This is a genomic window from Arthrobacter sp. ISL-30, assembly GCF_018613855.1.
Taxonomy (GTDB): Bacteria; Actinomycetota; Actinomycetes; order Actinomycetales; family Micrococcaceae; genus Arthrobacter.
In genome coordinates, this window is the sequence record NZ_JAGGPK010000012.1 from 1 (window position 1) to 176,307 (window position 176,307).

At 63.3% G+C, this 176,307-nt stretch carries 158 protein-coding genes and 6 pseudogenes; 84 read left to right on the plus strand and 80 right to left on the minus strand.

Annotated elements, in window-relative coordinates; all coding sequences use genetic code 11:
- Positions 1-162 precede the first annotated feature (162 nt).
- Genes J7E82_RS04755 through J7E82_RS04765 form a run of 3 tightly spaced genes read right to left on the minus strand, consistent with a single transcriptional unit; the run spans position 163 to position 3,772 of the window.
- On the minus strand, positions 163-1,107 hold the full coding sequence (locus J7E82_RS04755; protein WP_214860957.1) for a MaoC/PaaZ C-terminal domain-containing protein: 945 nt from the start codon (positions 1,105-1,107) through the stop codon (positions 163-165).
- Positions 1,104-2,438 (minus strand): 3-oxoacyl-ACP reductase, encoded by a 1,335-nt coding sequence (locus J7E82_RS04760; protein ID WP_214860959.1) that lies wholly within the window; start codon positions 2,436-2,438, stop codon positions 1,104-1,106. The genes J7E82_RS04755 and J7E82_RS04760 overlap by 4 nt, the downstream gene beginning before the upstream one ends.
- Positions 2,439-2,446: 8 nt before the next feature.
- Positions 2,447-3,772 (minus strand): acetyl-CoA C-acetyltransferase, encoded by a 1,326-nt coding sequence (locus J7E82_RS04765; protein WP_214861284.1) that lies wholly within the window; start codon positions 3,770-3,772, stop codon positions 2,447-2,449.
- 128 nt (positions 3,773-3,900) lie between these two features.
- Here J7E82_RS04765 and J7E82_RS04770 point away from each other — a divergent pair, with 128 nt between their 5' ends.
- Together J7E82_RS04770 and J7E82_RS04775 are read left to right on the plus strand one after the other, a co-directional pair.
- On the plus strand, positions 3,901-4,599 hold the full coding sequence (locus J7E82_RS04770; protein ID WP_214861286.1) for a TetR/AcrR family transcriptional regulator: 699 nt from the start codon (positions 3,901-3,903) through the stop codon (positions 4,597-4,599).
- A gap of 31 nt (positions 4,600-4,630) precedes the next feature.
- Entirely contained in the window at positions 4,631-6,754 is a 2,124-nt protein-coding gene (locus J7E82_RS04775; RefSeq protein ID WP_214860967.1) for an acyl-CoA dehydrogenase, read from the plus strand.
- A gap of 149 nt (positions 6,755-6,903) precedes the next feature.
- Here J7E82_RS04775 and glgA read toward each other — a convergent pair whose 3' ends face one another.
- Positions 6,904-8,100, minus strand: coding sequence for a glycogen synthase (gene glgA, locus J7E82_RS04780; protein WP_214860969.1), 1,197 nt, complete (start codon positions 8,098-8,100; stop codon positions 6,904-6,906).
- A gap of 98 nt (positions 8,101-8,198) precedes the next feature.
- On the opposite strand from glgA, the gene glgC reads away from it, so the two are divergent.
- Both glgC and J7E82_RS04790 read left to right on the plus strand, forming a co-directional pair.
- Positions 8,199-9,638, plus strand: coding sequence for a glucose-1-phosphate adenylyltransferase (gene glgC / locus J7E82_RS04785; RefSeq protein WP_214860970.1), 1,440 nt, complete (start codon positions 8,199-8,201; stop codon positions 9,636-9,638).
- A 42-nt stretch (positions 9,639-9,680) separates the two neighbouring features.
- A complete protein-coding gene (locus J7E82_RS04790; RefSeq protein WP_214860978.1) occupies positions 9,681-11,132 on the plus strand; it encodes an SDR family oxidoreductase in 1,452 nt (483 codons plus the stop codon).
- Between the two features lie 30 nt (positions 11,133-11,162).
- Here J7E82_RS04790 and J7E82_RS04795 read toward each other — a convergent pair whose 3' ends face one another.
- From J7E82_RS04795 to J7E82_RS04805, 3 genes are all read right to left on the minus strand, one after another.
- Complete coding sequence (locus tag J7E82_RS04795; RefSeq protein ID WP_214860980.1) at positions 11,163-12,014, minus strand: transglutaminase family protein; 852 nt, start codon at positions 12,012-12,014, stop codon at positions 11,163-11,165.
- Positions 12,011-12,937, minus strand: coding sequence for an alpha-E domain-containing protein (locus tag J7E82_RS04800; RefSeq protein ID WP_214860982.1), 927 nt, complete (start codon positions 12,935-12,937; stop codon positions 12,011-12,013). The genes J7E82_RS04795 and J7E82_RS04800 overlap by 4 nt, the downstream gene beginning before the upstream one ends.
- Before the next feature lie 96 nt (positions 12,938-13,033).
- Positions 13,034-14,590, minus strand: a complete 1,557-nt coding sequence (locus J7E82_RS04805; RefSeq protein WP_214860984.1) for a circularly permuted type 2 ATP-grasp protein — start codon at positions 14,588-14,590, stop codon at positions 13,034-13,036.
- Positions 14,591-14,715: 125 nt separating this feature from the next.
- On the opposite strand from J7E82_RS04805, the gene J7E82_RS04810 reads away from it, so the two are divergent.
- From J7E82_RS04810 to J7E82_RS04820, 3 genes are all read left to right on the plus strand, one after another.
- A complete protein-coding gene (locus tag J7E82_RS04810) occupies positions 14,716-15,768 on the plus strand; it encodes a putative sulfate exporter family transporter (protein ID WP_308113618.1) in 1,053 nt (350 codons plus the stop codon).
- Between the two features lie 25 nt (positions 15,769-15,793).
- The gene (gene pepN, locus J7E82_RS04815) at positions 15,794-18,454 is read left to right on the plus strand and encodes an aminopeptidase N (RefSeq protein WP_214860991.1); all 2,661 of its coding nucleotides are present in this window, start codon (positions 15,794-15,796) and stop codon (positions 18,452-18,454) included.
- A 488-nt stretch (positions 18,455-18,942) separates the two neighbouring features.
- The gene (locus J7E82_RS04820; protein ID WP_214860994.1) at positions 18,943-19,179 is read left to right on the plus strand and encodes a hypothetical protein; all 237 of its coding nucleotides are present in this window, start codon (positions 18,943-18,945) and stop codon (positions 19,177-19,179) included.
- Between the two features lie 31 nt (positions 19,180-19,210).
- On the opposite strand, the gene J7E82_RS04825 is transcribed toward J7E82_RS04820, so the two are convergent.
- The 5 genes from J7E82_RS04825 to J7E82_RS04845 all read right to left on the minus strand — a co-directional run bounded on the left by J7E82_RS04825 (position 19,211) and on the right by J7E82_RS04845 (position 23,209).
- Positions 19,211-20,302: a biotin/lipoate A/B protein ligase family protein gene (locus J7E82_RS04825; RefSeq protein WP_214860996.1), complete on the minus strand. Its 1,092-nt coding sequence runs from the start codon at positions 20,300-20,302 to the stop codon at positions 19,211-19,213.
- 87 nt (positions 20,303-20,389) lie between these two features.
- Positions 20,390-20,647, minus strand: a complete 258-nt coding sequence (locus J7E82_RS04830) for a type B 50S ribosomal protein L31 (protein WP_159825646.1) — start codon at positions 20,645-20,647, stop codon at positions 20,390-20,392.
- Between the two features lie 154 nt (positions 20,648-20,801).
- On the minus strand, positions 20,802-21,611 hold the full coding sequence (locus J7E82_RS04835) for an RNA methyltransferase (protein ID WP_214860998.1): 810 nt from the start codon (positions 21,609-21,611) through the stop codon (positions 20,802-20,804).
- 7 nt (positions 21,612-21,618) lie between these two features.
- Entirely contained in the window at positions 21,619-22,404 is a 786-nt protein-coding gene (locus J7E82_RS04840) for a sulfite exporter TauE/SafE family protein (RefSeq protein WP_214861000.1), read from the minus strand.
- Positions 22,405-22,423: 19 nt separating this feature from the next.
- Entirely contained in the window at positions 22,424-23,209 is a 786-nt protein-coding gene (locus tag J7E82_RS04845; RefSeq protein ID WP_214861002.1) for an ABC transporter ATP-binding protein, read from the minus strand.
- Between the two features lie 110 nt (positions 23,210-23,319).
- On the opposite strand from J7E82_RS04845, the gene serB reads away from it, so the two are divergent.
- Entirely contained in the window at positions 23,320-24,213 is an 894-nt protein-coding gene (serB, locus tag J7E82_RS04850; protein ID WP_214861004.1) for a phosphoserine phosphatase SerB, read from the plus strand.
- A gap of 132 nt (positions 24,214-24,345) precedes the next feature.
- Here the strand turns inward: serB and J7E82_RS04855 are convergent, their stop codons facing one another.
- Together J7E82_RS04855 and fabG are read right to left on the minus strand one after the other, a co-directional pair.
- Entirely contained in the window at positions 24,346-25,095 is a 750-nt protein-coding gene (locus J7E82_RS04855) for an SDR family oxidoreductase (protein ID WP_214861006.1), read from the minus strand.
- Between the two features lie 130 nt (positions 25,096-25,225).
- Positions 25,226-25,951: a 3-oxoacyl-ACP reductase FabG gene (fabG, locus tag J7E82_RS04860; RefSeq protein ID WP_214861007.1), complete on the minus strand. Its 726-nt coding sequence runs from the start codon at positions 25,949-25,951 to the stop codon at positions 25,226-25,228.
- Between the two features lie 234 nt (positions 25,952-26,185).
- Here fabG and J7E82_RS04865 point away from each other — a divergent pair, with 234 nt between their 5' ends.
- From J7E82_RS04865 to J7E82_RS04875, 3 genes are read left to right on the plus strand one after another with little or no spacing between them, the layout of a single operon-like run.
- Positions 26,186-26,725: a DUF3099 domain-containing protein gene (locus tag J7E82_RS04865; RefSeq protein WP_374223592.1), complete on the plus strand. Its 540-nt coding sequence runs from the start codon at positions 26,186-26,188 to the stop codon at positions 26,723-26,725.
- On the plus strand, positions 26,722-27,003 hold the full coding sequence (locus tag J7E82_RS04870) for a hypothetical protein (protein WP_214861009.1): 282 nt from the start codon (positions 26,722-26,724) through the stop codon (positions 27,001-27,003). Before J7E82_RS04865 ends, J7E82_RS04870 begins: the two co-directional genes overlap by 4 nt.
- Entirely contained in the window at positions 27,004-27,897 is an 894-nt protein-coding gene (locus J7E82_RS04875) for an SURF1 family protein (RefSeq protein ID WP_214861011.1), read from the plus strand.
- A gap of 33 nt (positions 27,898-27,930) precedes the next feature.
- On the opposite strand, the gene J7E82_RS04880 is transcribed toward J7E82_RS04875, so the two are convergent.
- Positions 27,931-28,299, minus strand: a complete 369-nt coding sequence (locus J7E82_RS04880) for a response regulator transcription factor (protein ID WP_214861013.1) — start codon at positions 28,297-28,299, stop codon at positions 27,931-27,933.
- Positions 28,300-28,697: 398 nt separating this feature from the next.
- On the opposite strand from J7E82_RS04880, the gene J7E82_RS04885 reads away from it, so the two are divergent.
- The 7 genes and pseudogenes from J7E82_RS04885 to J7E82_RS20540 form a co-directional block, all read left to right on the plus strand.
- On the plus strand, positions 28,698-29,969 hold the full coding sequence (locus J7E82_RS04885) for a glycosyl hydrolase (RefSeq protein WP_308113619.1): 1,272 nt from the start codon (positions 28,698-28,700) through the stop codon (positions 29,967-29,969).
- A gap of 89 nt (positions 29,970-30,058) precedes the next feature.
- Positions 30,059-32,032 (plus strand): glycosyltransferase, encoded by a 1,974-nt coding sequence (locus J7E82_RS04890; protein WP_251041466.1) that lies wholly within the window; start codon positions 30,059-30,061, stop codon positions 32,030-32,032.
- Between the two features lie 693 nt (positions 32,033-32,725).
- A complete protein-coding gene (locus J7E82_RS04895) occupies positions 32,726-32,923 on the plus strand; it encodes a DUF1508 domain-containing protein (RefSeq protein WP_214861017.1) in 198 nt (65 codons plus the stop codon).
- Between the two features lie 264 nt (positions 32,924-33,187).
- Complete coding sequence (locus tag J7E82_RS04900; protein ID WP_214861019.1) at positions 33,188-33,412, plus strand: hypothetical protein; 225 nt, start codon at positions 33,188-33,190, stop codon at positions 33,410-33,412.
- A gap of 389 nt (positions 33,413-33,801) precedes the next feature.
- Positions 33,802-34,473: a Type 1 glutamine amidotransferase-like domain-containing protein gene (locus J7E82_RS04905; protein ID WP_214861020.1), complete on the plus strand. Its 672-nt coding sequence runs from the start codon at positions 33,802-33,804 to the stop codon at positions 34,471-34,473.
- A 76-nt stretch (positions 34,474-34,549) separates the two neighbouring features.
- On the plus strand, positions 34,550-35,797 hold the full coding sequence (locus J7E82_RS04910) for an ROK family transcriptional regulator (RefSeq protein ID WP_214861022.1): 1,248 nt from the start codon (positions 34,550-34,552) through the stop codon (positions 35,795-35,797).
- A 28-nt stretch (positions 35,798-35,825) separates the two neighbouring features.
- Positions 35,826-36,035, plus strand: a pseudogene (locus J7E82_RS20540) (SDR family NAD(P)-dependent oxidoreductase); the annotation flags it as partial.
- A gap of 49 nt (positions 36,036-36,084) precedes the next feature.
- On the opposite strand, the gene J7E82_RS20545 reads toward J7E82_RS20540, so the two are convergent.
- Together J7E82_RS20545 and J7E82_RS04920 are read right to left on the minus strand one after the other, a co-directional pair.
- Positions 36,085-36,306, minus strand: a complete 222-nt coding sequence (locus tag J7E82_RS20545; protein ID WP_251041502.1) for a hypothetical protein — start codon at positions 36,304-36,306, stop codon at positions 36,085-36,087.
- A 125-nt stretch (positions 36,307-36,431) separates the two neighbouring features.
- A complete protein-coding gene (locus J7E82_RS04920; protein ID WP_214861024.1) occupies positions 36,432-38,030 on the minus strand; it encodes an ABC-F family ATP-binding cassette domain-containing protein in 1,599 nt (532 codons plus the stop codon).
- A 279-nt stretch (positions 38,031-38,309) separates the two neighbouring features.
- On the opposite strand from J7E82_RS04920, the gene J7E82_RS04925 reads away from it, so the two are divergent.
- Genes J7E82_RS04925 through J7E82_RS04935 form a run of 3 tightly spaced genes read left to right on the plus strand, consistent with a single transcriptional unit; the run spans position 38,310 to position 40,304 of the window.
- The gene (locus J7E82_RS04925) at positions 38,310-38,924 is read left to right on the plus strand and encodes a biotin transporter BioY (protein WP_214861026.1); all 615 of its coding nucleotides are present in this window, start codon (positions 38,310-38,312) and stop codon (positions 38,922-38,924) included.
- 43 nt (positions 38,925-38,967) lie between these two features.
- On the plus strand, positions 38,968-39,684 hold the full coding sequence (locus J7E82_RS04930; protein ID WP_214861028.1) for an energy-coupling factor ABC transporter ATP-binding protein: 717 nt from the start codon (positions 38,968-38,970) through the stop codon (positions 39,682-39,684).
- Positions 39,681-40,304 carry an energy-coupling factor transporter transmembrane protein EcfT gene (locus tag J7E82_RS04935; RefSeq protein WP_214861030.1) on the plus strand — a complete coding sequence of 208 codons (624 nt, stop codon included), beginning with the start codon at positions 39,681-39,683 and terminating at the stop codon, positions 40,302-40,304. Before J7E82_RS04930 ends, J7E82_RS04935 begins: the two co-directional genes overlap by 4 nt.
- A 54-nt stretch (positions 40,305-40,358) precedes the next feature.
- Here J7E82_RS04935 and J7E82_RS04940 read toward each other — a convergent pair whose 3' ends face one another.
- Both J7E82_RS04940 and J7E82_RS04945 read right to left on the minus strand, forming a co-directional pair.
- On the minus strand, positions 40,359-41,603 hold the full coding sequence (locus tag J7E82_RS04940; RefSeq protein ID WP_214861032.1) for a thiolase family protein: 1,245 nt from the start codon (positions 41,601-41,603) through the stop codon (positions 40,359-40,361).
- Entirely contained in the window at positions 41,578-42,999 is a 1,422-nt protein-coding gene (locus tag J7E82_RS04945) for a class I adenylate-forming enzyme family protein (RefSeq protein ID WP_214861034.1), read from the minus strand. The genes J7E82_RS04940 and J7E82_RS04945 overlap by 26 nt, the downstream gene beginning before the upstream one ends.
- Before the next feature lie 61 nt (positions 43,000-43,060).
- Between J7E82_RS04945 and J7E82_RS04950 the strand changes: the two genes are divergently transcribed.
- Positions 43,061-43,957, plus strand: coding sequence for a neutral zinc metallopeptidase (locus J7E82_RS04950; protein ID WP_214861036.1), 897 nt, complete (start codon positions 43,061-43,063; stop codon positions 43,955-43,957).
- Between the two features lie 92 nt (positions 43,958-44,049).
- Here J7E82_RS04950 and J7E82_RS04955 read toward each other — a convergent pair whose 3' ends face one another.
- The 6 genes from J7E82_RS04955 to J7E82_RS04980 form a co-directional block, all read right to left on the minus strand.
- Positions 44,050-44,382 carry a metal-sulfur cluster assembly factor gene (locus J7E82_RS04955; protein WP_214861038.1) on the minus strand — a complete coding sequence of 111 codons (333 nt, stop codon included), beginning with the start codon at positions 44,380-44,382 and terminating at the stop codon, positions 44,050-44,052.
- Positions 44,383-44,395: 13 nt separating this feature from the next.
- A complete protein-coding gene (gene sufC / locus J7E82_RS04960) occupies positions 44,396-45,181 on the minus strand; it encodes a Fe-S cluster assembly ATPase SufC (RefSeq protein WP_214861040.1) in 786 nt (261 codons plus the stop codon).
- A gap of 84 nt (positions 45,182-45,265) precedes the next feature.
- A complete protein-coding gene (locus J7E82_RS04965) occupies positions 45,266-45,619 on the minus strand; it encodes a non-heme iron oxygenase ferredoxin subunit (protein ID WP_214861042.1) in 354 nt (117 codons plus the stop codon).
- 19 nt (positions 45,620-45,638) lie between these two features.
- On the minus strand, positions 45,639-46,949 hold the full coding sequence (gene sufD, locus J7E82_RS04970; RefSeq protein ID WP_214861044.1) for a Fe-S cluster assembly protein SufD: 1,311 nt from the start codon (positions 46,947-46,949) through the stop codon (positions 45,639-45,641).
- Positions 46,950-46,951: 2 nt separating this feature from the next.
- Positions 46,952-48,427, minus strand: a complete 1,476-nt coding sequence (gene sufB / locus J7E82_RS04975; protein WP_214861046.1) for a Fe-S cluster assembly protein SufB — start codon at positions 48,425-48,427, stop codon at positions 46,952-46,954.
- Positions 48,427-49,245, minus strand: coding sequence for a metalloregulator ArsR/SmtB family transcription factor (locus J7E82_RS04980; RefSeq protein ID WP_214861048.1), 819 nt, complete (start codon positions 49,243-49,245; stop codon positions 48,427-48,429). The genes sufB and J7E82_RS04980 overlap by 1 nt, the downstream gene beginning before the upstream one ends.
- Before the next feature lie 188 nt (positions 49,246-49,433).
- Between J7E82_RS04980 and J7E82_RS04985 the strand changes: the two genes are divergently transcribed.
- The 3 genes from J7E82_RS04985 to J7E82_RS04995 all read left to right on the plus strand — a co-directional run bounded on the left by J7E82_RS04985 (position 49,434) and on the right by J7E82_RS04995 (position 52,198).
- The gene (locus J7E82_RS04985; RefSeq protein ID WP_214861050.1) at positions 49,434-50,399 is read left to right on the plus strand and encodes an ABC transporter ATP-binding protein; all 966 of its coding nucleotides are present in this window, start codon (positions 49,434-49,436) and stop codon (positions 50,397-50,399) included.
- A complete protein-coding gene (locus J7E82_RS04990; protein ID WP_214861051.1) occupies positions 50,396-51,190 on the plus strand; it encodes an ABC transporter permease in 795 nt (264 codons plus the stop codon). Before J7E82_RS04985 ends, J7E82_RS04990 begins: the two co-directional genes overlap by 4 nt.
- 63 nt (positions 51,191-51,253) lie before the next feature.
- The gene (locus tag J7E82_RS04995) at positions 51,254-52,198 is read left to right on the plus strand and encodes a heme A synthase (RefSeq protein WP_214861052.1); all 945 of its coding nucleotides are present in this window, start codon (positions 51,254-51,256) and stop codon (positions 52,196-52,198) included.
- Between the two features lie 149 nt (positions 52,199-52,347).
- Here the strand turns inward: J7E82_RS04995 and J7E82_RS05000 are convergent, their stop codons facing one another.
- Complete coding sequence (locus J7E82_RS05000) at positions 52,348-53,307, minus strand: heme o synthase (protein ID WP_214861054.1); 960 nt, start codon at positions 53,305-53,307, stop codon at positions 52,348-52,350.
- Between the two features lie 475 nt (positions 53,308-53,782).
- Between J7E82_RS05000 and tkt the strand changes: the two genes are divergently transcribed.
- Genes tkt through pgl form a run of 6 tightly spaced genes read left to right on the plus strand, consistent with a single transcriptional unit; the run spans position 53,783 to position 62,002 of the window.
- The gene (gene tkt, locus J7E82_RS05005) at positions 53,783-55,900 is read left to right on the plus strand and encodes a transketolase (protein ID WP_214861292.1); all 2,118 of its coding nucleotides are present in this window, start codon (positions 53,783-53,785) and stop codon (positions 55,898-55,900) included.
- A gap of 27 nt (positions 55,901-55,927) precedes the next feature.
- Positions 55,928-57,046, plus strand: coding sequence for a transaldolase (gene tal / locus J7E82_RS05010; RefSeq protein WP_214861056.1), 1,119 nt, complete (start codon positions 55,928-55,930; stop codon positions 57,044-57,046).
- 5 nt (positions 57,047-57,051) lie between these two features.
- Positions 57,052-58,683, plus strand: a complete 1,632-nt coding sequence (locus tag J7E82_RS05015; protein WP_214861058.1) for a glucose-6-phosphate isomerase — start codon at positions 57,052-57,054, stop codon at positions 58,681-58,683.
- 16 nt (positions 58,684-58,699) lie between these two features.
- Positions 58,700-60,256 (plus strand): glucose-6-phosphate dehydrogenase, encoded by a 1,557-nt coding sequence (gene zwf, locus J7E82_RS05020; RefSeq protein ID WP_214861060.1) that lies wholly within the window; start codon positions 58,700-58,702, stop codon positions 60,254-60,256.
- On the plus strand, positions 60,253-61,194 hold the full coding sequence (locus tag J7E82_RS05025; protein ID WP_214861062.1) for a glucose-6-phosphate dehydrogenase assembly protein OpcA: 942 nt from the start codon (positions 60,253-60,255) through the stop codon (positions 61,192-61,194). Before zwf ends, J7E82_RS05025 begins: the two co-directional genes overlap by 4 nt.
- Entirely contained in the window at positions 61,184-62,002 is an 819-nt protein-coding gene (gene pgl / locus J7E82_RS05030) for a 6-phosphogluconolactonase (RefSeq protein WP_214861064.1), read from the plus strand. Before J7E82_RS05025 ends, pgl begins: the two co-directional genes overlap by 11 nt.
- On the opposite strand, the gene J7E82_RS05035 is transcribed toward pgl, so the two are convergent.
- The 15 genes from J7E82_RS05035 to J7E82_RS05105 all read right to left on the minus strand — a co-directional run bounded on the left by J7E82_RS05035 (position 61,919) and on the right by J7E82_RS05105 (position 77,796).
- On the minus strand, positions 61,919-62,350 hold the full coding sequence (locus J7E82_RS05035) for an RNA polymerase-binding protein RbpA (RefSeq protein ID WP_214861066.1): 432 nt from the start codon (positions 62,348-62,350) through the stop codon (positions 61,919-61,921). The two genes, pgl and J7E82_RS05035, sit on opposite strands and share 84 nt — an antisense overlap.
- 141 nt (positions 62,351-62,491) lie before the next feature.
- Complete coding sequence (secG, locus tag J7E82_RS05040; protein ID WP_214861068.1) at positions 62,492-62,749, minus strand: preprotein translocase subunit SecG; 258 nt, start codon at positions 62,747-62,749, stop codon at positions 62,492-62,494.
- Positions 62,750-62,798: 49 nt separating this feature from the next.
- On the minus strand, positions 62,799-63,614 hold the full coding sequence (gene tpiA / locus J7E82_RS05045) for a triose-phosphate isomerase (RefSeq protein WP_214861070.1): 816 nt from the start codon (positions 63,612-63,614) through the stop codon (positions 62,799-62,801).
- 138 nt (positions 63,615-63,752) lie between these two features.
- The gene (pgk, locus tag J7E82_RS05050; RefSeq protein WP_214861072.1) at positions 63,753-64,979 is read right to left on the minus strand and encodes a phosphoglycerate kinase; all 1,227 of its coding nucleotides are present in this window, start codon (positions 64,977-64,979) and stop codon (positions 63,753-63,755) included.
- Between the two features lie 9 nt (positions 64,980-64,988).
- Positions 64,989-65,996, minus strand: coding sequence for a type I glyceraldehyde-3-phosphate dehydrogenase (gap, locus tag J7E82_RS05055; RefSeq protein WP_214861074.1), 1,008 nt, complete (start codon positions 65,994-65,996; stop codon positions 64,989-64,991).
- 266 nt (positions 65,997-66,262) lie between these two features.
- On the minus strand, positions 66,263-66,886 hold the full coding sequence (locus J7E82_RS05060; protein ID WP_214861076.1) for a superoxide dismutase: 624 nt from the start codon (positions 66,884-66,886) through the stop codon (positions 66,263-66,265).
- Between the two features lie 168 nt (positions 66,887-67,054).
- Positions 67,055-68,035: a DNA-binding protein WhiA gene (gene whiA / locus J7E82_RS05065; RefSeq protein ID WP_214861084.1), complete on the minus strand. Its 981-nt coding sequence runs from the start codon at positions 68,033-68,035 to the stop codon at positions 67,055-67,057.
- A 9-nt stretch (positions 68,036-68,044) separates the two neighbouring features.
- Positions 68,045-69,058, minus strand: a complete 1,014-nt coding sequence (gene yvcK, locus J7E82_RS05070) for a uridine diphosphate-N-acetylglucosamine-binding protein YvcK (RefSeq protein WP_214861086.1) — start codon at positions 69,056-69,058, stop codon at positions 68,045-68,047.
- Positions 69,058-69,981, minus strand: coding sequence for an RNase adapter RapZ (rapZ, locus tag J7E82_RS05075; RefSeq protein ID WP_214861088.1), 924 nt, complete (start codon positions 69,979-69,981; stop codon positions 69,058-69,060). Before rapZ ends, yvcK begins: the two co-directional genes overlap by 1 nt.
- Before the next feature lie 105 nt (positions 69,982-70,086).
- Entirely contained in the window at positions 70,087-72,138 is a 2,052-nt protein-coding gene (gene uvrC / locus J7E82_RS05080; protein WP_214861090.1) for an excinuclease ABC subunit UvrC, read from the minus strand.
- Positions 72,139-72,170: 32 nt separating this feature from the next.
- A complete protein-coding gene (locus J7E82_RS05085; protein WP_214861092.1) occupies positions 72,171-72,839 on the minus strand; it encodes a 1-acyl-sn-glycerol-3-phosphate acyltransferase in 669 nt (222 codons plus the stop codon).
- Positions 72,826-73,542, minus strand: coding sequence for an HAD hydrolase-like protein (locus J7E82_RS05090; protein WP_214861094.1), 717 nt, complete (start codon positions 73,540-73,542; stop codon positions 72,826-72,828). The genes J7E82_RS05085 and J7E82_RS05090 overlap by 14 nt, the downstream gene beginning before the upstream one ends.
- A 99-nt stretch (positions 73,543-73,641) precedes the next feature.
- Positions 73,642-76,569 carry an excinuclease ABC subunit UvrA gene (gene uvrA / locus J7E82_RS05095; RefSeq protein WP_214861096.1) on the minus strand — a complete coding sequence of 976 codons (2,928 nt, stop codon included), beginning with the start codon at positions 76,567-76,569 and terminating at the stop codon, positions 73,642-73,644.
- 61 nt (positions 76,570-76,630) lie between these two features.
- Positions 76,631-77,011: a GntR family transcriptional regulator gene (locus J7E82_RS05100; protein ID WP_214861098.1), complete on the minus strand. Its 381-nt coding sequence runs from the start codon at positions 77,009-77,011 to the stop codon at positions 76,631-76,633.
- Complete coding sequence (locus J7E82_RS05105) at positions 77,008-77,796, minus strand: trans-aconitate 2-methyltransferase (protein ID WP_214861100.1); 789 nt, start codon at positions 77,794-77,796, stop codon at positions 77,008-77,010. The genes J7E82_RS05100 and J7E82_RS05105 overlap by 4 nt, the downstream gene beginning before the upstream one ends.
- 77 nt (positions 77,797-77,873) lie before the next feature.
- On the opposite strand from J7E82_RS05105, the gene J7E82_RS05110 reads away from it, so the two are divergent.
- From J7E82_RS05110 to J7E82_RS05120, 3 genes are read left to right on the plus strand one after another with little or no spacing between them, the layout of a single operon-like run.
- A complete protein-coding gene (locus J7E82_RS05110) occupies positions 77,874-80,420 on the plus strand; it encodes an RNA helicase (RefSeq protein ID WP_214861102.1) in 2,547 nt (848 codons plus the stop codon).
- Between the two features lie 48 nt (positions 80,421-80,468).
- Positions 80,469-80,969 carry a GNAT family N-acetyltransferase gene (locus J7E82_RS05115; protein ID WP_214861104.1) on the plus strand — a complete coding sequence of 167 codons (501 nt, stop codon included), beginning with the start codon at positions 80,469-80,471 and terminating at the stop codon, positions 80,967-80,969.
- Positions 80,962-82,293: an alpha/beta fold hydrolase gene (locus J7E82_RS05120; protein ID WP_214861105.1), complete on the plus strand. Its 1,332-nt coding sequence runs from the start codon at positions 80,962-80,964 to the stop codon at positions 82,291-82,293. Before J7E82_RS05115 ends, J7E82_RS05120 begins: the two co-directional genes overlap by 8 nt.
- A 24-nt stretch (positions 82,294-82,317) precedes the next feature.
- Here J7E82_RS05120 and J7E82_RS05125 read toward each other — a convergent pair whose 3' ends face one another.
- The 4 genes from J7E82_RS05125 to coaE all read right to left on the minus strand — a co-directional run bounded on the left by J7E82_RS05125 (position 82,318) and on the right by coaE (position 88,582).
- On the minus strand, positions 82,318-83,826 hold the full coding sequence (locus J7E82_RS05125; protein ID WP_214861107.1) for an MFS transporter: 1,509 nt from the start codon (positions 83,824-83,826) through the stop codon (positions 82,318-82,320).
- A gap of 142 nt (positions 83,827-83,968) precedes the next feature.
- Positions 83,969-84,997, minus strand: a complete 1,029-nt coding sequence (locus J7E82_RS05130; RefSeq protein ID WP_214861108.1) for a TerC family protein — start codon at positions 84,995-84,997, stop codon at positions 83,969-83,971.
- A 166-nt stretch (positions 84,998-85,163) separates the two neighbouring features.
- Positions 85,164-87,263 (minus strand): excinuclease ABC subunit UvrB, encoded by a 2,100-nt coding sequence (uvrB, locus tag J7E82_RS05135; RefSeq protein ID WP_214861110.1) that lies wholly within the window; start codon positions 87,261-87,263, stop codon positions 85,164-85,166.
- An 89-nt stretch (positions 87,264-87,352) separates the two neighbouring features.
- Entirely contained in the window at positions 87,353-88,582 is a 1,230-nt protein-coding gene (gene coaE, locus J7E82_RS05140) for a dephospho-CoA kinase (RefSeq protein WP_214861112.1), read from the minus strand.
- Positions 88,583-88,604: 22 nt separating this feature from the next.
- Here coaE and J7E82_RS05145 point away from each other — a divergent pair, with 22 nt between their 5' ends.
- Entirely contained in the window at positions 88,605-89,297 is a 693-nt protein-coding gene (locus tag J7E82_RS05145; protein ID WP_214861114.1) for a YigZ family protein, read from the plus strand.
- Positions 89,298-89,380: 83 nt separating this feature from the next.
- A complete protein-coding gene (locus tag J7E82_RS05150; RefSeq protein WP_214861116.1) occupies positions 89,381-89,947 on the plus strand; it encodes a type 1 glutamine amidotransferase domain-containing protein in 567 nt (188 codons plus the stop codon).
- 124 nt (positions 89,948-90,071) lie between these two features.
- On the opposite strand, the gene rpsA is transcribed toward J7E82_RS05150, so the two are convergent.
- From rpsA to polA, 3 genes are all read right to left on the minus strand, one after another.
- The gene (gene rpsA, locus J7E82_RS05155) at positions 90,072-91,547 is read right to left on the minus strand and encodes a 30S ribosomal protein S1 (protein WP_214861118.1); all 1,476 of its coding nucleotides are present in this window, start codon (positions 91,545-91,547) and stop codon (positions 90,072-90,074) included.
- 226 nt (positions 91,548-91,773) lie between these two features.
- Positions 91,774-93,054, minus strand: coding sequence for a GNAT family N-acetyltransferase (locus J7E82_RS05160; protein ID WP_214861120.1), 1,281 nt, complete (start codon positions 93,052-93,054; stop codon positions 91,774-91,776).
- Between the two features lies 1 nt (position 93,055).
- Positions 93,056-95,698, minus strand: a complete 2,643-nt coding sequence (gene polA / locus J7E82_RS05165) for a DNA polymerase I (RefSeq protein WP_251041490.1) — start codon at positions 95,696-95,698, stop codon at positions 93,056-93,058.
- Between the two features lie 217 nt (positions 95,699-95,915).
- Between polA and J7E82_RS05170 the strand changes: the two genes are divergently transcribed.
- Positions 95,916-96,383, plus strand: coding sequence for a hotdog fold thioesterase (locus J7E82_RS05170; RefSeq protein ID WP_214861124.1), 468 nt, complete (start codon positions 95,916-95,918; stop codon positions 96,381-96,383).
- Between the two features lie 26 nt (positions 96,384-96,409).
- Here the strand turns inward: J7E82_RS05170 and J7E82_RS05175 are convergent, their stop codons facing one another.
- From J7E82_RS05175 to J7E82_RS05195, 5 genes are all read right to left on the minus strand, one after another.
- Positions 96,410-96,964 (minus strand): dihydrofolate reductase family protein, encoded by a 555-nt coding sequence (locus J7E82_RS05175; protein WP_214861126.1) that lies wholly within the window; start codon positions 96,962-96,964, stop codon positions 96,410-96,412.
- A 32-nt stretch (positions 96,965-96,996) separates the two neighbouring features.
- Positions 96,997-97,218, minus strand: a complete 222-nt coding sequence (locus J7E82_RS05180; RefSeq protein ID WP_214861128.1) for a hypothetical protein — start codon at positions 97,216-97,218, stop codon at positions 96,997-96,999.
- Entirely contained in the window at positions 97,215-98,417 is a 1,203-nt protein-coding gene (locus tag J7E82_RS05185) for an inorganic phosphate transporter (protein ID WP_214861131.1), read from the minus strand. The genes J7E82_RS05180 and J7E82_RS05185 overlap by 4 nt, the downstream gene beginning before the upstream one ends.
- A 147-nt stretch (positions 98,418-98,564) precedes the next feature.
- Positions 98,565-99,071: an HAD domain-containing protein gene (locus J7E82_RS05190; RefSeq protein WP_214861133.1), complete on the minus strand. Its 507-nt coding sequence runs from the start codon at positions 99,069-99,071 to the stop codon at positions 98,565-98,567.
- A 20-nt stretch (positions 99,072-99,091) separates the two neighbouring features.
- Positions 99,092-99,814 (minus strand): GntR family transcriptional regulator, encoded by a 723-nt coding sequence (locus tag J7E82_RS05195; RefSeq protein ID WP_214861135.1) that lies wholly within the window; start codon positions 99,812-99,814, stop codon positions 99,092-99,094.
- Positions 99,815-99,917: 103 nt separating this feature from the next.
- Here J7E82_RS05195 and J7E82_RS05200 point away from each other — a divergent pair, with 103 nt between their 5' ends.
- The 3 genes from J7E82_RS05200 to J7E82_RS05210 all read left to right on the plus strand — a co-directional run bounded on the left by J7E82_RS05200 (position 99,918) and on the right by J7E82_RS05210 (position 102,255).
- Positions 99,918-100,145 (plus strand): hypothetical protein, encoded by a 228-nt coding sequence (locus J7E82_RS05200; protein ID WP_214861137.1) that lies wholly within the window; start codon positions 99,918-99,920, stop codon positions 100,143-100,145.
- Positions 100,142-101,062, plus strand: coding sequence for an N-acetylglucosamine kinase (locus J7E82_RS05205; RefSeq protein ID WP_214861139.1), 921 nt, complete (start codon positions 100,142-100,144; stop codon positions 101,060-101,062). The genes J7E82_RS05200 and J7E82_RS05205 overlap by 4 nt, the downstream gene beginning before the upstream one ends.
- Positions 101,063-101,148: 86 nt before the next feature.
- A complete protein-coding gene (locus J7E82_RS05210; protein ID WP_214861141.1) occupies positions 101,149-102,255 on the plus strand; it encodes an SIS domain-containing protein in 1,107 nt (368 codons plus the stop codon).
- A 49-nt stretch (positions 102,256-102,304) separates the two neighbouring features.
- On the opposite strand, the gene J7E82_RS05215 is transcribed toward J7E82_RS05210, so the two are convergent.
- Positions 102,305-104,041: an alpha-glucosidase gene (locus J7E82_RS05215; protein WP_214861143.1), complete on the minus strand. Its 1,737-nt coding sequence runs from the start codon at positions 104,039-104,041 to the stop codon at positions 102,305-102,307.
- A 98-nt stretch (positions 104,042-104,139) separates the two neighbouring features.
- On the opposite strand from J7E82_RS05215, the gene J7E82_RS05220 reads away from it, so the two are divergent.
- Positions 104,140-104,814, plus strand: a complete 675-nt coding sequence (locus tag J7E82_RS05220) for an alpha/beta fold hydrolase (RefSeq protein ID WP_214861145.1) — start codon at positions 104,140-104,142, stop codon at positions 104,812-104,814.
- An 8-nt stretch (positions 104,815-104,822) separates the two neighbouring features.
- Here the strand turns inward: J7E82_RS05220 and J7E82_RS05225 are convergent, their stop codons facing one another.
- The 3 genes from J7E82_RS05225 to hrpB form a co-directional block, all read right to left on the minus strand.
- Positions 104,823-107,012: an elongation factor G-like protein EF-G2 gene (locus tag J7E82_RS05225; RefSeq protein WP_214861153.1), complete on the minus strand. Its 2,190-nt coding sequence runs from the start codon at positions 107,010-107,012 to the stop codon at positions 104,823-104,825.
- Positions 107,013-107,106: 94 nt separating this feature from the next.
- Positions 107,107-107,862, minus strand: a complete 756-nt coding sequence (locus tag J7E82_RS05230) for a M50 family metallopeptidase (RefSeq protein WP_214861295.1) — start codon at positions 107,860-107,862, stop codon at positions 107,107-107,109.
- A 46-nt stretch (positions 107,863-107,908) separates the two neighbouring features.
- Positions 107,909-110,644, minus strand: a complete 2,736-nt coding sequence (gene hrpB, locus J7E82_RS05235; protein ID WP_214861155.1) for an ATP-dependent helicase HrpB — start codon at positions 110,642-110,644, stop codon at positions 107,909-107,911.
- Positions 110,645-110,780: 136 nt separating this feature from the next.
- On the opposite strand from hrpB, the gene J7E82_RS05240 reads away from it, so the two are divergent.
- The 5 genes from J7E82_RS05240 to J7E82_RS05260 all read left to right on the plus strand — a co-directional run bounded on the left by J7E82_RS05240 (position 110,781) and on the right by J7E82_RS05260 (position 113,987).
- Positions 110,781-111,248, plus strand: a complete 468-nt coding sequence (locus J7E82_RS05240) for an SRPBCC family protein (RefSeq protein ID WP_214861157.1) — start codon at positions 110,781-110,783, stop codon at positions 111,246-111,248.
- 150 nt (positions 111,249-111,398) lie between these two features.
- Positions 111,399-112,040: a PadR family transcriptional regulator gene (locus J7E82_RS05245; protein WP_214861160.1), complete on the plus strand. Its 642-nt coding sequence runs from the start codon at positions 111,399-111,401 to the stop codon at positions 112,038-112,040.
- Between the two features lie 58 nt (positions 112,041-112,098).
- A complete protein-coding gene (locus J7E82_RS05250; RefSeq protein ID WP_308113624.1) occupies positions 112,099-112,656 on the plus strand; it encodes a hypothetical protein in 558 nt (185 codons plus the stop codon).
- 65 nt (positions 112,657-112,721) lie between these two features.
- A complete protein-coding gene (locus J7E82_RS05255) occupies positions 112,722-113,540 on the plus strand; it encodes an alpha/beta fold hydrolase (protein WP_214861162.1) in 819 nt (272 codons plus the stop codon).
- A gap of 171 nt (positions 113,541-113,711) precedes the next feature.
- Positions 113,712-113,987 carry a DUF4190 domain-containing protein gene (locus J7E82_RS05260; protein WP_214861164.1) on the plus strand — a complete coding sequence of 92 codons (276 nt, stop codon included), beginning with the start codon at positions 113,712-113,714 and terminating at the stop codon, positions 113,985-113,987.
- Positions 113,988-114,062: 75 nt separating this feature from the next.
- Here the strand turns inward: J7E82_RS05260 and J7E82_RS05265 are convergent, their stop codons facing one another.
- The gene (locus J7E82_RS05265) at positions 114,063-114,665 is read right to left on the minus strand and encodes a TetR/AcrR family transcriptional regulator (RefSeq protein ID WP_214861166.1); all 603 of its coding nucleotides are present in this window, start codon (positions 114,663-114,665) and stop codon (positions 114,063-114,065) included.
- Between the two features lie 148 nt (positions 114,666-114,813).
- On the opposite strand from J7E82_RS05265, the gene J7E82_RS05270 reads away from it, so the two are divergent.
- Both J7E82_RS05270 and J7E82_RS05275 read left to right on the plus strand, forming a co-directional pair.
- Positions 114,814-115,629 (plus strand): oxidoreductase, encoded by an 816-nt coding sequence (locus tag J7E82_RS05270; RefSeq protein ID WP_214861168.1) that lies wholly within the window; start codon positions 114,814-114,816, stop codon positions 115,627-115,629.
- 112 nt (positions 115,630-115,741) lie between these two features.
- Entirely contained in the window at positions 115,742-116,782 is a 1,041-nt protein-coding gene (locus tag J7E82_RS05275) for a nitronate monooxygenase (RefSeq protein ID WP_214861170.1), read from the plus strand.
- A 30-nt stretch (positions 116,783-116,812) separates the two neighbouring features.
- On the opposite strand, the gene J7E82_RS05280 is transcribed toward J7E82_RS05275, so the two are convergent.
- The 3 genes from J7E82_RS05280 to J7E82_RS05290 form a co-directional block, all read right to left on the minus strand.
- Positions 116,813-117,238 (minus strand): ChaB family protein, encoded by a 426-nt coding sequence (locus J7E82_RS05280; protein WP_214861172.1) that lies wholly within the window; start codon positions 117,236-117,238, stop codon positions 116,813-116,815.
- Between the two features lie 69 nt (positions 117,239-117,307).
- The gene (locus J7E82_RS05285; RefSeq protein WP_214861174.1) at positions 117,308-118,009 is read right to left on the minus strand and encodes a hypothetical protein; all 702 of its coding nucleotides are present in this window, start codon (positions 118,007-118,009) and stop codon (positions 117,308-117,310) included.
- A gap of 231 nt (positions 118,010-118,240) precedes the next feature.
- Entirely contained in the window at positions 118,241-118,840 is a 600-nt protein-coding gene (locus J7E82_RS05290; RefSeq protein ID WP_308113625.1) for a putative glycolipid-binding domain-containing protein, read from the minus strand.
- A gap of 91 nt (positions 118,841-118,931) precedes the next feature.
- Between J7E82_RS05290 and J7E82_RS05295 the strand changes: the two genes are divergently transcribed.
- Together J7E82_RS05295 and J7E82_RS05300 are read left to right on the plus strand one after the other, a co-directional pair.
- On the plus strand, positions 118,932-119,912 hold the full coding sequence (locus tag J7E82_RS05295) for a WXG100 family type VII secretion target (protein ID WP_214861178.1): 981 nt from the start codon (positions 118,932-118,934) through the stop codon (positions 119,910-119,912).
- A gap of 101 nt (positions 119,913-120,013) precedes the next feature.
- Entirely contained in the window at positions 120,014-120,364 is a 351-nt protein-coding gene (locus J7E82_RS05300; RefSeq protein ID WP_214861180.1) for a hypothetical protein, read from the plus strand.
- Here the strand turns inward: J7E82_RS05300 and J7E82_RS05305 are convergent.
- Positions 120,348-121,544 carry an acyltransferase gene (locus J7E82_RS05305; RefSeq protein ID WP_214861182.1) on the minus strand — a complete coding sequence of 399 codons (1,197 nt, stop codon included), beginning with the start codon at positions 121,542-121,544 and terminating at the stop codon, positions 120,348-120,350. The two genes, J7E82_RS05300 and J7E82_RS05305, sit on opposite strands and share 17 nt — an antisense overlap.
- A 263-nt stretch (positions 121,545-121,807) precedes the next feature.
- Here J7E82_RS05305 and J7E82_RS05310 point away from each other — a divergent pair, with 263 nt between their 5' ends.
- Genes J7E82_RS05310 through J7E82_RS05330 form a run of 5 tightly spaced genes read left to right on the plus strand, consistent with a single transcriptional unit; the run spans position 121,808 to position 129,142 of the window.
- A complete protein-coding gene (locus J7E82_RS05310) occupies positions 121,808-123,106 on the plus strand; it encodes an SWIM zinc finger domain-containing protein (protein ID WP_214861184.1) in 1,299 nt (432 codons plus the stop codon).
- Positions 123,103-124,554 carry a DUF5691 domain-containing protein gene (locus J7E82_RS05315; RefSeq protein WP_214861186.1) on the plus strand — a complete coding sequence of 484 codons (1,452 nt, stop codon included), beginning with the start codon at positions 123,103-123,105 and terminating at the stop codon, positions 124,552-124,554. Before J7E82_RS05310 ends, J7E82_RS05315 begins: the two co-directional genes overlap by 4 nt.
- Positions 124,551-125,657 carry an AAA family ATPase gene (locus J7E82_RS05320; RefSeq protein WP_214861197.1) on the plus strand — a complete coding sequence of 369 codons (1,107 nt, stop codon included), beginning with the start codon at positions 124,551-124,553 and terminating at the stop codon, positions 125,655-125,657. Before J7E82_RS05315 ends, J7E82_RS05320 begins: the two co-directional genes overlap by 4 nt.
- A gap of 3 nt (positions 125,658-125,660) precedes the next feature.
- A complete protein-coding gene (locus tag J7E82_RS05325) occupies positions 125,661-127,958 on the plus strand; it encodes a DUF5682 family protein (protein ID WP_214861199.1) in 2,298 nt (765 codons plus the stop codon).
- Positions 127,955-129,142, plus strand: coding sequence for a VWA domain-containing protein (locus tag J7E82_RS05330; protein ID WP_251041468.1), 1,188 nt, complete (start codon positions 127,955-127,957; stop codon positions 129,140-129,142). Before J7E82_RS05325 ends, J7E82_RS05330 begins: the two co-directional genes overlap by 4 nt.
- Before the next feature lie 40 nt (positions 129,143-129,182).
- Here the strand turns inward: J7E82_RS05330 and J7E82_RS05335 are convergent, their stop codons facing one another.
- Positions 129,183-130,121, minus strand: coding sequence for a 5'-3' exonuclease (locus J7E82_RS05335; RefSeq protein ID WP_214861203.1), 939 nt, complete (start codon positions 130,119-130,121; stop codon positions 129,183-129,185).
- Positions 130,122-130,132: 11 nt separating this feature from the next.
- Entirely contained in the window at positions 130,133-130,648 is a 516-nt protein-coding gene (locus J7E82_RS05340; RefSeq protein WP_214861205.1) for a DinB family protein, read from the minus strand.
- A gap of 120 nt (positions 130,649-130,768) precedes the next feature.
- On the opposite strand from J7E82_RS05340, the gene J7E82_RS05345 reads away from it, so the two are divergent.
- Positions 130,769-131,353, plus strand: a complete 585-nt coding sequence (locus tag J7E82_RS05345; RefSeq protein ID WP_214861206.1) for an HhH-GPD-type base excision DNA repair protein — start codon at positions 130,769-130,771, stop codon at positions 131,351-131,353.
- 70 nt (positions 131,354-131,423) lie between these two features.
- On the opposite strand, the gene J7E82_RS05350 is transcribed toward J7E82_RS05345, so the two are convergent.
- Both J7E82_RS05350 and J7E82_RS05355 read right to left on the minus strand, forming a co-directional pair.
- Entirely contained in the window at positions 131,424-131,996 is a 573-nt protein-coding gene (locus J7E82_RS05350) for a class I SAM-dependent methyltransferase (protein WP_214861208.1), read from the minus strand.
- A 190-nt stretch (positions 131,997-132,186) separates the two neighbouring features.
- Positions 132,187-133,314, minus strand: a complete 1,128-nt coding sequence (locus J7E82_RS05355; protein ID WP_214861210.1) for a glycosyltransferase — start codon at positions 133,312-133,314, stop codon at positions 132,187-132,189.
- A 286-nt stretch (positions 133,315-133,600) separates the two neighbouring features.
- Here J7E82_RS05355 and J7E82_RS05360 point away from each other — a divergent pair, with 286 nt between their 5' ends.
- From J7E82_RS05360 to J7E82_RS05390, 7 genes and pseudogenes are all read left to right on the plus strand, one after another.
- Entirely contained in the window at positions 133,601-133,804 is a 204-nt protein-coding gene (locus J7E82_RS05360) for a cold-shock protein (protein ID WP_214861213.1), read from the plus strand.
- Between the two features lie 258 nt (positions 133,805-134,062).
- On the plus strand, positions 134,063-135,139 hold the full coding sequence (locus J7E82_RS05365) for an extracellular solute-binding protein (protein WP_214861215.1): 1,077 nt from the start codon (positions 134,063-134,065) through the stop codon (positions 135,137-135,139).
- Positions 135,140-135,182: 43 nt separating this feature from the next.
- The gene (locus J7E82_RS05370; RefSeq protein WP_214861217.1) at positions 135,183-136,247 is read left to right on the plus strand and encodes an ABC transporter ATP-binding protein; all 1,065 of its coding nucleotides are present in this window, start codon (positions 135,183-135,185) and stop codon (positions 136,245-136,247) included.
- Entirely contained in the window at positions 136,244-138,064 is a 1,821-nt protein-coding gene (locus J7E82_RS05375; RefSeq protein WP_214861219.1) for an iron ABC transporter permease, read from the plus strand. Before J7E82_RS05370 ends, J7E82_RS05375 begins: the two co-directional genes overlap by 4 nt.
- Before the next feature lie 77 nt (positions 138,065-138,141).
- The gene (locus J7E82_RS05380) at positions 138,142-138,726 is read left to right on the plus strand and encodes a histidine phosphatase family protein (protein ID WP_214861221.1); all 585 of its coding nucleotides are present in this window, start codon (positions 138,142-138,144) and stop codon (positions 138,724-138,726) included.
- Between the two features lie 386 nt (positions 138,727-139,112).
- Positions 139,113-139,645: pseudogene (locus tag J7E82_RS05385) on the plus strand (zinc-binding dehydrogenase); the annotation flags it as partial.
- Positions 139,646-139,666: 21 nt separating this feature from the next.
- Positions 139,667-140,002 carry a cyclophilin-like fold protein gene (locus J7E82_RS05390; protein ID WP_308113630.1) on the plus strand — a complete coding sequence of 112 codons (336 nt, stop codon included), beginning with the start codon at positions 139,667-139,669 and terminating at the stop codon, positions 140,000-140,002.
- A gap of 101 nt (positions 140,003-140,103) precedes the next feature.
- Here J7E82_RS05390 and J7E82_RS05395 read toward each other — a convergent pair whose 3' ends face one another.
- Positions 140,104-140,370, minus strand: a complete 267-nt coding sequence (locus J7E82_RS05395) for a DUF1876 domain-containing protein (protein WP_214861225.1) — start codon at positions 140,368-140,370, stop codon at positions 140,104-140,106.
- Positions 140,371-140,737: 367 nt separating this feature from the next.
- Between J7E82_RS05395 and J7E82_RS05400 the strand changes: the two genes are divergently transcribed.
- Entirely contained in the window at positions 140,738-141,319 is a 582-nt protein-coding gene (locus J7E82_RS05400; protein WP_214861226.1) for a flavin reductase family protein, read from the plus strand.
- Positions 141,320-141,550: 231 nt separating this feature from the next.
- On the opposite strand, the gene J7E82_RS05405 is transcribed toward J7E82_RS05400, so the two are convergent.
- A complete protein-coding gene (locus J7E82_RS05405) occupies positions 141,551-141,847 on the minus strand; it encodes an IclR family transcriptional regulator C-terminal domain-containing protein (protein ID WP_214861228.1) in 297 nt (98 codons plus the stop codon).
- 310 nt (positions 141,848-142,157) lie between these two features.
- Here J7E82_RS05405 and J7E82_RS05410 point away from each other — a divergent pair, with 310 nt between their 5' ends.
- From J7E82_RS05410 to J7E82_RS05430, 5 genes are all read left to right on the plus strand, one after another.
- Complete coding sequence (locus tag J7E82_RS05410; protein WP_214861235.1) at positions 142,158-142,664, plus strand: SgcJ/EcaC family oxidoreductase; 507 nt, start codon at positions 142,158-142,160, stop codon at positions 142,662-142,664.
- 41 nt (positions 142,665-142,705) lie between these two features.
- Positions 142,706-143,245: a response regulator transcription factor gene (locus J7E82_RS05415; RefSeq protein WP_214861237.1), complete on the plus strand. Its 540-nt coding sequence runs from the start codon at positions 142,706-142,708 to the stop codon at positions 143,243-143,245.
- Complete coding sequence (locus tag J7E82_RS05420; protein ID WP_214861239.1) at positions 143,245-143,952, plus strand: hypothetical protein; 708 nt, start codon at positions 143,245-143,247, stop codon at positions 143,950-143,952. The genes J7E82_RS05415 and J7E82_RS05420 overlap by 1 nt, the downstream gene beginning before the upstream one ends.
- Before the next feature lie 8 nt (positions 143,953-143,960).
- Positions 143,961-144,680 (plus strand): cell wall metabolism sensor histidine kinase WalK, encoded by a 720-nt coding sequence (locus J7E82_RS05425; RefSeq protein WP_214861241.1) that lies wholly within the window; start codon positions 143,961-143,963, stop codon positions 144,678-144,680.
- A gap of 73 nt (positions 144,681-144,753) precedes the next feature.
- Positions 144,754-144,900: a hypothetical protein gene (locus J7E82_RS05430; protein ID WP_214861243.1), complete on the plus strand. Its 147-nt coding sequence runs from the start codon at positions 144,754-144,756 to the stop codon at positions 144,898-144,900.
- 7 nt (positions 144,901-144,907) lie between these two features.
- Here the strand turns inward: J7E82_RS05430 and J7E82_RS05435 are convergent, their stop codons facing one another.
- Positions 144,908-145,474, minus strand: a complete 567-nt coding sequence (locus tag J7E82_RS05435) for a cupin domain-containing protein (protein WP_374223593.1) — start codon at positions 145,472-145,474, stop codon at positions 144,908-144,910.
- Positions 145,475-145,809: 335 nt separating this feature from the next.
- Here J7E82_RS05435 and J7E82_RS05440 point away from each other — a divergent pair, with 335 nt between their 5' ends.
- Entirely contained in the window at positions 145,810-147,969 is a 2,160-nt protein-coding gene (locus J7E82_RS05440) for a glycogen debranching N-terminal domain-containing protein (RefSeq protein WP_214861245.1), read from the plus strand.
- A gap of 23 nt (positions 147,970-147,992) precedes the next feature.
- Here J7E82_RS05440 and J7E82_RS05445 read toward each other — a convergent pair whose 3' ends face one another.
- Both J7E82_RS05445 and J7E82_RS05450 read right to left on the minus strand, forming a co-directional pair.
- Positions 147,993-148,613: a dihydrofolate reductase family protein gene (locus J7E82_RS05445; RefSeq protein WP_251041469.1), complete on the minus strand. Its 621-nt coding sequence runs from the start codon at positions 148,611-148,613 to the stop codon at positions 147,993-147,995.
- The gene (locus J7E82_RS05450; protein WP_214861247.1) at positions 148,610-149,257 is read right to left on the minus strand and encodes a dihydrofolate reductase family protein; all 648 of its coding nucleotides are present in this window, start codon (positions 149,255-149,257) and stop codon (positions 148,610-148,612) included. Before J7E82_RS05450 ends, J7E82_RS05445 begins: the two co-directional genes overlap by 4 nt.
- A gap of 228 nt (positions 149,258-149,485) precedes the next feature.
- Between J7E82_RS05450 and J7E82_RS05455 the strand changes: the two genes are divergently transcribed.
- Positions 149,486-151,420, plus strand: a complete 1,935-nt coding sequence (locus tag J7E82_RS05455; protein WP_214861249.1) for an FAD-binding monooxygenase — start codon at positions 149,486-149,488, stop codon at positions 151,418-151,420.
- Positions 151,421-151,518: 98 nt separating this feature from the next.
- Here the strand turns inward: J7E82_RS05455 and J7E82_RS05460 are convergent, their stop codons facing one another.
- From J7E82_RS05460 to J7E82_RS05495, 8 genes and pseudogenes are all read right to left on the minus strand, one after another.
- On the minus strand, positions 151,519-151,830 hold the full coding sequence (locus tag J7E82_RS05460; RefSeq protein WP_214861252.1) for a DUF6457 domain-containing protein: 312 nt from the start codon (positions 151,828-151,830) through the stop codon (positions 151,519-151,521).
- A 152-nt stretch (positions 151,831-151,982) separates the two neighbouring features.
- Positions 151,983-153,359, minus strand: coding sequence for an L-serine ammonia-lyase (locus tag J7E82_RS05465; RefSeq protein ID WP_214861254.1), 1,377 nt, complete (start codon positions 153,357-153,359; stop codon positions 151,983-151,985).
- Positions 153,359-153,994 carry a sarcosine oxidase subunit gamma gene (locus J7E82_RS05470; RefSeq protein ID WP_214861256.1) on the minus strand — a complete coding sequence of 212 codons (636 nt, stop codon included), beginning with the start codon at positions 153,992-153,994 and terminating at the stop codon, positions 153,359-153,361. Before J7E82_RS05470 ends, J7E82_RS05465 begins: the two co-directional genes overlap by 1 nt.
- Complete coding sequence (locus J7E82_RS05475; RefSeq protein WP_214861258.1) at positions 153,987-156,905, minus strand: sarcosine oxidase subunit alpha family protein; 2,919 nt, start codon at positions 156,903-156,905, stop codon at positions 153,987-153,989. The genes J7E82_RS05470 and J7E82_RS05475 overlap by 8 nt, the downstream gene beginning before the upstream one ends.
- Positions 156,902-157,225, minus strand: coding sequence for a sarcosine oxidase subunit delta (locus tag J7E82_RS05480; RefSeq protein WP_214861260.1), 324 nt, complete (start codon positions 157,223-157,225; stop codon positions 156,902-156,904). The genes J7E82_RS05475 and J7E82_RS05480 overlap by 4 nt, the downstream gene beginning before the upstream one ends.
- 13 nt (positions 157,226-157,238) lie before the next feature.
- Positions 157,239-158,458: pseudogene (locus J7E82_RS05485) on the minus strand (sarcosine oxidase subunit beta family protein).
- Positions 158,458-159,753, minus strand: a pseudogene (gene glyA, locus J7E82_RS05490) (serine hydroxymethyltransferase). Before glyA ends, J7E82_RS05485 begins: the two co-directional pseudogenes overlap by 1 nt.
- Before the next feature lie 226 nt (positions 159,754-159,979).
- Entirely contained in the window at positions 159,980-160,660 is a 681-nt protein-coding gene (locus J7E82_RS05495) for a GntR family transcriptional regulator (protein WP_214861262.1), read from the minus strand.
- Between the two features lie 119 nt (positions 160,661-160,779).
- Between J7E82_RS05495 and purU the strand changes: the two genes are divergently transcribed.
- The 5 genes from purU (at position 160,780) to J7E82_RS05520 (ending at position 166,123) form a co-directional block, all read left to right on the plus strand.
- Positions 160,780-161,694 carry a formyltetrahydrofolate deformylase gene (gene purU / locus J7E82_RS05500; protein WP_214861264.1) on the plus strand — a complete coding sequence of 305 codons (915 nt, stop codon included), beginning with the start codon at positions 160,780-160,782 and terminating at the stop codon, positions 161,692-161,694.
- A gap of 54 nt (positions 161,695-161,748) precedes the next feature.
- Positions 161,749-164,241, plus strand: a complete 2,493-nt coding sequence (locus tag J7E82_RS05505) for an FAD-dependent oxidoreductase (RefSeq protein ID WP_214861266.1) — start codon at positions 161,749-161,751, stop codon at positions 164,239-164,241.
- Positions 164,242-164,360: 119 nt separating this feature from the next.
- Positions 164,361-164,987, plus strand: coding sequence for a cyclodeaminase/cyclohydrolase family protein (locus J7E82_RS05510; RefSeq protein ID WP_214861267.1), 627 nt, complete (start codon positions 164,361-164,363; stop codon positions 164,985-164,987).
- The gene (locus J7E82_RS05515; protein ID WP_214861269.1) at positions 164,984-165,859 is read left to right on the plus strand and encodes a bifunctional 5,10-methylenetetrahydrofolate dehydrogenase/5,10-methenyltetrahydrofolate cyclohydrolase; all 876 of its coding nucleotides are present in this window, start codon (positions 164,984-164,986) and stop codon (positions 165,857-165,859) included. Before J7E82_RS05510 ends, J7E82_RS05515 begins: the two co-directional genes overlap by 4 nt.
- 12 nt (positions 165,860-165,871) lie before the next feature.
- Positions 165,872-166,123 carry a hypothetical protein gene (locus tag J7E82_RS05520; protein ID WP_214861271.1) on the plus strand — a complete coding sequence of 84 codons (252 nt, stop codon included), beginning with the start codon at positions 165,872-165,874 and terminating at the stop codon, positions 166,121-166,123.
- 140 nt (positions 166,124-166,263) lie between these two features.
- On the opposite strand, the gene J7E82_RS05525 is transcribed toward J7E82_RS05520, so the two are convergent.
- The gene (locus J7E82_RS05525) at positions 166,264-166,914 is read right to left on the minus strand and encodes a GntR family transcriptional regulator (protein ID WP_251041501.1); all 651 of its coding nucleotides are present in this window, start codon (positions 166,912-166,914) and stop codon (positions 166,264-166,266) included.
- 213 nt (positions 166,915-167,127) lie between these two features.
- Between J7E82_RS05525 and J7E82_RS05530 the strand changes: the two genes are divergently transcribed.
- From J7E82_RS05530 to J7E82_RS05565, 8 genes and pseudogenes are all read left to right on the plus strand, one after another.
- Positions 167,128-168,000, plus strand: coding sequence for a methylenetetrahydrofolate reductase (locus J7E82_RS05530; RefSeq protein ID WP_214861275.1), 873 nt, complete (start codon positions 167,128-167,130; stop codon positions 167,998-168,000).
- Positions 168,001-168,013: 13 nt separating this feature from the next.
- On the plus strand, positions 168,014-170,593 hold the full coding sequence (gene folE / locus J7E82_RS05535; protein WP_214861277.1) for a GTP cyclohydrolase I FolE: 2,580 nt from the start codon (positions 168,014-168,016) through the stop codon (positions 170,591-170,593).
- Positions 170,594-170,883: 290 nt separating this feature from the next.
- Positions 170,884-171,288: a heme-binding protein gene (locus J7E82_RS05540; RefSeq protein WP_214861279.1), complete on the plus strand. Its 405-nt coding sequence runs from the start codon at positions 170,884-170,886 to the stop codon at positions 171,286-171,288.
- Positions 171,289-171,605: 317 nt separating this feature from the next.
- Positions 171,606-172,823 (plus strand): formaldehyde dehydrogenase, glutathione-independent, encoded by a 1,218-nt coding sequence (gene fdhA, locus J7E82_RS05545; RefSeq protein WP_214861281.1) that lies wholly within the window; start codon positions 171,606-171,608, stop codon positions 172,821-172,823.
- A 213-nt stretch (positions 172,824-173,036) separates the two neighbouring features.
- The gene (locus tag J7E82_RS05550) at positions 173,037-174,275 is read left to right on the plus strand and encodes a molybdopterin molybdotransferase MoeA (RefSeq protein ID WP_214861304.1); all 1,239 of its coding nucleotides are present in this window, start codon (positions 173,037-173,039) and stop codon (positions 174,273-174,275) included.
- A 68-nt stretch (positions 174,276-174,343) separates the two neighbouring features.
- Positions 174,344-175,249, plus strand: a pseudogene (fdhD, locus tag J7E82_RS05555) (formate dehydrogenase accessory sulfurtransferase FdhD).
- A gap of 42 nt (positions 175,250-175,291) precedes the next feature.
- A pseudogene (locus J7E82_RS05560) lies at positions 175,292-175,621 on the plus strand (molybdenum cofactor biosynthesis protein MoaE); the annotation flags it as partial.
- A 71-nt stretch (positions 175,622-175,692) separates the two neighbouring features.
- On the plus strand, positions 175,693-176,307 hold a 615-nt coding region (locus J7E82_RS05565; protein WP_214861282.1), incomplete at its 3' end, for a catalase.

A 176,307-nucleotide genomic window follows, 5' to 3' on the forward strand; every position in this document is an offset into this window, starting at 1 on the left:
CCTGCCCGAAATCCGGCACCTGATCACCCGTCTCGTCTGGGCCAGGATCCCCGCCCAAAACCACGTACTGGAACGCTCACGCTGGCGCCGAAAACACCAACACCGGGCCCGTGAACACCACTACCGCAAACGACAAACAAAGAAATAACCGCGACTGTAGTACTAGGCCGCCGTCACCGAACCGCTGAAATGCCGGCGACCGCTGCGGGGGTTCCAAGCCACGTACTCGGCGCGTTCCCACACACCTGGGTCAGACCCTGAGCCGGAATAAGCTCCTGAATTGGACTTAACAGCCTCGATATTCAGGGCGACTTTCGCAGGAAGGTATACCGGCGCCTCAAAGGAAACATCCCAGGTGAAGGGATCCAGTCGGGGTACGCCGACCTCAGCAAGCGCACGGGACGCGAGGTACATCCCATGCGCGATCGAGCGCCGCATCCCCAATGCCTTGGCAGAGATCGTGCTGAGGTGGATCGGGTTGAAGTCTCCGGATACGGCGGCATACATTCGGCCCGTATCGACCCCCAACTGCCAAACGGCGGTTGGATTGGGGGCCAGGAATTCCTCCGTCGTTTCGGACGGAGGGAGCGGCTTATCGACCCCTGGGAGGAACACACCCTTCGCCAAATACGTTGACACTCCTGTCCAGGCCGGCTCTGTGCTGCCGGAAACGCGGGCCTCCGCTATCACGTCCACTTGCGTCCCGGATCTGTGGCCTCGCAGATTCTCCGTCCAGGATCGGATGTCCAGCGCCTGGTTGAACTCCACAGCCACCCGCTGCTGGACGCTGTTCTTCAGGTGGACCATCCCCAGGAGCGGCAGGGGGAAGTCCTCACGATTCATGACACTGAGCGCGACGGGGAACGCCAGGGCGTGAATGAAGCCGGCGGGCAGGATATCGCTCGCCGGTTCACCGACGAGGTGCTGGTACGCGGTGAGGTTTCTGACGTCGGGCAGCACCCCCCGCACCTCATGGGTCAGGGAAGGAAGGGTGTTTCCCGTGTGGGAGCCGAGGACCCGTCGACGAGCCGCCGCCGCAGCGGCGTTGATATAGAGCCTGGACAGCGAGGGTAGCTCCCCGAGGATGACCGGCTGATTCCCGTTCATGCACCCACCATGTTTTGCCCACACACCCGCAATACCTCTCCTGAGATGCCACCCGCGGCATCGGAGGCGAGGAAAGCAATTGTTTCGGCAACGTCCTCCGGGCGCCCGCCCTGCTGCAACGAGTTGAGCCTGCGTGCGATCTCCCGGGTTGCGAAGGGGATGCGGTGGGTCATTTCAGTCTCGATGAATCCAGGGGCGACGGCGTTGATGGTCCCCCCGGCGTCCTTCAGGAGCGGTGCCGTGGCCCGAACCATGCCAATGACTGCGGCCTTTGACGCCGCATAGTTGGTCTGTCCCCGGTTTCCGGCGATCCCGCTTGTGGAGGCGAGGGAAACAATCCTCGGAGCTTGGGAAAGGGCGTCTGATGACAGAAGGGTTTGGTTGATTCGAAGCTGGGCGGCGATATTTACCGCAATGACGGAGTTCCAGCGGGCCTCGTCCATGTTGGCCAGGAGCTTGTCCCTGGTGATTCCGGCGTTATGGATCATGATGTCCAGGCGTCCGTGCCGCTCGAGCGCATGATCCAGTATTCGCCTAGCGGCGTCTTCGCGCGTGATATCCAACTGGAGGGCAGTGCCGTGGACTTCGTTGGCGACGGCGGCGAGTTGCTCCCCCGCAGCCGGCACATCGATCAGGACCAGGACGGCGCCGTCACGGTGCAGGGTCCGTGCGATAGCGGCGCCAATTCCACGTGCGGCGCCAGTAACCACAGCGACTTTGCTGCTGAGGGGCCTGTCGACGTCGTCGGGCAGCTTGCCGGAATCCGTCCCGACGGTGATGAACTGCCCGTCAACGAAAGCGGAGCGTCCCGACAGAAGGAAGCGCAGGGCACCGAGGGCGCTGGGACTTGAACTCGGGACGCCGTCGGCCAGGACGATGCCGTTGGCAGTGGCACCAGCCCTTAGCTCCTTGGCAAGGGAGCGCAGGAAGCCATCCACAGCCTGCCGGGCCGCCGCGGCAGCGGGTGAAGCGGCCGTAGACGCCGGCCGTGAAACCGTCACCACCCGGCCGTTAGGCGCGAGATCGCGGAGCAAACTTGCCACGGTCAATACCGGAGCCGCCAGGTCATCGGGATGTTCCACGCCGTCAAGCACCAGCACGATGGCTCCGAGCTTTTCCTTGGGAAGCGCGTTGCGCCGGACGTCCAGCTCCCAGGAGAGGAGCGAGGTGGCCAAGTCTTCCGAACCGGCTGAGTCACCGATGATGAGGACGGGACCTGGAACCAGCGGCTCCCCCGGCCTGTAGCGGCGAAGCGTCACGGGCTGTGGGAGTCCTAGTTTCCTGGCAACGTCACGTCCAATGCCGTGGCTGACCAACTGCGTGTCGCTCACGAATCCCCCTAGCGTGCTTCCAGCAGTGCGACGACGCCCTGTCCGCCGGCAGCGCAGACCGAGATGAGGCCACGTGCCGGGCGACCGTCAACCATGCCCTTTTCGTGCAGCATCTTCGCCAGCGACGCCACGATCCTGCCCCCTGTGGCGGCGAATGGATGCCCTGCCGCCAGCGAAGAGCCATTGACGTTGAGCCTGCTGCGATCGATACTTCCAAACGCTCCTTCCAACCCCAGGCGAGTCCGTCCAAATTCTTCGTCCTCCCAGGCTGCCAAGGTGCTAAGGACTGTCCCGGCAAAGGCTTCATGGATCTCGAAGAAATCCAGGTCGTCCAGGGTCAGGCCGTTCCTCTTCAGGAGTCGCGGAACCGCGAAAACGGGTGCCATCAGCAGCCCGTCCTTGCCATGGACGAAGTCGACGGCTGCGGCTTCGCCATCCACCACAGTTGCCAGCTTGGGCAGGCCACGCGCGTCGGCCCACTCCTCGCTCGAAAGCAACACTGTGGAGGCTCCGTCAGTGAGGGGCGTGGAGTTGCCGGCCGTCATGGTTGCCTCGTCACCAAGGCTCTTGCCGAACACCGGCTTCAGGCTGGCAAGCTTCTCAAGGGAAGTGTCAGCACGCAGGTTCGAATCGCGGGCAAGGCCTCGGTACGGGGTGAGGAGATCGTCGAAGAATCCACGCTCATAGGCAGCTGCGAGGTTTCGATGGCTGTTCAGGGCAAGTTCGTCCTGTGCCTCACGCGTGATCTTCCATTGCGCTGTGGTCAGGGCCTGGTGCTCACCCATGGAGAGTCCTGTGCGCGGCTCCCCTGTGTTGGGGGCGTCCGGGCTAAGGTCCTTTGGCCGAAGGCGCGTGAGGATCCTTAACCGTTCGGGTACCGTCCTGGCACGACTCAAATCGAGCAAGACTGCGCGGAGGCCTTCACTCACGGCGATAGGCGCGTCGGAAGCGGAATCCACTCCTCCGGCAATGGCGGAATCGATCTGCCCGAGCTTGATCTTGTTGGCAAGGCCAAGGACGGTTTCCAGGCCGGTGGCACATGCCTGTTGGAGGTCATAAGCCGGCGTCTCCGGCGACAGCGCTGAGCCCAGCACGACTTCCCGCGTGAGGTTGAAGTCACGGGAGTGCTTCAACACGGCCCCCGCGGCGATTTCGCCAAGCTTCTCCTCCTGGAGTCCGAAGCGTGCGATAAGTCCGTCGAGCGCCGCCGTCAGCATGTCCTGGTTAGAAGACTTCGTGTAGGCCCCGCCGGTTCGGGCAAAGGGAATCCGGTTCCCGCCTACGACGACGGCCGGGCGGAACGTGCGGAGGCTCGCACTGGAAGTGACAGTCATTCCATTTGTGATCTCTGCTTCAGCAGGCACGCATTTCTCCTTTGATCGCAAAACACCTGATCGTTAAATTACCGATACCCAGCGTACCTGATACGCTGAGTATCGTGAACACGCTCCCTCCTGAAACCATGCCTGTCGCCGACCCTGCCGGGGCCGCCGTCGGACAAGCCGCCCTCGGGCAATCAGTCGATGGACGTGCCGCCCGCTGGCAGCAGCATCGTGAGGTACGGCGCAGGGAGTTGATCAAGACCGCCCGGAAGGCGGTGCATGCCCTTGGAAGCGAGGCCTCGATGGAGGACATCGCCGCCGCCGCGGGCACGTCGAAGTCCGTGTTTTATCGCTACTTCGGGGATAAGGCCGGCCTGCAGCAGGCCATGGGCGAAGTGATCCTCGGCCAGATGCAGCGTCGAATGCTGGATGCCACCCGTAACGCTGAAACTCCCCGCGAAGGACTCCTGGCCATGGTCTCGGCCTATCTCCAGATGGCAGAGTCCAGCCCAAACGTCTACGCCTTCGTGACCCGGTCGACGCCGGGTGAGCCCTCCCAGCAGGACCCCCTCGCCGCCTCCGGCGCCCTGGGCCATTTTTTCGAAGCCATCAGCGAAATGATCGCGAAGCCCATGCGGGAACACCTCGGCGAGGACAAGGAAGCGATCATCGGCTACTGGCCGACGGCGGCAATCGGCCTCGTGCGGAACGCTGGGGAAATGTGGCTGGGCAGTCCAACGTCCCCCGCCAAGCCGGACCAGGAAGCGATGGCTCGTCAAATCACTGACTGGCTATGCGTGGGTATCGCCCCTGAACTTAAGACAACCTCCAGGAACTGATCAGTTGTTCGAAACCAAAGAAGGAATCACCGTGACTGAAGTAGTGGATCGCGGCGCACCAGGTGCGCCTGAAACCGCCAGCGCCGAACCCGGGACTGCACAACCCGGAACTGCGCAGCCCGCCGTCGATGTTGCGGCCCTCGGCGAGCAGCTCCTCGGCAGGTGGGCCGACGTCCGCCGTAAGGCGCGCGAGCTCGCGGCCCGTCCCGAAGTGTACAAGATCGAGGGACTCCCCCATTCTGAGCATCGCAAGCGCGTGTTCGGTCAGTTGAAATACCTCGTGGATAACGAGGCCGTGCATCGCGCGTTCCCTGTACGCCTTGGAGGCTCCGACGATCACGGCGGCAATATTGCCGGCTTCGAGGAGCTCGTCACTGCGGATCCATCCCTGCAGATCAAGGCTGGCGTTCAGTGGGGCCTCTTCGGTTCTGCCGTGATGCACCTGGGCACCGAGGAGCACCACAACAAATGGCTTCCAGGCATCATGAACCTGGATATCCCGGGCTGCTTTGCCATGACCGAGACAGGCCACGGCTCCGACGTCGCCAGCATTGCCACAACCGCCGTTTACGACGCCGGCAGCGGCGAGTTCGTGCTGAACACGCCCTTCCGCGCGGCCTGGAAGGACTACATCGGCAATGCCGCGGTGGACGGACTCGCGGCCGTTGTGTTCGCGCAACTGATCACCCAGAACGTCAACCATGGCGTGCATGCTTTTTATGTCGAGCTGCGCGACCCCGAGACGAAGCAGTTCCTGTCGGGAATTGGCGGGGAGGACGACGGCGTCAAGGGCGGGCTTAACGGCATCGACAACGGCAGGCTGCATTTCAGCAACGTCCGGGTCCCGCGCGCGAACCTTCTGAACCGCTACGGAAATGTCGCCGAAGACGGCACTTACACGTCTCCGATCGAAAGCCCGGGACGGCGTTTCTTCACGATGCTCGGCACCCTCGTCCAAGGTCGCGTGTCGCTGGACGGTGCCGCCGTCGCAGCGAGCAAGGTAGCACTCAAAACCGCCATCCAATACGCCAGCGAACGCCGCCAGTTCAACGCCTCATCCCCCATAGACGAAGAGGTCCTGCTGGACTACCAGCGCCATCAACGCAGGCTCTTCACTCGGCTTGCGACAACCTACGCGGCCTCCTTCGCCCACGAGCAGCTGCTGCAAAAGTTCGATGACGTCTTTTCCGGCGCCCATGACACGGATTCCGACCGCCAGGACCTGGAGACGCTGGCCGCAGCCTTGAAGCCCTTGAGCACCTGGCATGCCCTCGACACCCTGCAGGAATGCCGTGAAGCGTGTGGCGGCGCCGGGTTCCTGATCGAAAACCGCTTCGCCTCACTGCGGGCGGACCTGGATGTCTACGTCACCTTCGAAGGTGACAACACCGTCCTCCTGCAGCTGGTCGCGAAACGGCTCCTGGCTGACTACGCCAAGGAGTTCCGCAACGTTGATTTCGGTGTGCTGGCGCGATACGTCGTCGGCCAGGCCGCCGGCGTGGCGCTTTACCGGACCGGACTACGGCAGGTTGCACAGTTCGTCGCCGATACCGGGTCGGTGCAGAAAGCCGCTCTTGCACTGCGCGACGAGGAAAGCCAGCGCGCCCTCCTCACGGATCGGGTTCAATCGATGGTGGCCGAAGTGGGTTCGGCCTTGAAGGGTGCCAGCAGGCTTCCCCAGCACCAATCGGCCGCGCTGTTCAACCAGCATCAGGATGACCTCATCGACGCTGCCCAGGCGCACGCCGAACTCGTCCAGTGGGAAGCCTTCACTGAAGCCCTCGGCAAGGTGTCGGATCCGGGCACAAAACAGGTGCTGACCTGGCTTCGCGACCTCTTCGGACTATCGCTGATCGAAAAGCACCTGTCCTGGTATCTCATGAACGGCCGGCTATCGATGCAGCGCGGGCGCACCGTCGGCGCCTATATCAACAGGCTGCTCGCAAAGATCCGCCCCCACGCCCTGGATCTTGTGGATGCCTTCGGCTACGGGTCTGACCATCTGCGAGCCGCTATCGCGACGGGCGCCGAGAAGTCCCGCCAGGATGCGGCACGCGAATATTTCCGTGTCCAGCGGGCCAGCGGGGACACCCCCTTGGAGGAGAAAGCGCTTCTGGCACTGGAGAAACCGAAGGGTGGGCCCAGGTCCCGCTGACGTCCCGAAAGCGAGGCAGGAAAGCGACGGCGCCGCTCCCACTATGGGGAGCAGCGCCGTCGTCGCGTTTAGCCGTCGGGGCCTTAGCCCGCGTCAGATCAACGCACGCCGGGTCAGTTCAACACTGACCTTCAGTTCAACACCGATCATCAGTTCAACACCGAGCGGTAGACCGCCAGGGTGGTATCCGTGATCGATTCCCAGGAGAAATGCTGTTCAGCGCGAAGCCGTCCGGCAGCGCCCATCTCCCGTGCCCGCTTGGGGTCGGATACTACCTCGGTCAGGGCCGCAGCGAAGTCGTTGACGAACTTTTCCGGGTCCAGGGGTGTCCCCGTTCCGTCCGTCACCTGCTCAAGGTCGACGAGCAGGCCGGTTTCTCCGTGCTGGACAACTTCCGGGATGCCGCCCGTGGCGCTTGCCACAACGGCGGCACCACAGGCCATGGCCTCGAGGTTAACGATGCCCAACGGCTCGTAGATGGACGGGCAGGCAAAAGCGGTCGCATGGCTCAATACCTGGATCAGCTCGTTCCGGGGCAGCATGCGCTCGATCACGATGACGCCTTCGCGTTCCTTCTGGAGGTCCTCGATCAATGCAGCGGTCTCGGCGGCAAGTTCGGGGGTATCGGCGGCGCCGAGGCACAGGACCAGCTGTACGTTGTCCGGAAGCTTGGAAGCGGCCCGCAACAGATAGGGGACACCCTTCTGGCGCGTGTTGCGGCCAACGAACACGACGCTTGGCTTGGCCGGATCGATGCCGAGGGCCCGCACGTGGTCCTCGGCTTCGTCGCGAACCCAGAGTCCGACGTCGATTCCGTTGTGCACCACGTGGACTTTGGCGGGATCCACCTCGGGATAGCTGCGCAGGATGTCGTTCCGCATCCCGTCAGAAACGGCGATGATGGCTGCCGCCGCTTCATACGCGGTTTTTTCGACCCAGGACGAGAGGGCGTAGCCGCCGCCCAGCTGCTCGGCTTTCCACGGCCGAAGCGGCTCCAGGCTGTGTGCGCTGAGCACGTGGGGAATGCCGTGAAGCAGCGACGCCAGGTGGCCGGCCATGTTTGCATACCAAGTGTGCGAGTGGACAAGGTCCGCCCCCGCAACGTCAGGGACGATCCGGAGGTCGACGCCGAGAGTCTGGACAGCGGCATTAGCGCCGTCCAGATCAGCGGGAGTCGAGTAGGAGGTCACGGTTGCCCCATGGAAGTCGGAATCTCGGTTGGCGCCAAAAGCGCGCACCTGCAGATTTACATGCTTGGCAAGGACGCGGCTGAGTTCAGCCACGTGCACACCAGCACCCCCATAGATTTCGGGCGGGAATTCTTTAGTCACAATGTCTATTCGCACGTTACCTAACGTAGTCGTTCCCCCGGTAGTGTTCTAGTGTGAAAGAGTCCGGCCAACCCGGGCAATTGGGGATACGAAGACGTACGGGAGCGACGATCATGCCGTTAAACAAGAAAGTCCTGGCCATTGTCCTAGCGGGCGGCGAGGGAAACCGACTGATGCCATTGACGGCTGATCGAGCCAAACCTGCCGTGCCCTTTGCCGGCGGCTACCGGCTTATCGATTTCGCCCTCTCCAACCTGGTCAATTCGGGATACCTCCGAATTGTCGTTCTTACGCAATACAAATCGCATAGCCTTGACCGCCATATTTCGGAGACCTGGCGGATGTCCACCCAGCTTGGCCGTTATGTAGCGTCCGTGCCCGCGCAGCAGCGCGTCGGCAAGAGCTGGTTCCTTGGCAGCGCCAATGCCATCTACCAGTCCCTGAACCTGATCCACGATGATAATCCGGACATCGTTGTGGTGGTCGGCGCTGACCACGTTTATCGCATGGACTTTGCGCAGATGGTGCAGCAGCACATTGCCAGCGGTGCCAAGGCCACCGTCGCCGCCGTCCGCCAGCCCCTGAACATGGCCAACCAGTTTGGCGTGATCGAGGTGGACCAGAACGATCCCCAGAAGATCGCGGCGTTCGTCGAGAAGCCTGCCACCACCCAGGGCCTTGCCGCCGATCCCTCCCAGTTCCTGGCATCGATGGGAAACTACGTCTTCGACGCCGACGCCTTGGTGGACGCACTGCACGTCGACGCCGAGCGGCTCGACACGAAGCACGACATGGGTGGGGACATCATCCCGTATTTCGTCAGCCGCGGCGAAGCAGGCGTCTACGACTTCACTCTTAACGACATCCCGGGCTCCACGGAGCGCGATCGTACCTACTGGCGTGACGTAGGAACCATCGACTCCTTCTACGACGCCCACATGGATCTCATCTCCCCGGTGCCGATCTTCAATCTGTACAACTCCGAGTGGCCTATCTACACCCGCCAAAGCGTCTCCCCGCCGGCGAAGTTCGTCCGGGGCGAAAATAATACTGTCGGCACTGCACTGGACTCCATTGTGGCCAGCGGGGTGGTTATTTCAGGCGGCATCGTAGAGGGTTCGGTGCTCTCCAACGACGTCTACGTCGCCACCGCGAGCCGTGTCCAGGACTCTGTGCTCATGGACAAGGTTCGAGTGGGCGAAGGTGCCGTCATCAAGCGGGCCATCCTCGACAAGAATGTTCATGTGCCGGCGGGTGCCGCAATTGGCGTGGACCAGGAGCTCGATCGGGCGCGCGGTTTTAAGGTGACTGACTCCGGGATCACGGTCCTCGCCAAGGGGCAGGCGGTTCCCCAGCCCGATGAGGCCGAACTTGCTTTGTCTGCGGAATACCGCAGGTCCGTCCCTGAAGCAGTGAAGGCGGCAGTCGAAGTCAACCCGGAGGTCAGGGCCTCGGTGGAGAAGGTCGCAGAACTCCATGCCGACGCACCCGCAGTCTCCCACGCCGGCAATGGCAGGGCCTCCTCCGTAGACCGGGCGGACGCCACCCGCTAACTGACGCGAACCCGGCGGCGGCAAGGCTGTAAAATCGGATCAATGAGCTCCACCGATCTGACGCCTGAAGAGATCCAGGCCTGCCTCAAGGTTCTGAACACAATCCACGTTTACGACGAGGAGCACCCTGACTACGTTTCGGTGCGCCGCGCGACGGGAAAGATGTTCAAGGCCGTAAAGCGCCACCGCCGGGTGGTTAAGCGCGACCTCATCGCTGAGGCCGACCGTGCCGTCCTGGCCCAAACAGCCACTGCGGCTCCTGACAGGATCGACGACGAAACCAAGGGCAACAAGCTTGCGCCGTCGGCGACAGGTGAAATTGCCGGACATTTGACCCGTTCCCGCCCGTGCTACATCTGCAAGCAGCACTACACCCAGGTTGACGCGTTCTACCACCAGCTTTGCCCCGAGTGTGCTGCATTCAGCCACAGCAAGCGTGATGCCCGCACGGACCTGACTGGTCGTCGGGCGTTGCTTACTGGTGGCCGTGCCAAGATCGGCATGTATATCGCCTTGAGGCTGCTCCGGGATGGCGCGCACACCACCATTACCACCCGTTTCCCGAAGGACGCTGCCCGCCGCTTCGCGGCGATGGAGGACAGCCCTGAGTGGCTTCACCGCCTTCGGATCGTCGGAATCGACCTGCGCGATCCGTCCCAAGTGATGGCCTTGACAGATTCCCTGAACGAGGCCGGCCCGCTGGACATCATCATCAACAATGCGGCGCAGACGGTACGCAGGTCCGGGAACGCCTACAAACCGCTGGTGGACGCAGAGGACGAGCCCTTGCCCGCCGCCCTCCTGGCAGCAAACGGCGGTCCTGAACTTGTCACGTTCGGGCATGCCCACGACAAGCACCCGCTTGCGCTCACCACAAGCGTGACGGAACACCCGGTCCTCGCCGGGGATGCCATCACGTCGCTGGCATTGTCCACCGGCTCGGCTTCTTTGGAGCGCATCGCGTCCGGCACGGCCATCGACGCCGGCGGCCTGGTTCCGGACCTCGCCACCATCAACAGCTGGACCCAGGTAGTGGACGAGGTGGATCCGCTGGAGATGCTGGAAGTCCAGCTCTGCAACGTCACGGCGCCGTTCCTTCTGGTCAGCAGGCTTCGTGGTGCCATGCGACGCTCCAGCGCGCGCAGGAAATACATTGTGAACGTCTCGGCCATGGAGGGGCAGTTCTCCCGCGCCTACAAGGGCCCGGGACATCCGCATACCAACATGGCCAAGGCTGCGTTGAACATGATGACCCGCACGAGTGCCCAGGAGATGCTGGACACCGACGGCATCCTTATGACAGCAGTGGACACAGGCTGGATCACTGACGAGCGGCCGCACTACACCAAGGTGCGGCTCATGGAAGAAGGCTTCCACGCTCCCCTTGACCTTGTGGACGGCGCGGCTCGCGTCTATGACCCCATCGTGATGGGCGAAAAGGGCGAGGACCAGTACGGCGTCTTCCTTAAGGACTACCGGCCCTCGCCATGGTGACGAAGGCCGGCTGCCGACAAAGGCCCGCTGCTAGGCCAGGCGAGTGATCTCGACCGTCACTGTCAGGGCAGAACCACCGCCGCCGGAGAGGATTCCCTTGAGCGGCGGAACATCCCGGTAGTCACGCCCCCTGGCGACCGTGACGTGGTGGTCCCCGGCAGGTTTATGGTTGGTCGGGTCCCAGCTGCGCCATTCGCCGTCCCACCATTCCAGCCACGCGTGTGATTGCCCGGCAACAGTTTCACCGATTGGTGCCGAGGAGTTCGGGTGGATGTACCCCGAAACGTAGCGTGCGGGGATGCCGCAGCTGCGAAGTGCGCCGATGGCGAGGTGAGCCAGGTCCTGGCAGACGCCCTGGCGGTGCTGCCACGCTTCTTCGGCGTTGGTGGTGACCCCCGTAGTGCCCTTCATGTAGGTCATTTCGCCACGCATCCATTCGAAGATCGCCAGCGCAGCTTCGTGGGGATTGCGCCCCTCAACGACGCCCGGGATGATGCCGAGTACCTCCTCGCCGGGGGCACTGAGCTGGGATTGCGGCAGCCAGTCGCTGAACTGGTTCAGCGTCTCGCCGTCGGCAAGCACATCCCAGCCCACCACTTCCCCGTCCAGGGCGACGCGTTCCACCCGGTGCACCTCAACCGTGGTGGTGGAAAGGACTTCAAGGTGATCATGCGGCATCTGCATGTCGAACGCCGTGACGCGGGTGCCCCAGTAATCCCGGTAGCTGCTGACGGCGGCCTGTGTAGGCGAGACCTTCAGGGAGGATTCCAGCACCACCTGCTGCGGGTCTGTCAGGGGGGTCATGCGCGCCTCGTTATAGGACAGCGTCACGCGGCGGTTGTATTTGTAGGCGGTCCTGTGGACGATGCTCAGCCGGGTCATGAAACTTCTCCCACCCAGGCCAGTTCATCCGCCTGATTGAAGTACTTACGGGAAATGGCGTCGGAGGCCTGGTTGACGGCCTTCTGGACACGTTCCATGTGTTCGGGCAGCTCGGACATGAGGTCGTCCGTGCGGTGGAATTCCAGGAATGTGCGCGCCTGCCCCACAATGCGGCGGGCGTCGTTGATGAAGCCCACCCGTTGCGCCGACGGGTCGAGCTTTGCCAGGCATTCGTCGGCGTCGCGCAGTGCGTACACGATCGAACGGGGGAACAAGCGGTCCAGTAAGAGGAATTCGGCCGCGTGCTGGTCGCCGAATGCCGCGCGTCGGGTCCTCAGGAAGGATTCGTAGGCGCCGGCACAGCGCAGCATGTTCACCCAGGACATTCCAGCGGAGAGCACGTCGCGGGTAGAGAGCATTCGGGCTGTCATATCCGCGCGCTCCAGCGACCGTCCCAGGACTAGGAACAGCCAGCTTTCGTCATGGCTGACAGTGGTATCGGCCAACCCGCGCACCATGGCCGTGCGCTCGAGCACCCAGTTGCAGAAACGGTACGTTCCCACCACGTCCTTACGGTGCTGGTTCAGCCCGTAATAGGTGGTGTTGAGGCTCTCCCAGAGGCTTGAGGACACGGTCTCCCGTGCCCGACGCGCATTTTCGCGGGCCGCGCCGAGGGATCCGGCAATGGAAGATGCGCTTTGCTTGTCGTACGCGAGGGCGTGTAGCAGCTCAGGAAGCCCGAAGTCCTCGCTGTCCGGTCGCGCCCCCATGACGGCAAGCAGCTCCCGGGCCACGCTGCGCTGTTCCTCGGCGGGAAGATGGTTCAGCCGCTCCAGATGCACGTCCAGGATCCGGGCGGTGCCGTCGGCACGCTCAACATAGCGTCCGATCCAGAACAGGGACTCAGCAATACGGCTAAGCATTCGCGTTTACCTCCCGCGGTTCCGAAGTGTGAGTGTCCTGCATGTCGTTGTCCTCAATTCCCTGCGACGTTACTGCTCCGCCGTCGAGTCGCTGCTTCACTGCTGCTGCTCATTCTGGCGGTCCCGCCAGTTGCTCTCGACCGGCCACACGGACACTCTCTCGCGAACGACGACGGATGGCCTCGGCAGTGCCTCGGCGGGAAGCTGCGGAGAATCCGCCAGGACCCACGTGTCCTTCGAGCCGCCCCCCTGGCTGGAATTGACGATCAGCGATCCTTCCTTGAGCGCGACCCTGGTCAGCCCTCCGGGCAGCACCCAGATGTCGTCGCCGTCGTTTACTGCGAACGGCCTGAGGTCCACGTGGCGAGGCCCGAACTTGTCCCCTGCAAGGGTGGGCACGGTGGACAGCTGGAGCACCGGCTGGGCAATCCAGCCACGGGGGTCGGCAAGGACCCGTTTGCGCAGTGCGTCAAGCTCCTCCTTTGAGGCATCGGGGCCGATCACCAGGCCCTTGCCTCCCGAACCGTCCACAGGCTTGACCACGAGCTCGTCAAGGCGGTCCAGGACGTGCTCGCGCGCTTCCTTTTCCTCGAGGCGGAAGGTGTCCACGTTGGCGATGATGGGCTCTTCATGCAGGTAGTAGCGGATCAGGTCCGGAACGTAGCTGTAGACGAGCTTGTCGTCCGCGACGCCGTTACCTACTGCGTTGGCGATGGTGACGCCTCCGGCACGGGCGGCGTTGACCAGCCCCGGGCAACCCAGCATCGAATCAGAGCGGAACTGCAGGGGGTCCAGGAAGTCGTCGTCGATGCGCTTGTAGATCACGTCCACGCGCTGCTCGCCTGCGGTGGTTCGCATGTACACCCGGTTGCCGCGGCAGATCAGGTCACGTCCCTCGACGAGCTCGACGCCCATGAGGCCTGCCAGCAGGGTATGTTCGAAGTAGGCGCTATTGAAGACCCCAGGGGTCAGGACGACGACGGTGGGGTCGTCGACGCCGGACGGTGCGGTTTTCCGCAGCGCGGACAGGAGCCTGCGGGGATACTCTTCCACGGGCCGGATGTGCTGCTGGCCGAACGCTTCCGGGAGGCCTTTGGCCATGGCCCGGCGGTTTTCAAGCACGTAGCTGACGCCCGAGGGCACTCGGACATTGTCCTCGAGAACACGGAAGGTACCCGCGGCGTCCCGGACGACGTCGATCCCCGAAATATGAACACGGACACCGCCTGCCGGTTCAAAACCATGCACGGCGCGATGGAAGTGCGCGCTCGTCGTCACGAGCTGCCGGGGAATGACGCCGTCTGTCACCACCGACATCTTGCCGTAAACATCGTTCAGGAAGGCCTCCAGGGCCCGAACGCGCTGGGCAACACCACGTTCCAGCACGTTCCATTCCTCGGCCGGTATGACGCGGGGAACGATGTCGAGGGGAAACGGGCGTTCCTCCCCCGCGTAGTCAAAAGTGACGCCCCTGTCGAGGAAGGTCCTGGCCATCGAATCCGCCCGGGCACTGACATCAGTGAGGGAAAGTTTACGCAGGGCCTCCGCAACCTGACCGTAGGATTTTCTGGCCAACTGGCCCGGGGCGAACATCTCGTCGTAGGCGCCCGTGCGTTCGGCGGCCTCGGAGTAATCCTGGAATAGGTCAGACATGGAAATTAGACAATCACCTTTTTGTTTCAAAAGCATTACTGCGGATTGAGCGGCGCCCTGCTACCCCTGATCGCTGGAGCTGCCCCGGTTCGCGTTTAACACTACCCATCCGGCAAGGTTGAGGCGTGCAAGCCTACATCCCTTTCTCCCACGCGTCCCGCCTGGGTGCCGGGGTGGTTGCTGCCGTTGCCGGAACTGGACTGGCATTTATCGTTCACGCCCTTGTACCGTCAGTGCCTGCCATGACGGCCGCCGTAGCGCTGGGCCTGCTTTCGGCAAACATTCCGGCGACGGCGGTCTGGATTGCGGGCCGGGCACGGGCAGGCCTCGATTTCGCTGGAAAACACCTGATGCGCCCGGGCATCGTGTTGCTGGGATTGAAGGTCAGCATCATGGATGTTCTTGGGCTTGGCTGGTTTGCGCTGCTGTTGATCTCGTTCGTGGTCCTGGCCAGTTTCGCGGGCAGTTATGGTGCCGCCCGGGCCCTAAGACTGCCGCGCGAGGCGTCCCTGCTGATTGCCACAGGTTTCTCCATCTGCGGGGCATCGGCGATCGGTGCCATGGCCGCAGTGCGCAGGATCAGGCACGCGGACACTGTGTTGCCGGTTGCCCTCGTGACCCTGTGCGGCACGGTTGCCATCGGCGTGCTGCCACTGCTGATCCATCCCCTTGGGCTCGATCCGCGGGAATTTGGCGCCTGGACCGGGGCATCCGTCCACGACGTCGGCCAAGTTGTGGCAACCGCCCAGACGGCCGGGCCCGCAGCCCTGGCGATCGCCGTCGTCGTCAAACTTTCGCGAGTGATCCTTCTCGCCCCCATCGCGGCAGCCGCCGGAATTCAGCAACGCCTGGCCTCCCGGCAGGCCCTGCGGGATTTCCTCGCCGCAGGCACTGACGCACCGGCCCATCCCGGAAAGCTGCCGCCAATCGTTCCGCTCTTTGTGCTGGGATTCGTCATCATGGTGGCCGTGCGCTCCCTGGGGTGGGTGGACCCCGTAGTGCTTGCAGCCGCTGGTGGACTCCAGGACGTGCTGCTTGCCGCCGCCCTGTTCGGGCTCGGATCGGCCGTCCGCGTCCGGACGCTTATGGACACGGGAGGACGCGCCTTGCTAGTGGCCCTGATCGCGTGGCTCCTGATCGCGCTGCTTGGCCTGGGTGCAGTATGGCTGATGGTTTGATAATGGCTCATGGTTAGATAGCCGTGTGCCAAATCACAACCTGTCACGCGACGAAGCTGCCGCCCGTTCAACTCTAGTGAGCACCCACAGCTACGAGGTCTCCCTGGATGTCCGCGGTGCGACAGACCCGGACACGACGGGGTATCCCAGCCGCAGCGTCATCAATTTCTCCGCCACTCCCGGGTCATCGACGTTCCTGGACTTCATCGGCGAAAGTGTCCACAGCGTCTTCCTGAACGGCAAGGACCTTCCGATTGCCGACGTAGTCGACGGCTCACGCATCCGGCTGGACAATCTCCAGGCGGAGAACCAGGTCACCGTTACGGCTATCGCACGGTACAGCAATTCGGGCGAAGGCATGCACAGGTTCGTGGACCCGGCTGACGGGAAGGTGTACCTGTACACCCAGTACGAACCGTCGGATGCACGACGCGTGTTCGCCAACTTCGAACAGCCCGATCTCAAAGCCGAATTCACGTTCCACGTCATGGCACCATCGGAATGGCACGTGGCATCCAACGGCGCTGAGGCGGACCGCGTCCAATTGACGAGCGACCCAGCCACGAGTCGCTGGGATTTTGCACCCACCAAGCGCATGTCCACGTACATCACTTCGGTCCTGGCCGGCCCCTACTTCAAGGCAGAGGACCACTGGAGCAAGAGGTTTGACGACGGCAGGGTCCTGGAGGTGCCGCTGGCCCTCTACTGCCGGGCGTCCTTGAAGGAGTCCTTCGATGGGGACAAACTGTTTGGGCTGACCAAGGCAGGTCTGGATTTCTTCCACGGACTCTTCGACTACCCCTATCCCTGGGGCAAGTACGACCAGGCTTTTGTGCCTGAGTACAACCTTGGCGCGATGGAAAATCCCGGCCTGGTGACCTTCACTGACAAGTACATCTACACGTCGCGAGCCACGGATTCGCAGTATCAGGGTCGCGCGAATACCTTGATGCACGAGATGGCGCACATGTGGTTTGGCGACCTGGTGACCATGGCCTGGTGGGACGACCTGTGGCTCAAGGAGTCACTCGCAGACTTTATGGGCACACTTGCCGTGGACCAGGCCACCCATTGGGACACTGCCTGGGTGAATTTCGCGGACAAGCGCAAGGCCTGGGCTTACGTGCAGGACCAGTTGCCTACAACCCATCCGATTGTGGCCGACATCCCAGACCTCGAAGCCGCAAAGCAAAATTTCGACGGCATCACCTATGCCAAGGGCGCCTCGGTCCTGAAGCAGCTTGTGGCCTATGTCGGGTTCGAGGCCTTCATCCAGGGAGCCCGCCGCTACTTCCGGGATCACGAATTCGGCAACACCTCCCTTCAGGACCTGCTGACTGCCTTGGAAAGCTCCTCCGGGCGGGACCTCACAGGATGGTCCGCACGCTGGCTTCAGACTTCCGGGATTTCCACGCTCAGTGCGGATATCAACGACGACGGCGTCCGGCCGGAGAGTGGCTCCAACCGGTTGGCCGGGGTTTCGATCAGGCAGGATGCCCTCGATCCTGCGACCGGGAAGACCGAGAACCGTCCCCACCTGCTGAAGGTTGGCCTGTACGACTTCGACGGCGAGGACGGACCCCTCGTCCGTACAGACTCGGTGACGGTGGAGGTCAACGGAGCGCTAACCGGCGTACCGGAACTGGACGGGAAGCCGCGGCCGGCGCTGCTCCTGCTCAACGACGAGGATCTGAGCTACGCGAAAGTTCGGCTGGATCCATTATCCGAGGCTACGGTCCGCACCTCGCTGGATCGCATCACCGATCCGATGGCGAGGGCATTGTGCTGGACTGCCCTGTGGGACGCTGCACGCGACGGCGTATCGCCGGCCGAGCTGTACGTTCGGGCCGTCCAACAGTTTGCGCCGACGGAGACGGGAATGGGCGTTCTCCTCAATATCCAGTCCAACGCCATGGCGGCCCTCAAACACTACGTACCCGCGGAGTCGCGAGGGGACATGCGCACGCGCTTCCTCGACACAGCAGTAACGCAACTGCACACCGCCGCCTCGAGCTCCGACCAGCAGTTGGCCTGGGCCCGTGCGACCGCCGAAATGAGCAGGTATGAAGATTCAGCCCTGACTCTGCTGCGCGGGCTGCTGGACGGGACTCAGGCGGTTCCTGGCCTGACGGTGGACGCCGAGCTGCGGTGGGCTTTCTGGCACGCGCTGGCGGCCCACGGAATCGCCGACAAGACGGAACTCGACGCCGAGCTGGCCGCCGACAAGACGGCGTCGGGCCGCGCCGGCCACGCTACGGCTTTAGCTGCCTGGCCGGATCCCGAAATCAAGGCCGCGGCGTGGAATTCCGTGGTCAACTCGAGTGAGCTTTCCAACGAACTGCTGAGCGCAACCATCACCGGGTTCAACACCGCTCCGGCTGGTCTGCTCAATGCCTACATCGAGCCATACTTCGAGTGCCTGGAACGCGTGTGGAGCGAGCGGAGCATTGAGATAGCCGGGAGGATCGTGCGGGGATTGTATCCGTCCCAACAAGATCTCGAAGCGGACGCCGTTCCCGCAGAGCATCCGGTGGTGCGTCGTACCACTGACTGGCTCGAAACCCATCCGAAGGCGCCGCGGGCACTGCGCAGGATCGTCATCGAGCAGCAAAGCCATCTTCTCAGGGCACTGACTGCGCAGGCAGCAGGTGCGGCGGCGGTGTCGCAACGGTATCGAATCCGGTGAGCTGAGATTCGGTTCCTATAGGCGTGGGGAGAGTCATGTTGCGTCAAGGACGTGACGTGGTTCATAGGCAGCACGTATCCTGAGAGAAGTCACGCAGTCGGCTGTATGCGCTTCTCAGAAAGTTTTCGCGCCATGCGTGACACGTCGAATGCCACTTCCCCCCTTAATCCCGGATCGCAAACGCTCACAACAGCGCGCGATTCAGACCACGAATCAGTCTTCAGGTCCTTTCGCCGCTGGCCGCTTGTGCCTTCGCGGGAGCTCCAGCGTCTTCGCTCGGTGCTGCTCAAGTGTGACGCAGTGGTTGGGCCTGATTCGGTTCATGAGCTCTCAGACTCGGCCAGGAAACTGCTGGAGCTGGTGACGGAGGAGCTGGAGCGCCGTGAAGTTTCCGGCGGCCCTGCATCCGTGACGAATACTCCGGAGCCTGAAGCTACCGTGAAGAGCGAGACCCCTGTCCAGCGATTGATGAAAGGACGCAAGGCACCATGGCCGGGCATTTCGAGCTCATAGATGCACCCGGCGGCGGCTACCAGGTACACCTATTTGACGGTAGCGGAAAGGTCGTCGCCGTGTCGGTGAAGTACCACAGCAAGAAGGCTGCGGCGGCAGGTGTTTTCCAGACCAGGGAGATCGCGGCGAGCGGCCTCATCCGGGATCGGAGCAGGGAACGAGTCAATGACGATCCCGTTCCCAACTCGGACGAGGATACATCGTTCAAGTAGAGGCCCTGTCCATATTCACCACGAATACCCGCTACGGAATCCGATGAAGCCATTCCGCGGTGCCGAACTTCGTGGCAACCCGCTCATTGGCCGCGGCCAGTTCGGCCTCACTCAGGGCAACCTCCACAGCTCCGTATCGTTCCGTGAAGACCTCCTGCAGTGCTGCAAGGATGTCGCTCCGTGACAGGCCGGTTTGCCGGCGGAGGGGATCGACCCGTTTCTTGGCACTGCGCGTACCTTTGTCCGACAGCTTTTCCTTGCCGATCCTGAGGACCTCAACCATTTTCCCGGCATCGATGTCATAGCTCATGGTCACGTGGTGAAGCATGCCCCCGTTAGCCAGCCGCTTCTGCGCGGCCCCGCCGATCTTTCCCTGGTCCGTTGCGATGTCGTTCAGCGGAACGTAGTAGGCACTGATGCCCAACTTCTCCAGCCCCGCCATTACCCACGAATCCAGGAAGGCATACGAGTCGGCGAAGCTGATGCCGTCCACGAGTGTTTGGGGAAGATACAGCGAGTATGTGATGCAGTTCCCCGCCTCCATGAACATCGCTCCCCCGCCGCTGATACGGCGCACCACTGTCACGCCGTGGCGGTCCACTCCTTCGGGATGAACTTCGTTGCGATAGGACTGGAAACTGCCGATTACCACGGACGGTTCCTCCCAGTCCCAGAATCGCAGGGCGGGATTCCTTCGGCCGGCGCCGACCTCTTCGGTCAGCACCTCGTCCAGCGCCACGTTGACGTGGGTGGGCAGCACCGTCGGCGGAATGACTTCCCACTGATGGTCCGCCCAGCCGGTGGCTTTGGCCAGGGCCCGGCGCACTGCCACAGCCACGGCGTCCGGGGAGAAACCGAACATCACGACGTCGTCGCTCAAGGCTGCCGTAACGGCCGCCGAGAGGTCAGTCGGCGTCGAGTCCTCCCGCATCCCCTCCAGGGCGGCATTGATGTCGGCGAGTGCCTCGTCAGGCTCCAGGAAGAAGTCCCCGCTGACGGATAGGCCGCGAAGGCGGCCGTCGACGACGTCGAAATCCACCACGACGAGCTTCCCGCCGGGAACCTTGTACTCGCCGTGGTGGGCCGGGCCGCCGTCGTGCAGAGGGGTGATGTCAGGTGCCATGCCTTCATCCTGCCGGAAAACGGAAATGCCCGCACTGCCGGAAGTTCCGGCGATGCGGGCATTTCGAAAAGCTTGGGGTGAAGTGAATTACTTCTTGCCGCCGAAGCCCTTGAAGCGTGCGTTGAAGCGCTCGACACGACCTGCGGAGTCCATGATGCGCTGCTTGCCCGTGTAGAACGGGTGGGACTCGGAGGAGATTTCGACGTCGATAACCGGGTAGGTGTTGCCGTCTTCCCACTCGATGGTCTTGGAAGAAGACACGGTGGACTTGGTCAGGAACTTAACGCCGGAAGCGAGGTCGTTGAAAACAACAGCTTCGTACTTCGGGTGGATTTCAGACTTCATAATGGGACCTTTGTTCGCACAGCTGGATTTTGCCAGCTGCCAGGTATGAATGGATTGGTGCCGGAGTTCCGGCATTTCCGCGAAGGTAACGCTTTCGGTGCCCGGACCAACAACCAATCATAGCCGAAACCACGGCTGCGATCGAACTCTCCCTCTACTCCCGGGGCCGCAGTTCCCAGAATGCCACCGCGGATGCCGCGGCCACGTTTAGGGAGTCCACTCCCACACGCATCGGTATCTTTACGGCAAGGTCGACGGCGGCCAGTGTTTCGGGACTCATTCCCGCACCTTCCGTACCGAGCACCAGGGCGAGCCTGGAGGGATTGCGCGCTGCGAGCTCATCCAGGTTAACGGCGTCGCCGGTCAGCTCCATCGCCGCCACCGTAAACCCGGCTTCCTTGATCCGGTCCAGGTCGCCCGGCCATTCCTCCAGGCGGGCCCACGGTACCTGGAACACGGTGCCCATGCTGACGCGTACGCTCCTTCGATAGAGGGGATCACCGCAGCGTGGTGAGACCAGCACTGCGTCCATTCCCAAGGCGGCGGCCGAGCGGAAAATCGCGCCCACGTTCGTGTGATCCACGATGTCTTCGAGCACGGCAACCCGGCGTGCCTTCGCCAGGAGTTGGTCGAGGGGTACCGGCGCCGGGCGCTGCATCGCCGCCATGGCACCGCGATGCAGGTGAAAGCCCGTGATTTCCTCGAGCAGGGATGCCTTTCCGATATAGACGGGAACATCCGGGTACTTGGCGAAGACGTCGCGGAGGTCTTCCAGCCACTTCTCGGCAAGGAAAAAGGACCTCGGCTGGTGACCGGCGGCGAGGGCGCGCCGGAGCACCCGGGAGGACTCTGCGATGTACATGCCCTCCTCCGGCTCGCGCAGTTTGCGCAGATGGACGTCGGTCAGCTTGGTGTAGTCCGAGACGCGAGGATCGTCCGCGGTTTCGAGGTAATGGAAGGTCACCGGGGAATTATTTCAGCAGATTGGCGATCATCACGCCGAGCGCCACGAGCCCCAAGGCGAAGATCACGGACCGCAGCACCACAGGAGAGAGCCTGCGCCCGACCTTCGACCCGATGACCCCGCCCACGAGCGAACTGATTGCGATCAAACCCACCACGGGCCATTCGATGCGTCCAAAGGCGAACAGCAGGTAGGAGCACGCGGCCACCACGTTCACTGCCAGCACCAGGATGTTCTTCATGGCGTTGGCGTTCTGCATGGTCCCTGTCATGAAGACGCCCAGGATCCCGACTAGCAGGATTCCCTGTGCCGCCACGAAGTAGCCGCCATAGATTCCGGCCAGGAACACCAGCAGGACCAGCACTGCGCCGTGCCGCTTGTCATGGAGCGCGTGTTCGGGATTGCCGGCCCTGTCACGGACCCACGCCTGGAGCCGCGGCTGGAACAGCACCATCAGCAGGGCGGCGACAATGAGCACGGGGGCTGCGTAGTGGAACACCCTCTCGGGCAGGTGCAGGAGCAGCCAGGCACCGGTGATGCCTCCCAGCAGGGAGGCGGGAAGGAGCCGCAGGAGTTGACGTCCCCTGCCCTTCAGTTCGTGGCGGTAGCCCCAGGCTCCGGTCATGTTTCCGGCAACCAGCCCCATCGCGTTGCTAATGGATGCGGTGACCGGAGCGTACCCGAGCGCAATGAGCACCGGAAAGGTCACGAGCGTGCCGGAGCCAACAACGCTGTTGATGGTTCCGGCCCAGAGACCCGCAAAGAAAATGAGAAGGGTATTGAGTGCTTCCACAGGGCAGGGCGACGCCGGCTCAGCGGCGGGCTGTGGCGGTGTAGCGTCCCGAATTCTCGATCACGTTCAGGGGAAGGCCGAACGTGGTGCTGAGGTGTTCCGAGGTGAGCACCTCGGTCACCGGACCCGCGGCGACTACACCGCCGTCGCGCAGGAGCATTGCATGGGTGAAGCCCGGGGGGACTTCCTCAAGGTGGTGGGTGACCAGCACGATTGCCGGCGCTTCCTCGTCCTGGGCAAGTTCGCTCAGCCGATGGACCAGCTCTTCGCGGCCGCCTAGGTCCAGCCCGGCGGCGGGTTCATCCAGGAGCAGGAGCTCCGGATCGGTCATCAAAGCACGGGCGATCTGCACACGCTTGCGTTCGCCTTCCGAGAGTGTCGCGAACGGGCGGTTCAGGAGCGGTCCCATGCCCCACTCGTTGAGCAGAGCGAAGGCGCGACGCTCGTCGTCCTTCTCGTAGCCCTCGCGCCAGCGTCCTGTCACGCCGTAGGCGGCGGTGACCACCACGTTGAGGACTTTTTCATGTTCCGGGATCTGAGTGGCAAGGGCCGCGGAGGACAGGCCGATGCGTGGACGCAGCTCGAAAACGTCGACGGCGCCGAGGACTTCCTCAAGGATGCCGGCTTTCCCGCTTGTCGGATGGAGCCGGGCGGCGGCGATCTGGAGCAGAGTGGTCTTTCCGGCGCCGTTGGGGCCGAGGATGACCCACCGTTCGCCTTCATTGACCTGCCAATCCACCTTGTCCAGCAGCGTCTTTGCACCCCGGACAACGCTGACGGAAGCCATTTCAAGAACATCACTCATAGCAGTAGACACTAGGACAAAACGGAGTGGGACTGATAACCGGAACAGACCGCGTCGCTGCCGTAGAAACGAATTCGGGTGCGGTCGTGCCGCTGACTAAGATTGCAGCCATGACTTCGAACTTGGCTGCTGTCAGCTACGGCCTAAAAATGTCCCCTCCGGAGCTGGAGCAGCTGCGCAGGCTCCTGTCCGATTCGGGCGCGGCCCTCACCTCCGAGTCCACTGCCGGTGACGCCCGCTTCGAAGTCCAGACCCTTGCGCTGCAACTCGACGCCGCCACGGCAGCCGACGTCGCGCGGCTCCGCCATCGGATTGCCGAGTCGGCCGGAGGCAGCCTCGATACGGCGATTGTCTCCGAGAGCCTACGCGCCGCCCCCCGCAAGCTGCTCATCATGGACGTGGACTCCACCCTGATCCAGCAGGAAGTCATCGAACTGCTGGCGGCCTATGCAGGCAAGCGCGAAGAGGTCGCAGCGGTAACTGAAGCGGCGATGCGCGGAGAGCTCGATTTCGCCCAGAGCCTGCACGCCCGCGTGGCTGTCCTCGCGGGGCTGCCGTCCGACGTCGTCAACGCCGTCCGCGCAGAAGTGCGCCTCAGCCACGGAGCCGCCGAGCTGGTGGCCGCATTCAAGGAAGCCGGGCACATCGTCGCCGTGGTCTCTGGGGGCTTCAACCAGATCCTGGGGCCGATCGCGGAGGAACTGGGTCTGGATTACTGGATTGCGAATGAACTCGAAATTGTCGACGGCGTCCTGACCGGCAAGGTCATGGGTGCCGTTATCGACCGTGCGGCAAAAGAAAAGTACCTGCGGGAATGGGCCGCCGCTGAAGGCATACCGCTGGAACACACCATCGCCGTCGGGGACGGCGCCAACGACCTTGACATGCTCGGCGCTGCCGGAATCGGCGTCGCCTTCAACGCAAAGCCCGCCGTTCGGGCCGTGGCCGATGCAGCGATCAACATGCCGTACCTGGACGCCGTGCGGCATATCGCAGGCGTGTGAAAAATCACAAAGGATGTCGACGTAATAAACATTTGCTGAAATAGTTCTGAGCACAAAAAGGTCGCCGCCGGGATAACTCCAGGGGCGACCTTTTTGTGCAATTCCTGCTTTTAATGATTCCCGGCTGGGGTGTCAGGCACCCTTGCTGAGGTAGTCGGCTCCACCGACGTACTCCGTATGTCCGCTTTCGACGTCGGCCGTCACCATTGCTGCAACCTCAGCCGCAAACTCCTGCACCGAGTAGAGCTTTCCGGCCTCGGCGCGGCGGGCCTCGATGGCGCCAGGGTTGGAACGGTCAAGGAGGGTTGCCGTGACGGTTCCTTCGATCATGTCGCCGGAGACAACCACAAGGGAGATTCCCTTCTCGGCCAAGTTGGGCAGCAGGGCACGCAGGGCGTCCTCGCCGGCGCGCTTGCTGCGGGCCACGGGCTCATATTCGGGCATCGTCGGAACGGTGTCGATGAAGTGTGCCTGGTGGCTGGTCACGAAGACCACCCGGGAGCCTTCCTTCATAAGCGGCACGGCTGCGTTAAGCATGTTCAGCTGTGCATCGCGGTTCAGCTTGAGGGCATAGCCCTCCTCCATCCCGGATTCCATGCCTCCTGAGGCGTTCAGGACCAGGACGTCCAGGGAGCCGAACTGCTCCATCGCGGCGGAGGCGAGGGCCTGCACGCCCTCCTGGGTAGTGAGGTCGGCCCCGACAGCTACGGCGCGACCGCCAGCGGCCTCGATCTCCGCCACCACCTTGTTCGCCCGGGGTGCCTTCTGGCGGTAGTTGACGACGACGGCGGCACCCTCGCCCGCCAGTATCTTGGCGACCTCAGCGCCGATGCCACGCGAAGAACCGGTGACGATCGCCGTCTTGTTGTCCAGCTGTCCCATAAAAGCTCCTTTGTTCAAACCATCCAAATACCGTAGGTCTGCAATCCATCATGCCAGCGACGGGCAGGAATGGGATTGTTGCGTCTCCAGAAAGAACTGGCAGCGGAATACCCCCGCCGCTGCGGTGGCGCTAGTGCCCCATGCCCAGGCCGCCGTCGACCGGAATGACCGCACCGGAGATGTAGGCCGCTTCATCGCTGGCGATCCAACGCACGACGTTGGCAACCTCAGACGCCTCGGCGAAGCGGCCGGCCGGAACTTTGGACAGGTAGTCCTTCTGCGTCTCCTCGGGCAGCTCGGCAGTCATGTCCGTGTTGATGAAGCCCGGCGCCACTACGTTCGCCGTGATTCCCCGGCTGCCCAGTTCGCGTGTCAGTGAGCGGGCGATGCCCACCAGGCCGGCCTTGGAGGCGGAGTAGTTGATCTGCCCCGGGGCACCGTAGAGCCCGGAAACGGAGGAAATGAGTACCACGCGGCCTTTGCGCAGGCGGATCATCCCCTTGGAGGCACGCTTGATGACCCGGAAGGCTCCAGTGAGGTTCGTGTCCACCACAGAAGTGAAGTCTTCTTCACTCATGCGCAGCAGCAGGGTGTCCTTGGTGATCCCGGCGTTAGCCACCAGTACCTCCACGGGACCGTGGGCGGCCTCCACTTCCTTGAAGGCTGCATCCAGGGACGCCTCATCGGTGACGTCCGCCTGCACTCCCAGGATTCCTTCGGGGAGGGGCGAGGCGCTCCGGTACGTCACCGCTACCTTGTCGCCATTCGCCAGGAACGACTCGGCAATGGCAAGTCCTATCCCGCGGTTGCCTCCGGTGATAAGGACACTGCGACCCGAATTTACTGCTTCAGACATAGTTCGCTCCAGATTCTGCGGCATGGATGCTGCATGAAAGGGGGATTTTCCTGCCTTTGATCTTAGCCGCGCGAGCCGCAACCGAGCCGCAGGGGCGGCTAGGCGCGGCTAAGCCCGACTGGGCGGGGGGCTTCGGCTGGGGCTGCTGCCGGGTCGGCTGGGCTGGCGCGGTTTGGGCGCATCAGGCGATGGTGAGAGAATTGGAGGGAAGCTTTGGAGCGTGATTATTCAGTCGTGACACGAGAAAACCGTCCCCTTCAGGGTGCGCCCGGGGACCCGGACGCTCCTTCCGGCAGCTACGAGGTGCATAGCATCACGGATGCTGCCGCTGCGCATTCGGAGGACATGCGGGATCGAATGATCAAATACTCCCTGGCCATGGGAATCCGTATGGTTTGCATCATCCTCATCTTCGTCGTGGACGGCTGGTTCAAGATCGTGGCGGTGGCTGGCGCCGTATTCTTGCCGTGGATCGCCGTCGTGATCGCAAATGGCAGCGACAAAGCCGAAGTCCACAGCGACTCACTGCTGGACTATGTGGCATCACCTGAACTTGATGCGGCCGCCCCGAGCACGGCCGAGGCAGACGTTCCCCTGACCGTCCTTAAGGGCGAACTCGTGCCGGACGAGCCACCTACGGCTGGCTCCTCAACGGCTGGCCCCTCAACGGATTCGGGTGCGGCAGAGGTCACAGCAGAGACGGCGGCAGAGACAGGGGATGTGCGTTCCGGCGATGCACCCAGGAAAAACGGCGAGGAACGGGCAGCGTCATGAACATCTTCAATCTCGGCGGACCTGACGCGTCAGGCCAAGGGGAAGGGACCGGGCTGCCTGACGAATCGGCCGCGATCTGCTCACGCAAGGGTTGCGGCGCTGATGCCGAGTGGCAGTTGCTCTGGAACAACCCACGGATTCACACCCCTGATCGCCGCAAGGTCTGGCTCGCCTGCGGGGAACACCGGGACTGGCTGGAGGACTACTTGCAGACCCGCGGGCTCTGGAAGGAGACCCTGCCGCTGAATGCCGGGGCCGTTTCAGGCGGGGTCCACTGAATGTACCGCTTCCTTTTCTCCAGCAAATGGCTGGGCTATTTCCTGCTGGCAGCCATCTTCGCAACGGGCTGTGTCTTCCTGGGCCGTTGGCAGATGGACCGCCGGGCCGAGACCCTCGCAGAGATCAACCGTGTCAACACCAACTACTCAGCAGAGCCTCTCCCGTTTTCCCAGGCCAAGGATCAGTTCAGCTCACTGGATCCCGAACGCGAATGGACGCAGGTGGAACTGCGCGGCAGCTACGACGTCGAAGGCCAGCGCATCGTCCGTAACCGTCCCCTCAATGGCCAGCCCGGTTACGAGGTCGTGGTCCCGTTCCGGCTGACTACCGGCGAAGCAGTAGTGGTGGATCGGGGCTGGCTGCCAATTGGAAATAACACTCCCGGTCGTCCGGACTCCGTCCCCGCTCCCCCATCCGGTATGGTGACCGTCGTCGTCAGGCTTAAGCACTCCGAACCACAGCTGGATCGCGGCGCCCTCGACGGGCAATTGGCATCGATCGACCTCCCGTCCTATGCTTCGGAACTCGGCTACCCGATCCTGACAGGCGCCTACGGACAGCTGGCATCCGAAACGCCCTCCGTCCAGCCCATGCCGGTTGCGTTCCCGAAACCCGCAACCGACGAAGGCACTCACCTCTCCTACTCCCTGCAGTGGTTTGCGTTCGGCATTCTGATGTTCATCGGCTTCGGCTACGCGGCGCGGCAGCAGGCGCGGAACGCGAAGATTGATGCGGAACTAGACGGCGAACTCGACGACGGCGAAGTGACCGGCGCCGGTCCAGGCACTTCGGCGGACAGTAGGAATCGCCGTCGAACTCTGCCAACCCGCAAACGGAAGCGTCCCACGGCCGAGGAAGAAGAAGACGCCATTCTGGACGCGCAGGGATACTAATTCCCGCACCAATTGAAGTCAGCTGTGGCAGGTTCAGCTGTGGGCGGGGCAGATTTGGTTGATGGCGTCCCGCAGCTCATGGGGCCGGAAGGGTTTGGCCAGGTAGCCTGATGCCCCGGCCGACATGCCGTCGAGTTGATCGGTGACAGCTGCGCGGGCCGTGAGTATGAGCAGTGGCGCTGCAGTCATTTTCCGTAGGTCTTGGGCGATGTGCAGTCCGTCAATGTCAGGCAGTCCGAGGTCCAGGGTAATCAGCGCGGGATTCAGGCCAGGGGCCTCCCTGAGCGCGGCCATGCCAGTGCCGACGGCGTGAACGTCGAAGCCTTCCTGCGTCAGGATGAGGGAGATGAGTCCGGCTATGTCCTCATCATCTTCAACAACGAGGCAGATTCCCCTTGACATGACCCCCCACTCTCTTTGCCCCCAGTATAGCGACCCGGGCTACCGGGACGACCGAAAAGACTGTCCGGTTCTTCTCTTATGATGGCAGGTTATCGTCCGGAGGCTACCGCAGGAACAGCGCAGGATTTGCCGAGGATTTCCTCTGGAACCCTCATTGGGTCGTGCCCGTTTGTCAAGATTGTCTTCGAATCCCCTTGTAGGCCGCTGCATTCGTAGCTGGAAGGGGAGGGGATTGGGGGGCCCCGGTGGTCTTCGTCGGGGCGACAGTCACAGAGCCTTGGCAGGGCCACCGGGACCAAACTTGTCAGCCCCGTCAAGGGGTGCGGAGATTCACTGATGCTGGGGAGTGTTTGTGTTAAAGAAATCGTTTTGTCCGGCTGGTTGTATCCAGCCTGGTTGTGTCTTTGGCTGTGTTGTTTGGCGTCACCGTACCGGCGGAGGCCGCAAGCCCGGCGGAGATCACCCTAAATGATACTGCCGGTCCGGCCGGAGCCTCCGTTACGGTGACGGGTTCCAGCTTCTCCCGCCAGGCCTCGGGTCCCGTAACGGCGGGATCCGCGAGTGCTCCATTTACCACCGGATCCAACGGCTCCTTCAGCGCCACCGTCACCATCCCGCCGACGTCGTCAGCAACGGTTGTGGTTTCCGCGAAGGCCGGAAAGGCCTCGGCCTCGGCGCAGTACGCCGTCACGTACAGCCCGGCCTCCCTCATGGCCGGCCGGGAGGCCGCAACCGCGGCCGAAGCCACTCCCCTCACACTGGCGGCGAGGACCAAGACATCGGGCACAACGGTCACACCGCCGATGAGCTCCGACTCACTGAGGTTTGGCGTGTCGACGCCGGGTGGTCCCCAGGCGGCGAGCGAACTCAACGCGGTCGCCGCGTTGGTGAATGAGAGCCCGTCGATCGTTATGTCGTACAAGGACTTCAGCCGGGCCGCACCGATCGCAGACCTTAACGCCGTCGACGCACGCGGCGCGACCAGCCTCATCACCTGGGAACCATGGCTCTGGAGCGGCAACGGCGCCAACCAGCCGGCCTACGCCCTGGACCGCATCACCGGCGGAGACTTCGACACTTACATCCAGGGCTGGGGCAATGCCCTGAAGACCTGGGGCAAGCCGGTCATGCTCAGGTTCGCCCATGAAATGAACGGCAACTGGTACCCCTGGGCCGAGGCCGCCAACGGAAACGGCGCGGGAGACTATGTTGCAGCCTGGCGCCACGTCCATGACGTCGTGGCCGCAACCGGCGCCACCAATGTGCAGTGGGTCTGGGCTCCGAACGTTCCGTACTGGGGATCCACTCCCCTCAGCGGGCTCTACCCCGGCGCCGGCTACGTCGACATCGTGGCCCTGGACGGCTACAACTGGGGCACGTCACAGTCGTGGAGTTCCTGGACGTCGCCGTCGGCCTTGCTTGGTGAAGGCCTGACCGCACTTCGCAGCCTCGCTCCGGGCAAGCAAATCATCATCTCCGAAACAGCGTCTGCCGAGGCCGGAGGGTCCAAAGCCAACTGGAACACCTCCCTGGTCTCGTACCTGGCAGCCCAGCCCGACGTTACCGGCTTTGTCTGGTTCCACCACAACAAGGAAGTCGACTGGCGAATCAACAGCTCTACCGCCTCAGCCAATGCCCTGGCTACGGCTCTGGCAGCCAGGAACTCTTGACCCAAGATGCCGCGTCGCACCGCCGCTAATAAATGTTGGCAGCGGTGTGACCCGGACCAGTGCAACTGAGGCATGACATGAGGCGTTTCTTGAACCACCAATTCCTGGTCCGGATCCTGACCGCACTCACCCTGATCCTGGGCATCAACTACATCGTGTGGCGGTGGCTGTTTTCCGTGAACTGGTCGGCAGCATGGATCAGTGTGCCGCTGGTCATGGTCGAAACCTACAGTCTGATCGATGCCTTCCTGTTCGGCGTGACGATGTGGCGGCTGCGTGAACGCCAGACACCTCCGGCCCCGCCTGAGGGGTTCAGCGTGGACGTGTTCATCACCACCTACAACGAGCCAATCGATCTGGTCATGACGACGGCGATCGCCGCCCGCCGCATCAGCTACCCGCACAACACCTGGATTCTCGACGACGGCGGCCGCCCCGCCATGAAGCAGGCCGCCGAGCAGGCGGGAATCGGCTACATCACCCGCTCTCCAGAATGGGAAAACCGGCCCCGGCATGCGAAGGCCGGAAACCTGAACAACGCCCTGGCCGCGACGCAGGGCGAGTTCCTGCTCATCCTGGATGCCGATCAGATCCCGGAACCACAGATCCTGCACCGTATGCTGGGCCACTTCAACAATGAAAAGGTTGCCCTGGTCCAGACTCCGCAATGGTTCTGCAACGTCAACGATGATGACATCCTGGGAAGCCAGGCTCCCCTGTTCTACGGCCCCATCCAGCAGGGCAAGGATGGCTGGAACGCCGCCTTCTTCTGCGGCTCCAATGCCATCATTCGGCGTGAGGCGCTTATGCAGGTCGGGATCACCTGGTACGTCCAGGGGGTCACGGCCACGGTCCGGCAGACCCTAAAGGACGCGGACAAAGTCATCCTGCAGGCCCACAGCGAGCACAGCGCTGCCGGGCAGCACCTAACTCGAGCACTGGATGATCTCGGTTCGGCAGTGCGCATCGCCCGTCAGGAACTGCGGGAGGACAGCCCCGTCGGACTCGTGACCTACAACTTCCAGCGAAAGGTTGATGCGGCGGCCCGGAACATTGTCACGGCAGACCTGGCGTCCCTCGAGGCGGATCTGGACGAGATGGGGCACCTTCCCCACGGTTTGCGCTATGGCAGCCTGCTGGGTGATGGCGTGATTGACCGGCTGGCCCAGCGCGACTGGTCCCCTATCGGGGCCATCGGCCCCGTTCGCAGGATGGTCCGGGCTCTGGATGTGGACCGTGCTGATGAGGCCCTTCCCGTGATGCCCATGGCCACGAATTCCGTGACTGAGGACATGGCCACCTGCATGCGCCTGCATACTCAGGGCTGGGAGAGCGTCTATCATCATGAGATCCTGGCCAAGGGTCTCGCGCCGGAAGACCTTCGGACCATGCTGACCCAGCGCCTGCGCTGGGCCCAAGGCACCATGCAGGTGTTCCTGCGCGAAAATCCGCTCCTGCAAAAAGGGCTCAGCCTCGGGCAGCGGTTGATGTACTTCTCAACGATGTGGAGCTACCTCTCGGGCTTTGCTGCGGTGGTCTACATTGCAGCCCCGATCATCTTCCTTTGCTTCGGGGTGCTGCCCGTCGACGCGTTCAGTGTCGACTTCTTCGCCCGCCTGCTTCCGTTCCTGATCGTGAACCAGGTCCTGTTCTTTGTCGCCGCCCGGGGCAGGAAAACCTGGCGCGGTCAGCAGTACAGCGTGGCCCTCTTCCCTACATGGATCAAAGCCTGCACGACGGCGGCCGCCAACGTCCTCTTCGGCCGTGATCTCGGCTTCGCCGTCACCCCGAAGACCCGACAGGGCGGGGGTCCACCATGGTCCCTGATCCGCCCCCAACTCATAGCCATCGCGGTCCTTGTCCTGGCCGCAGTTACCGGGCTGGTACGCATGTTCACCGGCATCGGCGCACCGGCAGGAACCCTGGTCAACATTGCCTGGGTCGGATATGACTTGGTACTCCTCAGCGTGATCGTCAGGGCCGCCCTCTATAAAGGATTTACCCCGAGCGAAGCCACATCGCCCGGTGCCGCGACCGACGGAGGTGCTGCGACCGACCAATAGGTGCTGCAACTCTGACTAGGGCAGCATCGGCACTTCTCAGTCGCATACACCCCGTCATCAGGGTCCGGTTTACGCCCGATCTCTTACAGCTTCCTGCCCATGGTTTCTGGCGCAGTTCGCGCAGCAGTACATTGAATCTCCGACCTCGGTCCCGTGGCCAACAATTCGGCAGCCGCAGTGGGCGCAGGTAGGAGCCATAGCGTGAATGGCGCATTCAAAGCTATCGAAGGTGCCGCTGACATCGCCCTGCGTGAAGGTGAATGCCTTGTCATAGTCGTTACCGCAGGTATCACAGGTTGCCATCATGAACTCCTTTTGCCCGGATCTTCATTAGAGAAAAAGCACCCACAGCCACCGCTGCCGACCAGAAATAACTGCGGCTCCAAAGCCCCGCCCTTCTGCGCCGGCTCACATGCTCAGGCCCTCCAAAGGCCATGCCCGGGCACTTGTTCGCAAGGTACCACTGCCCACGGGACGCGTCCATGGCGCCGTCGTACGTTTCTTGGGAGGCATCCCTTTCTACCGTCGAGAGTGTCGATACCCACGCCGACCATCCAGGAGGGGCAGGGCGTCTGAGGTCTGAAAGGGCGGCCGCGAAGGAACGGGATCGACGACGCCCCAGGTGAACGTGCGTCACGATTGCCTGTTTATGCGGTTAATACCCTGAGTACCCATGACGCTAGGAGATCCACAATGGCAGCTAAGTTCGAACTGTATCTGGACGCGGAAGATTCCTTCCGGTTCCGGTTGGTTGCATTGGACGGTACGGTGATGCTCACCTCGGAGCCTTACGAAGACGAGGATCTCGCAATCGCCGGCATCTGGAGCGTGCGTGAAGCCGCAGCCATGGGGAGAATAGTAGATCTCACCGGGTTCAACACCAACGCCTGACGTCGCGCGGCAGTGCCGCCTGATGTTGGTAGACCCATACACTCCAGGCCAGGACACACCCTGCAGCACGATGCACCAAGTACGGCGGACTGCTACCGCATCTTCACTTACAACGCATCGGGGTCCCTGGTACGGCGACCTTCAGGAAAATCTAGACAAATCCTGCACAAATTTGGCCTTGTTGCCTGATCGATTCTTGAGCCCCACACGGCATAGTCGCTTATAGCAAAGCCAATCCATAGGGCGTAGGGAAGGGACAGGGCGATGAACACCAGGACTGTACTCACCAGTCAGCACACCGACAGCCGCTGGACCGCCGATGACGTGAGAGAAAGGCTAGGGCGGGAGCTGGAATCTGATCCGGGCCTGGCCGAATTCCTTGCCGCAGCCCCTAACATGGCACGCGCCCTCAAAGCCGTCCTGAACCTCGACCTTGGCGAAATGGCCGAGCGACTGGTCCGAGCTGAGATTAGCGCTATTTTGCATTAGTGGGCACGGGTTTGGACGACTATGCCATAGTGACCCCACGGCATTCTTTTATGCAGCGAGTGGTGTTGGAGAAGACAACGCATGGCTAGGATCACAGCATGAAATCCGACGGCAAGGCCAGGCTGTGGTCTGTCATAGCTCTATGCATCGCACTTCCGCTAGCTCTCTTGATTGTTGTTGTGAGCGGCCCCACTCCGTGGATGGGGGCACTCTTCGCCGCCATCATTGGCGTGCCGCAGCTTGTCATTTGGCTGAGGCACTCAACTAACAGGAGCCGGCAATCTAAGTCTCTGCCCTGACGGTATCTCTGGTCTCGAAAACAGTCGATTAAAGCGTCTCTGGCTGACTCGTTTACTTGCGAACACTTTCTTCGACGCAAACATTGAGGCATGCCTGGAACCATTTACCTTGGCGGCGGAGGATCGGCCGAAGACGAAGAGCTTCTCTGGATTGAAATGCTCAGAGACACACTACGGGTGCTCTACTGGCCGTTCGCCCTCAGTGGCGAAATGCTCTTGGGGGCTGATGAATGGCTTAGGGGAAACATCGCTAAGCGTTGGCCGGACGTCATTTTGACGACATGGATCGACCTCGTCCATCATGACCCGTCCGAACTCGTCGCCTTCGACCTGATCTTTATCGGTAGAGGCAACACGTACGACCTACTGAACCATGTTGTCGAACAACAATTCATTACCCCAATCAGAGACTTCGTCGCCACCGGAGGTTCCCTATACGGCGGAAGCGCGGGGGCAATTCTCACCGCTGACAGCATTGACAGTGCAGCTGGCTACGACCAAAACAAAACAGATTTGAAGGATTTTAGCGGTCTCAAGCTGGTAACGGGGGCGATGGTTCTCCCCCACTACTCAGACCAGGAGCTACATGTGGCGCTGAAACTAAACCTGCGCCACGAGAAGCCGGTGCTTGGCATTCCCGAAACATCTGGGATAGTCATCAAAGCCGGAAGCGCCGTGGCGCCATTTCTACTCTCCGTTTCCAACGGTGGAGTATTACAAGCATGTCTTCGTCATGCCGACAAAGTCTTAGACGGGCGTTAGTGATCTTATTTAATTTGAGACAAAAATTTATTAACTGAAGTATTATGTGGCGTAACCCATAGAGAGGTCAACACTTATGTCTTCTGTGATCTCAGCGCCTGCGCCCCAGCTGCTGCGCCGAGTAAGTGCCAATGCCGTTCTGGACTTCATGCGAGCTTCAGGGGCAGTGACAATTACCGAGGTCATGCAGGCAACTGGACTCGCGCGGGCCACTGCGATTTCCGTGTGCGAGGAGCTCATGGAACGGGGCTGGATCCGGGAGCTGGAGAACCAGCGCGCCTTTGGCGAGTACCAGAAAGGCCGGCCCGCCCGCCGCTTCCAGTTCAACGAAAATGCCGGATACATACTGGGTCTGGATGTTGGAATCGCAAAGGCCACTGCGGTGGTGTCAAACCTCCGAGGGGAAACTGTAGGAAAGTCCAGTCAGCCATTCCCTGGCGTCCAAATTACCACCGAAGATCGCATCCCCGGCGTCCAAATTACCGCCGAGGAACGTATTTCCGTCATCGATCGGACGGCGATGTTGGCCCTTCAAGATGCAGGTGCTTCTGCCGACACGGTGCTTGCCGTGAGCGTCGGAATAGCAGCACCCGTTGACCGAAACGGCGACGTGTTGGCCACCCAACACTTTTGGGAACTCTTTGACGTGGACATCAAATCAGCTTTGAAGAACCTTCACGGCTGGACGGTGCTGCTGGAAAACGATGCAAACCTTGCTGCCTTGGGCGAACGCTGGTGCGGCGCGGCTGCCGGTGTGGACGACGTTGTGGTGATCCTCTCCAGCGAACGCTTCGGTTCGGGGGTCATCGACGGCGGGCGGCTCCTACACGGCAGCCACGGCGGCGCCGGCGAGTTGGCGTTCCTGAAGCATGTCGAAGGCGTAGGCGATACTTTCGGCATCGCCCTCATGGCCAGGACCTGGGCTGCAGAAGCCCTGGCAGGCACAGCCGTGACATCCCTCCGAGCACACGCCGGGGAGGACGTAGAAGCCGAACATGTATTCGCCGCGGCGGCAGACGGGGACGCCCTCGCCTTAGAGATCCTGGACCGCCTCGCAGACAGGATGGCCAGGGTGATCGGAGTCGTGGCAACCATCTTCAACCCCGAACTGGTGGTCATCGGCGGCGCTGTGGCAGAGTCCGCCGGCGTGCTGCTTGGGCCCATCGCCGAACGACTCAAAGAATTTACGGCAACCCCGCCGAGGATCGCTGTTTCTCCGCTGGGCGCTTCAATAGTTACGGTGGGTGCTACTAGGAGCGCTTTGGACTATGTGGAGAAAAACAGCCTGGACCTTGAGCTGCACACACACAAAATAGCCAACTAAGCGTCAGGAGACGATAGCGATGCCTTCGATGGATGGGCGAGTAGCGCTTGTGACAGGCGCAACAGGTGGCATCGGCAAAGCGGTAGCGACGGCGCTGGCGCGCGAAGGCGGCACCGTCGTCGTGGTTAGACGCTCCGAGGCTCGGGCGGAAGAGGCCATGGGCGATATCCGCGCTATAGTCCCAAACGCCAAGCTTGAGCCGCTTGCCTGTGACCTCTCATCACACGCATCGATCCGCTCGGCGGCGCATGAGTTCCTTACCCGCCACAACCAGCTCGACGTGCTCGTCAACCCAAGAGCTCGCCGAACGCCTTCAGGGTACGGGCGTGGTCGTGAACGCCGTCCACCCGGGCCTCGTCAAGGACACAGCCCTTCTCCACGACGTCGGCGGCCCGTTCCGCTGGATGACAAACACCTTCGGCAAGCCCGTCGAGAAAGCCGCCGACACCGCCGTCTGGGCTCGCCACCTCACCCGAAACTGCAGCGGTTTCCGGCAAGTTCTGGACCAATCGCAAGGAACTTCCGACGCCGGGAATGGGGTCAGATCCGGAAGCACGAAAGCGATTGTGGGATGAGTGCACACGGCTATCCAAGCTGGCGTGAAAACCTGCCGGAGACCGGCTGAAAAAGACCCCTATGCCAGGGTGATGAGGTCCAGGTAATCCTCGTTCCACAGGTCTTCCACGCCATCCGGGAGCAGCACGACTCTCTCAGGGTTTAGTGCCTCGACGGCGCCCTCATCGTGGCTGACCAGGACCACGGCGCCCGTGTAATTGCGGAGCGCACCGAGGATTTCGGCGCGGCTGGCCGGATCCAGGTTGTTGGTGGGTTCGTCGAGCAACAGCACGTTCGCGCTGGAGGCCACGATGGTTGCCAGGGCCAACCGCGTTTTCTCTCCGCCGGACAGAACTCCGGCGGGCTTGTCGACGTCGTCGCCGGAGAACAGGAACGAACCCAGGATGCCGCGGACTTCCGCGTCCTTCATGTCCGGGGCGGAGGAACGCATGTTCTCCAGGACGGTGCGATCGGTATCGAGCGTCTCGTGTTCCTGGGCGTAGTAGCCCACCTTAAGCCCGTGGCCAGGAAGGATCTCGCCGGTGTCGGGACTGTCGACGCCGGCCAGCATCCGCAGGAGGGTGGTCTTGCCTGCACCGTTGAGGCCCAGGATAACGACCTTGGAGCCGCGGTCGATGGCCAGGTCCACGTCAGTAAAGATTTCCAGCGAACCGTAGGACTTGCTCAACCCCTCGGCCGTGAGCGGAGTCTTTCCGCAGGGCGAAGGATCCGGGAAGCGCAGCGCGGCAACGCGATCGTTCTCACGGACGGCCTCGAGGCCACCGAGGAGCCGTTCGGCGCGCTTGGCCATGTTCTGGGCCGCTACGGCCTTCGTGGCCTTGGCGCGCATCTTGTTGGCCTGGTCCATCAGGACCTGGGCCTTCTTTTCAGCGTTGGCACGCTCGCGCCTGCGGGCGCGCTCGTCCGTCTCACGCTGCTGCAGGTACCGCTTCCAGCCCATGTTGTAGTAGTCGATTTGGGCACGGTTCGCGTCCAGGTGGTAGACCTTGTTGATCGTTGCCTCAAGCAGTTCGACGTCGTGGCTGATCACGATCAGTCCGCCCTGGTGGCCCTTCAGGAAGTCCCGGAGCCAAGCGATCGAGTCGGCGTCGAGGTGGTTGGTGGGCTCGTCGAGGAGCATGGTTTCCGCGCCCGAGTACAGGATTCGGGCCAGCTCCACACGACGCCGCTGTCCGCCGGAAAGGGTCTTGAGCGGCTGGTTGAGGATGCGCTCGGGCAGGGCCAGATTGGAGGAAATTGCGGCTGCTTCGGCCTCGGCCGCGTAGCCGCCGCCCGCCAGGAACTCTGCTTCGAGCCGGTCGTAGCGGTTCATAGCCTTGCGGTGTACTTCGGGGTCTTCGCTGGACATATCAGTCTGGGCCTGCTTGAGCTTCCCGACGACGACGTCCAGTCCCCTGGCGGACAGGATCCTGTCGCGGGCAAGCTGTTCCATGTCAGGCGTGCGAGGATCCTGGGGCAGATAGCCGATCTCGCCGCTTCGCGTCACTTTGCCCGCTGCGGGGAGTCCTTCCCCGGCGAGCACACGGGTTAGTGTGGTCTTTCCGGCGCCGTTTCGCCCGACAAGGCCGATCTTGTCCCCCTTGTCCACCCGGAAATTGACCTGGTCCATCAGGAGTCGGGCGCCGGCGCGCAGTTCAAGATCCTGGACAGTTATCACTTCGGGGAATGCCTTTCAATGGGGAACGCCTGCTGCGCGGAGTGCTCCGGCCTTTGCTGCGGCGGTTGGGCCGAACAATCGGCCTTGACAATTCTACCGGCAGAGCTCCTGCCCGGTCGCCACTTCCGAACTGAACGCAACGGACCTCTTTTGTGCCCTCCCGCCAACGCGTTGCAAAGCTGCTGGTGGAACCCCTACAAAATGGCCCATTGCCGCGCTGGGTAGTGTCAGCGTTGGGACATTTCATCTCTTCCCGCAAGGCACCAGACAGGACACGACATGAGCAACACCCAAACCGCCGCCGAACCAAAGACGTCGTCGCGCAAGCGATGGAACGCCACGGATCTGGGGCTGATCGCAGTCTTCGCCGCCCTCGTGGCAGGATCGGCGCTCATCGCAGCGATTCCCGTCGGCGGCCTTGGCGTTCCGATCACCCTGCAGACCCTCGCAGTCATGCTGACAGGGCTGGCCCTTGGCCCGGGACGCGCCTTTGCCGCCGTCGGCCTCTACGTCCTGCTTGGCCTCGCCGGGCTGCCGATCTTCAGCGGCGGCCGCAGCGGACTGGGGATCCTTGCCACGGCTTCCGCCGGCTATATCATTGCTTTCCCCCTGGCCGCCGCCGCTGCAGGCTGGCTGGCGACGATCGTCCTTCGCCGTACCGCCAAGGCCCGTACCGCCCTATTCTTTGCCTGCGCGATGGTGAGCAGTATCCTGCTGGTCCACACGCTGGGCGTGCTGGGCATGGTAGTCAACGGCAAGCTGGCCCTGTCCAACGCCTTTATCGCCGACCTTGCGTACTACCCCGGAGACATCCTCAAGAATGTGCTCGCCGCCGTGGTGGCCGTCGCCCTTCATAAGGCATTTCCGGACCTGCTGATCCGACGCGTCAAGTAGGGGCCAACAAAGCGGGAATTCAGGCAAGCAAGGACCAGGAAACGTGGATTCCATACTTTTTGACGATGTAACCGTGGCTGTCACCATGGACGGCCGCAGCGAGCCCAAGGTGCTCCTGCAGGATATTTCGCTGCAGGTCTCCGAACGCCGCGTCGCCGTCATCGGAGCCAACGGCTCAGGAAAATCCACCCTGCTACGGCTGATCAACGGCCTGGTTGTCCCAAGCTCCGGACGCGTCACGGTCAACGGGGCCGATACGGTTCGGAATGTCCGGAGGGTGCGGGCCGACGTCGGCTTTGTCTTCACCGATCCGCTGTCCCAGCTTGTCATGCCCACCGGGCGGGAGGACGTTGAGCTGTCGCTTCGGCGCACAGTCCGCAATGCCACGGAGAGGAGGGCGAAAGCCGAGGCAGCCCTGGCACGCTTTGGACTGCTTCCCTTGGCGGATCAGAGCATCTATGAGCTCTCCGGCGGAGAGCGACAGCTCCTGGCCCTCGCTGCGGTTCTCGCCGTGGATCCGCAGATCCTCGTCCTCGATGAACCGTCCACCCTGCTGGATTTGCGGAACCGCGAGCTCCTTAGGCGCACCCTGGCCGACTTGGACCAGCAAGTCATTCTGTCCACCCATGACCTCGAGCTCGCCTTGGATGCGGATCGTGTACTGGTAGTGGACCAGGGATCAGTGGTGTTCGACGGCGGTCCCGCCGAAGGAGCCGCCTGGTACAAGGCCCTGTGCACCCGCGAGGTGGCCCGGGGATGAGGGGACACGGGTTCCTGCTGGCGAACTATGTGCCGGGATCATCGCCCGTTCACCGCGCTCCCCTCTGGGCAAAGTTCGTGCTGGTGGCCGTCTGCGGCGGAGCCTCGTTCCTCATTGCGGACTGGTTGGTGTCCGCGGCTGCCCTGGCTGCCCTGTGCGGGGTCTTCCTGCTCTCCGGCGCGGGTGTGCGGCGCCTGCTGAGGGCCGTCTGGCTGGTTGCGCCTGTGCTGGCGGCCATCGGCCTGTTCCAATGGTGGCAGCTTGGCGGGCCGGTTGCGGGGAGGATCGTCCTCAACGTGCTGCTCTGCATCGTGGCGGCCTCCGTGCTCACCGCTACGACGCCGGTCCAGGACCTCCTTGACGGGGTAGTGTCCCTGGCCAGGCCGTTCCGGCGGTTCGGAGCCGATCCCGAGCGCTTCGCGCTGACCATAGCCATCATGCTGCGCAGCATTCCCTTTATCGCGGGCGCCTTCGCGGATGTACGTGATTCGGCGCGTGCCCGTGGCCTTGAACGGAACCCGCGTGCGCTTGTGCTCCCGGTGTTTATCACAACGGTGGCCTACGCGAGGCAGACCGGGGAGGCACTGGCCGCTCGCGGGCTGGGCGAGGCTGACGAGTAGCCGGGTCTTCCGGCAAAGCTCGATGAGTGAACTCCCGGGACTACAGCTCCGGGATTACAGCTCAGGGAGGTACCGGAAGAGGGCAGCTGTGCCCATCCCGCCGGCAATGCTGATCATCGCCAATGCCAGCTTTTCGCCGTCAGCCACAGGACCGGCGTCGCTCGCCGCGTCAAAACGATGTCGGGCCTGGGCCAGCAGACGCGTCACCAGGACCGCCCCGGACGCGCCGTAGGCATGACCGAGCGCCAGCGCGCCGCCGTCGAGGTTCACCCGCTCAGGCGCAATCTCCAAGGCATCGAGGCAGGCCAAAGCCTGTGAGGCGAATGCCTCATTGAATTCCACGAGGTCAAGCCGGTCCGAAGCCAAGTCGTGCGATTCCAGTAGCCGTTCGGCGGCAACCGAGGCCCCGATGCCGAGCAACCGCGGATCGACGCCGGCGGTATCGCTTCCCAGAACCAGGAGACCGTCAGCGGCTCCGAGTTCGCGGGCGCGCCTGAGTGAGGTGATGACGACGGCGGACGCCGCGTCGGCGTCGAAGCAGGAGTTCCCGGCCGTTACCGTACCGCCCTCCACGAAGGCTGCGGGGAACCGCGCGAGGACCGATGGGGTCAGCGATGTTCTCGGTCCGCCATCAAGCGTGACTACGTCCGATCCCCGGCCATCCCGGAGCGGCACCGTCTCGCCCCTGAACACCCCACTGGCCCGGGCCACAGAGGCACGTGCATGGCTCGCAAGCGCGAAGGCATCCTGCCTTTCACGGGAAATACCGAACTCGCTAGCCACGTTCTCCGCAGCCACTCCCATGTCCGGGTCACCATAGGCAGCCGGCACGAAGCTGGCCCGCCGATAGAAGTCCGGCTCGCCGTCGTCGTTCCGATGCGCCCGGAGCGGCGCAGTGCTGATGCTTTCCACGCCTCCAGCCAGGTACACGCCGTCCCCGCCCGCCGCCACGAGCCGCGAGGCCAGGACTATCGCATCGAGCCCGGAGCCGCACTGCCTGTCAACGGTAATCCCGGGAACGCCCGGCGGAAGCCCTGCCTCCAGGGCAGCAAAGCGTGCCACATTGCCCCCGCCGCCCACCGCGTTGCCAATGATGACATCCGTGACATCCTCGGAGTGTAGGCCGGCTAGGTCGAGCAGGGAAGCGAGCACGGGCGCCAGCAAGGAGTGGGCACGGTACGTTTTCAAGGCTCCCCCGGACCGGCAAATGGGCGTGCGCAGTGCCGCGATGATGACCGGCTGCGTGGGATCGATGTCCCCTGGGGAACTGACGCTAGGCAAGGAGCCGTGCCCTCGCATCCTGGTTTTCGATCCAGTCCAGCAGCACCCTCCGGCTGACCTTTCCGCGGTCGGTCACGGGGAGTTCGGAGAGGCTGAAGTACTGCAGTGGACGCTTGTCGCGCGCCAGGAGTCCGTCAAGGCCGGTCTTCAGCTGGGTGGCCGTCAGGGCACCATGGGCAGGAACGATTCCTGCCACCACCTTCTGGCCACGTACGTCATCCGCCACGCCAGCCGCCACCGCCGCGGCGACTCCCGGCACGGCAGCCAGGGCCAACTCCACTTCATGCGGATACACGTTCTTGCCGGAGGTAATGATCATGTCCGAGCGGCGGCCCAGGATGTGCAGGACGCCGTCTTGCAGATACCCCTGGTCCCCCACGGTGTACCAGCCGTCGAAACAGCGAAGCGCCTTACCGTCGTCGCCCCAGAGATAGCCGTTGCTGACCATGCCGCTACGGACACAGATGTTGCCGTGGTCGCCGTCGGGAAGTTCTTTGCCTTCATCATCCAGGATGCGAAGTTCGACGCCGGGAAACGGCCGGCCAATCCCTGTTCCGCCCGCATCCAACGGCTCCCCCGCAGCGAGATGGGTGCCCGACACGAAACTGAGTTCCGAGGCTCCGTAATACTCGTGGATCGCAGCATTCGGCGCCCATCGGCGGGCAGCTTCCAGGGTCCGGGCATCCAGCTTGGAACCAGCACAGATGATGCTCCGGATGCCCGAGGCGTCCACGCCGCCCGTTAGGCCGCGTTCACTGAGCAGGCGCAGCATCGTGGGCACCAGTACCAGGCGAGTAACGCCGTCGTGGCTGATGGCGGCATGGGCGTCGCCGACGTCGAAGGTTTCCAACGTCTGGAACGCCGATCCCGCGTAAAGGCATTCGGACAGCGCGTAGAGGTTAAGGCTTGCGGCCAGCGGCCCCGGTGCCAGGGTCTTGTCCCTAGGCGTCAGGCCGAAGAATTCAATGGACGCTTCGAAGGAGGCCTGCCAGGAGCGCCTGGTACGGGTGAAGGCCTTCGGCACCGAAGTGGTGCCCGAGGTCAGTCCAATGAGGAAGTCTGATGCCGGATCGCCGTCCTCCAGCTTCTCCTCCCCCGACGCCCCTGCCTCGGGCCCCAATGCCTCAGGCCGGCCGGCTTCATGAAGGCGCTGCCTGACGTCGTCGATCATGGGTGCGGGCCAAGTGGGATCGAGGACGGCGCAACGCCGCTCCCCCGCCATGGCAGCCGTGAATGCCTCCACGAAAGCCAGGGAATTAGGTTCCGCAAGGACAGTGGTGGCCGGAGTTGCCGGGAGAAGCTGCGCTGCGGCGTCACGGAGGGCACTCCAGCTCAGGCCGCTGCCGCCGATGACGACGGCGGTGTCGTCCGGACGGTCCTCGGCCCATCGTTGAAGATTGTTCAGGAAGGGCATCGGTCGATTTTACCGTCCCTCACCGCTTCACGCCGCGTTCGTGAAGTCTACTGTAAGCAATATGAGTTTCGACGACCGAGCACAGCTCGACCCCTCGCAGGTGCAGGACCGCCGCGGAGGCCTTGGCCGCGGCACCAAGATTGGTGGAGGCATCGGCGGCGGGATCGTGGCCCTGCTGCTGGTGCTTCTAGGTTTCAACCCCCAGCTCCTGGACGGCTTCACAGGCGGTGGCCAGCAGCCGGGTGTCGGAACGCAGGGAACGGAAGGCACGGAGTCCTGCAGGACAGGGGCCGACGCCGACCAGCGGCTTGATTGCCGGATCACCGGGACCGTGAACAGCCTCAACGCCTTCTGGCCCGACTACCTGAGGGACTATGGCGTCCAGTATCCGCGTCCCGAAACGGTCCTCTTTACCGGCGGCACCCCAACGGGCTGCGGTGCCGCAACCAGTGAGGTGGGACCCTTCTATTGCCCGGCGGACACTACCGCTTATTTTGACCCCGGATTCTTCCAGGAGCTGGTTGACCGCTTCGGCTCATCCGGGGGACCCCTGGCTCAGGAGTATGTGGTGGCCCATGAGTTCGGCCACCATGTGCAGAACGTGCTGGGCTACTTGGACCGGGCGCAGCAGGATCCCCAAGGCCCCGAATCCGGCGCTGTGCGGACCGAACTGCAGGCCGACTGCTACGCCGGGCTGTGGGTGAAACACGCCACTACCCAGCAGGATCCCCAGACGGGCAGGCCCTTCCTCGATCCACTCACGCAACAGGACCTCCAGGATGCCCTCTCCGCAGCGGCCGCCGTCGGAGATGACAGGATCCAACAGGCAGCCACCGGCCGGGTTACTCCCGAGGCCTGGACCCATGGCTCGAGTGAGCAGCGGCAGAAGTGGTTCCAGATCGGTTTCACCACCGGTGACATCAACCAGTGCGACACCTTCGCCGTCGCCAGCCCCTGAAATTTAGCAATCGATGACAGCACGACGGCGGCCGGCCACCTTCCAGGGAAGGTGACCGGCCGCCGTCGTCGTTAGTAGGGGCCTTTGGACGGTTAGATGTTGAAGCCGAGGGCCCGCATCTGGTCCTTGCCGTCATCGGTGATCCTTTCCGGACCCCATGGCGGCATCCACACCCAGTTCAGGCGCCAGTCATCAACGACGCCGTCCAAGGCCTTGCCCACCTGCTCCTCGAGCACGTCGGTCAGGGGGCACGCCGCGGTGGTCAGCGTCATGTCGATCAGCAGGGCACCGTCTTCTTCGGAGTACTTCAGTCCGTAGAGCAGCCCAAGGTCAACGACGTTGACGCCCAGTTCGGGGTCAATGACGTCCTTGAGTGCCTCCTCGACGTCCTCAAGGCTGGTGCGCGCCGTGTTGATTTCGGTCATAAGGTGATCCTAACTAGGCCTGTACAGCCGGTGCAACGGCGACGCCGGCGCCTGCCGCATAGCGGTCGTAGCCCTCTTCTTCGAGGCGGTCGGCGAGCTCCGGGCCGCCCTCTTCCACAACCTTGCCGTCAACGAACACGTGAACGAAGTCCGGTTTGATGTAGCGCAGGATGCGGGTGTAGTGCGTGATCAGCAGGGTGCCCATGTTGCCGGTCGCGTGGGCGCGGTTGACGCCTTCGGAAACGACCTTGAGGGCGTCGACGTCGAGGCCGGAGTCGGTCTCGTCGAGGACGGCGAACTTCGGCTTGAAGAGCTCGAGCTGGAGGATCTCGACGCGCTTCTTCTCGCCGCCGGAGAAGCCTTCGTTGACGTTGCGCTGCGCGAAATCGGCGTCGATGCGCAGCTGCTCCATGGCTGCCTTGACGTCCTTGGTCCAGGTACGCAGGGCAGGCGCTTCGCCGTCGATGGCGGTCTTTGCGGTGCGGAGGAAGTTCGTCATGGTGACGCCGGGAACCTCTACGGGGTACTGCATGGCCAGGAAGACGCCGGCGCGGGCGCGCTCGTCCACGCTCATTTCCAGGACGTTTTCGCCGTCGAGGGTAATGGAGCCGCTGGTCACGGTGTAGCGGGGGTGGCCGGCGATGGTGGAGGCGAGGGTGGACTTGCCGGAGCCGTTGGGGCCCATGATGGCGTGCGTCTCACCGGTCTTGATGGTCAGGCTGACGCCTTTCAGGATCTCCTTGGTTCCCTGCTCCGTCTCAATGCTGACGTGCAGGTCCTTGATCTCAAGAGTTGACATGCTCTTCTTTCTTTTTCGTTCGTAAGTCTGGTGCAGGGTTGCCTGCGGTGCAGGTCCAGGACTGCCTAGTAGTTGACCACGGCCCTAGTAGTTGACTGCGGCACCGTTCAAAACATTGGTCACGTCCACGTACACGTCGTCACCGTCAAGCTCCACGGCGAAAACAGGCACGGGGTCGTAGGCAGGAAGCTGGAGCGGCTGGCCATTGCGCAGGTCGAACTGCGAGCCGTGGCCCCAGCACTCGATCGCACAGCCTTCCACCTCGCCCTCGGACAGGGAAATGTCCGCGTGGGAGCAGGTGTCACCGATCGCATGGATTTCGCCCATCGAGTCCTTCACGACTGCCACGGGATAGTCGTCGATCAGGATCCGCAGCGAGTGCTTGACCTGGATGTCGTTGGCGTTGCACACAAGTTCGCCCTTTGGCTTATCACTCATACTTTCCTGCCCGCCCGTTTCAGTGCTCGCTCGCGGCGAGTTCGCGTTCGACGGCCTCGGTCAGGCGCTCTTCGAGTGCAGGCACCTTGATCTTCTGGATGATCTCGTTCAGGAAGCCGCGAACCACCAGGCGGCGGGCGACGTCCTCGGGGATGCCGCGTGCCATGAGGTAGAACAGGTGCTCGTCGTCGAAACGTCCCGTGGCGCTGGCGTGGCCTGCGCCTTCGATCAGTCCGGTCTCAATCTCGAGGTTCGGCACGGAATCGGCGCGTGCGCCATCCGTCAGGACCAGGTTGCGGTTGGCCTCGTAGGTGTCGGTTCCTTCGGCTTCCTTGCGGATCAGCACGTCGCCCACCCAAACGGTGTGCGCGTTGCGGCCCTGCAGCGCACCCTTATAGAGCACGTTGGACTTGCAGTTGGCCACGGCGTGGTCAACGAACAGGCGCTGCTCAAGGTGCTGGCCGGCGTCGGCGTAGTAGAGGCCAAGCATCTCCGCTTCCGCACCGGGTGCGGTGAAGCGGGTGGAAGGAGTCACTCGTACGAGGTCTCCGCCCAGGGAGACGACGATGTGCTTGAACTTGGCGTCACGTCCCAGCTTTGCCTGCTGCGAGGAGGCGTGGACGGCGTCATCGTTCCATTCCTGGAGCGAAATAACGCTGAGTTCGGCGCCGTCCTCGACGACGATTTCCACGTTCTCGGAGACAACGGCCGTGCCCTGGTGGTCCAGGACCACCACGGACTTGGAGAAACGCTCTGCCACGATCACGATGTGCTGGGCCGATGCTTCGGTGCCCGAGCCGTTGATGAGGACGGACACTTCGCTGCTTGCCTGCAGTTCGGCGGGCACGGTGATGACGGTCGCTTCGGTGAAGTTCTCCCAGCCGTTGGCGGAGACGCGGTCCTCCGGGATGGCTGCGGTGCCGACGCGCTTGTCGTCGCGGCCGACCGTTTCGACGACGACGCCCTCGGGGGCGTTGACGCTGACCTTGGGTGCCGCACCGGTGAGTGCTTCGTTGTGGAGGCCGCGGAGGCGCTTCAAGGGGGTGAAGCGCCAGTCTTCCTCTAGGCCGGTAAGGGGCTTGAAGTCGGCCAGGTTGTAAGAGGTGAGCCGTCCGGCGCGTGAGCTGTCGGGAACGCCGACTCCCCCGCCGTGCGAGTGGCTCTTGACCGACGCCCCGCCAAGGGGACCCGCGGCAGGCGCAGCCGTCGTAGTGGTGGCGTCGCCTGCGTTAATGGGGGAAAGGCTTTCGCCTTCTTCGGTGAATCCGTTAATAAACGGCTGGGCTGAGGGCGCGCCGATGCGGGCCTTTTCAGTAGTGATATCAGTCATTATTAACCGACGGATCCTTCCATCTGCAATTCAATCAGGCGGTTCAGCTCAAGGGCATATTCCATGGGAAGTTCACGGGCGATCGGCTCAATGAAGCCGCGCACGATCATGGCCATGGCCTCGTCCTCAGGCATGCCGCGGGACATCAGATAGAAGAGCTGCTCCTCACTGACGCGGGAAACGGTGGCCTCGTGGCCCATGACAACGTCATCCTCGCGGATGTCGATGTACGGGTAGGTGTCCGAACGGGAGATGGTGTCCACCAGCAGCGCGTCGCATCGGACGGTATTAGCGGAGTGCTTGGCTCCCTCACGGACCTGGACCAGGCCGCGGTAGGCTGCGCGGCCGCCGCCGCGTGCGACTGACTTGGAGATGATGGAGCTCTTGGTGTTCGGAGCGATGTGGACCATCTTTGAGCCGGTGTCCTGGTGCTGTCCTTCACCGGCGAAGGCGATGGACAGGGTCTCGCCCTTGGCGTGCTCGCCAACGAGGTAGACGGCCGGGTACTTCATGGTCACCTTGGAGCCGATGTTGCCATCGATCCACTCCATAGTGGCGCCCTCTTCGCAGATGGCGCGCTTGGTCACCAGGTTGTACACGTTGTTGGACCAGTTCTGTATGGTCGTGTAGCGGACGCGGGCGCCCTTCTTCACGATGATCTCGACGACGGCCGAGTGCAGCGAATCCGAGGTGTAGATGGGAGCCGTGCAGCCTTCGATGTAGTGGACGTAGGAGTCCTCGTCGGCAATGATCAGGGTGCGCTCGAACTGGCCCATGTTTTCCGTGTTAATGCGGAAGTAGGCTTGCAGCGGGATCTCCACGTGAACGCCCTTGGGGACATACACGAAGGAACCACCGGACCACACGGCAGTGTTCAGTGAGGCGAACTTGTTATCGCCGACCGGGATGACCGTTCCGAAGTACTCCTGGAAGATCTCCGGGTGCTCCTTGAGGGCGGTGTCCGTGTCCAGGAAGATAACGCCCTGTGCTTCCAGATCCTCGCGGATCTGGTGGTAGACGACCTCGGATTCGTACTGGGCGGCTACGCCCGAAACCAGGCGGCTACGCTCCGCTTCCGGAATGCCCAGCTTCTCGTAGGTGTTCCGGATGTCCTCGGGGAGGTCTTCCCAGGTGGCCGCCTGCTTCTCAGTGGAGCGCACAAAGTACTTGATGTTATCGAAGTCGATGCCGGAGAGGTCTGCACCCCAGGTAGGCATGGGCTTGCGGTCGAAGTACTTCAGGCCCTTGAGGCGCAGGTCGAGCATCCATTCAGGCTCGCTCTTCTTGCCGGAAATGTCCCGGACTACCTCTTCATCGAGCCCACGGCGTGCATTGGCGCCGACGTCATTCTTGTCGGCCCAGCCGTATTCGTAGTTGCCGATGCCATGGAGCTCGGGATTCTTCTCCAGAATCTCCGAGATCACGGTGCCGTCGGCAGCCGCCTTCTCTGCTGTTCCTTCAGCTAATTGACCCGTCATCACGGCCTTTCTTGCTGGTTGTTGGATTCCTTGTCCAGGATGGCCGGCTGCACTGAGGAACCCTGGGGTTCCCGGGCGGCCGGACGGCCCGTAGGTATGTGGGTGGTGCAGACGTGACCGCCTCCAGCCAACGTTGACAGCCGGCGGACGTCGACGCCGACCAGTCGGGAGAAAACTTCGGTCTCGGTCTCGCAGAACACGGGAAACTGTGCCGCGAGCTGCTGTACGGGGCAGTGGCCCTGGCATAGCTGGACGCTGGAGAGCGCGGCCGGGAGCGGCGGCTTGGCCTCGATCGAGGCCGCCGAGGAGACGTAACCGTCGCGGCTCAAGGCCTTTGAAAGGGCCAGCGCGCGAGCGGTGATGTCATTCCCGGCGAGTTCCACTTCGGGAGTGTAACGGCGTTCCATATCGGAGAAGCGCTCGACGGCGAACTCCCGGATGGCTTCCTCTCCCGCCAGCTGCTGGAGCCGGTTAAGCGCGGAGCTGGCAATATTGAGGTAGTCATCGCCGAGTTTTGACTGGCCCTGGGAACTCAGCACGTAACGCCGGGCGGGACGTCCGGCGCCTGCGCCTGCCTTGGCAACTCGTTTGACCTCAATGACACCGTCCTTGGACAGATGGTCAAGGTGCCGACGGACAGCCGCAGGGGTGAATCCGAGCAGGTCTCCCAACTCGGCCGCGCTGACGGGCCCGTGTTCGAGCACAGCTGCGAGCACCCGGTCCCGGGTGCGGTCTTCCGCGTCAGGCAGGGACGTCACGACTGACGGCGCTGCCGCTGCACTGGGCCGCGCTGAGGGCACAGAAACAGAGTTGCTCATGGAATACACAACACAATCATGTCGTAATTTCATTCCCCCATCCAGTAAGGCTAGGCTGACCTGCGCCCACTTGCGGGCCGTGGTTCGGGCCATGGCTCGGGGCTGCGCTACGGTCTGGCGGGGGCCGTGCTTCGGCCAGCGACTGCCCACCCAACAGCACAACTTACTACTTCCCGTAGAATATTGTGGTGCGATCCCCCGACTCTCCAGTCCTCACCATCGAAGGACTCATTAAGGATGTTGGCCCGATGGCCAACCTTGACGGCAAGATGCTGCGGGTGGTCAGTGGCTTGTCGCTGCATGCCGAACGGGGACGAATCACAGCACTGCTGGGAGCCAACGGCGCCGGCAAGACCACAACGCTTGAATGCGCCCAGGGCCTGCAGAAACGCACTGGAGGCCGTATTTCCCTGCTCGGCGAGGACCCCGACACCGCCGATGCGGGACTGCGCGCCCGCGTCGGCGTTATGCTCCAGGACGGCGGCCTCCCGCCGTCGGCCCGCCCCCTTCCGCTCCTCCGCCACATTGCGGGAATGTACCGGAACCCGCTGCCCATCGATCCGCTGGTCCAGCGGCTTGGCATCGACACCTTTAGCCGTACCTCCATCCGCCGGCTCTCCGGCGGCCAGAAGCAACGGCTCGCACTGGCCGCTGCCCTGATTGGCAATCCCGAGGTCCTGTTCCTGGATGAACCGAGCGCCGGCCTGGACCCGCAGTCCCGGCAGATCGTCTTTGACCTCGTAGGAGAGCTCAGGGATGCGGGAATGGGCATCATCCTGACCACCCACCTTATGGACGACGCCGAGCGGCTGGCGGACTACGTCTACATCATCGACGCCGGACGGAACGTCACCGAGGGTACGGTCTCCGAGCTGCTCCGCTATAAGACGGCCGCCGGTGAGGGCATCAATGAACGCGCCCTGTACTTCGAGGCTGCTCCCAGGCTGGACTTCACCGGCGTGCTTCGCTCCGCTGTAACGGTCTCTGAAACCCGGGCCGGTAGCTACACAGTGAGCGGCTCCCTGGAACCCGGCGACCTCGCTGCCCTCGCTGCCTGCTGGGCTGAGCGCGGCATTATGCCGTCTTCCATGCGCCTCGAAGCACGCAGCCTCGAAGACGTTTTCCTGGACATCTCCGGAAGGGACCTCCGATGAGCGGACTTGTCAACGGCCTGGCCACGTCCGGAGCCGGGAAACAGTCTCCTCGGCTCCCGTCGTCGATCCTGCGCCGGATTGTGCTCCAAGGGAAGTACGAGACCCTCGCCATGGTCCGCAACGGCGAACAGCTGATCCTGGCAGTCATTCTTCCTTTGCTGGCTTTGTTCGGCCTGACAGTCACCCCGTTCCTCGACGGCCTTGGCTCCAGCAGGATCGACGTAGCGACCCCGGGCATCCTGGCCCTGTGCGCCATGTCCACGGCTTTTACGGGACAAGGTATCGCCACGGGTTTCGACCGCCGCTACGGAGTGCTGCGCTTCCTCTCCACCACGCCGCTGGGCCGGACCGGCCTCATCCTGGGCAAGGTTCTTGCCGTCCTGGCTGTGCTGGTCCTGCAGGTCATCGTGGTTGGAGGGGCCGCCGTCGCCCTGGGCTGGCAGCCGCGGGCGGACGGCTGGCTTCCGGGCCTGACCCTCCTTGTCCTCGGGGCCGCGGCCTTTACCTCACTCGGGCTGCTGGTTGCCGGGACGGTCCGCCCCGAAGCGACGCTGGCAATCACTAACCTGCTGTGGATCCTGCTGGGGGCCTTGGGCGGTATCGTGCTGCCCGCCGAACGACTGCCCATACCTGCCCAAAACATCGTGCACTACCTGCCGTCCGGCGCACTGGGACAGGCCCTGAGGGACGCCTTCCTCCATGGCGCTGTGGCATGGACGTCGACATTCATCCTGCTCGCGTGGACCGTCGTCGCTTCCCTGGCCGCGATTCGCTGGTTCAAATGGAACTAGGGTTCACATGGAAATAGGCGATCACGTGGCAACCGGCCAAACACACAAGGAATCGAGAAAACTGTGAGCACGGCTTCACGCCTTCCTCAGACCCTTCGGCGACTTGCCGGCAAGCTCCCGGCAGAGGTGGACAACACTATCCGACGGCTCGCCGTGCTTTCCCTGATCGGGCAGACCGTCCTGGTAGTCACCGGAGGTGCCGTGCGCCTGACCGCCTCAGGTCTTGGCTGCCCTACCTGGCCGCGCTGCACCGCCGATTCGCTCGTGAACACTCCCGAGATGGGCATCCACGGCTTCATCGAGTTCGGCAACCGCCTGCTGACCTTCGCCCTAGCCGCCGTAGCGGCGCTGATGCTCGTCTACTTATGGAACCTTCGCAAGGAACGCCGGGACCTGTTCCTACTGGCCTTGGGGCTACTCGCAAGCATTCCGGCCCAGGCTGTCATCGGCGGCATAACCGTCCTGACCCGCCTGAACCCCTGGGTGGTGGGCCTGCACTTCCTGGTCTCCATGGCCCTAGTGGTGTTCGCCACACTGCTCGTCAACCGGGCATACGGTCGAACGGGCCAATTCATGACAAGGATCCATGATCCGCTCCCCGGTGCGCTTCGCCCCATCATGATGGCTGTCGCCGTCTTCTCCGCCATCGCGGTCATGCTCGGCGTCGTGGTGACTGGCGCCGGACCGCACGCCGGTGATGCCGACGCCCCACGCAACAACCTGGACTGGGACCTGTTCTCGCACATCCACGCAGTACCGGCCTACCTCATCACGGCGGGGACCGCCGTCGCACTGGTCCTGGTCCTGCTACACGGGATCCGCGGGGCTTTCCGCACGGCAGTGTTCCTGCTGCTCGGCGTCACGATACTTCAGGCGATCATCGGCTTCACGCAGTACTACAACGGAATCCCTGCGTTGCTGGTCGGCGCGCACATGCTCGGTGCTGCCCTGCTGATGTCAGCGGCGACCAACGCTGCGGATATCGCCCGCTTCAGCCCGGTTAAATAGGGTCTGCCCCTTCCACCCGACGCTCCCTCACGTCTGGTGCGCCTTTTTCCGACGTTCTTTCACGTCTGTGCCGCCAAGCCAACACCCTCCGTCAAGTCTGGTAAGGACGGTTCCAGCGGGCCGGCGGGAGGTGAGAGAGGGTGTTTTGGCTAGCCGGCGATGATCGGTGAACCGACGAACGGGTCCACTGCGAGGGCGATGAAGAGAAGCGTCAAGTAGCTGATGGAACCGTGGAAAACCTTCATGGCACCCTTGTTGGATACCTCGCCGCCCTGGGCCTTGTTATAGAGGCTGTGCGATTCATACAGGAACCAGGCGCCCGCGACCACTGCCGCCACCGTGTAAACCCAACCTGCGCGGCCCACGGGAACCATCAGCAGCGAGCAAGCCACCATGGCCCAGGCGTAGAGAACCACCTGCACGGACACGACCTTGGCGCCTGCAATGGCACCGAGCATGGGGACATTGGCGTTGCGGTAGTCCTCGCCGTAGCGCATGGACAGGGGCCAGTAGTGCGGGGGCGTCCAGAGGAAGATAACCATGAACAGTACGACGGCGGGCCATTCCACAGTGTTGGTCACGGCGGACCAGGCGATCAGGACCGGGAAGCAACCGGCCGCACCGCCCCATACGATGTTCTGTGCGGTGCGGCGCTTGAGGATCATCGTGTAAATGACCACATAGAAGAGGATCGCTCCAAGACCGAGCCAGGCTGACAAGGGGTTCGCCCCAAACCAGAGGATGGCGATCGAAGCGGCGCCCAGGAGCCAGGCGAACACCAAGGCCTCGCGCGGGGTGACCTCGCCCGTGACAAGCGGGCGATTTTCCGTCCGGTGCATCAGCTTGTCGATGTCGCGGTCGATGTAGCAGTTGAAGACGCCCGCGCTGCCGGCGGCGAAGGCGCCACCAACCAGGGTGGCGACAATGAGTCCCAGGGACGGGAATCCGCGCTGGGCGAAGATCATCGTGGGAAGAGTGCTGACAAGAAGCAGTTCGATGACACGGGGCTTCGTCAGTGCCAGATACGCCTTGAATTTGCGGGCGACGCCTCCCTTGCGGGCCGGCGCGGCATTGAAGGACGTATCTGTTGTGCTCACGTTGGCAGTCACTCTGTTCTGTCTTGGTGTTCTCGCAGCGGCGGGATCAGATCTTCAGGCATGGCTGGCTCCGCCCGTGCGGCTGGTGGCCTCCAGATATCATACAGTGGGCCCCGACGGTAGCCTGCACTGCCCGGCAGCTCCCGTGTCGCCCATTGTTCCGAACACGTTTCGACTAATTCACCCAACCCCGAACACGGCGGTGATTCATAAAAGGGAATTTGCGTCCATTTATTGAGATTCCTCCTGACCAGCCAATGGAATCGGGCTAAGCTGTCACCAGATCAGCACGCAACAGCACTGCAGTCCTGAGCTCTATGGGAAACCGTATTCTTGCCCTGCTTTGAGCGGCTGAATGATAGATCAACGTTTCAATGGTGAACGGCTGGTAGACATTTCGCAGCGGGAGCCATACCTGTGCCCCGGGATCGGCCTGTCCATTTCGCCTGCCGTCAGCACAGAGAGGGGCCCGGTTTTCGTGCCACATTTGGAAGAGCAAGAACTGTCATGGACTGATTTGGACCAGCGGGCGGTAGACACGGTCCGCGTCCTGGCAGCCGACGCTGTCGAAAAGGTGGGCAACGGTCACCCCGGCACTGCCATGAGCCTCGCCCCCGCCGCATACCTTCTCTTCCAGAAGCTGATGCGCCACGATCCGAAGAACCCGGACTGGATCGGCCGTGACCGGTTCATCCTGTCTCCTGGCCACACCTCGCTGACCCTTTACATCCAGCTGTTCCTTTCGGGGTACGGGCTGGAGCTTAAGGACCTCGAGGCCCTTCGCACCTGGGGCTCCCTCACGCCGGGCCACCCTGAGTACAAGCACACCGCGGGTGTGGAGATCACGACCGGACCGCTGGGCCAGGGCCTGGCCTCTTCGGTCGGCTTCGCGTATTCGCAGCGCCGCCAGCGCGGCCTGTTCGACGCCGATGCTCCCGCCGGCGAGAGCCCGTTCGACCACACCATCTGGGTGATCGCCTCCGACGGCGACCTCCAGGAAGGCGTGACCTCCGAGGCTTCCTCGCTGGCCGGCCACCAGGAGCTGGGCAACCTGGTTGTTATCTACGATGAGAACCACATTTCCATCGAGGACGACACCGACATTGCTTTCACCGAGGATGTCCTGAAGCGCTACGAGTCATACGGCTGGCACACCCAGCGCGTTGACTGGACCCGCACCGGTGACTACAAGGAGGACGTCCAGGAGCTCTACTCCGCGCTGCTGGCTGCCAAGGCTGAGACCTCCAGGCCGTCCATCATTTCGCTGCGCACCATCATCGGCTACCCGGCGCCGAAGAAGCAGAACACCGGCAAGATCCACGGTTCAGCCCTGGGCGCCGAGGAAGTGCATGCGCTCAAGGAAGTTTTGGGCTTCGACCCCGCGAAGACCTTCCAGGTTGACGAAGACGTCCTGGCCCACGCCCGCCAGGTCGTGGAGCGCGGCGCCGCAGCCCGCGCCGAATGGCAGAGCACCTTCGAGGCCTGGCAGACCGCCAACCCCGAGGGCGCTGGCCTGCTGGAGCGCATCGAAGCCAAGAAGCTTCCGGTGGAGCTCGACGCCGCCCTGCCGACCTTCGAGGCGGGCAAGGACGTGTCCACCCGCGCCGCATCCGGCAAGGTCCTGAACGCCATCGGACCGGTGCTGCCGGAACTGTGGGGCGGTTCGGCTGACCTCGCCGAATCCAACAACACCACCATCGAGGGATCGCCGTCGTTCATCCCGGCCTCGCGCTCCACGCACGCCTGGACCGGCAACCCGTATGGCCGGGTGCTGCACTTCGGCATCCGCGAGCACGCCGCTGCGTCGATCGTGAACGGCATCGCCTTGCACGGCCGGACCCGCGCGTTCTCCGGTACGTTCCTCATCTTCAGCGACTACCAGCGTCCGGCCATCCGCCTCGGCGCACTCATGGGCGTCCCTTCCCTCTATGTCTGGACCCACGACTCGATTGGTCTTGGCGAAGACGGGCCAACCCACCAGCCCGTGGAGCAGCTTGCCTCGCTGCGCGCCATCCCGGGCCTTGACGTGGTCCGCCCGGGCGACGCCAACGAGGTCGCGGCGGCCTGGAAGACCATGCTGGAGAACCACGAGAACCCGGCCGGCATCGTTTTGACCCGCCAGAACATCCCCACCTACGCCCGCGGCGAAGGCCAGGCCAGCGGCGACACCTTCGGCTCCACGGCCGGCGTCGCGAAGGGCGGCTATGTGCTCGCCGAGGCGTCCAAGGATGGCCAGACGGTTCCCGCGGACGTCATCCTCATCGGTACGGGCTCCGAGGTCCAGCTCGCTGTCCAGGCCCGCGAAGCACTCCAGGCTGAAGGCGTCGCCGCCCGTGTGGTCTCCATGCCGTGCGTGGAGTGGTTCAACAAGCAGGACGCCGCCTATCGCGAATCCGTGCTCCCGGCAGCTGTGAAGGCGCGCGTCTCCGTGGAAGCCGGCCTCGCCCTGGGCTGGAAGGAAATCGTCGGCGACGCTGGACGTTCCATCAGCCTGGAGCACTTCGGCGCCTCGGCTGACTACAAGCGGCTCTTCAAGGAGTTCGGCATCACCGCCGAAGCCGTGACGGCCGCGGCCAAGGACTCCCTCGCAGGCCTGTCGGCCTGAAAACCTGAATTTCAAGGAGAACTGAAAATGACTACCACCCCCACGCAGAAGCTTTCCGACATCGGCGTCTCCATCTGGCTTGACGACCTGTCCCGTGAGCGACTCTCCAGCGGCAGCCTGCAGAAGCTGATTGACGAGAAGAACGTCGTTGGTGTCACCACCAACCCGAGCATCTTCCACCAGGCGATCACCACCGGCCACTACTACGACGGCAAGATCGCCGAACTCGCGGCCAAGGGCTCCAGCCTCGAGGAGACCATCTTCGAGATCACCACCACCGACGTCGCCGATGCCTGTGACCTCTTCGCCCCCGTGGCCGCCGCCACGAAGGGCGTCGACGGCCGCGTCTCCATCGAGGTGGACCCCCGCCTTGCCTGGGACACTGCCGGCACCATCGCCGAGGCCAAGCACCTGTACAAGCGGGTCGGCAAGGACAACGTGCACATCAAGATTCCGGCCACCCTTGAGGGCCTCGAGGCCATCACGGCCACGCTCGCCGAGGGCATCAGCGTCAACGTGACCCTGATCTTCTCCCTGGAGCGCTACCGCGCCGTCATCAATGCCTTCCAGTCCGGCCTGGAGCAGGCCAAGGAAAACGGGCATGATCTCTCCAAGATCCACTCCGTTGCCTCGTTCTTCGTCTCCCGCGTGGACACCGAGATCGACAAGCGCCTGGACAAGATCGGCACCGACGAGGCCAAGGCCCTGAAGGGCAAGGCCGGCGTTGCCAACGCACGCCTGGCCTACCAGGTCCACGAAGAGCTCTTCTCCACCGAGCGTTGGGCTGTGCTGGCTGAGGCCGGCGCACTCCCCCAGCGTCCCCTCTGGGCCAGCACCGGCGTCAAGGACCCCGCCTACCCGGACACCCTGTACGTCACTGAGCTAGCCGCCCCCGGCGTGGTCAACACCATGCCGGAGAAGACCCTCGAAGCCACGTTCGACCACGGCGTCGTCACCGGCGACACTGTCACCGGAACCTACAACGAGGCCAACGCCGTCCTGGACGCCCTGGAAGCAATCGGCGTGTCCTACAACGACGTCGTCGCCGTCCTCGAGTCCGAAGGCCTCGACAAGTTCGTCGCCAGCTGGAAGGAACTGCTCGGAGACGTCGAGGGCGCCCTCGCTTCTGCACGGAAGGCTTCCTAATCCACATGAGCACACTCAGCTACGACGTCACCGGTGCCGCGCAGCAGGCCATCGAGCAGCAGATCCAGACCCTCGTCGAAGACAGGATCGCTAGCCGGATTTTCGCCAAGGACCACACACTGTGGGGTCCTGATGCGGAATCCGAGTCGGCCATCCGCCTTGGCTGGGTTGAGGCGGCCACCGTCTCGCAGGCCCTCGTCGGCGAGATCCTGGAACTTCGGAACTCGCTGAAGGCTGACGGCGTCACCCATATTGTCCTCTGCGGCATGGGTGGCTCTTCGCTGGCCCCCGAGGTCATTGCCGGTACCGCTGGCGTCGAGCTGACCGTGCTTGACAGCACTGACCCTGAACAGGTCAGTGCTGCCCTGGCGGACCGCCTGGCGGAGACAGCAATCGTCGTCTCGTCCAAGTCCGGTTCTACCGTTGAGACTGATTCGCAGCGCAGGATTTTCGAGCAGGCCTTTAACGACGCCGGGATCGATGCCAAGAGCCGCATCATCATCGTCACGGATCCGGGTTCCCCGCTGGACAAGGCATCCCGTGAAGCTGGCTACCGTGCCGTCTTCAATGCCGACCCCAATGTAGGCGGGCGCTTCTCCGCACTGACCGCCTTCGGCCTGGTTCCCAGTGGACTGGCCGGGGTCGATATCCAGGCCTTCCTTGACGAAGCCGAAGAAGCGGCAGAGGTCCTGAATGAGGACTCCGCCGACAACATCGGCCTGGCGCTCGGTATCGCGCTTGGCGGGACCAGCCCGCTGCGCAACAAGATCGTCATCGCCGAGGACGGATCCGGCATAGTCGGCTTCGCAGACTGGGCCGAACAGCTCATTGCCGAATCCACCGGCAAGCTGGGCACCGGGGTCCTTCCTGTCGTCGCTGGATCGGACTCGCCCGAGGCGAAGCTCGGCGCCGACGACATCCTGGTGATCCGCCTGGTTTCGGCTGATTCCGACGCCGAGCTGCGCGAAAATGAGGTCGCCGTCGCCGGCGGCCTGGCCTCACAGATGCTCGTGTGGGAATTTGCTACCGCCGTCGCCGGTCGACTGCTGGGCATCAACCCGTTTGACCAGCCCGACGTCGAAGCCGCGAAGGTGGCCGCGCGCGGGCTCCTGGACGCCCGTCCCGAACCGACTCCCGCCAACTTCGTCGACGGCGCCGTAGAGGTCCGCGGCGGCGCCTGGCTGGGCGATGCCGCGTCCGCAGAGGAGGCCGTTGAGGCGCTCCTGGCGGAACTTGCCAGCGACGGCTACCTCAGCGTCCAGGCTTATTTCGACCGGATTGCGTACGCGCCGCTCGAGGGCGTCCGTGACCAGCTTGCAGCCGTCACCGGTAGGCCCGTCACGTTCGGCTGGGGACCGCGCTTCCTGCACTCCACCGGTCAGTTCCACAAGGGTGGACCCGCCATCGGTGTCTTCCTCCAGATCACGGCAGCGTCCCCGACGGACCTTGCCATTCCGGAACGTCCCTTCACGTTCGGCCAGCTGATCGCAGCCCAGGCTGCCGGTGACGCCCAGGTGCTGGAGGATCACGGACGTCCCGTGCTCCGCCTCCACCTCACCGATCGCGCGGCCGGCGTTGCACAGCTCCAGGACATCGTCGCTGCTCTGGCCGGCCAGGCCAGCGCGCTCGAAAGCTAAGGCACAGAAGCAAACCATGCCAGAAACTGAAAACGGCAGGAAGGCTGCCGGTCGCCGCAATCCCCTCAGGGATCCGCGCGACCGGCGCCTCAGCCGCATCGCAGGCCCCTCTTCCCTCGTATTCTTCGGCGTCACCGGGGATCTTGCCCGCAAGAAACTCATGCCGGCCGTTTACGATCTCGCGAACCGGGGCCTCCTGCCGCCGAGCTTCGCACTGGTGGGCTTTGGCCGTCGCGAGTGGGACAACGAGGAATTCGCCGCCGAGGTAAAGGAAAACGTCAAGGCCCACTCGCGAACGCCGTTCGATGAGGCCGTGTGGAACCAGCTGTCCGAGGGCATCCGGTTCGTGCAGGGAGAGTTTGACGACGACGGCGCGTTCAAACGCCTGCGGGAAACCCTGGATGAGCTTGATGAGCACCGCGGAACCCGTGGCAACCACGGCTTCTACCTGTCCATTCCGCCGAAGGCGTTCGAGCAGGTCTGCCGGCAGCTGTCCAAGCACGGACTGGCCGAGGCTCCCGCCGGGCAGTGGCGTCGCGTTGTCATCGAGAAGCCCTTCGGCCACGACCTCGAGTCGGCCCGGCAACTCAATGACATCGTGGAGTCCGTATTCCCGCAGGATGCCGTGTTCCGAATCGACCACTACCTTGGCAAGGAAACGGTCCAGAACATCCTGGCGCTGCGATTCGCCAACCAGCTGTTCGAGCCGCTCTGGAACGCCAACTACGTCGACCACGTCCAGATCACCATGGCCGAGGACATCGGGACAGGCGGCCGTGCCGGCTACTACGACGGCGTGGGCGCGGCGCGGGACGTCATCCAGAACCACCTCCTGCAGCTCCTGGCCCTGACCGCCATGGAGGAGCCCATCTCCTTCAACGCGAACGATCTGCGTGCCGAGAAGGAGAAAGTTCTCGCAGCCGTGAAGCTGCCGGAGGACCTCTCCACGCATTCCGCCCGCGGACAATTTACGGGTGGTCTCCAGGGCGGCGAAGTGGTCCAGGGCTACCTTGAAGAAGACGGCATCCCTGCCGACTCCAAAACCGAAACCTATGCCGCGATCCGTGTGGACATCAACACCCGCCGCTGGCATGGCGTGCCCTTCTACCTTCGCGCAGGGAAACGCCTGGGACGCCGCGTCACGGAAATCGCCGTGGTCCTTAAGCGTGCCCCCAACCTGCTCTTCCGCGATCACAGCGAAGACGACTTCGGACAGAACGCCGTGGTCATCCGGGTCCAGCCCGATGAAGGTGCAACCATACGCTTCGGATCCAAAGTGCCGGGGACCCAAATGGAAGTCCGCGACGTCACGATGGACTTTGGCTATGGTCACTCCTTTACGGAATCCAGCCCTGAAGCGTACGAGCGACTCATCCTGGACGTCCTCCTGGGCGAGCCGCCGCTGTTCCCGCGGCACGAGGAAGTAGAGCTGTCCTGGAAGATCCTGGATCCCTTCGAGGAATACTGGGCCAGCCTGGATGACCAGCCCGAACCCTATGCTCCCGGCAGTTGGGGACCGGCTTCAGCCGACGAGTTGCTTGCCCGCGACGGACGAACCTGGAGAAGGCCATGATCGTAGATCTTCCCGACACAACTACCTCCAAGATCTCCAAGAAGATCACCGCCCTGCGTGAACAGGGCGGTGTCATCGCCCTGGGCCGGGTGCTCACCCTTGTGGTAGTCACCAAGTCCGGGCTTGAGGAGGAAGCCATCGAGGCGGCCAACGAGGCCAGCCGCGAACACCCCTGCCGGATCATAGTCATGGCCGATGCCGGCAGCGAGGCCCCCGACCGCCTTGATGCACAAATTCGCGTAGGAGGCGACGCGGGTGCCTCCGAGGTGATTGTCCTGCGCGGTTACGGCCGGCTGGCGCATGAGAGCGAATCGCTGGTCAACGGGCTGCTCCTGCCAGACGCTCCCATTGTTGCCTGGTGGCCTCACGGTGCCCCCGAGAACGCCTGCGAAACCTCTATCGGCAGCATCGCACACCGCCGCATCACCGATTCGGCCAACGAGCCTGATCCGCGTGCTGCCCTGGAACGCATCCGTTCGACCTACAAAGCCGGAGACACCGATCTGGCCTGGACGCGGTTGACCAACTGGCGCATCCAGCTTGCCGCTGTCCTTGACCAGGTGGACGATGCGCCGGTGACGGCGGTCGCCGTCGAAGGTGCCTCCGACTCCCCCAGCACCCTGCTGCTGGCCTCCTGGCTGTCCCTGGCCCTCGACGCACCCGTTGACATTGTCGCTGATCCGGCGGGAACCGGTATCCGTCGCGTGCGGCTGACGCGCGAATCCGGAGATGTGCAGCTGGTCCGCCCCGGCCTGACGGTAGCGGAGCTGACCCAGCCGGGTCAGCCTTCCCAGCGCATCTCGCTGCCCCGCCGCAGCCTGAAGGACTGCCTCGCCGAGGAGCTCCGCCGCCTGGACCCCGACGACGTTTTCGGTGAAGTGATTACTATGGGACTGCCACGAACCAACAAAAGGAGTGACCGTCCCAGTGACAGCTGAACCCAGAGTAAGCATCCATCCTGACTCAACAGTTCTCATGGCCGCCATCGCGGCACGGCTGATCACCAAGCTGGTGGACGTCCAGGACAAGCATGGCGAAGCCACAGTGGTCCTCACGGGCGGCACTGTCGGGATCGGAACGCTGAAGGCTGTTGCTGACTCCCCCGCCGCACCCGCAGTGGACTGGTCGCGTGTGAACTTCTGGTGGGGCGACGAGCGCTTTGTGCCTGCAAACGACGCTGACCGGAACACACTACAGGCCTACAAAGCTCTTCTGTCCCACATTCCGGTTGATCTTGCTCGCGTGCATGAACCGGGTTCCTCGGATGATTTCGCCTCGGCCGACGAGGCCGCGAACGACTATGCCCAGCGACTCAAGGCGGCCGCCGAGGCGGAGCATGCAGCTGATACCTCCGACAACCGTCTGGAGGAGGCCGGCGAGCTTCCGCGCTTCGATGTCCTCCTGTTGGGCGTGGGTCCGGATGCCCACATCGCGTCCCTGTTCCCCGAGCAGGCGGGTATCAGGGTCAAGGATCGTACAGTGGTGGGGGTAGAAAACTCACCCAAACCGCCCCCGTCACGCATTTCCCTGACGCTGCCTGCCATCAACTCCGCGCAGGAGATCTGGATGGTCGTGGCCGGCGAAGACAAGGCCGGGGCTGTGGGCCTTGCCCTTGCCGGCGCAAACCCGGTCCAGGTTCCGGCCTCCGGGCCGAAGGGCCGCTCACGGACCCTCTGGCTGATCGACGAAAACGCCGCCTCCCGTGTCCCCCAGCAGCTCGTCCGCAAGGATCCCGCGGGCGCGTAGCCTGTCAAGCGCTCCAGCCAGGACCTCTTCAGCGTCCTGGCTGGAGCGTCTTTCTTTAACGTAATCCAAGTGGCTCTTGAAGGCCTCGTCCTCATGCCGTGCAGCAGGCGCCGTCCCCTGGATCCTGCAGGATGCTCCGCCACACTTCGGGCAGTCCCATTCGCGGGGTATCTGTTCTTCCGGCAGCTTAAGGAAAACAAGCCGCGTCTCGTGTCCTTTGGCGCACCAATAGGAGATACGAATACGCGGCAGGCTTTCGCCGGTGCTGCTGCCGGGCTGGTTTTTCGGAGTCGATCCGGCTTCTACACCCACCCGTGTGCCCCGGAAACCTGACGAGCCATGAACCATCGGGAACCCCTTGCTTGCTGTGGCTAAGCGGCCTGAAGGCCAATAGCCACAGTTTAGTGCGGGGATCCCGACGGCGGCAGTACCCGGTTCAGACCGGCTGGTACACCACAGGTGCCGGGAACTCCAGGGAAGCGGGCAGGGTTAGGAGTCGCCTCCGGACGTAAAGCGCATAAGCAGTCCCAGGGCGATAATCACCACGCCCCAGGTGACACCGAGAATGATGGTGAACCGGTTCAGGTTCTTCTCCGCTACTCCTGATGAGCTCAGTCCGGAACTCATGCCACCGCCGAACATATCGGACAGGCCGCCGCCGCGTCCCTTGTGCAGCAGAATGAGCAGCGTCAGCAAAAGGCTGGTGATGCCCAGCAGGATCTGCAGAATGACATGAAGAACGTCCACGACGGCCTTTCGGAAAGATTGGATAGCGGGAGCGGAACCTTCAGCCGGACTAGTCCTTGACCAGGTGGCTCTCGAACCTGACAATGTTAGCAAATTCAGCCGGGTCAAGGCTTGCGCCGCCCACCAGGAGGCCGTCGACGTCGGGCCCGGCCAGGATTGCGGCCGCGTTGTTGGCCTTGACCGAGCCGCCGTAGAGCAGGCGGGCCTTGGCAGCAACGCTGTCATCGAAGAGCGTGGCAAGCTCTGCACGGATGGCGGCACACATCTCCTGCGCATCCTCAGGTCCCGCAACTTCACCAGTCCCAATGGCCCAGACCGGTTCGTAGGCGACGACGAGCTCAGCGGCCTGCTCGGCCGTGAGGCCTTCGACGTCGGCACGCAACTGCGCGAGGGTGTGCTCCACGTGGGTTCCGGCCTGGCGGATTTCCAGACCTTCGCCAACGCAGAGCACCGGGGTCAGTTCGTGGCGGAAAGCTGCCTTGACCTTGGCGTTGAGCAGTTCGTCGGACTCACCATGAATGGTGCGGCGTTCGCTGTGGCCGACCAGCACATAGCTGCAACCGAGCTTCTTGAGGAACTGGCCCGAGATGTCGCCCGTGTAGGCACCGGAGTCGTACGGAGACAGGTCCTGCCCGCCATAGACAACGCCGAGCTCGTCCCCTTGGACGAGGGTCTGGACCCCGCGGAGGTCGGTGAAGGGCGGGAACACGGCAACTTCCACGCGGCTGTAGTCATGGTTGGTGTCGGACAGCGTCCAAGCCAGTTTCTGCAGGAGGGTGATGCCCTGGACATGGTCCATGTTCATCTTCCAGTTGCCTGCAATGAGCGGCGTGCGGTCAAAGGTGCCGTTGGTCGAGGTTGTCACGAATTTCTCCATAAAAGTACGTTGAAAATAGAGCTTGACAGCCGGCAGGGCGTCCTTTGCAGCACAGGGCCCTGCCGGCGGTCAGATGTCCTGGCGGTCGGACGTCCTAGCGATGGATCTTCCTAGCGATGGATCTTCCTAGCGATCAAGGACGCTCAGGCCGGGAAGTTCTTTGCCCTCAAGGTATTCCAGGCTGGCTCCGCCGCCGGTGGAAATGTGTCCGAACTGGTCGTCGTCGAAGCCCAGGGTGCGGACCGCGGCAGCGGAATCGCCCCCGCCAACCACAGTGAAGGCGTCAGTCTCGGTCAGGGCCTGGGCCACTGCCCGAGTGCCGGCGGAGAAGGCCTCGAACTCGAAGACCCCCATGGGGCCGTTCCAGAACACGGTCTTGGCTGACTTGATCTGCTCGGCAAACGCCGCCGCAGATTCCGGCCCGATATCCAGGCCGATGCCGGAGGCGCCGAAGGAGCTGTCCTCGATGGCGTCCGCGCGAACCGTCTCATGCTCGGCGTCGGCGGCAAAGCGGCTGGCCACCACAACGTCAGTGGGGATGACGAAGGAGGTGCCGGCTTCGGCGGCGCGCTTGAGGTAATCCTGGACGACGGGGATCTGGTCCTCTTCCAGCAGGCTGCCGGCGACCTTGTGGCCGGCCGCAGCCAGGAACGTGAAGAGCATGCCGCCACCGACAAGGATGGTGTCCGCCTTGCCCAGGAGGTTGTCGATCACTGCCAGCTTGTCGGAGACCTTCGAGCCGCCGAGCACCACGACGTACGGGCGCTGCGTGTCAGTGGTCAGCTTGCGAAGGACCTCGACCTCCGTGCTAACGAGGTCACCCAGGTACGACGGGAGGCGCGTTGCGACGTCGTAGACGCTGGCATGCTTGCGGTGCACGGCGCCGAAGGCGTCATCCACGTAGGCCCCGTTGTCTCCCGTCAGGGCAACCAGTTCGTCAGCGAAGGCGCCGCGTTCGGCGTCGTCCTTACTGGTCTCGCGGGCGTCGAATCGCACGTTCTCCAGGACCAGCACTTCGCCGTCGCGCAGGGCGGCTGCGCCTTCCTTCGCCGAGACACCAACGGTGTCGGCGGCGAGGGAAACGGGGAACGCTGCCAATTCGGCAAGACGCTCCACTGCGGGCCTGAGGGAGTACTTGTCCTCAGGGGCGCCCTTGGGGCGTCCGAGGTGGGCGGTTACGAGCACGCGGGCACCGGCGTCCGAGAGCTTTCCGAGGACCGGGAGGGAGGCCTTGATACGGCCGTCGTCGGTCACTGTAGAGCCGTCGAGCGGCACATTCAGGTCACTTCTGACCAGAATGTACCGCCCGCGGACACCTTCAGCGATGAGTTCGTTGAGGGTGTGAGATGTCATGGAACTACCCTAGCCCAGCTTGGACGCAACCAGCTCCGTGAGGTCAACCAGGCGGTTGGAGTAGCCCCATTCGTTGTCATACCAGGAAACAACCTTGACCTGGTTGCCAATCACCTTGGTCAAACCGGAGTCAAAGATGGACGACGTCGGGTCTCCCACGATGTCGGACGAGACGATCGGCGCGTCCACGTAGCTCAGGATGCCCTTGAGTTCGGATTCCGCTGCAGCCTTGACCGCGGCGTTGACTTCATCCACGGTGACCTCTCGGGAAACCGTGACGGTAAGGTCCGTAGCGGAGCCGGTCGGGACCGGGACGCGGATGGCGTAGCCGTCGAGCTTGCCCTTCAGCTCCGGGAGGACCAGGCCGATGGCCTTGGCTGCACCGGTGGAGGTGGGAACCATGTTGATGGCGGCGGCACGGGCGCGGCGGAGGTCGCCGTGGGGCCCGTCCTGCAGGTTCTGGTCGGCCGTGTAGGCGTGGACGGTCGTCATGAGGCCGCGCTCGATGCCGAAGGCGTCGTTGATGACCTTGGCGAGAGGGCCGAGGCAGTTGGTGGTGCAGGACGCGTTGGAAATGATGTTGTGCGCGGCGGGGTCGTAGAGCTCGTGGTTGACGCCCATGACGATGGTGATGTCCTCGTCGGAGGCGGGAGCGGAGATGAGGACCTTCTTGGCGCCGGCCTCGATGTGCTTCTTCGCGGCAGCAGCCTTGGTGAAGAATCCGGTGGACTCGATCACGATGTCCACTTCAAGCTCTCCCCAAGGGAGGTTGGCCGGGTCTCGCTCGGCCAGGACCTTGATGGCCTTGCCGTCGACAACCAGGTCTCCGTCCAAGACCTCCACGGATTCCTTGAGGCGACCGCCAACGGAGTCGTACTTGAGCAGGTGCGCAAGGGCTTCGGGGCTGGTGAGGTCGTTCACCGCAACGATCTCGAGATCGGCACCCTGTGCGAGTGCTGCGCGGAAATAGTTGCGGCCGATACGGCCAAAACCGTTGATACCAATACGGGTCGTCACGTTATTAGTCTCCTTGGTGCTCTTGCAAGCACTCCTAGTTGAGTCGGATGTGGGTCCAACTAACAGATCCCGCACGTCATTGGGCAGAAATATTTAACAAAGGAGGGCGACCAGCCACGTTGCTGAAGGCTAACCGCCTTCCGTGACCCATCTTACGTTTAAGTGGACCTGCCCCCGCAACTGCGGGGGCAGGCAATCCGCCATTTGGCCAAAATCGGCCTGAATGTGAAGTTTGTTACAACCTCGTGTTTTCGGGCTCACAGAGCCTAGACGGCGATGAGGCCGTTCGCGTTGGCGCGTGCTGCCGCGAAGCGCTTTGCGACGTCTTCCCAGTTCACGATGTTCCAGAAAGCCTTGACGTAGTCGGCCTTGACGTTCACGTAGTCCAGGTAGAACGCGTGCTCCCACATGTCCAGCATCAGCAGCGGAGTGGTGCCCACTGCCACGTTGCCCTGCTGGTCGTACAGCTGCTCGATGACGACGTTGCCGCCAATGGGCTCGTAGGCAAGGAAGGCCCAGCCTGAACCCTGCAGGCCCAGGGCCGCAGCGCTGAAGTGTGCACGGAAAGCGTCGAAGGAGCCGAAGGAATCGTCGATTGCCGCCGACAGTTCACCTTCAGGCTTATCGCCTCCGTCCGGAGACAGGTTGTTCCAGAACACGGAGTGGTTGACGTGGCCGCCCGTGTGGAAGGCGAGGTCCTTGGAAAGGCGATTGATGTTGGCGAAGTCGCCCTTCTCGCGGGCCTCGGCCAGCTGGGCCAGGGCGTTGTTGGCGCCGGCGACGTAAGCGGCATGGTGCTTGCTGTGGTGCAGCTCCATGATCTTCGCCGAAATGTGCGGCTCAAGTGCTGCATAGTCGTAGCTGAGCTCGGGCAGTACGTACTCGGTCACGAAATCCTCCAATGTCTTGGACCTAGGTCCGGTTTGGTAACTCTCGTTGTGTTCATCCGGCTGGCGGACCATCCGGAAACCGTGGCGGGGCCAGAGCTGGTCCCAGGCGGCATAACCCGGGTTGAGGGCCCTGGCATTCCCGCGATGTTCTCGATTCTAGGCGGCTGGCTACTCGTCCATCATTTCGGGCGTCACATTGGCTTCTGTACCCGGAATCCCCAGATCGATCGCCCTTTTGTCTGCCATTGCAAGCAGACGGCGGATACGACCAGCGATGGCGTCCTTCGTCATGGGCGGATCGGCGAGTCGGCCGAGCTCGTCCAGGCTCGCCTGCTTGTGGGCGACGCGCAGCTCCCCCGCATACTTCAGGTGCTCCGGGACGTCGTCGCCCAGTATTTCCAGGGCCCGGTCCACGCGCGCCCCCGCGGCAACCGCCGCCTGCGCGCTGCGGCGCAGATTGGCATCGTCAAAGTTTGCCAGGCGATTGGCGGTAGCCCGCACTTCCTTGCGCATGCGGCGCTCCTCCCACACCATGAGGGCATCGTGGGCGCCCATGCGGGTCAGCAGGGCGGCGATGGTGTCGCCGTCGCGAATGACCACGCGGTCCACGCCTCGCACCTCGCGGGCCTTCGCCTGGATGCCGAGGCGACGTGCGGCGCCTACCAGGGCAAGGGCTGATTCCGGGCCGGGGCACGTGACCTCGAGGGAGGAAGAACGGCCCGGTTCGGTGAGGGAGCCGTGGGCGAGGAAGGCGCCGCGCCACACCGCCTCGGCGTCGGATGCCGAACCGTTGACGACGGCGGACGGGAGGCCCCGGACAGGCCGGCCCCTGCCGTCCAGGAGCCCGGTCTGTCGGGCCAGCGCCTCGCCGTCGCGCACTACCCTCACCACATAGCGGCTGCCGCGGCGCAGGCCGCCGCCGGAGACCACGATGATTTCGCTCTGATGTCCGTAGACTTCGGCGATCGCCGACCGGAGGCGGCGGGCGGTGGAGGCGAGGTCGACTTCGGCCTCGATGACTATTCGGCCCGAGATAATGTGTAGGCCGCCCGCGAAGCGCAGCATTGCCGAAACCTCGGCCTTGCGGACTGAGGACTTCTTTATATCCAGCCGGGACAGTTCTTCCTTGACTGATGACGTCAGTGCCATGGCACCTTCCTAACTGTTCCCGAAAATATCGTGGTAGGCCGCCGCGAGACGAAGCGGGTCATGGACCGGCCGACGGCTTGACGCCCCTACTTTACCCAAGACCACCTCGGCCCCGATCATCCCGGCCGCCTTCTCGAAGGCCACAAGGTCCGGCACGGAGGCGGGATCGGCGAGCACAACGTCCACGCTGAACTCCGGCGCATACTTCCGCAGTACGTCCAGGTGGTCTGCCGCGGTCATCCCCAAAGTTTCCTTGGTGTCCACCGCCAGGTTCATGGTGAGGCAGCGTTTGGCCGGGGTGTCACACAGTGCCTGTCGGAGCTCGGGCAACAGCAGGTGGGGCAGGACCGAGGTGTACCAGGAGCCCGGGCCGAGGATCACCCAGTCAGCGAGTTCAATTGCATCCAGGGCCTCGATGCAGGCCGGGGCGCCTTCGGGAAGCAGGCGGACTTCCTCCAGGGAGCCCGCCACCGCACACTTGGCCTGGCCCCGGATAGTCTGCAGCTCCTGGCCCCCGACGGTCGGGACAAGGACGTCACCCTCGATGGTGAGCGGAATGCTGGACATTGGCAGGACCTGGCCGCGGGCACCCAGGAGGGCCCCCGCCCATTTGAGTCCGCCGACAGTATCACCCAACAGTTCCCACAGCGTCACGATCAACAGGTTTCCCATGGCGTGGTCATCAAGCGAGCCGGCACCGCCGCGCGGCGACTTGAAGCGGTGCTGCATGACGTCGCGCCAGGTGCGCCCCCAGTCTGTATCGTCGCAGAGCGCGGAGAGCGCCATCCGGAGGTCTCCCGGCGGAAGCACCCCGTACTCGTCACGAAGACGCCCGGAGGAACCGCCGTCGTCGGCAACGGTCACGACGGCGGTAAGTTCCGACGTCAGCAGCCTAAGGGCCGAAAGCGACGCGGACAGTCCGTGGCCGCCTCCCAGGGCGACGACAGAAGGAGCCTTCGGTTTCCCGCTTCCGGGGGTGCCCGACGGCGGCACCAGCGGCAGCGGTCCGGTCAGCACCCCCATTATTCGCGGCCCAGATCGCGGTGCGTCGTAGTGACAGTGACCCGGGGATACTGGGCCAGCCTCTTGGACAGCTCGACGGCGACGGCCACAGAGCGATGCTTGCCGCCGGTGCAGCCCACGGCGAGCGTGGCATAGTGCTTGTTTTCCTGGCGGTAGCCGTCCAGGACCGGTTCCAGCATCTCAACGTACCGGTCAACGAAGCTCTTCACTCCGTCGGCACCAAGCACGTAGTCGCTGACATCGGCGTCCAGGCCAGTGTGGGGCCGCAGCTGCGGAACCCAGTGGGGGTTGGGGATGAACCGCGCATCGGCGACGAAGTTGGCGTCCACGGGAAGCCCGTACTTGAAGCCGAAGCTCATCACATTCAGCCGCAGCGCCACCGGTCCCGTTTCGCTGAAGAGCTCGGTGATGGCTGTGGCGAGCCCGTGGACATTGAAGGTGGAGGTGTCCAGCACGACGTCGGCCGAATCCTTCAGTTCCTTCAGCACCTCGCGCTCGGCGGCAATACCGTCGAGGATACGGCCTCCGCCTTGCAGGGGATGCGGGCGGCGGCCCTGCTCGAAGCGTCGGACCAGCACGTCGTCGTTGGCATCAAGGAAGAGCACCCGGAAGGTGACGCCACTGGCGCTCAACGCATGCAAGGCTGTGCGGATGTCCGTGAAGAGTCCCTTGCTGCGGACATCCACCACGACGGCCAGCCTGGGGATGGACTGCGGGGCGTGGGAGACAATGTCCGCCAGTGTGCCCAGCATCTGGGGCGGGAGGTTTTCGACGACGTACCAGCCGTGGTCCTCCAGGGCGTCCGCAGCGGTGCTACGTCCCGCACCGGACATGCCCGTGACCACCAGCAGTTCCGCTTCGACGGGCTTGACGGGGGTTAGCCCGTCCGGCTCCGTCCCGGATCCTGCCATTGACTCTGTCATCAGATAAGCCCCATTTCTTCAATTCTGCTTCTGTGCTTCTGCTGCTGCGCAGCGGCGCCCTCCAGCCGTGCACGATCACCGGGCGCGGCATGGTTCCAACCCTAGCTAAGATTCAAGGATTTCGCCGGTTGTCATATTGATGACAGGCGCTGCTTCTTCCTCGGCCGGAGCCTCGTTAAAGTGCCTCACCACGGCCTCTGCCAGGGCAGGCCCTATCCCCCGTGCCTCGGCCAGCTCAACCGCTGTTGCCGCTTTGATCTTCTTGAGCGAACCGAAATGCGCCACGAGCGCCTTGCGCTTGCTTTCTCCCAGGCCGGGAACTCCGTCGAGGGCGGAGATTGTCATGGCCTTGCCGCGCTTCTGCCGGTGGAAGGAGATCGCGAAGCGGTGGGCCTCGTCACGGATCCGCTGGAGCAGGTACAGCCCCTGCGACGTTCGTGGAAGGATCACGGGGAAATCGCTGTCCGGCAGCCACACTTCCTCCAGCCGCTTGGCCAGGCCGACGACGTACACGTCGTTGATGCCCAGCTCGGCAAGGGCACGGGCGGCGGCATTCACCTGGGGCTTGCCGCCGTCAACCACAACCAGGTTGGGAGGATAGGCAAACTTGGCCTTGCCTTCCGGAACCGGGGCCGGCGCCAGTCCCGAATCGGCATCGGCGACGGCGTCGGCAGCCTCGCCCAAGGTGGGAACCTCGCCGGACTTGGGCACTTCGCCCGACTTAGGAACCTCGCCCGATTTAGGAACCTGGGCAACCTTGTCCTGGAGGTAATGGCGGAAGCGCCGCGTCAGCACGTCGTGCATCGCCGCCGTGTCGTCCGTGGCGGCCGCGCCCGTAATCGAGAATTTCCGGTAGTCGGATTTCTTGGGCAGTCCGTCTTCGACCACCACCATCGAGGCAACCACATTCGTGCCCTGGACGTGGGAGATGTCGAAGCATTCAATGCGCAGCAGCGCCACCGGAAGGTCAAGCGCCTCCTGGAGTTCCTGGAGCGCCTGGGACCTGACGGTGAGGTCCCCCGCCCGGCGGGTCTTGTGAAGCTTGAGGGCCTGCTCGGCGTTCTCCCTGACTGTCCCCATGAGGGCCGCCTTGTCGCCCCGCTGCGGAACCCTGATGTCCACCTTGGCGCCGCGCATTCCGCTCAGCCACTGCACAAGCTCCGCGTGGTTGCTGGGGTTTTCCGGCACGAGCACCTCGCGCGGAATCCGGCCCTGGGACTCGGTATCGTCGCCGTAAACCTGCTGCAGCAGGTGCTCGATCAGCTCCGGAGTCGTCGAGTCTTCGACCTTCTCGACTACCCAGCCGCGCTGGCCCCGCACCCTGCCGCCGCGCACGTGGAACACCTGGACGGAGGCCTCCAGCTCATCCTCATGCAGCGCGAAGATGTCCGCGTCCGTGTCTTCGGAGAGCACTACCGCGTTCCGTTCGAAGACCTTGCGCAGGGCAATGATGTCGTCGCGGAGCCTGGCTGCCTTCTCGTAGTCGAGCTCGGCCACGGCCGCCGCCATGTCCTTCTCGAGCCGGTTGATGAACCTGGTCGCCTCACCGCCCATGAAGGCGCAGAAATCCTCCGCCAGGGCACGGTGTTCCTCGGGGGTGACCCGGCCGACGCATGGTGCCGCGCACTTGTCGATGTATCCCAGGAGGCAGGGCCGCCCGCTGGCCTGCGCCCGTTTCAGCACTCCCGGACTGCAGCTGCGGACCGGGAAGACCCGCAGGAGGGTGTCCATGGTTTCCCTGATGGCCCCGGCCGTGTAGGGGCCGAAATAGCGTGTTCCCTTGCGGCGCTCCCCCCGCAGCACCTGGACCCGCGGAAACTTCTCCCCCATGGTCACAGCGAGGTACGGGTACGTCTTGTCGTCCCGGAACATCACATTAAAGCGCGGCTTGAACTCCTTGATCCAGGTGTATTCCAGCTGCAGGGATTCGAGTTCGCTGCCGACCACTGTCCATTCGACGCTGGCGGCCGCGTGGACCATGGCATGGGTCTTGGGCAGCAGGCCTGCGGGGTTGGCAAAGTAGGAGTTGAGCCGGGAGCGCAGGCTCTTGGCCTTGCCCACGTAGATGACGCGGCCGTGTTGATCACGGAACCGGTAGACACCCGGATTCGTGGGAATTTCACCCGTCTGTGGACGGTAGCTAGCTGGATCTGCCACGGTTCCAGTTTACTGAGCGGTAAGGCCGTGCTTCATTCGGCCGACTTGCTCTGGTTGTAGCTGGTGGACCGCTCCTGGCCGCTGAGCGCGGCAATGGCGTCCATGATCCTGTCTGTGACCTGGCGCCTGGCGGGCAGGGAGTGGTCCGGGCCGGTCTTCTCGAAGTAAAGGGGCTCGCCCACCTTCATGGTGAAGTGCTGCGGACGGACGGCGTTACGGTCGGCAGGCTGCAGCTTCTCCGTGCCGATGAGTCCCACGGGGATCACCGGGGCGCCCGTGGTCAGGGCGAGCCAACCCACGCCGGTCCGCCCTCGGTAGAGGATGCCATCCCGGGATCGCGTGCCTTCGGGGTAGATGCCGACGCCCTTGCCGGACTCGAGGATGTCCAGCAGGGTCTTGAGCGCCTGGACGCTGGCTGCCTGCTCGCCGCGCTCCACGGGGATGGAGCCCACCGCCTCGAAGAAGGTCTTCATGAACGCGCCTTTGATGCCCTTGGTGGTGAAGTATTCGGCCTTGGCGAAGAAAGCCACCGGGCGGGGCATGAGGGCCTGGACAATCACGCTGTCAAGAAAGGACAGGTGGTTGGGCGCCACGATGAAGGGCCCTTCCGTCGGGACGTTTTCAAGCCCGATGACGGTGGGCCGGCAGCTGCCGGAAATCAGTCCACGGGTTGTCCAGCGGACTGCGTCAAAGACTGCCATCGTTGGTTACCTCGCTCAGGGCCGCCGCGCGGACAGCGTCAAGTTCTTCGATTTTTGCCAGCAACTCCGCAGCGGTTCCGACGACGGCGATTGCACCGGCCGTTTCGAGCTCGCCCTCCGGAGCGAATCCCCAGCTGACCCCGATGCAGTCCAGTCCGTTGGCCATGGCGCCGGCGACATCCTGGTGCCGGTCTCCCACCATCACGGCAGGCTGGGAATCCAAGTCCGCCAGCGCAGCGCCCACGATCTCCGTCTTGCCGGGGGCAGTGTTGGCAGCAATGGTTTCGTCATCCGAGGCGCCCCGGATGGTGGCGAAGAACCCTGCGATCCCGTGGTGCTCCAGGACCACCCGGGCGAGGCCCTGCGGCTTCTGGGTTGCCACGGCAACCGGCCTGCCGGTCTTGCCAAAGTGTTCAAGGAGGCCACGAATCCCCGGATAGACCTGTCCTTGGGCAATGCCCGTGGAGCGGTAGTAGCTGCGGTAGCGGGCTATGGCTTCATCCACGAGCTCTGCAGGAACCTGCGCCAGGTGCAGCAGTGAGTCGCTGAGCTTTGGTCCCACCATGGCGTCGAGGACTGAGTGGTGGGGAACAGGGAGGTCCATCGACTCCAGGGCCGAGGCTATGCCCCCCGTTATGCCGCCGGCCGGATCGACAAGAGTGCCGTCCAGATCGAAGATTACGGGCACCGTTGTTTGAGTCACCGGGTTAGTTTCTCACGAGTCGACTGCTGCCTGAAACTCACATGCCGTTACAGGAATATTTCAGCGAAACGCGGGATCCTGAACGGGAGGGAGCACCAATCAGTCCAGGATCTCCGCGAGGAATACGGCTGTATGGCTCTCAGTGGACTTGGCTACCTGCTCCGGAGTTCCCGAGGCGACGATCCTTCCGCCGCCCGAACCGCCGTTGGGTCCCAGGTCCACGATCCAGTCTGCCGACTTGATCACGTCCAGGTTGTGCTCAATGGTGATCACGGTGTTCCCCTTGTCCACGAGGCCCTGCAGCACTTGCAGGAGCTTCCTGATGTCCTCAAAGTGCAGGCCGGTAGTGGGCTCATCAAGCACGTACACGCTGCGGCCGTTGGAGCGCTTCTGCAGCTCAGAGGCAAGCTTCACACGCTGGGCTTCGCCGCCGGACAGGGTTGTGGCGGGCTGGCCGAGGCGGACATAGCCCAGCCCGACGTCCACGAGTGTATTAAGGTGCCGGGCAATGGGAGTGAATGCCGCGAAGAACTCCGCCGCTTCCTCAATGGGCATGTTCAGGACGTCCGCGATGGTCTTGCCTTTGTAGTGGACCTCCAGTGTCTCCCGGTTGTACCGGGCACCGTGGCAAACCTCACACGGAACATAGACGTCCGGGAGGAAGTTCATCTCGATCTTCAGTGTGCCGTCACCGGAGCACGCTTCGCAGCGGCCGCCCTTGACGTTGAAGGAAAACCTGCCCGGCTGGTAACCACGGACTTTGGCTTCGGTGGTCTCGGCGAAGAGCTTACGAATGTTGTCAAAGACGCCGGTGTAGGTGGCCGGGTTGGATCTTGGAGTACGGCCAATGGGGCTCTGGTCAACGTGGACCACTTTGTCCAGGTGTTCAAGGCCCTGGACAGACTTGTGCCGCCCGGCGACCTGCTTGGCGCCGTTGAGCTTGTTGGCCAGGACCTTATAAAGGATCTCGTTGACCAGAGTGGATTTTCCGGAGCCGCTGACGCCGGTGACGGCAGTGAAGAGGCCCAGCGGGAAGGTGGCATCCACGTTGGTGAGGTTGTTTTCCCGGGCGCCGATGACTTTGAGCTCACGCTTTTTGTCGTACTTCCGGCGCTTCTTGGGCAGTTCGATGCTGCGGCGCCCGGACAGGTAATCCCCGGTCAGGGAGCGGGGGTTGTCCAGGAGTTCCTTGTACGTGCCCGAATGGACTACTTCGCCGCCGTGCTCGCCGGCCCCCGGTCCGATGTCCACGATCCAGTCGGCCTCGTGGATGGTGTCCTCATCGTGTTCAACCACGATCAGGGTGTTTCCAAGGTCCCTTAGTCGGGTGAGTGTCTCAATAAGGCGGCGATTGTCGCGCTGGTGCAGACCGATGGACGGCTCGTCGAGAACATAGAGGACGCCCACCAGGCCGGAACCGATCTGCGTCGCCAGCCGGATGCGCTGGGCTTCCCCGCCGGACAGGGTTCCGGACGGCCGCTCGAGGTTCAGGTACTCGAGTCCGACGTCGAGGAGGAAGGTCAGGCGCGCCTGGATTTCCTTGAGGACCTGGTGGGCGATCTGCGTTTCACGGTCCGTGAGCGTCAGCGTTCCCAGGAATTCCGCGCAGTCGCGCATGGGAAGGGCCGAAACCTCAGCAATCGACTTGCCGTTGAGCAGCACTGACAAAGACGCTGGATTCAGGCGCGCACCGTTGCATGCCGGGCAGGGAACCTGCCGCATGTATTCCTCATAGCGGTCACGGGCCCAGTCTGAGTCGGTTTCGCCGTGCTTGCGGTGCACATACTGAATGGCGCCTTCGAACCCGGTGCTGTATTTCCGTTCCCGACCAAAGCGGTTGCGGTACTGCACAACCACTTTGTGGTCCTTGCCATGAAGCACGGTTTGCTGGACCTCCCGCGGCAGTTTCTCCCATGGAGTGTCCATGGAGAAACCGAGTTCCATGGCCAGCCCTTCCAGGAGCCTGTTCCAGTACTCGGTGGTGGCGGTGCCCAGCGACCAGGGTGCAATGGCTCCCTCGGCCAGGGAAAGCTCGGTGTTCGGAATAACGAGGTCCTCGTCGACCTCAAGTTTGGTGCCAATGCCGCTACAGGCCGAGCAGGCGCCGAAGGGGTTGTTGAAGGAGAAGGACCGCGGCTCGATCTCGTCGATGGCCAGCGGGTGTTCGTTGGGGCAGGCGAGGTTTTCCGAGAAGGCACGGATCCGTTCGGGCGAGTCGGCATCGACGTCGACGAATTCCGCGAGCACACGGCCTTCGGCAAGGCCCAGGGCCGTTTCGATGGAGTCGGTCAGCCGCTGGCTGATGCCTTCCTTGACCACAAGCCGGTCTACCACTACTTCAATGGTGTGCTTGAACTGCTTCCCGAGCTTGGGCGGATCACTGAGTTGTACCAGCTCTCCGTCGACCCGTGCCCGCGAGTACCCCTTGGATGTCAGTTCCTTGAAGAGCTCGGCGAATTCGCCCTTCCGGCCGCGCACCACCGGGGCGAGGACCTGGAACCGCGTTCCGGCGTCGAGCTCCAACAGTTGGTCGACGATTTGCTGTGGCGTCTGGCGGGCGATGGGCTCACCGCATTCCGGGCAGTGGGGCCGGCCCACCCGGGCCCAGAGCAGACGCATGTAGTCATAAATCTCGGTGATGGTGCCCACCGTGGAGCGCGGGTTCTTACTGGTGGACTTCTGGTCGATGGAGACCGCAGGGGAAAGACCCTCGATGAAGTCGACGTCGGGCTTGTCCACCTGGCCCAGGAACTGCCGAGCGTAAGCAGAAAGCGATTCGACGTAACGGCGCTGGCCTTCGGCGAAGATAGTGTCAAAGGCCAGGGAGGACTTGCCGGAGCCGGACAATCCCGTAAACACGATCATCGCGTCACGGGGAAGGTCCAGGTCAACGTTGCGGAGGTTGTGTTCGCGCGCGCCCTTGACCACTAGCCTGGAGAGGTCGTGCCTGATCGGGGTCAGGGGCTGGAGGGCGGAAACTATCTTGCTGGCATCGAGGTCTGGGTGTTCAGCTACGGCTTTGGGCACCCCCTAATGCTAATCGAAAACTTCTTCGAATTTCCATGAGCCATGTCACGGCGCCCGCTTGCTATTCCGCGTCGTAGGCTGCCGCCAGCAGGTGGACGGCTTCGGCAAAATTCGCACCCTGGGCCTTTGCCGCCGCCGCATACTCTGCCGCAGCGGCGGCAAGGGCGCTCCACCTCTCGTCTCGTGCACTCACGACCGTGCCGTGCCGGCCCCGCGTCTGAACGATCCCGGCGGCCTCCAGCTCCTTGTAGGCCCTGGCCACCGTGTGGGGTGCCACTTCAAGTTGGCCGGCGAGGCTGCGAACGGCGGGCAGCCGGGTTCCGGGCGGCAGCATGCCGTTATCTGTGAGTTCGATGATCCGGAGCCTGAGCTGCTCGAACAAAGGGACGCTGCTGGACACATTGGGCCGCCACGACGCCGGGAAAACTGCCTCGCCGTTCACTGGCGCGCTCCATCCTTCCGGGCAACGGCGAAGATCCGCCGGAACGGAAAGGGCGTTCCCCACTCGTTTTGAGGGTAGGCATCGCGGAGCAGCCGCGCATACTCCTCTTCAAACCGCGTCGCGTCAGCGTCGGACAAAGCACCGAGTACAGGCCTCAGCGCCGTACTGCGCACCCATTCGAGCACGGCGTTCTCTCCCGGCAGGACCTGGTAATACACGGTCTCCCAGGTGTCGGCGTCGCAGCCGGCGTCGAGCATAACCTCCAGGTACTGGAGAGGCGTTCCCACAGCATCGTCATGGCGCAGGACATCGGCCAGCTTGTCGGACCACTCCGGCGACCCCGCCAGCTGCCTCATAAGGGCATGCGAGGGGGCATCAAAGTTTCCGGGAACCTGAAGCGCGAACCAGGCGCCCGGCCGGAGTGCGCGAAGCCAGCCGGACAGCAGTTCGAGGTGCCCGGGGACCCACTGGAGGGCGGCATTGGTCACCACGACATCCGTGGCCTCGTCCGGCACCCAATCCGCAATGTCGGCTTCAACGAAGTGGAGGTTCTCATAGGTGTTGGCATGCCGCTCGCTCCGGCTGAGCATTTCGGCGGAGGAATCCAGGCCCATGACACGGGCCTTCGGCCAGCGCTCCGCCAGCGTTGCGGTGAGGTTTCCCGGACCGCAGCCCAGGTCCACCACGAGCTCCGGTTCCGACGCCGCAATGCGGGCAACGAGGTCATGGAACGGCCGGTCCCGGTGATCGCCGAATTCGACATACTTGGCCGCGTCCCACTTCACGATTCCTCCTGTGTTGATCTCTTACACAAAGCTGAGCCGAGCTTACCCGGAGCCGGGCGGCACTAAGCTGGGAAGCAATGAAACTTCTTGAGCAGCTTGCCGGACTCTCCGACGGCGGAACAGCCTCCCGCCGCGTCGACCCCGACGATATCTACACCCGATTCGTGGAATGGACGGACAGCCGCGGGCTCCAGCTCTATCCGGCGCAGGACGAAGCGATCATCGAGCTGTGCTCCGGCGCCAACGTAATCCTGGCGACGCCCACCGGTTCCGGAAAATCCCTCGTCGCGATCGCTGCACACTTCGAAGCCATGGCCTCGGGGCGGCGCAGCTACTACACAGCGCCTATCAAGGCCCTGGTCTCCGAGAAGTTCTTTGCGTTGTGCGACATTTTCGGGGCCGAGAACGTCGGCATGATCACCGGCGATTCCGGAGTCAACCAGGACGCGCCCATCATCTGCTGTACGGCCGAAATCCTGGCCAACACCGCCCTTCGGGAAGGTGCGCAGGCGGAACTTGGTGCCGTCATCATGGACGAATTCCACTTCTACTCAGACCCGCAGCGCGGCTGGGCCTGGCAGGTGCCCCTGCTGGAGCTGCCACAGGCCCAGTTCCTCCTCATGTCGGCAACCTTGGGCGATGTCAGCCGTTTCGAGGAAGGACTCACCTCGCTCACGGGCCGGCCCACGGTCACGGTCAGCTCGGCCGAGCGGCCCATCCCCCTGCACTACTACTTCCAGGAGACGCCGGTCCACGAAACGCTGGAGGAGCTGCTGACTACCCGGCAGGTACCCGTCTACGTGGTGCACTTCAGCCAGGCCGAAGCAATCGAGCGGGCCCAGAACCTGATGAGCATCAACATGTGCACGCGGGAAGAAAAGGACCGAATCGCCGAACTCATCGCAGGCTTCCGTTTTGCGGCCGGTTTCGGGAAGACGCTGAACAGGCTGGTCCGCCACGGCATCGGGGTGCACCATGCCGGCATGCTGCCCAAGTATCGCCGCTTGGTGGAACAGCTCGCCCAGGCAGGACTCCTGAAGGTCATCTGCGGCACGGATACCCTCGGCGTAGGCATCAACGTCCCTATTCGCACCGTGCTCCTCACGGCGCTGAGCAAGTACGACGGCGTTCGGACGCGGCTCTTGAATTCGCGCGAATTCCACCAGATCGCAGGCCGGGCCGGACGCGCCGGTTACGACACCGCGGGGACCGTGGTTGTCCAGGCTCCGGAGCACGTCGTCGAGAACGCGAAAGCCATGGCGAAGGCGACTGCCAAGTTCGGCAACGACCAGAAGAAACTCCGCCAGGTTGTCCGCAAGAAGCCGCCCGAAGGGTTCGTTTCGTGGGGCCAGCCCACCTTCAACCGCCTCGTTGAATCCGTCCCGGAGCCGCTGACCTCCAGCTTCACGGTCACGCACGCCATGCTGATGAACCTCATGGAACGGCCGGGCGACCCCTTCACCGCTGCCCGGCGGCTCCTGACCGAAAACCACGAGCCGCGCGCCTCCCAGCTTCGCCTGATGAAGAAGGCCCTCGCCATCTACCGGGAGCTGCTCGCCGCCGGGGTTGTGGAGCGGATACCGCCCCGTGAGCAGGGCGAGGACGGCCGGACCGTCCGCCTCACTGTTCACCTGCAGCCCAACTTCGCCTTGAACCAGCCCCTGTCACCGTTCGCCCTCGCGGCCCTGGAACTGCTGGACCCGGAGTCGCCGTCGTACGCCCTCGACGTCGTCTCCGTCATCGAGGCCACGCTGGAGAAGCCCCGCCAGATCCTGTCCGCACAGCAGAAGAAGGCCCGCGGCGAAGCCGTGGCGGCCATGAAGGCTGACGGGATCGACTACGACCAGCGCATGGCCATGCTCGATGAGGTGAGCTACCCCCAGCCGCTGGCCGGGATCCTCGGCGAAGCCTTTGAGGTGTATCGCAAGGCCGCGCCGTGGGTGGGCGACTTCGAGCTCGCTCCCAAGTCGATCATTCGTGACATGTACGAGCGCGCCATGAACTTCGGCGAATTCGTCCAGTTCTACGGCCTGGCCCGGTCCGAAGGGATCGTCCTTCGCTATCTCGCGGACGGCTTTAAGGCGCTGCGCCAGACCGTGCCTCAGGACGCCCTGCGCGAAGACCTTGAAGACCTCGTGGCCTGGCTCGGCGAGCTGGTCCGCCAGGTGGACTCCAGCCTCCTGGACGAGTGGGAGGAACTGACCTCCGGTGCAGCACCGACTCCCCATGATGCGCCGCCTCCCCCGCCGCCGTCGCTCACCTCCAACATTCGCGCGTTCCGCGTAATGGTCCGGAACGAAATGTTTCGGCGGGTGGAGCTTTTCGCCGACGAGGACTCCGCAGCGCTGGGCGAGCTCGACGCCGACAACGGCTGGGACGCGGAACGCTGGGAAGATGCGCTGGACGATTACTTCGACGAGCACGATGACATCGGCACCGGACCCGACGCCCGTGGGCCCGGCCTGCTCATCATCAACGAAGAGCCCGGAATCTGGCGGGTGCGGCAGATCTTCGACGATCCAGCGGGAAACCATGACTGGGGCATCTCGGCAGATGTGGATCTTGCGGCCTCTGACGAGACGGGCACCGCGGTTGTGACGGTCACGGCGGTCAACAGGCTCTAGGCCGTTGCCCTAAACCGTCGCCCAGGCCGCCACTAGTAAGCTCGAACCATGAGCGTAATCCGTCCTGCAACCATCGAAGATGTCCCGACGATCCTGGCAATGATCCACGAGCTCGCGGTCTATGAAAAAGAGCCCGATGCCGTACGGAACACGCCGGAGATGCTCGCAGGAGTGCTCTTCGGCGACAACCCCCGCGTCTACGCCCACCTTGCGGAGAACGACGCCGGAGAAGTTCAGGGCTTTGCCTTGTGGTTCCTCAACTACTCCACCTGGGAAGGCGTCCACGGCATCTACCTCGAAGACCTCTACGTGACTCCGTCCGGGCGGGGCGAGGGCCACGGCAAGGCGCTGCTGCAGCACCTGGCCGCCACCGCCGTCGAACGCGGCTACGCCCGTGTCGAGTGGAGCGTGCTGGACTGGAACGAGCCCTCCATCGACTTCTACAGGAAGCTCGGAGCTTTCGCCATGGACGAATGGTCAACATTCCGGCTCACGGGCGAGGCCTTGGCTGAGTTCGGAACGAGCGACAGGGTCGGGACCCATGGCTGAAACGGCGACGGTCGTTCACCGGAGAGGCGCCAGCCGCAACTTCCGGGGACTGCGAAGCACGGAGCATTTCTTCACCGTCCCGCTGGACTACGACAATCCCGGCGGAGAGACCATCACCGTCTTTGCGAGGGAATACTCCTCCGCGGACCACAGCGCGGAAGCTGCTGATCGACTGCCCTGGCTCCTGTACCTCCAAGGCGGACCGGGCGGCCGTGGCAACCGCGTGTCCTCCCTGTCGGGCTGGATGAAGGCGGCGGCGCGGGACTTCCGGATCCTGATGCTGGACCAGCGCGGCACCGGCCTCTCTTCGCCCGCTGATCGGAAAACCCTGCCCCTGCGGGGCGACGCATTGGAGCAGGCCGCCTACCTGCAGCACTTCCGGGCCGACTCGATCGTGCACGACGCCGAACTCATTCGCACGGCTCTCGGCTCCGGACCCTGGACCGTCTACGGGCAGAGTTACGGGGGCTTCTGCGCCCTGAGCTACCTGTCCTTCGCCCCCGAGGGCCTGGAACGGGTGCTCATCACCGGCGGGCTGGCTCCCCTGACGGGACCAGCGGACGACGTCTACCGTGCCACTTTCCAACGCGTCGCCCGCCGAAACCGCGAATACTTCACCTTGTATCCGGAGGACCGTGCACTCGTCACGCGCATTGCGCGGCACTTGGCGGCCGTCGAGGAGCACCTGCCCGACGGCGGTCGGCTGACGGTGGAGCGCTTCCAAATGCTGGGCTCATACCTCGGCGGCAACACCCGGATCCATGCCCTCCACAACCTGCTGGAAGACGCCTTCGTTGAGACGAGCAACGGAGAGCGCCTGTCGGATGCCTTCCTGGAGCAGGTCCGCAGCCAAGTGGCCCGCATGTCCAATCCGCTCTACGCCGTGATGCACGAATCCATTTATGGCCAGGGCGAGGCGACCCGCTGGGCCGCATGGCGGATGCTGGAGGAGTTCCCCGAGTTCCGGCCGGACGCTGCTGAACCGCTCCTTACCGGGGAAATGGTGTACCCGTGGTATTTCGAACAGGATCCCGCGCTTGAGCCCCTGCGCGAGGTGGCCGAGTTGCTTGCCGCCAAGGACGACTGGAAGCCGCTCTACGACACCATCCAGCTGGCAGCTAACGACGTCCCTGTCGCGGCGGCCGTCTATAAGGATGACATCTATGTCGACTACACCCTGTCGATGCAGACCGCAGCGGCCGTCCGGGGGCTCCGCGCCTGGGCCACCGGCGATTTCCACCACGACGGAATAGCCGACGACGGCGAGGGCATCTTTGTGCGACTGCTCGGTATGACCGGCGTCAAGGGCACCCCCGGAGCCTGATGGCGGCGGGACAGCCGCTAAAGCTTATCCCGGTTGCTGGGTAGGGCTCGCCTTGCGTGCGCGGCTGGCAAGGAGTGCGACGACGGCGGCAGCCAGCACCGCCGCGCCGACAAGGCCGCCGGCCATATTGAGTCCCTGGTAGCCCACCCAGCTCAGGACCAGCCCGGAGAAAGCGCCGCCGACCGCCCCGGCAGCGCCCATGAGCATGTCCGAAACACCCTGCACCACAACCCGGTCTTCCTGCCGGACACTCTCGGCCAGCAGGGTGGACCCGGAAATGTTTGCTGCCGACCAGCCCAGGCCGAGCAGTACCAGCCCGGTGGCGACGGCCGCCGTCGAGCCCTGCCCGAAGCCCGCCACCAGGACCGCGGCGAGCAGCGTGACGTAGCCCAAGGCAATCGTCTGGGTTCGCCCTGCTTTGTCCGTCAGCAAGCCCATGACGGGAGACAGGGCGAACATCCCCGCAATGTGGAGCGAAATGGTGAAGCCGATGATCACCAGGGTGTCTGCACCTACGTGGCCGGCGTGGCTCGCACCGGGCCCGTCCACAAGTGCCTGCAAGTGTAGCGGCGTCATGGACATGATGGCGACCATGATCCCGTGTGCCCCGATGATGGCGGCAAGGGCCAGCATTGCCTGCCGGGAACCTCGAGCGGCCTGCAGGCCGCGAACCAGGGCTCCCCTCCTTGCCAGCGGATGCTGTGCGGGGGCATGTTGTGCTGGGGCCTGAGCGGAGGCCTGAGTGACTGGCTGTTGTAAGCCCGGCTGCAGTATGTCGGGCTGCACAGTACTGGAAGCCCGGAGGATCTGATCCAGCTTCCCGGGGCTTTCCGGGGAGGCTCCGGGAGCGGCTCCGGGCTGTGCGGGGCCTCCTGCCCGGGCGGACAGTTCGGCCACCGCGAGTTCCCTCGACAGGAGGAGGGGATCCGGCCGTAGTCCCGCGAGCAGCAGCACACAGGAGAGGAACAGCCCGGCGGCGGAAATCACAAAGGGTCCCGCGATGGCCGGGAGGCCAAGGGCCTGCCCTACGACGGCGCCGGGCTGGACCAGGTTGGGTCCTGCCACGGCCCCGATGGTGATGGCCCAGACGACAGCGGACAGGGAGCGACCGCGGTGTTCGGGGTCCGCGAGGTCGACGGCGGCGAAGCGGGCCTGAAGGTTGGCGGCGGTACCCACTCCCACTCCTGCTGCGCCGAGGATCAGCAGGACAAAGAAGCCGGTGACCACGGAGAGGATCATCAGCAGGGCACCCGCAAGGGCGGAAGTGAGGCCGGTGACGAGGCCGATCCGGCGGCCCCGGCGGTCTGCCAGGGAGGCCAGCGGCAGGGCCGCGAGTGCCGCGGCGAGCGTCATCAAGGTGGCCACGGAGCCGGCCCAGGCCTCGGAGCCGGAGAGTTCAACGGCCAGCAGGGATCCGATTGACACGGTTACACCGGTTCCGATGCCGCTAAGCAGCTGGGCAGACCCCAGAAATATTACGGTGCGCCGCTGTACCTGCCTCACCTGCGGCAGCGCCCGGGACGTGGTTGCCATCCTCAGAGCATAGTCCTGTGGGGACGGTGCAAACAGGGTTCGCCCGAACCGGCCCCACCACCTGACCAGCTCCACAAAAGCAGGCAACCCCGGCCAAAAGTGGCCAGGGTTGCCTGCGAATTGCTACTGGGTGGTGCGGCGCCTACTCGGCGTCGCTGTAGCTCTTGCGGGAATCTTCCTCGAGCCTTGCGTCGAGCTTGGACCGCTGGGCGGCCGGGGTCATGAGGCTGGCGACAACGGCCACCAGGATGGTGCCGACGATGACTGCCAGGGATACGAAGGTGGGGATCTCCGGAGCCCACTCGATGTGCTGGCCGTTGTTGATGAACGGCAGCTCGTTGACGTGCATGGCGTGCAGGACAAGCTTGACGCCGATGAAGGCCAGGATCACGGAGAGAGCGTGCTTGAGGTAGATGAGGCGGTTCATCAGTCCCCCGAGCAGGAAGTACAGCTGTCGGAGGCCCATGAGGGCGAAGATGTTAGCGGTGAAGACGATGAACGCGCTCTGCGTAAGGCCGAAGATCGCGGGAATCGAGTCGACGGCGAACAGCAGGTCAGTCATGCCGATAGTCACGAAGACGATCAGCATGGGGGTGAAGACCTTCTTGCCGTCCACAGTAGTACGCAGCTTGCCGCCGTCGAACTTCTCCGACATGGGCACGACCTTGCGGAGCCTCGCTACGAGCTTGTTCTCAGCGCCTTCTTCCTCGTCTTCACCTTCGTCCTTGGCCTGCTTCCAGGCGGTCCACAGCAGGAAGGCTCCGAAGATGTAGAAGACCCAGCTGAACTGCTCGATCACGACGGCGCCCAGGGCGATGAAGATGCCGCGCAGGACCAGGGCGATGATGATGCCCACCATCAGCACTTCCTGCTGGTACTTACGGGGCACGGCAAAGCGGGCCATGATGATGATGAAAACGAAGAGGTTGTCGATGCTCAGGCTGTATTCGGTTACCCAGCCGGCGATGAACTGACCGCCGTACTCGGGACCGGCGAAGCCGAACATGGCCACGGCGAAGACCATGGCCAGGGCCACGTAAAAAGCCACCCACAGGCCGGCTTCCTTCATGGAGGGCTCGTGCGGTCTTTTCACCACCAGCAGAAGGTCGATCAAAAGTATGACGCCCAGGGCCACAAACGAGCCGATTTCAAACCAGACGGGAAGTTGCACTTAAAAGGCCTTTCGCAGGGTGCGCGGAACTGGTGTAAGTCTCTCCGGCTAGCCTGCGCACTTCTGTACTGAAACGGCTGCCCGCTGCGCCCGGCGAGGCATCTGTGCCTTGCGTGTTGACGGACGTAGCGCTTGGGATACTCCCCTACGTGACCAACACTTTACCTTAGGCATGCCCTGCGGACTGCATCTGCCTCAGTTCACGCTTCAATTCTCCGACTTCGTCACGCAGGCGTGCGGCGACTTCGAACTGCAATTCCGCCGCCGCGCCGTGCATCTGCTCGGTGAGCTGTTCTATCAGCGAGACGAGATCCTCCGCGGGAGCAGCAGCCAGGCCATCGGCGCGTACACTGGCACCGCCCTTGGCTCCGGAGGACGTGCGCCTGCCGCCCTTCGCAAGCCGATTGTTGTTCAGGAGCTCCTGGGTATCGGCATCCTCGCGGGCCAGCTGATCGGTGATATCCGCAATTTTCTTGCGCAGCGGCTGGGGATCAATTCCATGCTCCGTGTTGTACTTCACCTGGATCGCCCGCCGGCGATTGGTCTCCTCAATGGCGTGCGCCATGGAATCGGTGATGCGGTCCGCGTACATATGGACCTGGCCGGAAACGTTTCGGGCCGCGCGGCCAATTGTCTGGATGAGCGAGGTGCCCGAACGGAGGAAGCCCTCCTTGTCGGCATCCAGGATGCTGACGAGGGAGACCTCGGGAAGGTCCAGTCCTTCACGGAGGAGGTTGATGCCCACGAGGACGTCGAAGGTGCCCAGGCGCAGCTCACGCAGGAGTTCGACGCGGCGGAGGGTGTCGACGTCGGAGTGCAGGTACTGGACCTTGATCCCGTGTCCCAGGAGGTAGTCCGTGAGGTCCTCGGCCATGCGCTTGGTCAGGGTGGTGACGAGGACCCGCTCGTTCCGCTCGGTGCGGAGGCGGATCTCACCAAGGAGGTCATCGATCTGTCCCTTGGTGGGTTTGACGATGACTTCGGGGTCGATGAGGCCGGTGGGGCGGATGATCTGCTGCACGAAGCCGTCGGCCTTGCCGAGTTCGTACTTGCCCGGGGTGGCCGAAAGGTAGACGGTCTGGCCGATCCTCTCCAGGAACTCGTCCCACTTCAGCGGCCGGTTGTCCATGGCGGAGGGAAGCCGGAACCCGTGGTCCACCAGGGTGCGCTTGCGGGACATGTCGCCCTCGTACATCGCGCCGATCTGCGGCACCGTCGCATGGGATTCGTCGATGACCAGCAGGAAGTCGTCAGGGAAGTAGTCCAGGAGGCAGTGTGGTGCCGAGCCGGACGGGCGCCCGTCGATGTGCCGGGAATAGTTCTCGATGCCGTTGCAGAAACCCATCTGCTGCATCATCTCGAGGTCGTAGGTGGTGCGCATTCGCAGGCGCTGGGCCTCGACGAGCTTGTTCTGGCCCTCCAGCACCTTGAGCCGCTCGGCTAGTTCATCTTCGATCGCGGTGATGGCCCGGCTCATCCGTTCCGGCCCGGCGACATAGTGCGACGCCGGGAAGACGTACATCTCGGTTTCTTCCCGGATGACCTCTCCAGTGACCGGGTGGAGCGTGTAGATGTTCTCGATCTCGTCGCCAAAGAATTCGATCCGGAGGGCGAGTTCCTCATACATCGGGATGATTTCCACCGTGTCTCCACGCACCCGGAACGTGCCGCGGTGGAAGTCCATGTCGTTCCGGACGTACTGCATGGACACGAACTTGCGCAGGAGGTCGTCCCGGTTCATTTCGGCGCCGCGGCTCAGGGTCACCATCCCGGCAATGTATTCCTCCGGCGTGCCCAGACCGTAGATGCAGGACACGGTAGCGACCACTACGACGTCCCTGCGGGTCAGGAGGGCGTTGGTGGCCGAATGCCTGAGCCGCTCGACTTCCTCATTGATGGACGAGTCCTTCTCGATGAAGGTGTCCGTCTGGGGAACGTAGGCCTCCGGCTGGTAATAGTCGTAGTAGGAGACGAAGTACTCTACTGCGTTATTCGGCAGCAGCTCCCGGAATTCATTGGCCAGCTGCGCGGCCAGGGTCTTGTTCTGGACCATGACCAGGGTGGGGCGCTGCACCTGCTCGATCAGCCAGGCAGTGGTTGCGCTTTTTCCGGTGCCGGTGGCCCCAAGCAGGACCACGTCCTTTTCACCGTTCTTAATGCGTTCTGTCAGCTCGGCAATGGCCGCCGGCTGGTCACCCGCCGGCTGGTAATCGCTGACAACCTCGAACGGCGCGACGACACGGTTGATCTCCTGGGCAAGGCTCATGGCTCCAATCTACAACCTGCCGAGGACAGCCGCTGTCCTGAATTGGGCCGCACTTGGGGGCCGATCTTCCGGGCCGATCCGGCTCGCCTTCAGGCAGTGCCCACCGGGGAGGAGGAGTACGACGGCGGCGACCAGGCAGTCCGCTGGGCCCATTCGGCCATGCCAGAATCTGCGACGCCCCTGAACCACGCTTCCTTGGCGTCGGCATAGCCCGCCGTCGTCAGGTCCGAGGCATGCAACGCGGCGAGGCGCCTCTTCTCTGCGGCGTAGGCGGCCGCCGCATCGGGGCTGGCGCGCAGCCAGTCGCGGAAGCACAGGGCATAGCGCCAGCCGGGCGAACCGGCCTGGCGCACGTGGAGGTTGACCGCCCGGCCCGGGTCGGCATTTGCATGGAAGCGCTTGGCCCACCTGGCAGGGTCCGACTCCGGTTCGTGGGGAGTGTCCGCGCTGATCGTGGGGACCTGGGGGAAACCTGCGGCGGCAAGCAAAGGAGCGATACGATCTGCCGTGGCGAGATCGGGAACTGCCAGTTGGAGGTCCAGGACGTCCTTGGCATCAAGTCCGGGGACTGAAGTTGAGCCGATGTGGTCCACGGCAAGGGCCTGGCCGGGGGCGGCAGCCTCAAGTCGCTCACACAGCCGCCTCGCCTGCGCAGGCCAGGTGGGGTCCGACGCCGACAGTACCGGCCCGCTGCGACGTTCCGCACGCAGTCCGGCGTCGAGGTTCCGGGCAAACGGCGCAAGCCGCTCCTCCCAGAGCGAGTCCACCTTCGCGCGGATCGCATCTATGCCGCCGGAGTTGTCCAGGACGACGTCGGCGGCGGCGAGACGCTCCTCGCGGGACGCCTGCGCTGCCATACGCGAGACGGCTTCATCCCGGCTCATCCCCCGATGCTCTGCCATTCTGCCGATTCGTACGTTGTCCGGCGCGTCAACCACCAGGACGAGGTGGAACCTCCTCCCCTGCCCCGTCTCGACCAGCAGCGGAATGTCCTGGACCACGATGCCCACACCCGCCGAGGCGATGATCGCTGCCGCCCTGTCACGGACCAGCGGATGAATGATGTTGTTCAGCGCTGTGCGGCGTTCCGGGTGGGCGAAGACGATGGCGCCGAGGGCGGCGCGGTCCAGCCTTCCCTTGGGGTCGAGGATGTCGGAACCGAACTCCTCCACGACGCGCGCCAGGCCCGGAGACCCCGGCTCCACCACTTCGCGGGCCAGGACGTCAGAGTCCACGAGCAGGGCTCCCCGCTCAGCAAGCCTCGCTGCCACCACCGATTTGCCTGAGGCGATGCCGCCAGTGAGTCCGATCTTCAGCACCCCTCAAGACTAGACTGAAGCGGTGGCGGATGAGGACGACAGCAGGGCGACGGAATATACAGTCCTCGCCGCGGGGCAGGCTTTTCGCCACGAACTGGAAATCAAGAGATCGCGCTTCATTACGGTTCTCCGGCGTGCCGAAAACGAGGACGAGGCGCGTGCCCTCGTGTCTGAACTCCGCAGGGAATTCCACGACGCGCGGCACCATTGCTCGGCGTTTGTGCTCGGACCAGACCGGCTCATCCAGCGGTCCAGTGACGACGGTGAACCTTCCAGGACCGCCGGGATCCCCATGCTCGAGGCCATTATCAAACGGGAGACGAGCGCAGGGAATGCCGACCTCAGCGACGTTAGCGCCGTCGTCGTCAGGTATTTTGGCGGCATCCTGCTGGGTGCCGGTGGCCTCGTCCGCGCCTACTCGGAGTCCGTTTCCACCGCGCTGGAACTCGCTCCGCTCGTCCGGCGGCGTCGCCTGAGACTGTGCGCCGTAAGGGTGGAACATGCCGCAGCCGGGCGGCTCGAAAACGACCTTCGCTCCGCCGGGTACGTTATGGCCGGCACCGATTACGAGGCGCGCTCTGCCGTGCTCCGGCTGGCCCTTCCGGATGAATCGGACAGCGTGGCCGAAGCCGCATCCCGCCTGGCGGCCCTGTCCGCCGGCACAGCCGAACTCATGCCCGAGGGTACCGAATGGGTCGACCTCCCGCTGTCCTGAAACGGGCATCATCAGCTTGCTTATGAGTTTGGCGCTTCCTAGGCTGGAAACTGTAAGACGCGCCCCGATCGAAGGAGGAAAGAATGTCCGAACACAGCATCGCGGGTAAGAGGGTCGCCTTCCTGCTCACGGACGGCGTGGAGCAGGTAGAGCTTACAAGCCCCTGGGACGCCGTCACGGAGGCTGGAGGCCAGCCCGCCCTCGTGGCACCGCACAGTGGAAAACTCCAGGGCTTCAACGGCGTGGATAAGGGAGACACCTTCGCGGTCGATCTTCCGCTGGCCGAGGCAAACGCCTCCGACTTCGACGCACTGGTCCTTCCCGGTGGCGTAGTGAATGCAGACCATCTTCGGGTTGACAAGGAGGCCCGGGCCTTCACTCGCGCCTTCTTCGAGCAGCACAAGCCAGTTGCCGCAATCTGCCATGGCCCGTGGCTCCTAATCGACGCCGGGGTAGTGCGCGGCCGTAATGTGACTTCCTATCACACCCTAGAGACGGACCTGCGTAACGCCGGGGCCGTCTGGTCGGACCAGGAGGTCGTGGTGGACCAGGGCCTGGTCACAAGCCGCAAGCCCGGTGACCTCCCGGCATTCAACGACAAAATGCTGGAGGAGATCGCCGAGGGGGAACACGCAGGCCAGACCGTCTAAGGTTCAGGAGCTGGACTGGAGTAAATGAGCCGAGTCAATGAGCCGGCATTAAAGAAAGGTGGCCGTCCCCGTAGGGACGGCCACCTTTTGGCTTGCTCAATGCCTGCCCGTGAGGGCCTGGCAATTAGTTGCCGGTGAGCTTCTCGCGCAGTGCGGCGAGGGCCTCGTCCGAAGCCAGGGTGCCGGCGTTGGTCTCGGCAGCAGCAGGCTCAGAAGAGTAGCTGGTTGCGGCAGACTCGCTGTCACCGGACGTTGCAGCTGCAGCGTCGTCGGCAGCGTGCTGGGCAACCTGCTTCTTGTGGGCTTCCCAACGTGCCTGGGCGTCAGCGTACTGCTGCTCCCAAGCGGCGCGCTGTGCCTCGTAGCCCTCGAGCCATTCGTTCGACTCGGGGTCGAAGCCCTCGGGGTACTTGTAGTTGCCCTCTTCGTCGTACTCTGCGGCCATGCCGTACAGTGCCGGGTCGAACTCGGTGCTCTCAGCGTCAACGCCCTCGTTAGCCTGCTTGAGGGAGAGGGAGATGCGGCGACGCTCGAGGTCGATGTCGATGACCTTGACGAACAGTTCGTCGCCAACGGAGACAACCTGCTCTGCCAGCTCCACGTGGCGGACAGCCAGCTCGGAGATGTGGACCAGGCCCTCGATGCCGTCTTCGACGCGAACGAACGCACCGAACGGAACCAGCTTGGTGACCTTACCCGGAACAACCTGGCCAAGGGCGTGGGTGCGGGCGAAGGTCTGCCACGGGTCTTCCTGCGTAGCCTTGAGGGACAGGGACACGCGCTCGCGGTCCAGGTCCACTTCGAGAACCTCGACGGTGACTTCCTGGCCAACTTCGACAACCTCGGACGGGTGGTCGATGTGCTTCCAGGAGAGCTCGGAAACGTGCACCAGGCCGTCTACGCCGCCCAGGTCCACGAATGCACCGAAGTTGACGATGGAGGAAACGACGCCGGGACGAACCTGGCCCTTTTCCAGCTTGTTGAGGAAGGTGGAGCGGACCTCGGACTGGGTCTGCTCGAGCCATGCACGGCGGGACAGCACAACGTTGTTGCGGTTCTTGTCCAGCTCGATGATCTTGGCTTCGATCTGCTGACCGATGTACGGAGCGAGGTCGCGGACGCGGCGCATCTCGACGAGGGACGCGGGCAGGAAGCCGCGCAGGCCGATGTCGAGGATAAGACCACCCTTGACAACCTCAATGACGGTACCGGTAACGACGCCGTCTTCTTCCTTGACCTTCTCGATGTCACCCCAGGCGCGCTCGTACTGAGCACGCTTCTTGGAGAGGATCAGGCGGCCTTCTTTGTCTTCCTTGGTGAGCACCAGGGCTTCGACCTGATCGCCAACGGCAACAACTTCGCCGGGGTCAACGTCATGCTTGATGGAAAGCTCGCGGGAGGGGATGACACCTTCGGTCTTGTAACCGATGTCGAGCAGGACTTCGTCGCGGTCGACCTTGACGACGGTACCTTCGACGAGATCGCCGTCGTTGAAGTACTTGATAGTGGCGTCGACTGCTGCGAGGAAGTCCTCAGCGGTGCCGATGTCGTTGATTGCGACGACGGGGGCACCGGGCTTCTCGGTGGAGGTGATGGTCATGTAGTAGGGGCTCCGTTGTGGATAGTGTGTCGGTCAGGCAAACCGCCTGCCGTTCCGAGGCCGGAGGGCAGGACACGGCAAAGAGCAACCGGGTCATCCTGATTTGTGGATTATTGCGAAAGGTTTATGCGTGCACGTAGTACGCGCCCGTTCATTCTAGTGGCTGGCGTCAACGCGGGTCAAAGCGGGTGACTCCCTCCTCAGGGGCCGCCTGGAAAGCGGTGTGCTAGAAGTGGGTCAGGCAATGGGGCGCCCTTTCGGCCGCGAACATCAGCCTGGCCCGGAGCGCAGCCCCGCGTTCCTGCTCGACAATCCTTCCCGCTGCAGCGAGGGTGGTGGGGTCCACCGCCCCGAGGTAGATCGATGACAACGCCGACACGTCCAGTACAAGATCGGCACTCTCGGAGCCCGCGGACTTAACAACGGCGGATCCCCCGCGGGCCTCCAGAGCGAAAGTTCCCGCCGCCAGGCCCAGCTCGTCCTGGACCTGAAGGACCAGCCGTCCATCGAACGGGTAATGCCGGGCTTCGAGGGCTTTCCGGACATCGAGGATGCGCAGCCAGAGCATGTCCCGGGCATTTGAGGAATCCACGCACCGGGGATCCTCCAACGCCCACACCAGCGGATTGTCCACCGGTGCCTCGTCCCAGGAAACCCGCTCCACGAGGTCGATGGCTCCAAGGAACTGCCACAGCTCGAGGTAGGCGTCGTGGGTACCGGCAACCAGGTCCACGATCTTCATGGTGTAGGGCTTGGCGTCCCAGCCGAGGAACTTGTAGGAAACGTAGCCGTCAACGTCTCCCCCAGGCCCATAATGCAGGGCGACCTTGACGGCGTCGTCCTCCTTGCCGTCCCCGCCCAGCTCTCCCGAGGCATGCTGCCGGTAGTATTCCTGCCTGTCGATCGATCCGGGCGTGTTCCGCTGCACCTTGGAAAAGACCTGCGGCGCAAGGTCCAGGAGTACCTTTCGTGGGGCGACTTCCACCGTCCCGACCGGCTCATGGCGCAGGCGGAAGCGCGGGCCGGTATCCACCCTGATGCTGCATTCGAAACTTGCCACCCCGTAACCGAAGCGGCCATAGATCGAACCCTCTGACGCCGTGAGCGCTGTCATCGCCAGGCCCTCGTCCCGGGCCATCTCAAGGTCGGCTGTCATCATGCGCCGTAGCAGTCCACGCCGGCGATGGGATGTCCGAACGGTCACTGCTGTCACCAGCCGGGTTTCCAGCTGGCGGCCGAAGCCGATGTTCAGGTCCTTCCGCATCGTTCCGAAGGTCGCGACGGGAACGTCGGGCGGCAGCGATAGCACCGGCACGTCGCCGGCCTGGTAGGCGCCGGTCAGGACCCGGTCGTCCACCCGGTTCATGTCCAGGATCCTCTCGACACGCTCCGGGCTCCGCTGCTCTTCATGGAAGCCGAAGCTCACCGCGCCTACCCACTTTTCGGCGTCGGCGTAGTTCGGCTCCCCCTTGGCCGGCACGCGAAAGCGCCGGATCTCGTACTCCACCTCAGTGCCCGGCGTCGTACCAGCTGGATCCGACGCCGATCTGCACGTCGAGCGGAACGCTCAGCTGCGCAGCGGACCCCATCTGGGTCGCGACGAGCTCCGTCACCGCCTCGCGTTCTCCGGGAGCAACCTCGAGCACGAGTTCGTCATGGACCTGCAGGAGCATGCGGGACGTGAGTCCGCGTGCTGCGAGCTCCGACGAAACGCCCAGCATGGCGCGTTTGATGATGTCGGCGGCCGAACCCTGGATGGGCGAGTTCAGGGCGATGCGCTCCGCGTTTTCGCGCGCCTGCCGGTCTGTGCTGGTGAGGTCCGGGAGGTAGCGGCGGCGGCCTTCGATGGTGGAGGTGTAGCCATCCATCCGGGCCTGCTCGACGACGCCGCGCAGGTAGTCGCGGACCGCACCAAACCGCTCGAAGTACTGCTTCATGAGGGTCCGTGCCTCGTCTACCGAGATCTCCAACTGCTTGGAGAGGCCGAATGACGTCAGGCCATAGGCGAGACCGTAGGACATGGCCTTGACCTTCGAGCGCATGGCGCTGGTGACGTGCTCGGGGGTTATGTTGAAGATGTGGGAGCCGACGTAACGGTGGAGGTCCTCGCCTTCCCGGTACGCCTGAATCAGGCCCTCGTCACCGGAGAGGTGGGCCATGATGCGCATTTCGATCTGCGAATAGTCCGCGGACAGGAGGCATTCATAGCCATCGCTGACCACGAAGATGCTCCGCACACGGCGGCCTTCCTCGCTGCGCACGGGGATATTCTGCAGATTCGGGTTGTTTGACGAGATACGACCCGTCGCCGCCACGTTCTGGGCGTAGGTGGTGTGGATGCGACCATCTTCGGCTACCGACTTCTTCAGCGTCTCCAGCATCTGGCTCAGCTTTGCCGATTCACGGTGGGCCATGAGCTGCACCAGGAATTCATGCCCGGTCTTCTCCAGCAGCGCCTTTAGGGAGGCGGCGTCCGTGGTGTAGCCGGACTTGATTTTCTTGGTCTTGGGCAGGCCGAGCTCGTCGAAGAGGACCGTCTGGAGCTGCTTGGGCGAGCCCAGGTTGACCTCGTGGCCGATCGCGGCGAAGGCCTGCTCCTGGGCGTTGTCGATCACCTTCGCCAGGTCGGCCAGCTGCTCGTTCATCCGTTCCATGGAAATGGAGATTCCCGCGGTTTCCATCTGGGCCAGGACACGCGATACCGGCAGTTCCAGCGTTGCGAGGAGGGCCTCGGCCTTGCGGTCAACGAGCTCCTTCTCGAAGTGCCTGCTCAGTTCCTGCACGACGGCGGCCTCCCGGACGAGTGCCGCGGCAGCGGCGCCGTCAGATGGCTCGCCGAATTCGAGTTCCAGCTGGCCGGTGGTGGCGGCCGTGGGCTCGTGGGAGATCTGCAGGTGGTGCTGGGCCAGCTCGCGCAGGTCGTAGCTGCGACGGTCGGGCTCGATGAGGTAGCCGGAGATCGACGTGTCATCCACCACCCCCTCGAGCGTGAGGCCCCGGTTGCCGAGGGCCTTGAGCGCGTCCTTGTAGCCGTGCATCACCTTGGGCGCTTCGGGGTCCTGCAGCCAGCGGCCAATCGCGGCCTCGGCATCCTGGTCCAGGGCGGCAAGATCGACGAATGCGGCGCCGTTGTCGCTCACTAGCGCCAGCGCGGAGGCGTCCTCCCCGATCCTGCCGGGAACCAGCTGGACAGCAAGGGAGGTCCGCCGACCGGTGCCGGCGGCGAGGAACGCTTCCAGTTCCGCGGCGTCGGCCGGCACCGTGAATTCCGGAGCTTCGATAGTTGCAGGAGGCGCGCCCGCAGTGTCTTCTCCGTACAGCTCAAAAAGCCGGGTGCGGATGGTCTTGAATTCGAGGGAATCGAAGAGCTGCTCGATAGCGACGCGATCCGGGCGCGGCTCCGCGAGTTCGTCAAGGGTCACCGGCAGTTCAAGGTCAGTGTGGAGCCTGTTGAGCTTCCTGTTGCGCTTGACCGCGTCCACATTGGCACGGAGCGCGTCGCCCACCTTCCCGCCGATCGAGTCCACGTTCTCCAGCACGCCTTCCAGCCCGCCGTAGAGGCTGATCCATTTGGCTGCCGTCTTGGGCCCGACGCCGGGAATACCGGGGAGATTGTCCGCGGACTCCCCCACCAGCGCCGCAAGGTCTGAATACTGCGCGGGCGTGACAAAGTACTTTTCCTGAACGGCTTTGGCGTCCAGGCGAGGGATATCGCTGACGCCCTTCCTGGGGTAGAGCACAAACACGTTGTCCGTGATGAGCTGGAACGCGTCGCGGTCACCCGTGACCAGCAGGACCTCGTATCCCGCTTTTTCGCCCATGGCGGCGAGCGTGGCCAGGATGTCATCTGCCTCATAGCCGGGCATCTTGATGGTCTTGATGCCCCAAGCGCCCATCATCTGGTCGATGAGGTCGATCTGGCCACTCATCTCGCGGGGAGTTTCGTTGCGGCCGCCTTTGTACTCGCTGTACTCAGCCTTGCGGTGCGTGGTGTCGTCCGACACGTCGAAAGCGACGGCGATGTGGGTGGGCTTCTGATCCTTGATCAGGTTGATGAGCATGGACGTGAATCCGTGGATCGCATTGGTGTGCTGGCCATTGGAGAGGGAAAACTTATCCGCTGGCAGGGCAAAGAAGGCCCGGAAAGCCATGGAGTGGCCGTCCAGGACCAGGAGCCGCGGGCGGCCGCCACCGATGGTGGACTTCCCGCTTGAAACCGAGGGGCTTTCAGCGACTGACGCGCGTTCCTTGACGGCGGGTGGTGCTGGGTCGGCTGACGGGGACGGTGCCGTGATGGTGGCAGTTGCTGTAGTCGCTGGAACAGAGTCCGGTTTGGTTGTTTCGCTCACAGGTGCCAGCCTAGTTGCCATGGTGCACAATTTCACGCCCGGCCGCTTTACCAGCGAGCTCGTCGACGCCGGCGTACCCGAAGAATTTCACGGCTGGCTCTCAAGGCACGGAGTGGGGGCACTGGTGGTCAAAATGGGCATCAAGTTTATCGAGATGGGGGCCGAGAGGACTGTGGCAACCATGCCTGTTGAAGGCAACACCCAGGTTGCGGGGATCCTGCACGGCGGTGCCCACGTAGTCCTCGCCGAGACGCTGGGATCATTCGCCGCATCCCTGCATGCCGGACCCAAGCGCCACGTGGTAGGAATCGAAGTCGGCGCCACCCATCATCGTTCCGTTGCGGAAGGACTCGTGACCGGAACCTGCACTGCCATCCATTTGGGCGGCACCCTGGCCACGCATGAAATCGTCATGACTGACGAGCGGGGGCTCAGGCTGTCCACCGCCAGGATCACCAACATCATCCGGGACAACCGGGGTCACTGAGCGCAGGCTTTCGGGGCGTTAGCCCCTCAGCCAGTCTTTCGCTCGAAACTGTAACGGAGCTCAACCATGCCCTGCCCAACGGGACGCGAGGACAGAAGCTCCAGTGGCGGCGTCGGGCCGTTGCGCAAGGGCAGCAGCTGCTTTCCCTCGCCGAGCACCACGGGGACGATGGACACGATCAGTTCATCCAGCAGTCCGGCCGCGGCGAACTGGGCCACGAGGTTACCGCCGCCTACCAGCCAGACGTTCCCGTCGCCGGCGTCGGCCTTCAGGTCCTCGGCGAATTCCCGCACGTCTCCCCGGACGAAAGTGATGTTGGAGTTCGGCGGCGCCGTGTACTCGTGGGCCGTGAAGACCCAGCATGGTGTGGCGGGATAGGGCCACTTGTCCGGCTCGTGTTCCAGGAGCCAGCGGTAAGTGGTTCCGCCCATCACAATGCACCGGACTCCGGCCATGAACGATTCATAGCTCTCGTTGACTCCCTCGCCGCCGTCGAACTGGAGCAGCCAGGCGAGATCGTCGTCGGGAGTTGCGATGAAGCCGTCGATCGAGGATGCCACGTAGTACTGGAAAGCCGACATGATCAGAGCCTAGTCATGAGCCGGCGGGGATGCTACCTGCTGAAGTAGGGGACGATCAGGTAGATGCCGAAGAGCACAGCGAGTCCACAGAAGCCGAAGCAGGCGTAGGCCAGGGAACGGACCCAGCGCGTGTTGTTGATCCGGACATCGCCGGCGATGGCCGTGAGGCGGACTCCCAGCGAGTAGAGCACCACAACCGTGAGGGCCGCAGCCAGGGTGGCCCCTGCGACAGTGAACAGTTCCAACCACTTCATTGCTGGAGATCCTTACGCTTGCTGGACTTGGCGGACTTCTTCTTGCGGAACCGCACGGCCTGGCCGGCTTCTTCGACCTCGACGGCGTTGTGGTGGCCCACATGGGATTTACGGGAGTAACCGAACATAAACAGGACCGCCGCGGTTCCGACGATGGCCGCGATGATCACGCCGGCGGTACCAATATTGACGAGCCAGGCCGTCAGCGCGCCAACGACTGCCGCCGCAGGCAGGGTGAAAAGCCAGCCGACGGCGATCCGTCCGGCCGTCCCCCAGCGCACCGAGGTGCCCTTCCGGCCGAGGCCGGAGCCGATGACGGACCCGGAGGCCACCTGTGTGGTCGACAGCGCGAACCCAAGATGCGAAGAGGCGAGGATGGCCGAGGCGGTGCTGGTTTCGGCGGAGAATCCCTGGGCGGGCTTTACATCCGTCAGGCCCGAGCCCATGGTCCTGATAATGCGCCAGCCGCCGGCGTAGGTTCCCACGGCGATCGCGACCGCGCACGCCGCGATGACCCAGAACTGCGGCCCGGTACCCACGCCCTGGGTGCCGGCGGCGATCAGGACCAGGGTAATGATGCCCATCGTCTTTTGCGCGTCGTTGGTGCCGTGTGCCAGCGCCACCAGGCTTGAGGTGAAGATCTGCCCTGTACGGAATCCTCCTCGCCGCTGCGTGAGCTTGTCGCCGGTCTCGGGGTCATGCCGCGACGTGAGGGCATAGGCAAGCCTGGTACAGAGGTACGCGACACCGCCGGCAACCACCGGGGCGAAGACCGCGGGGATGATGACCTTCTGCAGGACGGTTTCGAAGTTAATTGAGTGCAGGCCGATTCCGGCAATTGCCGCACCGATCAGCCCGCCGAAGAGTGCGTGCGAGGAACTGGACGGCAGGCCCTTGAGCCAGGTGAACATATTCCACAGGATGGCTCCCATGAGGCCCGCGAAGATGATCTCGGGCGTGATGTGGATGCCCTCCGAGCCCTCACGGATCAGTCCGCCGGAAATGGTCTTGGCCACCTCCGTGGACAGGAACGCGCCCACCAGGTTCAACACAGCTGCAAGAGCGACTGCTGTCTTCGGCTTGATGGCTCCCGTGGCAATGGGCGTGGCCATCGCGTTCGCGGTGTCGTGGAAGCCGTTGGTGAAGTCAAAAAATAGGGCCAGCGCAATGACAAGCGCGACCATGAAGGTGATTTCCACCTGTTGCCCAATCTGCAGAGTCGACGTTCAGCAGTTCCACTTCCCCGTGCCTGCCCAGGAGAAAATTCAGCAAGTGTTTGCTTTGCTGCACTTGCGCTTTTTGCCCGGGCATGGCTGAAACCTTATAGATCCTACGTTGCAACGCCATCATGGCAAAACAGCGGGCAGGAACCGGCGGATGGCTGCGATGTGCCTGCGGGAGAGCCCGCGTCGGGGATCCGGCGAGATCAGCAGCATGCGGTTGTGGAGGAACGATGCCCAGGAGCGTGCGGCAGGTTCATAGTTGAGCTGGTCGTCCATCCAGACGATCCCCTGGGTGTCCGCTGATTCGATGTCGTGCTGCAGTGCTGCCAGCTTCCACCACCCCTCGTCGGACTGGTCCCGGCTGTAAAGCACCGGCCAATCCTCTCCGTGCAGTCCAATTGCCGGGCATAGGAATCTTGGGGCGAGTTCTTCCCAGCTCGTCAGCCAGACGAAGCGGGCCTCGGGGTGGCGGGAAAGGTCGTTGAGTTCGTCCACGAGCTCAATGGCATAGGCCACTTCCAGGAGGCCGGCGTCGGCCAGGCGCCATTCGCTGCCCCAGTCGGTGACGCCACTGGGTCCGAAGGGGCTCACGACGCCGTCGACGTCGAGATACAGCGACACCGCCGGCATCTCCGCTTCCTGTCCCTCCCTCAGCCATCAGCCTTGATCCTGGCGACGAACCTGAAACGGTCGCCTCGAAAAACGCTGCTGGTCCATTCCACAGGGATTCCCTCGGCATCCCTGACCAGGCGATGGACCACGAGGAGGGGCGAGCCCATCTCCACACCGAGGAGACGCACCTCCTCAGGGCCGGCGAGCGCCGTTTCCACCGTGTCTTCGACGTCGAGCAGGCGGATTCCATAGCCTTCCTTGAGGGCCGTGTACAACGATCCCGCCTTCTCGAGCTTTGCCTTGAACCCGGGCAGCCTGCCCCGCAGGTGGGCTACCTCGTGGGCGAGTGGTTCGTCCTCGACGAGCCGGATACGTTCGAGCCTGTGCACGGGCGTTCCGGGCGGGACGGTGAGCTTCTCGGCCACTTCGTTATCCGCGGGCACCGTGGACAGGGCCAGGGTTTTCGCCGCCGGACGCAGGCCCTGCGCCCTGACGTCCTCGGAAAAGGAAGTCAACTGGCGGACGTGGGTGAGCTTTGGCGGTGCCACGAACGTTCCGTGCCCTTGTATCCGTCCCAGCCTGCCTTCGGCAACGAGTTCACTGATGGCCTGGCGGACGGTGGTGCGCGACGTGCCATAACGATCGGCCAGCGCGCGCTCTGTGGGAATGAGGGTGCCGGGGGCCAGGTTTGCGATGAGCTCCACCAGATCGGTCTTGAGTACGTAGTACTTGGGCAGCGGGGCGACTGCTTCTGCGGACATATTGGAAATCCTACTTCTAGACAACCCGATTGGTCTATGCCAATCTAGGACAGGTTGGTCTAAACCAATTCAATCCCACCTCCCCAACATCCAAGGGACGAAGATGTCTATTTTCCAAGACCTGCGGCAGGCTCCACGGCTAGGGTTGATCGTCGGCGGCACCGCCGCAGCGATCGGCGTGATCTACGGCACGAAGGGCCGGCAGCTTGAGGAGATCCAGCTCTACTGGGAGAACGGCGGCACCTGGCCGGACGCAGTCCGCCCGGATGCTGCCTCCGCCTCCGCCACGTCCTCGGATGCTGGCCAACTGACGACGGCGGCACGTCGATGAGGCGCGGATCAATCCTCGGACTGGACATCGGAGGCTCCAAGACCCATGCCCTCTTCTGCGACGCCGACGGCGGCACCACCGAATTAATGGAGACGAGCGCCAATGTGGCTGCCCTGGGCGTCGAACAGGCCGGGGCCGTGCTGGGCCGCATTGCGGCGATTATTGGAAGCGACGTCGAGTCCGTCTGTGCCGGCGCCGCCGGTGCCGACACCCCCGCCTCAAGGGCCCTCCTCGCCGGGCTCCTCGGCGAGCATTTCCCGGGCGCCCGGATCGACGTCGTCCACGACACCCCCCTCATCCTGGCCGCAGCGGGCCTGGACTCCGGCGCCGTCCTGATTTCCGGGACAGGCTCCGTTGCCTGGGGAGTCACGCGGGATGGGCGCGAGGCCCGCTGCGGCGGCTGGGGCTACCTGCTCGGTGACGACGGCAGCGGCTACGCGGTAGTGCGGGACGCTGTCCGGGAAGCGCTCCGCGAGCACGACGCCGGCCTGCCCGCGGGCAGGCTGACCCGTGCCGTCCTGGGCGCTACTGGTTGCAGCGATGTGGAAGGGCTCCTGGACCTCTTCTATCGGCGTCCTGAGAGGCGTTACTGGGCGGGCCTTTCCGGCATTGTGGCCGAACTTGCCGACGAAGGCGACAGGGCCGCATGCCGCATCCTTTCCGAGGCCGCCCACGCGCTTGCAGGCCTGGCACGCCAGATAACCGGTCGATTGGGTACCGGGCTGCCGCTGGTCCTCGCCGGAGGATTCCTGGTGAACCAGCCGGAACTTGCCGCCGCCGTCGCACGGAAGCTGGGACCGGGCGGCCCGGACAGCGTGCGGGTACTGGACAGGGCTCCCGTCCACGGCGCGGTCCGGCTGGCAGGTGCCCGACTGCCTGGTGCCGCAAGTAGTGCCGCACCGCTGGTGACAGCCTGATGCCCACTGATCCTCGCCGCAGCGATCCGCCCACGACCCTTCTTCACTCGACCCTTCACGAAACCGACCCGAAGCAGACAGGAACCATGACAGTCACTCCCGCCGCCGCCCCGGCCTCCTTTCAAATCGCCACCACAGAAACAGCCGCCAGTGCCGAAGCAGCCGGCAGCAGGATGACCAGGGAGATCTTCGAACAGCCTGCGGTCCTCGGCCGCCTGCTTGAGGGATCGGACCCTTTCCGCCAGATGGCCGCGACAATCAGGAAGGCGGCTCCCCGTTTCGTACTGCTGGCGGCGCGCGGCACCAGCGACCATGCAGCCCTGTACGCGAAGTACCTCATCGAAATCAGCCTTGGCCTCCCCGTGGGCCTGGCGTCGCCGTCGACCCTCACCGCCTATGGGGCAAAGCCGCAGCTGGACGGAGTGCTTTGGCTCGCGGTGAGCCAGTCCGGCGGTTCGCCGGACCTCGTCGAGGCCACTGCAGCCGTCCGCCGCTGCGGCGCCCTGACGATAGCACTGACCAATGCGCCGACGTCTGACCTCGCCCGCGCTGCCGAGCACCACTTGGAGATCGGCGCGGGACCTGAAACCGCCGTCGCCGCAACCAAGAGCTATACCGCCCAGCTGCTGTCGCTGTGGCTCCTGATTGACGCCTGGCGCGGGGGATCCGGAGCTGAAGCCGAGGGATTGCCCACTTTGGCCTCCCAGGTGCTCGACGACGATGGGGTCCTTGCGGTGGCAGCGCAGTACCGTTTCGCGGACCGCGTTGTTTTCACCGGACGCGGTTACTCCTACCCGACGGCACGCGAGGGCGCGTTGAAGCTCATGGAAACCTCGTATCTGCCGGCCCAGGCGTTCTCAGGGGCGGACCTGCTGCACGGACCATTCGCCATGATCGATGCCCAGCATCCGGTGATCGCCGTGCTGTCTCATGGCCCGGGGGGCCGTGCCATGAGCCCTGTCCTGGACCGCCTGGCAGAACGCGGCGCGCCAGTATGTATCGTGGGCGAGGCCGCTTCGGCCGCTGCGGTTCCCGGTGGCCTCTTCCTGCCGGTCCCCTCGGACGTGCCGGAGGAACTCGCGCCCCTCCTGCAGATCCTGCCATTGCAGCGGCTGGCGCTGGAGCTTTCCCTGTCCCGCGGGAACGACCCCGACGCGCCCCGCGGACTGCGTAAGGTCACCGAAACCTGGTAGCCGGCGGGTGGCGGGGAGCCGGAGTGGCCGGGCCGGGCGCCGGAGGTGCCTAGCCCGCGAGGACGAGCAGTTCCCAGGGCCGCAGCCGGATTCCGGTGCCGGTGGGCGGCCCGGCGTCGGGATAGTTGCCGATGACCAGGGCTGCCCCCGTCCACTCGGCATCGACGTCGGCCGTGTGCTCGGCGTCGGAAAAGTTCCCCACCACCAGCAGCTTCCTGCCGGGCAGCGAGCGCATGAAGGCATAGATGTGTTCGTCGTCTGGCAGGAGCATGGTGAAGTCCCCGTGCGCCACCACCGGGTCACTGTGCCGCAGTTCGATCATGCGGCGGTAGAAGTTGTAGACGGAGTCGCTGTCGTCCACCTGTGCGGCCGCATTGATGTGGTTCGCGTTTGGGTTGACCACAATCCACGGCGCCCCGGTGGTGAAACCTGCATGCCTTGTGGCATCCCATTGGACGGGGGTCCGGGCGTTGTCCCGATTCAGCGGCGCAAGCGCGGCCAGCACCTCGGCGTCGGTATGCCCGAGGTGGGTTGTGGCCTCGCGGTGATGGTTCAGGACTTCAATGTCGCGGTAGTCACTGATGGCCCCGAAGGCCATGTTGGTCATTCCCAGCTCTTCGCCCTGGTAGATGAATGGCGTGCCGCGGTGCAGGTGCAGGATCCCGGCGAGCATTTTCGCGGAGAGTTCCCGATACTTCCCGTCGTTGCCGAACCTGGACACCGCCCGGGCCTGGTCGTGGTTTCCCCAGTACAGGCTGTTCCAGCCGCGGTCCGCAAGGCCCGCCTGCCAGCGGCCGAGGGAAGCCTTTAGCTCCGTCAGCTTCAGTGGCTTGGGCCGCCACTTGTTGCCGGCCTCCTGATCCACTGCGACGTGCTCGAACTGGAACACCATGTCCACTTCGTTCCTGGCCGGATCGGTGAACAGTACCGCGTCCTGCACGGTAACCCCGGGCATTTCCCCCACCGTCAGGAGTTCCTTGTCCCTGCCTGCGAAGACTTCCTCGTGCATTTCCTTCAGGAACTCGTGAATCCGCGGCCCGCAAATGTAATAGGGGCTGCCGTCGCCATACAGCATTCCGGGGGTCCTCACGCCGTCCGGGAGCGATGTGTCCTTGGAAATGAAATTGATGACGTCCATCCGGAATCCGTCCACGCCACGGTCCAGCCACCAGTTCATCATGTCGTAGATCGCCGCCCGGACCTGCGGATTCTCCCAGTTCAGGTCCGGCTGCTTCCTGGAGAAAAGGTGGAGGTAATACTCCCCTGTGGCTTCGTCGTATTCCCAGGCCGGTCCGGAAAATGCCGAACCCCAGTTGTTAGGCTCGGAGCCCGGACCCGGGGGACGGCCTTCGCGGGGAGGGCGCCACCAGTACCAGTCCCGCTTGGGATTGTCCTTGGCGGACCTGGATTCTACGAACCAGGAGTGTTCGTCCGAGGTGTGGTTGACAACAAGATCCATGACGAGCTTCATTCCGCGCGAATGCAGGCCGCGCAGGAGTTCATCGAGGTCCTCGAGCGAACCGAACACGGGGTCGATGTCCTGGTAGTTGCTGATGTCGTACCCGTTGTCGTCCTGCGGGGAAGTATAGACGGGCGATAGCCAGACAACGTCGACGCCGAGTTTCTCCAGATAGTCCAGTCGGCCGATGATGCCGCGGAGATCCCCTATGCCGTCTCCGTTCGAGTCGGCGAAGCTGCGAGGGTAGATCTGGTAGACCACCGCGCTGCGGAACCACTCCCGTTGCTGGTTTCCAATTTCAGCTGTGCCAGGTGCTTCTGCACTCATCTGCTGGTCCTCCCAGGTTGTCGGCACCTCCAGCCTGTATCTGCAGGTCCAAAACGGCAAGGCCCGAAGGGGCGAGCGGCGGGATGCATTATTGATACATGCCGATCACAGAGTCCCCCGTCACGATCACGGTCGGCGATGCCGCCGTTTCCGCCATCTACGAGCGGCCTGATACGCCCTTTGCCACCCTCGTTGTTGCTCATGGTGCCGGGGCCGGAATGGACCACCCGTTCCTCGCCGGCTTCTCGCGTGCCCTGAACGACGCCGGCGTCGCGACCCTTCGCTTCAACTTCCCCTACCGGGAGGCGGGCAGGAAATTCCCCGACCGCCCGCCGGCCGCGATCACTGCATGGCGGGCAGCCATGGATTTCGCCACAGATCGGGCCGCAGGACATGCGGACGACGGGCCTGTCTGGGCCGCCGGCAAGTCTTACGGAGGACGCATGGCCTCAATGGCCGTGGCCGAGGGCATGCCCGCTGCAGGCCTGGTCTACCTCGGCTATCCCCTGCATCCGCCGGGCAAGCCGGACAAGCTTCGGGACGAGCACCTGTACGGCCTGACCCTGCCCATGCTCTTCCTGCAGGGCACGAAGGACACCTTTGCCACTCCCGAGCTTCTGGAAGGCGTCGTCAACCGGATCGGTCCGAACGCCACCCTCGAATGGCTGGAAGGCGACCACTCGTTCGCGGTTGCAGGGATGAAGAGGAGCCAGTACGACGTCGGGGCGTCAGTGGGCGCGCCCGTGGCGGCGTTCCTGCGAGCCCACAGCTGATCACGCGGTCAGGCGTTGGGGGTGGCGCCGTTGCCCCGCACCACTGACGCATTCGGCGGCACGGGCTCGTGGCGCAGGTATTGCCGGCGGAATTGGCCGGTTCCCGCAGTCAGCGAACGAAGCTCGATGGCGTAGCGCAAGAGTTCGACGTCGGGTACCTCGGCGCCGATTTCGGTGCTGTCACCGCCTGATGACGTGGTTCCCGTCAGCCGTCCCCGCCGGGAGGACAAATCGCTCATGACGGCGCCAACGTAGTCATCCGGGACACTGATCGTGACGGACGAAACGGGTTCGAGCAGTTGGATCCGGGTGGCGGCGGCGGCCTCCCGCAGGGCCAGCGCGCCTGCTGCCTGGAACGCGGCGTCTGACGAGTCGACGCTGTGGGCCTTGCCGCCCACCAGGGTGACCCGCAGATCCACAACGGGGAACCCGGCTGACACGCCCTTTTGCATCTGCGAGCGCACGCCTTTCTCGACCGAGCTAATAAACGGACCGGGGATCACGCCTCCGACGATTTTGTCGACGAACTCGAAACCGCGACCCCGTTCGAGGGGCTCTACCTCAATATCGCAAATGGCGTATTGGCCGTGGCCTCCAGACTGCTTGACATACCGTCCATGACCTGCGGCCCGGCCTGCGAAGGTTTCACGGAGCGGCGTGACGACGTCGACCGTTTGCAGCTTCACACCCTGCTCACGGAGCCTGTCGAGCACTACGTCCGCGTGGGCCTCACCCATGCACCACAGGACGAGCTGGTGGGTTTCGGAGTTCCGTTCCACCCGCAGGGTAGGGTCGCCGGCCGCCACCTTGCCAAGGCTCCTGGCGAGGGCGTCCTCATCGCTGCGTGTTGCCGCTTCGACAGCCACGGGCATGAGGGGCTCGGGCATATCCCACGCTTCGACCAGGAGCGGCATCTCCTTTGCGGATATCGTGTCCCCCGTCTCGGCACTGGCCAGCTTGGCAAGGGCGCAGATGTCCCCTGCGACCGTGAACGGCACTGGCCGGAGGCTGGTTCCCAGCGGGGAGTATAGATGGGTGATCCGTTCGTCGCTGTCGTGGTCGGGGTGCCCGCGCTCAGCCAGTCCGTGTCCGGCGACATGCAGCGCCGAGTCCTCGCGGAGCGTCCCGGAAAACAGGCGAACCAGGCAGACCCGGCCGAGGAAAGGATCCACCGTGGTGCGCACTACCTCGCCCACGAGGGGTCCGTCAGGATCGCAGCTCAACTCTTCGACGGGGGCGTCCGCGATATTGGTCACGGCCGGCATTACGCATTCGGGTGGAGAGGGGAAGGCGCGGTTCAGCACTTCCAGCAGCTCATCAAGGCCAAGTCCCGTCACCGCCGAGGAGGCAAGGACCGGAAAGAATGATCCTCGGGCGACGGCCGTTTCAAGGTCGCTGACGAGGACGTCGAAGTCGATGTCCTCGCCGCCCAGGTACCGGTCCATGAGCGTCTCGTCCTCGCTCTCGGCAATGATCCCCTCGATGAGTTCGCCCCTCGCGGCTTCTGCATCAGCCAGTTCGTCGGCGCTCGCAGGCCTTATGGCAGGGTGGAAATCTCCGGAAGAATAATCCGAAACGTTCCCTGAAAGCAGCCCGAGCAACCCGTTGACCGTGCCTCCCGAGCGCACGGGCAGGTAGAGGGGCATCACCGAATCGCCGAAGGCCTGCCTGCATTCGGCGAGGACTTTGTCATAATCGGCCCGCGGATGGTCCAGTCGGCTGATCACCACCGCACGCGGCATCCCTACCCGCTCGCACTCACTCCACAGCGCAGTGGTCGCGGCGTCGACGCCGTCGACGGCTGATACGACAAAAAGGGCCGTGTCCGCTGCTCGAAGGCCTGCGCGCAGTTCGCCGATGAAATCGGCATAGCCGGGGGTGTCGAGCAGGTTGATTTTGGTGCCGTCGAACACCAGGGGCGTCACGGAAAGCGCCACTGACCTTTGCTGGTGAATAGCTGCCGGGTCCGAATCACCCACCGTGGTGCCGTCGGTGATGGACCCCATGCGCGTTATGGTTCCGGTCGAAAACAACAGCGCCTCAGCGAGCATTGTCTTCCCGGCGCCCGAATGTCCCACGAGTGCGACATTGCGGATGTCCTCAGGCCGTTCGGGCGATATGCCGGCCGCTCCCTCACCACGTCGTGGATCGGTGCTTCCCCGGCTCGCGCCCTTCGTCGGGCCACCTTTCACCGACATGAGCATCTCCTAGCGTCGTAACAGTCATCCGCGCCGTCCCTTGCTAACAGATTCCACACCCTCAAATCGCAGACGGCAAGACCGGGCCTGCGCCTTAGGCCGAAAGCATCCCCCAGACCAGGGACGCGGAGAGCGCTGTGGAGACGGCAATGACGGCCGCAAATCCTGACAGCCAGAGGAAAGACGGAACCCCCGTGGAGCGCGCGAGGATGTAGGCATCTGACGTGGCGAGCCGATGACGCCGGCGGGTGTGCACGGCGGTCACCTTGAAAAAGTCACGGACGGCGCCTACGCCCAGCGCGATTCCCAGCGCCAGCGCGACATAGCTCACTGCTAGCGGGCCGGCGAACATGACCATCGCCTGGGCGGTCGCCGCGCTGCACACGGCGACGAGGATCCCGGTGAGGTTTCGCAGGAAAATCAATGCCAGCAACAGCAGCAGTGCGCCGACGGTCATGGCGATTCCGGACCATCCTGCCGACACCGAAGAGACAAGGGCCGCACCAACCACTGCAGGCGTCGGGTACCCCCAGAAACCGGACCATGCCGCGCCGAGCCTGCCCCGCCCACTGCTGACGAGCTGCCCGGAATGGTCAAGCCCGATCCTGAGTCCATGGACGAAGCGGCCAGTCATGAGGGCCGCAAATGCATGGCCCAGCTCGTGCACGAACGTCACATACAGTCCAAACCAGCGCCACGTAGCCCTGGGGATGCTCAACACAACGGCCGCCGCAAGCATAGCCAGCACTACCGGCGCCGTGAGGGCGGGAATTTCGCGCGCCGTCAGCCCCCTCAGGATCGCCTGCCACCAGTCGGAGGCCACGTCGGAGGGAAGCAGTTCGGTATTCATCACTGGAGAATCCTAGTGAAGAAGCCTGTGAACAGTTCCCAGGGCGTCACATCCTGGCTTTGGTCCTTGCAGCTGCCCGGGCAGTCCATGGATCCTCCGGCCAGGGATGCTTCGGATAGCGGCCCCGCATTTCTGCACGGACCTGGGAGTAGGGCCCGGCCCAGAAGGATGAAAGATCGTCCGTTACAGCAAGTGGGCGACCCGCGGGAGACAACAGGTGGAACAACACAGGCACTCTCCCGTCCACCAGCCTGGGCGTCTCTGCCCAGCCGAAGCACTCCTGCAGCTTGACAGCGACCACCGGCCGTCCGTCGTCGTCCTCCACCGCCGGGTAATCGATCCTCACCCGGGAACCGCTGGGGACCTCCAGCCGCTCCGGTGCCAGCTCACCCAGCCGCGCCGCTTTGGGCCAAGGCAGCAGCTGCCGCAGCGGCTCTGTGAGATCGATGGTGTGGGCGGGGGCGCCGATAGCAAGGGCCTCAAGCTCTGGTGCCAGCCAGTCGTCCAGCCGTGCGAGCAGGGCAGGTTCCGAAACTTCCGGCCAAGGCTGGCCCAGTTGCCGATGCACCAAGGCAAGTCGACGCCGTAACGCCTCCGCCGCCGTCGACCATCCGATGGTCCCCAACCCGTCTCTCTCAAGCGCCTCGGCCACCGCCGCACGTCCCTGCTCCAGCCTGGGACGAACGGGCGTGGAAGACAGGACGATCGCGCCAAGTCGGCGTTCCCGTCGTGCCGTAACCCGGCCCTGGCTGTACCGGGCATCCACGGTGTCGCGCAGGAGGGCTCCGGCGGCCGTCTCCGCACCCTCGGCCGAGATGGGTGGGGCAGAGCGGATAACCGCACCGGTTCCGGCGGCCTCGCGGCCTTGGGCGCGCGATACTTCCGCGACCGCAAGCCACTCGTGTCCGGACAAGGGGCTTCCGGCAGGAAGGCCAGCGCGGGTGCCGGAAGACAACAAGTACTGCTCCTGGGCCGAGTCCGGGACGCGTCGGGCTACCCGGTCCGGGAACGCGAGGGCGACGACGAAGCCCACGGCTTCCCCCGGCCCGAGGAGTCCGACGGGTCGGTTTGGTGTGCGGGCGGGGCCCGCAACGCTTGAGGGGGCGGGGCCCGCTGGCACCTGGCCGGTCTGTACCTGACGGGCGATGGTCTCCATCCGTCGGGCATCTTCGGCCCAGCGCCGCGATCCTGGGTCCTTCCCCGTGCGGAGGCTGCCCAATAACCCCAGAAGATCAGCACCGGGGGCCCGCTGATCGCCGGCTACCAGGGCCACGGCTTCCCCCGCTGTCCGTGGACCGACGACGGCTGCCCCGTCCAGGAGGGCTCGAGCCAGCCGCGGATCTGCCGGAATACTGGCGAGCGTCCTTCCCAGCTCGGTTGCAAATCCGTCTGGCCCCGTGGCGCCCAACTCCCTCAACACTTCAAGGGCATCCTCCATAGCCGCTTGCGGCGGTGCATCCGGAAGAGCCAGGCCGCGGCCGCCTGGTGCTCCCCAACAAGCCAGGATTAGCGCCGCGCCCGTGAGGTCCGCCACCACGATTTCCGGAGTTTGATGAGCGGGTGCCGCACCGAAGGCCTTCTGGTCGTAGCAGCGCACTACCCGGCCCGGACCCTGCCGGGCTGCTCGCCCGGCACGCTGATCGGCAGACGCCCGCGAGCAGGACACCGTGACAAGGCCTGACATGCCTCGGTTGGAATCACGGCGCGGTTCCCGGGACAGTCCGGAATCCACCACCAGCCGGACGCCCGGCACGGTCACGGAGGATTCCGCGAGCGCCGTCGAGACGATGATCCGCGGCAGGTCGCCCGGGTTCCTGCCGGAGACAGCCCTAACCTGGACCGCCGGAGCGGCCTGGCCGTGCAGTTCCAGGATCTCGACGCCGGTGTCCGCTCGATCGCGGAGGCGGGCTGCAACGGACGACACCTCCCGCACGCCCGGAAGGAACACCAGGGCGTCAATGTCCAGGCCGCCAGCCAGTGCTCGCGCGTGTTCGGCTGCGGCCGTCTCCGCCACATGCTCCAGGAAGGCATGGGTCACCCCGCGCGCATCAAGCCGAGGCCCGGTCAGCGGTGTCCACGCCAAGTGCAGCGGGTGCAGCGCAGAGGGGCAGTCGACGACGGGAACCGGCCCGCCGCCGTCGTTATTCCCTACGCCGCTGCCTTCGGCGCCGCTGCCTCCGATGAGGGCGGCGAACCGCGGCGCGTCAAGGGTGGCCGACATGGCCACAAGTGTCAGGTCCTCCCTGAGCTGGCGTACTTCGCAGAGCAGGCCGATCAGCAGGTCCGTCTCCAGGCCGCGTTCGTGGACCTCATCGAGGATGACGGCGTCGACGGCCTCCAGGCCCGGATCGACCAGGAGGCGCCGCAGCAGGATTCCCGGGGTGACGAACTCGACCATCGTGTTCCGTCCCGCGCTGCGTTCTCCGCGGACTGTGTAACCCACTCGGTCCCCGAGCACGCTTCCGTCGAGGGCGGCGAGGCGGCGGGCCGCGGAACGCGCGGCAACGCGTCGGGGCTGGGTCACAACGACGCGCGGGCTTATTTCCTTGGTGCCGGCTCTGGCGGCGAGGTTGGCCAGCAGTGGCGGAACGAGCGTGGTTTTGCCTGTCCCGGGAGGTGCCTGCACCACAGCGCTTCCCGCTGTTCCTTCGGTTCCTCCCCCAAGCAGCGCCGCCGCGAGTTCCCCGACTGAGTCTGCAAAGGCCAGGCCGGTCCCGATGGCCTCCAGGTCGAAGGGACCTTCCAAGCCGGAGGGGTCGAGGGGTTTGAGCGGGAGGGGCACCTATCCATTGTGCCTGCACCGGCTGGTCCTGCGCCGTGGTCCTTGAACGCATTTGCATATCGCTCTAGCTTGGAACTGGGCTCAGGGCCCGGAAATCATTCAGGGCCTGCCCGGTAGGTGAAGGAGTGATTTAGTCATGGCCAATGTACAGGAATCCGTGGACGTCAATGTCCCTCTAAGCCAGGCCTACAACCAATGGACGCAATTCGAGGAATTTCCTCGATTTATGTCAGGCGTCGAATCCGTTTCGCAAATCGACGACACTACCGTGCAATTCAAGACTGACATTGCAGGGGTTCGCCGGGATTTCAAGGCCCGTATCATCGAGCAGATTCCGGATGAGCGGATCCACTGGGAAAGCGTGGAAGGCCCGCAAAACTCGGGCACCATTTCCTTCGAGCCCCTGAGCGCCACTGAGACCCGCGTCAACGTCGACCTGACCTGGGAGCCCGAATCCGCTCTCGAGAAATTAGGAGCGTCGCTGCGTCTCGATGACCGCCAGGTTAAGGATGACCTCCAGCGCTTCAAGGCATTCATCGAAGGCAGGGAAGTCGAAACCGGGGCTTGGCGCGGGAGCGTTGAGGGAGGTGAGGTCGAGGAGTAACCGCGTCAGCCTGAACGGCTAATCAGCCCTTGAAAGACGATAGTCAGCGATATATCGTTGAGTATCGAACGATACTTGGTTGTCAGGGTGAGGTGTCCACTGTGAGGTGTTCACCGTGAGCCCGAGCTGACGCAGAAGGGTGATGCAGCCATGAAAGGCATGTATGAGTACAAGTTCACAGATTGCGGCCCCCTGATGGGAGGGCGCTTCCAGCGTGGCATGGGCCGTCGCGGTCCCCATGGGCATGGTGGACGCGGATTTGGGCCTGGTGGTTTTGGCCCTGGTTTTGGGCCCGGCGGATTTGGGCCGGGTGGCTTCGGCCCCGGCGGCTTCGGACCGGGGTTTGGTCCTGGCGGGTTTCGACGGGCCAGCAGGGGCGATGTTCGCTGGGCGATTCTCTCCCTCCTGGCGGAGTCACCCTCCAACGGGTATGGGCTGATCCAGACCATTGCCGAGAAAACTTCCGGAGCGTGGCGTCCAAGCCCTGGCTCTGTTTATCCCACACTCCAGCAGTTGGTTGATGAAGAGCTCATCGAACCCGTTGGGGAGGGGCGACGCACGGAATTCACCCTGACCGACGCGGGGAAGGCCTACGTTGCCGAGCATGCTGAGGATCTCAGCAGCGCCTGGAATGCTGATGCCGAGGGTTCAATGCCGGCGTTTCATCAGAGCGTGGGCAAGCTCATGCGCGTCATCCATCAGTTCCGGGCTGCAAGCGATGAGCAGCGCAATGCCGCCGCGGAGAAAATCGATGAAGCGCGCCGGGCGCTCTACCACATCCTCGCCGACTAGCACTCGGGGAGAGCCAGAAGGTGTTGGGAAGCACCCGCCTCCCCGCATCACAGTTGAGGTGCCGGTCCTCCGCTTTGGATCCTCTCCGTCCGATTACGAGGCGCTGGGAACTTACGTCAATGCACTGCGCGGCCGGCATGGCCTGCACCTGACCCTGCTGCACGTGGGAGTCCTTGAGGACTTCTCCCGGGACGTGGCCGAGTGGACCAAAGGCAACACCAGTCCTGCGGAGACCACCCGCAGGACTGTTGCCTGGCTGCAGGGCCTCCCGGTCCTGGAAGGCTTCACCGGAAACGCCGAAAGGCTGATCAGGCTGGGCGGCGGCTGGGTGTCCGCGCTCGAAGTGGATGTGCCCCAACGGGTGCATGATTATCAGGTCTTCCTCATGGAAGGCCTGCACCGGCTGCTGGACGAGTTGCTCGTGGATAACATCGACGATTTTATTCTCAGCTCACCCGCCCTCGGTTTCAGGTCCCCCCGCTGGATACCGCACGTGGCGGTGGGCAGGCCAAAATCGAGAGCCGACGGAATACGGGAAATTGAGCCGGCGGAGATCGATTTTGGCGAATCCCGGATCCGGAACGGCCGGTTCCTCCCCGCCGTCGACGACGAATAGCGGCCTGGTCTTACACCCTGCCGGCAGCCCTTCCGCTGAATTGGCTGCAGACCTACCCTGTTGACATGCCCCGACTTAGCGTCAACGGCGTTGATCTCTACTACGAAGAACACGGCAACGGTATCCCCATCCTGGGCATTCATGGGACCCCCGGTTCAGCGTTCATGTGGACAGACGCCGCCGGGGAACTCGGCCACCATGGCCGGTGCATCATCTACGACCGCAGGGGCTTCTACCGCAGCGCCCCGCCGGCGCCGTTTAAAGCCCTGGACCTGGTGGATCACGTCGACGACTCCGCAGCCGTCCTGGCAGCCCTGCGTGCAGGGCCGGCAGTGGTGGTCGGCCGCAGCAGCGGCGGCCTGATTGCCCTTGAACTGGCCCGCCATTTTCCTGACAAAGTAAAAGCGCTGGTTCTCCTGGAGCCTGCCCTGTTCACCATTGACCCTGACGCTTCCCAGTGGGCCCGCAATCTTCGGAGCAAAGCACTTGAATATACGGTTGACCAACCCGGACTGGCCGCGGAGACAGTGATCAGGGAAGCCTTGGGCGACCACTCCTGGGATTCGCTCCCGGACGAGGCCAAGCAGATATTTGCCGCGACCAGCCCTGCGGTCCTCGCTGAGATGAACGGCAGGGGCATGGACCTTAGTGAGCAAGCCTTGGAACTGGGCGAGGACGAACTGGCCGAGATCCGCAGGCCGGCACTGATCATCTCCGCCGAGGATTCGCCTGAGGCCTGCCGGCTGGTAAATGCCCGTCTGTCGGGTGCCTTGCCATTTACCAGGACGGTGCTGGTTCAAGGTGGACACTTGATCAATCCGGCCCACCCCGCAGTCCTGGATTTCGTGGATACCTTTTTCGGCGAGCCGGACGCCTGGGCCTAGACATCCACAATAAGAGAGGGCTCGCTCTCTCATTGGGGGAATGGGAGTTTTTTGGAAGGCAATATTTACTGGAGTCGTCTATTTTGCCGGATTTGTTGGTACTTTTTGTTTTGCCGCTCCGCAATTGCGGGCCGGGGGACCCACATATTCGGATATTGAAAGGCACCACTCATGACTTCTCCGCAGTATCAGCCGCAGCAATACCAGGGCTATGCGCCCGCGCCGGCCAAGACCAACACGCTTGCCATCGTCGCGCTGATTTCTTCGTTCTTCGTCAGCCTGCTCGGCGTCATCCTGGGCCACATCGCCCTCAACCAGATCAAGACCACCGGTGAGGGCGGTCGCGGCCTGGCCATCGCAGCCTTGGTCATCGGCTACGTTTCCATGGCCTTCGCGATCATGCTCATCATTGTCATGGTGGGTGCAGCCGCGAGCCAATACAACTAGTAGGTCCGAAAGCAAAGGTCCCGTCCCAGAATGGGCGGGACTTTTTGCTGCCCTCTCCCCCGCCGGCGCACGCAATCAGCGCAATGCGCCGGACCGCACTTCAGTTGCCCGTCCAGCACCATGCAGCAATGTGTCGATGACGAGTGTGGCCAGCGCGTCGACATCCGGTGCGTCCGAGCCCTCGTCCCCGCCGGGCCTCCGAAGCGCCTCGCTCATCAGCGCGTAGTACACCTGACGTGTCCATTCGAGGTCAGCAGCCGGATCGAGCAACCCCTCGCGTTGCGCCCGACTGAGGAGTTGGAGGCATCGGGCGTTAATCTCGTCCCAGATGGCCGCGGCGGCACTGGTATCGGCCAAGGGATTGCCGAGCGTGAACCTCCAAGCACTCTTGGTCCGTAGCACGTTCGAGGTAACGCGGTACAGGGCAATCAGCGGAGGAGCTGTGTCGGGGCTGCCCGCTTCGATGGCCTGGGCGAGCTGGAGCTTCGCGGAGACGGCGAGGGCATCAGTGAGCGCCTGCCGGTTGGCAAACCGTCTGTGCACAGTCGTCCGGGTCAGGCCCGCCGCTTCGGCAATCTGCTCCATCGACGCGCCGGGATCTTCCGCGAGTAGTCGCTCAGCAGCTTCGAGAATCGCGCGCGCACTCCGCTCGGCATCGGCCCGCAACGCTCGACCCACGGCAATCTCCCATCCTATTGGCTATAAGTTTCCCAAAGGATACGCCCACGCTGCAGGTTCGCAATCAAATAGACCATCGTTGTTCCTTTTTTAGAAATAAGTGCTACAGTCATGTCACGCTTATTCAACCCAATGCCAGGAGCCCAAGATGACAACAGCACGGCCAGTAGCACTCGTAACGGGGGCCTCATCGGGAATCGGCAAGGCCACGGCGACGGCACTGGTCGAGGCAGGTTTCGAAGTAATCGGAACCAGCCGCAAGTCTGCGAGCCTGAGCGCACCCCGAGGCGTCACCTTCATTGATCTCGATGTGACCAGTGACGACTCCGTAGAGAGCGCGGTGAAGGAGGTCATTAACCGGTTCGGAAAGATCGACGTCTTGGTCAATAACGCAGGGATCGGCTCCTCGGGAGCGGCGGAAGAAAGCTCAGTGGAGCAGGACCGCCGGGTATTCAACATCAACGTCTTCGGCGTCATGCGCATGACCAAGGCCGTCCTGCCGCACATGCGTGCCCGGAAGGCCGGCCGCATCGTGAACATCTCGTCGATCGTAGGCTTCATCCCCCAGCCCTACATGGCCACCTACGCGGCCTCAAAGCACGCCATCGAGGGATACACCGAGTCCGTCGACCACGAAGTCCGTGAATATGGAGTCCGCGCCCTGCTCATCCAGCCGGCCTGGACCAACACCGAGTTCGACCTGAACAACCTGGAGGCCGACAAGCCGCTGGAGGCCTATGCCAGGCAGCGGGAGATTTTCACCGAATATATGGCAGGAGCCGTCAAGGATGGAGACGCACCGTCCGTGGTCGCTGCTTCCGTCGTCGCTGCTGCCAAGGACGCCAAGCCCAAGCTCCGATACACCGCCGGCCCCCGTGTGGGGCGGGTCAGCCTGCTGCGTCGATACGTCCCCAGCCCGGCGTTCGACAGTCAGATTCGCAAGCTGAACCACCTGCCCAGCTAGGACAAGATATTGATACCCACAGCGATGGAAGAATGAAGCGAGCGGCCGACGGGACGTTGCGCAGCGTTACTCGGTCCCCCGGACACAGCCTCAAGGAAAGCGGGTAGTCCGAATGTCTCCATCCATCAACCGCGGGCGTCTCACCGACTTCCGCTCCTTGGAACGGCCACTCCTTCAGGCCCCAATGGCCGGCGGCCCCTCCACACCCGAGCTGGCAGCAGCGGTGAGTGCAGGCGGAGGCCTGGGCTTCCTTGCCGCCGGCTACAAGAGCGCCGCACAGGTGGAGAGTGAGATTTCACGAACGCGCGATCTCACGTCGGCACCCTTCGGCGTCAATCTGTTTGTCCCCCAGGCATCGTTCGCCGACCCGGCGCAATTGCATGACTACGCTGCAGAGCTCGCCGTGGACGCGCAGCGATATAGCGTTGAAGTTGGACCCCCCAAGTTTGACGATGACGACTGGGACAACAAGCTCGAAGTCGTTCAAAGACTGGCCCCGGACGTAGTCTCGTTCGCCTTTGACGCCCCGAAGGCGGCGGTGGTCAGGAGGATGCAGGAGTCTGGAATTTCCGTGATTATTACCGTCACGACGGTGGCCGAAGCCGTTGCGGCAGCGGAAACGGGTGCTGACGCGCTCTGTGTTCAGGGCCCCGAGGCAGGCGGCCATCGCGGAACATTCCAGGCGACTGCCCCCGTCAACGAAACTCCCCTTGTTCCCCTCCTGCAGCAGGTTCTGAATGCGGTCGGGCTTCCTGTCATTGCCGCAGGCGGCATAGTCACGGCTGCTGATACCGAACAGGCACTTGCCACCGGGGCGGTAGCTGTCCAAGCGGGAACTGCATTCCTCCGGGCTGTCGAGGCGGGCACGCGACCGGTCCACCGGTCAGCCCTTTCCTCCCCCGAGTTCACAACCACGCAAGTGACCAGGGCATTTACAGGAAGGTACGCCCGAGGACTTTCCAATGCGTTCATGAAGGACCACGATGCGTCGGCGCCTGCCGGGTATCCCGAGGTTCATCACATGACGACTCCCATCCGAACAGCCGCGGCACAAGTCGGCGACGCTCATGGAGTCAATCTTTGGGCAGGAACAGGCTATGCCCGAACCATCGAAGGCTCGGCTATGGACATCCTGCGGTCCCTCACCCCCTAGGCGGCAACCCTATAGCCCGCAACGAGTGGGCTAGTCCCCGCGTGCCTTGCGGGTTGCAGCTTCATTGGCTTTCTGCAGTGCTTTGACCAGCTCGTCCTTATCCATCTTCGAACGGCCGTCGATGTTCAGTTCCTGGGCACGTTTGTAAAGGTGCTCCTTTGAGGCATTTGCGTCCACGCCTCCGGCGGTTGGTTCAGATGAATCAAGTCCCTCCTCAGCATGCTTGTCGGAGGGCCCACGCTTCTCCTTCGGCTCCCAATGGTCGCCCACCTTCTCATAGCTGTGCTTTAGCGATGCGTACGCTGCACGGGCGGCACGGCGCTCGTCGTTATCGTAGGACTCGAGTGCGGAATCGTAGGTTTTGGCGAAAGTATCCTGGGCTTTCTGCTCAGAGCGCCGCAGGGTCGAGGGAAGCTCTTCCTTGCGGGCGTGATCGTTCTTGCCGGTCTTGGGCATGACACCCACACTCCTATTATAAGCAAGCTGATTATCCCGATGGAACCAGCTTAGGCGCGCGGGCTTCTGTTAGGGACTGCCGGGGTCAGAAGGTGCCGGTTCAACTGACTCAATGGCATAGGGCTTGGTGGCCGACCGCTGCAACGGACGACGCAGGCGCACTTGGTAGGGTCCATCCCAGAAGATGGCGCGGGGATCCAGCTGGACAACCAGGAGGGGTTCGTCGCGGGCGGCGTCGAGCCGCATCACTACCCCATCACGCCGTCCATCCACGAACAAGGGGGTGGCCGGCTCCACGGCAGTCTCCTTAAGGCGTCCCCGATATTCCGGCCCGGCCGCCAGGAACAGTATCCCATGGGCGACCCCAACAACCCTCAGGGGAATCACCGCTGCTGCTGGCGGTGATTCCACGGTGGGCGGATGGTGCATTTTGTGTTCCATTGGAGAGGACACCGTGGCGGACGTCAAGTGCCGGTCGCAGTCCTTGCACCGTGTCCGTGCCCCAACGTCGGCCAACAGGGTCACGAGAAGGCTCCTGGGTGCCTGGTCCCATTTGTCTGCTACGACCTTGCACCACGCCGTATGGTACTTCGTCCCGTATTTCACTACGTAGACCTGGTTATCGCCCAGGAGGGGCGCCCCGTCCCCTCGTCGGCTAGTGGGCTGGACCGCCTTGAGCTCGCCGAGGTCTTTAGCGTCTGTCCGGGCGGGGTGATCGGTCTTGAGGTATCTGCGGATTAACGGATTGGGTTGCCATTTGGGTCTTGGCACGGAATTTTGGGGCCTTTCTGTTCCGCGGGAGTGCGTATCGCCAGCACCCCTACTAACCCCCTACTTACTTAGCTTGCTGGGTTTTCTCGCATGTTGCCAGTCGGGACATTTAGTCAAAACGCTGGAACTCTGAGTTTCCGCAGAATGTTGGCCAGTTCGGCCACTGTGTGACGATAGGTTGACTGCGTCGCTGCCGATAAAGTGCGGAAGCATGCCCACAGTGGGGCGCGGTCAGTCGTCAAACCGTCGGGTGAACAGTCCCGGGTAATCAAGGACGAAACCTTCGCCGTCGACCATGATGTCTCTCGTAAAGTCACTATCGCGGGACTCGAACCGGTAAGTCCTCTCGGCAATGCGTGTGTACCGCTGGACGTCGGCTGACACGACGAGCTCGGGGACGGCTATGTAGGCGGTGACAATGTCTATATGGCCGCCGATCGGCAGGCCCACCCGCCGGATCGGGAGGGTGTTAGTGAACGGTGTCGCGCTGATATCGACGTCGGTCGCCCCTGCCGCTGCGGAAACGGCATTACCGCTTTCGTCGGTCCAATTCCCGTCACCGTCCGAATGCAAAGTGACATGTCGCCCATTTGCAGCGTCGGTGACCCGGACAAGCCGAGTCCTCCACGACTCATCGCACTGAACAAGGTAGTCAACCTCGAAGGGCGTTTCTGCGGGTCCGACAACGTGGCCGGCCGCGACAATCCGTCCCGCACCATACGTCACAACCAGATTCTCAAATCCAGTTTCAGAATCATCAACCCACGTGAGGCGGGCCACTCGGTCACTGTACATTGTTCGATCATTCCCGATGCCAGTCCCGACGGCCATGGATAGGAGACGCCTGCGTGTGGATACTTGTCCCCATTGCCTCCTGCGCTGCTGTAACACAGGATGAACGGGTACATCTCTAGGGGGAAGAATGTCTTTCTACGGCGCAGACGTCCAACAACTCAAAGCTCTCTCAAAGTCACTGGCCACTGGGGCCACACGCCTCTCCGGCAAGGCCCGCGAACTGGATTCCCTCATCGGCCAAAGCCAGTACTGGCAGGGTCAGGACGCCAAACAGTTTGCAGCTGAGTGGCAAAGCAAGCTACGGCCGATGATTGAGAAGGCATCGCGGGGCATGGAGGAAGCCTCCAAGCGGGCCTTGATAAATGCCGAGGAACAGCAGTCGGCCTCAATCGCCGTTTCAGGTATCACTGGTGCCTCAGGTGTAAGTACGGCCTCCGCCCCGGCGAATGCAGGGAGCCCTCCCACCGGAAATGGCGAGCAAGGCCAGCCAGCGTCAGACAGGCCCACGCCCGAAGAGATCCTCGAGAAATACCAGGTCAGCGACGCCGGTACCACCGAATGGCCCTCAGACTGGGATCCTCTCCGGTTTGTGGTGGACCAGCGAACCGTCACTGAGAAGGAGGCGGAGCTGCTCAACGGCCTCGGCCCGCTTGAAATGAACGCCTTCAAGGACATCCATGACGACGCCTTTGAGTCGGCGGACGAGCGATTCCCCAGCCCCGATCAAAACGACGACCAAAACGATGCGTTCAGGCACGCATACTGGAACGCTCTCATGGTCAAGGAATACGGGGCTGAATGGGCAGAGGACTACGCGACAGCCCACGAGCAGCTTCCGGGGAATCCCGGCCCGCGCGAAGCTATGGACCTCTACAACAATGAGGTGGGCAGGAATATCGCAGTGGCAAACCCCGATGCCAGCGCAGAAGAGCTCGCCACCCTGATCGAGCAGGCAGTCAGGAACGGCGACACTGTAGTTGTAGGCCAGGACCTGCTTCCACACCCATCAAACGAAGTCCCCATGGAGCAGACCGGGGATGCAAACAACGCGCCTCCTGTCGACGGCCACGATCCCGAATTCAACGACGAATCCAGGACAACGTCTTGACCCTCTCGCTACAGGGGCCGAAGGCCTGCAAACACCTGCTGATCATGCTTAGCCTCATGCTCGTCTGCGCCCTGACCGGATGCTCAATTGGAGGAAACACCATGCCTGAAGGAAACGAAAAACTGAACAGCCGCGTGCTTGAGGCGGCGACAACCGGCACCGAGCTAAAGTTGGCCGACGTCACCGATTTCGACTGGGACCAGGCTGGATTCGTCACAGAGGGGACACTGGCAACGGACATCGAAGCGGCCTTCGGCGAACCCATCACCAAGGAGAAGCGTTACACAGCCTCCCCGGCGCTGTTCATTTTCCTCAAGGACGGCAAGGTTGCCAAAGCGGTGCGGATCACCCCGGATGCATTCTTCGGCAAGGAAGCGAAAAAGAAGTACGGCCGCGACGTCGTCCTCGCGCCGCTGGAAGGCCACAAGGGCTTTCTCAACTGGCGGGAGTAGTTGAACCCTGCCGGCCCTTGTAGGCGGACTGGTGCCCAATTGCATGATTTTCCGTTCCGGTCGACCGCCTCCGGTCCGGATAGCACTTGTCGAAGCGATCGCGCGCGATGCGTCCCAGCCTTTCGACAGTGTGCCGGCTGATGGCGGCTACTAGCAGGGTCAGCAGGATTGCCGACACAGCGACCAGGGGCGGCAGATCGGCTGTGGATCCGTCATTGAGCCAGAGAATGATGACATAGTTCCAGAGATACGCTGCATAGGAAACCGTGCCCAAGGCCTGCAACCAGCGTGTCCACTTCGGCATCACCCGGGTACGCGAGGCGGCCAGTACCACCAGGACGGCAGCGGCGGCCATGGCAAGCGGGCCCCCAACAAAGAAGAAGAACGGTGCTTCGTTGGCCTTGGGGAAGAAGAACAGCGCGGCCAGGACAAGGATCGAGCCGATCAGGGCTGAGATTCTGAGCCGGTGCCCGGAGAACCAGCTGAACACACGGATCCTGTAAAGGTGCAATGCAGAACCGACGATCAGGCCGAGACCCCACGTCGTCGGCAGCGCATAAACCAGGGAGTGAAGATGCGGAGCCAGGATCAGCATCGCCAGCACACTCGCCGTCATGAGGGAAAAGACGACGGCGGCAGACCAGCCAATCAGCCGTCCCTGACGATTACTTCGCAGGGCCAGGACCAGCAGTGCCGGCCAGATCAAATAGAACTGTTCTTCCACCGCCAGCGTCCAGAGCGGCCCGATGGCCAGGCTGACATCGAAGGGCAGCGGCAAATCTTTGAGGTAGCCGAAACCCGCCAGGAGGGTATAACCGATGATTCCCTTGGATCGATCCCCAAGGACGTCTGCCGTCCATTCAACGACGGCGTATACGCCAAGGAAGGAGATAAGGGCCGGCAACAGGCGGAAGGCCCTGTGGGCATAAAAACGACCGTAACGAATTTTGCGATGCCGTTCGACGTCCCTGAGCAGCACGCCTGTGATGAGGTAACCGCTCAACACAAAGAAGACGATGACGCCAACGATGCCGGCACCTTGAAATATCCCGGGCCAGGAATGTCCCAATAGGACAGCACCGACGGCGGCGCCGCGAAGAGCATCCAGGCCGTCCAGCCTTGGGCGCACTCTAGTTTGCTGGTCCGCCGTCGCGACCGTTCCGTTGACCAGTAACGTCACATAACCTCCGGTGCCTCTATCCGGCCGGTTCCAACTTTCAGTGAATCAAGGCAAAAACCGACCCCTGTTGACATGAAATGTGGTTGCGGGCGCCACGTCCGGGCCCCCGTCCAAGTATTTCCGTCCAAGTATTTCCGTCCAAGTATTACCGACTTGACTGAACGAAGCCTGAGTCCGGCTAACCCGGCGCCGCTGGTGCTGTCGAGGCCGCCACGCTTCCTTCCTCCTTCGCAGAAATGAATGCATCGGGCAGAATGTGCATCATGGTGCGCTGGACCGAGCAGCGGGTGATCGACGCCGCGCCCGACGAAGCCTCCGTCGCGGCCGCCCGAAGGCTTGCCCGGCCGGGCCCCTGGTCCGAAACCGGCAGCAACGACGTGCTGGTCTGGGGCAAATGCCAGGGCAGCGGGAAGACCCCTTATCAGGTGAGCGTCGACATCGCCACGCCGGCCTATCGGTGTTCGTGCCCGAGCCGGAAATTTCCCTGCAAGCACGCTTTGGCGCTGCTGTTCCTGTGGTCCCGCGGCGAGGCTGCCGAGGTGGGCGGAGAGGCTGCGGACTTTGCGCAGGAGTGGGCGACGCAGCGAGCGGATCAGGCCGCCTCCCGCGAGCGCCGCCAGTCCGAGCAGCAGGCGGATCCGGTCGCACAGGCCAAACGGCTGGCCGAGCGATTGACGCTGATGGATGCGGGGATCGCTGATTTTGCCCGGTGGCTGACGGATCTTGTGCGGACCGGGCTGGCCGCCGCACGCAACCAGCCGTATTCCTGGTGGGACGGGATCGCCGCGCGCTTGGTCGATGCCCAGCTCCCGGGTTTGGCCGATCAAGTGCGGGCGATGGGTTCGGATGTGCACGCACGCGCCGATTGGGCCGACTATTTGTTCCTGCGAGCCGGTCGCTGGTGGGCGATAACCAAAGCCTGGAGCAGGCGGAACGAACTGACCCCTGATGAGGTAGCGGACCTCCGCGTGGCCGTCGGCTGGGGCACAGCGTCCGCCGAAGTCCGGGGCACCGAAGCTTTGCCCGGTCCGTGGCTTGTGCTCGGCGCCCACCGGAGCGATGACGGGCGGCTCCAGCAACAACGTACTTGGCTTCGCGGTTCCGACGGAACGGTAGTTGTCGTGCTGGATTTTGCTGCCCAGGGTGAGTCGCTGGCGACCCCGCAACTGGCGGGAGCGTTGTTGGACGTTGCCGTCGCCCGGTATCCTGGCTCGGCCCCGCAACGGGCCATGTTCACCAGTCCCATTGCCCCGCAGGGACTGGCCGCCAACCTTGGTGAAGGTTCCAGCATTGCCCAGGCCCTGGACATGGAGTCAGCTGCGGTCGCCCTTTCGCCATGGCGTGATCGTCACCCGGTGCTGTTCGGCGGGGTCAGCGTGTGTCCTGGCGATCCCGGCTTGCTTCGGGACGGTTCCGGTGATGCCCTCCCCATTGTCGGCACGTCATTGGCCTCCCTGCTGGCACTCACGGGCGGCCATCCGGTGGACCTGTTCGGAGAACTGGAGGAGGGCCGCGTGAGGCCGCTGTCCGTCGTCGTCGGTGATGCGGTGGTGACGCCATGACCTGGCTGGCCGATCTCCGAACGTCGGCGCTCGTCGGTACTGGACGGCATGCGGCACCGGCTCCGGCCGCAGAGTTGGGCTTTCGTCCGCCTGCAGGCCTGTCCCCCGAGGAGTCACTGCTCGACCAAGCGGCCTTGGCCGACGTCGTCACGCGTGCTTCCCGCCGCCCTGGAAACGTTGACACTGTTGGCCTGCCTGATCCGGCAGCCCCTGACGACGCCCCTCAGGCCGCCGGTGACGCCGCCCGGCTACTGGACCTGCTGCTCAACCAGCCTCCGGTCGGCCTGGAGCTGCGAGCCCAGCTGGTGTCAGACTGGCTGCAGTTCGCCGCAGCGTCCCGACGGCGGGTTCCGCACCGGCTGCTCCCGGCGCTGCTCGCCTTGGCTGACACGAAGCCGGGCGTGGCGGAATATTTGCATCCGGCTATCGGGACGCGTGGTCAGTGGCTCCAAGACGTGACGTCCAAGGGTTCGCACCTGCATCCCGCGACGCCGACCGGGTGGACCGAGCTAAGGAGCGCTGACGGCCTGGAAGAACTCGAGCGACTCCGGCGCAGCCACCCTGCGGCCGCTCGCGAGCAGCTGCGTACTCACTGGGATGCACTCGGTGCCCGCGAACGCGCCGCCTGCCTGGCGACCTTCGCTGCCAACATCGAACCTGCTGACGAGGACCTGCTGGAAAGCTCCCTGGACGACAAGGCCAAGAGCGTGCGGGAGGTCGCAGCCGACCTCCTTGATCGGCTACCCGCCAGTGCCCGCGCCCGGCGAATGGCTACCCGCCTGACGCCTCTACTGCGTGTCAAAGGCTTGTTACGCAAACAGTTCGAGATAGATCTTCCACCCGACCCGGACCCGTCGGCCCTGCGTGACGGGATCGCACCGAACCCCCACACTGGCGAACCCGACCGGCTCGGGCGCCTCGACACAATCATCCGTGGTGCTCCGTTGGACGTTTGGACGACCGTTGCAGGCCGTAGCCCTGCAGCAACACTGGCACTGCTTGAAGGCGAAACCCGCGTCTTGGATACGATAATTGCCACTGCGGCCCTCCGCGCAGACCTTGACTGGGTGCGACCGCTGTTGGACGTCCGGACGGACCTGAGGCTTCTGAATTGCCTGCCCGCCGAAGAGCGCGAGCCCGCGATCCTGCGCCACCTCCGGAGCGGAAAGGTTCAGCCGATGCTGCTGGTGCCCCTGCTGCAGGACTTGCCCAGGCCGTGGACCTCACCGCTGGCTGACGCGGTGCTCGGGCTGATCACGGCCAAGAACGGGGGCCAGCTGGCGACGACGATGGCGTCGTTCCTGCCAATGGCGCTGCCACTCGAGGCGGCCGAAAAGTGCCGCCGCTTGCTGGAGGATTCCGACGACGACGCCGCACGCCGCCGCGTCTTTCGTGATGTGGTGCAGTACCAATCATTCCGACAATCATTGACGGAGGCTTTCCAATGACCGATGCCCAGACCGCCCCGGAGATCCTCCGCGCCCACGCCGAGACAGCGTACGCCGACGAACTCCAGGCCCTGGCCGCCGTCGACGACCGTCCCCGGCCACCCAGCTGGCGACTGTCTCCCTGGGCCGTGGCCACGTACGTCCTCGGCGGCGTGCTGCCGGACGGCTCGCAGATTAGTCCGAAATACCTGGGCTCGGCGCGCTTGGTGGAAATGGCGGTTGCTTCGCTTGCCACCGATCGGGCCCTGCTGCTGCTCGGCGTACCGGGGACTGCGAAGACCTGGCTGGGCGAGCATCTGGCAGCCGCCATCTCGGGCACCTCGACGTTGGTGGTGCAGGGCACGGCCGGAACACCTGAGGAGGCGTTGCGGTACGGCTGGAATTACGCGCGACTGCTCGCCGACGGCCCCTCCCGGGCAGCCCTGGTCGCCGGGCCGGTGATGCGCGCGATGGAGACCGGCAGCCTGGTGCGGGTGGAAGAACTCACCAGGATCCCGTCGGACGTGCAGGATTCCCTCATCACGATCCTCAGCGAGAAGTCCCTGCCGATCCCCGAACTCAACGCAGAGGTGCAGGCCCGCAAGGGTTTCAACGTCATTGCGACGGCGAACAACCGGGACAAGGGCGTCAACGACCTGTCTTCAGCGCTGCGCCGCCGGTTCAACACAGTGGTGCTGCCGCTACCTGACAGCCTCGACCAAGAGGTCGAGATCGTCACCACCCGGGTGCGCAGCCTTGGCACAGCACTCGAACTTCCGGCCGATCTGGCGGCGCTTTCGGAGATCCGTCGGGTGGTTACAATCATGCGGGAACTGCGCTCCGGCGTCACTCAGGATCAGCGCACAACCCTCAAGTCCCCCTCAGCGACACTGTCCACGGCAGAGGCAATCTCGGTGATGACCAACGGATTGTCCCTGGCTGCGCACTTCGGTGACGGCAGCGTCGGTGCCGAGGACGTGGCGGCAAGCCTGGTCGGCGCTGTGGTCAAGGATCCGGTACAGGACCGGGTCATTTGGCAGGAGTATCTGGAGACTGTGGTCCGTAACCGGCCGGAGTGGAAAGACCTCTACCGTGCCTGCCGCGATATCGAGACGTCGAACTGACCGATGACAGACGTCCACGTCCTGGGGATTCGGCACCATGGGCCAGGTTCGGCGCACTCGGTCGCTGAGGCCCTGGGGACCATCCGGCCTGATCTGGTGCTCGTAGAGGGCCCGCCGGAACTTGATCAGGTCATGCCGCTGGTGTCCGATCCAAGGATGGTTCCGCCGGTGGCAGCCCTCATCTACGCCGCCGAACAGCCGCGGCTGGCCACATTCTATCCGCTGGCCAGCTACTCCCCCGAGTGGGTGGCGATCCGCTGGGCCGTTTCCACCGGAACCACCGTGCGGGCGATCGACCTTCCCGCGACGCACAGCTTCGCTCTGCGCGACGCCGCCGATCTTGCGAAGTCCGCCGACGCCGCCGACTCTGCGGAGTCTGCCGACGCTGACGAGGCCGCCCAGGCGCCGCAACTAACGCCCTACCGGCCCGATGCGATTGCGATGCTGGCCGATGCTGCGGGGTACAGCGATGCTGAGCGTTGGTGGGAGGATGCCGTCGAGCACCGGAATGCCGGCCCGGTCGACAGGTTCGCGGCTATTACCGATGCCATCGCGGAAATCCGCGCCCTTGACGATCGACCCGCCGACCACCCGGACGTCGTCGAGAACAACCGACGGGAGGCGGCGATGCGGCGGCTGCTCCGTGCCGCCATGCGCGAGGGGCATGGGAGGATCGCTGTGGTGTGCGGGGCCTACCACGCTCCCGCGCTGGTTCCTGATAATTTTCCTCCGGCCTCAGCGGACAATAAGCTGCTGGCCGGCCTGCCCAAGACGAAAGTCGCCGTGACATGGGTGCCGTGGACCTCGGACCGGCTCCGCTTGAAGACCGGATATGGGGCAGGCGTCACTGCGCCGGGGTGGTATCAACATCTCTTCACCCATTGGATCGCCAAAGACCCCACCGCTGATGTGGCCACCACCTGGCTGGTCCGAGTAGCACACACCCTGCGCCGGGAAAACCTCAACGCCTCGACGGCTTCCGTAGTTGAGGCCAGCCGAATGGCGGACGCACTGGCCGCCATTCGAGGTCGTCCCAGCCCGGGCCTATCGGAACTGGACGACGCCGCCCAGGCAGTGCTCTGCGACGGCTCACCGTTGCCGCTGGCATTAGTGCACCGCGAGCTCACTGTTGGACACAACTTGGGGAGCGTGCCGGAGTCTGCGCCGACCGTCCCGTTGGCCGCTGACCTCGCGGCAGCCCAACGCCGCCTGCGGTTGAAACCCAGTGCGTTGGAAGAGTTTCTGACGATCGACCTGCGCAAGCCGAATCAGCTGGCCCGCTCGGTGCTGCTGCACCGGCTGGTCCTGCTCGGGGTCAACTGGGGCACGCCAACCGAGACCGGCCGTACTACGGGAACTTTCAAGGAGGCCTGGACGCTGCTCTGGCAGCCGGAGCTCGCCGTCGCGGTAGTGGACGCCAGCCGTTACGGCACCACCATCGCCTCTGCGGCCGCGACTTGCGTAGCCGAACGGGCCCAGGCCTCCAGCAGCCTGGCTGACCTGAGCGAACTGCTCGCCGGCTGCCTGCTCGCCGATCTGCCGGATGGAATCAGAGCAGTGGTGACGGTACTGGCGGAGCGAACCGCAATGCAGCAAGACGTTCCCCCGTTGCTGGAAACCGTAGCGCCGCTCGCCCGCACATGCCGGTACGGCAATGTGCGCGGGGTGGACGTCACTGAGGTGCAGCGGATTCTCGACGCGACGGTGGTGCGCGCCTGCGTGGGCCTGCCCACTGCCTGCGCTGGACTGGACGACGCTGCCGCAGCAGCCATGCGGCGTGCCCTCGACTCCGCCCAGGACGGCTTGTCATTGTTGCCGGAACTGCCCCTGGACGACTGGCACCAGGCGCTGGCAGCCGTAGCAGGTTCGGATCGGATCCACGGAGCTGTCGCCGGGCGTGCCACCCGCCTGCTGCTCGACGCCGGCCTGGTTGCCCTGGATGAAGTCACAGCCCGGCTCAGTCGCCGGCTCTCGGTGGCGACTCCCGCGCCGGAGGCCGCCGCATGGCTGGACGGTCTGCTGTCCGGTGACGCAGTGCTGCTGATTCATGATCGACGCCTGCTGCAGATCGTTGATGATTGGATCGCCGGGGTGGACGACGAGGTCTTCGATGACGTTTTGCCCCTGCTGCGCAGGACATTTTCCGCGTTCAGCCCTCCTGAGCGGCGGGAGATCGGCGATCAGTTGAGTCGCGGAAGTGACCCCGCGAAGATCCCAACAGCAATGACGCTTGACATGGCAGGCGCGGATCCGGCGATCCGTACCATGGCGCGATACTTGGGATGGGAGGCGATTGCATGACCGACACGAATCCTGATGTGCGGGACCGGCTGAGCCGTTGGCGCTTGGTGCTTGGCGGACACGACGCCGACGGTATCACTACCGGCGATGGTGGGAGTGTTGTGCTTTCAGCCGCTGACGCCCGCCGCGACCAAGCCTTGGAGGACTTGTACGGGGCCGCGAAAAAGGGACCCGGAGGCCTCGGCGCATCGAGTCCGCGGGTGGCCCGTTGGCTCGGCGACATTCGAGGCTATTTCCCCTCAACTGTGGTGCAGGTGATGCAGGCCGATGCCATGGACAGGCTCGGCTTGCGGCAACTACTCCTCGAACCGGAAATGCTGCGCACCGTCCAACCCGATATCAGCCTGGTCACTACGCTCGTGGGGCTGGGCCGTGTCATCCCCGAGCATTCCCGTGAGACTGCCCGGTCGGTGGTCCGGCAGGTGACCAGCGAGCTCGAGGAGCGATTGCGTTCAAAGACGATTCAAGCCGTCTCTGGAGCATTGAACCGGGCCGCGCGAACCCGGCGTCCCCGGCATCAGGACATCGATTGGAACCGCACTATCGCGGCGAACCTCAAGAACTACCAGCCGGAGTATCGCACCGTCGTACCCGAGCGACTCGTCGGCTACGCGCGACGCAGCACCGAGGTGCAGCGCGAGATCATCCTGTGCATCGACCAGTCCGGCTCGATGGCAGAATCCGTGGTGTATTCAAGTGTGTTCGGGGCAGTGCTCAATTCCCTCCGTTCGGTGCGCACCCGCCTGGTGGTCTTCGACACCGAAGTCGTCGACCTGACTGATGACCTGGACGATCCGGTGGATGTGTTGTTCGGGGTGCAACTCGGCGGGGGCACGGACATCAACCGGGCGCTTGCCTACTGCCAGGACCACATCACCCAACCGACCGAGACGATCCTGGTGCTCATCAGCGATCTCTATGAGGGCGGAATCGCCGAGGAGATGCTGCGCCGGGCCGCCTCGATCGTCGGATCGGGAGCCACCCTGATAGCCCTGCTGGCCCTGAGTGACAGCGGCCATCCAACGTTCGATTCGAACCACGCCGCCGCCCTCGCAGGGATCGGCGTGCCAGCCTTCGCCTGCACTCCGGATCTCTTTCCTGAATTGATGGCCGCCGCGATTGAATGCCGGGATGTTAGTGAATGGGCCGCCTCGCACGACATCGTGACGAGCCACGAAACATAGAGGTCCAGGCAGAAAGCCCCACCTTGAACGGACGCGGCGCTCACTGGCGTAGGTCGAGCGCTTCGAGGAGTCGCTTGACGGAGCCGCCGAGGTTCCACTCGGCGGCGAGAGCCTCGAGTTCGGCGCGCGAATCACCGACGACGGGGTGCAGCTTAGCGCCCGCCTGCTCGAGCGTCGGCAACTCGAGGTCGCGCACCACCTTCACGACGGCGGGCGCGACCTGGAGGTAGTCTGCGGCCGCGGCGAGCCTTGCCCGCACAGGTGCGGACAGCCCGCTTCCAGGATCCATTGCGGCAGCGAGCAGCCCGTCGAGCGTGCCGTACTCGCCCAGCAGCGCCGCCGCCGTCTTCTCACCAATGCCAGCGACGCCCGGCAAGCCGTCGGAGGTATCGCCACGCAGGATTGCGTAGTCGGCATACTGCTCGGGCAGCACACGGTACTTGCCGACGACGACCGCGTCGGTAATGACTTCGAGGTTCCTCATGCCGCGCGCCGTGTAAATCACCCGCACCTGACGGGCGTCGTCGACGACCTGGAAGAGATCCCGGTCCCCGGTCACCACGTCGACCGGAAGCTCGGCGTGGCTCGCGTAGGCGCCGATGACGTCGTCGGCCTCATGTTCAGCAGCCCCTACGACGGCGATACCAGCGAGGTCCAGCACCCTCACGATCATCGGAATCTGCGCCTCGAGCGCGTCCGGCACGACCTCCACGTCGGGGGCAGCCACTACCACCTGTGCAACCCGATGCGACTTGTAGCTCGGGATGAGGTCGACCCGCCATTGCGGACGCCAATCATCGTCCCAACACGCAACCAGGTGCGTCGCGCCGTAGTCGGTGGTGAGCCGCGCGATCATGTCGAGCAGGCCCCGCACGGCGTTCACCGGTATGCCGTCGGAGCGGCGGATCGTGTCGGGCACGCCGTAGAACGCACGAAAGTACAGCGACGCAGTATCGAGCAGCATCAGGCGCTGAAGCATAACTTATCCTGTCACGAACGCGCCTGCGCAGGCTTTAGCCCCTTGGCATACGCAGCCTGTCCCACATGTTGGAGGCAGTCGGCAATGGTGCTTACGAGTCGCACCCCGAGAGTGACTGGCGGGTCCCAGCGGATGTCGACGATCCGGTCGAGGGCTTCGTCGTCGACGGTGTTCAGAAACTGCACGGTCTGCCGATGAACGGCTTCGTAGTAGTCCAGCAACAGCTGACGCGGCGCCCGCACCGCATCGACCTGGTCCGACGAATGCCCGTAGCCGGTGTCGCGATCGTTCAACGGGAGGTTGAAACGGCCGGCAAACCCCTGCGAGGTCCAGACGGGTTCCAGGCCCGCGGCCTCTCCCACCTGCACGTCCTCAATCCTGCCAAGGTGCCAGATCAGCCAGGCAATCGAATTTCCGTTGCCCGCGGGCCTGCGGATCAGAACCTGGTTGTCGATTCCCTCAAGAACCTCGGCCACAGTTTCATGGATACGGCCGTAAGCGTCCAGCAGCAATTCGCTGGATTTCATCGAGTCCCCTCTCGCTCCACTTTCGCTGAGCCCTATGGTTCCATGGAAGCCACACTTCCCAACAGGGCAACCGACGATGGTATCCATGACGCGGACCAGACCAGGTGGGAGGATGGGCGCATGGAACTGCACATCACTGGAGACCCCGCCGCCGACAAACTGCTCAGCGATGACGCATTCGCGCTGCTTACGGGCATGCTGCTTGACCAGCAGGTGACCATGGAGTCGGCGTTTGCCGGACCCGAAAAGATTCGGGCGCGCCTCGGGTCCGTGGATCCTGCCGCGATTGCCGAATATGACCCGGCAGGCTTCATTGAGCTCTTCAAGGAACCCCCGGCCGTCCACCGCTTCCCCGGTTCCATGGCCGGCCGGGTCCAGGCCCTCGCCGAGACCGTGCAGCGCGATTGGAATGGGGACGCAACTGCCATCTGGGCCCGGGGCGACCCTGACGGCCAGGACGTTCTCCGCAGGTTGAAAGGATTGCCTGGATTCGGGGAGCAAAAGGCAAAGATCTTCCTGGCACTACTAGGCAAGCAGTGCGGACTCCAGGCGGAAGGCTGGCGCGAGGCCGCCGGTCCCTACGGCCAGGAGGACGCATTTCTTTCTGTCGCTGACATCGTGGACCCGGAGTCGCTGAGGAAAGTGCGCGCCAGCAAGCAGGCTGCCAAAGCTGCAGCCAAGTCGGCGAAGGCATCAGGACGCTGATAAGCGGTTGAAGCACGACGGCGGCCAGCGGGCCGCCGTCGTGGCTTGCTCTCCTTCGGGTTGAAATGGGTTAGGTTCGCTCCGCGATGCCGAGGATGTGTGTGGCGGCCGGGAAAGGGAGGCGGGTCTCGGGGAAGGAGATCTTCTCTAATTGCGTAATAGTGAATCCGGCGGTGGTAATGGCGGTTTGGGTGTCGCGGCTGGTGTGGCAGCCGCCAAACAGCAGGGGCCAGAAGGTGGCATCCGCGACGTACTGGACGCGGCGCATGGCATGCGATTCGGCTTGGACATGTTCGAAGAAGCGCAGTTGTCCACCTGGGTGCAGTATGCGATGGAGCTCGGCCAGGGCGGCGCCCTGATCGCTCACAGAGCACAGAGTCAGGCAAGCGACGGCCGCGTCGAATGAGGCGTCGTCGGCAGGGAGTTGCTCGGCGCGGCCGTCGACAACTTCGATGTCGAGCGGGGCGTTGCGGGCGTTGTCCTCGGCGAGGGTCCGCAGTCGCAGTTCCGGCTCCACTGCCACGAGGCGCGTCACCTCGAGTGGGTAGTGCGGGAAGTTCAGACCGTTGCCCGCGCCGATCTCGATCACCTCTCCCGACAGCCCGTCCAAGAGTCGCTTGCGATACTCATTGATACCGGCCATTCCCAAGGCGGGGCCTGCGATTTTCGCCTAGAAGCGAGCGAATAATGGCCTATTCGTTGATTGTGCCATTGCTGGTCACCGTCTTTCTCTGCAGGAACGCCCGCTGGCCTCCATTAATATCAACCCCTCAAGGATGCTTACGGGGGCAGCCCACGCCAACGCCGTCATAGCGGGTGACCCTGCCCGGGGCTTAGCCGGAGAGTTCGGCCAGTAACCGCGCGCCGGTTAGCGCGCCGTCGGCCCCGCGAAGCCTCCGTCCTACAGCGGAAGCTGCAAGACGAATGGCCTCCGAGTCCAGCACAATGCCGAGGGCACGGGCAATCTCATCCGTGGGTGCCGAAGCCTTGATCAGCAGCCCGGCGCCGGCGTCCTGTACCGCCTGACCCACCATTCGCTGATCGAGCAAGGGATGCATGGGGGCGGCCACCAGGGGCAGGTCGTGCGCGAGCGCGAGCATGGTAGTGGCGTGCCCGCCGTGTCCGAGCACAGCATTGCACTCGGGCATGACCTCCCTGTCCGGGAGATAATTGTGCACAGCCACGTTTGACGGCGCCTGAATCGCGGCCGGATCAATCGCAGGCCCGGTTGTGAGGATCACCTCGACCGGCATTTCTGCCACCGCATTCACTGCTTTCTGCATGAACGCCTCCTGCACGTTGAAAGCGGTGGTGCTCAAGCTGATCAGCACACGCGGTATGGAACCAGGGGCGGTCCCGCGCGCTGGACGGTCAACATCCACCACGGCTCCCGACCACAACACCTTCCCGTTCTGGTTCCCGATACCCTTCCTGCCGGGGCTGCCGGCCGGGTCAAGCCACCGATCCGCGCATACCAGAACCCGCTGGGCTTGACTCATCACTCGCCGAGGGCCCAGTCCACGCATGGCCAGCGCCGCCGTGATTGGGGTCCGGCGGAACGGGCCGTCGAAAAACGAGTAGAAGCTGTGCATCAGGACCACTGTGAAGAGCCCTGCCTTGGCGGCGGCGTCAATGGCGCCCAGCAGCAGGCAGTCCACAATGACCACGTCCGGCCGTTCCTTCCTGGCTTCCTCCACAACGTCTTGTGCGATGCCGGCGTCGGTGAAAACGGAAACCAGCATGGAGATTTGCCGCAGGGTGGGCATCTGCACCGCCATGTCCATCTGCGGCGAATGGCGGTACGGCTGGAACTCCGCTCCCGAAGCCCTTATTGCAGCAGCCTGCTGTGGATGGCCGAGAAAGCGTACCTGGTGCCCGAGCCGTACCAGCTCGCAGGCAATGCCGACGGCGGGTGGCAGGTTCCCGCCGGCGTCGAGCGTTGCAAAGAGGAAGTTCGACATTGAATCCTCCGGGTTCAGGAACGGTACTTCCGGTGGCAGAAGCCTAGCCCCTCCGCTGTTTCCTGGGCAGAGTCAGCAGATGCGCAGAGACTCCCGGTCTGGGCGCTCTCCGCCGCTGATAGCCGAAACCAACGCTGGCTAGCCTGGCTGTCTTAGCAAATCACGCCGGCGACACGGTCAACACATCATTGCCCAGTTGCTTGACCGCCCCTAAGCTGTGCATCGAGGGCAGCAGGACGGTTTCCGGACCGCGGCACCGCGTCGCAGCCCGCGAAGGAAAAGTAGCATGGCAACAGGTACGGTCAAGTGGTTCAACGCGGAAAAAGGCTTCGGCTTCATCGCGCCCGATGACGGCAGCAAGGACGTTTTCGCACACTACACAGCCATTAAGGGCGGTGGATACCGCTCGCTCGAAGAGAACCAGAAGGTCTCCTACGACGTCGAGCAGGGGCCGAAGGGCCCCCAGGCGCAGAACATCCACCCCATTTAGCCTCACACTTCACTTGTACTGATGAGCTTCGCGCCCTTCGCGGTGCTCACCGGAACGTTGGCAATGATCGGCTTGCTCTACTGGCACGCAACGTTTACTGATCGTTTACGCGCAGTGCCCTGATCGTTCCTGCAACTGGACAAGACTATGCAGTCGAGCTGTTTATCAAATCGATAGCTATAACAGCCCGAAACTGGCAAGCCCAGCTATAAGCTTGCCGGACATGCTCCGATTCCAGTCCAGAAATGAGTCCTGATCGTGCGTAAATTGCAGACTTTGGTTGCCGCCGCCGTCGCTGTCACCCTTCTCGCCGGATGTGGAGGGGGCACAGCTTCGCCCGCCGCATCAGGTGAAGCCTCCACGGCTCCAGCAGCCGGTTCCGGCGAGACCCTGGTGATCTATACCAATTCCAACGGCGAAGGCCGCGGGGAATGGCTGACTACCAAGGCCTCGGAGGCTGGCTTCAAGATCGAGGTTGTGGGTGCCGGTGGTGCAGATGCCACCAACAAACTGATCGCCGAGAAGAACAACCCTATTGCCGACGTCGCCTTCGGACTGAACAACATGTACTTCTCGCAGATCAAAGCCGAGGATGTTCTTGAACCGTATGAACCGGCGTGGGCCGGCCAAGTGGACAAGGAACTGGGCGACGGAGAGACGTACTGGCCGCTGGTCAAGCAGGCCATCCTCCTCGGCTACAACTCGGACAAGTTCTCCAAGGATGCGGCCCCGCAGGACTGGACGGATCTGTGGACCAAGGACGAGTTCAAGGACCGCTATGAGCGGGTCACCGGCCTAGGCACGGCCACGGCACAGCTAGTCTTCGCTGGCATTCTCAGTCGCTACCGGGACGACTCCGGTGATCTGGGCATCTCCGACGAAGGCTGGAAGCAGGTAGAGCAGTACTTCCAGAATGGCAGCCCCGCCGTTGCCAAGACCGACCTCTTTGCCCGCATTGCGTCCGGCGAAGTGGACATGGGCCAAATGCCGTCCTCGATCATCGCCGAACGCGAAAAGTCCTTCAAGGTCAACGTTGAAACAGTCATCCCGTCCCTGGGTGTCCCCCTGGCCGTGGAACAGGTTGCCCTGGTGAAGGGAACAGAGAAGAAGGAACAGGCCCAAAAGTTTATCGACTGGTTCGGCAGCGCGGATGTCCAGGGGGCCTGGGCACAGCAGTTCAACTCCATGCCGGTCAACAAGGGCGCCGAAGCCAAGGCTAACCCGGAGGTGGTGGACTTCTTCGCCAGCCTCAAGCAGCAGGACATCGACTGGGAGTTCGTCCAGGAGAACATGGGCGCCTGGGTGGAGAAGATCGAACTCGAGTACATGACGTAGTCCGATCCCCCGCCCACCCACGGTTCCATCAGACAGGTTTCGAATGATCCGCTTGGACAGCATAGAAGTTTCCTTCGGCGATTTCACCGCCATCCCGCACCTTGACCTGCACGTCCACCCAGGGGAGTTCTTCACTCTGCTGGGCCCCTCGGGCTGCGGAAAAACGACGGCGTTGCGCACCTTGGCCGGTTTCATCCAGCCCTCAGGGGGCAGCATCCATGTGGACGGCAAGGATGTCACGCGGCTTCCCAGCGATAAGAGGCAGGTGGGCATGGTGTTCCAAAACTATGCCCTGTTCCCCAGCATGAGCGTGTGGGAGAACATCGCTTTCGGTCTGCGGGTGAGAAAGGAAAAGCCGGCGAACAGCGACCGCCTGGTTCGGGATATTGCCAGGCGCGTGGACCTCAGTGATGAACAGCTTTCCAAGAACGTGGCGGACCTGTCCGGGGGCCAGCAACAACGGGTGGCGGTGGCACGTGCATTGGTGCTGCGGCCTAAGATCCTGCTGCTGGACGAGCCCCTCTCCAACCTGGACGCCAAGCTCCGGCACCAGCTCAGGCAGCAGCTCAAGGACCTGCAGAGCGAATTCGGCATCACGACCGTGTACGTGACCCATGACCAGGACGAGGCCTTGGCAATGAGTGACCGTGTGGCTGTGTTTAACAAGGGCGTGGTGGAGCAGGTGGGGACTCCGCAGGATATCTACGAAAATGCCGCGACAGAGTTCGTGTGCAACTTCATCGGGGACAGTTCGGTCTTGACGCCAGAGTTTGTCGCCGAACTGAACCGGCTTTCGGGGGCGGGGCTCAGCAGCGAAGCCAACTCCTACCTGCGGGTGGAAAAGGCGTCCCTGGCCAGGCCCGCGGACGGCGGCACCGCCGTCGGCCTTCCCGGAACAGTGGTGTCCCGCACTTATCACGGAATGCACAGCCGCTATGTGGTGCGCTGCCATGGCTCGAACATCCGCCTGCTGGTCAAGGAGGACGGCGCAGTGCAGCCGGAGCCTGGAAGCGCCACCATTGTGTACCTTCAGCCGGCGCACGTCCTCCAGTACCACCAGTCCGGCGCCGCGCTGATGGCGGATGAAAAGGCAGAAGCCCTGCCATGAGCGGCACCTCGGCCCGCAGCATGCTTCGGTCCCCCTTCGTCCTGGTTGTTGGGGCGGTGCTCACTTGGTTCGTCGCGGCGTTCCTCGTGTGGCCCAATCTGAACGTATTGATCGCAACGTTCTTTCCGGACGGCAGTTTCTCGGGCCGGGCGGCGGAAAAGCTCTTCTCATCCCAGCGCGCCATGAAAGCGCTGGGCAACAGCTTCCTGCTAGCGGTGGCGTTGTCCATCACGGTGAACCTGGTGGGAATCTTCATTGTCCTGGTGACGCACTACTTCCGGATCCGGGGCTCCAGGATTCTTTTCCTGGGCTATGCCTCGACTTTCATCTACGGCGGGATCGTGCTGGCCGCCGGTTACAAGTTCATATATGGGGACAAAGGAATCGTCACGTCGCTGCTGATGAAAGTGTTCCCCGACATGGATCCGGGGTGGTTCTCCGGGTTCTTCGCCGTCCTGGTGGTGATGACCTTTGCCACCACCACCAACCACATGCTGTTCGTGGCCAGCGCGCTGAAGGGCATCGATTACCAGACCATTGAAGCGGCCCGGAACCTGGGGGCCTCGACGTGGACCATCCTGCGTCGGATTGTGCTGCCCATGCTGAAGCCCACGCTGTTCGCTGTCACCATCCTGTCCTTCCTGACCGGACTGGGTGCCCTGAGTGCTCCCCAAGTTCTGGGCGGGCGTGATTTCCAGACCATCACGCCGATGATCCTGACGTTCACCAACAGCCCCACCTCGCGGGACTTAGCCGCACTACTGGCCGTCATCCTGGGCGTGGCAACCATGCTGATGCTCGCGGTGATGTCCCGTTTGGAAAAGGGCGGCACCTACTTTTCGATATCGAAAGTATCCTCGGCACTGCAGAAGCAGGACATCAGCAACCCCGTCGCCAACGTTGCCGTCCATGCTGTGGCTTACCTGCTGTTTGCGGTATACACCCTGCCGGTGGTGCTCATCGTGGTGTATTCGTTCGCCGACGGTGCCGCGATCCAAACCGGCCAGATCGCGCTGGACAGCCTGACGCTAGACAACTACGTGCGGGTGCTGACACAGCAGTCAGGGCTGCGACCGTTCATCGTGAGCGTGATCTACAGCGCTCTGGCGGCCCTCATCGCCGTCGGCGGCCTGCTGTTCGTGGCCCGGCTGCTACAGAGATACAAAAACTGGGTGGCTTCCGTCTTCGAATACCTGCTGCACATTCCCTGGATCCTGCCGTCTGCGCTTCTGGCCCTGGGCCTGATCATCAGCTACGACCACCCCAACCCGCTGGTGGGCGGGACGGTGCTCACAGGAACCACCGTGATCTTGCTGATTGCCTTTGTCACGGTGAAGATTCCGTTTACGCTGCGCATGCTCAAGGCCTCCTTTGAGTCAGTCAACGCATCACTGGAGGAAGCGGCGGCCATTATGGGTGCGAAGACCCTGTATGTGTTCCGGAGGATCCTCCTGCCGCTGGTGCTGCCGGCGGCTTCCGCCATCACGGCTCTGAACTTCAACAGCATGCTGGATGACTATGACACCGCCATCTTCCTGGCCCACCCGCTGGTGCAGCCCCTGGGCCTGGTAATTAAGGCGAATACCGACGGCGCCGAAGGGGTGCAGGGCGTAGCCAACACGTTCGTCTATACCGTGCTCCTGATGGTCATCACCGGGGTGACTATGTATCTCGTCTATGGCCGAGCCAGCAGGCGCGGCGCAACGGGAAAGCGCGCCCGGGCATTGCCGCCGGTGCAGCCGATGACCGCATCGATCCCAGGTTCCCCCGTGGGCGAGGCGCTGGACGGCAAGGAGTCAGCAGCGCCGGTGCGCTGAACAGCCAGCCGGGAGCCGGAGGGTTGGCTTAGCCGCCGTTTCCGGAAGCGTCCACGCTCTCGGGCAGAATGTATTGCATGACCCTCACGACGTTCGCCCTCATCCGCCATGGCCAGACAGACTGGAATGCGCAGCGCCGGCTGCAAGGGTCTACCGACATTCCACTCAACGACGTCGGCCGTGGCCAGGCGCGCGACGCCGTCGCCGTCCTTTCCCGCTACGACTGGGATGCGATCGTGTCCTCGCCGCTGAGCCGTGCTGCGGAAACCGCCGACCTGATTGCCGCCGGGCTGGGGCTCGACGTCGCCCGACGCGTGCCGGAACTCAGCGAGCGTAGCTTCGGACCCGCAGAGGGCCTGCAGGCTGGCCCTGAACTGGACGCGCTGCGCATTCCCGGCGGTTTCCGAGGCGCAGAAAGCGAAGACGAGGCAGCCTGCCGCGGGTTGGCTGCCCTGGATGCACTAGCCGAGGAGTTCCGCGGCGGCCGCGTCCTGGTCGTAGCCCATGGCACGCTCCTCCGTGTAAGCCTCAGCCGCGCCATCGGCCGCACCCTGCAAAGCATCGACAATGCCCTGCTCAACCTGGCCCATCACCATGTGATTGACGGCTGGCAGCTCGAATACTTCAACGGTGAACGGACCGTTGCCGCCGTCGAGGTTTGACCTAGCCGGCGAGTTCGGCCAGTAACCGCGCGTCGGTTGGAGCGCCGTCGGCCTCGCCGAGCCAGCATTGCTGACGCGCCTGCAAGGTGCTTGTCGCCGCTATCACAAGGCACTGAGCCTTGGGGGTCCCTGCTGGTACCCCTATCAACAGGATCTGCCTAACCACCGTCCGTCCGGTGTTCAGTAGATGGAAGAAACAGCGGCGCTCACTGTCGGGCGCCCGGCACTACTCCTCATCACCAATCCATCTCACCCGCCAATACGCACAGGAGAACCATGCTTACGGTCAACGCCTACGCATCCCCGTCCGCCACCGAAGACCTCATCCCCACCACCATCGTGCGCCGCGACGTCGGCCCTGCCTGGTGAACTCCTGCCGCGAGTGCGCCAACGCCGGCAAGAAGGTCGCCGTCGTCGGCCTCGGCGGACTCGGCCACATGGCCGTAAAGCTTGCCCACGCCATGGGCGCCGAGGTCACCGTGCTCTCCCAGTCGCTGAAGAAGCAGGAAGACGGCCTCAACCTGGGCGCGGACGACTACTACGCCACCAGCGACCCGGGAAAGGAACATTTCAGACCCTTGCCGGTAAGTTTGACCTGATCATCAACACAGTCAGCGCCCCGATCGACATCAGCTCCTACCTGCAGTTGCTGACCCTCGACGGCACGCTCGTAAACGTTGGTGCCCCGGCGGAGCCGCTCCCCCGTCAACGCGTTCGCGCTCATCATGGGACGGCGGTCCTTCGCCGGTTCAATGATCGGCGGCATCCGGGAAACCCAGGAAATGCTGGACTTCTGCGCCGAGCTGGCATCGGCGCAGAGATCGAGGTCATCCCGGCCGAGAAGATCAATGACGCCTACGAACGTGTCCTGGCCTCCGACGTGCGCTACCGCTTCGTGATCGATACCTCCACGCTCTAAGCACCTCCAATTAGGGTCGTCATCGGCGACACCGTGCTCACCGGCAGGTTGTGGGACAACGCCAACGCCCGATCCCTGATCACGCAACTCCCCCTCACCGTGAACCTCAGAAACCACAACGGCCAGGAGAAGACCCGGCATCTTCCGCAAGTACTGTCAATGGACGGCATGCCCGAAGGCGATGACCCGGTGCCCCAAGACATCGGCTACTACGCACCGTCGGGCAACATTGTCTTCTATTACGGGGATGTCGGTTACTGGAACGGCATCGCTCGAATCGGCGAGTTCGACAGCAGCATGGACGTCATCAAAGACCAGACAGGGGACTTCAGGGCAAGGATCGAACTCGCGAACTGACATCACGCCGGCGAACCCAGGGTGAGGGTCACAGGCTTCGTGTGCTGCGCACACGATACGCAGGCCAAAAGCAGGGGGTGCCCGCCAGTTTCGTATCGAGGCTATGCGTGGAGATGCGGCGGTTGTTTGGTTATTTTCTCAATGTCGGCCGCGGTGGCCTCGATCAACTGATGAGCCAAGTCCGCCAGAGCTCGTGCGGTCGCCAGTTCATCACCAATCATGGGGACATCTGAGTCTGCCGGATTCAGCTTGGCTACACCGAATCCGACCAAGTCAGACCGGTTTTCGGCCTGCAACTGTGCCTTGGCTCGTGTTCGGCCTTCGTGTTCGTCAATGACGATGTTCACCGACCAGCCCTTTTCTTGCATGGTGGTGCCTCCTCGGGTCAGATTTCAACAATGTCAAGCTTCAGATAGCCCGTCAAGGGTCCGCATTGACTTGGAATATTTCGATGACTTGGTCGTCGGAGGAACTGTTTTCGACCACGGTCGCCCCTGGATCGCGTACACAGTCCTAGCTTCTATTACGTCATTCGGTTGACACGTGTCCCACAAAACTTGATACAGTCCACAACGGAAACAAGGTAAGCCTTACCTAATCGTCCTGAGATCAAAGTTGAAGGCGACGCGTGAAAACATCCAGTCTCAAGCAGTGTTGTGCCAGGGGTGGGCCTGCACTGCAGTCGAGCAGTGGAGGCGCACCGCTTTCGTCCCCCACAAACCCCAAGGACCTTATATGGGAATCCAACACGACTTCGCACCCCGCCAGCTGCCTTATGCAGCCAAGAGCCGCTATGCCGAAATGCTTAGCGTTGACGACTTCAAAGCGGCTTTCCGCAACCATCCGGCCGGCGTCTGCATCATCACTGCCCAAGGCGCTAGTGGCCCGGTAGGATTGACGGCAACCTCGGTATTCTCCGTCTCGGTCAATCCGCCGCTCCTTGTCTTCTCCCTCTCCGCGCACTCGTCCTCCGCGGCCTCAATCCGCGAGGCTGGGACGGTTGTCGTCCATTTGCTGGGCGAAGACCAGATTGATCTTGCGAAAACCTTCGCCACCAGCGGCATCGACCGCTTTGGGGACGGCTCCACCTGGTCCCGTCTAGTTACCGGCGAGCCCGTTCTGCCCAGTGCCGATGCCTGGCTGCGAGGAACAATTGTCAATGAGATGAATGCCGGTGACTCCATGGTGGTCGCCGTACGCGTGCTGCAAATCAACCTCGCATTCACGGCAGACGGGGACATTGAGCAGACCCGTCCGCTCGTCTACCACAACCGCTCCTGGCACTCACTCAGCACTGATTCAATAGTCAGCAGCTGACGCAGGTCTGGGAGGATAGGCCGCTTTGCGAGCCGAGCTGATCGGTGTGTAGCCGGTGGAACGAAGTCAGGATTTCTGCCCCGGACCGTGGATGCTTCGGTGTTCGCATCTGAGGCGCCAGCCAGAAGTTTTCATGCCCGATCGCAAAATGGCCGTTCATGAACTGAGCGCCTCCCCGGTGTGTCACTCAGCGAAGCAGTGGCACCCGCCGTCCTGCCGCCGTCGTCCGCTCTACTTGTGAGGCGGCCAACTTGAGTCAAGCTCTCGTATGATGTTGCGGGCAGTTTCGCGCAGGACGTTTACGACGGCGTCCGTTGCCAGCCACTCCGCTGAGGGGAAGACGATTGCGACGGCGGCAATCACAGCCCCGCTCTCATCAGCGATGGGTGCGGCCAGGGATGATTCACCGATAACCGCTTCATCATGCTCATGCTCAACCCCATCATGACGGCTCGCTCGCAGCCCTTCCCCTTGCCGCCCTCGGCATCGGTCTGTGGCTGGGCCTCCCCACGGTGGCTTTGCAGGCAACGGTCATCATCTGCGCACTGCCCACGGCCCCCTCCGCGAGCATTCTCGCTGCCCGAATGGGAGGGGACGTTCCACTTATCGCCTCCATGACCGGGGTCCAGAGCATCCTGTCATGGCCACCATGCCGGCCTTGCTCGCAGCCACCAACCTGTAGTCCGGGGAGGCTGCTGGCAGCTGTGAAGAACTGTCTTGCTGGTTTCCTGTCGTACTTCTAACAGCACGTTTACGGTGTGCTGGCAAGCGGTTCGAGAGGGTGGAGGCATCAGCAAGGGTCCGAAAAATATCGGATCACTGACAGGAAAGGTCCCTCATGCACACTCGAACCAAGACAGCCCTCATCGTTGTATCCGCATCCCTAATGACCATGACCGGCTGCGCCGCCGGCAGTGCCGAGGCCAAAGAAGTTACGAACGGGCCCAGCCCAGTGCCGGCCAACACGATCCCAGAACAGCAGGTTGAGGCCTTGTTCGATGAGTGGAACGCGTCATTGGCCACCGGTGATCCCGCCAAGGTGGACGCGATGTATGCAGCCGACGCAGTGCTGCTGCCCACCGTTGCCCCGGGCGTGCACGACACGAGTGCCGAGCGCGTCGGGTACTTCACTGCCTTCCTCCAAAACGATCCCACCGGGACGGTGGACGAGGGCGTGGTGCGCCCGCTTGGCCCCAACGCAGTCTCCCACTCGGGTCTCTACTCGTTCACCATGGGCACCACGGGCGAGGTGGTCAAGGCCCGTTTCACTTTTGTCTATGAGCGGATCAACGGCGAGTGGAAGATCGTTGAACACCATTCCTCGAAGGAGCCGGCCGCCAAGTAGCCCTCACAACGCGCTTCCAGCTGGCTGTGGGAATCTTAGACGTGCACATTCTGCTGGTTGAAGACGATTTGTCCATCGCCGACTCTTTGCGTGAAGGCCTTATCCGCTACGGGTTCGACGTCGATCATGTCACCACCGGCTCTGCCGCTCTGGCAGCGGGCAGTGCGGACGTCATGCTGCTGGATTTGGGACTTCCGGACATGGACGGCCTCGACGTGTGCCGCCGCCTGCGCGCACGTTCGGCTGTTCCCATCATCGTGATTACAGCTCGCGGGGATGAGGTGGACACGCAACGGTGGCTGGCCTTGAAGTCGGCGGTGGACACCGCTGCGCGGCGGGTCTTTTGCAAAGGTGAGGAGGTGCCGCTGGCGCCGAAGGAGTTCGACCTGCTCTCTACCTTGGCCGAGCGGCCCGGTACCGTGCTGACGCGGGAAAGCCTCATCGACACTGTTTGGGACACGCATTGGTTCGGCTCCACCCGGACGCTGGACGTCCATATTGCGGCGTTACGGCAGAAGCTCGCGGGGGCACTGACGATCACCGCCGTGCGGGGTGTCGGGTTCCGATTGGACAGGGACTGATGCGCCGCCGGCTCGTGATCTCGTACCTGGTGCTGGTCGCTGTCGCGCTAACCGCGTTCTCGGTGCCGGTCGGTGTCAGCCTCGCCGGGCTGCTTCACGACGATCAGCGGGAGGTGGGTCTGCGTGAGGCCCGCACCGTGGCAGTCCTGCTGGCGACGGCGGAAGAGGCGGATAGCACGACCGCCCGGGGGGCATTGCTCGCTCTACAGACGCTGCGCAGCAACCTCGAAGATCAGACGGGAGGCAGGGTTGAGCTGATCACCGCCGCCGGTATTCCGGCGCTGGGCCGGGAAGTGCACAACCCGGACGACGATGACTTCGCCGCCGCGCTGGCCGGGCAGGAACGGGCCCAGCGGTTGCCGGAGTCGGTGCTGGGAGCGCCGGGGCTGCAGGTAACGGTGCCGGCAGTGGCACCGGGAGGACGGATCGACGGCGCGGTGCGGCTGACCTACCCTGAAGCCCCGGTGCAGGAGCGTCTGGCAAACGTATGGACGTTTCGACTAGTGGCCGGTGCCGCTGTCCTCGTGCTCGCCGGGATCCTGGCCGCCATGTTTGCCAAGTCCCTCACCCGACCCCTGCGCCTCCTGGACACCATGGCCGTTCAAATGTCGGCGGGCGACTTCACGGCGCGTACGGATCCTTCCCTCGCCGGCCCCCGGAGACACGGCGACTGGCCGAGACACTCAACGACGGTGCCCGACGGATAGGAACGCTGGTGGAAGCTCAGCGTTCATTCACCGCCGACGCGTCACACCAATTGCGAACACCGCTGACGGCACTGCGCTTGAACCTGGACAATCTGCGTGACCGGCTCGAAAGCCGCGACGAGAAGGCAGCCGTGGACAAGGCCCTGGCGGAGGCCGCCCGGCTCACACGGCTGGTCAACAGCCTCCTTGCCCTGGCCCGGGCACAGTCAGCTAGAAGGCGCCCGGAAGCAATGGACGTCGGGACCGTTGTCGCCCGCAGGCTGGAGGCATGGAGCGCGGCGTGCGAGGAGGCCGACGTCGAACTGGTGAGCTCCCCGCCCGTAGTCGCCGGTGCTGAGCATCAGCCCGTCCTCGCCTGGAAAACGCCCGGTCATCTTGAGCAGGTTCTGGACAACCTGCTGGCGAACGCGTTGCAGTCATCGCCTCCTGGAACCACTGTGACGGTTATGCTTCGCGCGAGCGACGGGCAGGTGATCCTGGATGTTGCAGACCAAGGTCCAGGGTTGACCAACGAGGAGCTGGAGCGTGTATTTGACCGCTTTTGGAGCAATACTCCCGGCGGTTCAGGCCTTGGGCTGCCCATCGTGCGCCAACTGGTAGAGCACGACACCGGTAATGTTCAGCTACTGACCAGGCCGGCAGCAGTTCCGACGAACGAACCTGGCCAAGCCAAGGGGCTCACCGTCCGGATCACCCTTCCCGCCTGGAGGAAACCACGCTCAGGCTGACCGCGCAGTGTAGCTGGGTGGCATCATCTGCCACACGAAATCCACCTGATCCATGCGACGGATGCTTGGCTGAGTGCCTCTCTCCTCAGGCTTGCGCCGGCTCGTTCTGTCAGGCCCAGACACCACGGACGTGCCGCAGATGGGTGGTCATGATCAAGGCCGCTTCCTCGGCGTCGTGATCCTCCATGGCGTCCAGGAGCAGCTCATGTTTGCCGCATAGGCCGACTCTAGTCAGGCTTGGCGTAGGTGGCCGCACTCATGAGCTCGTATCCTACAAACGCCTCATCTCCCTCGACCCAGGCATCATGGCCAGCGGGAATTGCATAGGCGCCACCGGCTCTGACTGTAGCGCGTGTTCCGTCTTCCATCTCCACCGTTAGCGTTCCAGATGTGCAGAACCCCAAATGATTAACCTGGCAACTGTCAGTGTGGACCACGGTCTTCACGGTCTCTGACCAACGCCAGCCAGGCTCAAAAGTCATTCTTGCCAAGGTGGTATCACCAATGGTGACAACGTCAACTTCCGTCTTCGGCGGTCGGCGTTTTTCATCGGGTTCGTCGAATGACTTCGACTCAAGGGCTTTGACAGTTACTGCGGGCATTTGTTGTTCCTCCTGAACGGAGAGTAATTGCAACTGTTCATCCGGAGACGCCGAGGAATGCTCCGGGAAAGCGGGATCGGCAGGCACGGCCTCACGTCCATTCAACGCCGCCAAACCCAAGCGACTAGCGCTACCAGCGTGCTCTGAGCCGTAGGCCATGTCAATATGCGCCGCCTCATGGACGACGCCCAAGAAGGCAGGGGATGTGTACTGCGACGGCGGGGGCGAGTTCCTTACCTTAGATGGCAACTTCGTAGCGTGTCCTTGACGGGTTCGCGAGGGAATGCAAATGCAGAGCGTGAGACGCATCGCTCATAGCCAGCCACAGCGCCTGGCGAGGATCAGGATCGCATTCGCCAGCTTCCGGTGAACGGCCCCGTTGCAGCTCTTCCCTAAGGAGGTGCGTGCCTTTTATCAAGGGGAGGACAAGCGTAGCGTCTATGCATGGGATTAGGGGGCGGCGATAGACGGTTGGACCGGGATTCCCATAGCGCCACCTTGGTCTTGAGCCGTTGAAGGAGGCGGGGATGGCTGGCTGGAATGCTGATACTGCTGCCGGGCCTGTGGGTTCCGGCACGGTTACCTTGGTTGAGGGTTCATCCTTCTGTATTTCCTTGCCGAACGGGGACATTCATCCGGAATATCCGCACGGGGTTTTCCATGAGGACACCCGCATCCTGTCGCGCTGGAACCTCGCTGTGAATGGCCAGCCGCTGGAGCCGTTGACGGCGGAGACGAAGGAGCCTTATCGGGCCCTGTTTATTGGCCGCGTTCCCCGCTCTGATGGGTATGCGGACAGCCCTCTGATCGTGGAGCGACTGCGGGAGGTAGGTGCCGGGATCCTGGAGGAGATCACCATCCGGAACTACGCCTCGGACGCGGCGGAGTGCCTTGTTTCCCTCAGTGTTGAATCGGATTTCGCGGATCTCTTTGAAGTCAAGGAAGCACGTGTCCAGCGGCACTGGGAAGAATCCCGGCAACCCGACGGCGACTCCCTGATTATCAGAGCCGTCTGGCAGGACGTCCTGAAGGGCGTCATAGTCAAGGGAGGCCGAGCCGACATCACTCCCGATGCTCTCACGTATCGGATCGTTGTACCGCCGCACGGCTATTGGAGCACGCTGCTGAGCGTGGTACCTACCGTCGACGGCGGCACCGTCCCGGTAGCGTCGTTCGTGCGTCCGACTGGAGGTGAAATATCTCCGAGCGACCGCCGCCGCCAGGAATGGGTAGCGAAGATTCCCAAGCTACACATGGGCAATCGTTCCATTGAACGAACCCTGCGGCGCAGCTACGACGATCTGGGCGCGCTCCGGATCGAGGATCCCGCCCACCCCGAGCGGATCGTAGTAGCCGCGGGCGCGCCATGGTTCATGACGCTCTTTGGCCGCGACTCGCTCTGGGCCTCGGAAATGGCGCTGCCGGTGGACCCGTCCCTGGCACTAGGCACCTTGCAGACACTGGCTGACCGCCAAGGCAGGGTGGTGGATCCCATGAGCGAGGAGGAACCTGGAAAGATTCTGCACGAAGTCAGGCTCGGCGTCTCCAGTGGGCTGGCGCTGGGTGGCAAGTCCGTTTACTACGGCAGCGTAGATGCCACCCCGCAGTTCGTGATGACGCTCGCATCGGTCAGCCGCTGGGGCTTTGCGAAGGAGACCATCGCGGCGCTGCTGCCCCACGCCGATCGGGCACTGGACTGGATCCGGGACTACGGCGATAAGGACGGCGACGGGTTCGTCGAGTATCAACGCCTCAACGACCAAGGCCTCATCAACCAGGGCTGGAAGGACTCCTGGGACGGTATCAACTTTGCGGACGGGACGATAGCCGAGCCCCCTATCGCGCTCTGCGAAGTCCAGGCATTGGTCTACACCGCGCTACTGTCCCGCGCATGGATGGCGTACGACGGCGGTGACGTGCCTTTGGGGGCCCGGCTCACCGACGAGGCGGCACAGCTGAAGAAACGGTTCAACGAGCAGTTCTGGCTGCCTGACCGCGGCTACTACGCCGTCGCCTTGGACGGCAAGAAGCGGCCTGTCGACGCCTGCGCGTCCAACATGGGGCAATGCCTGTGGCACGGCATCGTCGATGACGACAAAGTAGGGTTGGTGGCCGAACGGTTGATGTCCCCCGAGATGTTCAGCGGCTGGGGCGTTCGGACCCTGGCCAGTGACATGGGCGCCTACAACCCCGCCAGCTACCACAACGGATCGGTCTGGCCGCATGACAATGCGATCATCGCCGCCGGCCTATTACGCTATGGCTTCGTGAAAGAGGCGCAGCGAATCGCCACAGCCCTGCTGGAGGCAGCCGACTACACCGATGGCCGGCTACCGGAGCTGTTCTGCGGCTTCAGCCGAGACCAGGTCGCCCAGCCCGTGCCATATCCGACAGCATGCTCCCCGCAGGCCTGGGCAGCAACCACACCAATTATGTTGGTTACCAGCCTGATGCGGTACGACGCGCATGTCTCCCGGGGCGGCTTCTGGATGCACCCGGTACTCCCGGAATCCTACGGCAACCTCCACATCACCAACGCCCCCATGGCGGGAGGCCGCATCACCATTAACATCACCGGTTCTGAACCTTCAGTGCAGGGGCTGCCCGAAGGAATAGCATTCCACCGTGGACACCGGCCATGGCTGACAGAACTGCTGGAACAGGCCGGTAGGCAAAGTCAGGCTTAGCGAGACCGTAGTGGCGGACTATCTCAGGACAGCACGCGGTAGGTCACGTGCGTGACCTGTCTCGCTGCCCGCGATTTCACCTGCTCGAGTTTCAGCGGCGGGACGCCCTCGAACAGCCGTGTGCCGGCGCCGAGCGTGAGCGGCACAATGTGCAGTCGCAGCTCGTCGATCAGCCCGGCGCCGAGGTACTGGTTGATGGTGGTCGCGCCGCCTTGGATCGCGACATCGCCGTCGCCCGCCGCCGCGCGTGCCTGTGCCAGTGCCGACTCGATTCCGTCGGTGACGAAGTAATAGGTTGTGCCGCCATCCATCGGCTGCGGCTCGCGTGCGTGGTGCGTGAGCACGAAGACCGGGCAGTGGAACGGCGGATCGTCGCCCCACCAGCCGTTCCACTGCCGATCCCACTCGCCACGCACTGGGCCGAACATATTACGCCCCATGATGAATGCTTTGGCCGCGGTCATCTGGTCGGCCTCGGCCCGGTTCTCCTCGGGAGTTTCGAACATCCAGGCGTGGAGCTTGTCACCCCAGCCGTCGCCGCCGTCGTCGCCGAACGGGCGTTCCTCGGTCTGGTTGAGCCCGGCCGAGTACCCGTCGGCCGAGATCGTGATGTCGCAGATCACCCTGCCCATAGGTTTGGTCATTGCTCTCTCATCCTCGGACCGGTGCCCGGCGGACCGCTGAGCACGGTGGGGATGTACTCGAGCAGCTGGAGCCGACCGTCGAAGGTCCTGCTGTCCACCATTTCGAGCGAGACGTCCGGATAGCCGTCGTAGATCCGCTCCCGCCCGGTGCGGCCCGTGATCACCGGGAAAACGACCAACCGGAACCGATCCACGAGGCCAGCGGTCAGCAGCGCCCGGCAGAGGCTGAGACTGCCCAGGGTGCTCAAGGGCCCTGTCCCGGTCCTTTTCATCTCCGTCACGGCCTCGACCGCGTCCTCGCTGACCAGCTCCGAATTCGGCCAAGTCAGGGGCGCCTGCAGGGTGGAGGAGAAGACGACCTTGGGCACAGCGGCAAGGCCGGTCAGGGCGGCCCCCTCATCCTCGGAGAATCCTGAGCCCTCGGCAGCCGCCTCCTCTGACATGCCGGACATTAGCCGATAGGTGTTCGCCCCCATGAGGAAGGTGTAATCCTTCTGCCCCTCCTGCTCGAGCCAACCCAGGTATTCCGGCCCCTCCAGACCCCACCAGCCGGGCCATCCCTCGGCCGAGGCAAACCCATCCAGGGAGATGATCAGGTCGACCATCAGGTCTGCCGATGACGTCTCTCTAGTTGTCTCGCCCATAGCCGTCTCCTCGATCTGATCTACGCCAGTGACCGCCAGGCCCTTCGGCCAGGCACAGCAGCCGTGCCGGCAATGCTATCCCTGTAGCAATTAGACGCTCAATAGTTGGAAGGCCCCGAAGGGTGCACGAAAGAAAATTAGCTAGCATTTCAATTATAGAATCTAGCGTTCTATAATCGAACAACAGCCAAAAGGCTCCAGATGCCCACAAAGAAGTGAGGAAAGCCCGTGCAGTTCCACCACCACGGTTACGTATCCGGTGACCCGCGAGTGCAGCCGGCCGCCGGCGTCGGAATCAACCGGCCTGCGGACCTTCCCGATCAAGTAGACGTGCTGATCGTAGGCAGTGGGCCCGCGGGCATGCTCACGGCCGCGCAGCTGTCCCAGTTCCCGAACATCACGACCCGGATAGTAGAGCGCCGCGCCGGGAGGCTGGCCATCGGTCAGGCTGATGGTATCCAGGCGCGCAGCGTAGAGACATTCCAGGCTTTCGGCTTTGCCGAGCGCATCATCGCCGAGGCGTACCGCATCACCGAGATGGCCTTCTGGAAGCCGGATCCCATGGATCACTCCCGCATCGTTCGCAGTGCCCGCGCGGTGGATGACCCGGCCGGCATTAGCGAATTCCCGCACCTCATCGTCAACCAGGCCCGGGTGCTGGACTACTTCGCCGAGTTCATGGCGAACTCCCCTACCCGCATGACCCCTGACTACGGCTATGAGTTCCGGGGCCTGAACGTTACCGGCGAAGGCGAGTACCCGGTCACTGTGACGCTCGTGCACACCTCCGGCTCCAATGAAGGCCAGGAGCGCGTCGTCCGGGCAAAGTATGTCGTCGGTGCTGACGGCGCGCGCAGCAAGGTCCGCGAATCCATCGGCTGCATGCTGGCCGGCGACCAGGCCAATCACGCTTGGGGTGTCATGGATGTCCTTGCAGTCACCGACTTCCCCGATATCCGCCTGAAGTGTGCCATCCAGTCCGGGCAGGGTGGCAGCATATTGCTGATCCCGCGCGAAGGCGGCCACCTGTTCCGCATGTACGTGGATCTCGGTGAAGTCAATCCCAAGGACAACGGCGCGATGCGCAAAACCACCATCGAGGAGATCATTCGCAAGGCCAACGAAATACTCCACCCCTACACCCTGGACGTCCGCAACGTCGCGTGGCACAGCGTGTATGAAGTCGGTCACCTCCTCACAGACAGGTTCGACGACGTTCTGCCGGACGAGCTCGGCGCCCGCACGCCCCGCGTGTTCATCACCGGCGATGCCTGCCACACACACAGTGCCAAGGCAGGCCAGGGCATGAACGTCTCCATGCAGGATGGCTTCAACATTGGCTGGAAGCTAGGACACGTCCTTGAAGGCCGCAGCCCGGAAAGCCTCCTGTCCACCTACTCGGCTGAGCGCCAGGTGGTGGCGAAGAACCTCATTGACTTCGATAAAGAGTGGTCGACCCTCATGGCGAAGAAGCCCGAAGAGTTCGACGACTCCTCGGAGCTGGAGGACTTCTACGTCCAAACCGCCGAGTTCCCAGCGGGTTTCATGACCGAGTACGCGCCTTCCATGCTTATTGCCAAGGCAAAGCACCAGGAAATGGCCACCGGCTTCCCGGTCGGCAAGCGCTTCAAGTCCGCTCCCGTCGTCCGAGTCTGCGACACGAACCCAATCCACCTCGGCCATCACGCCAAGGCTGACGGCCGCTGGCGCATCTACGTCTTCGCAGATGCAGCAGGCACCGGCACGGAACAGGCCACCTCGTCACAGGTGGCGGACTTCGCCGAGTGGATGGCGAACTCGCCGGGCTCGCCGCTGGCGGCAACGCCGGCCGGAGCCGATCCTGACGCATGGTTCGACGTGAAGGTGATCTACCAGCAGGACCACACGAATATCGACATTAACGCCGTATCGGCGGTCTTCAAGCCGAAAGTGGGACCCTTCCGGCTCACGGACTACGAGAAGATTTACGGCATTGATCCCACCGCTGACATCTTCGATCTGCGCGGCCTCAGCCGCGACGGTGTAGTGGTGGTCGTAAGGCCGGACCAGTACGTGGCCAACGTCCTGCCCTTGACTGCGACGGCGGAACTCGCCGCGTTCTTCGCGCCGCTCCTGCCCGCACGCCGAAACGCGGACGTTGGCCTGGTCAGCAACCAAGCCTAAGTAGAAAGCATCCGTACCACGCAACCGCCGTGCTCCCTTCAGAGGGCACGGCGGCCTTGTGTTGTGGGGCAAGTGTCTGCTCCAAAGGGTTACTACGGCTAGTTTGTCGGCTCCCCGCGCTTTCCTGCGGCCCGGTCAGCGCACAGCTTGAATGCGACGTCAGCAGCCTTGGAAATTGCCGCGCTGGACGACACCTCGGAACTTGAGCCTCCTCTGCCGGCCTCATGACCTGCTGCATAGCCCACCATGAATGCCGTTACCGGTGCTGCCGCATGGATCACTGAGTCTGCAGATCTCCTGGCGAGGTCAAGCAGCAACTCCTGGTCCACCTCCAGATCCAGGATTTGCAGTGCGTTCGCAAGCTGCTGGCTCCATTGGGTTAGGACGCGTGCTTCGTCATCGACGGCCATAATCTCTCCTTGCTTGGAATCACTGCGCGGGATGTGAATTGGGTGCGACGAGAATATATGGCTTTGGCTCGTAAGTCAGCGGCCCGGTCAGAGGGTGATGGTGGTGGCTTATTGGCGTCCGAGAACACGCAGGCCACGAAATGGGCGCCTGATCAGCACTCGATGACGTTCACCGCGAGGCCACCGCGGGAGGTCTCCTTGTACTTGATCTTCATGTCCGCGCCCGTTTCCCTCATCGTCTTGATTGCCTTGTCGAGGGACACCTTGTGGGTGCCGTCGCCTCGCATGGCCATGCGAGCGGCATTGATGGCTTTGTTGCTGGCGATGGCGTTGCGTTCGATGCAGGGGATCTGCACCAGGCCGCCAACGGGGTCGCAGGTCAGCCCGAGGTTGTGTTCGATGCCGACTTCCGCTGCATTTTCAACCTGTTCGGGGCTCCCGCCAAGGACTTCGCAAAGACCGGCGGCCGCCATGGAGCAGGCGGATCCGACTTCGCCCTGGCATCCCACTTCTGCGCCGGAGATGGAGGCGTTCTCCTTGAAAAGGATGCCCACAGCAGCGGCTGCCAGGAGGAAACGGACCACGCCGTCGTCGTTGGCTCCGGGGATGAATTTCTCGTAGTAGTGCAGCACTGCCGGAACAATGCCGGCTGCGCCGTTGGTGGGCGCAGTCACGATGCGGCCACCGGAGGCGTTCTCCTCATTGACGGCGAGGGCGAACAGGTTCACCCAGTCCATGGCCCGCATCGGGTCCGTTTCGTCTGTGCTTGCAGCCAGTTCGGCATGCAACTTGGGCGCGCGTCGCGGGACACGGAGACCACCTGGCAGGACTGGTTCCGTCCGTTCGCAGCCGTTGCGCACGCATTCCTTCATGACGGACCAAATGTGCAGCAGTTCGCTGCGCAATTCCTCCTCGGTCCGCCAAGAGAGCTCGTTCGCGAGCATGATGTCGCTGATTCGCATGCCCTCCCGACGGCAGTGTTCCAACAGTTGGCCACCCGTGGTGAAGGGGTACGGCAGCGGCGTCATGTCCTGCACGATACGGTCAGTACCGGCAGCCTGCTCGTTGACGACGAATCCCCCGCCCACTGAGTAGTACGTCGACTCCTTGAGAATCGACTCATCAGCGTAATAGGCCGTGAACGTCATCCCGTTCGGGTGTGCGGGAACGGATTTGCGGCGGTGCAGGATGACGTCGTCGTCCTTGCTGAAGCCGATAGGCCGCGACCCTGCCAAATTCAGTTTGCCGTCCCGTGCAGCATCAGCCACCATCTCATCAGCATGGTCGGTATCCACGGTTTCCGGACTTTCACCCTGGAGGCCGAGGATGACGGCCTTGTCGGAGCCATGCCCGTGACCGGTTGCTCCCAACGAGCCGAACAACTGGGACTGGACTCGAGCCACGCTGTCGAGCAGCCCCTCGGCCGCCAAGCCGTCGGTGAACAGCTTGGCGGCACGCATGGGTCCGACTGTGTGCGAGGACGACGGACCGATCCCAATCGAGAACAGGTCGAGCGTACTCAGCGCCATTAGTTCGTCTCCGGGGCTTTGAATTCAGCCATGGCATCAATGAGCCACCTGCCGAGGTAGTCGGCAAATGACGCCCTCGGGTAGATGCGGTAGTTTTCGGCCCCGGTCTTCCAAAGAACGACAGGAACGTGGCCGATGTTGGTGTTTACAGCCGTTCCCTCCTTGAAGATTCGCGGATGCAGGTCGAGGGGACACCCTTTCTCGAGTACCGCCCGCGACGATGGGCCGTTAAGTTCAAATGTGGTTCGATTCGCGGACAGGTCGATCACGGAACCGGGATGGCCGTACAGTGCTTCCTGCAGTGCCTTGGTAAGGTCGGCAGATTCCTCGGCGGAGATAACCAGGAACTCGTCCGGCGCGAGCCATATGACGGATCGGCCGGAACCTGCCGTCACGATGCCGTGCCGGTCGGGCAGGAGCGTACCCAGGGCTTCCTCCAGGCGGTGTGCCCCGTCACTGTCCTGTGCTACCCGCAGACCCACCATGGTCTGAAAAGGAACTTCGCGCAGCTGCACGCCGCGGGCGCCCTGGGTGCAGGCTTCTTCAAAGACTCCGGCCAGGTGGGCCGCCGGGCTGCTTCGCAGCGCGCTGATGTCTTGTGTTGCGGTGGTTTCCACTAGTGTCAGCTCAGCCATCTCGGCGCTTCCCTTCAGGATCGAACAGTACTGTTTCGGCGACCACGACATCGATGAGCTGATCCCCCACAGGAGCCACCAAGGTCTCGCCGATGCGGTTGCGGCCGTTCTTGATCAGGGCCAGGGCAAACGACCGTCCCAGGGCCTCGCTGTGATAGCTGGAAGTGACGTGTCCCTGCATGGGTATCGGCGCATAGTCAAGACTGAAGTCGATACCCTTTTCGACCAGCTGCGTTCCTTCCGGAAGCCGGAAGGACTTGTCCACTGGCAGGAGACTAACCAAGTGTTTTCGGTCCGTGCGCTGGGTGTCTTCGCGGGAGAATGAGCGTTTGCCCACGAAGTCCTTGGCTTTGGAGACGATCCATTCCATCCCGGCATCCTGCGGGGTGACGGTGCCGTCGGTGTCCTGACCGACGATCGGGTAGCCCTTCTCGGCACGGAGCACGTGCATGGTCTCCGTGCCGAAGGGGGTGATGTTGAATTCAGCGCCGGCGGCAGCCACGTCTTCCCAGACCTGCTGCCCGTACCATCCTGAAACGTTGATTTCGAACGCTAGTTCGCCGGAAAAGGAGATGCGGCAGACACGGGCGGGGATCCCGGATGCCAGGGTCGTTTCGCGAAACGTCATGAACGGGAAGGCTTCGTTGGAGACGTCCAGTTGGGGGGCCAGCTTGGCGACGACGTCCCGGGACTTGGGTCCAACGATGGCGATGGTGCTCCACTGTTCGGTAACCGACGTGCAGTTGACGTCGAGTTCCGGCCACTCGGTCTGCAGCCACTCCTCCAGCCAGTCCAGTACGCGGGCTGCGCCTCCTGTGGTGGTGGTCATGAAGAAGCGGTTGTCATCGATGCGCAGGGTCACACCGTCGTCGAAAATCATGCCGTCCGGCTTGCACATAACGCCGTACCGGGCAGAACCGGGGGCGAGCTTCTTGAACGCATTCGTGTAGATGCGGTTAAGGAATTCGCCGGCGTCGGTGCCCCAGATCTCGATTTTGCCCAGAGTTGTGGCATCCATGAAGCCGACGGACGTGCGCACTGCGGCGCATTCCCGTGCGACCGCTGCGTCGATGTCCTCCCCCGGCTGGGGGTAGTACCAGGGGCGGAGCCACTGGCCCACGATTTCGAACTCTGCTCCATGTTTGACGTGCCAGGGGTGGATCGACGTCAGCCGGGCGGGATCGAAGAGCTCGCCCCGTTCGCGTCCTGCCAGGGCGGCGAATGCGACCGGTGCATAGGGAGCACGGTAGGTGGTGGTGCCAAATTCCCCGGGAGTCGCACCGCCGTTGAGCGCTGCTGCGATCACGCCGATCGCGTTGACGCCGGAGGTCTTGCCTTGGTCATTGGCCGTGCTAATGGAGGTGTAGCGCTTGATGTGTTCGACGGAACGCATCCCGGCCCCAGTTGCCCGAAGAACGTCTGCCACCGTCTGGTCGCGCTGAAGATCCACGAAATGTTCGTGCAGGTCCGACAGCTCTGCATCTTCCTGCTGAACAAGCCATAGCGGCCTGGTGGCACCCTGAGCTGCGGGCGGGTAGGAGGGCACGGCCAGGGCGTGAGTGCCTTGTTCGTTCACGAACCCGGAGTTGAACGCCGCCACGGAGCCTGCGTGGGAACCCTCGGCCGTGCAGTCGTCGGTGGAGAAGCTGCCTCGAGCCGAGCCAACTATTTGCTGGCCATCGACGGAGTCGGCCGGAACGAAGGCAACCAGATTGTCATCCCAGCGAACGCGTCCCTGCCGCTGGCTGTGCAGGTGGGTCACCGGGCTCCAGCCACCGGAAACAGCGACCAGATCACAGGCGAGTTCGACGGCGGGACCGTGCGTTGCGCCGTCGTCGCTCAGCGAGCTGACCACGGCGCCGGTGACGCGCGGCGAACCGGTGGTGTCCGCAACGGCAGAGCCAAGCAGGACCCGGATGCCCTGGCTCTCCGCAGCCTGGGCGGCGGCGGACGATTCGGTACGGGCATCGGCGATTGCGGCGATGCTGATGTTCGCGGCGATCAGGTCGGGAATGAGGGCATAGGCGCTGTCATTGTTGGTGCCGATGACCACTCGGGAACCGGGCGCGACGGCGTAGCGGTTGATGTAGGTCCGCACGGCCGAGGCGAGCATCACACCCGGGCGGTCGTTGTTGCGGAAGACGATCGGGCGTTCATGCGCGCCGGTGGCGACGATGACCTGCTGGGCACGGATGTGCCACAGCCGCTGACGAGAGACCGCCTTCATCTCCGGAACTGCCGCAGCCTCTCCAAGATGATCCGTCCGGCTTTGCAGCGCGACGATGTAGTTGCTGTCGTAGTTTCCGAAGGCATTGGTGCGCGTGAGGACCGTGACCTCCTCGGAGGCCTCGAGTTCTGCCCGGATGGAGTCGACCCATTCGATGGCCGGCTTGCCCTCGATGGTTGTCCGAGGTGCGGACAGCAGCGTACCGCCCAATTCCGGCTGGTCATCGATGAGGATCACCCGGGCGCCAGTGACTGCGGTACGGGCGGCAGATAGGCCAGCGGGGCCCGCCCCGATGACCAGGACGTCCGTGTGGACGTATTTCTTGTCATAGACCGCGTTGTCCTCGTCGGGATCCAGCTGACCCAGGCCGGAGAGGTAGGTGGCGGCCAAGCCGTCGGTAAGCTCCACCGTGGTGGCCGGCAGCATGGACTCGTTCACTCCACCTTGGCCGTGATGGTGGACCTTCACCAGCGCATTGGGTTCCTCGATGCCGGCGGCCAGGATCCCGCGCGGACGCTTCAGGTACAGCGACGGGGCGGTTTCGATGACGCCGTTGGCGAGGAGAGCCGAGGCAAGGGTGTCCCCGGTATGTCCCGTGTACTCTCGGCCGTCAACAGTAAAGGCCAACTCCTTGGAACGGTCGATACGGCCGCCTTCGGCGATACGGCGGGGCTGAGACGTCATTTGGTCCCTCCAACGATTGGGTCGTTTGAATCGGGTTGGGCCGGTGCGTTATCCGGGCGAGGCGAACCCGCGGGATAGACCGCCGAGAAACGGTAGGTGACGGTGTCACGGATGGCGTTGAACCATTTGCGGCATCCGCCGGAGTGGGACCAGCGCTCGGCGAACTGGCCTTTGGTGTTCTCCCGATAGAAAAGGTAGCGGGCCCATTCCTCATCGCTGAGTGCGTCCGGGTTCTCGGGATAGGCCACATGCGCCTGGCCGCCGTAGTGGAATTCGGTTTCGTCCCGTGGCCCGCAGTTGGGGCATTGGATCTGGATCATGCCGCGTCTTCTTTCAGTGCGCCACGGCTGCTGCGCCGTGCTCGTCGATAAGCGCTCCCGTGACGAAACGCTCAAGGGAGAAGGGTTGGTTCAGGGCGTGTGGCTCGTCGTTGGCGATGGTGTGGGCAAAGGACCATCCGGCACCGGGGGTTCCCTTGAATCCCCCTGTTCCCCAGCCGCAGTTGACGTACATGTTCTCTACCGGCGACTTGCCCACGATCGGCGAAGCGTCCATGGTGGTGTCCACAATGCCGCCCCAAGTACGCAGCAGGTGCGCCCTGGCGAAGATGGGGAACAGTTCCACAGCCGCGGCCATCTGGTGCTCGATCACGTGGAAGGAGCCGCGCTGGCCGTAGCCGTTATAGGAGTCGATGCCCGCGCCCATGACCAGTTCACCCTTGTGGGCCTGGGAGACGTAGACATGGACGTGGTTGGACATGACCACCGTGGGGTGGACCATTTCATGCAGTTCCGACACTAATGCCTGCAGAGGATGTGACTGGATGGGCAGGTCGAAACCAGCCAGTTTGGCCAGCACACTCGAATGCCCCGCAGCGCAGAGCGCGACTTTGCCTGCATTAATCGTGCCGCGGTTCGTCCGGACTCCGGTTACACGGTTGCCGTCCTTGATGAATCCGGTGACCTCGCAGTTCTGGATGATGTCCACGCCCAGCTCGTCCGCCTTGCGGGCGAAAGCCCAGGCAACGTGGTCGTGCTTGGCGATACCTGCCCTCGGCTGGAAAGTTCCGCCCAGAACGGGATAGCGAATCTTGTCGCTGATGTTGATGATCGGGCAGACTTCCTTGACCTGATCAATGTCCAGCCACTCGGCGTCGACACCGTTGAGCTTGTTGGCATTGACGCGCCTGACCGAATCCGGACGTCCTGCAGCGTGTGGTCGAGGTTCAGGACACCGCGCTGGCTGAAGAGGAAGTCATATTCAAGTTCCTCCGGGAGCTGCTCCCAGAGCTTCAGCGAATGTTCGTAGATGGCGGCACTCTCATCCCAGAGATAGTTGGAGCGGATGATCGTCGTGTTGCGAGCCATGTTGCCACCGGCGAGCCACCCCTTTTCCAGGATGGCGATGTTGGTCATGCCGTGGTTTTTGGCCAGATAGTATGCTGTGGCGAGTCCGTGACCACCACCGCCGATGATGACGGCGTCATAGGAGGGCTTGGGATCAGGATTGCGCCACAGAAAATCCGGGTGCTCCGGCAGGGGTCCGTTGTTCATCACTGTGCTCCGTTCTCACCGGAAAGGTTCGGGTAAAGCGGGAACTTGTCGGCAAGGTTTTCCACTCGCTGCCGCAGGGCGGACGCCGTCTCATCAGTGAACTCGCGCTTCAGTGCAGCGGCGATAATGTCCGCGACCTCGACGAATTCGGCGGCACCGAAGCCGCGGGTAGCCAAGGCCGGGGTGCCGATGCGCAGGCCGGAGGAGACCATGGGCGGGCGCGGGTCGAAAGGTACGGCGTTGCGGTTGACCGTGATGCCGATGCGGTGCAGGCGATCCTCTCCCTGCTGTCCGTCCAGCTCGGAGTTCCGAAGGTCCACGAGGACCAGGTGGACATCCGTGCCGCCGTTAACAACCGTGACACCGGATTCAGCGACATCCTCAGCCAGCAGGCGTTCGGCGATGATGCGCGCGCCTTCGAGGGTACGTTCCTGCCGTTCACGGAAGGCAGGTTCGTTTGCCATCTTGAAGGCAACTGCCTTGGCTGCAATGACATGCTCCAGCGGGCCTCCCTGCTGCCCGGGAAAGACTGCGCTGTTGATCTTCTTGGCGATGTCGGCGTCGTTGGTGAAGATGACTCCACCGCGAGGACCACCGAGGGTCTTGTGCGTGGTGGTCGTCACCACATGGGCATGCGGCACAGGGTTTGGGTGCAGTCCTGCCGCGACGAGTCCTGCGAAGTGGGCCATGTCCACCATGAGGTAGGCGCCCACGAGGTCTGCGATGCGGCGGAACTCTGCGAAGTCCAGCTGGCGGGAGTACGCCGACCAGCCAGCGACGATGAGCCGCGGCTTGTGCTCCAGGGCCAGGGCTTCGACTTCGGCCATGTCCACCCGGAAGTCGGACTCCCTCACGTGCTACGGAACCACCTTGTAGAGCTTGCCGGAGAAGTTCAGGCGCATCCCGTGCGTGAGGTGGCCGCCGTGCGCGAGGTTCAGGCCCAGGATGGTGTCGCCGGGGTTCAGGAGGGCGAACATGGCCGCAGCGTTGGCCTGCGCACCTGAGTGCGGCTGGACGTTGGCGAACTCCGAACCGAACAGGGCTTTGACCCGGTCGATGGCCAGCTGTTCAACGACGTCCACGTGCTCGCAGCCGCCATAATAGCGCTTGCCCGGGTAGCCCTCTGCGTACTTGTTAGTCAGGACCGAGCCCTGTGCCTGCATGACGGATGTCGGGGCGAAGTTTTCGGATGCGATCATCTCGAGGGTGCTCTGCTGGCGAAGCAGCTCGCTTTCTACAGCGGCAAAGATCTCGGGATCGGCTTCTGCGAGCGAACGGGTAAGAACATCGGCCATGAATTACTCCTTACAGTTGCCTAATATCCGATTGATATATTAGTTCTGATTGCCAAGTATGCTACGGCTTGGAAGGGGTGTCAACAGCCTGATTCGAAAGGAAATCGAATGCTACGTACAACTGGTTGCGCCTGGGTTAGCAGTCGCACGGCTGCAGCCGGAGAACGTCACTCGGCGCGGCCTTCCAGCCGGCATGTGGGGACAGATCCTACTAATCCGGAGCCCATTAAGCGGCGAACAGGGCCTTTCGTACGGCCTTCTCGAAGCCATCAACGTGGACGCGCGCCAGCTCCGCAGCCTTTGCCTCATCCCCATCAATAACCGCCGCGAGGAGATCGAGGTGTTCGTGCACATGCCGCGAAAGGTTGGGCAGGCGATCAAGGACCATGCACCAGATGCGCGTAGCAAGGTTGTCGTAGCGAATCAGCACATCTTCAAGGTGTGGATTGCCTGAGGCGGCGTAGATCCCTTGGTGGACCCGAGCATCCAGCCGCAGAGTCTCAACTACCGAGGCGCTGTCGAGGTCGAAAGACTCCACCTCTTTCATCACCTGGCGGAGCTGGCTTCTGGCCGCCGGAGTGGCCTCCCTGGCTGCCCGCGATGCGGCGAGCGGCTCCAGTTGCATCCGAATCTCAGATATGAAGGCAAGGTCAGTCACTTCGACGCGCGATGCAAAGGTTCCCCGCCTGGGGTAAGTGACAACGAGATGGTCAAGTTCGAGCCGCTTCAGCGCCTCCCTGACAGGCGTGCGTCCGACACCAAGGTCCTTTGCGAGTGAATCGTCGTTCAGTAGGTCCCCGGGTCTGATGTCAAGCATCAGGAGCTTGTCGCGAATTCGCTCGTAGGCCAGCTCCGCCAAGGATTTCGACCCAGCAGTCTCTGTTGCCGGCAATGTTTCGAACGCCATGGCACCGCCCTTCCTATCTTGAAAACAGACTATTGACCTTTCCGGTTTAGCCAGTATACGCTAAACGCCAGCACTGATATATCAGTTTAGACACTAAAAATATATCTTCAGGAGGAGACATGACATTGGTGGACACCACGCCAACCACGAGCACCATCCCTCAGGGCGACACCTCTGAAGAGTCCCAGTCCAGCAAGTTTGTGCTCACACTGTCGTGTACCGAACGCGCGGGCATCGTCCAAGCCGTCACCACTTTCCTGTTTGAACGCGGATTCAACATCGACGAACACCAGCAGTTCGACGACGGCCTCCGCCAGACACTGCATCTTCGTACCGCTTTCTCGGGTCCGTGGGACTATGCCCCGGAGCGGCTCGAAGAAGAGTTCCGTCCAGTGGCTGATCGCTTTGAAATGAAGTTCGACTTTTTCGATGAGACACAACAGCGAGTCTTGGTCATGGTCTCCAAATTCGGGCACTGCCTCAATGACCTGATCTTCCGCTGGCGGGGAGGAAGCCTTGGCGGGAATCTCGTTCTCGTAGTCTCCAACCACGAGACCCACCGGGCCATGGCCGAGGCAGCCGGGCTTCCCTTTGTGTACATTCCCGTCACCCCGGAGACGAAAGCAGACGCCGAGCAGCGTCTACTTGAACTGGTAGACGAATACAACATTGATCTGGTTGTGCTGGCCCGGTACATGCAGGTCCTCTCCAACGATCTTTGCCGTGCCCTCGAAGGCAGGGCTATCAATATCCACCACTCATTCCTCCCGGGCTTCAAAGGCGCGCGCCCCTACCACCAGGCCTACGACCGTGGCGTCAAGCTGGTGGGTGCCACAGCCCACTACGTCACAGCCGACCTCGACGAGGGACCCATCATCGAGCAGGAAGTCATCCGTGTGGACCACAGCTACGGGCCGACTGCCCTTTCCACCGTCGGTCAGGATGCTGAAGCCCTGGCATTGTCCCGGGCTGTCCGGTGGCACTGCGAGCACCGAGTGCTGCTCGACCAGGCCAGCACAGTTGTCTTCCGCTAAAACCGCGCGCCAGCACGAGTAGCAGTACCCACACACGAACAGCAGGAGAACCACATGGCATCGACGCCACGCATCGTCATCATCGGAGCCGGGATCGTCGGAACGAATCTGGCCGATGAACTGGTATCCCTGGGTTGGAACAACATCACTGTCCTGGATCAAGGGCCGCTGAACATGCCGGGGGGATCTACTTCCCATGCCCCCGGCCTGGTTTTCCAGACCAACCCGTCAAAGACTATGGCGACTTTCGCCAAATACACGGTCGAAAAGCTCCTGTCCCTCAAGGAAGAGGGCGTCAGCTGCTTCAACCAGGTCGGCGGACTGGAAATCGCCACCACCGAAACCCGCCTCACCGATCTTAAGCGGAAGCTGGGCTACGCCTCGGCCTGGGGCATCGAAGGCACGATCCTCTCCCCCGCTGAGTGCAAGGAGCTCTATCCTCTTCTCAGCGAAGACAATGTCCTCGGTGGACTCCACGTTCCAAGCGACGGCCTTGCCAGCGCGGCACGTGCCGTGCAGCTGCTGATCAAGCGTACCGAGGCCGCTGGGGTGAAGTACTTTGGCAACACGACAGTTACGGGCATAGAGCAGTCCGGCCGGCGAGTGACCGGAGTACGAACGTCGGACGGAGTCATCCCTGCCGATATCGTCGTCTCCTGCGCTGGCTTCTGGGGCGCCAGGATCGGCGCCATGATCGGTATGGCAGTTCCCCTCCTTCCCCTAGCTCATCAGTACGTGAAGACCACGCCGGTCCCAGCTCAGAAGGGCCGTAACGAACTGCCCAATGGAGCCACCCTCCCGATCCTCCGCCACCAGGACCAGGACCTCTACTACCGCGAACATGGAGAACGGTATGGCATTGGTTCCTACGCTCACCGGCCCATGCCCGTCGACCTGGAGGAGCTTGGAACCTTCGCACCCGACAGCATCAGCGAACACAACATGCCATCCCGGCTGGACTTCACGGTGGAGGACTTCCTCCCGGCGTGGGAGGCCACAAAGCAGTTACTTCCGGCATTGATGGAAAGCGATATCGAAGACGGCTTCAACGGCATCTTCTCCTTCACCCCCGACGGCGGACCGCTGGTTGGCGAGTCCAAGGAGCTCGACGGCTTCTTTGTTGCCGAAGCCGTGTGGGTGACCCATTCCGCCGGCGTCGCCCGCGCCGTCGCCGAACTGCTCGTCACCGGAAAATCGGAAGTCGACTTGGGCGAATGCGACATCAACCGGTTCGAAGATGTGCAGCTGACCCCCGAGTACGTCAGCGAAACCTCGCAGCAGAACTTCGTGGAAATCTACGACGTTCTTCACCCGCTGCAGCCTAAGCTCTCGCCACGCAACCTTCGAGTGAGCCCCTTCCATGCCCGCCAGAAGGAACTTGGAGCATTTTTCCTGGAATCAGGGGGATGGGAGCGTCCATACTGGTTTGAAGCAAATGCAGAACTCCTGAAAGAAGTGCCCGCCGAGTGGCAGCCCCCGGGCCGTGACGCCTGGTCCCAGATGTTCAGCTCACCCATCACGGCAGTGGAAGCATGGAAGACTCGCACGGCAGTGGCGATGTATGACATGACGCCACTCAAGCGGCTCGAAGTCTCCGGCCCCGGAGCTCTAAAGCTGCTGCAGGAACTCACTACCGGGGACCTGGATAAGAAGCCCGGCGCGGTGACCTACACCCTCCTGCTGGATCACGCCGGCGGCGTACGAAGCGACATCACAGTGGCTCGCCTGAGCGAAGATACCTTTCAGCTCGGAGCCAATGGCAACATAGATACCGCCTACTTCACGCGGGCTGCCCGTCATCAGACTGCAAGCGGCTCCGCCAACGACTGGGTCCAGGTCCGGGACACGACCGGCGGCACCTGCTGCATCGGGCTATGGGGGCCGCTCGCCCGGGACTTGGTCAGCACAGTCAGCGACGACGACTTCTCAAATGAGGGCCTTCGCTACTTCCGGGCGAAGAACGTCGTCATCGGCGGCGTTCCCGTTATCGCGATGCGTCTTTCCTACGTCGGCGAGCTTGGCTGGGAACTCTACACAAGTGCGGACAATGGGCAGCGCCTCTGGGACGCACTATGGAAGGCAGGACAGCCGTTCGGCGTCATCGCAGCCGGCCGGGCGGCATTCAGTTCCCTGCGCCTTGAAAAGGGATACCGATCCTGGGGAACCGATATGACCACGGAACACGACCCCTTCGAAGCCGGCCTCGGATTCGCCGTGAAGATGTCCAAGGACAATTTCGTCGGCAAGGGTGCTCTGGAAGGCCGTACTGAGGAAGGTTCCGCCCGTCGGCTGCGCTGCCTGACCATCGACGACGGGCGGTCCGTCGTTCTAGGCAAGGAACCGGTCTATTACAAAGATCAGACCGTCGGCTACGTGACCAGCGCGGCGTACGGCTACACCATTGCCAAGCCGCTCGCCTACGCGTACCTGCCCGGCGCGGTATCAGTCGGGGATTCCGTCGAAATCGAGTACTTCGGACGACGCATCCGCGCCACGGTCACCGAGGAGCCCCTGTACGACCCCACAATGACCCGGCTCCGCGGCTAAACAGCCTGTCGGTGCCCTAAAGGGCGCGCAGCCTGGACTCTTCCCTCGCAACCGGAGTTCGGGCTGCGCGTATTACCCATCACCCGTCCAAGGTCCCTACCCAGCCCAGGAATGGACACATGATCAGTTCAGAAACACTCAACGACTATCTCGGCAGGCTTTCATCGCGCCAGCCCACCCCCGGCGGCGGGGCCGCAGCTGCCCTGCATGCCGCCCAGGGAGCGGCCCTTGTTGCCATGGTGGCAAGGTTCACCACTGGCGGAAAGTACGAGCAGCATACTGAAGTCATCTCAAGAATCGTCTCCGCAGCGGACAGGCTCAGAGAGGAGGCCCTGCGGCTGGCAGATGCCGACGAGCACGCGTTCAAGGACGTCATCTCTTCCTACAGGCTCCCCTCGGGAAATGACACCGAAAGCCGGGCGCGCGAACAATCCATTCAAGAGGCCTTGCTGCAGGCAGCCCAGCCGCCGGTTCAGCTGATTAAGCTTGCCGGCGAGATCGTGGAACTTGCCGCCGAACTCCTGAACGTCGCGAACCCAAACGTCATCAGCGACGTCGCGGCCGCTGCTGACGCTGCCCGCGCGGCTGCCAGCACAGCGAGGGTCAACATCGACATCAACGTCGTTGCAATCAAAGACATCGGAGCACGGACTTTACTGGCGCAACAGACCGACGGTCTGGAAGAGAAAGTCATCCTGGAGGCAGATGCACTCGCCGGGCGTGTGCGCGAAAGGATTCTGCGATGACCGCTGCGCTGCTCTCCGGCAAGCCCCTTGCCAAGCTGCTTCACCTTCAAGCAACGGCGCAAGCCAAAGCGCTTGCCGAAGGCGGCCTGCGCCCTGCACTTGCTGTTGTAGTCGCCACTGAGGATGGCTCAACCCATTGGTACGTCCGGTCTATTGAACGCGCTGCTGAAAACGCAGGCATTTCCTGCAGGATCGTTGACCTGGGTCACGACGCCAGCGAGCAAGTACTCATCGACGTGCTGAAAGACCTCAGCCGTGAGCCGTCCGTGAACGGAATCATCCTGCAGACGCCCCTGCCTTCCGGAGTGAGGGCTGATGAGCTGGTGAGGCACATCACCCCCGAAAAGGACATCGACGGTGCCAACCCCTTGAGCCTGGGACTTCTCGCCGTTGGGCAGCGCGCCTTCGCGCCGGCAACCGCACGTGCCGTCATCGAAATGCTGGAACACTTCGAAATCCCGACGGCTGGCAGGAATGTTGTCGTAGTGGGCCGCTCCACTGTTGTGGGTAAGCCCCTGTCACTGCTCCTACTGCAAAAAGACGCCACCACCACCGTTTGCCATTCGCGGTCGGGCCCACTGGAAAGGTACACAAAGTCGGCCGACATCGTCATTGTCGCCGCTGGCAGGAGAGGCCTCCTTACCGGAACTGACGTTTCCCCCCAGTCCGTCGTCATCGACGTCGGAACCAACGTGCTCCCCGACGGATCCCTAACTGGCGACGTTGACGAAGTAAGCGTCGGATCCGTTGCTGCAGCACTGACGCCCGTGCCGGGCGGCGTCGGATCCGTCACCACATCCCTGCTGCTTCTGCACACCACTGATGCTGCCCGGGAACAGTCTCACATGCTGGTATCCCTGCCAGCCAAGTGATGAGGGGAAAACATGACAGCCTGCACTAGCCGGGGTGATCTGAAGACCGCCACGAAAGTGGTGCCTGACTGGACCACCCTCTTCCCGGGAGATTTCGTCACTATCATAGACGACCACAACGTGCCCGATAGCGGCTGGGTGGATGACATGACCGACGACGGCAAGGTCATTTGGATCATTCTGGTCAGGGGCAGAGGCCGACGCATGTTTCTCCGCGAGGAGAATTGCACGATCACGGTCGAAGTTCCGCAATGGAATGCCTGAAGCAATGGCACCCGACGCAGCCACCGAGGCGACGGCATCCCATAAGAACATCACTCCTGCTCGGTGCGGCGGACCTCGCCGTCACCATCCGAAGTGTTGTCCTGGTCGAAGTGTTGTCCTGGTCGAACAACCGGGCCGGTTCAGAGCACGGCGCGGATCAGGTTCTCGAAGTCGGTAACGTGCTTCGTCGTAAGATGTGCGGCCGAATCGGCGTCGCCTTCGGCAATGAGTTCGAGGAGATCAATGTGCTGGGCAATGTGCTCTGAAACCGGAGGGAGTTTTTCAAGCACGAGGCTCCAAATCCGGGTTGCAAGGTTGTCGTAGCGAATGAGGACGTCCTCAAGGTGGCGGCTTCCGGTCGCCCGGTAGATGCTTCGATGGACCCTCATGTCCAGACGCATCAGATCACGCTGGGCTTGCCGCCCCTCCAGGAGCTGTTCCACTTCGCGAGCAAATTCCCTGAGTTCCTGCCGAGTCCTGGGGGATGCCATACGTGCCGCGCGGGCCGACGCTGCGGGTTCCAACAGCTGGCGGATCTCGGAGATCTCGGCGAGGTCGGTGATGTCGACACCCGCTGCAAATGTTCCTCGGCGGGGGTACGCCACCACTAGATGGTCGCTTTCGAGCCGCTTCATGGCTTCCCGGATTGGAGTCCGCCCCACACCAAGCCTGCGGGAGATCAAATCATCATTGAGTGGCTCGCCAGGCTTGATATCCAGCACGATCAGCTCGTCGCACAGAACGCGATAGGCGTAGTCGGCATAGGACTCATCGTCTTGCCTGGGCGGCAGGTCGTGCTGTCCTAAGTCGACCGTTAGCTTTCCGCTGCTTTCCACTATTAGGCTCCCTTCCCGCTTTGTGATGGAACCTTGACTCGCCGGCCCCTTGTACATACTATTCCTACAACTGATATATCAATACTTTTCAATAAGAATGTCAAGAATCTCTCGACAGCGATCCACCTTTCAGGGCTGACAGCCCCAACTTTCAAGGAGAGGCACATCATGAGCCCTAAGCCTGCTTCCGCGCTGCGCTTGGAAGTTGTCCCGTCCCGTGACTTAGCCGATCAGCTCCCGCGCATCTACGAGCCTCCGGGAGCGGTAAGCGTCACCTGTCTGCCCCACCACGGGCCGTCCAGGACCGTCACTGCATCGGTTGAGCTTGCAGGTCTGGGTTATCACGTTGTGCCTCATTTGGCTGCCCGTAGCATTGCCAGTCAGTCCGAACTCCATGGCCTCCTCGACCGGTTGGGTGAGGCGGGCATCACTGAGCTTTTCCTTGTTGGAGGAGACCGTCGCGCTCCTGCCGGCCCCTATTCCTGGAGCGGTCCGCTGATCAGGGATGTCAGGGACTTTTCGTCCAGTTTTTCCGTGGGGATTGCCGGATACCCGGAAGGGCATCCGGCGCTGACCTCACATCAGCTGCGTAGCGGACTGAAAGCCAAGTCCGCGCTGGCCGCCTCATTGACCACGCAGATGTGTTTCTCCGCAGACGCTATCGCCGACTACGTCGAGGCCCTGCATGAGGCCGGACATCAGCTGCCTGTGTGGATCGGAGTTCCCGGGCCCGTCAACACAAAGAAGTTGCTGTCCATGGGGGCGCGACTCGGTGTCGGACGATCGCTAAAGCTAGCCCGCGGGACGGGCATGGCCAGGGCTTTGCTTGGGTGGAAGAATTTCATGGACTTCGACAGCAAAGGGCTCATCCGTGATATTCGCAAGCGGCTTGCCCACGATCCCCTTATCGCCGGATTTCATGTCTACAGCTTCAATGACCTGGGGCGCCTGCCGGGCCTCCTTAAGGGAATATCGGAGTTTGAGTCAGCGCCTCCCCTCCCACCCAGAGAAGCCGGCCCCCTGTACCCGTCCAAGATCTGAAGGAAAAGAGCCAATGGCCTCAAAAGCCCCCCGTGACAACATCGACGAGACAAAGCTGGTTGTTACCAGACCCAAGTCCAAGGCTGTTGGCATCCCGGCGGTAACGAACGCGCTGAAGATATCCCTCGAGCAGATGGGACCTGTGCGCAGCATCCAGACTCTCCTGGCGGTCAATCAGATCGACGGATTCGACTGCATGGGCTGTGCATGGCCCGAACACGACAAGCGCCACGCCGCAGAATTTTGCGAGAACGGGGCCAAGGCTGTGGCGGAGGAGGCCACCAGGCGCCGCGTTACTCCCGGGTTTTTCGCAGCGCACTCCGTGGACGAGCTCAGGAAACGCGATGATTACTGGCTGGGGCAACAGGGGCGACTGACCCATCCGATGGTGCTGGACGAGGGTGCAACGCACTACCGACCGATCGATTGGGATGAAGCCTTTGATCTGATTGCGAGCGAGATCAGGGGCATGGAAGATCCTGATCAGGCGGTCTTTTATACTTCCGGCCGGACGTCCAACGAGGCGGCGTTTGTTTATCAGCTGCTCGTGCGCGGTCTGGGCACAAACAATCTTCCGGACTGTTCGAATATGTGCCATGAGTCATCCGGGTCCGCCCTGGTAGAGACGATTGGCATCGGCAAGGGTTCAGTCAGCCTTAAGGACCTGGAAACGGCCTCGCTGATCTTCGTTGCCGGCCAGAACCCGGGAACCAACCACCCACGCATGCTCAGCTCGCTGGAGAAGGCCAAGAAAAACGGAGCGGCAATTGTTTCCATCAACCCCCTGCCCGAGGCCGGACTCCTAAGGTTTGAAAATCCGCAGACCGTCTCAGGCATGGTGGTGGGCACTCAACTGACCGACGACTTCCTTCAAATCAGGGCAGGCGGCGATCAGGCCCTCTTTCAAGGGCTGGGCAAGTACCTGCTGGAGGCCGAGCGTGCAGGCAGGAACACTCCGGGGCTGGCTAGCGTGTTCGACAACGAGTTCATCAGCAACCACACGACCGGAATTGATTCCTATCTGCAGCAGCTGGAGGGCATCACCTGGGATGAAATCGTCGAGGCGTCCGGGCTGACCCTGCAGCAGATCAGGGACACCGGTGAGCGCCTTCTGGCCTCCAACGCAACGATCGTCTGTTGGGCGATGGGTCTGACCCAGCACAAGCACTCTGTGCCTACCCTTAAGGATGTCGTCAACATCCTCCTGCTGCAGGGCAACATTGGCAAGCCAGGAGCCGGCGTCTGCCCTGTCCGCGGACACTCCAATGTGCAGGGAGATCGGACCATGGGCATCTTTGAGCGGATGCCGGAGGAGTTCCACGACAGGCTGGATAGTGAGTTCCAGTTCCTCTCACCGCGAGCACACGGCTATGATACGGTCGCGGCAATTCGGGCGATGAGGGACGGCAAGATCCGCGTGTTCATAGGCATGGGCGGCAACTTCGTACGGGCGGCCCCGGACTCTGAAATCACTGAAAAGGCCTTGGCCAATACCCGGCTTACTGTCCAAATCTCGACAAAGCTGAATCACTCCCATCTGGCAACCGGACGGCGAGCACTGATCTTGCCCACCCTTGGACGTACCGAGAAGGACACACAATTTTCGGGCGATCAGAGGGTCACAGTGGAGGACTCGATGAGCGCAGTCCACGCCTCGCGGGGACGCCTCAAGCCCGCAAGCGAGTATCTGATGTCGGAGGTTGCGATCGTCTGCAACCTGGCTCACCGGCTGTTCATGGACGCCAACGGCCTTCCCTTGGCAAACACGCCGAAGGCTGCCTGGCTCTCGCTCAAGGACGACTATTCACTGATCAGGAAGCACATCGAAGCCGTAATTGACGGCTTTGAGAATTTCGAGGAGAAGATCCAGAGCCCCGGCGGCTTCATTCTCCCCCACCCGCCGCGCGACGCAAGGGAATTCGACACCCCTTCCGGCAAAGCGCATTTCACCGGGAACCATATGGAGTACCTCCGGGTACCACCGGGACGGCTAATCCTGCAGACCCTGCGGTCACACGACCAATACAACACCACCATCCAAGCGCGCGCGGAACGGGCCGTCCGGGAGTTCCTCCTGGCCATTGGTGAGGACCCGGAAAGGCCCGGCCTGGCCGACACTCCCGCTCGCGTCGCGCGTGCGGCAGCCGAGATGTATAGCGGACTGCACGAAGACCCCGTCAGCATTCTCGATAAGACTTTTGACCTCGGCCATGAAGAGCTCGTCATTGTCAAGGACATTCCCTTCTATTCAACATGCGAGCATCATCTCGTACCGTTCCACGGCGTAGCCCACGTCGGCTATATACCCTCCTCCGAGGGCCTCGTCACCGGCCTGAGCAAACTTGCCAGGCTGGTGGATGCGTTCGCCAGAAGACCGCAGGTCCAGGAACGGCTGACGACTCAAGTCGTCGACGCCCTGGTCTCGGCCCTGCGGCCCCTTGGCGCCATCGTCATCGTCGAGTGCGAGCACCTGTGCATGTCGATGCGCGGGGTCAGAAAGCCGGGGGCGAAAACCATCACCTCTGCAGTTCGAGGAGAGCTTCGTCTGCCTGCCGCCCGGGCCGAGGCTCTCAGCCTGATACTCGGTCACTAGACGTACGTAATCAGTCGTCACATCTCTTCTCTGATATATCTTTACGATATATTCGACATATCAGAAAACTGACCTCGTAGACAAGCGCTTCTCACAGCAACAAGCGAATGCTCTGATTGCTTCAAGCAGCACATGGCCGTAAGGAAATAGTCCTAGTCCTTAGCGCCCTGCATCCATCCAGGCCCTTCTTGGCTGCACGGGAAACCTCCAGAACAGCCCCGCCCACCAGCGGTCAGGCCCTTTGTCCCCTCATGTCAAGAACAAAACAACGCCAACAATCAGGAGAAACCATGTCAGACATCACTCAAGCCCAGGCAGATACCGTCCTCGAAGCTGCACGGAATGCCGCGGAGGAAACGGGTACGGCCATGAACATTGCAGTCGTAGACGCCGGGGGCAACCTCAAGGCCTTTACTCGCATGGATGGCGCCTGGCTCGGGAGCATCGATATCTCGATCAAGAAGGCACGGACAGCCCGATACTTCGACATGGCAACCGGATCCATCGGCGAGCTCTCACAGCCGGGTGGTCCTCTGTTCAACATCGAAGTCTCCAACGGCGGCCTGATTACCTTCCCCGGTGGCCTTCCGATTCATTCCTCTGCGGGAACGATTATCGGCGCTATCGGCGTCAGCGGAAGCACCGTCGAAAATGACCACTCGGTCGCATCCGCAGGCGCAGCAGCAGAACTCTAAGTGGTGCAGGGTCGGGAGGCCCATGATTTCCGGGGCCTCCCGACATTGACCTCATCTGATTCCGATCCGGGGCGACTCGTTTCCCGTGAATGGTGCTTCGATGGCCTGAATACCTGGGGAGGTACGTGTCGAAGCACCGCTTTCGGGCAACGAGCAACCCACCGTCGGCGCATTAGCCTCCAATCGGTGACCACGGGTACGTGGAATGACCCGCACAGCAATGATTGCCATCGACAGCACCGCATCCATGTGAAGACCCTTCTTCACGACGTGCCCAATACCCCAACCAACAAACACGAAGTGCCCTAGGAGTGACCATGTCAGGAAACAGAGCAGTTGCCTACAAGGAACCCGGCGTAGTTGAGGTGATTGACACCGACTACCCTACGTTCGAGCTCAAGGACGGACCGGGGGTCAATCCCGCGAACATCGGCCGCAAGGTGCCGCACGGGGTGATCCTGCGGACGGTGACCACGAACATCTGCGGCTCGGACCAGCACATGGTTCGAGGACGCACCACCGCCCCACGCGATCTGGTCCTGGGCCATGAGATTACCGGGGAGGTCGTGGAAACAGGCCCGGACGTTGAATTCATCAAGGTCGGCGACATCGTCTCGGTGCCGTTCAACATCTCCTGTGGCCGCTGCCGCAACTGCAAGGAACGCAAAACGGGAATCTGTCTGAACGTCAACCCCGACCGGCCCGGCAGTGCCTTCGGATACGTGGACATGGGAGGCTGGGTAGGCGGGCAGGCCGAGTATGTGCTGGTTCCCTATGCCGACTGGAACCTGTTGAGGTTCCCGGATCGGGATCAGGCGCTGGAGAAGATCATGGACCTGACCATGCTCTCGGACATTTTCCCCACCGGCTTTCACGGAGCCGTAACCGCCGGTGTCGGCGTCGGGTCAACCGTTTACATTGCAGGAGCAGGTCCCGTCGGCCTGGCTGCAGCCGTTGGTGCACAGCTCCTTGGCGCAGCGGTTGTCATCGTCGGTGACTTGAATGAGGGCCGCCTCGCTCAGGCCCGGTCCTTCGGCTGCGAAACGGTGAATGTCTCCAAGGGTGACCCCAAGGACCAGATTGAGCAAATCCTCGACGTTCCGGAAGTCGACTGCGGTGTCGACGCCGTCGGATTCGAGGCCCGCGGCCACGGCAGGGACGCGTCTCACGAAGCGCCGGCCACGGTGCTGAACTCCCTCATGGACATCACCGCCGCCGGCGGCGCCTTGGGTATCCCCGGCTTGTACGTCACGGGTGACCCGGGCGGAATCGACGACGCAGCCATGCACGGATCCCTGTCCCTGTCGCTGGGCACCGGATGGGCCAAGTCCTTGTCCTTCACCACCGGCCAGTGCCCTGTGATGAAGTACAACCGCCAGCTGATGATGGCGATTCTGCACGACAAGGTCCAGATTGCCAAGGCAGTGAACGCCAAGGCAATCTCGCTCGACGACGCTCCGCGTGGCTACGCAGAGTTCGATGCCGGAGCGGCAACCAAGTACGTGCTAAACCCGAACGGCTACGTTAAGGCCTAGCACGCGGTTCGCTGGAGACTGGGATCGCCCAGATCCATCGAGCCGAGCTGTCCTGGGGGCGGCAACGGGCGCTATTAACGGGCGCCCGTGGCTGCCGTCCCCAGAGGCATCATCACCGCTCAGCACAACTACTCCACCCGTTCAGACAAGGGGGCAGCCTTGCTCAGTCATGACGTAGTCGATCGCGTACCGCAACGGCATCGTCTCTCCGGCCTGTCCATCGCCCATACGTCTGCGCCCACTTGGGCCGAAGCCCGTCGGTTGGCATTCGATTGCGCTCTCCCGCTCCCGCCTGCGCACGTACCCATAAGGGAAGCCATCGGGCGGACACTGGCTGAGGACGTCATCGCCCGACAGGAGCTCCCGCACTACGCTTCCTCTGCCATGGACGGCTGGGCAGTAAACGGCACCGGCCCATGGGTTCTGGCTGAACGGGATCAGAGGCTTGCGCCCCACCATGCAAGCCCCATTGTCACCGGCGGATTGGTACCCCCGGGGACGGTGGCGATACTCTGCAAGGAAAACGGCCGGACCACCACAGATGTGGGAGGTTGGCCCCTACTGGTTCTCGGCGCCGGCGCAAAGCCCGGTGAACCGCGAAGCGGCCAGCATATCCGGAAGGCCGGCGAGGAAGCTGCAGCCGGGGACGTGCTGATCCCCGCTGGCACTGTGCTCAACCCCGCTCACATCGCCCTCGCCGCCGTGGCTGGCCTCGACGAACTGCAGGTCCTTGGCAAGCCACTGGTTACTGTCCTGCTTACCGGCTCAGAAGTATTAACTTCTGGCATGCCCGCGCCTGGACAGGTGAGGGACACCTTCGGGCCGCAGCTGGATCCCGTTATTGCAATGCTGGGAGGCACCCCGGGCGGACAATGCAGGATCGGTGACTCCTACCAGGACTGGCTTGCCGCCCTCAGCTATACGGGCAGGCACCAGGGGCAGCTGTCCGACGTCGTCATCACCACCGGCGGAACCGGCCGCTCCAGCACGGACCACTTCCGCAACGCTGTAGCCGCGCTCGGCGGTCGGCTGCTGCTAGACGGCATCGCGATGCGGCCTGGACATCCTGCCGTAATGGCCGAACTGCCGGACGGGCGCTTCGTCGTCGGACTGCCCGGAAACCCGCTGGCCGCCATGATGGCACTGATCACCATAGGAGCACCGCTAGTGGCAGCACTCGCCCACTTGCCCTTGCCCAACCTCAGTCAAGTGACCTCCGGAACCGTAATTGTTGCTGACCCCGGACGGACTCGCCTCATGCCGTTCCGCCTCTCCAACGGCCTGGCATTCCCTGCCCATCACACGGGGCCGGGAATGATGCGCGGCTTGGCTTGGGCTGACGGGGTCATGGCTGTGCCGCCGTCTGGAGCCCAATTGGGAGATCCGGTTCCCGCGCTCCCCCTCCCATGGACTCCGGCATCACAGGCTCTACCTTCGATGCCGGAGGATTAGATGGTTAGGCCCACTATGGATCTCGGCACCTGCCTACCTTTCGTTAAAGAGCGGGGAAGGCGTACGACATGGCGCGTATGATTCAGCGGCGCAAGGTCCACCGGTACACGTCCTGGACGGCTCGGACACAGCCAGGGAAGTCCCGGTGCGCCTCCGGGAGGACGTACTCGCGGCCGAGGAACCGTTGGAAATCCGGCTCGGTACCCTCTCTTTCGCCGTAACAATGCGCACCCCGGGGGACGACTTCGACCTGGTCGCGGGCTTCCTCGTCTCGGAAGGCATCAATCCGCGACCAGTCCGAGCTCGTCTCGCTGCGATTCTGCGCCGGCGAAGACGAGCAGGGGAGACAGACTTTCAACGTTGTCGAAGCACAACTGCGCTCGGACGTACCGGTGCCGGACACCGGCCGGCACGTCTACACCTCAAGCTCCTGTGGCATCTGCGGGACCGACTCAATCGAAGCCGTCCGCAAGACGCTCCACTTCGACATCAGCCAGGACCAACGGCGGGTACCCGCGGATGTTCTCGCGGACCTTCCACGCCGGCTCCGAGCTGCCCAGGCGGTATTTGACAGGACTGGAGGAGCCCATGCGGCCGGCCTGTTCAGGATCGACAACGGAATCCCCGCACTGCTATGTCTGCGAGAGGATGTGGGTCGCCACAACGCCGTGGACAAAGTGGTCGGATGGGCCCTGCGTGAAGGCCTTCTGCCGTTGAGCGGCACTATCCTGCAGGTCTCTGGACGGGCCTCGTTCGAGCTCGTACAAAAGGCCGCCCTCGCGGGGATCCCCATACTGGCCGCCGTCAGCGCGCCTTCAAGCCTAGCTGCCGACCTTGCGGCAGAAACCGGAGTGACCTTGGTCGGATTCAGCAGGGGCACCAGCTTCAACGCCTACTCCGGGCAGCAGAGATTGGCCTCGCCGCTGGAAGCCCCACGCCGGGCAACAGCAGGGCTGGCCATAGATGCTATGTGAACAATTGGAGGGAAACATGCCAACCACGACAGACTCTGGCGTGGCCTCCGCCGTAATCACGACGGCGGGAAAGCCGTGGACAGGCTCAGCTACACTGCCCATCCCGCCGCGCACCAGGTCATGGACGACGTCGTCGCCGAGCTTCAAGCCAAGTACGCCGAAGGAGCACAGCAACCGGTCCGCATCTGGGCCGCCCATCGGATCGGGATGCTTCGCATTGGCGATCCTGCCCTGGTTTGCGCCGTCTCAGCCGCCCACCGGGGTCAGGCTTTCGCTGTCTGCTCAGAGCTCGTCGACCTTATCAAAGCCCGGGTGCCCATCTGGAAGGAGCAGTTCTTCAGTGACGGCACCGTGGAATGGGTCGGCACAGGATTTGCGAGGACTGCCAGCGCAAACAACAGCAACCTTTCCGAACGTAAAGAAACCCAAGAAATAGGAGAAAGATGACTGCGAACATCTCGACCGCTGTATCGACGACACAGTCCGGTGCGCCCGTCACGTCCGACGCACATTCCAAGTCCGTCGGCGCCGATGGTGCCATCATCCTGACCGACCACTACCTGGTCGAAAAGCTCGCCCAGTTCAACCGCGAGCGGGTTCCGGAGCGTGTGGTGCACGCCAAGGGCGGCGGCGCGTTCGGTACCTTCAAGACCACCGAGGACATCTCCAAGTACACCAAGGCAGCGTTCCTGCAGCCGGGCGTGGAGACCGAGATGCTCATCCGCTTCTCCTCCGTTGCCGGCGAGAACGGCTCCCCGGACACCTGGCGGGACCCGCGCGGCTTCGCCGTGAAGTTCTACACCTCCGAGGGCAACTACGACCTCGTGGGCAACAACACCCCGGTGTTCTTCATCCGCGACGGCATCAAGTTCCCTGACTTCATCCACTCCCAGAAGCGCCTGCCGGGCACCCACCTGCGCGATGCGGACATGCAGTGGGACTTCTGGACCCTGTCCCCCGAATCGGCCCACCAGGTTACCTGGCTCATGGGTGACCGCGGCCTGCCCGCTTCCTGGCGCGAAATGCAGGGCTACGGCTCGCACACCTACCAGTGGATC

What these genes read in the sequence shown, in the direction of transcription:
- J7E82_RS05330 (WP_251041468.1), top strand. Translation starts at nt 127,955, where the DNA reads ATGACCGACACGAATCCTGATGTGCGGGACCGGCTGAGCCGTTGGCGC.
- J7E82_RS04900 (WP_214861019.1), top strand. Translation starts at nt 33,188, where the DNA reads ATGAACACCAGGACTGTACTCACCAGTCAGCACACCGACAGCCGCTGG.
- J7E82_RS05115 (WP_214861104.1), top strand. Translation starts at nt 80,469, where the DNA reads ATGAGCGTAATCCGTCCTGCAACCATCGAAGATGTCCCGACGATCCTG.
- J7E82_RS05085 (WP_214861092.1), bottom strand. Translation starts at nt 72,839, where the DNA reads ATGGCAGTCTTTGACGCAGTCCGCTGGACAACCCGTGGACTGATTTCC.
- folE (WP_214861277.1), top strand. Translation starts at nt 168,014, where the DNA reads ATGGCCTCAAAAGCCCCCCGTGACAACATCGACGAGACAAAGCTGGTT.
- J7E82_RS05510 (WP_214861267.1), top strand. Translation starts at nt 164,361, where the DNA reads ATGATCAGTTCAGAAACACTCAACGACTATCTCGGCAGGCTTTCATCG.
- J7E82_RS04830 (WP_159825646.1), bottom strand. Translation starts at nt 20,647, where the DNA reads ATGAAGTCTGAAATCCACCCGAAGTACGAAGCTGTTGTTTTCAACGAC.
- J7E82_RS04935 (WP_214861030.1), top strand. Translation starts at nt 39,681, where the DNA reads ATGAGGGGACACGGGTTCCTGCTGGCGAACTATGTGCCGGGATCATCG.
- J7E82_RS04800 (WP_214860982.1), bottom strand. Translation starts at nt 12,937, where the DNA reads ATGCTTAGCCGTATTGCTGAGTCCCTGTTCTGGATCGGACGCTATGTT.
- J7E82_RS05150 (WP_214861116.1), top strand. Translation starts at nt 89,381, where the DNA reads ATGTCCGAACACAGCATCGCGGGTAAGAGGGTCGCCTTCCTGCTCACG.
- J7E82_RS05530 (WP_214861275.1), top strand. Translation starts at nt 167,128, where the DNA reads ATGAGCCCTAAGCCTGCTTCCGCGCTGCGCTTGGAAGTTGTCCCGTCC.
- J7E82_RS05345 (WP_214861206.1), top strand. Translation starts at nt 130,769, where the DNA reads ATGGAACTGCACATCACTGGAGACCCCGCCGCCGACAAACTGCTCAGC.
- J7E82_RS05025 (WP_214861062.1), top strand. Translation starts at nt 60,253, where the DNA reads ATGATCGTAGATCTTCCCGACACAACTACCTCCAAGATCTCCAAGAAG.
- J7E82_RS04940 (WP_214861032.1), bottom strand. Translation starts at nt 41,603, where the DNA reads ATGCGAGGGCACGGCTCCTTGCCTAGCGTCAGTTCCCCAGGGGACATC.
- polA (WP_251041490.1), bottom strand. Translation starts at nt 95,698, where the DNA reads ATGGCTTTCCGGGCCTTCTTTGCCCTGCCAGCGGATAAGTTTTCCCTC.
- zwf (WP_214861060.1), top strand. Translation starts at nt 58,700, where the DNA reads ATGCCAGAAACTGAAAACGGCAGGAAGGCTGCCGGTCGCCGCAATCCC.
- purU (WP_214861264.1), top strand. Translation starts at nt 160,780, where the DNA reads ATGACATTGGTGGACACCACGCCAACCACGAGCACCATCCCTCAGGGC.
- J7E82_RS05465 (WP_214861254.1), bottom strand. Translation starts at nt 153,359, where the DNA reads ATGGCGCTGAGTACGCTCGACCTGTTCTCGATTGGGATCGGTCCGTCG.
- serB (WP_214861004.1), top strand. Translation starts at nt 23,320, where the DNA reads ATGACTTCGAACTTGGCTGCTGTCAGCTACGGCCTAAAAATGTCCCCT.
- J7E82_RS05175 (WP_214861126.1), bottom strand. Translation starts at nt 96,964, where the DNA reads ATGTCGGCTTTCCAGTACTACGTGGCATCCTCGATCGACGGCTTCATC.
- glgC (WP_214860970.1), top strand. Translation starts at nt 8,199, where the DNA reads ATGCCGTTAAACAAGAAAGTCCTGGCCATTGTCCTAGCGGGCGGCGAG.
- J7E82_RS05475 (WP_214861258.1), bottom strand. Translation starts at nt 156,905, where the DNA reads ATGACGTCTCAGCCCCGCCGTATCGCCGAAGGCGGCCGTATCGACCGT.
- J7E82_RS04770 (WP_214861286.1), top strand. Translation starts at nt 3,901, where the DNA reads ATGCCTGTCGCCGACCCTGCCGGGGCCGCCGTCGGACAAGCCGCCCTC.
- J7E82_RS05260 (WP_214861164.1), top strand. Translation starts at nt 113,712, where the DNA reads ATGACTTCTCCGCAGTATCAGCCGCAGCAATACCAGGGCTATGCGCCC.
- J7E82_RS04895 (WP_214861017.1), top strand. Translation starts at nt 32,726, where the DNA reads ATGGCAGCTAAGTTCGAACTGTATCTGGACGCGGAAGATTCCTTCCGG.
- J7E82_RS04805 (WP_214860984.1), bottom strand. Translation starts at nt 14,590, where the DNA reads ATGTCTGACCTATTCCAGGATTACTCCGAGGCCGCCGAACGCACGGGC.
- J7E82_RS05480 (WP_214861260.1), bottom strand. Translation starts at nt 157,225, where the DNA reads ATGATCCAGATCCAATGCCCCAACTGCGGGCCACGGGACGAAACCGAA.
- uvrB (WP_214861110.1), bottom strand. Translation starts at nt 87,263, where the DNA reads ATGAGCCTTGCCCAGGAGATCAACCGTGTCGTCGCGCCGTTCGAGGTT.
- J7E82_RS04945 (WP_214861034.1), bottom strand. Translation starts at nt 42,999, where the DNA reads ATGCCCTTCCTGAACAATCTTCAACGATGGGCCGAGGACCGTCCGGAC.
- J7E82_RS05505 (WP_214861266.1), top strand. Translation starts at nt 161,749, where the DNA reads ATGGCATCGACGCCACGCATCGTCATCATCGGAGCCGGGATCGTCGGA.
- J7E82_RS05420 (WP_214861239.1), top strand. Translation starts at nt 143,245, where the DNA reads ATGCGCCGCCGGCTCGTGATCTCGTACCTGGTGCTGGTCGCTGTCGCG.
- J7E82_RS04755 (WP_214860957.1), bottom strand. Translation starts at nt 1,107, where the DNA reads ATGAACGGGAATCAGCCGGTCATCCTCGGGGAGCTACCCTCGCTGTCC.
- pgk (WP_214861072.1), bottom strand. Translation starts at nt 64,979, where the DNA reads ATGACATCTCACACCCTCAACGAACTCATCGCTGAAGGTGTCCGCGGG.
- J7E82_RS05120 (WP_214861105.1), top strand. Translation starts at nt 80,962, where the DNA reads ATGGCTGAAACGGCGACGGTCGTTCACCGGAGAGGCGCCAGCCGCAAC.
- J7E82_RS05320 (WP_214861197.1), top strand. Translation starts at nt 124,551, where the DNA reads ATGACCGATGCCCAGACCGCCCCGGAGATCCTCCGCGCCCACGCCGAG.
- J7E82_RS05015 (WP_214861058.1), top strand. Translation starts at nt 57,052, where the DNA reads ATGAGCACACTCAGCTACGACGTCACCGGTGCCGCGCAGCAGGCCATC.
- J7E82_RS05110 (WP_214861102.1), top strand. Translation starts at nt 77,874, where the DNA reads ATGAAACTTCTTGAGCAGCTTGCCGGACTCTCCGACGGCGGAACAGCC.
- J7E82_RS05190 (WP_214861133.1), bottom strand. Translation starts at nt 99,071, where the DNA reads ATGCCGGCGGTGTCGCTGTATCTCGACGTCGACGGCGTCGTGAGCCCC.
- J7E82_RS05325 (WP_214861199.1), top strand. Translation starts at nt 125,661, where the DNA reads ATGACAGACGTCCACGTCCTGGGGATTCGGCACCATGGGCCAGGTTCG.
- fabG (WP_214861007.1), bottom strand. Translation starts at nt 25,951, where the DNA reads ATGTCTGAAGCAGTAAATTCGGGTCGCAGTGTCCTTATCACCGGAGGC.
- J7E82_RS05300 (WP_214861180.1), top strand. Translation starts at nt 120,014, where the DNA reads ATGCCTGAAGGAAACGAAAAACTGAACAGCCGCGTGCTTGAGGCGGCG.
- J7E82_RS05205 (WP_214861139.1), top strand. Translation starts at nt 100,142, where the DNA reads ATGAGGCGCGGATCAATCCTCGGACTGGACATCGGAGGCTCCAAGACC.
- J7E82_RS05200 (WP_214861137.1), top strand. Translation starts at nt 99,918, where the DNA reads ATGTCTATTTTCCAAGACCTGCGGCAGGCTCCACGGCTAGGGTTGATC.
- J7E82_RS05440 (WP_214861245.1), top strand. Translation starts at nt 145,810, where the DNA reads ATGGCTGGCTGGAATGCTGATACTGCTGCCGGGCCTGTGGGTTCCGGC.
- J7E82_RS04955 (WP_214861038.1), bottom strand. Translation starts at nt 44,382, where the DNA reads ATGACCGAAATCAACACGGCGCGCACCAGCCTTGAGGACGTCGAGGAG.
- J7E82_RS04875 (WP_214861011.1), top strand. Translation starts at nt 27,004, where the DNA reads ATGTACCGCTTCCTTTTCTCCAGCAAATGGCTGGGCTATTTCCTGCTG.
- J7E82_RS05275 (WP_214861170.1), top strand. Translation starts at nt 115,742, where the DNA reads ATGTCTCCATCCATCAACCGCGGGCGTCTCACCGACTTCCGCTCCTTG.
- J7E82_RS05450 (WP_214861247.1), bottom strand. Translation starts at nt 149,257, where the DNA reads ATGGGCGAGACAACTAGAGAGACGTCATCGGCAGACCTGATGGTCGAC.
- J7E82_RS04825 (WP_214860996.1), bottom strand. Translation starts at nt 20,302, where the DNA reads ATGGCACCTGACATCACCCCTCTGCACGACGGCGGCCCGGCCCACCAC.
- J7E82_RS05215 (WP_214861143.1), bottom strand. Translation starts at nt 104,041, where the DNA reads ATGAGTGCAGAAGCACCTGGCACAGCTGAAATTGGAAACCAGCAACGG.
- J7E82_RS05340 (WP_214861205.1), bottom strand. Translation starts at nt 130,648, where the DNA reads ATGAAATCCAGCGAATTGCTGCTGGACGCTTACGGCCGTATCCATGAA.
- J7E82_RS05035 (WP_214861066.1), bottom strand. Translation starts at nt 62,350, where the DNA reads ATGGTTCATGGCTCGTCAGGTTTCCGGGGCACACGGGTGGGTGTAGAA.
- J7E82_RS04795 (WP_214860980.1), bottom strand. Translation starts at nt 12,014, where the DNA reads ATGACCCGGCTGAGCATCGTCCACAGGACCGCCTACAAATACAACCGC.
- J7E82_RS05410 (WP_214861235.1), top strand. Translation starts at nt 142,158, where the DNA reads ATGCACACTCGAACCAAGACAGCCCTCATCGTTGTATCCGCATCCCTA.
- J7E82_RS04845 (WP_214861002.1), bottom strand. Translation starts at nt 23,209, where the DNA reads ATGAGTGATGTTCTTGAAATGGCTTCCGTCAGCGTTGTCCGGGGTGCA.
- J7E82_RS05210 (WP_214861141.1), top strand. Translation starts at nt 101,149, where the DNA reads ATGACAGTCACTCCCGCCGCCGCCCCGGCCTCCTTTCAAATCGCCACC.
- J7E82_RS05520 (WP_214861271.1), top strand. Translation starts at nt 165,872, where the DNA reads ATGACAGCCTGCACTAGCCGGGGTGATCTGAAGACCGCCACGAAAGTG.
- J7E82_RS04765 (WP_214861284.1), bottom strand. Translation starts at nt 3,772, where the DNA reads ATGACTGTCACTTCCAGTGCGAGCCTCCGCACGTTCCGCCCGGCCGTC.
- J7E82_RS05240 (WP_214861157.1), top strand. Translation starts at nt 110,781, where the DNA reads ATGGCCAATGTACAGGAATCCGTGGACGTCAATGTCCCTCTAAGCCAG.
- J7E82_RS04980 (WP_214861048.1), bottom strand. Translation starts at nt 49,245, where the DNA reads ATGAGCAACTCTGTTTCTGTGCCCTCAGCGCGGCCCAGTGCAGCGGCA.
- J7E82_RS05360 (WP_214861213.1), top strand. Translation starts at nt 133,601, where the DNA reads ATGGCAACAGGTACGGTCAAGTGGTTCAACGCGGAAAAAGGCTTCGGC.
- J7E82_RS04880 (WP_214861013.1), bottom strand. Translation starts at nt 28,299, where the DNA reads ATGTCAAGGGGAATCTGCCTCGTTGTTGAAGATGATGAGGACATAGCC.
- J7E82_RS04925 (WP_214861026.1), top strand. Translation starts at nt 38,310, where the DNA reads ATGAGCAACACCCAAACCGCCGCCGAACCAAAGACGTCGTCGCGCAAG.
- J7E82_RS05515 (WP_214861269.1), top strand. Translation starts at nt 164,984, where the DNA reads ATGACCGCTGCGCTGCTCTCCGGCAAGCCCCTTGCCAAGCTGCTTCAC.
- whiA (WP_214861084.1), bottom strand. Translation starts at nt 68,035, where the DNA reads ATGGCACTGACGTCATCAGTCAAGGAAGAACTGTCCCGGCTGGATATA.
- J7E82_RS05470 (WP_214861256.1), bottom strand. Translation starts at nt 153,994, where the DNA reads ATGGCTGAGCTGACACTAGTGGAAACCACCGCAACACAAGACATCAGC.
- J7E82_RS05395 (WP_214861225.1), bottom strand. Translation starts at nt 140,370, where the DNA reads ATGCAAGAAAAGGGCTGGTCGGTGAACATCGTCATTGACGAACACGAA.
- J7E82_RS05245 (WP_214861160.1), top strand. Translation starts at nt 111,399, where the DNA reads ATGAAAGGCATGTATGAGTACAAGTTCACAGATTGCGGCCCCCTGATG.
- J7E82_RS05400 (WP_214861226.1), top strand. Translation starts at nt 140,738, where the DNA reads ATGGGAATCCAACACGACTTCGCACCCCGCCAGCTGCCTTATGCAGCC.
- J7E82_RS05180 (WP_214861128.1), bottom strand. Translation starts at nt 97,218, where the DNA reads ATGAAGTGGTTGGAACTGTTCACTGTCGCAGGGGCCACCCTGGCTGCG.
- J7E82_RS05280 (WP_214861172.1), bottom strand. Translation starts at nt 117,238, where the DNA reads ATGCCCAAGACCGGCAAGAACGATCACGCCCGCAAGGAAGAGCTTCCC.
- J7E82_RS04990 (WP_214861051.1), top strand. Translation starts at nt 50,396, where the DNA reads ATGAGCGGACTTGTCAACGGCCTGGCCACGTCCGGAGCCGGGAAACAG.
- J7E82_RS04965 (WP_214861042.1), bottom strand. Translation starts at nt 45,619, where the DNA reads ATGAGTGATAAGCCAAAGGGCGAACTTGTGTGCAACGCCAACGACATC.
- J7E82_RS05295 (WP_214861178.1), top strand. Translation starts at nt 118,932, where the DNA reads ATGTCTTTCTACGGCGCAGACGTCCAACAACTCAAAGCTCTCTCAAAG.
- J7E82_RS05225 (WP_214861153.1), bottom strand. Translation starts at nt 107,012, where the DNA reads ATGTCGGTGAAAGGTGGCCCGACGAAGGGCGCGAGCCGGGGAAGCACC.
- J7E82_RS04820 (WP_214860994.1), top strand. Translation starts at nt 18,943, where the DNA reads ATGGCCGGGCATTTCGAGCTCATAGATGCACCCGGCGGCGGCTACCAG.
- yvcK (WP_214861086.1), bottom strand. Translation starts at nt 69,058, where the DNA reads ATGGGGGTGCTGACCGGACCGCTGCCGCTGGTGCCGCCGTCGGGCACC.
- fdhA (WP_214861281.1), top strand. Translation starts at nt 171,606, where the DNA reads ATGTCAGGAAACAGAGCAGTTGCCTACAAGGAACCCGGCGTAGTTGAG.
- J7E82_RS05355 (WP_214861210.1), bottom strand. Translation starts at nt 133,314, where the DNA reads ATGTCGAACTTCCTCTTTGCAACGCTCGACGCCGGCGGGAACCTGCCA.
- sufB (WP_214861046.1), bottom strand. Translation starts at nt 48,427, where the DNA reads ATGACGGGTCAATTAGCTGAAGGAACAGCAGAGAAGGCGGCTGCCGAC.
- sufC (WP_214861040.1), bottom strand. Translation starts at nt 45,181, where the DNA reads ATGTCAACTCTTGAGATCAAGGACCTGCACGTCAGCATTGAGACGGAG.
- J7E82_RS04910 (WP_214861022.1), top strand. Translation starts at nt 34,550, where the DNA reads ATGTCTTCTGTGATCTCAGCGCCTGCGCCCCAGCTGCTGCGCCGAGTA.
- sufD (WP_214861044.1), bottom strand. Translation starts at nt 46,949, where the DNA reads ATGACTGATATCACTACTGAAAAGGCCCGCATCGGCGCGCCCTCAGCC.
- J7E82_RS05310 (WP_214861184.1), top strand. Translation starts at nt 121,808, where the DNA reads ATGGTGCGCTGGACCGAGCAGCGGGTGATCGACGCCGCGCCCGACGAA.
- J7E82_RS05315 (WP_214861186.1), top strand. Translation starts at nt 123,103, where the DNA reads ATGACCTGGCTGGCCGATCTCCGAACGTCGGCGCTCGTCGGTACTGGA.
- J7E82_RS05335 (WP_214861203.1), bottom strand. Translation starts at nt 130,121, where the DNA reads ATGCTTCAGCGCCTGATGCTGCTCGATACTGCGTCGCTGTACTTTCGT.
- J7E82_RS05290 (WP_308113625.1), bottom strand. Translation starts at nt 118,840, where the DNA reads ATGGCCGTCGGGACTGGCATCGGGAATGATCGAACAATGTACAGTGAC.
- J7E82_RS04870 (WP_214861009.1), top strand. Translation starts at nt 26,722, where the DNA reads ATGAACATCTTCAATCTCGGCGGACCTGACGCGTCAGGCCAAGGGGAA.
- rpsA (WP_214861118.1), bottom strand. Translation starts at nt 91,547, where the DNA reads ATGACCATCACCTCCACCGAGAAGCCCGGTGCCCCCGTCGTCGCAATC.
- tal (WP_214861056.1), top strand. Translation starts at nt 55,928, where the DNA reads ATGACTACCACCCCCACGCAGAAGCTTTCCGACATCGGCGTCTCCATC.
- J7E82_RS05375 (WP_214861219.1), top strand. Translation starts at nt 136,244, where the DNA reads ATGAGCGGCACCTCGGCCCGCAGCATGCTTCGGTCCCCCTTCGTCCTG.
- J7E82_RS05350 (WP_214861208.1), bottom strand. Translation starts at nt 131,996, where the DNA reads ATGGCCGGTATCAATGAGTATCGCAAGCGACTCTTGGACGGGCTGTCG.
- J7E82_RS05230 (WP_214861295.1), bottom strand. Translation starts at nt 107,862, where the DNA reads ATGAATACCGAACTGCTTCCCTCCGACGTGGCCTCCGACTGGTGGCAG.
- J7E82_RS05255 (WP_214861162.1), top strand. Translation starts at nt 112,722, where the DNA reads ATGCCCCGACTTAGCGTCAACGGCGTTGATCTCTACTACGAAGAACAC.
- J7E82_RS05220 (WP_214861145.1), top strand. Translation starts at nt 104,140, where the DNA reads ATGCCGATCACAGAGTCCCCCGTCACGATCACGGTCGGCGATGCCGCC.
- J7E82_RS05495 (WP_214861262.1), bottom strand. Translation starts at nt 160,660, where the DNA reads ATGGCGTTCGAAACATTGCCGGCAACAGAGACTGCTGGGTCGAAATCC.
- J7E82_RS04950 (WP_214861036.1), top strand. Translation starts at nt 43,061, where the DNA reads ATGAGTTTCGACGACCGAGCACAGCTCGACCCCTCGCAGGTGCAGGAC.
- J7E82_RS04790 (WP_214860978.1), top strand. Translation starts at nt 9,681, where the DNA reads ATGAGCTCCACCGATCTGACGCCTGAAGAGATCCAGGCCTGCCTCAAG.
- J7E82_RS05460 (WP_214861252.1), bottom strand. Translation starts at nt 151,830, where the DNA reads ATGGCCGTCGATGACGAAGCACGCGTCCTAACCCAATGGAGCCAGCAG.
- J7E82_RS05540 (WP_214861279.1), top strand. Translation starts at nt 170,884, where the DNA reads ATGTCAGACATCACTCAAGCCCAGGCAGATACCGTCCTCGAAGCTGCA.
- J7E82_RS05445 (WP_251041469.1), bottom strand. Translation starts at nt 148,613, where the DNA reads ATGACCAAACCTATGGGCAGGGTGATCTGCGACATCACGATCTCGGCC.
- J7E82_RS05380 (WP_214861221.1), top strand. Translation starts at nt 138,142, where the DNA reads ATGACCCTCACGACGTTCGCCCTCATCCGCCATGGCCAGACAGACTGG.
- rapZ (WP_214861088.1), bottom strand. Translation starts at nt 69,981, where the DNA reads ATGACAGAGTCAATGGCAGGATCCGGGACGGAGCCGGACGGGCTAACC.
- J7E82_RS05270 (WP_214861168.1), top strand. Translation starts at nt 114,814, where the DNA reads ATGACAACAGCACGGCCAGTAGCACTCGTAACGGGGGCCTCATCGGGA.
- J7E82_RS04855 (WP_214861006.1), bottom strand. Translation starts at nt 25,095, where the DNA reads ATGGGACAGCTGGACAACAAGACGGCGATCGTCACCGGTTCTTCGCGT.
- J7E82_RS05125 (WP_214861107.1), bottom strand. Translation starts at nt 83,826, where the DNA reads ATGGCAACCACGTCCCGGGCGCTGCCGCAGGTGAGGCAGGTACAGCGG.
- J7E82_RS05170 (WP_214861124.1), top strand. Translation starts at nt 95,916, where the DNA reads ATGGTGCACAATTTCACGCCCGGCCGCTTTACCAGCGAGCTCGTCGAC.
- J7E82_RS04905 (WP_214861020.1), top strand. Translation starts at nt 33,802, where the DNA reads ATGCCTGGAACCATTTACCTTGGCGGCGGAGGATCGGCCGAAGACGAA.
- J7E82_RS05370 (WP_214861217.1), top strand. Translation starts at nt 135,183, where the DNA reads ATGATCCGCTTGGACAGCATAGAAGTTTCCTTCGGCGATTTCACCGCC.
- J7E82_RS05195 (WP_214861135.1), bottom strand. Translation starts at nt 99,814, where the DNA reads ATGTCCGCAGAAGCAGTCGCCCCGCTGCCCAAGTACTACGTACTCAAG.